The sequence below is a fragment of the Cupriavidus sp. SZY C1 genome (genome assembly GCF_032190535.1).
Classification (GTDB): domain Bacteria; phylum Pseudomonadota; class Gammaproteobacteria; order Burkholderiales; family Burkholderiaceae; genus Cupriavidus; species Cupriavidus pauculus_C.
Window position 1 is genome coordinate 112,444 of sequence record NZ_JAUANU010000006.1, and the last position, 206,967, is coordinate 319,410.

Annotated in this window: 170 protein-coding genes, 1 tRNA gene and 1 pseudogene; 74 read left to right on the forward strand and 98 right to left on the reverse strand. The window is 67.1% G+C overall.

The genetic code is table 11. The annotated features are described in order from the left end of the window. Positions 1 to 2: 2 nt before the first annotated feature. From QTN24_RS11780 to QTN24_RS11875, 20 genes are all read right to left on the reverse strand, one after another. Entirely contained in the window at positions 3 to 1,154 is a 1,152-nt protein-coding gene (locus tag QTN24_RS11780) for a branched-chain amino acid ABC transporter substrate-binding protein (RefSeq protein ID WP_124682916.1), read from the reverse strand. 160 nt (positions 1,155 to 1,314) lie between these two features. After that, a complete protein-coding gene (gene putA / locus QTN24_RS11785; protein ID WP_313837239.1) occupies positions 1,315 to 5,277 on the reverse strand; it encodes a trifunctional transcriptional regulator/proline dehydrogenase/L-glutamate gamma-semialdehyde dehydrogenase in 3,963 nt (1,320 codons plus the stop codon). Between the two features lie 176 nt (positions 5,278 to 5,453). Beyond that, on the reverse strand, positions 5,454 to 7,790 hold the full coding sequence (locus QTN24_RS11790; RefSeq protein WP_313837241.1) for a primosomal protein N': 2,337 nt from the start codon (positions 7,788 to 7,790) through the stop codon (positions 5,454 to 5,456). 497 nt (positions 7,791 to 8,287) lie between these two features. Next, positions 8,288 to 9,379 (reverse strand): uroporphyrinogen decarboxylase, encoded by a 1,092-nt coding sequence (gene hemE, locus QTN24_RS11795; RefSeq protein WP_313837242.1) that lies wholly within the window; start codon positions 9,377 to 9,379, stop codon positions 8,288 to 8,290. 114 nt (positions 9,380 to 9,493) lie between these two features. Further along, positions 9,494 to 10,450, reverse strand: a complete 957-nt coding sequence (locus QTN24_RS11800) for an alpha/beta hydrolase (protein WP_313837243.1) — start codon at positions 10,448 to 10,450, stop codon at positions 9,494 to 9,496. Between the two features lie 813 nt (positions 10,451 to 11,263). Then, positions 11,264 to 11,680 (reverse strand): F0F1 ATP synthase subunit epsilon, encoded by a 417-nt coding sequence (locus QTN24_RS11805; RefSeq protein WP_124682911.1) that lies wholly within the window; start codon positions 11,678 to 11,680, stop codon positions 11,264 to 11,266. Between the two features lie 129 nt (positions 11,681 to 11,809). Further along, entirely contained in the window at positions 11,810 to 13,213 is a 1,404-nt protein-coding gene (gene atpD / locus QTN24_RS11810) for a F0F1 ATP synthase subunit beta (RefSeq protein WP_124682910.1), read from the reverse strand. Between the two features lie 33 nt (positions 13,214 to 13,246). Continuing rightward, complete coding sequence (atpG, locus tag QTN24_RS11815; RefSeq protein WP_313837246.1) at positions 13,247 to 14,122, reverse strand: F0F1 ATP synthase subunit gamma; 876 nt, start codon at positions 14,120 to 14,122, stop codon at positions 13,247 to 13,249. Between the two features lie 70 nt (positions 14,123 to 14,192). Next, a complete protein-coding gene (atpA, locus tag QTN24_RS11820) occupies positions 14,193 to 15,734 on the reverse strand; it encodes a F0F1 ATP synthase subunit alpha (protein ID WP_124682908.1) in 1,542 nt (513 codons plus the stop codon). A gap of 39 nt (positions 15,735 to 15,773) precedes the next feature. After that, a complete protein-coding gene (locus QTN24_RS11825) occupies positions 15,774 to 16,316 on the reverse strand; it encodes a F0F1 ATP synthase subunit delta (protein ID WP_124682907.1) in 543 nt (180 codons plus the stop codon). Between the two features lie 2 nt (positions 16,317 to 16,318). Then, positions 16,319 to 16,789, reverse strand: a complete 471-nt coding sequence (locus tag QTN24_RS11830; RefSeq protein ID WP_124682906.1) for a F0F1 ATP synthase subunit B — start codon at positions 16,787 to 16,789, stop codon at positions 16,319 to 16,321. 105 nt (positions 16,790 to 16,894) lie between these two features. Then, positions 16,895 to 17,161 (reverse strand): F0F1 ATP synthase subunit C, encoded by a 267-nt coding sequence (gene atpE / locus QTN24_RS11835; protein ID WP_124682905.1) that lies wholly within the window; start codon positions 17,159 to 17,161, stop codon positions 16,895 to 16,897. A gap of 62 nt (positions 17,162 to 17,223) precedes the next feature. After that, a complete protein-coding gene (gene atpB, locus QTN24_RS11840) occupies positions 17,224 to 18,093 on the reverse strand; it encodes a F0F1 ATP synthase subunit A (protein ID WP_124682904.1) in 870 nt (289 codons plus the stop codon). 283 nt (positions 18,094 to 18,376) lie between these two features. Next, a complete protein-coding gene (locus tag QTN24_RS11845) occupies positions 18,377 to 18,904 on the reverse strand; it encodes an ATP synthase subunit I (RefSeq protein ID WP_313837252.1) in 528 nt (175 codons plus the stop codon). Positions 18,905 to 19,303: 399 nt separating this feature from the next. Beyond that, the gene (locus QTN24_RS11850; protein WP_124682902.1) at positions 19,304 to 20,197 is read right to left on the reverse strand and encodes a ParB/RepB/Spo0J family partition protein; all 894 of its coding nucleotides are present in this window, start codon (positions 20,195 to 20,197) and stop codon (positions 19,304 to 19,306) included. Between the two features lie 32 nt (positions 20,198 to 20,229). Beyond that, positions 20,230 to 21,003 carry a ParA family protein gene (locus tag QTN24_RS11855; protein WP_124682901.1) on the reverse strand — a complete coding sequence of 258 codons (774 nt, stop codon included), beginning with the start codon at positions 21,001 to 21,003 and terminating at the stop codon, positions 20,230 to 20,232. 85 nt (positions 21,004 to 21,088) lie between these two features. After that, positions 21,089 to 21,796, reverse strand: a complete 708-nt coding sequence (gene rsmG / locus QTN24_RS11860; RefSeq protein WP_409559013.1) for a 16S rRNA (guanine(527)-N(7))-methyltransferase RsmG — start codon at positions 21,794 to 21,796, stop codon at positions 21,089 to 21,091. Next, a complete protein-coding gene (gene mnmG, locus QTN24_RS11865; protein WP_313837256.1) occupies positions 21,797 to 23,752 on the reverse strand; it encodes a tRNA uridine-5-carboxymethylaminomethyl(34) synthesis enzyme MnmG in 1,956 nt (651 codons plus the stop codon). It abuts the gene before it with no gap. A 224-nt stretch (positions 23,753 to 23,976) separates the two neighbouring features. Then, on the reverse strand, positions 23,977 to 24,861 hold the full coding sequence (locus tag QTN24_RS11870; RefSeq protein WP_313837258.1) for an N-formylglutamate amidohydrolase: 885 nt from the start codon (positions 24,859 to 24,861) through the stop codon (positions 23,977 to 23,979). A 3-nt stretch (positions 24,862 to 24,864) separates the two neighbouring features. Beyond that, on the reverse strand, positions 24,865 to 25,881 hold the full coding sequence (locus tag QTN24_RS11875) for a tripartite tricarboxylate transporter substrate binding protein BugE (RefSeq protein WP_313837259.1): 1,017 nt from the start codon (positions 25,879 to 25,881) through the stop codon (positions 24,865 to 24,867). Positions 25,882 to 26,007: 126 nt separating this feature from the next. Between QTN24_RS11875 and QTN24_RS11880 the strand changes: the two genes are divergently transcribed. Next, on the forward strand, positions 26,008 to 26,928 hold the full coding sequence (locus QTN24_RS11880) for a LysR substrate-binding domain-containing protein (RefSeq protein ID WP_313837261.1): 921 nt from the start codon (positions 26,008 to 26,010) through the stop codon (positions 26,926 to 26,928). Between the two features lie 103 nt (positions 26,929 to 27,031). On the opposite strand, the gene QTN24_RS11885 is transcribed toward QTN24_RS11880, so the two are convergent. From QTN24_RS11885 to QTN24_RS11955, 15 genes are all read right to left on the reverse strand, one after another. Continuing rightward, complete coding sequence (locus QTN24_RS11885; protein WP_124682897.1) at positions 27,032 to 27,775, reverse strand: ABC transporter ATP-binding protein; 744 nt, start codon at positions 27,773 to 27,775, stop codon at positions 27,032 to 27,034. Between the two features lie 9 nt (positions 27,776 to 27,784). Next, complete coding sequence (locus tag QTN24_RS11890; RefSeq protein WP_313837264.1) at positions 27,785 to 29,632, reverse strand: branched-chain amino acid ABC transporter ATP-binding protein/permease; 1,848 nt, start codon at positions 29,630 to 29,632, stop codon at positions 27,785 to 27,787. Between the two features lie 3 nt (positions 29,633 to 29,635). After that, entirely contained in the window at positions 29,636 to 30,688 is a 1,053-nt protein-coding gene (locus QTN24_RS11895) for a branched-chain amino acid ABC transporter permease (RefSeq protein ID WP_313837266.1), read from the reverse strand. Positions 30,689 to 30,861: 173 nt separating this feature from the next. Next, positions 30,862 to 32,010, reverse strand: a complete 1,149-nt coding sequence (locus QTN24_RS11900) for an ABC transporter substrate-binding protein (RefSeq protein WP_313837268.1) — start codon at positions 32,008 to 32,010, stop codon at positions 30,862 to 30,864. A gap of 311 nt (positions 32,011 to 32,321) precedes the next feature. After that, the gene (locus tag QTN24_RS11905) at positions 32,322 to 33,080 is read right to left on the reverse strand and encodes a TSUP family transporter (protein WP_313837270.1); all 759 of its coding nucleotides are present in this window, start codon (positions 33,078 to 33,080) and stop codon (positions 32,322 to 32,324) included. A 75-nt stretch (positions 33,081 to 33,155) separates the two neighbouring features. Beyond that, a complete protein-coding gene (locus tag QTN24_RS11910; protein WP_313837272.1) occupies positions 33,156 to 33,578 on the reverse strand; it encodes a hypothetical protein in 423 nt (140 codons plus the stop codon). Positions 33,579 to 33,988: 410 nt separating this feature from the next. Next, positions 33,989 to 35,032, reverse strand: a complete 1,044-nt coding sequence (locus tag QTN24_RS11915; RefSeq protein ID WP_124682891.1) for a branched-chain amino acid ABC transporter permease — start codon at positions 35,030 to 35,032, stop codon at positions 33,989 to 33,991. Next, the gene (locus QTN24_RS11920) at positions 35,032 to 35,916 is read right to left on the reverse strand and encodes a branched-chain amino acid ABC transporter permease (protein WP_124682890.1); all 885 of its coding nucleotides are present in this window, start codon (positions 35,914 to 35,916) and stop codon (positions 35,032 to 35,034) included. Before QTN24_RS11920 ends, QTN24_RS11915 begins: the two co-directional genes overlap by 1 nt. Positions 35,917 to 36,075: 159 nt before the next feature. After that, positions 36,076 to 37,284, reverse strand: a complete 1,209-nt coding sequence (locus tag QTN24_RS11925) for an ABC transporter substrate-binding protein (RefSeq protein WP_124682889.1) — start codon at positions 37,282 to 37,284, stop codon at positions 36,076 to 36,078. A gap of 101 nt (positions 37,285 to 37,385) precedes the next feature. After that, positions 37,386 to 38,117 (reverse strand): ABC transporter ATP-binding protein, encoded by a 732-nt coding sequence (locus tag QTN24_RS11930; RefSeq protein ID WP_124682888.1) that lies wholly within the window; start codon positions 38,115 to 38,117, stop codon positions 37,386 to 37,388. After that, positions 38,114 to 38,887: an ABC transporter ATP-binding protein gene (locus QTN24_RS11935; RefSeq protein WP_124682887.1), complete on the reverse strand. Its 774-nt coding sequence runs from the start codon at positions 38,885 to 38,887 to the stop codon at positions 38,114 to 38,116. Before QTN24_RS11935 ends, QTN24_RS11930 begins: the two co-directional genes overlap by 4 nt. Positions 38,888 to 39,196: 309 nt before the next feature. Next, complete coding sequence (locus QTN24_RS11940) at positions 39,197 to 40,864, reverse strand: GMC family oxidoreductase (RefSeq protein WP_124682886.1); 1,668 nt, start codon at positions 40,862 to 40,864, stop codon at positions 39,197 to 39,199. A gap of 89 nt (positions 40,865 to 40,953) precedes the next feature. Continuing rightward, on the reverse strand, positions 40,954 to 41,865 hold the full coding sequence (locus tag QTN24_RS11945; RefSeq protein ID WP_313837275.1) for an alpha/beta hydrolase: 912 nt from the start codon (positions 41,863 to 41,865) through the stop codon (positions 40,954 to 40,956). A gap of 71 nt (positions 41,866 to 41,936) precedes the next feature. Continuing rightward, positions 41,937 to 42,344 (reverse strand): Cu(I)-responsive transcriptional regulator, encoded by a 408-nt coding sequence (cueR, locus tag QTN24_RS11950; protein WP_124682884.1) that lies wholly within the window; start codon positions 42,342 to 42,344, stop codon positions 41,937 to 41,939. Further along, positions 42,341 to 44,794, reverse strand: coding sequence for a heavy metal translocating P-type ATPase (locus QTN24_RS11955; protein WP_313837278.1), 2,454 nt, complete (start codon positions 44,792 to 44,794; stop codon positions 42,341 to 42,343). The genes cueR and QTN24_RS11955 overlap by 4 nt, the downstream gene beginning before the upstream one ends. 172 nt (positions 44,795 to 44,966) lie before the next feature. Here QTN24_RS11955 and QTN24_RS11960 point away from each other — a divergent pair, with 172 nt between their 5' ends. Then, positions 44,967 to 45,167 carry a heavy-metal-associated domain-containing protein gene (locus QTN24_RS11960; RefSeq protein WP_124682882.1) on the forward strand — a complete coding sequence of 67 codons (201 nt, stop codon included), beginning with the start codon at positions 44,967 to 44,969 and terminating at the stop codon, positions 45,165 to 45,167. Positions 45,168 to 45,215: 48 nt separating this feature from the next. Here the strand turns inward: QTN24_RS11960 and QTN24_RS11965 are convergent, their stop codons facing one another. The 6 genes from QTN24_RS11965 to QTN24_RS11990 form a co-directional block, all read right to left on the reverse strand. Beyond that, positions 45,216 to 45,944 carry an OmpW/AlkL family protein gene (locus tag QTN24_RS11965; protein WP_124682881.1) on the reverse strand — a complete coding sequence of 243 codons (729 nt, stop codon included), beginning with the start codon at positions 45,942 to 45,944 and terminating at the stop codon, positions 45,216 to 45,218. A 288-nt stretch (positions 45,945 to 46,232) separates the two neighbouring features. Then, complete coding sequence (locus tag QTN24_RS11970) at positions 46,233 to 47,180, reverse strand: delta(1)-pyrroline-2-carboxylate reductase family protein (protein WP_409559014.1); 948 nt, start codon at positions 47,178 to 47,180, stop codon at positions 46,233 to 46,235. 57 nt (positions 47,181 to 47,237) lie between these two features. Further along, complete coding sequence (pbpC, locus tag QTN24_RS11975; RefSeq protein ID WP_313837284.1) at positions 47,238 to 49,475, reverse strand: penicillin-binding protein 1C; 2,238 nt, start codon at positions 49,473 to 49,475, stop codon at positions 47,238 to 47,240. Positions 49,476 to 49,484: 9 nt separating this feature from the next. Beyond that, complete coding sequence (locus QTN24_RS11980; protein ID WP_409559015.1) at positions 49,485 to 50,171, reverse strand: lysoplasmalogenase; 687 nt, start codon at positions 50,169 to 50,171, stop codon at positions 49,485 to 49,487. Positions 50,172 to 50,182: 11 nt separating this feature from the next. Further along, positions 50,183 to 56,164 (reverse strand): alpha-2-macroglobulin family protein, encoded by a 5,982-nt coding sequence (locus QTN24_RS11985; protein ID WP_313837287.1) that lies wholly within the window; start codon positions 56,162 to 56,164, stop codon positions 50,183 to 50,185. A 92-nt stretch (positions 56,165 to 56,256) separates the two neighbouring features. Next, the gene (locus QTN24_RS11990; RefSeq protein WP_313837289.1) at positions 56,257 to 56,736 is read right to left on the reverse strand and encodes an Lrp/AsnC family transcriptional regulator; all 480 of its coding nucleotides are present in this window, start codon (positions 56,734 to 56,736) and stop codon (positions 56,257 to 56,259) included. Positions 56,737 to 56,889: 153 nt separating this feature from the next. Between QTN24_RS11990 and phhA the strand changes: the two genes are divergently transcribed. From phhA to QTN24_RS12010, 4 genes and pseudogenes are all read left to right on the forward strand, one after another. Next, positions 56,890 to 57,831, forward strand: coding sequence for a phenylalanine 4-monooxygenase (gene phhA, locus QTN24_RS11995; protein ID WP_313837291.1), 942 nt, complete (start codon positions 56,890 to 56,892; stop codon positions 57,829 to 57,831). A 127-nt stretch (positions 57,832 to 57,958) separates the two neighbouring features. Continuing rightward, on the forward strand, positions 57,959 to 58,258 hold the full coding sequence (locus QTN24_RS12000; RefSeq protein WP_313837293.1) for a 4a-hydroxytetrahydrobiopterin dehydratase: 300 nt from the start codon (positions 57,959 to 57,961) through the stop codon (positions 58,256 to 58,258). Between the two features lie 104 nt (positions 58,259 to 58,362). After that, positions 58,363 to 59,067 carry a response regulator transcription factor gene (locus QTN24_RS12005; RefSeq protein WP_066737789.1) on the forward strand — a complete coding sequence of 235 codons (705 nt, stop codon included), beginning with the start codon at positions 58,363 to 58,365 and terminating at the stop codon, positions 59,065 to 59,067. Positions 59,068 to 59,125: 58 nt separating this feature from the next. Beyond that, positions 59,126 to 60,670: pseudogene (locus tag QTN24_RS12010) on the forward strand (sensor histidine kinase); the annotation flags it as partial. 181 nt (positions 60,671 to 60,851) lie between these two features. Here the strand turns inward: QTN24_RS12010 and QTN24_RS12015 are convergent. After that, positions 60,852 to 61,352, reverse strand: coding sequence for an SET domain-containing protein (locus tag QTN24_RS12015; RefSeq protein ID WP_124682872.1), 501 nt, complete (start codon positions 61,350 to 61,352; stop codon positions 60,852 to 60,854). A gap of 896 nt (positions 61,353 to 62,248) precedes the next feature. Between QTN24_RS12015 and QTN24_RS12020 the strand changes: the two genes are divergently transcribed. The 3 genes from QTN24_RS12020 to QTN24_RS12030 all read left to right on the forward strand — a co-directional run bounded on the left by QTN24_RS12020 (position 62,249) and on the right by QTN24_RS12030 (position 64,644). Continuing rightward, the gene (locus QTN24_RS12020; protein WP_066737795.1) at positions 62,249 to 62,527 is read left to right on the forward strand and encodes an HU family DNA-binding protein; all 279 of its coding nucleotides are present in this window, start codon (positions 62,249 to 62,251) and stop codon (positions 62,525 to 62,527) included. A 333-nt stretch (positions 62,528 to 62,860) separates the two neighbouring features. Next, positions 62,861 to 63,754 (forward strand): DUF2272 domain-containing protein, encoded by an 894-nt coding sequence (locus QTN24_RS12025; protein ID WP_409559016.1) that lies wholly within the window; start codon positions 62,861 to 62,863, stop codon positions 63,752 to 63,754. Positions 63,755 to 63,861: 107 nt separating this feature from the next. After that, positions 63,862 to 64,644 carry an MIP/aquaporin family protein gene (locus tag QTN24_RS12030; RefSeq protein ID WP_313837299.1) on the forward strand — a complete coding sequence of 261 codons (783 nt, stop codon included), beginning with the start codon at positions 63,862 to 63,864 and terminating at the stop codon, positions 64,642 to 64,644. Here QTN24_RS12030 and QTN24_RS12035 read toward each other — a convergent pair. Next, entirely contained in the window at positions 64,628 to 66,322 is a 1,695-nt protein-coding gene (locus QTN24_RS12035; protein WP_124682869.1) for a carbohydrate porin, read from the reverse strand. The genes QTN24_RS12030 and QTN24_RS12035 overlap by 17 nt on opposite strands. 371 nt (positions 66,323 to 66,693) lie before the next feature. Between QTN24_RS12035 and QTN24_RS12040 the strand changes: the two genes are divergently transcribed. The 5 genes from QTN24_RS12040 (at position 66,694) to QTN24_RS12060 (ending at position 73,382) form a co-directional block, all read left to right on the forward strand. Then, a complete protein-coding gene (locus tag QTN24_RS12040; protein WP_124682868.1) occupies positions 66,694 to 67,833 on the forward strand; it encodes a TRAP transporter substrate-binding protein in 1,140 nt (379 codons plus the stop codon). Between the two features lie 132 nt (positions 67,834 to 67,965). After that, complete coding sequence (rarD, locus tag QTN24_RS12045; RefSeq protein ID WP_313837304.1) at positions 67,966 to 68,871, forward strand: EamA family transporter RarD; 906 nt, start codon at positions 67,966 to 67,968, stop codon at positions 68,869 to 68,871. Between the two features lie 112 nt (positions 68,872 to 68,983). Beyond that, positions 68,984 to 70,162 carry a DNA polymerase IV gene (gene dinB, locus QTN24_RS12050; RefSeq protein WP_124682866.1) on the forward strand — a complete coding sequence of 393 codons (1,179 nt, stop codon included), beginning with the start codon at positions 68,984 to 68,986 and terminating at the stop codon, positions 70,160 to 70,162. 90 nt (positions 70,163 to 70,252) lie between these two features. Beyond that, complete coding sequence (locus tag QTN24_RS12055) at positions 70,253 to 71,443, forward strand: MFS transporter (protein ID WP_313837306.1); 1,191 nt, start codon at positions 70,253 to 70,255, stop codon at positions 71,441 to 71,443. Positions 71,444 to 71,627: 184 nt separating this feature from the next. Continuing rightward, entirely contained in the window at positions 71,628 to 73,382 is a 1,755-nt protein-coding gene (locus tag QTN24_RS12060; protein WP_313837308.1) for a diguanylate cyclase, read from the forward strand. A gap of 30 nt (positions 73,383 to 73,412) precedes the next feature. On the opposite strand, the gene QTN24_RS12065 is transcribed toward QTN24_RS12060, so the two are convergent. Continuing rightward, a complete protein-coding gene (locus QTN24_RS12065; RefSeq protein ID WP_124682863.1) occupies positions 73,413 to 73,907 on the reverse strand; it encodes a hypothetical protein in 495 nt (164 codons plus the stop codon). Between the two features lie 384 nt (positions 73,908 to 74,291). Between QTN24_RS12065 and QTN24_RS12070 the strand changes: the two genes are divergently transcribed. From QTN24_RS12070 to QTN24_RS12110, 9 genes are all read left to right on the forward strand, one after another. Continuing rightward, complete coding sequence (locus QTN24_RS12070; RefSeq protein ID WP_124682862.1) at positions 74,292 to 75,260, forward strand: Bug family tripartite tricarboxylate transporter substrate binding protein; 969 nt, start codon at positions 74,292 to 74,294, stop codon at positions 75,258 to 75,260. Between the two features lie 120 nt (positions 75,261 to 75,380). Further along, complete coding sequence (locus tag QTN24_RS12075; RefSeq protein ID WP_313837464.1) at positions 75,381 to 75,869, forward strand: tripartite tricarboxylate transporter TctB family protein; 489 nt, start codon at positions 75,381 to 75,383, stop codon at positions 75,867 to 75,869. Positions 75,870 to 75,897: 28 nt separating this feature from the next. Then, positions 75,898 to 77,412: a tripartite tricarboxylate transporter permease gene (locus QTN24_RS12080; protein WP_124682860.1), complete on the forward strand. Its 1,515-nt coding sequence runs from the start codon at positions 75,898 to 75,900 to the stop codon at positions 77,410 to 77,412. Between the two features lie 121 nt (positions 77,413 to 77,533). Then, positions 77,534 to 77,950, forward strand: a complete 417-nt coding sequence (locus tag QTN24_RS12085; protein WP_313837314.1) for a PaaI family thioesterase — start codon at positions 77,534 to 77,536, stop codon at positions 77,948 to 77,950. 8 nt (positions 77,951 to 77,958) lie between these two features. After that, entirely contained in the window at positions 77,959 to 78,852 is an 894-nt protein-coding gene (locus QTN24_RS12090; protein ID WP_313837316.1) for a patatin-like phospholipase family protein, read from the forward strand. Positions 78,853 to 78,944: 92 nt separating this feature from the next. Next, a complete protein-coding gene (locus QTN24_RS12095; protein ID WP_313837318.1) occupies positions 78,945 to 80,426 on the forward strand; it encodes an FAD-dependent oxidoreductase in 1,482 nt (493 codons plus the stop codon). Positions 80,427 to 80,549: 123 nt separating this feature from the next. Beyond that, positions 80,550 to 81,773 (forward strand): hypothetical protein, encoded by a 1,224-nt coding sequence (locus QTN24_RS12100; RefSeq protein WP_313837320.1) that lies wholly within the window; start codon positions 80,550 to 80,552, stop codon positions 81,771 to 81,773. Positions 81,774 to 82,163: 390 nt separating this feature from the next. Then, positions 82,164 to 82,478: a helix-turn-helix domain-containing protein gene (locus QTN24_RS12105; protein WP_313837322.1), complete on the forward strand. Its 315-nt coding sequence runs from the start codon at positions 82,164 to 82,166 to the stop codon at positions 82,476 to 82,478. Positions 82,479 to 82,941: 463 nt separating this feature from the next. Continuing rightward, positions 82,942 to 83,436 (forward strand): hypothetical protein, encoded by a 495-nt coding sequence (locus QTN24_RS12110; protein WP_313837324.1) that lies wholly within the window; start codon positions 82,942 to 82,944, stop codon positions 83,434 to 83,436. A 101-nt stretch (positions 83,437 to 83,537) separates the two neighbouring features. Here the strand turns inward: QTN24_RS12110 and QTN24_RS12115 are convergent, their stop codons facing one another. The 5 genes from QTN24_RS12115 to QTN24_RS12135 all read right to left on the reverse strand — a co-directional run bounded on the left by QTN24_RS12115 (position 83,538) and on the right by QTN24_RS12135 (position 89,989). Then, a complete protein-coding gene (locus QTN24_RS12115; RefSeq protein ID WP_313837326.1) occupies positions 83,538 to 84,179 on the reverse strand; it encodes a recombinase family protein in 642 nt (213 codons plus the stop codon). A gap of 149 nt (positions 84,180 to 84,328) precedes the next feature. After that, a complete protein-coding gene (locus QTN24_RS12120) occupies positions 84,329 to 85,264 on the reverse strand; it encodes an HNH endonuclease signature motif containing protein (RefSeq protein WP_313837328.1) in 936 nt (311 codons plus the stop codon). A 41-nt stretch (positions 85,265 to 85,305) separates the two neighbouring features. After that, a complete protein-coding gene (locus QTN24_RS12125) occupies positions 85,306 to 89,064 on the reverse strand; it encodes a hypothetical protein (RefSeq protein ID WP_313837330.1) in 3,759 nt (1,252 codons plus the stop codon). Positions 89,065 to 89,212: 148 nt separating this feature from the next. After that, on the reverse strand, positions 89,213 to 89,437 hold the full coding sequence (locus QTN24_RS12130; protein WP_313837332.1) for a DUF2813 domain-containing protein: 225 nt from the start codon (positions 89,435 to 89,437) through the stop codon (positions 89,213 to 89,215). A 15-nt stretch (positions 89,438 to 89,452) separates the two neighbouring features. After that, positions 89,453 to 89,989 (reverse strand): HAD domain-containing protein, encoded by a 537-nt coding sequence (locus QTN24_RS12135; protein WP_313837333.1) that lies wholly within the window; start codon positions 89,987 to 89,989, stop codon positions 89,453 to 89,455. A gap of 403 nt (positions 89,990 to 90,392) precedes the next feature. Between QTN24_RS12135 and QTN24_RS12140 the strand changes: the two genes are divergently transcribed. The 6 genes from QTN24_RS12140 (at position 90,393) to QTN24_RS12165 (ending at position 98,902) form a co-directional block, all read left to right on the forward strand. Then, complete coding sequence (locus tag QTN24_RS12140) at positions 90,393 to 90,761, forward strand: hypothetical protein (RefSeq protein WP_313837334.1); 369 nt, start codon at positions 90,393 to 90,395, stop codon at positions 90,759 to 90,761. A 10-nt stretch (positions 90,762 to 90,771) separates the two neighbouring features. Then, positions 90,772 to 91,239, forward strand: coding sequence for a hypothetical protein (locus QTN24_RS12145; RefSeq protein WP_313837336.1), 468 nt, complete (start codon positions 90,772 to 90,774; stop codon positions 91,237 to 91,239). A gap of 373 nt (positions 91,240 to 91,612) precedes the next feature. Further along, positions 91,613 to 91,834 carry a helix-turn-helix domain-containing protein gene (locus QTN24_RS12150; protein ID WP_313837465.1) on the forward strand — a complete coding sequence of 74 codons (222 nt, stop codon included), beginning with the start codon at positions 91,613 to 91,615 and terminating at the stop codon, positions 91,832 to 91,834. Positions 91,835 to 92,879: 1,045 nt separating this feature from the next. Beyond that, complete coding sequence (locus QTN24_RS12155; protein WP_313837338.1) at positions 92,880 to 94,433, forward strand: class I SAM-dependent DNA methyltransferase; 1,554 nt, start codon at positions 92,880 to 92,882, stop codon at positions 94,431 to 94,433. Beyond that, positions 94,423 to 95,808: a restriction endonuclease subunit S gene (locus QTN24_RS12160; RefSeq protein ID WP_313837340.1), complete on the forward strand. Its 1,386-nt coding sequence runs from the start codon at positions 94,423 to 94,425 to the stop codon at positions 95,806 to 95,808. The genes QTN24_RS12155 and QTN24_RS12160 overlap by 11 nt, the downstream gene beginning before the upstream one ends. 7 nt (positions 95,809 to 95,815) lie before the next feature. Further along, positions 95,816 to 98,902: a type I restriction endonuclease subunit R gene (locus QTN24_RS12165; RefSeq protein WP_313837342.1), complete on the forward strand. Its 3,087-nt coding sequence runs from the start codon at positions 95,816 to 95,818 to the stop codon at positions 98,900 to 98,902. Positions 98,903 to 98,929: 27 nt separating this feature from the next. Here the strand turns inward: QTN24_RS12165 and QTN24_RS12170 are convergent, their stop codons facing one another. From QTN24_RS12170 to def, 14 genes are all read right to left on the reverse strand, one after another. Then, the gene (locus tag QTN24_RS12170; RefSeq protein ID WP_313837343.1) at positions 98,930 to 99,709 is read right to left on the reverse strand and encodes a hypothetical protein; all 780 of its coding nucleotides are present in this window, start codon (positions 99,707 to 99,709) and stop codon (positions 98,930 to 98,932) included. Positions 99,710 to 99,777: 68 nt separating this feature from the next. Beyond that, a complete protein-coding gene (locus tag QTN24_RS12175) occupies positions 99,778 to 100,416 on the reverse strand; it encodes a hypothetical protein (RefSeq protein ID WP_313837345.1) in 639 nt (212 codons plus the stop codon). A gap of 11 nt (positions 100,417 to 100,427) precedes the next feature. Further along, on the reverse strand, positions 100,428 to 101,228 hold the full coding sequence (locus QTN24_RS12180; protein ID WP_313837347.1) for a TIGR04255 family protein: 801 nt from the start codon (positions 101,226 to 101,228) through the stop codon (positions 100,428 to 100,430). An 84-nt stretch (positions 101,229 to 101,312) separates the two neighbouring features. Then, a complete protein-coding gene (locus QTN24_RS12185) occupies positions 101,313 to 101,813 on the reverse strand; it encodes a hypothetical protein (protein WP_313837349.1) in 501 nt (166 codons plus the stop codon). A 346-nt stretch (positions 101,814 to 102,159) separates the two neighbouring features. Further along, positions 102,160 to 102,375 carry a hypothetical protein gene (locus QTN24_RS12190; RefSeq protein WP_313837351.1) on the reverse strand — a complete coding sequence of 72 codons (216 nt, stop codon included), beginning with the start codon at positions 102,373 to 102,375 and terminating at the stop codon, positions 102,160 to 102,162. A gap of 1,255 nt (positions 102,376 to 103,630) precedes the next feature. Continuing rightward, on the reverse strand, positions 103,631 to 104,953 hold the full coding sequence (locus QTN24_RS12195; RefSeq protein ID WP_313837353.1) for a site-specific integrase: 1,323 nt from the start codon (positions 104,951 to 104,953) through the stop codon (positions 103,631 to 103,633). Positions 104,954 to 105,207: 254 nt separating this feature from the next. Further along, positions 105,208 to 105,283, reverse strand: a tRNA-Phe gene (locus tag QTN24_RS12200). 58 nt (positions 105,284 to 105,341) lie between these two features. Then, positions 105,342 to 106,058, reverse strand: a complete 717-nt coding sequence (locus tag QTN24_RS12205) for a response regulator (protein WP_124682853.1) — start codon at positions 106,056 to 106,058, stop codon at positions 105,342 to 105,344. Between the two features lie 57 nt (positions 106,059 to 106,115). Further along, entirely contained in the window at positions 106,116 to 108,578 is a 2,463-nt protein-coding gene (locus tag QTN24_RS12210; RefSeq protein WP_124682852.1) for a sensor histidine kinase, read from the reverse strand. Beyond that, complete coding sequence (locus QTN24_RS12215; RefSeq protein ID WP_124682851.1) at positions 108,575 to 109,411, reverse strand: DUF4390 domain-containing protein; 837 nt, start codon at positions 109,409 to 109,411, stop codon at positions 108,575 to 108,577. Before QTN24_RS12215 ends, QTN24_RS12210 begins: the two co-directional genes overlap by 4 nt. Positions 109,412 to 109,423: 12 nt before the next feature. Beyond that, the gene (gene rsmB, locus QTN24_RS12220; RefSeq protein WP_313837359.1) at positions 109,424 to 110,797 is read right to left on the reverse strand and encodes a 16S rRNA (cytosine(967)-C(5))-methyltransferase RsmB; all 1,374 of its coding nucleotides are present in this window, start codon (positions 110,795 to 110,797) and stop codon (positions 109,424 to 109,426) included. A 102-nt stretch (positions 110,798 to 110,899) separates the two neighbouring features. Then, positions 110,900 to 111,760, reverse strand: coding sequence for a zinc metalloprotease HtpX (htpX, locus tag QTN24_RS12225; protein ID WP_313837360.1), 861 nt, complete (start codon positions 111,758 to 111,760; stop codon positions 110,900 to 110,902). Positions 111,761 to 111,939: 179 nt separating this feature from the next. Then, a complete protein-coding gene (gene fmt, locus QTN24_RS12230; RefSeq protein WP_313837361.1) occupies positions 111,940 to 112,944 on the reverse strand; it encodes a methionyl-tRNA formyltransferase in 1,005 nt (334 codons plus the stop codon). A gap of 116 nt (positions 112,945 to 113,060) precedes the next feature. Continuing rightward, on the reverse strand, positions 113,061 to 113,567 hold the full coding sequence (gene def / locus QTN24_RS12235; RefSeq protein WP_124682847.1) for a peptide deformylase: 507 nt from the start codon (positions 113,565 to 113,567) through the stop codon (positions 113,061 to 113,063). 164 nt (positions 113,568 to 113,731) lie between these two features. Between def and QTN24_RS12240 the strand changes: the two genes are divergently transcribed. From QTN24_RS12240 to QTN24_RS12255, 4 genes are all read left to right on the forward strand, one after another. Continuing rightward, positions 113,732 to 114,910 (forward strand): LysM peptidoglycan-binding domain-containing protein, encoded by a 1,179-nt coding sequence (locus tag QTN24_RS12240; protein ID WP_313837363.1) that lies wholly within the window; start codon positions 113,732 to 113,734, stop codon positions 114,908 to 114,910. 39 nt (positions 114,911 to 114,949) lie between these two features. After that, complete coding sequence (dprA, locus tag QTN24_RS12245) at positions 114,950 to 116,089, forward strand: DNA-processing protein DprA (protein WP_313837365.1); 1,140 nt, start codon at positions 114,950 to 114,952, stop codon at positions 116,087 to 116,089. Between the two features lie 36 nt (positions 116,090 to 116,125). Then, complete coding sequence (locus tag QTN24_RS12250) at positions 116,126 to 116,533, forward strand: thioredoxin family protein (RefSeq protein WP_124682844.1); 408 nt, start codon at positions 116,126 to 116,128, stop codon at positions 116,531 to 116,533. A gap of 160 nt (positions 116,534 to 116,693) precedes the next feature. Continuing rightward, a complete protein-coding gene (locus tag QTN24_RS12255; RefSeq protein WP_313837366.1) occupies positions 116,694 to 119,384 on the forward strand; it encodes a DNA topoisomerase III in 2,691 nt (896 codons plus the stop codon). A 63-nt stretch (positions 119,385 to 119,447) separates the two neighbouring features. Here QTN24_RS12255 and QTN24_RS12260 read toward each other — a convergent pair whose 3' ends face one another. Then, positions 119,448 to 120,371 (reverse strand): LysR family transcriptional regulator, encoded by a 924-nt coding sequence (locus QTN24_RS12260; RefSeq protein ID WP_124682842.1) that lies wholly within the window; start codon positions 120,369 to 120,371, stop codon positions 119,448 to 119,450. 188 nt (positions 120,372 to 120,559) lie between these two features. On the opposite strand from QTN24_RS12260, the gene QTN24_RS12265 reads away from it, so the two are divergent. Continuing rightward, positions 120,560 to 120,808, forward strand: coding sequence for a hypothetical protein (locus tag QTN24_RS12265; protein ID WP_124682841.1), 249 nt, complete (start codon positions 120,560 to 120,562; stop codon positions 120,806 to 120,808). Positions 120,809 to 120,873: 65 nt separating this feature from the next. On the opposite strand, the gene QTN24_RS12270 is transcribed toward QTN24_RS12265, so the two are convergent. From QTN24_RS12270 to QTN24_RS12290, 5 genes are all read right to left on the reverse strand, one after another. Continuing rightward, positions 120,874 to 121,260 (reverse strand): type II toxin-antitoxin system VapC family toxin, encoded by a 387-nt coding sequence (locus QTN24_RS12270; protein WP_124682840.1) that lies wholly within the window; start codon positions 121,258 to 121,260, stop codon positions 120,874 to 120,876. Continuing rightward, positions 121,257 to 121,517: a type II toxin-antitoxin system Phd/YefM family antitoxin gene (locus QTN24_RS12275; RefSeq protein ID WP_124682839.1), complete on the reverse strand. Its 261-nt coding sequence runs from the start codon at positions 121,515 to 121,517 to the stop codon at positions 121,257 to 121,259. Before QTN24_RS12275 ends, QTN24_RS12270 begins: the two co-directional genes overlap by 4 nt. Before the next feature lie 113 nt (positions 121,518 to 121,630). Next, positions 121,631 to 122,065, reverse strand: a complete 435-nt coding sequence (locus QTN24_RS12280; RefSeq protein ID WP_313837369.1) for a hypothetical protein — start codon at positions 122,063 to 122,065, stop codon at positions 121,631 to 121,633. Between the two features lie 254 nt (positions 122,066 to 122,319). Then, a complete protein-coding gene (locus QTN24_RS12285; protein WP_092138396.1) occupies positions 122,320 to 122,514 on the reverse strand; it encodes a YbdD/YjiX family protein in 195 nt (64 codons plus the stop codon). An 18-nt stretch (positions 122,515 to 122,532) separates the two neighbouring features. Next, the gene (locus QTN24_RS12290; RefSeq protein WP_313837371.1) at positions 122,533 to 124,608 is read right to left on the reverse strand and encodes a carbon starvation CstA family protein; all 2,076 of its coding nucleotides are present in this window, start codon (positions 124,606 to 124,608) and stop codon (positions 122,533 to 122,535) included. Positions 124,609 to 124,994: 386 nt separating this feature from the next. Between QTN24_RS12290 and QTN24_RS12295 the strand changes: the two genes are divergently transcribed. The 5 genes from QTN24_RS12295 to QTN24_RS12315 all read left to right on the forward strand — a co-directional run bounded on the left by QTN24_RS12295 (position 124,995) and on the right by QTN24_RS12315 (position 131,159). Continuing rightward, positions 124,995 to 126,404: a cache domain-containing protein gene (locus QTN24_RS12295; protein WP_313837372.1), complete on the forward strand. Its 1,410-nt coding sequence runs from the start codon at positions 124,995 to 124,997 to the stop codon at positions 126,402 to 126,404. Continuing rightward, the gene (locus tag QTN24_RS12300; RefSeq protein WP_313837374.1) at positions 126,401 to 127,090 is read left to right on the forward strand and encodes a response regulator transcription factor; all 690 of its coding nucleotides are present in this window, start codon (positions 126,401 to 126,403) and stop codon (positions 127,088 to 127,090) included. Before QTN24_RS12295 ends, QTN24_RS12300 begins: the two co-directional genes overlap by 4 nt. 445 nt (positions 127,091 to 127,535) lie before the next feature. Continuing rightward, positions 127,536 to 128,582, forward strand: coding sequence for a TRAP transporter substrate-binding protein (locus tag QTN24_RS12305; RefSeq protein WP_313837466.1), 1,047 nt, complete (start codon positions 127,536 to 127,538; stop codon positions 128,580 to 128,582). A 37-nt stretch (positions 128,583 to 128,619) separates the two neighbouring features. Beyond that, positions 128,620 to 129,243, forward strand: coding sequence for a TRAP transporter small permease subunit (locus QTN24_RS12310; RefSeq protein ID WP_124682833.1), 624 nt, complete (start codon positions 128,620 to 128,622; stop codon positions 129,241 to 129,243). Continuing rightward, complete coding sequence (locus tag QTN24_RS12315) at positions 129,240 to 131,159, forward strand: TRAP transporter large permease subunit (RefSeq protein WP_313837377.1); 1,920 nt, start codon at positions 129,240 to 129,242, stop codon at positions 131,157 to 131,159. Before QTN24_RS12310 ends, QTN24_RS12315 begins: the two co-directional genes overlap by 4 nt. 501 nt (positions 131,160 to 131,660) lie before the next feature. On the opposite strand, the gene QTN24_RS12320 is transcribed toward QTN24_RS12315, so the two are convergent. After that, entirely contained in the window at positions 131,661 to 133,514 is a 1,854-nt protein-coding gene (locus tag QTN24_RS12320; RefSeq protein WP_313837378.1) for a phosphoenolpyruvate carboxykinase (GTP), read from the reverse strand. A 517-nt stretch (positions 133,515 to 134,031) separates the two neighbouring features. Here QTN24_RS12320 and QTN24_RS12325 point away from each other — a divergent pair. The 7 genes from QTN24_RS12325 (at position 134,032) to QTN24_RS12355 (ending at position 142,562) form a co-directional block, all read left to right on the forward strand. Beyond that, the gene (locus QTN24_RS12325) at positions 134,032 to 135,045 is read left to right on the forward strand and encodes a D-2-hydroxyacid dehydrogenase family protein (RefSeq protein ID WP_124682830.1); all 1,014 of its coding nucleotides are present in this window, start codon (positions 134,032 to 134,034) and stop codon (positions 135,043 to 135,045) included. A 252-nt stretch (positions 135,046 to 135,297) separates the two neighbouring features. Next, positions 135,298 to 135,957, forward strand: coding sequence for an MOSC domain-containing protein (locus QTN24_RS12330; protein WP_313837381.1), 660 nt, complete (start codon positions 135,298 to 135,300; stop codon positions 135,955 to 135,957). Between the two features lie 239 nt (positions 135,958 to 136,196). Then, a complete protein-coding gene (locus QTN24_RS12335) occupies positions 136,197 to 137,444 on the forward strand; it encodes an efflux RND transporter periplasmic adaptor subunit (protein WP_313837383.1) in 1,248 nt (415 codons plus the stop codon). A gap of 4 nt (positions 137,445 to 137,448) precedes the next feature. After that, positions 137,449 to 140,646: an efflux RND transporter permease subunit gene (locus tag QTN24_RS12340; protein ID WP_313837384.1), complete on the forward strand. Its 3,198-nt coding sequence runs from the start codon at positions 137,449 to 137,451 to the stop codon at positions 140,644 to 140,646. 202 nt (positions 140,647 to 140,848) lie between these two features. Beyond that, positions 140,849 to 141,358 (forward strand): MotA/TolQ/ExbB proton channel family protein, encoded by a 510-nt coding sequence (locus QTN24_RS12345; RefSeq protein WP_253699989.1) that lies wholly within the window; start codon positions 140,849 to 140,851, stop codon positions 141,356 to 141,358. Continuing rightward, positions 141,355 to 141,717 (forward strand): DUF2149 domain-containing protein, encoded by a 363-nt coding sequence (locus QTN24_RS12350; RefSeq protein WP_313837385.1) that lies wholly within the window; start codon positions 141,355 to 141,357, stop codon positions 141,715 to 141,717. Before QTN24_RS12345 ends, QTN24_RS12350 begins: the two co-directional genes overlap by 4 nt. Then, positions 141,714 to 142,562, forward strand: a complete 849-nt coding sequence (locus tag QTN24_RS12355; RefSeq protein ID WP_313837386.1) for a ChaN family lipoprotein — start codon at positions 141,714 to 141,716, stop codon at positions 142,560 to 142,562. The genes QTN24_RS12350 and QTN24_RS12355 overlap by 4 nt, the downstream gene beginning before the upstream one ends. A gap of 339 nt (positions 142,563 to 142,901) precedes the next feature. Here the strand turns inward: QTN24_RS12355 and QTN24_RS12360 are convergent, their stop codons facing one another. Further along, the gene (locus tag QTN24_RS12360; RefSeq protein ID WP_313837387.1) at positions 142,902 to 144,377 is read right to left on the reverse strand and encodes a sensor histidine kinase N-terminal domain-containing protein; all 1,476 of its coding nucleotides are present in this window, start codon (positions 144,375 to 144,377) and stop codon (positions 142,902 to 142,904) included. A 4-nt stretch (positions 144,378 to 144,381) separates the two neighbouring features. Next, positions 144,382 to 145,065: a response regulator gene (locus QTN24_RS12365; protein WP_124682823.1), complete on the reverse strand. Its 684-nt coding sequence runs from the start codon at positions 145,063 to 145,065 to the stop codon at positions 144,382 to 144,384. Between the two features lie 233 nt (positions 145,066 to 145,298). Here QTN24_RS12365 and QTN24_RS12370 point away from each other — a divergent pair, with 233 nt between their 5' ends. Continuing rightward, positions 145,299 to 146,390, forward strand: coding sequence for an ABC transporter substrate-binding protein (locus QTN24_RS12370; protein WP_172966094.1), 1,092 nt, complete (start codon positions 145,299 to 145,301; stop codon positions 146,388 to 146,390). A gap of 10 nt (positions 146,391 to 146,400) precedes the next feature. On the opposite strand, the gene QTN24_RS12375 is transcribed toward QTN24_RS12370, so the two are convergent. Next, on the reverse strand, positions 146,401 to 147,111 hold the full coding sequence (locus QTN24_RS12375; protein ID WP_124682822.1) for a TetR family transcriptional regulator: 711 nt from the start codon (positions 147,109 to 147,111) through the stop codon (positions 146,401 to 146,403). A gap of 432 nt (positions 147,112 to 147,543) precedes the next feature. Here QTN24_RS12375 and QTN24_RS12380 point away from each other — a divergent pair, with 432 nt between their 5' ends. From QTN24_RS12380 to QTN24_RS12390, 3 genes are read left to right on the forward strand one after another with little or no spacing between them, the layout of a single operon-like run. Then, a complete protein-coding gene (locus tag QTN24_RS12380) occupies positions 147,544 to 148,797 on the forward strand; it encodes an efflux RND transporter periplasmic adaptor subunit (protein ID WP_313837389.1) in 1,254 nt (417 codons plus the stop codon). A gap of 53 nt (positions 148,798 to 148,850) precedes the next feature. Then, positions 148,851 to 152,006 carry an efflux RND transporter permease subunit gene (locus QTN24_RS12385; protein WP_313837390.1) on the forward strand — a complete coding sequence of 1,052 codons (3,156 nt, stop codon included), beginning with the start codon at positions 148,851 to 148,853 and terminating at the stop codon, positions 152,004 to 152,006. A gap of 2 nt (positions 152,007 to 152,008) precedes the next feature. Next, positions 152,009 to 153,493: an efflux transporter outer membrane subunit gene (locus QTN24_RS12390; RefSeq protein ID WP_313837391.1), complete on the forward strand. Its 1,485-nt coding sequence runs from the start codon at positions 152,009 to 152,011 to the stop codon at positions 153,491 to 153,493. A 167-nt stretch (positions 153,494 to 153,660) separates the two neighbouring features. Here QTN24_RS12390 and QTN24_RS12395 read toward each other — a convergent pair whose 3' ends face one another. The 7 genes from QTN24_RS12395 to QTN24_RS12425 all read right to left on the reverse strand — a co-directional run bounded on the left by QTN24_RS12395 (position 153,661) and on the right by QTN24_RS12425 (position 161,888). After that, positions 153,661 to 154,512, reverse strand: coding sequence for an OmpW/AlkL family protein (locus QTN24_RS12395; protein WP_313837392.1), 852 nt, complete (start codon positions 154,510 to 154,512; stop codon positions 153,661 to 153,663). A gap of 14 nt (positions 154,513 to 154,526) precedes the next feature. After that, on the reverse strand, positions 154,527 to 155,777 hold the full coding sequence (locus tag QTN24_RS12400; RefSeq protein ID WP_124682817.1) for a DUF2957 domain-containing protein: 1,251 nt from the start codon (positions 155,775 to 155,777) through the stop codon (positions 154,527 to 154,529). 59 nt (positions 155,778 to 155,836) lie between these two features. Next, positions 155,837 to 157,201: a DUF2957 domain-containing protein gene (locus tag QTN24_RS12405; RefSeq protein ID WP_313837393.1), complete on the reverse strand. Its 1,365-nt coding sequence runs from the start codon at positions 157,199 to 157,201 to the stop codon at positions 155,837 to 155,839. Between the two features lie 226 nt (positions 157,202 to 157,427). Then, a complete protein-coding gene (locus tag QTN24_RS12410) occupies positions 157,428 to 158,327 on the reverse strand; it encodes a DUF1571 domain-containing protein (protein WP_124682815.1) in 900 nt (299 codons plus the stop codon). Positions 158,328 to 158,545: 218 nt separating this feature from the next. Then, positions 158,546 to 159,487: a TetR/AcrR family transcriptional regulator gene (locus QTN24_RS12415; RefSeq protein ID WP_313837394.1), complete on the reverse strand. Its 942-nt coding sequence runs from the start codon at positions 159,485 to 159,487 to the stop codon at positions 158,546 to 158,548. Between the two features lie 215 nt (positions 159,488 to 159,702). After that, positions 159,703 to 161,298, reverse strand: coding sequence for a GMC family oxidoreductase (locus QTN24_RS12420; RefSeq protein WP_313837395.1), 1,596 nt, complete (start codon positions 161,296 to 161,298; stop codon positions 159,703 to 159,705). Between the two features lie 5 nt (positions 161,299 to 161,303). After that, positions 161,304 to 161,888 carry a hypothetical protein gene (locus QTN24_RS12425; RefSeq protein WP_313837397.1) on the reverse strand — a complete coding sequence of 195 codons (585 nt, stop codon included), beginning with the start codon at positions 161,886 to 161,888 and terminating at the stop codon, positions 161,304 to 161,306. A gap of 347 nt (positions 161,889 to 162,235) precedes the next feature. On the opposite strand from QTN24_RS12425, the gene QTN24_RS12430 reads away from it, so the two are divergent. Genes QTN24_RS12430 through QTN24_RS12445 form a run of 4 tightly spaced genes read left to right on the forward strand, consistent with a single transcriptional unit; the run spans position 162,236 to position 166,590 of the window. Next, the gene (locus tag QTN24_RS12430; protein WP_313837398.1) at positions 162,236 to 163,798 is read left to right on the forward strand and encodes an NAD(P)/FAD-dependent oxidoreductase; all 1,563 of its coding nucleotides are present in this window, start codon (positions 162,236 to 162,238) and stop codon (positions 163,796 to 163,798) included. Positions 163,799 to 163,832: 34 nt separating this feature from the next. Further along, positions 163,833 to 164,726, forward strand: a complete 894-nt coding sequence (locus tag QTN24_RS12435; RefSeq protein ID WP_313837400.1) for an SDR family NAD(P)-dependent oxidoreductase — start codon at positions 163,833 to 163,835, stop codon at positions 164,724 to 164,726. After that, positions 164,723 to 165,721 carry an alpha/beta fold hydrolase gene (locus QTN24_RS12440; protein ID WP_313837401.1) on the forward strand — a complete coding sequence of 333 codons (999 nt, stop codon included), beginning with the start codon at positions 164,723 to 164,725 and terminating at the stop codon, positions 165,719 to 165,721. Before QTN24_RS12435 ends, QTN24_RS12440 begins: the two co-directional genes overlap by 4 nt. After that, positions 165,718 to 166,590, forward strand: a complete 873-nt coding sequence (locus QTN24_RS12445) for a metal-dependent hydrolase (RefSeq protein WP_124682808.1) — start codon at positions 165,718 to 165,720, stop codon at positions 166,588 to 166,590. Before QTN24_RS12440 ends, QTN24_RS12445 begins: the two co-directional genes overlap by 4 nt. A 13-nt stretch (positions 166,591 to 166,603) precedes the next feature. On the opposite strand, the gene QTN24_RS12450 is transcribed toward QTN24_RS12445, so the two are convergent. Continuing rightward, entirely contained in the window at positions 166,604 to 167,446 is an 843-nt protein-coding gene (locus QTN24_RS12450) for a MerR family transcriptional regulator (RefSeq protein ID WP_124682807.1), read from the reverse strand. Positions 167,447 to 167,505: 59 nt separating this feature from the next. Here QTN24_RS12450 and QTN24_RS12455 point away from each other — a divergent pair, with 59 nt between their 5' ends. The 4 genes from QTN24_RS12455 to QTN24_RS12470 all read left to right on the forward strand — a co-directional run bounded on the left by QTN24_RS12455 (position 167,506) and on the right by QTN24_RS12470 (position 173,182). Beyond that, positions 167,506 to 168,444 (forward strand): LysR family transcriptional regulator, encoded by a 939-nt coding sequence (locus QTN24_RS12455; RefSeq protein WP_313837404.1) that lies wholly within the window; start codon positions 167,506 to 167,508, stop codon positions 168,442 to 168,444. A gap of 417 nt (positions 168,445 to 168,861) precedes the next feature. Next, positions 168,862 to 169,842, forward strand: coding sequence for a tripartite tricarboxylate transporter substrate binding protein (locus QTN24_RS12460; protein WP_313837406.1), 981 nt, complete (start codon positions 168,862 to 168,864; stop codon positions 169,840 to 169,842). Between the two features lie 10 nt (positions 169,843 to 169,852). Further along, on the forward strand, positions 169,853 to 170,827 hold the full coding sequence (locus QTN24_RS12465) for a M14 family metallopeptidase (protein ID WP_313837408.1): 975 nt from the start codon (positions 169,853 to 169,855) through the stop codon (positions 170,825 to 170,827). Between the two features lie 342 nt (positions 170,828 to 171,169). Beyond that, complete coding sequence (locus QTN24_RS12470; protein ID WP_313837410.1) at positions 171,170 to 173,182, forward strand: Cache 3/Cache 2 fusion domain-containing protein; 2,013 nt, start codon at positions 171,170 to 171,172, stop codon at positions 173,180 to 173,182. Positions 173,183 to 173,239: 57 nt separating this feature from the next. Here the strand turns inward: QTN24_RS12470 and QTN24_RS12475 are convergent, their stop codons facing one another. The 11 genes from QTN24_RS12475 to rpmH form a co-directional block, all read right to left on the reverse strand. Further along, positions 173,240 to 173,839: an Sbal_3080 family lipoprotein gene (locus QTN24_RS12475; RefSeq protein WP_313837412.1), complete on the reverse strand. Its 600-nt coding sequence runs from the start codon at positions 173,837 to 173,839 to the stop codon at positions 173,240 to 173,242. Positions 173,840 to 174,026: 187 nt separating this feature from the next. Further along, positions 174,027 to 174,602: an OB-fold putative lipoprotein gene (locus tag QTN24_RS12480; protein ID WP_313837414.1), complete on the reverse strand. Its 576-nt coding sequence runs from the start codon at positions 174,600 to 174,602 to the stop codon at positions 174,027 to 174,029. A gap of 66 nt (positions 174,603 to 174,668) precedes the next feature. Then, a complete protein-coding gene (locus QTN24_RS12485) occupies positions 174,669 to 175,256 on the reverse strand; it encodes a TetR/AcrR family transcriptional regulator (protein ID WP_313837416.1) in 588 nt (195 codons plus the stop codon). Between the two features lie 102 nt (positions 175,257 to 175,358). Then, positions 175,359 to 175,880 (reverse strand): hypothetical protein, encoded by a 522-nt coding sequence (locus QTN24_RS12490; protein ID WP_313837418.1) that lies wholly within the window; start codon positions 175,878 to 175,880, stop codon positions 175,359 to 175,361. A gap of 42 nt (positions 175,881 to 175,922) precedes the next feature. Then, a complete protein-coding gene (gene mnmE, locus QTN24_RS12495; protein WP_124682798.1) occupies positions 175,923 to 177,350 on the reverse strand; it encodes a tRNA uridine-5-carboxymethylaminomethyl(34) synthesis GTPase MnmE in 1,428 nt (475 codons plus the stop codon). Positions 177,351 to 177,397: 47 nt separating this feature from the next. Next, positions 177,398 to 178,162 carry a CHAD domain-containing protein gene (locus tag QTN24_RS12500; protein ID WP_313837421.1) on the reverse strand — a complete coding sequence of 255 codons (765 nt, stop codon included), beginning with the start codon at positions 178,160 to 178,162 and terminating at the stop codon, positions 177,398 to 177,400. Between the two features lie 93 nt (positions 178,163 to 178,255). Continuing rightward, complete coding sequence (gene tam, locus QTN24_RS12505; protein WP_313837423.1) at positions 178,256 to 179,026, reverse strand: trans-aconitate 2-methyltransferase; 771 nt, start codon at positions 179,024 to 179,026, stop codon at positions 178,256 to 178,258. A gap of 157 nt (positions 179,027 to 179,183) precedes the next feature. Beyond that, entirely contained in the window at positions 179,184 to 180,860 is a 1,677-nt protein-coding gene (gene yidC, locus QTN24_RS12510; RefSeq protein ID WP_313837425.1) for a membrane protein insertase YidC, read from the reverse strand. 21 nt (positions 180,861 to 180,881) lie between these two features. Continuing rightward, entirely contained in the window at positions 180,882 to 181,166 is a 285-nt protein-coding gene (yidD, locus tag QTN24_RS12515; RefSeq protein ID WP_124682794.1) for a membrane protein insertion efficiency factor YidD, read from the reverse strand. Positions 181,167 to 181,174: 8 nt separating this feature from the next. Beyond that, a complete protein-coding gene (gene rnpA / locus QTN24_RS12520) occupies positions 181,175 to 181,603 on the reverse strand; it encodes a ribonuclease P protein component (RefSeq protein ID WP_313837468.1) in 429 nt (142 codons plus the stop codon). Positions 181,604 to 181,742: 139 nt separating this feature from the next. Then, positions 181,743 to 181,877 (reverse strand): 50S ribosomal protein L34, encoded by a 135-nt coding sequence (rpmH, locus tag QTN24_RS12525; RefSeq protein ID WP_008650850.1) that lies wholly within the window; start codon positions 181,875 to 181,877, stop codon positions 181,743 to 181,745. Positions 181,878 to 182,749: 872 nt separating this feature from the next. On the opposite strand from rpmH, the gene dnaA reads away from it, so the two are divergent. From dnaA to QTN24_RS12580, 11 genes are all read left to right on the forward strand, one after another. Then, positions 182,750 to 184,498: a chromosomal replication initiator protein DnaA gene (gene dnaA, locus QTN24_RS12530; protein WP_313837427.1), complete on the forward strand. Its 1,749-nt coding sequence runs from the start codon at positions 182,750 to 182,752 to the stop codon at positions 184,496 to 184,498. 329 nt (positions 184,499 to 184,827) lie between these two features. Then, entirely contained in the window at positions 184,828 to 185,943 is a 1,116-nt protein-coding gene (gene dnaN, locus QTN24_RS12535; RefSeq protein WP_124682792.1) for a DNA polymerase III subunit beta, read from the forward strand. Positions 185,944 to 186,127: 184 nt separating this feature from the next. Beyond that, positions 186,128 to 188,653: a DNA topoisomerase (ATP-hydrolyzing) subunit B gene (gyrB, locus tag QTN24_RS12540; RefSeq protein WP_124682791.1), complete on the forward strand. Its 2,526-nt coding sequence runs from the start codon at positions 186,128 to 186,130 to the stop codon at positions 188,651 to 188,653. Between the two features lie 134 nt (positions 188,654 to 188,787). Then, a complete protein-coding gene (locus QTN24_RS12545) occupies positions 188,788 to 189,120 on the forward strand; it encodes a nucleotide pyrophosphohydrolase (RefSeq protein WP_124682790.1) in 333 nt (110 codons plus the stop codon). Between the two features lie 114 nt (positions 189,121 to 189,234). Continuing rightward, positions 189,235 to 190,221 (forward strand): DUF72 domain-containing protein, encoded by a 987-nt coding sequence (locus tag QTN24_RS12550; protein ID WP_313837432.1) that lies wholly within the window; start codon positions 189,235 to 189,237, stop codon positions 190,219 to 190,221. A gap of 28 nt (positions 190,222 to 190,249) precedes the next feature. Beyond that, entirely contained in the window at positions 190,250 to 190,939 is a 690-nt protein-coding gene (locus QTN24_RS12555; protein ID WP_124682788.1) for a DEAD/DEAH box helicase, read from the forward strand. A 211-nt stretch (positions 190,940 to 191,150) separates the two neighbouring features. Continuing rightward, positions 191,151 to 191,591 (forward strand): CBS domain-containing protein, encoded by a 441-nt coding sequence (locus QTN24_RS12560; protein ID WP_124682787.1) that lies wholly within the window; start codon positions 191,151 to 191,153, stop codon positions 191,589 to 191,591. A 329-nt stretch (positions 191,592 to 191,920) separates the two neighbouring features. Next, the gene (locus QTN24_RS12565; protein ID WP_313837470.1) at positions 191,921 to 193,411 is read left to right on the forward strand and encodes an MDR family MFS transporter; all 1,491 of its coding nucleotides are present in this window, start codon (positions 191,921 to 191,923) and stop codon (positions 193,409 to 193,411) included. 134 nt (positions 193,412 to 193,545) lie between these two features. After that, positions 193,546 to 194,157, forward strand: a complete 612-nt coding sequence (locus tag QTN24_RS12570) for a glutathione peroxidase (RefSeq protein WP_313837472.1) — start codon at positions 193,546 to 193,548, stop codon at positions 194,155 to 194,157. A gap of 103 nt (positions 194,158 to 194,260) precedes the next feature. Continuing rightward, positions 194,261 to 195,109 (forward strand): fumarylacetoacetate hydrolase family protein, encoded by an 849-nt coding sequence (locus tag QTN24_RS12575; RefSeq protein ID WP_313837435.1) that lies wholly within the window; start codon positions 194,261 to 194,263, stop codon positions 195,107 to 195,109. Positions 195,110 to 195,319: 210 nt separating this feature from the next. Next, on the forward strand, positions 195,320 to 196,564 hold the full coding sequence (locus QTN24_RS12580; protein ID WP_313837436.1) for a M20 aminoacylase family protein: 1,245 nt from the start codon (positions 195,320 to 195,322) through the stop codon (positions 196,562 to 196,564). 35 nt (positions 196,565 to 196,599) lie between these two features. Here QTN24_RS12580 and QTN24_RS12585 read toward each other — a convergent pair whose 3' ends face one another. Then, positions 196,600 to 197,418 carry an AraC family transcriptional regulator gene (locus QTN24_RS12585; RefSeq protein ID WP_124685001.1) on the reverse strand — a complete coding sequence of 273 codons (819 nt, stop codon included), beginning with the start codon at positions 197,416 to 197,418 and terminating at the stop codon, positions 196,600 to 196,602. A gap of 230 nt (positions 197,419 to 197,648) precedes the next feature. On the opposite strand from QTN24_RS12585, the gene QTN24_RS12590 reads away from it, so the two are divergent. The 3 genes from QTN24_RS12590 (at position 197,649) to QTN24_RS12600 (ending at position 200,348) form a co-directional block, all read left to right on the forward strand. Then, entirely contained in the window at positions 197,649 to 198,863 is a 1,215-nt protein-coding gene (locus QTN24_RS12590) for an MFS transporter (RefSeq protein WP_124682784.1), read from the forward strand. A gap of 135 nt (positions 198,864 to 198,998) precedes the next feature. Beyond that, positions 198,999 to 199,280 carry a hypothetical protein gene (locus QTN24_RS12595; protein ID WP_313837437.1) on the forward strand — a complete coding sequence of 94 codons (282 nt, stop codon included), beginning with the start codon at positions 198,999 to 199,001 and terminating at the stop codon, positions 199,278 to 199,280. Between the two features lie 84 nt (positions 199,281 to 199,364). Further along, positions 199,365 to 200,348 (forward strand): tripartite tricarboxylate transporter substrate binding protein, encoded by a 984-nt coding sequence (locus tag QTN24_RS12600; RefSeq protein ID WP_313837439.1) that lies wholly within the window; start codon positions 199,365 to 199,367, stop codon positions 200,346 to 200,348. Between the two features lie 46 nt (positions 200,349 to 200,394). On the opposite strand, the gene QTN24_RS12605 is transcribed toward QTN24_RS12600, so the two are convergent. After that, positions 200,395 to 201,120, reverse strand: coding sequence for a response regulator transcription factor (locus tag QTN24_RS12605; RefSeq protein WP_313837441.1), 726 nt, complete (start codon positions 201,118 to 201,120; stop codon positions 200,395 to 200,397). Positions 201,121 to 201,306: 186 nt separating this feature from the next. On the opposite strand from QTN24_RS12605, the gene QTN24_RS12610 reads away from it, so the two are divergent. After that, entirely contained in the window at positions 201,307 to 202,104 is a 798-nt protein-coding gene (locus QTN24_RS12610; protein WP_124682780.1) for a response regulator transcription factor, read from the forward strand. 8 nt (positions 202,105 to 202,112) lie between these two features. Here QTN24_RS12610 and QTN24_RS12615 read toward each other — a convergent pair whose 3' ends face one another. From QTN24_RS12615 to minC, 4 genes are all read right to left on the reverse strand, one after another. After that, on the reverse strand, positions 202,113 to 203,201 hold the full coding sequence (locus QTN24_RS12615; RefSeq protein WP_124682779.1) for a porin: 1,089 nt from the start codon (positions 203,199 to 203,201) through the stop codon (positions 202,113 to 202,115). A gap of 415 nt (positions 203,202 to 203,616) precedes the next feature. Continuing rightward, positions 203,617 to 203,871, reverse strand: a complete 255-nt coding sequence (gene minE, locus QTN24_RS12620; protein ID WP_008645119.1) for a cell division topological specificity factor MinE — start codon at positions 203,869 to 203,871, stop codon at positions 203,617 to 203,619. 16 nt (positions 203,872 to 203,887) lie between these two features. Then, positions 203,888 to 204,700, reverse strand: a complete 813-nt coding sequence (gene minD / locus QTN24_RS12625) for a septum site-determining protein MinD (protein WP_124682777.1) — start codon at positions 204,698 to 204,700, stop codon at positions 203,888 to 203,890. Positions 204,701 to 204,752: 52 nt separating this feature from the next. Further along, positions 204,753 to 205,571, reverse strand: a complete 819-nt coding sequence (minC, locus tag QTN24_RS12630; protein WP_313837446.1) for a septum site-determining protein MinC — start codon at positions 205,569 to 205,571, stop codon at positions 204,753 to 204,755. A 239-nt stretch (positions 205,572 to 205,810) separates the two neighbouring features. Here minC and QTN24_RS12635 point away from each other — a divergent pair, with 239 nt between their 5' ends. Beyond that, positions 205,811 to 206,782, forward strand: a complete 972-nt coding sequence (locus tag QTN24_RS12635; protein WP_124682775.1) for a magnesium and cobalt transport protein CorA — start codon at positions 205,811 to 205,813, stop codon at positions 206,780 to 206,782. Positions 206,783 to 206,967 lie beyond the last annotated feature (185 nt).

Consider the following 206,967-nt stretch of genomic DNA (forward strand, 5'->3'; position numbering starts at 1 on the left):
GATTACTTGCCGCCCACGGTCTCCAGCACGGTCCACTTGCCGCCTTCGACCTTGTAGACGGTGATGCCGCCGTCCTTCAGGTCGCCGCGCGCGTCGTAGGCCAGGGTCTTGGTGGTCACGCCCTGCATGTTCGTGGCGGCCAGTACCGGCAGGTAGCGTGCCGGATCTGCCGAACCGGCCTTGATCATGGCGGTCATCATCGCGGTGGCGCCGTCATAGGCGTACGGCGAGTACGTCTGGACCTTCGAGCCAAAGCGCTTCTCGTACTTCTTCTCGTAGGCGGCGCCGCCGGGCATCTGCTCCAGCGGCAGGCCGGCCAGCGACACCACCGTGCCGTCGGCGGCCGTGCCGGCCAGCTTCAGGAAGTTGTCGGTCTTGGACATTTCGCCCGAGACGATCGGTGCCTTCAGGCCCAGTTCCTTGACCTGCTTGGCCATCGGAGCCGACTGCGTCTCGGCGCCGCCGTAGAAGATCACGTCCGGGTTGCTGCGCTTGATGTTGGTCAGCACGGCCTTGAAGTCGACGGCCTTGTCGTTCGTGAACTCGCGGCGCACGATCTTGCCGCCGGCGGCCTTGGCGGCCTTCTCGAACTCGTCGGCCAGGCCCTGGCCGTAGGCAGTGCGGTCGTCGACGATGGCGATGTTCTTGGCGCCCAGCTTCTTCACCACGAAGGCGCCGATCACCGAACCCTGCTGCGTGTCGGACGTCATCATGCGGAACGTGGTCTTGAAGCCCTGGCGGGTGTATTCCGGGGCCGTCGCCATGGCGATCTGCGGAATGCCGGCGCGGTTGTAGACCATCGACGCCGGGATGCTGGTGCCCGAGTTGAAGTGGCCGAGCATGCCCTGGATGCCGGCGTCCACCAGCTTCTGGGCCACGACGGAACCGGTCTTCGGGTCAGCCTGGTCGTCCTCGGAGACCAGGACGAACTTGACTTCCTTGCCGCCGATCTTCGGCTTGGTGGCGTTCATGTCGTCGATGGCCAGCACGATGCCGTTCTGCATGTCCTTGCCGTACTGGGCCTGGCCGCCGGTCAGCGGGCCGGCGTAGCCCAGCTTGATTTCCTGCGCCTGCGCAAAAGCGGCCGAGGCGGCGGTCAGGCCTGCAACGGCCATGGCGACGGTCATGGCCGTCTTGCGGAATGTCGAGCTCATCAGTTCTCCTTGGGTCCCATAGGGTGCCATATGGTGCCGGTGTCGGCATATTTGCGGGCCGGCGTTGGCAGCACCGGCCCGTTCCTGGGTTGCGCGGCAGGCTCGGGATCGCCGGCCCCCGCCACGCGCTTCATGTGACCACCCGCGTGAGGCCGGAGCCTCAGCCGATCGTCATCAGACTTGCGTTGCCGCCCGCCGCCGCCGTGTTCACGGACAGCGAACGCTCGATCAACAAACGCTCCAGCGCGATATTCGGTTCACCCTGGGCCAGGCCCTGGACGCCGACGATCGGGCCGGGGCGCGTGGTTACCTGCTCGCAGACGGTGCGGAGCTGGTCGGAATCGCCGTGGTGCAGCACCGCGTCGAAGCCGATATCCGTGCCCTGCCAGTCGGAAACCACGCGGACGCGCGATTGTACTGCGGCAGGCAGCCGCGCCAACAGGGCCTTGGCCACCGGTGTGTCAGTCCACAACGCCTCGGAGCCCACCGCCAGCACGGCGGCAAGCTGCAGCGCCAGGTCGGCGTCGGTCTGGGCCAGGCACAGCACCCGCTCACGCGGCAGCAGCGAGTAGGTGTTGCGCTCGCCGGTCGGGCCCGGCAGCGTCACCGACATGCCCGAGGCCGAGGCGGCGGCAAAGCGCTCGCAGGCGTCGGCCACGTCCGGCAGGTTGCCCTGCGCCCAGCCCTTCAGCGCGGCCAGCGCGGCGTTTTCCGGGGCCGGCGGCGTGGCGCCGCCCATGTCGGACGTGCGCACGCCGCGCACCACGGCGTCCTGCGGGCAGACCGACAGCAGGCGGTGCAGGTACAGCGGGCCGCCCGCCTTCGGGCCGGTGCCGGACAGGCCCTCGCCGCCAAACGGCTGCACGCCCACCACGGCGCCCACGATGTTGCGGTTCACATACAGGTTGCCCACGTGGGCGCGGTCCACGATATGCGCGATGGTCTCGTCGATCCGGGTGTGGATGCCCAGCGTCAGGCCGTAGCCGGTGCTGTTGATCTGGCCGATCATCGTGTCCAGCGCGGCCCGCGGGAAGCGCACCACGTGCAGCACGGGGCCGAAGACCTCGCGCTTGAGTTCGTCGATCGAGTCCAGTTCGATCAGCGTCGGCGGCACGAACGTGCCATGGCGGCACGCCCCCGACTGCACCACGTTCGGATCGGCTTGGTGCACGCGGCGCCCCTTGGCGCGCATGGCCTCGATATGGCGGACGATGTTGCCGCGCGCTTCCTCGTCGATCACCGGGCCCACGTCGGTCGACAGCCGGTCGGGGTTGCCCAGCGTCAGTTCGCCCATGGCGCCCTTGAGCATCTCGACGATGCGGTCGGCCACGTCTTCCTGCAGGCACAGCACGCGCAGCGCGGAGCAGCGCTGGCCGGCCGAATCGAAGGCCGAGCTGACCACGTCGCCCACCACCTGCTCGGCCAGCGCCGACGAGTCGACGATCATCGCGTTCTGGCCGCCGGTCTCGGCGATCAGCGGGATCGGCCGGCCGGCGGCGTCCAGCCGGCCGGCGACATTGCGCTGGAGCAGGCGCGCCACTTCGGTCGATCCCGTGAACATCACGCCCTTGACGCGGGCGTCGCCCACCAGCGCGGCGCCCACGGTCTCGCCGCGGCCCGGCAGCAACTGCACCGCGCCGGCCGGCACGCCCGCCTCGCGCAGCAGGCGCACGGCGGCGGCGGCGATCAGCGGCGTCTGCTCGGCCGGCTTGGCCAGCACCGGGTTGCCGGCGGCCAGCGCGGCCGCCACCTGGCCGGTGAAGATCGCCAGCGGGAAGTTCCACGGGCTGATGCAGACCACGGGGCCCAGCGGGCGGTGCGTATCGTTCGAGAACGTCTCGCGCACCTGCACGGCGTAGTAGCGCAGGAAGTCCACCGCCTCACGCACTTCGGCAATCGCGTTAGAGAACGTCTTGCCGGCCTCGCGCATGATGATGCCCATCAGCGACTGCATCTGGGCTTCCATCAGGTCCGCGGCGCGTTCCAGCGCGGCGGCGCGCACCTCGGGCGGCGTGGCCTGCCAGATCGGCGCCACGTTCACGGCGGCCGTCAGCGCGGCTTCCACCTCGGCGGGCGTGGCCTCGCCCACCTGCCCCACCACGTCGCGGTGGTCGGCCGGGTTCAGCACCGGTTCCAGCTTGGCGTCGCCGCGCGGCACATCGGCGCCCAGCAACGGCTCGGCGCGGTGCGTCTCGCTGGCGCCGGCCAGCAGCGCCGACGACAGCGACGCCAGGCGGTGCTCGTTCGACAGGTCGATGCCGGCCGAATTGGCGCGCGCCTTGCCGTACAGCGTGCGCGGCTGCGGAATGCGCGGGTGCGGCAGGCCCAGCGCGCCCTCGGTCTTGTGCATCTGCTCGACCACGGCCACCGGGTCCGCCACCAGCTCGTCGAGCGGAATCGTGTCGTCGGCAATCCGGTTCACGAACGACGTGTTCGCGCCGTTTTCCAGCAGCCGGCGCACCAGGTACGCCAGCAGCGTCTCGTGCGTGCCGACCGGGGCGTAGATGCGGCACGGGCGGCCGAACTTGCCGTCCGCCTTGGTGCCCACGATCTGGTCGTACAGCGGCTCGCCCATGCCGTGCAGGCACTGGAATTCGTACTGGCCGGGATAGTAGTTCTGGCCGGCGATCTGGTAGATGGCCGACAGCGTGTGCGCGTTGTGCGTGGCGAACTGCGGATAGATCGCGTCCGGCACCGACAGCAGCTTGCGCGCGCAGGCCACGTACGACACGTCGGTGTACACCTTGCGCGAATAGACCGGGTAGCCTTCCAGGCCGTCCACCTGGGCGCGCTTGATCTCGCTGTCCCAGTACGCGCCCTTGACCAGGCGGATCATCAGGCGGTGGCGGCTGCGGCGGGCCAGGTCGATCAGGTAGTCGATCACGAACGGGCAGCGCTTCTGGTAGCCCTGCACCACGAAGCCGATACCGTTCCAGCCGGCCAGCTCGGGCTCGAAGCAGAGCCGTTCGAGCAGGTCCAGCGAGATTTCCAGGCGGTCGGCTTCCTCGGCGTCGATGTTGATGCCGATGTCGTACTGGCGCGCCAGCACGGTCAGCGACTTCAGCCGCGCGTACAGCTCGGTGATCACGCGCTCGTGCTGGGCGCGGCTGTAGCGCGGATGCAGCGCCGACAGCTTGATCGAGATGCCGGGGCCTTCATAGATGCCGCGGCCGCGCGACGCCTGGCCGATCGCGTGGATGGCCTGCTCGTAAGACGCCAGGTAGCGCTGGGCATCGGCCTCGGTCATGGCGGCCTCGCCCAGCATGTCGTACGAATAGCGGAAGCCTTCGGCCTCGTACTTGCGCGCGTTGGCCAGCGCCTCGGAGATCGTCTCGCCGGTCACGAACTGCTCGCCCATCAGGCGCATCGCCATGTCCACGCCCTTGCGGATCAGCGGCTCGCCGCCCTTGCCGATGATGCGCGTCAGCGCCTTCGACAGCCCGGCCTCGGTGTGCGTGGCCACCAGCTTGCCGGTCAGCAGCAGGCCCCAGGTGGCGGCGTTGACGAACAGCGACGGGCTCTGGCCCAGGTGCGACTGCCAGTTGGCGCCGCTAATCTTGTCGCGGATCAGCGCGTCGCGCGTGGCCTTGTCCGGAATGCGCAGCAGCGCCTCGGCCAGGCACATCAGCGCCACGCCTTCCTGCGACGACAGCGAGAATTCCTGGATCAGCCCCTGCACCAGGCCCTCGCGGCCGGTGCCCACCTTCTGCTCGCGCAGCTTCTGCGCCAGCGCCTTGGCCATCTTGATGGCGGCCTCGGCCTGCGCCTGCGGCAGCCGGGCCTGCTCCAGCAGCACCGGCACGCATTCGGTCTCCGGGCGGCGGTAGGCCGAGGTGATGGCCGCGCGCAGCACCGACTGGGGCTGGATGCTCTGGGCGAATTCCAGGAACGGCTGCGGCATCGCGTCGGCCTGGGCGGTGTCGCCGGCGTCGGCGCCATCGCCATCGGCCAGCGCGGTGGCGCCCGCTTCGTGCGGCATGTGGCCGCGTTCCACCTGTTCCAGATACGTGAAGATGGCCTGCTTGATCAGCCAGTGGGGCGTGCGGTCGATCGATTGGGCGGCGCGTTTCAGGCGTTCGCGCGAAGCATCGTCGAGCTTGACGCCAAGGGTGGTGGTGGCCATGCGGGCAGTTCTCCAGCGGATCTCGGGAAAGTCGGGAGGCAGCCTGGGCGATGCGCGCGCGCAAGCCGGCCAGGCTGCCGGATTGGCGCGATCTTACTCTCGCTGAATTACTAGGTGCAACCTAGTGCAACCCCTAATCTCCGAGCGGCGCGGGCAGGTTGCACTGACGCAACATTTCAGATGCGCAGCGGGTCGATTTCAAGCTGCCAGCGGACGCCCTTGACCCGCGTGGCGACGTCGTCGAAGGTGGGTACCCACTCGCTGACAAAGCGTTGCAGCACCGGGCGCGACGCCGCTTCCACCAGCATCTGGGCGCGTTCCTTGTTGAACAGCCGCACCATCGACATCGGCACCGGATCGTGCAGTTGCACCTCCAGCGCCATCGGACACGACTCGGCGTGCTCGCGCGCCGCCTTCAGGAAGTCCAGCGCCCGCTCCAGTTGCCCATGCTCGGCGGAGATCAGCACCTGGTACGCAAACGGTGGCAGGCCGGCCTGCCGGCGCTCGCGCAGCTGGCTGGCCGCGAATCCATCATAGTCATGCCGCGCCAGCGCCTGCAACGCGGGGGCGTCCGGATAGCGGGTCTGGATCATGACCTCGCCGCCCAGCCCGGCGCGGCCCGCGCGCCCGGACACTTGCATCAGCGACGCGAACAGGTGCTCGGCGGCCCGGAAGTCGTGGCTGAACATCGCCGCATCGGGGTGGACGATGCCCACCAGCGTCACCCGCTGGAAGTCGTGGCCCTTGGCGACCATCTGGGTGCCCACCAGGATGTCGACCTCGCCGGCATGGACGTCGTCGAACATGGCCTGCGCGCTGCCCTTGCGGCGCGTGGAGTCGGCGTCGATCCGCGCGATCCGGGCCTGTGGAAAACGTGTGGACAACGCTTCCTCGATGCGCTGCGTGCCGCGCCCGAGCGGCGCGATATCCACATTTCCGCAATCGGGACAATGGTGCGGCACCGGCGATTCCAGGCCGCAGTGGTGGCAGCGCAGCCGCCGCTCCGGACGGTGCAGCACCAGGTACGCCGAGCAGCGCGGGCAGCCCGACAGCCAGCCGCAGCTATCGCACGCCAGCACGGGCGCGTAGCCGCGCCGGTTCAGGAACAGCAGGCTCTGCTGGCCACGGTCCAGCCGCTGCTGGATCGCATCGAGCAGCGGCACCGACAGCCCCTCGAACAGCGGACGCTGGCGCTGGCGCTCGTGGTTGAGATCGATCAGCCGCACCACGGGCAGCGCGGCATCGGCCTGCGCGCGCTCGCGCAGCACCAGCTTGCGATAGGCGCCCTGCTCGGCCCGCTGCCACGTTTCCATCGACGGCGTGGCCGACCCCAGCACCACGGGAATCCCGAGCTGGTTGGCCCGCCACACGGCGAGGTCGCGGGCGGAGTAGCGCAGTCCCTCCTGCTGCTTGTAGGACGTGTCGTGCTCCTCGTCCACAACAATCAGCGCCAGGTGCGGCATCGACGCCATCACGGCCATGCGGGTACCCAGCACGATGCGGGCTTCGCCACGATGGGCGGCCAGCCACTGCAGGCTTCGCTCCTGGTCGGCCAGGCCGCTGTGCAGCACGGCCAGCGGCATGTGGGGGAAGCGCTCGGCGATCCGGGCCTGCAACTGGGGGGTGAGATTGATCTCAGGCACGAGCATGAGAACCTGCGCCGCGGGGTCGGCCGCCAGCCGGGCGGCGATGGCGTGCAGATAGACCTCGGTCTTGCCGCTGCCGGTCACGCCATGGAGCAGGAAAGCTGTGTATCCGGCTGCGGCGCCGATGGCATCGACCGCCTGCTGCTGCTCGGCGTGGAGTGCGGGCGACGGCGACGGGGCCCGGCTGGCGTCGGGCTCCAGCAGCGGCCGGTCGGCGTGGCGGCACACGATCCAGCCGGCGGCCAGCCATTCCTCCAGCCGCTGCGGGGCGGCGGTGCACAGCGCGCGGGCGTCGGCCAGGCGTACCCAGTCCTGCGTGCCAGCGGTGGCCGCCAGCGCGTCAGCCAGCGCGCGGACGCTGCGCGCCCGGGCCGGCACCGATTCGACCAGCGCCTGGGCGTGGTCGGCGTGAACCTGATACTGCGTGGTCCGGGCCCGCTGGCCCAGCCGATCCCAATGCTCGGCCTCGCGCAGCGACGGCGGCAGCGACGGCAGCATCACTTCGCCGAGCCGGCGGTGGTAATAGCGCGCGGCAAAACGGGCCAGCGCCATCCACGCTGTGCTGAGCGGCGGCATCCAGCCGATTCGGGATGCGATAGGACGAATCTTGTCCGCGGGCACATCGGAGTGGTCGGCCAGCGCCACCGCTACCCCGACGGCCTGCCGCTTGCCGAACGGCACGACCACCAGTTCGCCGGGCTGGATGTAGATATCGCCAGCCAGGTAATCGAAGCAATCGTCGGCCGGGGTATCGAGCGCGACACGAACGATAGCCGGGCGCTGATCGGGCGCAAGGTCGGTCGTCGGGCCGTTCGTTGTCTGTAAGGTATTCGCCACAGTGGCGGCGTCCGTCGGACCCGCGCTCATGGCCGCACCCCGAGCTGGTGCAGCGCTTTTGCGCCGGCGTTGTGCACGCGCGCAGGGGGCGAAAGAGGGGCGAAAGACGGTGTGCGGCGCAGCATCAACTTAAAGTAAAACTTCAAATGTGACCCTAAGTCGATGATCCACGGACGGTTTTCCAACCCTACCATCGGGCCTGTGGATAACTTTGTTGAAAAGTCGCATCGACTTCCCGCCAAGGCGCTTGACACAAGGCTTTCATCGACCTTGCACCCTGTGTTGCAGAAGATTCAAATCCTTATGAATCAACAACTTGCAAACACCCCCCAACTGAGTTAAGGGGTAACCCGCTCGTGCAGTGCCGCAAACCTATCGGTGTGCATAAGTCAAGCCTTGACAACAAGCCCCGGGCACCTTTTTGGCGAAAAGCGGTGAAATAGTTTACTTGACAGCGCGCCCGCAGCGCCTTTCGCGACACTGCGGCGCCCGTACCCATCACATCGCTGCGGCGCGGGGAAACCGGTTCAGGCGGCCATGCCGCGCAGCCGGCGGCTGTGATTGTGGACTTCGTCCACCAGGACCGACACGTTTTCCGGCGGCGTGAACTGCGAGATACCGTGGCCCAGGTTGAAGATGTGACCGTCACTGCCCCCGCCGGCGGCGTAGCTGTCCAGCACGCCGCGCACTTGTTCGCGGATGGCGGCTTCGGGGGCGAACAGTACCGTCGGATCGATATTGCCCTGTAGCGCCACCCTGCCCTCGGTGCGGCGGCGCGCCTGGGTCAGGTTGACGGTCCAGTCGAGGCCGATGGCGTCCGGTTCGATCGCGGCGATCTGTTCGAGCCAGATGCCGCCGCCCTTGGTGAAGACGATGACCGGGATCTGCTGGCCGTCGTGCTCGCGCTTCAGGCCCTGCAGCACGCGGCGCATGTAGGCCAGCGAGAACGTCTGGTACATGCCGTCGGCCAGCGCGCCGCCCCAGGTGTCGAACACCATCACGGCCTGCGCGCCCGCTTCGATCTGGGCATTCAGGTAGGCCGACACGGCCTGGGCGTTGATGTCGAGGATGCGGTGCATCAGGTCCGGGCGGCCGTACATCATGGCCTTGACCGTGCGGAAGTCGTCCGAGCCGCCGCCTTCGACCATGTAGCAGGCCAGCGTCCACGGGCTGCCCGAGAAGCCGATCAGCGGCACGCGCTGCTTGCCGTCCTGCACCAGCGCACGGCGGATTTCGCTGACCGCATCGAATACGTACTGCAACGACGACATGTCGGGCACCGCCAGTTTGGCCACGTCGCCCTCGGTGCGCAGCGGATGGGCAAAGCGCGGGCCCTCGCCCTGCGCGAACGACAGCCCCAGGCCCATGGCGTCGGGCACCGTGAGGATGTCCGAGAACAGGATCGCCGCGTCGAGCGGGTAGCGGTCCAGCGGCTGCAGCGTGACTTCCGTGGCGTACGCCGGGTTCTTGGCCAGGCCCAGGAAGCTGCCGGCGCGGGCGCGCGTGGCGTTGTACTCGGGCAGGTAACGGCCCGCCTGGCGCATCAGCCACAGCGGCGTGTATTCGGTCGGTTGCCGGCGCAGCGCGCGCAGGAAGGTGTCGTTCTGCAGTACGGTCATGGTCATCCTCGTAAGACCGCCATTCTACGGGAAGGCCGCTGCATGCAGCCGTCCACGGGGATGATGGCCGTCATATCCGTGCCGGCTTTCGGCGGTGCCTCGCCGGGCTGGATTTCAGGCGTCGTCGAAGCTCGCCACGAACGCCTGCGCGGCGCGGCGCATCCATTCGCGGGCGCGCGGCGCTTCCGGTTGCAGCCTGGCAAAGCCGTGGGTCATGCCGCTGGCTTCGATCGTGATGACCGGCGCGTCGTGGCGGACCAGGAAATCGGCATAGGCCAGGCCGTCGTCGCGCAGTACGTCGTTCGACGCCACCATCACCACGCTGGCCGGCGGCAGGCAGGCGGGAGGCGTCGCCATCAGGCAGATGCGCGGGTCGGACTGGTCGGCGCCCAGCGCCAAGGCATCGGCGCCGATGTACTGCGTCCAGAACCACGCCATCTCGTCGCGGGTCAGGCCGGGGCCGTCCGCGAAGGCGCGGTAGCTTTCGGTGGTCAGCACCGGCGCGGTCACCGGGTAAATCAACAGTTGCGCGTTGACGATGTGACGGCCGGCGGCGTCGTTGATATGCCGCGCCGCGGCGGCTGCGAGGTGACCGCCGGCGCTGTCTCCGGCCACGGCCAGGAAGTCGGCCGCCATGCCGAGCGATGCGCGCGCATCGGCCAGCCATTGCACGGCGGCGATGGCGTCATCGCAAGGGGTCGGGAAAGGCATTTCGGGCGCCAGCCGGTAGTCCACGCTGGCCACTGCGCACCCGGTATCGGCTGCCAGCAGCGCGGCCACCGTATGGTGTGTGGCCGGCGATCCGACCACCCAGCCACCGCCGTGGAAGTAGACGATCAGCTTCGGGCTGGCTTCCCCGGCGGGGCGGAACAGGCGGACGGGCAGCGACGCGCCGCCGGCCGGGATGGCGAGATCCTCGACAGTCATGCCGTCCGGATCGGGTAGCTGGGACAGGGCCGCCACGTCCTCAAAACGTGCGCGGCGTTCGGGCGCGGTCACGGCGGCGGGCTGGCCGGCATAACGGTCCGCCATCTGGCGGTAATAGGATTGCAGCTGGGGATCGATGGCCATGAGATGCGAGCTTGGGTGCAAACGTCCGCCAGTGTAGCGGCGGCCACCCTTGTCCGCGATCAGAAACGGCTGGCGCGCCGTTGCGAGTCACCGTTTCAAATCGTAACGCTGAATGCGCTACCGAACACACTTCTGCAAAACACGTTTCTGGCATCCCACGAAAGTAGGGAATGACTTAAGCGGACACGGAAAAAACGTAATGTATTCAGTACACTACGAATTAAATGTCTTAACATTTCGACTGTAACCGCCGGCGAACTCTCGCCGTGAAAACGCTTTCAAAATCGAATAAATGTGTTCAAAACGCCGGCCGCTTACTCGCCGGCCTTTCATCTACTTGCAAAACGATACATTTTGTTACTGCCACGCCCGGAAGTTTCCCCCACAATGCATTGACAGACCAGCGCTTGGTGTGAGGCACCCCCGCCGCTAAAGCCTTAAATAATAAGGGGTGTGGAAGAAAGCCTGAGCAGTGCCCCGATTAACCGGATCAGACAGTTCGTAAAAATGCCTGATCCGGCACCAGGAAGACCCGTAGCGCGTGGCTTGAGTTTCCGAGCATGGAATCTCGCCAGAATATACGGACGCAAAGTTCCGTTGCGCTTGTAAGTGAATCCTGGACCGAACCCGTTCCTTCGAATTGACCCCTCGAAGGGATTTTCCCGTCCGCGCGGAGCCTCCCCGGCCCGCGCGCTTTTTTTTGTGGTCCAGGCACAGAAATATAGCGTTTGGAAAATAAAAAAGGCAGCCCGTTGGCTGCCTTTTTTAATGCCTCGCCGAAAAACAACAGCGCGGCGGGCCTGCGTGACGCGCTTACTTCTTGCGGCGCAGGCGGGCGATTGCGGCGAGCTGGGCAGCGGCGACGGCCAGTTCGCTCTGCGCGCGCGCCAGGTCCAGGTCGCTGCTCTGGTTCTGCATCAGTTCTTCCGCAGCACGCTTGGCTTCCTGAGCCTTGGCTTCGTCCAGGTCGCCGCCGCGAATCGCGGTGTCGGCCAGAACGGTCACGTGCTGAGGCTGGATTTCGAGAATGCCGCCGGCAACGAATACGAATTCCTCGCTGCCGTCTTCCTTCTCGATGCGCACGGCACCCGGCTGGATGCGCGTGATCAGCGGCGTGTGGCCGGGCAGGATACCCAGTTCACCCGTCTCGCCGGGCAGCGCCACGAACTTCGCCTGACCGGAGAAGATCGACGCTTCCGCGCTGACGACGTCTACAAGAATGGTTGCCATATAAGATCCTTTCTCCAGAAAGCGTTGGCTCCCTGCACATCAGGAAGCCTGTGTCCCGCCTTCACGCTGGCCGCGGCGCCGTGCCTGGGCACGACCGCCGCGACGCCGCGCGAAAGCGAAAGACGCCGCTTACTGAAGCTTCTTGGCCTTCTCGAAGGCTTCGTCGATCGAACCGACCATGTAGAACGCCTGCTCGGGCAGGTGATCACACTCGCCATCGACCAGCATCTTGAAACCACGGATGGTTTCCTTCAGCGGCACGTACTTGCCCGGCGAACCCGTGAACACTTCGGCCACGTGGAACGGCTGCGACAGGAAACGCTGGATCTTCCGGGCGCGGGACACGGCCAGCTTGTCTTCCGGCGACAGTTCGTCCATGCCCAGAATCGCGATGATGTCGCGCAGTTCCTTGTAGCGCTGCAGGGTCTGCTGCACGCGACGGGCCACTTCGTAGTGTTCCGTGCCGACGATCTGCGGATCGAGCTGGCGCGAGGTCGAGTCGAGCGGGTCGACGGCGGGGTAGATACCCAGCGCGGCGATGTCACGCGACAGCACGACGGTCGAGTCCAGGTGCAGGAAGGTGGTGGCCGGCGACGGGTCGGTCAAGTCATCGGCAGGCACGTACACGGCCTGGATCGACGTGATCGAGCCAGTCTTGGTCGACGTGATCCGCTCCTGCAGCTTGCCCATTTCTTCAGCCAGCGTCGGCTGGTAGCCCACGGCCGAAGGCATACGGCCCAGCAGTGCCGACACTTCGGTACCGGCCAGCGTGTAGCGGTAGATGTTGTCGACGAAGAACAGGATGTCGCGGCCTTCGTCGCGGAAGCGCTCGGCCATCGTCAGGCCGGTCAGCGCCACGCGCAGACGGTTGCCCGGCGGCTCGTTCATCTGGCCGAACACCATGGCCACCTTGTCGAGCACGTTCGAGTCCTTCATTTCGTGGTAGAAGTCGTTCCCTTCACGGGTACGCTCGCCCACGCCGGCAAACACCGACAGACCGCTGTGCTGCTTGGCGATGTTGTTGATGAGCTCCATCATGTTCACGGTCTTGCCGACGCCGGCGCCACCGAACAGGCCCACCTTGCCGCCCTTTGCGAACGGGCACACCAGGTCGATCACCTTGATGCCGGTTTCCAGCAGGTCCACCGACGGCGACAGTTCGTCGAAGCGCGGGGCCTTCTGGTGAATCGCACGCTTTTCATCGGCGGCGATCGGGCCGGCTTCGTCGATCGGGCGACCCAGCACGTCCATGATGCGGCCCAGCGTACCGTGGCCAACCGGCACCGAGATGGGGGCGCCGGTGCTCTTCACCGACATGCCGCGGCGCAGGCCGTCCGACGAACCCAGGGCAATGGTACGCACCACGCCGTCGCCGAGCTGCTGCTGCACTTCGAAGGTCAGACCCTTCTCGGCGAACGACTTGTCGTTGCCCTCTTCGAGCACGAGCGCGTCGTACACCTTCGGCATTGCGTCGCGCGGGAACTCGATGTCCACCACGGCGCCAATGCACTGCACAATATTTCCGATACTCATTTCGTATCTCCGATAGCTTGAATTCTTGACGCCTTAGACCGCCGCTGCGCCGCTGACGATTTCCGACAGTTCCTTCGTGATCGCGGCCTGGCGGGTCTTGTTGTAGACCAGCTGCAGTTCGCCAATCACGTTCTTGGCATTGTCGGAAGCCGCCTTCATGGCCACCATGCGCGCCGACTGTTCCGACGCCATGTTCTCGGCCACGGCCTGGTACACCAGCGCCTCGACGTAGCGGACGAGCAGCTCTTCCACAACCGTCTGGGCGTCGGGCTCGTAGATGTAATCCCACGAGTAGGCGCGCTTTTCATCTTCGGTCTGGTTCAGCTTGTCTGCCGCCAGCGGCAGCAGTTGCTCGACCACCGGCTCCTGCTTCATCGTGTTGATGAACCTGGTATAGGCCAGGTACACCGCGTCGACTTCGCCGTTGGTGAAGGCGTCGAGCTGGACCTTGATGGCGCCGATCAGCTTTTCCAGATGCGGGGTGTCACCGAGGTGCACAACGTTCGAGACCACCTTGGCGCCGATACGGCCCAGGAACTGCATCCCCTTCGTACCGATCGCGGTGGCCTGGACGGCCACGCCACGGTTCTGCAGGGTCTTCAGCTCGTTGGTCACCGCACGCAGCACGTTCGTGTTCAAGCCGCCGCACAGGCCCTTGTCGGTCGTCACCACGATCATGCCGGCGCGCTTGACGTCGCGGCCAACCATGAACGGATGCTTGAACTCGGGGTTGGCGGTGGCCAGGTGCGCGGCGATATTGCGCACTTTCTCGGCGTACGGGCGGGCGTTGCGCATCCGTTCCTGCGCCTTGCGCATCTTGGACGCGGCGACCATTTCCATCGCCTTGGTGATCTTGCGCGTGTTCTGCACGCTCTTGATCTTGGTTCGAATCTCTTTCGTTCCGGCCATATCTTTCCTCTCCATTCGTGCCGCGCCGTCAGCCTTGCGGCGTCACGGCGCGGTCCGTGGAATCACGCGGTTAGAACGCGGCGGACTTCCTGAAATCCTCGATCGCGGCACGCAGGGCGGCTTCGTCGTCCTTCGACAGATCCTTGGTCTCTTCGATGCGGTTGACGAGGTCGGCGAACTTGGTCTTCAGGTGGTCGTGCAGGCCCTTTTCGAACGGCAGGATGTCCTTCACGTCGACGTTGTCGAGGAAGCCATTGTTCGCGGCGTACAGCGACGCGGCCAGTTGCCACACCTGCAGCGGCTGGTATTGCGGCTGCTTGAGCAGTTCCGTCACGCGGCGGCCGCGCTCCAGCTGCTTGCGGGTGGCATCGTCCAGGTCCGAGGCAAACTGCGCGAACGCAGCCAGTTCACGGTACTGGGCCAGGTCGGTACGGATACCGCCGGACAGCTTCTTGATGACCTTGGTCTGGGCTGCACCACCCACGCGCGACACCGAGATACCGGCGTTGATGGCGGGACGGATACCGGCGTTGAACAGGTCGGTTTCCAGGAAGATCTGGCCGTCGGTGATCGAGATCACGTTGGTCGGCACGAACGCGGACACGTCGCCGGCCTGCGTTTCGATCACGGGCAGCGCGGTCAGCGAACCGGTCTTGCCGGTCACGGCGCCGTTCGTGAACTTCGACACGTAGTCCTCGTTCACGCGCGCGGCGCGCTCCAGCAGGCGCGAGTGCAGGTAGAACACGTCGCCCGGGTAAGCTTCGCGGCCCGGCGGGCGGCGCAGCAGCAGCGACACCTGGCGGTAGGCCCAGGCTTGCTTGGTCAGGTCGTCATAGACGATCAGCGCGTCTTCGCCGCGGTCGCGGAAGTACTCGCCCATCGTGCAGCCGGCGTAGGCGGCCAGGTACTGCATGGCGGCCGAGTCCGAAGCCGAGGCGGCCACGACGATGGTGTATTCCATCGCGCCGTTTTCCTCGAGCTTGCGCACGACGTTCGAGATCGTCGAAGCCTTCTGGCCGATTGCCACGTACACGCAGAAGACGCCCTTGCCCTTCTGGTTGATGATGGCGTCGACGGCCACGGCGGTCTTGCCGGTCTGGCGGTCGCCAATGATCAGCTCGCGCTGGCCACGGCCGATCGGCACCATCGCGTCGATCGACTTCAGGCCGGTCTGCACCGGCTGGCTCACCGACTGACGCGCGATCACGCCCGGGGCGACCTTCTCGATCACGTCCGTTTCCTTGGCGTTGATCGGGCCCTTGCCGTCGATCGGCTGGCCCAGCGTGTTGACCACGCGGCCCAGCAGTTCCTTGCCCACGGGCACTTCCAGAATGCGGCCGGTGCACTTGACCGTATCGCCTTCCGAAATGTGTTCGTACTCGCCCAGCACCACGGCACCCACCGAGTCACGCTCGAGGTTCAGTGCCAGGCCAAACGTGTTGCCCGGGAATTCCAGCATCTCGCCCTGCATCACGCCGGACAGGCCGTGCACGCGGCAGATACCATCGGTCACGGAAATCACCGTGCCGGTGTTGCGCACTTCAGCGTCGGCGCCAAGACCCGAGATGCGGGACTTGATCAGCTCGCTGATTTCTGAGGGGTTCAGTTGCATCACAATGCTCCTAATTCTTCAATCCGTCGGCCGTTGCGGTCAGGCGGTCAGCGTGGCTTGCATGGCAGCCAGGCGCGCGCGCACGGAGGTGTCGAGCACTTCGTCGCCGACCTTGACGCTCACGCCGCCAATCAGCGACGGGTCCACCGCCACCTTTGCGTACAGCTTGCGGCCGAACTTGCGTTCGAGTGCGGCGACCAGTTCCTTCGTCTGCGAATCGTCCAGCGGGTAGGCGCTGGTGATCTCGACGTCGGACGAACCCTCGCGGGCGTTCTTGAGCGCATGGAACTGCTCGGCGATTTCCGGCAACACCGTCAGGCGGTTGTTTTCCACCAGCAGCTTCACGAGGCGGCGAGCCTCGTCGTTGACCGGGCTCTTCAGCACCGACAGGAACACCTGCTCGAGCTTGTCGCCCGGCACGTTCGGATCGGTGGCGAGCGCCTGCATGTCGGGGTTGGCGGCAACCTGCCCCATCTCCGACACCAGTTCGGACCATGCACCCAGGTTGCCTGCACCGGCTTCGCTCGCGACGCGGAACAGCGCCTCGGCGTAGGGACGGGCAATGGTTGCGGTTTCAGCCATGATTAAAGCTCAGCCTTGAGTTGATTGAGCAGGTCGGCGTGCACCTGCGCGTTCACTTCACGCTTGAGGATCTGCTCTGCACCCTTCACGGCCAGCACGGCAACCTGGTCGCGCAGCGTTTCGCGTGCGCGGGTCACCTGCTGCTCTGCCTCGGCCTTGGCCTGGGCGATGATGCGTGCGGCTTCTGCCTGGGCGTTCTGCTTGATCTCGTCGGCGGCGGCCTGGGCGCGCTTTTCGGCGTCGGCCACGCGCTGTGCGCCTTCGGTGCGGGCTTCGGCCATGGCCTGGTCCACACGCTTGTTGGCGAGTTCAAGCTCCGCCTTGCCCTTTTCGGCAGCGGCGAGGCCATCGGCGATCTTCTTTGCGCGTTCGTCGAGCGCCTTCACCAGCGGCGGCCAAATGAATTTGGCAACAACCCACCACAGGATGAAGAACACGACCATCTGCGCAAGAAACGTTGCGTTCAGATTCATGGTGTGTTCCTTTCGGTAATCAAACTACAGATAAATGCACAAGGGCGGCCAGGCCATCGGACTGAGGCCTGCGCCGCCCGTCAGCATCATGCAGACCGAAAAGACTTACTGAATGACCGACAGCAGCGGGTTGGCGAATGCGAACAGCATTGCAACGCCCACACCGATCAGGAATGCAGCGTCGATCAGGCCAGCCAGCAGGAACATCTTGGTTTGCAGCGGGTTCATCAGCTCGGGCTGACGTGCGCAGGCTTCGATGTACTTGCCACCCATCAGGGCGATACCCAGGCAGGCGCCGATAGCGCCCAGACCGATGATGATGCCGATACCGATAGCGGTCAGACCCTGGATGTTGGCGAGAAATGCTTGCATGATGACTCCTTTAATTTAGAGAGACTTAGAACCAAAAAACCAAAAAACGAAGAACCGGAAAATCAGTGGTGATCGTGAGCCTGGCCGATGTACACCAGCGTCAGCATCATGAAGATGAAGGCCTGCAGCAGCACGATCAGGATGTGGAAGATGGCCCAGACGGCGCCAGCAATCACGTGACCGACGAAGCCCAGTGCGGACAGGTCCGCGCCGAACGTCCAGATCGAACCCAGCAGCGCGATCAGCAGGAACACCAGCTCGCCGGCGTACATGTTGCCGAACAGCCGCATGCCCAGCGACACGGCCTTGGCCAGGAACTCGATGATGTTCAGGACGAAGTTGAACGGCGCCAGGTACCACTTGGCACCGAACGGGGCCGAGAACAGCTCGTGCGCGAAGCCGCCGACACCCTTGATCTTGAAGCTGTAGTAGATCATCAGCACCAGCACCGAGCACGACATGCCCAGCGTGCCGTTCAGGTCGGCCGTGGCCACGGCGCGGTGGTGCGGCAGGTGGATGTGGAAGATGCCCAGCACGTGGTTCAGGCCGGTGACCCAGTCCACGGGGATCAGGTCGATCGCGTTCATCATGGTGATCCAGCAGAACACCATCAGCGCCAGCGGGGCGATCCACGAGCGGTCGCCGTGGATGATGCCCTTGGCCTGGTCGTCGACCATCTCGACGATCATTTCCACGAAGGCCTGGAAGCGGCCCGGCACGCCGGCCGTGACGCGGCGGGCGGCCATGTAGAGGAACAGCAGTGCGATGACGCCGCACAGCACCGACCAGAACACGGTGTCATAGTTGATGACACTGAAATCGACCACGGACTGCTGCTTGCCGCCGACCGAATTAAAGTTCTGCAGGTGTTCGGCGATATAGCCTGAGGGTGTGAGCACGTGCCCTGCGCCTTGCGTAGCTTCAGATGACATGTTGAAACGATCGGTATATTGCGAAATCTGCGTTGCCGGAGACCGCCCTGGCGGCCTACCGGTATGAGACTTGCCTGGGCCTTCGGTCACATGACCGGTCACCGCCGCGGCAAATCCTTCGTATTGTTCCGGGCAAAACCTTGCTCACGCAGCGCTGCACCGTTGTGACGCCCTGCGCGTTGAAACCTTGATATTCCGGATGGGTGCCTCATCTGAGACCGAACCCCAAGCCGTGGCCCTGCCTTGCGGCGTGGCCCGGGCGACGGGATTCGCGACTCTCCGCCTAGCGGATCGCGAGCGCCACCCAGTAAGTCTTGAGCGCCAGCAGGAACGTGACCAGCAGCGGCACCCATCGAAGCTCGCGGTACAGCACGATCACCAGCACCAGCAGTGCCACCGTGCCGAAGACCTTGATCGCCTCGCCGGCCACCAGGCCGCCGACCGACGGCTGCGCGCGCGACATGTACAGCCGCAGCGCGAAGAAGCCGCTCGGGACGAAACACGCCATGCCGCCGAAGAAGGCCGACCAGCCAGAAGGCCCCGGCGCCCCGGCGAACATCGCCCAGGCCAGGGCCGACAGCAGCGTGACCACGATCTGGGCCACCACGACCTTGCCCGGTGTCATCCGCGACGGGCGCAACGCGCGCTCGCCCAGCAGCCGCACCGCCTCGGCATGCGACAGCGGATCGACAGCTTCGTCCTCGCGCTCGGCGTTATCATCCCAGTCGTCTCGCCAATCGTCGTGACGACGACTGCCGGGGGACGCCGGGCCGGCTTGCGAATGTTCCTGCTGACGGTCTCGAACCACCACCTGCCTAGCCTCGTTCCAGGCCGGAACTTTTCGTCGCCGGCCAGAATTCAAACCGCACGATTCTATTAGCAATCGCCAAGACGAGTCAATCTGCTTTCAGTTAGCTTGCAGTGAATTTCGCACAACGGTTGCTATCACGCCTTCATGATGGATGGTGGGATATTGCGCGGCAATGACGCGCAACGTAATCGGATTGCGCGCGCCCGAGCGGGCATGATGGTGAATCGGCCGTCACTGGACCCGGCCCCGGCGTGCACCGCATTGCGACACGCGCCGGGCGCCGTTCGGTTATCGCGCAGATTCATGCCGCGGCATGGTGCACGCTGGCGTGCCTGTCGCGCCGGGCCGACAGGCCACCGATTCCACCTGTAAAACGATTGCCGTATACCGTGGAAACGGCTAGGCGTTGGCCGCCGGCTCGCGCAGCCGCGTCAACACGCCGTCCAGCGCGTCGTTGTTGTTGAAGTGGATGGTCAACTGGCCCTTGCCGCGCGCGCCGAGCTTGATCTGCACGGCCAGCCCCAGTGCGTCGGACAGTTCCTCTTCCAGCCGCGCCACGTCGCGCGTGCCGTTGCCCTGCTTCTGCTTGAGCGACTTCAGGTCGAACGGCTTCAGCGTCGAGGCGACCAGCTTTTCCGTCTCGCGCACCGACAGCCGCTTGTTGACGATCTGGTTGGCCAGCGTGATCTGGTTGGCGCCGTCGACGGCCAGCAGCGCCCGTGCATGCCCCATGTCCAGGTCGCCCGCCATCAGCATGGTCTGCACCGGCGCGGCCAGGTTCAGCAGCCGCAGCAGGTTCGACACCGCGCTGCGCGAGCGGCCCACCGACTCCGCGGCCTGCTCGTGCGTGAAGCTGAATTCGCGGATCAGCCGCATGATGCCCTGCGCCTCTTCCAGCGGATTGAGGTCCTCGCGCTGGATATTCTCGATCAGCGCCATGGCGGCCGCGGCCTCGTCGGCCACGTCCTTGACCAGCACCGGCACCTTGTCCAGCCCGGCAAGCTTCGACGCGCGGTAGCGGCGTTCGCCGGCGATGATCTCGTAGCGATCCGGCTCGGCCACGCGGCGCACCAGGATCGGCTGCATCAGGCCCTGCGCGCGGATGCTGGCGGCCAGCTCCTGCAGTGCGCCCTCGTCCATGCGCGTACGCGGCTGGTACTTGCCCGGCTGAAGCTGATTGACGTTGAGCACCGACGGCAGCCCTTCCTGCCGCGCCGTCTCGACGATCTCGGCCGGCCCGCCGAGCAGTGCTTCCAGTCCCCGGCCCAGCCCCTTCTTCTTAGCGGTCACCATGCTCGCCACCCTTCCCTGTCAGTTCGTGCCGCTCAACCGAGCTGGCGGACGCGCGCGATCATCTCCGCGCCGAAATCGAGATACGCCTTGGCGCCCTTGGAGGACGCATCGAATGCCACGCCGGGCATGCCGTACGACGGCGCCTCGGCCAGCCGCACATTGCGCGGGATCACGGTCTTGAAGACCTTCTCCGCGAAATGCGCCTCAAGCTGGGCCGACACCTGCTGCTGCAGCGTCACGCGCGGGTCGAACATCACGCGCAGCAGGCCAATCACCTTCAGGTCGCGGTTCAGGTTCGCGTGCACCTGCTTGATCGTGTTGACCAGGTCGGACAGCCCCTCCAGCGCGAAGTACTCGCACTGCATTGGCACGATCACGCCGTGCGCCGCGCACAGGCCGTTCAGGGTCAGCAGCGACAGCGACGGCGGGCAGTCGATCAGCACGAAGTCGTACTGGTCGTCCACCTCGGCCAGCGCCTGCTTGAGCCGGCGCTCGCGCTGGTCCAGATCCACCAGTTCGACTTCGGCGCCGGCCAGTTCGCGGTTGGCCGGCAGCACGTCGTAGCGTCCGGCTTCCGACCGCTGGCGCGCCTGCGGCACCGACGCCAGCCCCAGCAGCACCTGGTACACGCTGTGTTCCAGCGACTGCTTGTCGATGCCCGATCCCATCGATGCGTTGCCCTGGGGATCGAGGTCGACCAGCAGCACCCGCTGGTCCTGCGCGGCCAGACCGGCGGCCAGGTTCACCGTCGTGGTGGTCTTGCCCACACCACCCTTCTGGTTGGCGATCACGAATACCTTGGCCATAAGCGCTAGCAGCTCCTGTTTGCCCAGTTTCCGCCACTCATATTCATCAGATGAATGGCGTTTTCCAATTTACAGCTTTGACGATTCAACGTCGTGATATGGCGACGATATGCCGCTCCGCATCCAGCTCTGGTACGTTGAGCTTGGTCACGGCGTCCACCTGCCACGTTTCCATCAGCCCCGCCGCGGCCATGCGGTCGATCTCGGCCTGCGGATAGACGCCCTTCATCGCCAGCAACCGGCCCCCCGGTGCCACCAGATGGCCGGACAGGTTCACGAAGTCGGTCAGCTCGGCGAACGCGCGCGACGTAATCACGGCGTACCCGGCGGCATCCTCGATCTTCTCCACCGGCCCCCAGTGTGCAGCCGCATTGGTCAGGTGCAACTGGGCGCGACACTGGGTCAGGAAAGCGGTCTTTTTCTGGACGATGTCGACCATCAACACCGACACGTCCGGGCACGCGATGGCCAGCGGCATGCCCGGCATGCCGCCGCCCGAACCCACGTCCAGCACCCTGCCCCGCGCAGCGTCGGGAACGGATGCGACGCGCGCGGCGTCGGCCAGCGCCGGCACGGCAGCCAGCGAGTCCAGCAGGTGGTGGGTCAGCATCTCGTCAGGATGACGGATGGCGGTGAGGTTGTAGACGCTGTTCCATTTGCGCAGCAGCGTCAGGTAGGCGAACAGCGTGTCGACCTGGGCGGGCGACAGTGCCAGCCCGATCGCATCGAGCCCCGCTTCAAGACGCTTGCGCTGCGCCGCCTCGTCGGTCACGGTGTAACGGTAGCCACCCACTCAGGCAGCCTCCTGACCGTCACCGGACTTTGCAGCCGCCGGCGCGGCGCGCCCCATGCCCTTCTTCTTCAGGTGGACCAGCAGCAGCGAGATCGCCGCCGGCGTCACGCCCGAGATGCGCGAGGCCTGGCCCAGCGTTTCCGGCCGATGCTGGTTCAGCTTCTGGCTGACCTCGAAGCCCAGCCCGCGCACCTCGGTGTAGTCGAAGTCCAGCGGCAGCCGGGTGGCCTCGTTGGCTTCCAGCTTGTCTACCTCGGCTGCCTGGCGCGCGATATAGCCGTGATACTTGATGCCGATCTCGATCTGCTCGCGGATCTGCTCGGCCAGCATGGCATCGTCGGCCAGCGGTGCCTCGGGGGCGTACTTGCCGTCCTGCATGGCGACCAGCGCCTCATAGCGGACTTCCGGGCGGCGCAGCAGATCGGCCAGCGAGTATTCACGCTCGATGGCCTTGCCCAGCAGCGGCACGGCGTCGGCTTCCGGCAGCAGCGTCGGGTTGACCCAGGTGCTCTTGAGCCGCTCTGTTTCACGTGAAACAGCGTCGCGCTTGCGGTTGAAGGCGTCCCACCGGACGTCGTCCACCACGCCCAGCTCCCGGCCCACTTCGGTCAGGCGCATGTCGGCGTTGTCTTCGCGCAGGCTCAGGCGGAATTCCGCCCGGCTCGTGAACATGCGGTACGGCTCGGTCACCCCGCGCGTGATCAGGTCGTCGACCAGCACGCCCAGGTATGCCTGGTCGCGGCGCGGTGTCCAGGCATCGCGCTCGCGCACGTAGCAGCCAGCGTTGATCCCGGCCAGCAGCCCCTGCGCGGCAGCTTCCTCGTAGCCGGTGGTGCCGTTGATCTGGCCGGCGAAGAACAGGCCCGAGATCGCCTTGCTTTCCAGCGACGCCTTGAGCCCGCGCGGGTCGAAGTAGTCGTACTCGATGGCGTAGCCCGGGCGCAGGATGTGCGCGTTCTCCATGCCTCGGATCGAGTGAACGAGATCGAGCTGGACGTCGAACGGCAGGCTCGTCGAGATGCCATTCGGGTAGAACTCGTTGGTCGTCAGCCCTTCCGGCTCCAGGAAGATCTGGTGGCTTTCCTTGCTCGAAAAGCGATGGATCTTGTCCTCGATGCTAGGACAGTACCGCGGCCCTACCCCTTCGATCACGCCCGTGTACATCGGCGAACGGTCCAGGCCGCCCCGGATGATGTCGTGCGTACGGCTGTTGGTATGGGTGATCCAGCACGGCAGTTGCTGCGGGTGCTGGGCGGGGTTGCCCAGGAAGGAGAACACCGGCACCGGGTCCAGGTCGCCCGGCTGCTCTTCCATCACCGAAAAGTCGATGGTGCGGCCGTCGATGCGCGGCGGCGTGCCGGTCTTCAGGCGGCCTTGCGGCAGCCTCAGCTCCTTGAGCCGCGCGGACAGCGAGACGGCTGCCGGGTCGCCGGCACGTCCGCCCGTGTAGTTGTCCAGCCCGACGTGGATCTTGCCGTCCAGGAACGTACCGGCCGTCAGCACCACGGCGCGGGCCCGGAAGTCGATGCCAGCCTGGGTACGGGCGCCGACCACGCGGTCGCCCTCGACCATCAGGTCATCCACGGCTTGCTGGAACAGCATCAGGTTCGGCTGGTTCTCCAGCCGCGTGCGGATGGCCTTGCGATACAGCACCCGGTCGGCCTGGGCGCGCGTCGCGCGGACGGCCGGCCCCTTGCTGGAATTCAGAATCCGGAACTGGATGCCCGCCTCGTCGGTGGCGGCAGCCATCGCGCCGCCCATGGCGTCCACTTCCTTCACCAGATGCCCCTTGCCGATGCCGCCAATCGACGGATTGCAGCTCATCTGGCCCAACGTTTCGATGTTGTGCGTGAGCAGCAGCGTCTGGCAGCCCATCCTCGCGGCAGCAAGGGCGGCTTCGGTGCCGGCGTGACCACCGCCGACGACTATGACGTCGAATTCTTTCGGGTAAAGCATGGGACACCTCCTCCGGGAGGCTGGGCGGGAAAATACGGGATGCCGAATTATAGCGGCAATCGATTTGGGATCGTCGGCCGTGGCAAGTGTTTCACGTGAAACATGGGGGCCAAGGTATGCTGGCGGCACAAAGCGTGTTCCACGTGAAACACCATCCGGATACAACAAGGCCCCGCTTGCACTGGGCCCTACCCTACCGCCGATGTTTCACGTGAAACGTCTCGCTATAGCTGCGCGCGGATATAGGCGGCGAGCTGGCCGGACAGCGTAGCCAGGTCACGCTGCAGCGCAGCGAAACCGGCATTCGGCACCTTGGTCGCTTCGTCCATATAGAGCGGCCGGCGAATCTCGATCTGCAGGCTGTTGCGCCGCTCGGCCGGACGACCCATCTGGGCAATCAGTTGCACACCCTTGTACGGGTCGTTGCGCGCCACCGTGTAGCCCATGGCCTTCAACCCGGTCTCGACCACATCCACCAGCCCCGGCTCGCAGGTGGTGCCGTCCCGGTCGCCCAGCACGAAGTCCGCCAGCGGATGCGGGCTGTCGATCTTGAGCCGCGCGTAAGCGTTGTTCGGCATCGAGTGCAGGTTCAGGTGCCAGACCGCGCCAAAGCGCCGGTGCGCCGCCTCCACCGCCTCGGACAGCGCGGCGTGATACGGCCGGTAGTAGGCGTCGATCCGGCGCTGTACCTCGGCTACGGTCAGCAGGCGGTCGTAGATCGGCGTGGTCGCGTCCAGTCGACGCCAGATCAGGCCGTAGCCCAGCCGCGTCTTCTCGCCCGGCGACAGCAGCGTCGGCCACGGCGACACCAGCAGCTCGGGGTCCAGGTCGTCCAGCGTCCGGTTCGGGTCGATGTAGACGCGCGGGAAGGTGGCGCCGATCAGCGTGCCACCCACCTGGGGGATGGCGGACCACAGCGTGTCGATATGGGTATCCTCGCCGCCGCGCAGCCGCTCCAGCGGCACGGCCGCGCCGAAATCCAGCGGATAGTGGGTGCCGCTGTGCGGCGAGTCGCATACCAGCGGCAGCGCGTCGGCTTGCGGCAGGGCCAGCGTGAACGGGCCGGCCGGGGCGTCGCCCTGCACCGCCTGGGCTTCGATTATCGTCATCGCTCAGTCCAGGCGGATATTGGCGGCCTTGGCCACGCGGGCGTAGCGGGCCATCGCCTGCTGGATCTGCGCCTTGAACTGGTCCGGCGTGGTCGGCACCAGCGTACCGCCCGATTCCTCGATCTTGCGCTTGAACTCGGGGTTCAGCATCGCCTTGTGGATGGCGGCGTTGAGCTTGTCGACCACCGGCTGGGGCGTGCCGGCCGGCGCGACGATGCCGAACCAGCCGCCGTCGCCCATGTCCTTGTAGCCCAGCTCGGCGTAGGTCGGCACGTTTGGCAGTTGCGGAGACCGCTGCGCGCCCAGCACGGCCAGCGCGCGCAGGCGGCCGGCCTTGACGTGGGGCAGCGTGGTCGACAGGTTGTCGGTGATCGCGGTCACCTGCCCTGCCAGCGCGTCGTTCAGCGCCAGGCCGGCGCCCTTGTACGGCACGTGCAGCAGGTCGATCTTGGCCAGCATCATGAAGTTCTCGATGTTGGCGTGGCCCAGCGATCCGGCGCCCGGCGAGGCAAACGTGTACTTGCCGGGGTTGGCCTTGGCCAGCGCCACGAATTCCTGCATCGTCTTGGCCGGCACGCTCGGATGCACGGCGAACACGCTGGGGATAGCCGCCACGTTGGTGATCGGCGCGAAATCCTTGACCGGGTCATAGCCGAGCTTCGGATAGACGGCCGGGTTCGAGCCGTGCGTGCTGACCGTGGCCATGCCGATGGTGTAGCCGTCCGGCGCGGAGCGCGCCACCTGCTCCATGCCGATGGAGCCGCCCGCCCCGCCCTTGTTGTCGACCACGATGGTCTGGCCCAGCTCGCGCCCGGCGTACTCGGCCACCAGGCGGGCCGACAGGTCGGTGGTGCCGCCGGCCGCGAACGGCACGATCAGGCGGATGGGCTTGGTCGGGTAGTTAACCTGCGCCGCAGCCGGCAGGGCCACACCGCCAAGCGTGGCGATCACGGCTGTGGACAACACTGTGGAAAACACCAGCCGGCGACGCTGCGCGCGGCAATTCTGGGCTCGCTTCATGGCAAACACTCCTCGATTTATCGTTGTCGAATCTGGGTATCGAGCAGCGAGTGTCGGAGAGTTTACCGGTCCGGCACAAACGACTATATTGCACGCTTCCATTACCAAAGATCATGCTCGGCGGCTATGCGTATACGGTCTCCTTCGATGTCGGAACTGCACGCGTTTGCAACGGCCGCGCGGCTGGGCAGCTTCACGCGGGCGGCTGAAACGCTGTGCGTGACCCAGGGCGCCATCAGCCGCGCCATCGCCCGGCTGGAGGCCCATTTCGGCCAGCCGCTGGTCCATCGCAATGCCCACCGTCTGACGCTAACCGAGGCGGGGCGCGCCTATCTGGACGCCATCGCCGATCCGCTGGCCGCCGTGGAGACCGCCAGCGCCGCCATGTTCGGCGAGGATCGGCGCCACCATCTGACGCTTTCTGCCGTGCCGACGCTGGCCAGCGTATGGCTCGTGCCCCGCCTGCCCGACTTCCATCGCCAGCATCCCGACATCCAGCTGGACTTCGTCCCGTACCGCCGCGAGGAGGATTTTTCGGGTGCCCGGCCAGACGCCGCCATCCTGACCGGCGAGGCCAGCCAGTGGTCGGGCTGGCAGGTGGACTACGTGATTGGCCGCGAAATGGTGCCGATCTGCCACCCTGCCCGCGCCCACGCACGGCAGGCCGCGCATCTGTGGAAAACTCCGGCCGACCTGATGGCCGAACCGCTACTTTTCCACACAACTGCCCCCAGGAACTGGCAGCACTGGCTGCAGGCCGCGGGCGTACCCGACGCTGCGCCCACGCTGGCGCGCGGCTTTGACCAGGTGTCGATTTTGCTGGAGGCCGTGAAGGCCGATATGGGCGTGGCCGTTTTGCAGCGATGCCTTGTCAGGGATGCGTTGCAGGCCGGTCAGGTGGTGGCGCCGTTCGACCTGCCCATCACGCTGAGCCGGGGATATTTCCTCTGCGCGCCGCGCGAAAAGCGTGACCATCCAGCCCTGGCGGCCTTCCGTTCCTGGCTGCTGGGAGTCGCGGCCACCGATATCGCCGCGCTGATGCGCTGAGACTTATCCACACTGTGGATAAAAGTGTGAACAAGATCGGCTGCATGAATAGAAAACGGCGCCAAGATGGCGCCGTTATTTTCATAACGTATACGTAGCCGGTTCAGGCGGCCCGTTTCGCCAGCCCCAGGTACGTTTCGATCACCTTCGGGTTGCTGGCCAGCGCGGACGCCTCGCCTTCCATCGCCATGTCGCCGGTCTCGATCACGTACCCGTAGTCCGCCACCTGCAGCGCGGCCCGCGCGTTCTGCTCGATCAGCAGCGTCGCCACGCCGGTCTGGCGCAGGTTGCTGATGATGTGGAAGATTTCCTTCACGATCAGCGGCGCCAGGCCCAGGCTGGGCTCGTCCAGCATCAGCAGTTGCGGCTTGGCCATCAGCGCGCGGCCGACGGCCAGCATCTGGCGCTCGCCGCCGGAGAGCGTGCCGGCTTCCTGCCGCGCACGCTCCTTCAGGCGCGGGAACAGCGCGTAGACCACTTCCAGCTGGTCCAGGTAGTTGCGCTCGCCGGCGCGCTTGCGGCGGAAGGCGCCAAGCTGCAGGTTGTCCTCCACGCTCATCGTCGCAAACAGCTCGCGCTTCTCGGGCACCAGGCACATGCCGCGCGCCACCCGCCCTTCCACGGGAATGCCGGCCATGTCGTGCCCCAGGTATCGCACGGTGCCGCTGGCCGAGCCACTGACGGGCAGCGCGCCCATGATCGCGTTGAGCATCGTCGACTTGCCCGCGCCGTTGGGCCCGATCACGGTGACGATCTTGCCGGCCTCCACCTTCAGGCTGGCGCCGTGCACCGCCTCGACCTTGCCGTAGCGGACGTGCAGGTCGCCCACCTCCAGAATCAGACTCATCTCCGCTCCTTACTCCACGCCGCCCAGGTACGCTTCCAGCACGGCCGGGTCCTTCTGCACGTCGGCCGGCACGCCCTCGGCGATGCGCGTGCCGAATTCCATCACCACGAGCCGGTCGGTCAGGTTCATCACGAAGTCCATGTCGTGCTCCACCAGCAGCACGCTCATGCCTTCGCCGCGCAGCTTGCGCAGCAGGTCGGCCAGCGCCTGCTTTTCCTTGTAGCGCAGCCCGGCAGCCGGCTCGTCGAGCAACAGCAGCGCGGGGTCGCAGCACAGCGCGCGGGCGATCTCCAGGATGCGCTGCTGGCCCAGCGCCAGGCTGCCGGCTTCCATGTACATCGCTTCGGCCAGCCCCACGCGCTCCAGTTGCCGGCGTGCCTCGAACAGCAGCTTCTGCTCCTCGGCGCGGTTCATGCGCAGGATGGCGGCCGATACCCCGCCCTGCGCGCGGAAGTCGCCGCGCAGGTGGGCGCCGATGGCCACGTTCTCCAGCACGGTCATCGTCGGCAGCAGGTGCACGTGCTGGAACGTCCGGCCCACGCCGCGCTTGACGATCTCGCGCGACGGCAGCCCCGAGATGACCTCGCCGCGATAGCGCACTTCCCCGCCGGTCAGCGGCAGCACGCCGGTCACCAGGTTGAACGTGGTGGACTTGCCCGCACCGTTCGGCCCGATCAGCCCGATGATCTCGCCCGCGCGCACCTGGAAGCTCACGTCGTTGACGGCCACCAGCCCGCCAAACTGCTTGCGCGCGGCGCGTACGTCGAGGATCAGCTCGCCGGCCGCCGGCTTCTCGCGCACCGGCAGCGGGTCGGCCTGGGTGGGCGCCAGCACCGGCGGCCCGGACGGCATCAGCCGGCGCAGGAACGGCCAGATGCCGTCGCGCGCGTACTGCAGCAGCAGCACCAGCAGCACGCCGAACACGATGATCTCGAAGTTGCCGGTGCTGCCCAGCAGCCGCGGCAGCAGGCCCTGCAGCACGTCCTTGAGGATGGTCAGGATGCCGGCGCCCAGCACCGCGCCCCACACGTGGCCCACGCCGCCCACCACGGCCATGAACAGGTACTCGATGCCGTAGTTGAGCCCGAACGGGGTGGGATTCACCGCGCGCTGCAGATGGGCGTACAGGAAGCCCGACACACACGCCAGGATCGCCGCCACGACGAAGATCACCACCTTCATCCAGGCCGTGTTCACGCCCATTGCCTCGGCCATCGTGCCGCCGCCCTTGAGCGCGCGGATGGCGCGCCCAGGCCGCGAGTTCAGCAGGTTCTGCATGGCCACCACGGCCAGCAGCACCACGGCCCAGATCAGGTAGAACATCGACCGCCCCGACTGCAGCTCGATGCCCAGGAACGACAGCACCGGAATGCCGTTCAGGCCGTCGTACTTGCCCAGGAACTCCAGGTTGCCGAACAGGAAGAACAGCGACAGGCCCCAGGCAATGGTCGCCAGCGGCAGGTAGTGGCCGGACATCCGCATCGTGATGAGCCCGATCACATAGGCCGACGCCACCGTGATCAGCAGCCCCACCAGCAGCCCGAGCCAGGGCGACAGCCCGAACTGCGTGGTCAGGTACGCGGTGCTGTAGGCGCCCAGCCCCACGAACGCCGCCTGCCCGAACGACGTCATGCCGCCCACGCCCGTCAGCAGCACCAGGCCGATGGCCACGATGCCGTACAGCCCGATGTAGTTGCCCAGCGTGATCCAGAACTCGGGCGTGGGCAGCACCGGCAGCAGCGCCAGCACCGCCACGAACACCAGCGCCACCACGCGGTTGCGCGCGGCCCCCGCCACGCGCGGCGTGGCCTGCGCGGGCACATCCTTCTGCAGCGGCTTGTTGGTCAGCATCGTCATGGCTTACTCCTCTTCCTCGACGTGCTTGCTGGTCAGCGACCGCCACAACAGCACGGGAATGATCAGCGTGAAGACGATGACCTCCTTGAACGCGCTGGCCCAGAAGGACGAATACGACTCCAGCAGCCCCACCAGCAGCGCGCCCAGCGCCGCCACCGGATAGCTGGCCAGGCCGCCGACGATGGCGCCCACGAAGCCCTTGAGCCCCACCAGGAAGCCCGACTCGTAGTAGACCGTGGTCAGCGGCGCGATCAGGATGCCGCACAGCGCGCCCATGGCCGCCGCCAGCGTGAACGACAGCCGCCCGGCCTGCGTGGTGCCGATGCCCACCAGCCGCGCGCCCAGCCGGTTCACGGCCGTCGCGCGCAGCGCCTTGCCCTGCAGCGTGCGCTCGAAATAGAAGTACAGCGCGGCAATCAGCAGCCCGGACACCGCCACCACCCACAGGCTCTGGCCAGACACGCTCAGGCTGCCCACCTCGAAGCGCGCGTCCGAGAACGGGTTGGTACGCGACCCTTCTGCGCCGAACATCACCAGCCCCAGCCCCACCAGCGCGAAATGCACGCCGACGGACACGATCAGCAGCACCAGCGTGCTGGCCTCGGCCAGCGGCTGGTAGGCCAGCCTGTAGAGCATGGGCCCGAGCGGAATCACGATCAGCAGCGTCAGCGCGATCTGCGCCGCCATCGGCAGCGGCAGGCCGCCGTACTGCTGCACCAGCATGTGCACCGCGCCGGGGAACAGCAGGTACTTGCCGGCCAGCACCAGCACCCGGCGCGGCGCGGTCAGCCGCAGCTCGGGGCTGCGCAGCACGGCCACGCCGTCGTAGAGAAAGGTCAGCACGCCCATTGCCAGCAGCAGCCACGTGGTCTGCGGCGCGTGGCCGGCCTGCATCGCGGCCAGCGTCAGCGCGCCATAGGCCACGAATTCGCCCTGGGGAATGAAGATGACGCGCGTGACCGAGAACACCAGCACCAGCGCCAGTGCCAGCAAGGCGTAGATCGCGCCGGAAGTGATGCCGTCCTGCGCCAGGATGGCGGCAATCGAAAGGTCCATTGTCTGCCCGTGTGATGTGCGGATTCGCGGTGCCAGCTTATCGGCTGCGCCGCACGGTGCCTAGGGACGGCGCGCGGCAGCGGAGGCGAAAAAAAGGCGCATGGATGTCCATGCGCCCTCCGTGTGCTGCGTCTGCCCTGCGCGGCTCCCGCGTGCCGGTGATGAACGCCGGCTTACTTCTGCAGCTTCCACTTGCCATCGACGATCTGCACCATCACGCGCGCGCGCTGGTCCATGCCGAGGTGGTCGGTGGGGCTCATGTTGATGATGCCGTGCGATACCGGCAGGTTCCGCGTCTGCTCCAGCGCGTCGCGCAGGGCCTTGCGGAATTCCCGCGTGCCGGGCTGCGCCTTCTTGAGCGCCTCCGGAATCGCGTTCTGCAGCAGCAGGCCGGCATCCCAGGCATGGCCGCCGAAGGTGGACACCTGCCCGCCGAACGCCTTCTCGTAGGCCGTCTTGTACGTCATGGCCGGCTTCTTGACCGGATTGCTCTCGGGCAGTTGCTCGGCCACCAGCAGCGGGCCGGCCGGCAGGAACGTGCCTTCGCAGTCCTTGCCGCACACGCGCAGGAAGTCCGGGTTGGCCACGCCGTGCGTCTGGTAGACCTTGCCCTTGTAGCCGCGCTCCTTGAGCGCCTTGACCGGCAACGCCGCGGGCGTGCCCGAGCCGGCGATCAGCACCGCGTCGGCGTTGGCGCCCATCATCTTGAGCACCTGGCCGGTCACCGAGTTGTCGGTGCGCGCAAAGCGCTCGTTGGCCACCACCTTGATCTTGCGCATTTCCGCCACCTTGGCGAATTCCTGCGCCCAGCTATCGCCGTAGGCGTCCGCAAAGCCGATGAACGCCACCGTCTTCACGTTGTTGCTGGTCATGTGCTCGGCCAGCGCGGTGGCCATGTGCGAATCGTTCTGCGGGGTCTTGTAGACCCATGCGCGCTTGGCGTCCATCGGCTCGATGATGCGGGCCGAGGCGGCCATCGAGATCATCGGCGTCTCGCTCTCGGCGGCCACGTCCACCATCGCCAGCGAATTCGGCGTGACGGTGGAGCCCACCACCACGTCCACCTTGTCCTCGCTGATCAGCTTGCGCGTGTTCTTGACCGCCGTGGTCGTGTCGGTGGCGTCGTCGAGCACGATGTACTCGATCTTCTTGCCGGCGATTTCCTTGGGCAGCAGCGTGAACGTGTTCTTCTCGGGGATGCCGAGCGACGCGGCCGGCCCGGTGGCCGAAACCGTGACCCCGACCTTGACCTGGGCGCTGGCCGCACCCGCGAACAGGCTGGCGGCGGCAAGCGCCAGCAAGCTGGCGCGCTTGAACGTCATGGCTTGTCTCCTTCGATTCCAAAACGGAAAAAGGCACCCGCCGGCTTCCGGCCGGCGGATGCCTTCAGTTTGTTTGTCGGCCCGCTCTGGCAGGCTCTCTGGCGGATGCAGCGCTGGCATCCGATCTGGTCGGGCACCTCGAAGTTCGTCCCGTTATTTTCCCGTCCTGCGCCGTTACCCCCGGATTGCGCAGTTCATTCGCCGACCGCTCGGTCGGGAATGCGAATCGAGTCTAACACAGCGATGTGATACGAAAAGGCGGGATTAACCCGCAGCGGCACGGGCGCAACAGGCAAGGGTTTCCCGGCGCGCTAGCGCAGGAACGCGTCGTAGGCCGTCTTGACGATCAGCGCGCTTACCACGGCGATGAACACCTTGCGCACGAAGCGGCTGCCATGGCGCAGCGCCAGCTTGCTGCCCACCTGGCTGCCGGCCACGTTGGCCACGGCCATCACGATGCCGAGCTGCCACCAGACGTGGCCCTTGGCGGCCAGCAGCAGCAGCGCCGCCAGGTTGGTGGCCAGGTTGACGATCTTGGCCGACGCCGACGCATGCAGGAAGTCGTATCCGAACACGCGCACGAAGACGATCATCAGGAAGCTGCCCGTGCCGGGGCCGAACACGCCGTCGTAGAAGCCGATGGCGGCACCGGCCAGCAGCGCGGCCAGCCGTTCGCGGCCGCCCGACAGCGCCGGCGCGTGGTCGGTGCCCAGGTCCTTCCTGGCTACCGTGTAGGCCAGCAGCACCAGCAGCACGAACGGCAGCGCCTTGCGCAGCGGCTCGGCCGGCATCATGGTCAGCGTCCACGCGCCGGCCATCGAGAAGATGAACGCCGCCAGCGTGGCCGGCCCGGTGGCGCCCCAGTAGATCCGCACCTTGCGCGCGTAGCGCAGCGCCGCGTTCGACGTGCCGGCCAGCGACGCCACCTTGGTCGTGCCGATCAGCGTGGCCGGCGACATGTTCGGATAGGTCGAGAACAGCGCCGGCACCTGCACCAGGCCGCCGCCACCGGCCACCGCGTCGATCAAGCCGGCCAGGAAGGCGGCCGCCGCCAGAAAAACGAACTCCATGGATCTACCGTGCGAGGGGGTGAAAGGTCAAAGGGGATGGGCCGGAGCGGACGGTCGATGACGATGACGGGCCGGTCAGCCGAGTTGCTTGGGCGTCGGCAGGAGGCTGCGGGTCCAGAGGCCGTCGGCATCGCGCCGAAAGCCGTCGGGTGCCTGCGCGGCGTCGGCCACCAGCGTCGGGGCCAGCCGGATATGGCGGATGCCATGGGCGCGGCACCAGTCGGCCAGCTCGGCGCAGCAGGCGTCGCGCCATGCCTCGGCGGCTTCCGCCGGATCGGCGGGCGGCCACCATTCGGCCACCATCGCCACCCGGCCCCCCAGCGCCAGGCTGTGGACCAGCGTGACCGGCATCAGGCAGACCGGCTGCCCGGAACTGGTGCGACCCACCAGGCACAGCCCCTCACCGCCCTGCGCCAGCAAGGCGTCGAGCGACAGCCGCCGGGCGCGCGCCTCGGGCACTGGCAACGGCGCGCGGGCCTGCAGCCAGGCGTCCAGCAATGGACCGTCGGCGCCAGTCGCGGGATGTACCCGATACGGCACTTGATGGGATGGGGAAACGTCGGATGGGGTGGACATGGCCGGGCCGGAAGATGCAGCCGGGCATTGTCGCACGCGGGCTGGCGGCCGGTCATGCCGAAGATGCATCGGCGGCACATGGGGCGGAGGGGTGGCGATGCGGGGCGCCGGAAATGAAAAAGGCGTTGCCAGGGATCACCCAGCAACGCCTCTTTATCGTATTGGCTGCTGCTACCCGACACCGGGTGCGCGCCTGTCGTCTCCTCGCTTCCGCCTCCAATTAACCTGCGAAAACCGTATATGCAATGTAACGAAGCGGTGCGTATGAAACAAGTCAGCAATAACCCTAGCCCCAAAATCGGGCATGTCGCCCCATCTCCACTCGCCGCCAGCTACTTGTGACCCGGCTTGCGGCTGGTCAGGGCGATCAGCTCGCCCATGATGCCACGCCGGAACGTCAGCACGCAGATCACGAAGATGATGCCGGTCACCATGGTCACGGACTCGCCCAGCGAATTGAACCAGGACACGCCGGTCAGGTTGGCCAGGAAGGCGCCGATGTCGCCGAGCTTGTTCTCCAGCGCCACGATCACGAACGCGCCGACGATCGGGCCCGACAGCGTGCCCAGGCCGCCCACCAGCGTCATCAGGATCACCGAGCCCGACATCGACCAGTGCACGTCGGTCAGCGTGCCAAAGCCCAGCACCAGCGCCTTGATCGCGCCGGCCAGGCCCGACAGCGCGGCGGATATCACGAAGGCCAGCAGCTTGAAGCGGTCCACGTCGTAGCCCAGCGAGATGGCGCGCGGCTCGTTCTCGCGGATCGCCTTCAGGATCTGGCCGAACGGCGAGTGCACGGTGCGCACGATCAGCGCGAACGCGGCCACGATGATGACCAGCGCCACGTAGTACAGCGTCATGTCGTCAGACAGCGGCAGCACGCCGAACAGCTTGCCGCGCGGCACGCCCTGCAGCCCGTCCTCGCCGCCGGTGAACGGCGCCTGGAGGCAGACGAAGAACAGCATCTGGGCCAGCGCGAGCGTGATCATCGAGAAATAGATGCCCTGGCGGCGGATGGCCAGCCAGCCCACCACGAGCCCGATGACCGCGCCGGCCAGCGTGCCGAACAGCAGGCCCAGCTCCGGCGTCACGCCCCACACCTTCATTGCGTGGCCGGCCGCGTAGCCCGCCCCGCCGAAGAATGCCGCGTGGCCGAACGACAGCAGCCCGGTAAAGCCGATCAGCAGGTTGAACGCGCACGCGAACAGCGCAAAGCACAGCACCTTCAACACGAACACCGGATACGCCCCGGCCAGCGGCGCCACGATCAGCCCCAGCAACAGCAGGCCGTACAGCACCTTCTTCTGCACGCCCGTCCCTTCCCTGAAGCCCTTGGCCTCGACTGCCACGGCAGTCTGTCCCGTCTGCCCGCTCATCACTTTTCCCTCCCGAACAGCCCGGCCGGGCGCAGCATCAGCACGATCACCATGATGAAGAACACCACGGTCGACGATGCCTCCGGATAAAACACCTTGGTCAGCCCCTCGACCACGCCCAGCCCCAGGCCGGTGATGATCGATCCCATGATCGAGCCCATGCCGCCGATCACCACCACCGCGAACACGATGATGATCAGGTTCTGGCCCATCAGCGGCGATACCTGGATCACCGGCGCGGCCAGCACGCCGGCAAACGCAGCCAGCGCCACGCCGAAGCCGTAGGTCAGCGTCACCATCAGCGGCACGTTGACGCCGAACGCCTCCACCATCTTGGGGTTCTCGGTGCCGGCGCGCAGGTACGCGCCCAGCTTGGTCTTCTCGATCACGAACCACGTGGCCAAGCACACCACCACCGACGCCGCCACCACCCACGCGCGGTAGTTCGGCAGGATCATGAAGCCCAGGTCCGTGGCGCCCTGCAGCGCGTCCGGCGGCGAATAGGGCAGCCCCGACACACCGTAGATCGACCGCAGCACGCCCTCGATGACCAGCGTGATGCCCAGCGTCAGCAGCAGGCCGTAGATGTGGTCGAGCTTGTAGATCCAGCGCAGCATCGTCTTCTCGATGATCACGCCGATCACGCCCACCACGATGGGCGACAGCGCCAGCATCACCCAGTAATTGAGTCCGGCGTACTCCATGCCCGCCCAGGCCAGCACGGCCCCGAGCATGAACAGCGCGCCGTGCGCGAAGTTGATCACGTTGAGCAGGCCGAAGATCACGGCCAGCCCCAGGCTCAGCATCGCGTAGAAAGCACCATTGACCAGCCCAAGCAGCAGCTGGGACAGCATGGCGGGTAGCGGAATTCCGAAAATGTCCATGGGCGTCGATTGCCTGTCTGTTTCTCCCCGCTCCCTGAGGGCGCGGGGTCGGGGGCGAGGGCCGGCGGCTCAAATGGCGACAAGTCGCACCCAAACCGCCCTGCCCTCATCCCCAGCCCCTCTTCCGCGTGGCGGGAGAGGGGAGCCACACCTCACGCCTTACTTCTTCAGCACCGAGCACTTCGACTCGGCCACGGTGGTGAAGGCCTGGTCGCCCGGGATCGTGGTCACGACCTTCATGTAGTCCCAGGGCTTCTTGGAGTCGGCCGGGGCCTTGACCTGCATCAGGTACATGTCGTGCACGTAGCGGCCGTCGGCGCGGATCTGGCCCTTGCTGTAGAAGTCGCTCAGCTTCATCTTCTTCAGCTCGGCCATGACCTTGTCCGGATCGTCGGTCTTGGCGGCTTCCACGGCCTTCAGGTAGTTGCTGACGGACGAGTAGTCGGCGGCCTGCAGGCTGCTCGGCATCTTCTTCATCTTGCCGAAGAACCGGTTGGCAAACTTGCGCGTGTCGTCGTTCATGTCCCAGTACCAGCTGTCGGTCATCAGCAGGCCCTCGGTGTTCTTCAGGCCCAGGCTGTGCACGTCGTTGATGAACATCAGCAGGCCGGCGATCTTCATGTTCTTGGTGATGCCGAATTCCTTGGCGGCCTTGATCGAGTTGATCGTGTCGCCGCCGGCATTGGCCAGGCCCAGGATGTCCGCCTTGGACGACTGCGCCTGCAGCAGGAACGACGAGAAGTCAGACGCCGACAGCGGATGGCGCACCTGGCCCACCACCGTGCCGCCGTTGGCCTTCACCACGGCCGCCGTGTCGCTTTCCAGCGAATGGCCGAACGCGTAGTCGGCGGTCAGGAAGAACCACTTCTTGCCGCCCTGCTTGACCACCGCGCTGCCGGTGCCCTTGGCCAGCGCCACCGTGTCATAGGCGTAGTGCACCGTGTACGGCGAGCATTCCTCGTTGGTCAGGCGTGCCGTGCCGGCGCCGATGTTGATGTAGACGCGCTTCTTTTCCTGCGCCACCTTGTTCATGGCCAGCGCCGTGGCCGAGTTGGTGCCGCCGATCAGCACGTCCAGGCCCTGCTGGTCCATCCATTCGCGCGCCTTCGACGCGGCGATGTCGGCCTTGTTCTGGTGGTCGGCCGAGACCAGCTCGATCGGCTTGCCCAGCACCTTGCCGCCGTGGTCCTCGATCGCCATCTTGATGGCTTCCAGGCCGCCCGGGCCGTCGATGTCGGCGTACAGGCCGGACAGGTCGGTGATGTAGCCGATCTTGACCGTATCGTTGGTTACCTGCGCCGAAGCGCTGCCCGCGAATGCACCAAGGACAGTTGCCGCCACTGCGACGGCCAGCCGAGTCATCTTCATGTTGTGTCTCCTGAGTTGCGGCGGCGCGCTGCGCCACCCGTTCCTGCCAATCGTTGACGACGACAAATCGTGCGACCCTGGCGCGGGATGCGCGCAGTGGGTCAGACCCCTAGCAGTTCATTGAGCACAGGCATCTTGGCCTGCAGCTCGCTGGCGGCAAAGCGCTCGACGATGGCGCCGTGCTCCATCACGTAGAAGCGGTCGGCCAGCGGCGCGGCAAAGCGGAAGTTCTGCTCCACCATCACCACCGTGTAGCCCTTCTTCTTGAGCATCAGGATCATCCGCGCCAGCGCCTGCACGATCACCGGCGCCAGCCCCTCGGATATCTCGTCGAGCAGCAGCAGGTTCGCGCCCGTGCGCAGGATGCGGCCCACGGCCAGCATCTGCTGCTCGCCGCCTGAGAGCCGCGTGCCCTGGCTCTGCCGGCGCTCGCGCAGGTTCGGGAACATCTCGTAGATCTCGGCCTCGCTCATGCCCGGCGTGTCGCCGTTGCCGGACCCCTTGAGCACCGGCGGCAGCAGCAGGTTTTCCTCGCACGACAGCGACGAGAAGATCGCGCGCTCTTCCGGGCAGTAGCCAATGCCGTAGTGGGCAATCTTGTGCGTGGGCAGGCCGATGGTTTCCTGGCCGTTGACCTTGATCGATCCCTTGCGGGTGCCGGTCAGGCCCATGATCGCGCGCAGCGTGGTGGTGCGCCCGGCGCCGTTGCGGCCCAGCAGCGTGACCACTTCGCCACGGTTCACGGTCAGGTCCACGCCGTGCAGGATGTGCGACTCGCCGTACCAGGCGTGCAGGTCCTTGATTTCCAGTGCGGGAGTGTTGGCCGTCATCAGTGCGCTCCCTGCAGTTCGGCGTCGACGGTGCCCATGTAGGCTTCCATCACGCGCGGGTCTTTCGACACGTCGGCGTACGGCCCCTCTGCCAGGATGGCGCCGCGCTGGAGCACCGTGATGGTGTCGGCAATCGACGACACCACGTTCATGTTGTGCTCGACCATCAGGATGGTGCGCCCGGCCGATACCTTCTTGATGAGCTGCGTCACGCGGTCCACGTCTTCGTGGCCCATGCCCTGCGTGGGCTCGTCCAGCAGCATCAGCTCGGGCTCCATCGCCAGCGTGGTGGCAATCTCCAGCGCGCGCTTGCGGCCGTACGGCAGGTTGACGGTGGTGGTCTCGGCGAATTCGGTCAGGCCCACCTGGTCCAGCAGCTCCATGGCGCGCGCGTCGAGCACATCCAGCGACCGCTCGCTGCGCCAGAACTGGAACGCGGTGCCCAGCTGGCGCTGCAGCCCGATGCGCACGTTCTCGCGCACGGTCAGGTGCGGGAACACGGCGGAGATCTGGAACGAGCGGATCACGCCGCGCCGGGCAATCTGCGCGGGCTTCTCGCGCGTGATGTCGACGCCGTTGAAAAGGATGGTGCCCGTGGTGGGCTCCAGGAATTTGGTCAGCAGGTTGAAGCAGGTGGTCTTGCCCGCGCCGTTGGGCCCGATCAGTGCATGGATCGAGCCGCGACGCACGCGCAGGTTGACGTCGCTCACCGCCGTGAACCCCTTGAATTCCTTCGTGAGGTTCTTCGTTTCCAGGATGATTTCCTGAGTCATAGTCTCCTGCCCGCCCTCTTGCTGCATGCCGGGTTGTGCCCGGCTACTGACAATGGTTCGAACTCCGGCGCTTTGTCGCCATGGTTGCCGCGTTATAGGTGTGTGGGAACGGTGCGGCTGCCGTGTCGGCCGGTGCGCCAAGTGAAGGTGGCGGCACCGTATACCGGCGACTATTGTGTGCGCCTGCTGCGTCGCAAAACATCGGGGTTTGCACTAGGCTTAATACATTCCCGATGCCGCGCGAATCCGGTGTGCGGAGCCGCACCGACGCCCCCCGCGCTGCCTTGCGCCGGGTATCGTGGAAGACCCCTAGGCCGACACCGGCGCGACGATTTCGGGCGCATTTGCTGCACCGCTCGCGCGCGCCTTGCGGTCGGCGCGGATCATGTCGCTGGCGCGCTCGGCGATCATGATCGTGGGCGAGTTGGTATTGCCCGACGTGATCAGCGGCATGACCGACGCATCCACCACGCGCAGCCCGGCAATGCCGCGCACGCGCAGGCGGCTGTCGACCACTGCGTCGGCGTCATCGGCGGCCCCCATGCGGCAGGTGCCCACCGGGTGGAAGATCGTCGTGCCGATCGCGCCGGCCGCCTCGGCCAGCTGCTCGTCGGTCTGGAACGCGGCGCCGGGCAGCCATTCCGACGGCTGGTACGGCGCCAGCGCCGGCGAGGCGACGATGCGCCGCGTGAGCCGGATCGAGTCGGCCGCGACCTTGCGGTCCGCGTCCGTGGACAGGTAGTTCGGCGCGATGCGTGGCGCGCGCCGGAAGTCGGCATCGTCGATATGGACACTGCCGCGCGACGTGGGCCGCAGGTTGCAGACGCTGGCCGTGAACGCGTTGAACGCGTGCAGCGGATCGCCGAACTTGTCCAGCGACAGCGGCTGCACGTGATATTCGACATTGGGACGCGCCTGGCCCTCGTCGCTGCGCGCGAACGCGCCAAGCTGCGACGGCGCCATGCTCATCGGCCCGCTCTGGTTGAACGCGTACTGCAGCCCGATGCCGAGCTTGCCCCACCACTTCGACGCGCGCGTGTTCAGCGTCCGCACGCCCTGCACCTTGACCACGGTGCGCAACTGCAGGTGGTCCTGCAGGTTCTCGCCGACGCCGCGCAGCGCATGGCGCACGCGGATGCCCAGCGCCTGCAGCCGCTCGGGCTGGCCGATGCCGGACAGCTCCAGCAACTGCGGCGAATTGATCGCGCCGGCCGCCAGGATGACTTCCTCGGTGGCGCGCGCCTCCAGCGGCTGGCCGCCGCCCACGTACTGCACGCCGGTGCAGCGGCGGCCGTCGGGCGTATCGAACACCAGCCCGCTGACCTGCGCGCCGGTCACGATGGTCAGGTTGGGCCGCTCGGCGGCCTTGCGCAGGAACGCCTTGGCCGTGTTCCAGCGGATGCCGCGCCGCTGGTTCACCTCGAAATAGCCCACGCCGAAGTTGTCGCCCCGGTTGAAGTCGTCGGTGCGCGGAATGCCGGCCTGCTCGGCGGCGTCGATGAAGCGCTCCAGGATGTCCCAGCGCAACCGCTGCGCCTCCACGCGCCATTCGCCGCCCGCGCCGTGGTACGCGTTGGCGCCGCGGTAGTGGTCCTCGCTGCGCTTGAACAGCGGCAGCACGTTGTCCCAGCGCCAGCCGTCGTCACCGGCAATGCGCGCCCAGTCGTCGTAGTCCTCGCGCTGGCCGCGCATGTAGATCATGCCGTTGATCGACGAGCACCCGCCCAGCACGCGCCCGCGCGGGTAGCCCAGCGAGCGGCCGTTCAGGCCCGCTTCCTCGACCGTGCGGTAGAGCCAGTCGGTGCGCGGATTGCCGATGCAGTAGAGATAGCCGACCGGGATGTGGATCCAGTGGTAGTCGTCCTTGCCGCCCGCTTCCAGCAGCAGCACGTTGACATCGGCGTCCTGCGTCAGGCGGTTGGCCAGCACGCAGCCGGCCGAGCCTCCGCCCACGATGATGTAGTCGTACGTCTCCATGTCCCTAGCTTCCTTTGCCGGCCCTGAGGGCCCCGGATTTTTCTTGTTGGAATGCCGGGCATCATCGCACGTCTGGCGCGCCGCTGTCGTCAGGGCTTTGCCGGAGCCTCCAGGTGGCGCCGCAGCCAGTCGGCCAGTGCCGCAAGCACCTCGCCACGCAGCGGCTCGGCCTCGTTGAAGATCTCGTGGTAGCCGGTGTCGAACCAGACCATCTCGCGCAGGTCCTCGGGCGTGCTGGCAAAGAAGCTGCGGCTGCCCTGCGGGTCGACGATGCGGTCCGCGCCGCCCACCAGCATCAGCATCGGCGCCTCCAGCCGTGGCGCGTCGGCCTGGGCCTGCGCCATGCCGCGGATCATCGACTCCAGCACACAGGCGCTGATCGTGCCCTGCACGAGCGGGTCGGTGCGATAGGCGCGCGCCACTTCCACGTCATGCGACAGCAGCCGTGCGTCGATGGGATTCGGCACACGAATATTCGGCGCCAAAGCCAGCAACACACGATGCATCGTGAGCATACTATTGGAAATCTTCAGCGCCAGCGCCGGCGACGACAGGATCAGCGCGCGGATCGGCCGCACGCGCGCCGTGGCAAAGCGTCCCGCCACCAGCCCGCCCATGCTGTGGCCCAGCAGGATCGGCAATTCGTGCCACTGCCGCACCGCCGCGTCGTGGATTTCGGCCAGATCGTCGAGATAGCTGTCCGGGCCCGGCACCACCATGCGCGGGCCGCCGCTGGCGCCATGGCCGCGATGGTCGTAGGCGCGCACGCGCAGGCCCAGCGCCAGCAGCGCCGCCGCCACGTGGGCGTAGCGCCCGCTGTGCTCGGCCAGCCCATGCACCAGCAGCACCGTACCGAGCGGCGCCGGATAGCGCTGCGGATCGGGCAGCCAGGTGCGCAGCAGCAGTTCGGTGCCGTCGCGCATGCGCTGGCGCGACTCCACGGCGGCGGGCGCGGCCGGGGCGGTATCGGACGGGTGCGTGGCCATCACAGGTTGATCCATGCCGGGGGTCTCCTCGTGGTCCCTGCTTGCGGTGCGGGGTAAGGCAAGGTGCCGGTGCGGGCTGGCGCGGCCTAGCGGTGGCAGGACGGACAGTCCGACGCCATGTCCGACAGGATCGGGCAGTCGGGCCGGTCGTCGCCGCTGCACGCCTCGGCCAGCGCGCGCAGCGTGTCGCGCATCGCGGCCAGTTCGGCAATCTTCACTTCCAGGTCCGCCACGTGCCGCAGCGTCAGCGCCTTCACGTCAGCGCTGGCCCGGCCGCGGTCCTGCCAGAGCGACAGCAGGTTGCGGATCTCGTCGAGCGAGAAGCCGAGATTACGGGCGCGCCGCACGAAGCGCAAGGTGTGCACCGCCCGGTCGTCGTAGCGCCGGTAGCCGCCCTCGGTGCGCGGCGGCGCCGCCACCAGCCCGATCGATTCGTAGTGCCGGATCATCTTCGCGGACACGCCCGAGGCGTCCGCCGCTTCGCCGATATTCATCGCGTCTCCCTGGTATCCGCCGGATGCCAGCGCCGCAGCAGCAGCGCGTTGCCGACCACGCTGACGCTGGAAAACGCCATGGCGGCGCCGGCCACCACGGGGTTGAGCAGGCCGGCCACCGCCAGCGGAATGCCGATCACGTTGTAGATGAAGGCCCAGAACAGGTTCTGCCGGATCTTGCGCACGGTCCGGTGCGACACGGCCAGCGCGTCGGCCACCAGCGCCGGGTCGCCGCGCATCAGCGTGATGCCGGCCGCGTGCATCGCCACGTCGGTACCGGTGGACATGGCGATGCCGACGTCGGCCGCCGCCAGCGCCGGGGCGTCGTTGATGCCGTCGCCCACCATCGCCACGACGGCCGCGCCATCGCGCCGCAGCGCCGTGACGCGCGCCGCCTTGTCCTGCGGCAGCACCTCGGCCTGCACGTCGTCCAGGCCCAGGGCCTGGGCCACATGCGCCGCCGCCCCGGCGTTGTCGCCGGTCAGCATCACGGTGCGGATGCCGGCCGCGCGCAGCCGGGCGATGGCAGCCGCCGCGCCGGGCTTCAGCGCATCGCCAAACGCCACGAGGCCCAGCAGCACGTGCCGCGCCGGATCGACCAGCCACGACACGGTGCGCCCCTCGCCGCGCAGGCGGTCGGCCTGGGCCTGCAGCGGCCCGGCCGGCGCGTCCAGCGACACGCGCAGCGCCTCGCTGCCCAACTCCAGCGGCTGTCCGTCGACGATACCGGCGATGCCACGGCCCGGCAGCGCGCGCACATCGCTGGCAACCGGCGCCGCCACGCCGCGCGCGGCGGCCAGCGCCACCACGGCGCGCGCCAGCGGATGCTCGCTGCCCGCCTGCAGCGCCGCCAGCCGCGCCAGCAGGCCGGCCTCGTCGCCATCCGCCGCGTGCAGTGCGACGACCTCGGGCCTGCCAACGGTCAGCGTGCCGGTCTTGTCGAACGCCACCACCGACACGCGATGCGCCACTTCCAGCGCCTCGGCGTCCTTGATCAGGATGCCGGCGCGCGCGCCGGCCCCAGTACCGGCCATGATCGCCGTCGGCGTGGCCAGCCCCAGCGCGCACGGGCAGGCAATCACCAGCACGGCCACGGCGTTGAGCAGCGCCTGGCTCCAGTCGCCCGCCACCACGCCCCAGCCCAGCAGCGTGACCAGCGCGATGCCCAGCACCACGGGCACGAACACGGCACTGACGCGGTCCACCATGCGCTGGATCGGCGCCTTGGCGGCCTGCGCGTGTTCCACCATGCGGATGATCCGCGCCAGCACCGTCTCGGCGCCCACGGCCACGGTGCGCGCCACCAGCAGCCCTTCGAAATTGATCGCGCCACCGGTCAGCCGATCTCCCGGCTGCTTGGGCACCGGCACCGATTCGCCGGTCAGCATCGATTCGTCGGCGTGGCTGGTGCCCTCCACCACTTCCGCATCGACCGGAATCCGCTCGCCGGGCCGTACGACGATGGCGTCGCCCACGCGCACGTCGGCCAGCGGCACCGTGTGTTCCACACCATCGCGACGAACCCGCGCGGTATCGGGCCGCAGCGCGGCGAGCGCGCGGATGGCGTCGGCGGTCTGGCGCTTGGCGCGGACTTCGAGCCATTTGCCAAGTCGCACCAGCGTGATGACCACGGCGGCGCTTTCGAAATAGAGATGCGGCATGGCGTCGCCGGCCTGCAGCAGTTGCCAGACCGACAGCGCGTACGCCGCCGACGTACCCAGCGCCACGAGCAGGTCCATGTTGCCCGCGCCGGCCCGCACGGCCTTGTAGCCGGCCTTGTAGAAGCGCCAGCCGAACACGAACTGCACCGGCGTGGCCAGCACCCACTGCACCCAGCCGGGCAGCATGGCGTGGATGCCGAACCAAGCAAGCACCATCGGCGCCACCAGCGGCAGCGACAGCGCAGCGGCGATGCCCACCGGCCACGGCCCGGACCAGAAATCGACACGCGCTGGCGCCTCGCCCTGCCCCGGCGCGGCCGGGTCCACCACGGGCCGGGCGCCGTATCCGGCGCGCGTCACCGCCGCCGCCAGCTGGGCCACATCGGCCGTGCCGCGCAGGACCGTGACGGTCGCCCGTTCGGTCGCCAGGTTGACCTGGGCCGCCTGCACGCCGGGCACGGCGCTCAGCGCGCGCTCCACGCGGCCCACGCACGACGCGCAGGTCATGTCGGCGATGTCCAGTTCCACTTCGTCGCGCGGCACGTCGTAGCCGGCGTCGGCCACGGCCTGGGCCGCTGCCGCCAGCGCGGCGCCGTCACGGGCGTGCAGCGTGGCCTGCTCGGTGGCCAGGTTGACGGCCACGTCTTGCACGCCGGGCACCTTGGCCAGCGCGGTTTCCACGCGGCGCACGCACGACGCGCAGGTCATGCCCTCGACAGGCAGGCGCCATTCGGCAAGCGGTTCGGCCGCGGCGGGGGCGGATTGCAGGGTGGATGCGGAAGTCGACATGGAAGCGGTTCGGCAAGGGCGCGGGGCGCGATGCATGCACTGTGGACCTTACCATCATTGGAAGGTCAAGGTGCGCGGCGGGACGACGGCGGGCTTGCGCTTCCCATGGTGGGAAGGTTCATACTCCGTTGCGTTACCTTCTTCCCTATCCACGTCACCAAGGAGTCACACGATGATCCAGTTCCAGGTCGAAGGCATGTCCTGCAATCACTGCGTCGGCGCCATCACGCGCGCGGTGCAGGCGGTGGACCCGGCCGCGCAGGTCTCGGCCGACGTGCCGTCGCAGTCGGTCAAGGTCGAATCGGCGGCCGACCGCCACGCGCTGCAACAGGCCATCGAGACAGCCGGCTACCCGGTCAAGTCGGCGGCATGAAAAAAGGGCACCCTCGGGTGCCCTTCCTGTTTCTGGTCCCGGCCGGGATCAGAACTTGTAGCCGACGTTCAGGAACGTGACCACCGGATCGATCTTGATCTTGGTGTGCGACTCGACCTTGGCGCCGTTCGGCAGCGTGGTCGTGAAGTGGGCCGTGCTGGAGATCGGCACGTACGACACCGAGAAACCGACGAACCACTTCTCGTTGATGGCGTAGTTGGCGCCGACGTTGAACACCGGGTTCCACGACGAGCTGGCCGTGGCCGACATCCGCGCGCCCGGCGCGAATTCCGCGTTCACAAAGCCCTGATTGGTCACCGTCTCGCTCGTAAACCACGTGTAGTTCACGCCGATGCCGACGTACGGGCGGAACTTGGTCTTGGCGTCGAAGAAATGCCACTTGGCGACGATGGCCGGGCTCCACTGGCGCACTTCGCCCAGCTTGCCGTACTTGGCGTAGTCGCGGTCGCCGCTGACGTCGTGCTTCGGCGGAATGCCCAGCACGAACTCGGCCGAGATGTTGTCGGTGAAGAAATGCGCGAACGTCAGGCCGGCTGTGTCGGCCGTGTCGATCGATGCGCCCGTGTTGGGACGCTGCACGCCGCCGGTGGGGCGGCCCGCGATCGAGTCGATCGTCAGGAATTGCGAATCGCCGGTGGGCATCACCCGCATCCAGCCCAGGCTCACGATGTTGCTGCCCGCGGACTGGGCCTGTGCGGCGCCAGCCAGTGCCATGGCGGCGCCCGCCATCAGCATCTTCTTATAGATCTTTTTCATTGTTCCTCTTACTCCATCCTCTTTGGAATACCACCACTGCAGGCGGCAATTATCCTGCCTGGCTCTCTCGGACTGTTTCAAACACGGGACGCGATGATAGAAGAAATGCCCTAAAGGCAGGGTTAACCCAAAAGATGGCGAATGAATTTCGCCAATTTGCATGCAAAACGACGCGCCGGCGCAACGGTCGCGTTTCACAAATGAAAAACCACTCGTCAAGAATGGTTTTGTTGCTGGATACCCGGCGCTGAAACACCCGTTCGGAATGGTCCGAAAGCCGGTTGGGCGTCACCTGCCGCTGGCGAGGATGCAGGCGGCGAGGTCCCAGAGCGCATAGCCGACGCTCTTGAACACCAGCGGACTGCCGGCGCGCGCCCGCAGCGCGTCGGCCTGCAGGATGGCGGTCTCGAACGGCTGCACGGTCTGCCAGTCGATGCCAGCCTGCAGCAGGTCGCCCGCCTCGTCCTCGATGCCGAACAGCGTGTCCGCAAGCAGCCGGCCGGCGGCCGAAGCGGTGCGACACAACTGCGGCGGCAGCTCGCACATGTCGGGCCGGAACGCGCCCACGGCGGCCACGAAGTGCCGATCGCTCCACAACCCGCTATCGAGGTCCGGCAGCACCGGCGACCGGCTCGACGTCACCGTGACGACCATCGACACACGCGGCAGCACGGCCGCCACATCGTCCACGACCTCGGCAGCCACGCCCAGCAGCCGGGCCTGCGCGGCCAGCGCCTCGGCCTTGTCGCGCGTGCGCGATTGCAGCCAGACCTTGCGCACCGGCAGCCCGGCGATGAACGCTTCCAGATGGGTTTGCGCCTGCACGCCGGCGCCGACGATCAGCAGTTCGCCGTCGAGATCCGGCGCGAACGACTGCGCGGCCAGCAGCGACACGGCGGCGGTGCGCCGGCCCGTGACGGTCGGGCCGTCCAGCATCGCCACGCGCTGGCCGGTATGGGCGTCGGCCACCAGCACTTCGCCCAGGATGTTGGGCAGGCCACGCGACGGGTTGTCCGGATGGACCGTGATGTTCTTGGTCATCACGATGTCGCGGTTGCAGGCCGGCATCACCAGCAGCGTGCCCTGCCCCTGCGCGGCGTCGCCCACCGGCAGGGCGATGCGCGGCGGCGCCATGGCCGTGCCGGCGCGCAGTTCGCCGAGCATCGACGCGATGGCCCGGGCCAGTTCGGGATACGGCAGGCGGGCCGCCGTGGCGGCGGCATCGAGGACTAACAACTGGGCAGTCATGGGCGTCGGACGTGAGCGGTTGGAAGCGCCATTGTCGCGCACCGCTCAGCGCACCGGCGCGCGCGGCGCCGACACCTTCTGCAGGGCCGGCTTCGGCGCCACCCCGTCGCGCACCGTGGCGCCGCGCACCTCGATGCCGATCTCGTGCACCACCTGCCCGCGCGCGTCCACCAGCGCCACGCGATGGCGCCCAGGCCACGGCAGCCACGCCACCTGCCCGCCCTTGCCCAGCGGCTGGCCGTCCAGGCGCCAGCTCACGGCGTCGGCGGTCTGGCCGGTCAGCCCGTCGGCGTGGAACCACACGCGCTGCGCCGCTGGCGGAATGTCGGGATCGAGCGCGAAGATCGTCCCGTCGGCGGGGCTGGCGATGGCTGGCGTGCCCTGCGACTTGCCGGGCTTGCCCACGCCCACGCGCTGCATCGTCGTGCCGGCCAGGAACACTTCCTCGCGCGCCGGCTCCAGGCCGTCTTCGAACTGCAGCGTGACGCGCTCCACGCCCCCGGGCATGGCCGGCGCCCGGCTCGGCGTGCCGCGATGCAGCGCCTCCATGACCTCGTGCCACACCGGCGCCGCGCCAGAGACGCCCGACACGTCGTGCATGGCCGCGCCGCTGGCGTTGCCGACCCACACGCCCACCGTGTACCGCTGCGACCAGCCGACGCACCAGTTGTCGCGCATGTCCTTGCTGGTGCCGGTCTTCACGGCGGTCCAGAAGCGCGTGGTCAGCGGGCTGTCGAGCCCGAACGTCCGCGCCCGGGCATGGCGATCGGCCAGCACGTCGCCAATCACGTACGCCGCCGCCGGCGACATCACCGCGCGCGACGCCGGCCGCGGCCCATCCATCGCCATGCGCGGCGGTGCGTAGGTGCCCGCATTGGCGAAACTGCGATAAGCGTTGGTCAGCGACAGCAGCGACACATCGGCGCTGCCCAGCGCGAGGCTGTAGCCGTAGTAGTCGCCCGACTGCGTCAGCGGCAGCCCCAGCGACACCAGCCGCCGATGAAAGCGGTGCGGCGTGACCATCACGAGCGTGCGCACGGCCGGCACGTTCAGCGACGACCCCAGCGCCGCGCGCAGGCTGACCCAGCCCGCGTAGCGATGATCGTAGTTCTGCGGAATGTAGAGACCGCCGCCGGTGGGCAGGTTCACCGGCCGGTCGTCCAGCAGCGACGCCGCCGTCAGCCGCCGCTCCTCGATCGCCTGTTCGTAGAGAAACGGTTTCAGCGTCGATCCGGCCTGCCGCAGTGCCGCCGCGTGGTCCACTTCCGCCGCCGCCGACAGCGCGCCCGACGAGCCGACATAGGCCACCACGTCGCCGCTGGCGTTGTCGATGACCACCACGGCGCCGTCCTCGACATTGCGCCCGGCCAGTTCGCGCAGGTGGTGCGCCAGGCTGTCGGCGGCTACGCGCTGCATGGCCGCGTCCAACGTCGACACGATGCGCGCCGGCGGGGCCGTGCCAGCCGGCGTGGCCGCCCGGGCGCGCGTCACCAGCAGCCGTGCCAGATGCGGCGCAAGGTTGGCGTCGCGGCGCGCGTGCATGCTGTCGGCGCCCGCCCGGGTCGACTTCGCCAGCACCAGCGCGGTGAAGCCGTCGAGCCCGTCGCACTCGCGCGGCTGCCGCATCTCGCGCAGGATGCCGCATGCCCGGCGGGCCACCTGCTGCGCCGACGCATTCGGACTGCGCACCAGCGCCACGGCCACCGCCGACTCGCGGGCATCGAGACCGCTCGGCACCTTGCCGAACAGCGTCTGCGACATCGCCGACAGCCCTACCAGTTCGCCGCGGTACGGCACGAGGTTCAGATAGGCTTCGAGGATCTGGTCCTTGCTCCAGCCGCGTTCCAGCGACGACGCGCTGATGGCCTGCCCCACCTTCTGCCCGAAGCTGCGCCCGCCACGGGCGCGCAGGTCGTCGTCGAGCAGCCCGGCCAACTGCATCGTCAGCGTCGACGCGCCGCGCGTGCGCGTGTTCCAGAGGTTGGCCCACGCCGCCGCGGCCACGCCCTGCCAGTCCACGCCGCTGTGCGCGTAGAAGCGCCGATCCTCGGACAGCACGATGGCGGTGCGCAGCGCGGGCGATGTATCGGCCAGCGTCACCCAGTCGCCGCGCCGTGCCTGGAAGTCGTCGCGCACGCGTGCCACGGGCTGCCCGTGCCGGTCGGTCACGACGATGTCCGCGCTGCGCCAGTTGCCGCGCACCTCGCGGAACGTGGGCACGGCCTGGGCCACCGCCGCCCACAGCAGCAGCACGCCCGCCAGTGCCCAGGTGCCTCGCTTCATGTCACACCCTCACTCGCCGCGCCCCGCCACCACGCCCGCCACCAGCAGCACCTGCGCGATGGCATAGGTCCACCAGATGCCAAGCTGGTACGTGTCGAACGGCGACAGGAAGCGCGCCGTGCCGATCAGCGCATCGGACATCACGAAGCACAGCGCCCCGATGGCCGCCAGTGGCGTGGGCAGCCGCGCCAGCAGCGCCGCGCACGCCATGGCCGCCAGCACGCCGATGTAGGCCACCACGGGCCACGTCAGCGGGCCCAGGTTCGGCCAGAAGCGGCCCAGCAGCGCACCCGCCGCGCCGATCACCAGCCCGCAGCCAACCAGCCGGTGCGGCCGCAGGTCGGCGCCGAGCGGCACGAACAGCCGCAGGTAGGCCAGGTGCGCCATCAGGAAGGCGCCCAGCCCGCCGATGAACGAGATCCTCAGGCCCGGCATCGCCAGCAGGAAGTCGCCCAGGCCCGAGAACACCAGCGCGGTCACCAGCCAGCGCCGCTCGGGCCGGGGCCGGTGGAACCACGCCGCGCGCGCCAGCAGCAGCGCCATCGCCGTCTTCCACACCGGCTGGTAGGCAATCTGGCCGGTCAGCGGCGTGCCGGCCGGCAATTCGAGCGACACCTGGAACAGCAGCACGCCGTAGGTCACACCGGCCAGCACACCGGCGAACCACCATTCGCGCACGCGCGGGGGCATCCGCATGGCGATCCAGTTCACTTGGCGGCCCCCACGGTCAGCCTGGCGTTGGGCGTCTCGCCGAACACGTCGGGCGCGTACATCGCCTCCACGCGGCTCGGCGGCAGCGCGAACTCGCCGGCATTGTTGAGCCGCACCGTGTACTCCACGGCCAGCGTCCCCTTCGGCACGAAGCCGAAGTACTCGCGATACGCTTCCGGCGTGCGTTCGACGAAGTCCGACCATGCCGACTTCTGGTCGCGCGTGGCGATGACCGAGTCGCGGCCAAGCCCGCTGCCCAGGATCGTCGCGCCGGTCGGCACCGGGTCGCTGACCACCACCATCGTCATGTCTGCCTGCGCGTCGATGTCGAGCCGCACGCGGTACGTGTCGCCGCGCGACCACTTGCCCGCCACCGCCTGCTCCACCGGCGTCACGGTGCGGCGGATGCGATACCCGGCTGCTACCGGTTCGCGCAGCGGCACGGCGGCCAGCGCGCGAACCGTGGCCCACGGCCGGCCCGCGCCCTGCTGATCCACCTGCAGCGAGGCCGGCGCACCGGGCGTACCGGAAGCAGCCGCCGGCCAGGGCAGGTCGACCATGCCGCTGGCCACGCCGTCCTGCCGCGCGGCCTTCGCCCAGTCGAAAGTGCGCGAGGCATCGCCAAGCGTGGCGTGCACCGTGCCAGCCACCGGCGTCTTCTCGTAGACCTGCGCGTAGCGGCGGATCGCCATCACGCCCCAGGCGTTGGCCGTGGTCGTCATCCACGCGCCGCGCGTCTGGCGGCCCAGCAGGCCGGTCACCAGCTGCGGCACGTCGTCCTTCCACGCCGGGAGCTGCGACGCCAGCGCCAGCAGCTTCGCCGCGTTGACGTCGCCGCCCGACATCAGCCACCACCAGTTGTCGCTGCGCTCGGTGGAGAACACCAGCCGCGTGCCCTGCACGGTCAGGCGGCTGCGCAGCAACTGCGTGGCATCGGCCATGCGCTTGTCGCGCTCGGGGATGTCCTGCACGCGCGACAGGATGCCGAGCCAGTCGATCAGCGCCGACGTGGGCCACTGCTCGGGCAGGATCTGGATCGACCCGAGCATGCGCGCCTGGGCCTTGCCGGTCCGCGACAGCGCCTCGATGGCGGCCAGCTTGCGCACGTCGAGGTCCATCGACGCCGACGCCGGCGCCCAGCGCGGCGGCGCGATGCGGCCCTCGACAAAGGCGGCCAGGCCGCGCTCCATCTGTGCGCGCTGCGCGTCCGGAATCCGCATCGGCAGGCCCGCGCGCGACGCCTCGTCGGAGATGGCCAGCAGGTAGGCCGTCAGCACCTCGCTGCCGCGCGCGCTGTCGCTCGCCAGCGGGTAGTACGCGGCCAGCCCGTCGGTGTCCAGGTACGACGGCAGCTGCGCCATCAGCGCATCCCACGCGGCCGCGTCGCCCATGCCGAGCGATTTCGACGAGCGCTGCTCCAGGCAACTGTACGGATAGACGCGGAACCATTCGCGCACGCCCGGCATGCCGCCGGCCAGCGACGACTGCACCGACACCTGCATGCCGCCGCGCAGCCGGCCCGACGGATCGGCCAGCGCGCCGGCCGGCGCCTGCACCGGCACCGACAGGTTCGGCGTCAGTTGCGCCAGCGTGGCCTGCTGCACGGTCACGGGCACGGCCGGCACGATCTGCTGCGCGATCTTGAGCTTGTCGCTGGCGCCGCCCGTGCCCTTCTCGGCCGCGGCTACCTCCCACATCACGGTCCCGGCGCGGCTGAACGCCAGCAGCGCGGGCGCGGTGACGTCCCAGCCAATCTCGCGCGCCTCGCCGGCCGGAATCTGCACGGTCTGGGCCGGCAGCGCCTGGGCGTCGACCAGCGTGGCGCGCGCGGTGGCTTCCACGGTCATCGCGCGCTGCGTGGTGTTGCGCAGCGTGAACATCGCGCGATAGCGGTCGTCCTCGCGCACCAGCGGCGGCAGGCCCGAGATCATCTGCAGGTCCTGCGTCGCGGCAATCGTCGCGCTGCCGCTGCCAAAGCGGTTCACGCCCAGGTCGGCCACGGCCACGATGCGGAAGCTCGTCAGCGAGTCGTTGAGCGGCACCTCCAGCGTGGCCTTGCCCTCGGCGTCGAGCTGCACGCGCGGGTTCCACAGCAGCAGCGTGTCGAACAGTTCGCGCGTGGGGCTCTTGCCGCCGCCGCCGCCGGCCGGCACGGCCTTGCGACCATAGTGGCGGCGCCCGATGATTTCCATCTGGGCCGTCGACGTCTCCACGCCGTAGCTGCGCGGCCAGACCATCGCGTCGAGCAGGTTCCAGCTCGCGTTCGGCATCAGCTCCAGCAGCGCCTGGTCGACGGCGGCCAGCGCCACTTCGCCATTGGCGGCCGGCTTGCCGTCGGGCAGCTTGACCTGCACCGTCACGCGGGCGCGGCCGCGCACCGGATAGCTGGCCTTGTCCGGCGTCACCGAGACGTCCAGCCGGTAGGCGTCGCTGCCGACGCGGATCTGCGCCAGCCCCAGGCGGAACGCGGGCTTGGACAGGTCCACCAGCGGCGACGGCGCCACGTACTCGCGCCCTTCGCTGCGGAACGCGCGCCACCAGTCCATCGGCTGGCGCCAGCCCCACTGGAAGAACGAGTACCACGGCACCTCGCGCAGGCGTCCGCGCAGGCTCAGCACCGACACGTAGACGTTCGGCCCCCACTCGGGCTTGACCTTGAGCTTGATCGTCGGGTCGCTGCCGTTCAGTTCGACGACCTGCGTGTCGAGAATGCCTTCGCGCTCCACCGCCACCAGCGCCGTGGCGCGGCGGAACGGCATGCGCACCTGGAACACGGCGGTGTCGCCGGGCGCGTACGACTTCTTCTCGGGCAGCACGTCCATGCGGTCGTGGTTCTCGCCGCCGAACCAGAGTTCGCCCTGGCGCGTGACCCACACCGTGGTGGCGGCCTGCGCCGCGCGGCCGTCGCTGTCGCGCGCGCTGGCCACCAGCTCCACCTCGCCAGCCTGCGACAGCGCCACGTCGCAGCGGGCCCGGCCCTGCGCGTCGGTGCGCGCATCGCACACCACGCCCAGGTCCTTGGTCTCGCTGCGGTTGTCGTAGCGGTAGAAGCCCCCGACCACGCGCTTGCGCGCCGACGTGGTGATGCGCGCGCGGGCCTTGATCTGCACCGGCGACTCGGCCACGGGCTTGCCCTGCGTGTCCAGCACCACGGCCTGCACGGCCAGCTTCTGGCTGACCGATACCCAGTTGGCCGCGCGGATGCCCACCACCACGGCCGACGGCCACAGCGGCACGGTCTGCCGCAGCGTCTGGATCTCGCCGTTCGGATCGGCAAAGCCGGCCTCCAGCACGAGGTCGCGCGGCGCGTCCACCTTCGGCAGGTCCTTGACCGTCAGCTTGCCGTTGCCGTCCTTGTCCAGCGTCAGCGGCAGCTTGTCGGCCACCAGCTTTTCGGATGCGTCGGGCGACGACGCCTCGTCTTCTTCCTCGTCGCCGCTGCTGCTCTGCTGCGCCGCGCGCGGGACGTCGAACGAGAACTCGTCGTAGTCGGCAAAGTTCACCGACTTGTTGCGCATCAGCGCCGACAGCCGCACCGGCAGCCCGGCCGCGCCGCCGCCGTTCAGGTAGTGGATCTCCACGCCCACCGGCACCTCGGCCGGGGCGACCAGCGCGTTGCCTTTCGCCTTCGGGTCCTTGGCCACCGACAGCGTGCCGGCCAGCACCGGCAGGCGGAACGCCTCCACGCGGAAGCCGCCGCTTGCGAGCGTGCGGCCGTCGCCGTACACCAGCGCCACGTCGTAGACGCCGAGCTTGGCCGATGCCGGCACCTGGAACGCGTTCTCGGCACTGCGTCCGCCCGTGGCCGTGGTGCGCCACGCCAGCGGCATCTCGTATGTCTGGCCGGTGCCCTCGTGCGTGATCACGAGCTGCGTCGGCATGGCCTGCGGCAGCGCAAAGCCCTGCGAGGTCTCGTTGCGGATCAGGTGCTTCATCGACACGGTCTCGCCCGCGCGCAGCAGCGTACGGTCGAACACGGTATGGGCGCGCACGGTCTGCTGCGGGCTCAGGTCGGTGGGCACGTTGAAGCGCCACGTCTCGATGCCGCGGTTCCAGTTCGACATGACGAACGCCATGTCGGCCTTGCCGCGCGCCTGCGGATGATCGGCGCCGATGCGGGCCGACACGAAGTAGCCCTCCATGCCGTTGTCGCAGTCTTCGTAGCGGCGGTCCGGCAGCTTCGCAAAGCGTGCGACGCCGGTGGCATCGGTGGTGCCCTGGCCCAGCAGCGTGCCGTCGCAGCTACGCACGGCCACGCGGGCGTTGGCAACGGGCTTGCCGTCGTCCAGGCCCGTCACCCAGGCCAGGCCGCTCATGTCGCCGTCGCCCTCGCCGCGCGCCAGCTTGAAATGGACGCCCAGATTGGTGACCAGCGCGGCGGTGCGCACGTACATCGGCACCGGCTTGCCGAGCAGCGCCGCGCCCAGCATCGGCGAGGCGATTTCCACGACGTGGAAGCCCGGTTCGGGCAGCGGGATGCCGACCACCTCGAACGGGCGCGGCGTGGTGTCCGTCGATTTCGGGATGGCCAGCTTGCCGGCGCCGGGCACGCCTTCGAGCAGCGACACCGAGCGCGTCTCGATGGCCGGCGCGTTGCGCGGCACGCGTACCTTGTACGGCGGCTGTCCGGCGCGGATGGCCGCAAGCTGCTCGCGCGTCCAGGTGTTCTCGTGCATGCGCTTGACCATGCCGAACCAGCGCAGGATGGCGCCGTCGTCATCGACCTTGAGCCGCGCCACGGTGCCCGGCTGCGCGCGCACGGCCAGCGCCGGCAGGTCGGCTTCGACATTGCGCAGCGTCACGGGCAGCAGCGGTGGATAGTCGTTCGGCGACTTGCCGCGCGGCAGGTCCGCAAAGCGCTCGACCACGCCGAACGGCGCGGCGGCGAACTTGGCCAGCGGCGGCAGCGCGGCCGTGGTCAGCTTGATCGGAAACAGGTCGGCATTGGCCAGCGCGCGGCCGCTCTCGTCCTTGAGATCGCGCGGCGCCTCGATGGTCAGGCTGGCCTTCTCGGGAAACGGACCCTTGAACGTGACGCTGGAAACGGGTGCGTCGTCGGCGTCGTCGGGGTCGAAGGCGGGCGCCTGGCTGCCGGACGGTGTCTTGAGCACGATCTGCGCGGCGGCCTTGCGTGCGATGGGCGCCGTGAACGTGACGGTCATCGGCCGCAGCGGGGTGCAGGGGGCCTCGGCCCGCTCGCGCTCGCAGGTGAAGCCGGCGGTGAACGGCTCCCGCACCTGGAAATCGAAGCGGCGCGCCGCCGTGGTGGCCAGGCCGGAAGGCGTGGCGATGCCGGCGTCCAGCACGAGCTGCATCCGCGCGCCGGCCGGCAGGCGCTGCTGGCAGGCCAGCAGGTGCACGGCGTCGGCGTCGCGCTTGACCACTTCCTTCCAGTGCAGCGCCTCGATCACGCCGTCGCGCTCCTTGCCGGTCAGCAGCCGCACGGGGATGCGCTCGCCCAGGCCCTCGGCCTGGCACCAGGCGTGGCTGCGGATCGATCCGGCCGTGGCGGCGCCATTGAAACGCAGCGCAAACACCTGGTCTTCCTCGATCTCGCCGCCCGACGGCCGCGCCGAGATCACGACCGGGCCGCCGGTCTCGAACCGGTACTCGCCCTTGCCCGCGTACGCCTTGCCGGCCACGCTCTTGAGCCCGGGCACCACCTGCACGGCGCAGCGCACGCCGGGCGGCAGGTCGCGCTCGAAGTCGTAGACCCAGTTGCTGGCGTTGACCCAGCGGCCGCTGCCGCCCACCGCGCCGCCGGTGCAGGACACCGTGGCCGGCGCCTGGGCCTTGAGGTCGCCCATCGGCACCATCGGTTCGTCGAAGCGGATGGCCACCTGACGGACCTGCGGATTGACCCCCTCGGGCGAAAAGCGCGTGATCTGCGCGGCCGTGGCGGCCGGCGCCCATGTCAGTGCGCTGAAAACGAGTCCTGCTGCGGCGGCCGCGGCTACCGTGGCGATCCTCCCGATCATGCTGCCTTCTCCCGAATTGGCTCCGCGCGAGGGTGACATGCGCCCGTGGCAAGCGCAAGCCTCTGCACATTTCGGCAGAACGAACCGCCGATCTACCGCAAATGGGCCAGCGGCAGCGGTCCCTCCTTCTTGAGCGGGGTAAGCACGATGTTGGACCGGATGCTCTCCACGCCCGGCACCCGCATCAGCCGCTTCATCGTGAAATCGGCCAGCATCGGCAGGTCCTGCACGACCACGCGGATCAGGTAGTCGGCCTCGCCGGCCACGGCGTAGCACTCCTGCACCTCCTCCAGCAGCATGATTTCCTCGCCAAAGCGCTCGATGATCGTGTCGCCGTGGTGGGCCAGCTTGACGCTGATGAACACCATCACACCCAGCCCCAGCGCGGGCAGCGACAGGTTGACCCGGTAGCCGGTTATCACCCCGTCGGTCTCCAGGCGGGCCAGCCGGCGCCCGACCTGGCTGGGCGACAGGTGCACCCGCTCGGCCAGTTGCTGGTGGGTGGAACGGCCATCGGCCTGCAGCGCGGCCAGCAGGGCCAGGTCGTAGGGGTCGAGATGGGCGGTAGGCATGGCTGCAAGAATCCTGCATGGGTGGATGACGGTACGCGGATTATATGCACGGCATGGCGCCAATACCCCAACTTTGCGCGCATTCTGCGCGGCTGGCTGGCTAGACTATGCAGGAAATCCGCAACGGATCGACAAATCAAACGGAGACGCCGCATGACCCCCTCGGCCACCACGCCTCGCGCCGACCAGCCTGCGGGCAACTTTGCCGGCACGCTGACCGCCAAGCTCAAGGAACAGTTCGAGGAAGGACTGCTGTCCGGCCAGGAGCTGCGCCCGGACTTCACCATCGCCCAGCCGGTGCACCGCTACACCGACACCGACCACGCGACGTGGCGCAAGCTCTACGACCGCCAGGCGGCGATGCTGGAAGGCCGCGTCTGCGACGAATTCCTGCAGGGGCTGGCCACGCTGGGCATGGCGCGCGACCGCGTGCCCGATTTCGACCAGCTCAACGAGATGCTGATGCGCGCCACGGGCTGGCAGGTGGTGGCGGTGCCGGGGCTGGTACCCGACGAGGTGTTCTTCGAGCACCTGGCCAACCGGCGCTTTCCGGCAAGCTGGTGGATGCGCAAGCCCGAGCAGATCGACTACCTGCAGGAGCCCGACTGCTTCCACGACGTGTTCGGCCACGTGCCGCTGCTGATCAACCCGGTCTTTGCCGACTACATGGAGGCGTACGGCAAGGGTGGCCTGAAGGCCGCGCGGCTGGGCGCGCTGGACATGCTGGCGCGGCTGTACTGGTACACGGTGGAATTCGGCCTGATCCGCACGCCGCAGGGGCTGCGGATCTTCGGCGCCGGCATCGTCTCCAGCCAGGGCGAATCGATCTACAGCCTCGATTCGGCCAGCCCGAACCGGATCGGCTTCGATTTGCGCCGTATCATGCGCACGCGCTACCGGATCGACACGTTCCAAAAGACGTACTTCGTGATCGACAGCTTCGAACAACTGTTCGACGCCACGCGCCCGGACTTCACCGACCTGTACCCGACGCTGCGCGCGCTGCCGACGCTGGGCGCCGGCGACATCGCCGAGGGCGACCGGGTCATCCACGCCGGCACCCGCGAGGGCTGGGGCGACAGCGACGACATCTGAGCCGCCGCCCGCCCCGCCATCCCGCTTTGTGAAACAATGCCTGCCATGCCCCGCGGCCACGCCGTGGCCCGGGGCGGGCCGGCTTTTGTTGCGCTCCCGCAGACAACCCTTCAGATCGAGCCCAATCATGACCCCTCTCTCGCAAGACGCCCGCAAGCCCCTGCTGGCCACGCTGCCCGGCTGGACGCCCGTCCAGGACCGCGACGCGATCCACAGATCGTTCCGGTTCGCCGACTTCAACGCCGCGTTCGGATTCATGACGCGCGTGGCGCTGCACGCGGACAAGGTGGATCACCATCCCGAGTGGTTCAACGTGTACAACCGCGTGGACATCACGCTGTCCACGCACGACGCCAACGGCCTGACGCAGCGCGATATCGACCTGGCGACGTTCATCGAGCAGGCCGCCGCCGGGCTGGCCCGCTGACGCCGCCAGCGCGGCCCGCGCTGTAGGCCAACTGAAAGGCAGGCCGCGGGCCCGGCCTGTACAATCGGCGACATTGTTTCCGTTTCCATGTCACCGGTATCACCATGCGTATCCTGCTGATCGAGGACGACCGTCAAATCGCCAGCGGCGTGGAGGCCGGGCTGTCCCGCGCCGGCCACCAGGTGCGCGTGGTGCATGACGGGGTCTATGCCACCGACCACCTGCTCAAGGAGCAGCACGACCTGGTCATCCTGGACCTGGGCCTGCCCGGCATCGACGGCATGACGCTGCTGGCCCGCTACCGCGCCCGCAACCGCACCACGCCCGTCCTAATCCTCACCGCGCGCGACGAACTCGAAGACAAGCTGTCGGGCCTGAACGCCGGCGCCGACGACTACCTGGTCAAGCCCTTTGCGCTGCCCGAGCTGGAAGCGCGCGTGCGCGTGCTGCTGCGCCGCAGCCAGCATGGCGAGGCCGCGCCCGAGCGCGACGTGCGGCTGGGCCGGCTGCGTCTGTCCGGCAACGACCGCCGCATGTTCGTCGATGGCCGGCCGCTGGAGCTGTCGCCGCGCGAATTCGCCGTGCTGGAGCTGCTGCTGCAGCGCCAGGGCCGCGTGGTCAGCAAGGCGCAGCTGCAGGACCACCTGGCCACGTTTGCCCATCCGGCCGGCGAAGGCGGCGACACGGTCGGCGATACCGCCATCGAGGTCTACGTGCACCGCGTGCGCAAGAAGCTGGAGGACGCCGACGTCGAGATCGTCACCGTGCGCGGCTTTGGCTATCTGTTGCAGATCCGGGCCGGCCACTGAGCCGGCACCCCGCGGCCGGCACCTGCCGGACCGCCTTTCGATGACCCCCTGAATCGCCATGTGGCCGCGTTCGCAATCCTCTTCCGCCCCGCCTGGCGACGCGAGCGCGCCGGGCCGGCGCCTGCGCGGCGGCCTGGGCCGCGGGCGCCAGCGCGCCGCCACCCAGCGCGGGACGTCGAACCCGAGCCTGCGCATCCACCTGCTGCGCGCGCTGGCCACGCCGCTGTTCGCGCTGGTGCTGACCAGCGGCTCGCTGTCGTACTGGCTGGCGGCGCACTACACGACGCAGGTGTTCGACCGCGCGCTCTATGGCGTGGCCAACAACATCGCCCAGCAGATCCGCATTGCCGGCCCCCGGCTGGAGCAGGACATCCCCGTCATCGCCCAGACCCTGGTGGAAGCGGAGGGATCGGACCGCATCTACTGGCGCATCCACGGCCCGGACGGGCTGATCGGCGGCATGGACACGTGGCTGGGCTACGGCACGGGCCAGACGTCGCTGCACGACGCGCGGCTGTTCTACGCGTGGTTCAGCGGCCGCCAGGTGCGCGCGGTGCGGCTGCCGGTGAGCCTGCCGAGCGCGGCCGCCGATGAACTGGGCACGACGGGGGCCGAGGTGCAGGTGCCGCGCGGGCCGATCGTGGTCGAGGTGGCCGAGCTGCTGGACCGGCGCGAGACGGCGGCCAACGAGATCCTGCTGTCGGTCTCGGTGCCGCTGATCCTGCTGCTGCTGGTGGGCAGCCTGATCCTGTCGCACGTGCTCAAGGAAGAGCTGGTGCCGCTGCAGATCCTGACCGACAAGCTGAACCGCCAGACCGCGCGGTCGCTGGCGGCGCTGGACGAAACCCAGGTGCCGGCCGAGGTGGAGCCGCTGATCCGGGCGCTCAATGCGTTGCTGTCGCGGCTGCGCGACGCGCTGGACGCGCAGCGCAAGTTCATCGCCGACGCGGCGCACCAGCTTCGCACGCCGCTCACGGCCGTCAAGCTCCATGCCGACCGCGCAGTCGAGGCCGATTCGCTCGACGTGGCCCGCCACGCGCTGCGCGAGGTACAGACCGCGGCCGACCGCGCCGTGCGGCTGTCGAACCAGTTGCTGTCGCTGGCGCGCGCGGAGCCGGGGCTGTCGCTGGAACGGCTCGGGCCGGTCGAGCACTTCGACCTGGCCGAACTGGCGTTCGAGACCGGCGCGGAATGGGTGCCGCAGGCGCTGGCGCGGCGCGTGGACCTGGGGTTCGAGGTGTTGCCGGGCCCGACCTTCACGGGCGGCGCGCCGGCCATGGTGCGCGGCAACCGGCTGCTGATGCGCGAGGCGCTGTCGAACCTGATCGACAACGCGGTGAAGTACGTGCCGGCCGGCGGACGCATCACCGTGCGCGCCGGCGGCGAGACGATGGGCCACCGCGGCATGGCCGTCGTGATGATCGAGGACAACGGGCCGGGCATTCCGCCCGCGCGCCGCGAGGAAGTGTTCAAGCGCTTCTTCCGGGGCGACCACACGCCCGGCGCCCCAACGCTGCAGGCCGCGCCGGGCGGCGCCGGCCTGGGGCTGGCCATCGTGCACGAGATCGTGACGCTGCACCAGGGCACGATCCGGATCGAGGACGTGCCGGCGGCCACCGCTTCCGCCAGCTCGTCGGCCACCTCGTCGACGACCGCGCCGCTGGCCATGGCCGGCGGCACCGACGAGCCCTCGGCGCCCGAGGCGCTGGCCCGGCGGCCCTCCATGCGCTTCGTGATCCGGATCCCGTGCGAGGCGCCGGGCGTCGCCGCCGGCTAGGCCGCGCCTACTTGCCCTGCTTGTCCTTGGGCGCCAGCATCGTGCCCCGGCACTTGGGGCTGCCGCAGCGGCACTCGTATTCCTTCTTCAGCTTCTTGGTATAGCGCGCGTCAATGACGAGGCCGTAGTCATAGAAAAGCTCCTCGCCCGGCGCGATGTCGCGCAGCGCGTGGATGAAGACGCGGCCCTTCTTCTCGCGTGCCTCGCAGTTCGGGTCGCACGCATGGTTGATCCAGCGCGCGCGGTTGCCGCCGTACTTGGCGTCGATCACGTTGCCGTCGTCCAGGCTGAAATAGAACGTGTGGTTCGGGTCGGCCGGATCGTGCGGATGGCGCTTGAGCGCCTCTTTCCAGGAAATGTGCTCGCCCTTGTATTCGATCACGCGCTCGCCTTCGGCAATCGCGCCGATCGCGTAGACGCCCTTGCCATGCACGCCCGACTGGCGCACCTCGATGCGATCGCTGGCGGTCTTCTTCCCCTTCTTGGCGTCCGTGGCCTTGTCCGACATAGGTTCCCGTGTGCGGTTGATGCGCGCCGGCCCAGTCCGGCGCGAACCGGATGATACCCGCGCGGCCGTGGCAGGTATACGCATCGGGCACGTATACCGATGTGGATAACCGGGGCGATTTTTGTGGATAAGCGCGCGGGTTTGGTGTGGGTTGCCTGGGGCTGGCGTGGGGAACGTATACGAACAAGTCGGCCGGTATACGTGCCTCAACCCGTCCGGAAGGATGAGTCATCCCGCGCCGCCAACAATCCGTCCCCGGGGTTTTGGTATACGTAAACGCTTGATTGCGTTGACGTATACGCGGTTATCCACAGAAACGGGCGTGGCTTACCTGTTACTACTATTCGTATACATAAAAGAAAGATGTAAACCATACGGAGGAGGAAGGCAGTCGGCCCGGTATACGCCAACCCGCCACGCCGGGCGGTGGATCTGGCGCAAATCGATCGCGATGAAAATTTGGGCAGGCCGGAACGTGATTGCCCGGTCGGTCGGCGGTACACCCCGCCCGGCTCCCTGCGCAGCGGTATACGCCCCTTCTGCGGGCCCTCCAGGGGCGTATACGTCTCTGGACACCCTCCGGGCTGTCGCAAGCCCTCAAACGCGCCAGGGGCCCTTTACGGGCGTATACGGGCGTCCCGGTGATGCCGGGGCGTCTCCCCCACCCTGCCGACGGACCCGGCCGAATGGCTGGCGCCACCCCCTCGCGGACCGTGCCGATGCCCGCCAAGCCAGCGCTGAAGCGGGTTCGCGGCGCGTACCCGTAACAAACTGTTCCCGGTGCGGCGTGTCCGACACGGTATGATGTGGCCCGCGGCGTCTTTGCCGGGGCGGCTTCCAGCGGGAGCGCCCGGGCAGGACGTCAGTGTTTTTTTCAACTCGAGACGGAGTGAAGCATGACGAAAACCGAACTGATCGACGCGATCGCAGCCGGTGTGGACGGTCTGACCAAGGCCAAGGCCGAACAGGCCCTGAACGTGACCCTGAACGCCATCATGGATGCCGTGGCCAAGGGCGAGACCCTGAGCCTGATCGGCTTTGGTACCTTCAGCAAGGGCGAACGTGGCGAGCGCATGGCCCGCAACCCGCGCACCGGCGAAGAAATCAAGGTGGAAGCTGCGAAGACCGTGAAGTTCAAGGCAGGCCAGAAGTTCAAGGACGCTGTGAACCAGTAATGGCGACGACGGGCACGCCTACGCGCCCGCCTCGCATGACCCCGCCGTGCCGCCGCCCGGGCCCTGAAGCGGCGCAGGTGTGCAGCGCGCGGGGACGTTATCCACACGATTTCCCGCCCAGCTCCGCGCGCGGAATCGCACAGCCGGCAACGCCACGCTGCACGATCCCGGCCACCGCGCGAGAATGTCGTTCACGCTTGGCTACTCAAGGCCTTGCGCCAGATCAGGATTCACGGGCCTGACATGTTGCACCGATTGCTCGCGCGCAGATTTCCACAGCCTTATTCACAGCGCTTTCCACACAAGCTTCCACAGCATTCTCCACAGGCGCCGATGCGTCGCTGGCAGACGCTGACGGCCGCGGTTGCCCTGGCCGTGCTGTGCGGTTGCACCACGGCGCCGCCACGTACCGCGCGGCCGCAGGCCCCGGCCCTGCCCGACCCCGAGCGCGTGGTCACGCCCGCCGGCGCAACGCCGCGCGAGCGGATCGTCGATATCGCGCTGCAGGAGTGGCGCAAATGGGGCAGCCAGGTGGTCCATATCGGCCGCGACGATTCGGCCTGCGTCACGCACAGCCCGCTGCCGGCCCCGGCACCCGCCGTGGCGGCCAATGGCCTGGGCATTGGCGCGGGCGCGCAGCCGTCGGCCGACGTCGACATGGAAAACGATGGCGACGCGGAATGCCTGCGATTTCCCGATGGCACCGGCATGGAAGCCACGCCTCAGGGCTGCCGCATGGCCCAGCGCTACTGGGGCATCGTCGGCGAGGCGCCCGACTGCCGGCAGGTCACGCAGGGCGCGTGGGCCTGGTCGGCCGTGTTCATCTCTTGGGTCATGCGCAAGGCGGGGCTCGACAACGACCAGTTCCTGACCGGCCAGTCCCATTCGATGTACGTGGTGGACGCGCGCGACGGCATTTTGCCGCGCCCGGCGTTCCACGTCGAACCGGTGCCCGGGCTGCCGCGTCCCGGCGACATGATCTGCGCCGGCCGCGGGCGCGACAAATACCTGTCGGATCCGTCCGAGATCGGCTTCGGCACCACGCCGATGCATTGCGACATCGTCGTCGAGGTCGACCGGGCCGCCAACGTGGTCAAGGCGATTGGCGGCAATGTGCAGCAGTCGGTGTCGATGGACGTGATCGACCTCAACGACGCGGGCCAGCTCGACGGCTTCACGAATTCGCACATGCCGTGGCTGCTGATCCTGCGCAACGACCTGCAATAGCCGGGCCGATTCGGTACCGGCGGTCGCTTCTCAACATCGTCCCGCTGCATTGACGGGGGGTTGCCCGCCACGGAACACTGCGCGATCGCTTTTCGACGATTTCCCGCATGTCCACCGCTGTCGCCCTGCCCGTTTCTCCCGACCCCCTTCCCGGTGTACCGAACCTGCCGCGCCGGCTCGTGGCCGAAGCGCTGGGTACGGCCCTGCTGGTCGCCATCGTGGTCGGGTCCGGCATCCGGGCCGAGCGGCTGGCCGCCGGCGATACGGCGCTGGCCCTGCTCTGCAACGCGCTGGCCACCGGTGCGGGACTGGTGGCGCTGCTGGTGTCGCTGGGGCCGGTGTCCGGCGGGCACTTCAATCCGGTCGTGAGCCTGTCGCAACTGGTGCAGGGCCGCCTGCCGGCGCGCGAGGCGGCCGGCTACATGTGCGTGCAACTGGCGGGCGCGGTAGCGGGCGTGATTGCCGCCCATCTGATGTTCGGCCTGCCCCCGCTGGCGTTGTCCACGCAGCCGCGGACCGGTATGCCGATGTGGTGGAGCGAATACCTGGCGTCGTTCGGGCTGGTCGGGCTGGCCATGGCCACCGGGCGCTTCCGGCCCGGCCTCGTGCCCGGCGTGGTGGCCGGCTATATCACCGCTGGCTACTGGTTCACGTCGTCCACGTCATTTGCCAACCCGGCCCTGACGCTGGCCTGCGCGCTGACCGATTCCTTTACAGGTATTCGTATGATGGATGTTCCGGGATTCATCGGCGCCCAGATATTTGGTGCGATGAATGCCACGCTGCTGTTCCACTGGCTGTGCCGGCCGGCGGCGACGCGGGAAAAGCAGCGTCCGGCAGCGCCCGCGCGGCCGTGGCGCCGCCGTGCCGGGGTTACCAGCGCCGATTAAGCTGCACGCCGAAGATCGACCCGGTGGCCTGCGAGGCCCAGGCGTCGGCGGGGGCGGCGAACGTGATGCCGTCCACGTCGTTGGCGCGGCTGTAGGTGTAGAACGCGCGCAGGTTGGCGTTGCCGGTGGACTTGCCCAGCGTCAGCGTGGGCGCCACGGTAAAGGCGGTGCGCTGCCCGCCAACGCCAAACCCCGACGAGATCTGGTCGTGCGCCACCTCGAAGGTCAGCTTGAACTGGTCGTTGGCGACAAAGGCCGGCCGTACGCGCGTGGCGGCCCATTGCAGCGTTCCCATCCCGGAGCGGTCGAGCTGCAGGCTCGATTCCACTGAGCCGGCCAGCCCCGAGCGGCCCTTCCACTCCATCGATTCCGACACCCGCACGCGCGACAGCTCGTTGCCCATGCCCGAATAGCCGGTCATGGCCGTACGCGACCCCTGCCCGTACTGGAAGCCGAGCCGGTTGGTGCCGTAGAGCACGCCCTTCTGCTCGTGCATGGCCGATGCCCACCACGCGCTGCCGGTGTCCTCGATCTGCGACAGCGGCTCCACGCGCGTGAAACCGAGCCGCACCGAGCCGTCATCGTTGGTGCCGATCGGGGCGGTCAGCACTGAGTGGTAGCTCGGCAGCTTGGCGCCGTTCAGGTCGTTGCGGGCGGTGTACTGGTAGCTGAGCCCGAAATCGCCGAGCCTGGCGTTGTCGATGCCGAATCGCATCGACGAGGAATTGGGCGGCAGCAGGCCCGACGACATCAGGAACGGGCTGCTGTCGCGGCGGCCGGCCCAGACGCTGGCGCCGTCGAGCACCGACAGGCCGGACAGCCCGCTGACCGACGTGTAGAAATTCGGCACCAGCGCGTACGGGTCGACCGCGGCCGCGTTGCCGTTGACCGACGTCGCATTGGTGCCCTTGGCCTGCGCCACGAGTTGCACCTGGGCGCCGCCGCCGATGTCGGCCACCGATTCGCGGATCTTGACCTCGCCCGAACTCGTGCACGCCAGGCCCTGGCCGAAGCTGGCCGACGGCGTGCCGCCGCCGGGGCAGGCGCGCTGGGTGCCCGACCGGTCTTCCACGGCGGCCCGGCCGCTGTAGCCGAGGCGCCAGACCGAGTCGCCTGCCGGATCGTCGGCGGGCAACTGGGACCGCAGCACCGGTGGGGCGTCGGAAGGCGTGGCGGGTGGCGTATCGGACGCACCGGAGGGATCGCTTGCCGCCGCGGTGGCGTCCGCACTGTCGGTCCGGCGTGCCACGAAGGGCTCCGGCTGCGCCGGGAATTCGCCGAGCCGGTTCGGGAACAGCACCAGCGGCGGTGGAGGGGGCGGCGGCGGGGCCAGCGCGTCGGGCGGGCCGACGAAATCCGGATTGGCGTCGGCCGCAGTCTCCGGCGCTGCCTGGGCCACCGTGGCCGGGGCGGCATCGACTGCATCGATTGCGCTCGCAGCCTGGATCACGTCGGCCAGCGGGTCGGCCGGCGCAGCGGTGGGTACGGCGGCCGTCGCCACGGCGGATGCCACCGGGCTGACCACGGGCGCCGCCGAGATCAGCGGCGGCCGCGTCAGGGCCGTGGTGGCCGGGCCGCCGGTCTGCGCGCACGCGGCCACGCCCCACGCGGCCAGGATGGCGGACGCAAGGCGGCGGCGGGGCAGCAGGCGGTCGGGAAGCAGTACGGATTCCAGCATCGAAACAACGGTCAACGGCGTCGGCGCGATCGGACGGAGGATCTGGCGGTGCGATCGAAAGCCGGACGAGGGCTCCGGTTTTAACAGGCGAATTTTTTGACCGCAAGCCGGGTTACAAAATCCCGCCAGGTCGTCACAAAGCGTTGGAAAAGCGTTGGAAATCCCACATTGCGAAACTGCCGGCGCACCGTTTGCGGGCATCGCCCGGCCCGGGGTGCAAACCGTTGTGTCCGTGCCGAATTCCTAGCGAAAACCCCCATCCCGAAGGAAAGCCGTGCCCAAAAGGCCACCGCTATAATCGTCCGACCTGTCGGTTGGGCAACACATTGGCGCCCAGGCAGTTCCGCATACATATAAGAGAGGAGATGTCCATGGAACGTCGTTCCTTCCTGTTGAAGGCCTCGGCCGTCGCCGCTACGGGTGCGCTGGCTGCCTGTGGCAAGGAAGACAAGCCCGCGGCGCCGGCCGCATCGGCCAGTGCCCCGGCCGCGCCCGCCGTCGTCGGCAGCAACCCCGCCGTGGAATGGCGCCTGGCGTCGAGCTTTCCGAAGTCGCTCGACACGATCTACGGCGGCGCCGAGACTCTGAGCCAGCGCGTGAAGGAACTGACCGACGGCAAGTTCAACATCAAGGTGTTCGCGGCCGGCGAAATCGTGCCGGGCCTGCAGGTGCTGGACGCCGTGCAGAACCAGACCGTGCAGATCGGCCACACGGCCGGCTACTACTACTTCGGCAAGAACCCCACGCTGTGCTTTGACACCACCATCCCGTTCGGCCTGACCGCGCGCCAGCAGAACGCCTGGATGCTGCAGGGCAACGGCATGAAGCTGATGCGCGAGTTCTTCAAGGAATACAACGTCGTCAACTTCATGGGCGGCAACACCTGCGCCCAGATGGGCGGCTGGTTCCGCAAGGAAATCAAGACCGTGGCCGACCTGCAGGGCCTGAAGTACCGCGTGGCCGGGTTTGCCGGCGTGGTGCTGTCGCGCCTGGGCGTGGTGCCGCAGCAGATTGCCGGCGGCGACATCTACCCGGCGCTGGAAAAAGGCACGATCGACGCGGCCGAGTGGGTGGGTCCGTACGACGACGAGAAGCTCGGCTTCTACAAGGTGGCGCCGTACTACTACTACCCGGGCTGGTGGGAAGGCAGCGCGCAGCTGTCGTTCTACGCGTCGCAGCCGGAATTCGACAAGCTGCCGGCCCTGTACAAGCGCGCGCTGGAAACGGCCACGATCGAGGCCCACACGAACATGATGGCCAAGTACGACACCGTGAACCCGCAGGCGCTGGCCCGGCTGCTGGAAAACGGCGTGAAGCTGCGTCCGTTCTCGAAGGAGATCATGGAGGCGTGCTTCAAGGCCACCCAGGACGCCTACGCCGAGGAAAGCGGCAAGAACGCGTCGTTCAAGAAGATCTACGACGACTGGCGCGTCTTCCGCAACAACGAGGCCGCATGGTTCAACGTGGCCGAGCAGGCGTTCTCGCAGTTCAGCTTCGCCCGCAAGCTGTAAGCGCTGGCTGCCCGCCATCCGAAAGACCCGGCTCCGGCCGGGTTTTTTCATGGCAAGGACCCTGCCCGGCGCCCGGCGCCACACCCCGGTAGAATCCGCCCCACAACGGGACACTACCCGGGAATCCTCCTCATGCAACTCGGCATTTTCTACGCCCTGCTGGCGTACATCATCTGGGGCCTGCTGCCCCTCTACATCAAGTCCCTGCACGGCGTGGCGCCGCTGGAAATCCTGCTGCACCGGATGGTCTGGTCGCTGGTGTTCCTGGGCGCGATCGTGCTCTGGCGCCGCCATTTCGGCTGGCTGCGCGAGGTGGCGGCCCGGCCGCGTCTGATCCTGAACTTCGCGGCCAGCGCCGGGCTGCTGTGCGCCAACTGGTTCCTGTACATCTGGGCCGTGTCCGCGGACCGCGTGGTCGACGCCAGCCTGGGCTACTTCATCAACCCGCTGTTCAGCGTGCTGCTGGGCGTGCTGCTGCTGCACGAGCGGCTGCGTCCGGTGCAGTGGCTGTCGATCGCCATCGCGGCGGCCGGCGTGTTCTGGCTGACGTGGACGGCCGGCCATCTGCCGTGGATCGCGCTGGGGCTGGCGGCGTCGTTCGGCGGCTACGGGCTGCTGCGCAAGACCGGCGCGCTCGGGGCGCTGGAAGGGCTGTCGCTGGAAACGCTGATCCTGTTCCCGGTGGCGGCCTCGGCGCTGGCGTTCCTGTTCCTGACCGGGCAGGACACCACGCGCGCCGCAGCCACGGGTACGCAAATCCTGCTGCTGCTGGCCGGGCCGGTCACCGCGGTGCCGCTGCTGCTGTTCGCGGCCGGCGCGCGGCGCATTCCGCTGTCGCTGCTCGGCCTGCTCCAGTACGCCGGGCCCACCATCCAGCTCGGGCTCGGCATCTGGCTCTACCACGAGCCGTTTCCGGCGCAGAAGCAGATCGGGTACGCGCTGATCTGGATTTCGCTGGCGATCTACGCAACGGAAGGCGTGCTGGTCAGCCGCTTCGGCCCCAAGCGGATCATCGATGTGAAAAATGAAGCGGCATGAAGATGGTCGTAGATCATTGATGATGGGAATGGTCTACCCGCGCCGCGCCCTATTCCTGAAACCAGGCCGCCGCACTATACTGTACGTTTATACAGTATAGCCGCGCCCCCCAATGTCTTCCACCGTGCCCCGGCGCATCGCCCATCTCGACATGGACGCGTTCTATGCGTCGGTGGAACTGCTGCGCTATCCGGACCTGCGCGGCCAGGCGGTGGTGATCGGCGGCGGCCGCAACGCCATTCCCGAGACCCTGCCCGACGGCTCGCGCCGCTACGCGCGGCTGCGCAACTACGTGGGCCGGGGCGTGGTAACCACGTCGACCTACGAGGCCCGGGCGCTGGGCGTGTTTTCGGCCATGGGCATGATGAAGGCCGCCAAGCTGGCGCCCGACGCCATCCTGCTGCCGACCGACTTCGACGCCTACCGCCGGTACTCTGGCCTGTTCAAGGCGGCGGTCCGAACATTCACCGGACAAATAGAAGATCGCGGCATCGACGAGATCTATATCGATCTGACTGATGTCGACGGCGACGCGCGCGATGTGGCGGCGCGCATCAAGGCGGCCGTCCACGACGCCACCGGCCTGACGTGTTCGATCTGCGTGGCGCCCAACAAGCTGCTGGCCAAGATCGGTTCGGAACTCGACAAGCCCAACGGCCTGACGATCCTGACGCCGGCCGATATCCCGCTGCGGATCTGGCCGTTGCCGGCGCGCAAGGTCAATGGCATCGGCCCCAAGGCGGCCGAAAAGCTCCAGGCCATCGGCATCGAGACGGTCGGCCACCTGGCCGAAGCCGACCTGGGGCTGCTGCAGGCCCACTTCGGCCGCAACTACGCAAGCTGGCTGGTCGAGGTGGCCCACGGGCGCGACGAGCGGCCGGTGGTGGTCAGTTCCGAGCCGAAGTCGATGAGCCGCGAGACCACGTTCGAGCGCGACCTGCATCCGCGCGGCGACCGCCCCGTGCTGTCCGAGCAGTTCACCAAGCTGTGCATGCGCGTGGCCGACGACCTGCGCCGCAAGGGCTACGTGGGCCGGACGGTGGGCATCAAGCTGCGCTTCGACGACTTCCGCACCGTCACGCGCGACCTGACGATGACCGCGCACACGGCCGATGGCGGCGAGATCCGGCGCGGCGCCACCGAATGCCTGAAGCGCATCCCGCTGGAGCGGCGCATCCGGCTGCTGGGCGTGCGCGTCAGCGCGCTGATGCCGGCCGCCGAGCAGGGCGACAACCCCGCGCCGGTGCAGGAGGCGTTCCGCTTCGACGATGAGGACGAGCTGGACGAGTAAGAAACCCCGCCGCCAGCACATCTATCTATCTCCCGGTAGAATCGGCGGCGCTCCCGGCCCGATGCCGGGACATCATCCCGAGCCGCCCCCATGACCTCCACCACCGCCGTGCGCCCCGCCGCCCCCGCCGCCTGGATCACCCCCTTGCTGGCCGTGGCCTGCGGGATGATCGTCGCCAACCTCTACTACGCCCAGCCGCTGGTCGGGCCCATCGCGCAGGCGCTGCACCTGTCGCCGGAAATCGCCGGGCTGATCGTCACGCTGATCCAGATCGGCTATTGCGCCGGCCTGCTGCTGCTGGTGCCACTGGGCGACATCGTCGAGAACCGCCGCCTCGTGCTGGTGCTGGTGGCCGGCTGCGCCGTGGCGCTGGTGGCCGCCGCGCTGGCCACGCACGCGGGCGTGTTCCTGATCGCCGGCTGCATGATCGGGCTGTGCTCGGTGGCCGTGCAGGTGCTGGTGCCGTTTGCCGCCCACCTGGCGCCCGAGCACGCGCGCGGGCGCGCCGTCGGCAATGTCACCAGCGGCCTGCTGATGGGCATCATGCTGGCGCGCCCGGTGTCGAGCCTGGTGTCCGACGTGTTCGGCTGGCACGCGATCTTTGCGGCGTCGGCCGTGGCGATGGTGCTGCTGGGCGTCGTGCTGGCGCGCAAGCTGCCCCGGCGGCAGCCCGCGCCGGGCCCGAACTACCTGCAGACGCTCGGCTCGATGGCGCACCTGCTGCGTACCCAGCCGGTGCTGCGCCGCCGGGCCGCGTACCAGGCCAGCATGTTCGGCGTGTTCAGCCTGTTCTGGACCACCACGCCGCTGTACCTGGCCGGGCCGGCCTTCCACCTGTCGCAGACCGGCATCGCGATCTTCGCGCTGGTAGGCGTGGCCGGGGCGATTGCCGCGCCGATGGCCGGCCGCTATGCGGACCGCGGCCACGGCCGCCAGATGACCGCGCTGGCGCTGGCGCTGGGCGCCGGATCGTTCCTGCTCAGCCGCGTGGGCGCCGAGGGGTCGATGCTGTCGCTGCTGTCTCTGACCGTGGCAGCGGTCTTGCTGGACTTTGCCGTGTCGACCAACCTCGTGATCGGCCAGCGCGCGATATTCTCTCTGTCGGCCGAGCACCGCAGCCGGCTCAACGGCCTGTACATGGCGATCTTCTTCGTGGGCGGCGCCATCGGGTCGTCGGTCGGCGCCTGGGCCTATGCGCGCGCCGGCTGGCCGCTGGCAAGCTGGATCGGCTTTGCCCTGCCCGCGCTGGCGCTGGTCTACTTCCGCACCGAGCCGCGCTGAAGTCGTCGGCTTACTACGTCTCCCTGCACCGCCACGCCGCGCCGTGACGCCGGCTTGATCGCCGGCAGGTGCCGGCGATGGCACGCGCGCATCGGCTGCACTACACTTGGCCGCTGAAGTTCCGAGCAGCAGTCGTCGTGCCATAGCCCGCCAGCGGCGGCGGGCCTTGCCGGGGAGACGTTCGATGACGTGGCGCAAAATGCTGCCGCGGCCGCGCTGGCTGCCGCGTGCGGCGCTGATGCATCCGCAGCGCGTGGTGGTGGTGGGCTTCGGGCTGGCGATGCTGATGATGTTGATCGTCGGCGCGCGCGACCTGTACCAGTTGCGCGAACGCGTGCTGTCGCTGCGCCAGCACGAGTTGACCCTGCGCGCGCTGGGCGTGGAGGCCGTGTTCGCGGCCGAGCGGTCCAAGCTGACGTTCGTGCGCGACTACGCGCAGCAACTGATCTCGATCCACGAGGCCGGCCTGGCCGAACCCGACCCCGCCGTGGAGCGCGCCTTTGCCGCGCGCAACACGCCGGTCTGGCAGATGGACGTGCCGCTGGGCGACGCGCCGGTGGTGGGCGTCGCGCCGGCGCTGCTGGAACCGCTGGAAGGCTTCGAGCGCCGCGACGCGGACCTGCGCGCCGACCTCTACGCGGCCCGCCAGCTCAGCCACGTGCTGGGCCTGAGCCTGCACAGCACCGAGGACCGCGACGGCACGGTCACCTTCATCTCCAGCAACGGGCTCTACGTCACCTACCCGCCGCGCGGCCCCGACAAGGCGCCCGCGCTGTTCCAGCGTTTCAGCAACATCGCCTACTACCGCGAACTGCTGCCCGCGCACGATGCCTCGCAGGACCTGCGCTGGACGCGCCTGTACACCCAGTTCGAAAGCACCGAGCTGCGCACCACGCTGAGCATCCCGGTCTATGTGTCCGGCCGTTTTCGCGGCGTGGTGGCGGTGGATGTCAAGCTGCCGCGCCTGCGCGCGCTGATCGGCACGCCTGATGAGGCGCAGGTGTCGCGCCTGCTGATGGACCGGCGCGGCGCGATCATCGCGGCCAGCCAGCACAGCATGCGCGTCGACATGCGCTGGCCCGAAGACGTGGACCCCGCCTGGCGCCGCGTGCCGCCGCAGGACCTGTTCGACAAGGGCGCCGGCCGGCGGCACGCGGACGACGCGTACCTGCTCTACCAGCCCGTGGGCGACCAGGGCAACTGGATGCTGCTGGAAACGTTGAGCGACGCCGACCTCGCGCGCGCCGTCATGCAGCGGATCAGCGTGCCGCTGCTGGCGATCTGGCTGGCGCTGCCGCTGTTGATGTTCGTGACGCTGCGCGTGGTGACGCTGCTGTTCAACCACTACCTGGCCGCCGGCGAGAAAATGCAGCGGCTGGCCGAGACCGATCCGCTCACCCAGCTTGCCAACCGCCGGCACTACAGCGAGCAGTACGGCAAGGCCGCGGCGCGGCGGCGGCGCGACGGCTCGCCGCTGGCCATGCTGATGCTGGACATCGACTTCTTCAAGCGTGTGAACGACCGCTGGGGCCATGCCAGCGGCGACCTGGTGCTGGTGGCGCTGGCCGGCGCGCTGCGCGCGAACCTGCGCGAGCCGGACCTGCCCGCGCGGCTGGGCGGCGAGGAATTCGCGGTGCTGCTGCCCGACACCACGCTGGCGCAGGCCACCGAGACGGCCGAGCGCCTGCGCCGCGTGGTGGAGGCCACGGTGGTCGCACCGGCCGCCGACGCGCCGCCGCAGGCGGACGGTGACGGCCGCATCCGCTTTACTGTGTCGATAGGCGTCGCAGAAGCCGGGACCGACGCGTGCCCGACACTCGATGCCATGCTGGCGACGGCCGACCGCCGTCTATATGCCGCCAAGCAAGCGGGCCGCAACCGGGTGTGCGCGGCTGATGCGCCGGCCGGCAATGCACCGGTGCCGCCTGTCCAGGGATGAGGCAGTTCATGGCCACTCCTTCGGCTGGGGTCAACGCAACAGGAACGCGATGTCGTCGGCCGTGATGACCGACACCGGTATGCCCTTGCGCCGCTGGAACAGGATGTGCTGCTGCACGCGGCTGCGCTGCTCGGCAAACGTGGCCGGGTCGATCGGCGTGCCGCTGCGCGCGTAATGCTGCACCAGCAGCTTGTAGGCACGGTGGCGGATCTGCAGCGTCTCGTTGTCGGCGCGCAGGCGCTGCCATTCGGCGGGGCTCAGGTCCAGCGTGTGGTTGAGTTCGTCGACGGTACGCGCGTGCAGGTCGCGGTAGAGATCGCGCTCGGCTTCGGCGCGGTGCAGCTCGTCGCGCAGCGCCATGATCTTGTGCTGCAGCTTGAGCGTCTGCCCGACGGCCGCCTGCATGCCCTTGGCGGCTTCCAGTGCCTGGCTGGCGGCGGCCATGGTGCTCTTCCACAGGCCGCGGTCGGCGTTGGCGTCGAGCTCCGGCGGCCAGCCGTCGGCGGGCTTGATGGTGGTATCCATTGAATGACCCCTGAAACGTCTTTTTCTTGACTGCACCCGAAAGCCGGTCTCCCGGCAGGTCCCGAAACGGCCAGCGCCTCATGGTGCGCCGGTCCTTGTCATGGCGTTGCACTGTCCGGCCGGCAAGTCGGTGCGACAGGCAACTGAAACCAATCGTAGTGAGATGTCAGACGTGCGCCAAGTCAAAGATGTGCAGATCTGATTTGGTCGCTGCGACGATGCCAAAAAACGACAGGGCGGCCGGCTACCCCACGTAAACCCCGATCGCCGGACGGCCGTTTTGACAGGGTTTTGACAGTTTCGCGCTTCTAGAATCCGGGCCATGGCCGCCGTTGTGTCCGCACGGCAACCACCGAACATTCCAAGAACAGACAGGAGACCGCGATGCCCCGCACGCTTGCCCGCTTGACCCACGCCCTCGCCGCATCGGCCGCGCTGGCCGCCGCCGTGGCGGCCGCCCCGGCCTACGCGGTGGACAACCTCAAGGTGATGATCGGCGCCAACCCCGGCGGCGGCTACGACCAGACCGGCCGCTCCATCGGCGCGGCCATGGTGGCGGCCGGCACGGCCAAGACGGCGTCCTACGACAACAAGGGCGGCGCGGGCGGCACCATCGGCCTGACCCAGTTCGTCAACACCGACAAGGGCAACCCCAACGCGCTGATCGTGACCGGCGCGGTGATGGTGGGCGCCATCGAGACCAACCGCCCGCCGGTGACGCTCAAGAACGCCACGCCCATCGCACGCCTGTTTGCCGACACGATGGTCATCACGGTGCCGGCCAGCTCGCCGATCAAGTCGATGAAGGACCTGACCACGCAGCTCAAGGCCAACCCGGGCAGCGTGAGCTGGGGCGGCGGCTCGAAGGGTTCGATCGACCACATCCTGGCCGGCCTGATCGCCAAGGACGTGGGCGTGGACCCGAAGAAGATCAACTACGTGCCGTTCCAGGGCGGCGGCGAGGCGTCGGCGTCGATCCTGGGCGGCCACGTGACCGTGGGCATCGCCGGCGTGTCCGAATTCCTGCCGTTCATCAAGACCGGCAAGATGCGCGCGCTGGCCGTGACGTCGAAGGACCGCACCGCCGACATCCCGACGCTCAAGGAACAGGGCGTCAACGTGGAAATCTACAACTGGCGCGGCGTCTACGGCGCGCCCGGCATCAGCGCCGACCAGCGCAAGGCCCTGATCGACGCGGTGGTCAAGGGCACCGAGAACAAGGTCTGGAAGGACGCGCTGCAGAAGAACGACTGGACGCCGTTCCTGCTGACCGGCGACGAGTTCGGCAAGTTCGTGGACGCCGAGTCCGCGCGCCTGGGCGCCACGCTGCGCGAACTGGGCGTGGCCAAGTAACGATCGCGCCCGGCCGGGGGACCGGCGGCCTGCCCGCGCCGGCCGGCCGCCCCCCAAGCCCGAATCACCCTGTCGCCCTGCCCCGCGGCCGCCGCCTGGCCCGCGCGGGCGACGGGCGCCCTGAAGAGTCCCACCACGAAACCATCCCACGTCTGCATCGGCGTCGCCGTCCTGGCGCTGTCCGTGTTCTTCTTCGCCGGCATCCCGGGCATCTCGGGCGACGAGGGCTACGCCGGCCTGTCGCCGCGCTTCGTGCCCACGCTGGTGGCCATCGGCCTGGCCGTGTGCGGCGCGCTGCTGCTGTGGCAGGGCGTGCGCGGCGGCTTCCGCAACATGCCCGAGGAAGACGCCGAGCTGCCGTCGGCCCCGCACAACTTCAAGGGGTTGCTGTGGGTGGCGGCCGGCCTGGTGGCCAACATGGCGCTGATCGGTACGCTGGGCTTCGTGTTCTCGTCGACGCTGATGATGGTCTGCGTGGCGCGCGGCTACGGCAGCCGACGCATCGTGCGCGACGCGCTGATCGGCCTGCTGCTGACGGTGCCGATGTGGGCGCTGTTCGATTTCCTGCTCGGCATCAACCTGCCGCTGCTGCCGGTGGCCGGCTTCTGAGCCGCCGCAACTACGGGAGGACCCTGACATGGATACCCTGAACCAGCTCATGCACGGCTTTGCCGTGGCCATCACGCCGATCAACCTGATGTGGGCGCTGGTCGGCTGCTTCCTGGGCACCGCCATCGGCGTGCTGCCCGGCATCGGCCCGGCGCTGACCGTGGCCATGCTGCTGCCGCTCACGGCCAAGGTGGAACCCACCGCCGCGCTGATCATGTTCGCCGGCATCTACTACGGCGCCATGTACGGCGGCTCGACCACGTCGATCCTGATGAACACGCCGGGCGAGTCGTCGACCATGGTCACGGCGATGGAAGGCAACCTGATGGCCAAGAACGGCCGCGCCGGCCCGGCGCTGGCCACGGCCGCCATCGGGTCGTTCGTGGCCGGCACGATCGCCACGGTGCTGCTGTCGATGTTCGCGCCGGTGGCGGCCGACGTGGCGCTGCAGTTCGGGCCGGGCGAGTACTTCATGATCATGCTGCTGGCGTTCACGACGGTATCGGCCGTGCTGGGCTCGTCGCTGCTGCGCGGCATGACCAGCCTGTTCCTGGGCCTGGGCATCGGGCTGATCGGCATGGACTCGCTGTCGGGCCAGACGCGCTACTCGATGAACATCCAGGAGCTGTACGACGGCGTGGACATCGTGGTGGTGGCCGTGGGCCTGTTCGCGGTGGGCGAGGCGCTGTTCAACGCGTTCTTCCCGCAGCCGGACGGCACGTTCAACCGGCTCAGTTCGGTGCACATGAACAAGTCCGACTGGAAGCGGTCGATCCCGGCGTGGATCCGCGGCACTTTCATCGGCTTTCCGTTCGGGCTGATCCCGGCCGGCGGCGCGGAGATCCCGACCTTCCTGTCCTATGCGGCCGAGAAGAAGCTGTCCGACCACAAGGACGAATTCGGCAAGGTCGGCGCCATCGAGGGCGTGGCCGGGCCGGAGGCGGCCAACAACGCGGCGGTGACCGCCACGCTGGCGCCGCTGCTGACGCTGGGCATCCCGACGTCGAACACCACGGCCATCCTGCTGGCGGCGTTCCAGAACTACAACCTGCAGCCGGGGCCGATGCTGTTCCAGACCTCGGGCGACCTGGTCTGGGGCCTGCTGGCGTCGCTGTACATCGGCAACGTGATGCTGCTGGTGCTGAACCTGCCGGCCATCGGCCTGTGGGTGCGCATGCTGCGCGTGCCGACGCCGCTGCTGTACGGCGGCATCCTGATCTTCGCGGGGCTGGGCGCGTACGGCATCCGCCAGTCGTGGTTCGACCTGCTGCTGCTGTTCGTGATCGGCCTGCTGGGCATGGCGATGCGCCGCTTCGACTTTCCCACCGCGCCGGTTATCGTCGGCCTGATCCTGGGGCCGATTGCCGAGAAGCAGCTTCGCAACGCGCTGTCCATTGGCCAGGGCGACTGGAGCCTGTTCGTCAAGCAGCCGATCTCGGCCACGATCCTGGCGATGACCGTCGGCGTGGTCGTGATCCCGCGCCTGCTGCGCTGGCACGCCGGCCGTACGGCCGCGCGCGCCGCGGCCGACAACGCGGCGTAGGCCGCCGCCGGCTGATCCCGTCGGGCGCCTCCCCGGCCGCGTGGCCGCCCGGAGGGCGCGGGCGCGTCCGGCCCCTGTATCATTGGCGCAAACCATATCCGCGCGCCGAGGAGACCGGGACGTGCCTGCCAACACCTTCACCCTTGCCGACATCGACGCCACGCTCGACCACGTGCTGGCCCCGTGGGTGCGCCAGCTTGGCCTGCGCGCCGAAGCCGTGGACGCGCAGGGCGTGACGCTGCGCCTGCCGTTCCAGGAATCGTTCCGCCACGCCGGCGGCGTGGTGTGCGGCCAGGTGCTGATGTCGGCGGCCGATACGGCGATGATCGTCGCCATCTCCGCCGCGCTCGGCGCGTTCCGGCCGATGACCACGGTCAGCCTGACCACCCACTTCATGCGTCCCGTGATCGACGGCGACGTGCAGGTGCGGGCCAACGTGCTGCGCCTGGGCAAGACGGTCGTGTTCGGCGAGATCGAACTGACCGGCCAGGACGGCAAGCTCGCCGTGCAGGCCACCACCACCTACGCGCTGCTTTGAATCCCGCGATGTCCACGTCCGCGCACCAGCCCTTCGACCAGATCGTCTTTGCCGGCGGCGGCAACCGCTGTTGGTGGCAGGCCGGATGGTGGGACACGGTGGCGCCCGAACTGGGACTGCGACCGCGCGTGATCGCCGGCATCTCGGCCGGGGCCGCCACGGCCTGCATGGTCTATGCGCACGATTCGCACCAGACCATGGCCTACTACCGCGACGTGCTGGCCAACAACGCGCGCAACGCGTACTGGGGCAACCTGCTGCGGCGCGAGCGCGTGTTCCCGCACTACGGCATCTATCGCAACGCGCTGCTGTCGCTGTTCGGCGACAACCGGCTGCAGCGGCTGCAGCAGGCGCCCGAGATCCGCATCGGCGTGGCGCATATCCCGCGCTGGACCGGCCCGCGCCTGGCCGTGGCGGCCGGGCTGCTGGCGTACAACATCGACAAGCACCTGCTCAAGACGCTGCATCCGCGGCTGGGCCGCAAGCTGGGATTCCACCCCGAATTCGTGCTGGCGCAGGATTGCCGCTCGCCCGAGGCGCTGGCGGACCTGCTGCTGCAGTCGGCATCGACGCCGCCGTTCACGCCGGTGCTGCGCCGTAACGGCCGCGCGGTGCTGGACGGCGGGCTGGTGGACAACGTACCCGTCGATGCGCTCGACGCCACGCCGGGCAACGTGCTGGTGCTGGTGACGCGGCTCTATCCGCGCCCGCGCCGCTTCGTCATCGAAACCGGCGGCCAGCGGCGGCTGTACCTGCAGCCGTCGCAGCGCGTGCCGATTTCGAGCTGGGACTACACGCGGCCCGAGGCCATGACACACGCCTACGAGCTGGGCCGGCGCGACGCGGCGACGTTTCTGCGCGAGTGGCCCGACATCCAGAAGGAACTGCTGCCGGCGACATAGCGGGAACGCGCCCCCGGTGGCGCCGGTCGATTGGTTGGCAAGCGGCGGTATCGTCCTTTCGCGCGATACGCCGGACAGGCAAGGAGGATTGAATGGCAAGACGTCAGGCATCAACCGAAACCCCAACCCCGGCACCGGCCACCAAGCCGCGCCGCCGTGCCAGCGAGGCCAGCGCCGAACCGGTGGTGGAGCGCGTGCCGCGCCGGCGCGACGCGAAACCGAAGGCCCGCCAGGCAGACCTCGTGGTCATCGGCGCCGGCTCGGGCGGCGTGGCCGCCGCGCGGCGCGCCGCATCGCTCGGCGCCCGCGTGATCCTGGTGGAACGCGACGCCATCGGCGGCACCTGCGTCAACCGCGGCTGCGTGCCGAAGAAGATGCTGTCGTACGGCGCCGGGTGGGCGTCGATCCTGTCCACATGCCTGTCGCACACCGGCGGCAAGGAAGACTGGCGCGACGCCATCGTGCGCGTGAACGCCGAGGTGGCGCGGCTCAATGCCTCGTACAAGCAGCGGCTCAACGAGGCCGGCGTCGAGATCTGGCACGGCGCGGCCACGTTCAACGACCAGGGCGACGTGCTGGTCGGCAACGAGGTGGTGCGCGCCGGCAAGGTGCTGATCGCCACGGGCGCCAGCCCCATCGACCTGCCCGTGCCGGGCGGCGAACTGGTCAGCTCGTCGGACGACCTGTTCACGTGGCAGACGGTGCCGGCATCGATCGTGGTGATCGGCGGCGGGTACATCGCGGTGGAAATGGCGTCGATTCTGTCGCGCTATGGCGTCAAGGTCGACCTGCTGGTGCGCGAGGACCGGCTGCTGCCGAAGTTCGACCACGACATCGCCGCCGCGCTGGCCGAGGCGCTGGTCGCCAAGGGTATCCGCGTCCACTTTCGCGCGGAGGTGTCGATGGTGTCGCAGTCCAACGGCGCCTTCGAGGTGTGCTACACGCAGGCCGACAATCCCGGCCGCCAGCAGACGGTGCGCGCGCAGGCGGCGCTGGCGGCCATCGGGCGCAAGCCGAACGTGTCGGGGCTGGGGCTGGAAGCGCTGGGCGTGAAGCTCGACCGCAAGGGCGGCATCGTCGTCGACCGCCAGTTCCGCAGCAGCGTGCGCGCCATCCACGCCATCGGCGACTGCATGGCCGACAACGTGCACCTGACGCCGGTGGCCGTGGCGCAGGGCCGGTGGCTGGCCGACCGGCTGTACGGCAAGCGCGGCGACCGTGTCGACTTCGATTTCGTGCCGACGGCCGTGTTCTGCGAGCCGGCCATCGGCGCCGTGGGGCTGACCGAGGCGCAGGCCATCGAGGAAGCCGGCGGCAAGGCCGACCGCGTGCGCACGGAGATCCGGCGCTTCGTATCGCTGGAAAACCGCTTCGGCGGCGTGCCGCAGCCGTCGGTGTTCAAGCTCGTGTTCAACGCGCGCAACGACCGCCTGCTCGGCGTGCACCTGATGGACGGCGCGGCACCGGAAATCGTCCAGACCATGGCGCTGGCGCTGCGGCTGGGCGTCAAGGCGTCGCACCTGAAGACGACGATGCCGCTGCATCCGAGCGTGGCCGAGGAACTGTTCGGCTGAGCCTTCGGATGCCGGAATTCGTCGATTTACGCAAAGCGTGACAGCGCCGTTGCATTGCTAGGCGACGGGACGGGGAGTGCTTAGAGTGGCCGCCAGAAAGCATCCTGGCGTATCCCCTCGACCATGAAACCGTTCCGTCTCGTCGCGGCGCTGCCGCTCGGCATCGCCGTCCTGCAAGGCTGCGGCATCCAGCCCGCCGCCGCTCCCGCACCCACCCCGCGCGCGGCCTCCGCGGCCGTGTTGACCCTGCCCATCGCACGCGGCGAGCGCTGGATCGCCGACGCCACCGACGCCAGCGGCCAGCCGCTGCGCATCCTGCTGGACACCGGCACCACGTTCGCGCTGTTCGATGCCGATGGCCCAGTCGCCACCCGGCCGCTGGCGCAGGCAGACCGCGACCGCCTGCTGGCGCAGGGAGCGATCCTGCGGCCCGTCGATGCGTCGGGCCTGGAAGTGGAGACGCCGACCGGATCGACATGGATGCCGCTGGGCCTGGCGCCGGCGCTGCGCATCCAGCACTGGTCCATCCCGGCCGGGCAGCTCGCGATGGTGTCCGATCTCGACGGCTTCAACGCCCGCGCGAACCGGCCCATCGACGGCATCCTGGGCATCGAGGCCATGCGCCAGTTGACGTGGCGTGCCGACCATGTGGAAGGCCGCCTGACCGCATACGCCGACGCCCCGCCCGCGCACAACTGGCAGCAGTGCACGTTCCTGACGCTGGAAACGTCGCAGCGCATGCCTGTGATCCCCTACGCCCTGCCGCCGGACCGCGGCGGCTTCCTGGGCATCGACACCGGCTCGAACGGCGAACTGACGATTCCGGCCGACGATTTCGACCGCATGGCCGACGCCCGCGAATTCGACGGCCTGGGCTGGACCTGGGGCCACGGCCTGTCCGGCGAGCCTGCGTTCGCACGCGAGGGCCTGCTGGCCGGCATGCAGATCGGCCGCCAGCGGCTGCCGAAGCTGTCCGTGGAACGCCGCGACATCAGCCCCCAGATCGGCCTGGGCGTCCTGGCCCGGATGGACCGCTTCGAACTCGACTTCCGCCACTACCGCTTCTGCTTCGACATGACCCCCGACGCGCGCGACAGCCACGTCTCCACGCTCGGCGCGGCCCTGACCCGCACCGACGCCGGCATCCGCGTGCAAGCCTTGACCCCGGAAGGCCGACTCGGCCGCAGCGGCGCACGCGAGGCCGACATCATCGTCACGATCGACAAGACGGACGTGGCAACGCTGACCAGCGCGCAGATCGAGGCACGGCTGGAAGACCCGAAAACCGCGGAGATCGGCGTGCGGCGGGCGGGGAAGATGGTGGGGGTGGGGTTGGTGAGGATGTAGCGTGTCTTGCGCATCCCGCGTAGCGCCTTGCGCGCTACGCAATCCAGACGCCCAAAACAAAAACGGACGCCAAAGCGTCCGTTTGCGAATTCTGGTGGCCTGGGACGGAATCGAACCGCCGACACAAGGATTTTCAATTCAAATCCGGGGGTCTTGGGGCTCCGCTGCCGACCGCAACGGTCATAAAAATCAGGCGCTTAGCCGCACTCAACCGCAGTGGAGCGCAGCCAATCTACGTTAGCAGTGTCAGAAAAGTGTCAGACGCTGCTGCCGCCAACTATAGCATTCGTCGCTACTCATGGGTCATCGACGGACAATTTCGCTCAAACACGCTTTCATGAACCTCGCGCGGAGCTATATCTCTATATGCCCACTTTGAGAAAGCAAGCCATGCCGGAGCATGCCGCGTCGAGTACCACCCTGTCATTTCCGCAACTTATCAACAAGCAGGAACTCTGCGAGCGTCTGTCCGTGTCCGAGCGGACCATCGAGAATATGGTCAAGGCTGACGCGTTCCCACCGCCTGTGCGCATCGGCAAGCAAGTCTTCTGGTCGGAAACTGCGGTCCGTCAGTGGCAGCGGGCCTTGTTTGCCGCGCAGGAAAACTGGAGCCCGAGTGTGACCCCAAGTCGCTGCCGCCTGGACCAATTTGTCCCGCCAGCAAGCAGCTCAGGACGGCGCCATCGCTTCGGGTCACAAACCTAGCAGCGAAACGCGGCAGCGGACCGAGGACGTCGCCGGCAGATGTGCTGCCCTCGCGACCAAGGCACTCGGTCTGTAGTGCGCGTCGGTGGCCTCCTTCGAAGCTGACCAAAGGGCATCAGAAAGTGTCCAACTTGGACACTTTGAGTCGTCTTCCATGGTCAGCATTGGCTAAGTGTTCCCACTACTAGGAACACTCGAGCCTCCACAGCGGGAGCAACAGCAACAAGGTGTGCAACTTGCACACTTGGCTGGCGACCCCGCCGTACCTGCCACTCGTCGACAAGGGCGGTAGCAAAGTGTCCGACTCGGACACTTCGGATATTGCCTTGGTCAGAGTACCCAATCGTTCCGTCGTTCTCCCCTGCCGGCCGCATAGGAGAGCGGTTCAAATCCGGATGCCTCAAGGCAGCGAAGGTATCTGCCGATACACAGTAGGTCGTCAACAAGGCAAAAGACAATAGCAATGGCACAGAAGAAATCGGCAGGAGCCGAAGCATTTCTCTCCCCCCTTATCAGCCTCTATTTCACCGAGAAGGTCACCCCCACATCTAGCGAACTTGCCGTCAAGAGCTTGCCGCCAAATGAGGCGCTAGTCCTCGGTCTGATGTGTTTGGAGGGTCATTACAATGCTAAGGGCATTCGAAACCGGCTTTGCGAAAAATATGGAGCGCTGGACCCACGGGAATGTGACGTGGTGACTGAAGCAGGCATTCTGGGGCTTATGGCTCTTGGATATTTGCGCCCGTCCTCCAAGGCAGCAGAGAAAGCTCTTAACGAGCGCGACATGGCATTCTGGGGTCTTGGGGATGTGGCGTTCATTGTGACCGCTAAGGGAGCAAAACGTATCTCATACGTGGTGGGAAGTGTTGTTGGCGAAAACGCCAAGGACGTCGCCAAGAGAGTGCAGGCTGAGTCTAAGGAACAAGGCAAGCGGTGGGCCGAGAGTCACGCTAGTTGAGTGCGGGGATAGTGTCTGTAGGACGCTATCGATGCAACGCCCCGCCTCTGCGGGGGCGTTGCACCAAGCCCCAAGCAAAGAGGTGGCCTATGAGGAAATCATTACCGCGATTCTTGGGCCGAATTTCCATTCCGGATGGCAGCTTCCCGCGCCCATAGGCTGTACACGGTTGAGCGTGACACCTTGAATTGCCGGCATATCTCAGTCACTGACATCTCGCGGTCTCTCATCATCGCCAGTACAGCTTTCCGCTGGCTCGGTGCCAGGCAGGGCGGTCGCCCTCCATTTCGTCCTCGGGCCCTGGCTGCCGCAAGCCCCGCTACCGTTCGTTCGCGGACAAGTTCACGTTCGAATTCGGCGAGCACAGCAAACATATGGAACACCAGCTTACCAGCGGGTCCCTCCGTATCAATGGACTCTTTCAATGACCTAAGCTTTACTCCGCGATGGGCTAGGTCATTGACGATGCGGATGAGGTCTTGTGCATTGCGCCCGAGACGGTCCAACCGCCAAACGACTAAGGTGTCGCCTTCTCGAATCGCTCTCAGACAATGCAGCAGTTCTGGCCGGTCGGCGTTCTTGCCGCTTGCCTTGTCCTCGTAAATGTCAGATGCCCCGGCGGCCCGCAACGCGTCTCGTTGAAGGTCCAGCGTTTGGTCCACAGTGCTGACCCGCGCGTATCCAATAATCTTCAAACTTGCCCCCTTTTCTGTGCATTGATTGATGATGTAGATGTTGGACATCTAAGAGGGTATAGCGCGAGGATTGGGCGTCGAATGGGGCTGTGTCAATTAATCCATCGTTTTTTGGAATACGCTAGCGCTTGATGCTGACACCCGAGGTTTCGTTGGGTGGGCACTACCTATCAGCGGCACGCCTTTATGCAATCCGGCTAGACAGATGGGTTGTCCCGAGCGGCCAATTTCTGATGCCGATGAAGATGCTCTGTCATGTACAGGGAGAAGCGACGCTCTTCAGAAGGGCTCAGGTGACTCGTATTTAGCGTCATACCTTCGCGAATTCCCATCGGCGAGACCTCTCCTTGAATCCTGGGATGTAGAACGCTGCGGAAGGTGCCGCGTGTCATTTCAAAACTCATCAGATACCTGTCGAACAGGCGGTCAGCATGTGCTATCAGAAGCAGTCCGTTCATGGGGTCAAGACGTTCGCGGTTGGAACTCTCGCGCCAAGGTTTGATGTGAGATGCATTCAACAGTTCAGGAATGGCTAGTCCAGTAAGCGTGCAGACTTCCCCTCTTCCCCAGGCCTGTGCAACATCCGCGCGGAATCGACCTTGTCCCACTCGAGCCTTGGCCAAGATACGTCGCTCCGTTTCGTCTGGTACATCTCGGTCCAGCTCCGCGAGGTCAGCCAATAGGTCATCAGCTTCCCCAGAACCATTCGCGACCAACATCAAATCCAGGCGGTCCTTGTACTCCGCAGGAATTGGATTGAAATTTTGGCCACTAGAAAAGTAGCGATGCACGTCAGCCCGGGAATACCAATCTTGCGTGCTCAAAGGGATTGGAGATTCGGGTCGACGAAGGGGTACCATAGAAAGACGATACCGGTAGTCCTTGTCCTCGCCAATAAGGTTCGGCAGCTTCCAAGGGCCGAGATGCCTGCGGTGAATCCGAAAGATTCCTTCCAAGAAGTAATCCACTCCTTGGGTGCCATAGACTTTGTCTCCCGATAGCACATAGACGAAGTCGCCTTCCTGAGGCTTCTCGCTGTTGGTATGGTAGCTTTCGAGCCCGAAGGGTCCAAACACATGGCTCAGATGGTATGCGAAGTAGGTGGTAGGCACAGATTTAGTAAGTTGCGACATGCTCCAGAAGAGCCAGCTTTGGATACAGGCACATCATCCTCTCACCACCGACCAACGGACCTGGCATCGGATTCGTGCTGCTCTGCGGCAATGTCGGCCGACAGTGCCTTTGCGAGCCTCTTCGCCCATTCCCGCACCTGCTTGAGTTGATGGTCGGAAAGCTCAGTCAGAATGCTAATGATGTCCTGCCAGAATGCGGTTCGAGGCCCCGCGAACACGCCGGACCGAAGGTTCGCCGTAATGGAACTCAGGACGTCGGGGTCTCCGCCAAACTCGTCGATAAGCAACCGACCTAATCTTGTCCACGCGATTGATTCATCCTTGACCTCGATGACTCTCAGCATTCTGGCCGCCAGTGCCGGTGCACCAGAGCTTTGTTGAAACCAATTTTCCAAGACATCTTCCGGAAGGTGCGCCAAGGGAAAATCTGTTTCTGTCGCATTGCCGCGCAATCCTCTCCCAAGAAACGAACTCAATCTGTAGGTGAGCAAGCGGTGGTTACCCATGAGCGCGCCCGCGAAAACTGGCCAAACCACAGCTGAGTGAGAGCGCAAGAGCTTTTTTGCAACTTTGTCTGGCAATTCAGTCGATGATGAGCCCTGCGAGGCTGCTGTGACAAGTTGCTGCGCAATACTCAAGGCGAAACTGTCATCGACATCGTCTAGTAGCTTGAGCACGGTTTCTTCCCAGCTATGCATGTAACGCGACCGACCACCCCGAGGCAACAACAACCGCCCCGAGACATGAATGGCTCGAATCGTTGCTCGTAGTTCTGGCCACATTTCTTCGGTACGACCAAAGTAGGACATGTAGCCTATCTCTAAGGCTACCCACGCGGCGTCATCGCTAAGAGAGGCAATTTCCAGCACGAGTTCTGAAATCTCGCTTGCAGATAGGTGACGCAATGCTTGACCGTACGCCAGTCGCTGCAGCGAAAGAGCTCCTATGAGGTCCTGCTTGGCCAGGACAATTAGCTTGCGCAGGGTTTCAATGTCCGGGGAAACATAGCTCAATATTTCCACCGCAAATTGGTGGAGCTGTGTCTCTGAAAAAAGGGCTGCTACGAGCTGGCCTGTCCAAGCACTGTCACGGAGATGAGCAATGCTTGCAAATCCACACATCACGTTAAGGTCGACGACGGCGTCTTTGGAATTCCTCAAGACTTCAAGAGCAACGTGCAGGAATGCATCAGGGTGCAACATACTGCTAGCTAACTGCTTTCCAAACTCGAAGCCTGCGCGTTGTTCGCCCGTGAAGAGAGTGCGAACGTACGGCGCCCACTTGTCAAAGTCGGCCGCACAGTGTTGCGCCAACTCTATTAGTTTGCTGCTCAACGGTCCGGTTGAGCCATCGGACGGTTCGTGCGCGACAACAGACCATCCTGGACGGCTGACGTAGAGGGCAAGTTGGCCGGCAATATCGTCCACCGATGGCGACAGCTTCTCTATCAGTGCCTCTATGGCTGCGGCCCGTGTTTCATCGGCCCCAATGTCATATCGCGTCGCATCACGGAGTGAGTCAATCCCGTCTTCCCATGGCCGCTTGTGCCAGCTAATCGCGTAGTCAACGACTAACGTCGCCAACTCGTCAGCGTGAACACGAATGAATCCGCGCATATGTCCGGCGAGCAGTGGTAGAACATCATCAGCACGGCATCTTCCAGCTTCGACGGCCTCCTTCAAGTGCTCAAGCACCTGACGCCAGTACCCAATAACCTCTTCGAACGATTCGGGCTCATAGTCACGCAGTACAGGCCCGCTCCCTTGTTCTTCCGCGCCGCTCGTTCGGGTGAAGTATTCCGAGCGTAAGGCGATATCTACAGCCTTGAGGCCTAGCGCAACGGCTGTCGCTTCACTGGATGAAAGGAGGGCCGCTAGCCTATCGACCCGCTTTTCAAGCGAGACCTCGGTTCCAGGCAGATGAACCTGGAAAGTCTGGAGCAATGTGCCCGTCGCATTGTTTGAATACTGTTCATTCTCTGCAAGAGAGAGCTTGACCAGCGCGTCGGTGGCGCCTGAATAGGTATTGGCGCGAAAGATTAATTTACTTAATGCCCATACCCAATCCCGACGGCTGTTCCGAGCTCCACGCAGTGTTTCGATGTCAGTGTCTTCAATGATAAGGCCAAGACTCTTGCATGCGCTCTCGGGGTTCACTTCAGCAAGTGCGCGGAAGATGCGAGCGCCCCGGACGCTAAAGAGCACTTCCGCTTGACCAAAAGGGGCAGCTTCTTCGCAAAGCTGTGCCGTGACATTTCGCGCCTCCGGAAGAGTGTCTAGCATTCGAAGGCGTTCGCATAACGAGTCGACCATTGACTCTGGGATGCTCTCGAAGATTTGCAACGCGCGTTGAGGGGCAACCCCTTCCCACCAGTTACGGCACAGGCGCAGCGCAAGGGGATGGGGACGTACCCGAATGAAGCGACCGGTTGCTTCGATGACTCCGCGTCTGACGAACGAACGCACGTGTCGGTAAAAACGATGGGGGTTTACTTCTGAAATGCCAATGACCGACGCTGCCTCGGGGCCGTTGCCATCAGCAAACTCCAAGCTCTCGAATATGGAACATGCTTCGATTGTCCTTAGCGCGTCGTCGTCGGGCGCGCCGGCCGCACGACCCAGGAATCTGAATAGTGCTTCGGAGTCGACAAGTATCCCGTCAATGCCTTGCCCATTTGTGTAAGCGTCACACAGCAGATAGGCGAAGAATATGAACCCGCCTGCCAAGTGAGCAATCTTGCTGGCGTCTGAATCCGGCAGACCATTGATGTATTGTCGCGAGGCATCTGCAAGCTCGGTGGGAGCGCAAGGTTGCAAAATGAGCCGAGCAGCAACGGATAAATCTTCGGATGGATTGGCGAAGATGGATATCAAGCTTAGTTTTGAGGTCGATGCTAGCACTTCCCTTTCGAGCTGGGTGTGGACTTCCGGTAGGCAGTTGTCCACAACTAACACGCCAGATAGCCCATGCCTAACCCACTCGATGACCTGATTTGGCAACCCAGTTGAGGCATGGGCCGCGTTATAGTAGACCGTTCGAGGCGCTAGTCCCGGATTGGTTTCACTTGGCCCTAGTGCCTCAAGAACTAGACGGGTCTTCCCAAGACCAGGTAAGCCATTAAGCCTGATGGAACGACGCGGCTCGGACAGCGTGCGGCGAATCTCATCTAGCAGCTTGGAGGCGGTGCTTGTTTGGTGAAATGGCCATTGCCCGGCGTCGCTAGCATTCCATTCAGTCCAAGACTTCAGGCCTGGTACTATCGAGAAGCCGGTAACCGCCTGCACGTAGGCAACGGCGGGTAAATAGGAGTTCGCCCATCGAGCAATATCTTCTGCAGAATAAACAACAAACTGTGCAGATGCCGCGTGTGGATTTCCAAGCTCGGTCAGCTTTTCGCGCATAGCCTCGACACGCTTCAGCTTCATCTTCGCGTTCACCATTTCAGTGGTGAACAGAATATACGTCGCTGCCTCTGCAATTGCTTGGGCAACCAAGGGCTTTAGTGCTCCGTCCTCGGCAACCAACTCCGACGCGCATTTGGCTGGCGACATCTTTTCTGCCTTGCACTGGAACACTTGGAATCGTGAAGGGAGAAAGCTTGTTGCCTCTACTCCTTCGGTCCAGCGTATTGACGCATCGACCCCCCCATCTCCAGCTCGAATATTTAGGCCCACTTCGATAGAGTTCACCGGAATGCAGGCGGCCTCCGCTTCTAAGATTAGCAAGCGGTTGAGCAGGCTAGTCAGTTGGGCGTCGTCCAACTGGTTGACCTTTGCGGCGTTCGTTTCGAAGATGTGCATGTTCTCGTCTTGTACCTCGGCAAAGTGCCGGTGGATGTGGGATGACGTGGAGTCGGCTTGAATGGCACGCCGCACTGGAACGCGTGTCCCTCGTGTCTCAAAACTTCGGGGGGGTTATGCCAAAGAATTTTACTAATAATACGAGTTATCAGTAACAAGGAGTCCAGATGCCGCTGTCGCTCAGGAAGCAAGCCAGGGCAGACAGCACACTAGATTTTCCGCCGTTGTTCTCACCAATCAGTACAAGGGGCTCGTCCCATTCTATGTTGGCTTGGGCGATGCCCTTGAAGTTGGCGATGTCGAACTGGCGCAGTGCATGGCGTTTTCTTTCTATCCTTTCGGACGAGATGGCGTCTCTCTCGGAGCCAGTCACGGAACCCGAACTGGTCTAGGAGCGCGCGCCAAACTGCCGCTTACACTTTGTCTTCATTTCCGCAAGCACGGCGCCAGACGCAATACCCTGCTCAGGGTCGGCGCGAACAACGCAGTCGAGCGCCCATGCGGGCCACTCCTCTGGGCAATCGTCAATCGCTATCCAGCGTGATGGTTGTCGCCTCTTAACGTTCAGGATGACTTGGTCAGGCCGCGACATGCTCTCGAACCAAGCTTTACGCATTTCGCGTCTGTGAAATGTTCCGCCAATGCATCGTTCTTGTAGGCCCGCAGGGAGCTTCGACTTCGCGTGTTCGTAGCCGCCCTTAATAAGTTGCCATGAGGTCGAGAGAACAATCTTGACGTCGGGATAGGGTTGCAGCTCCTCTTCGAGGAGCGAAACATGCTCAAACAAAGTGTGCCCTGGACGATGCAGGAGTTCGATGCCATTCCTGGTCAGATATACAGAGTCTGGATGCAGCACGCCGTCAAAGTCTAAGTAGAGCACGTGCAGCGGACGGACCGGCGATACTTCTAATGTAGTCAACGCCACGACGCTCTCTTCTGGTGCACTCCGCGTGCAGATATCCCAGCACGCTACGGTGGTAGCTCATGCCCCAGTATTGGTGTCAGGGGAATTTTTGGCAATAGAAAAATACGTAAGAAGCGACGGCTTTCTTTAGGGTGATACATAAATCATTGAAAAAATCTTACCTGATAATATGCGTTATCAGGTAAGAAGACATCAATACGTTGCTATCGACAAAGGGCGAGCAGAGAGGCGAAAAAACTGGGCAAGGACAGGCTGTTTTTCCCGTGTTTCAATAAAACAACGAAGGTCGTATAGCGTCAAATTGGCAATCTGCCAACTTTTTGGCCTCGACATGTCGCGAGTGTTGACGATGCCCGAAATTCGTTGCTACCGTGGGCTCTCAGCATAGATTGAGAGGCGCGTCATGAGCCCCTACGAGGTACCGGAGGATTTCCCCAAGAATGATTGGTTGGGAGCTGTGTCGGGTGCTCAACCAAAGGTTCTGGTCCGCCAGAATGGCGACCGGTACGAAGTGTCTTCTGAGGAGGCCCGTTGGGCAAGGTATGACATATGCGAAGACCTGGCGCAACAACTGGTCCCCTACACCACGCGGAAAATGTCCGAGAACTCCTGGGCATTGGAAGATGCATTGCCGCGTATCGAAGCCGGGGTCGCCAAGAAGGTTCATAGCTGCCAATGGGACTTTTCTGCAGCGGAGGTCGTCTGGATTATGAAACGTGTCAGGGAAGTGATGGCGGCTCCGGCGCCTGGCCTGAAGCACTCGCCCCAGTGACGACCTTCAAATGCCTCAGCAATTCTCCGAGGTGGTCAATTTACTGTACAAGCCTCCTGCCGGTAGACGTCAGGTCTTCGCATTGTCTCGCCAGCAGGCTGAAAGGCTTCCGCGCCTGCAGTCCATTGCAATCATATCCATCACCTCCCCGGAGCGGCCACTGGCGAGCCTTGAGGGCTTCAATCACCTATTGCGGCTACGATTCGCCGACGTCGATTTTTTGAATCCGAACATCTCGAAGCGAGCGCAGAGCAGACTCTCCGATTCATTCCGTGCAGACCAGGCAAGGGAAATTCACGCGTTTGTTCGAGGATTGCCAGACAACGTGCCATCCGTAGTCGTTCATTGCGAAGGCGGATTTTCGCGTTCTTGCGCGGTTGCACTATCAATACATCGTTTGTATGGCTACGACACAGAAGTCCAGCATCTGACGGAAGCAAATCCATCAATTTTGAAGACAATGCTCGCAGCTTCTTAATTGCCGTCGAGCTACACTTACTAGAGGAGCGCAAGGTGATGATGTATGAGTCAACTGTCTCCCAGGACGGGCACCTCACCGTCCCTCCCGATGTTCTGAAGCTGCTTGGAGTAGGCCCAGGCGATACCGTTTGTTGGTATCAGCAATGGCCCGAGCTCAGAAGACTGACAGTACTCCGCAAGCGGCCGAACCCTTCGAGGGAAAAAATGACTGCAGCCCTTGCACTTTTAGTCGAATACCAAGCCGAAGTGGGTTCGGACAAGTCCTGCGCCGCAGATTTTCTTTCAGAGTCTCGGGAAAAGAGAGGTAGCCCCAGGTAAGACGCACCTATACTTAGTGCAGTCATGTGATTGCGCAACTGGTACGTGACACTGTGGAGCACCTGCTTTCAGCCAAAGCGCTCGCCGCCCGTTTGGGCGTCGCCGAGCAAACCATCTACAACCGCCATTGTTCTGGCGGTGACCTCCCCCCTGCTGTGAAGCTCGGTCGCCTGCTTCGATTCAGAGCTTCTGACGTCGAAGCCTGGTTGCAAGCTCTTAGCGGGTCCACGTCCGTGCAGTCAAAGCGCGCGCGTGGCGTCGGCGAGATGCCCTGAGGTCTGCAACCTCTCTCGAAGTACCTAGCATCGCATCCAGCGAAGAAATCGCCCCCGGCTGGAACCGGGGACGGATGCGCCAGCAGCGCGCTTACTCAGTGGATATCTGAGTATAAGCGCGGCAGTCGAATAGCCGCCGCTCAGCATGCGGAGGACAGATATTTTTCGAAGTAGTAGCGAGGACACAGCGAGTCAGCTGATGCGGCACACACACGAGGTGTGCCAATGTCTTTCAATTTCCCATCGGTCGAGAGCCGACCGCACTTTGATTCAGCGTCCGTTTCCCGGTTCGCTGAACTTGTCAAAAAGACCGTAACAAGTCCGAAAACGGCATGTCGGAAACGAAAAAGCGCAGCGAGAAAGAAGCTCAATCGCGTCATTACAGAGCAGAAGCGAATTGCAAAGGTCGCAGGGCTGTACGCAGTTGCGCTAACCTTGACGTACGAGGATTCGGAAGATTTCTCCTCGAAGCACATCAGCGGCTTCATGGACCGAGCGCGGAGGGAACTCAAAAGCTTGGGCCATCTCCTGCCTTACGCTTGGGTCCTGGAATCAGCAAGCCGGTTGCATTACCACCTCATCCTGTGGCTTCCAAGAGGCTACAAGCTTGATTCGGCCAAACTTCGCAAATGGTGGCCTTGGGGAAGTACATGGATGGAAGCGTGTCGATGCGTTAAGGCTTGGGGCCGATACCTCGCCAAGTTCAATAGCGTCGCGAAGTTGCCAAAGCGAGCACGTTTCCATGGCTGTGGCGGTCTGGATGAAGCTGGAAAGACTGCGGTAGTGCGTGCGGGATTTCCCCGCTGGCTCAGTGCTTTGATTCCCGCCGCTCATCGTGCGCGCCGGTGTGCGGGCGGCGGATGGGTGGATTTGATGACGGGCGAGATTTTCAGGTCCCCCTACGTTTGGACGCCATGGGGACCTAAGCTGCTATCCGGCCGGTCGCCGAGCTGCATTCCAGATAAAATCGCCGGTTACTTGGCACGGGGCGTAACGCCATGGGCCATATTTTGAAAATTCTATGCGTGCGGATACTTGATAGCCGATGCTTGACGACATCAAACGAACACTCTGGGCCACGGCCGATAAGCTACGCGCCAACATGGACGCTGCTGAGTACAAGCATATAGTGCTCGGCCTCATTTTCCTCAAATACATCTCCGACACATTCGCCGCCCGGCGTACCGAGCTGACTCGGCGCTTCGCCGATGAGAACGACGAGTATTTCCTGCACGATTGCGACGAAGAGTTGCTCACCGAAGAGCTGGAGGACCGCGACTACTACCGTGAGGTCAACGTATTCTGGGTCCCAGAGACCGCGCGATGGGAGCAACTGCGCGGCGCGGCCAAACAGACCGACATCGGCAAGCGCATCGACGAGGCGTTGGCGGAAATCGAGGCGGAGAACTCCAAGCTCAAGGGCATTCTGGACAAACGCTACGCCCGCGCTCAGTTGCCGGATGGCAAGCTCGGCGAACTGGTTGACGTGGTTTCCACCATTGGCTTCGGCGAGGACGCCAGCCGAGCGCGTGACGTACTCGGGCAGGTGTACGAATACTTCCTCGGCCAGTTCGCAAGTGCTGAAGGCAAAAAGGGCGGCCAGTTCTACACTCCTGCGTCCATCGTCAAGACCCTGGTCGCGGTGCTGGCGCCGCACCACGGCAAAGTGTACGACCCGTGCTGCGGCTCGGGCGGTATGTTTGTCCAGTCGGAAAAATTCATCGAGGCCCACGGCGGCAAGCTCGGCGACGTGTCCATCTATGGCCAGGAATCCAACCCGACCACCTGGCGACTAGCGGCGATGAACCTCGCCATCCGGGGCATCGACTACAACCTCGGGCGCGAACCGGCCGACACCTTCTTGCGGAATCAGCACCAGGACCTGCGCGCTGATTTCGTGCTGGCCAACCCGCCGTTCAACGTCAGCGACTGGTGGCACGGCAGCCTGGAGGGCGACCCACGCTGGGTCTACGGTACGCCACCGCGGGGCAACGCCAACTATGCTTGGTTGCAGCACATGCTGTATCACCTGAAGCCAAACGGCCGCGCTGGCATCGTGCTCGCCAACGGCTCAATGAGTTCCAGCCAGAACAGTGAGGGCGACATCCGCCGCGCGATGGTCAACGCTGACGTGGTAGAGGTGATGGTGGCCCTGCCGGGCCAGCTGTTCTTCAACACGCAGATTCCCGCCTGCCTCTGGTTCCTCGCCAAGCAGAAGAGCATGCGCCAAGGCGAAGTGCTGTTCATTGACGCGCGCAAGCTCGGCAGCATGATTAGTCGCGTGCAGGCGGAACTGACCGACGAGACCATCGAGCGCATCGCCGCTACCGTCGCCGCTTGGCGTGGCGAGGAAGGCGCCGACGAATACGCCGACCTCCCCGGCTACTGCCGCAGCGTCAAGCTCGCCGAGATTGCCGAGCACGGCCACGTGCTCACGCCGGGCCGCTATGTCGGCGCCGAGGAGGTCGAGGATGACGACGAGGCGTTCACCGACAAGATGCGGCAACTGACCGAAAAGCTCGGCGAGCAGATGGCCAAGGGCGCGGAACTCGACCAGTTGATTCGGCAGAAGCTAGGGGGGCTGGGGTATGAGTTCTAGCAAAGTGCTGCTCAGAGGCCTCTTGGTCGAGACGAAGGACGGCGAGTGGGGCAAGGATGCACCGTTTGACGGTAGCGTGGAGATGCACGTCATTCGCGGAACAGATTTCGACACAACCAGAGGAGGAGCGTTTGACGGTGTGCCTGTCCGCCAAATCGCCGGGAAAGCCGCTGCCAGGAAGTCACTTCAACCCGGTGACATACTCATCGAGACGGCAGGCGGCAGCAAGGGAAGGCCAACAGGAAGGACTGTTTTCCTGCGCTCAAAGCTGTTCGAAAAGGCAGCACTCCCCGTGACTTGTGCGTCATTCGCTCGATTCATGCGCGTCGACTCGAATCTTGCAGAACCTGAATTCGTTTATTGGTACCTGCAGTTTCTGTATTCAAACGGAACGATTGAAAACCATCAGGTCCAGCACACCGGCATCGCACGTTTTCAGTTTACGAAGTTCGCCGAGTCCACTCACATTGAGTTACCTGAGCGCTCGGCGCAACAGGAGATTGTTGGATTTCTTGGCGCCCTCGATGACCGTATCACCCTGCTGCGCGAAACCAACGCCACGCTTGAAACCATCGCCCAGGCGCTGTTCAAGTCCTGGTTTGTCGATTTCGACCCCGTCCGTGCAAAGCAGGAAGGGCGCGTGCCGGAAGGAATGGACGATGCCACCGCAGCGCTGTTTCCGGATGGGTTCGAGGAAACGGAGTCGGGGTTGGTGCCGAAAGGGTGGCAATTGGTACCCTTCGGCCAGCTCGTTTCCCATACTATCGGTGGTGATTGGGGAGGAGAGGAGCCGGACAGCAAGAACGATACGCGGGTAGCTATTATTCGCGGAACTGATATTCCGGACCTGCAAAGTGGAGCAAACAGTCGAGTTCCGATTCGATACACGTCTGCTAAAAAGCTAGCCAGTCGTAAGCTACAACACGGCGACATCATCTTGGAGGTTTCTGGCGGTAGCAAAGACCAACCTACTGGACGAGCTCTATACCTCACGGACAGGTTGCTTCAACAATTTGACTGTCCAGTCGAGCCAGCGAGCTTTTGTAGATTGTTGCGACCGAAATCCGAAGATGTTGGGATGGTTTTGGGGCTCCACCTGAGCTACATCTACGCGCAAGGGAAGACGTGGGAGTATCAGAATCAGAGTACTGGTATCGCTAATTTTCAAACGACACACTTTCTAGAAACGGAACTTGTCGCGGTGCCTTGCGATGAAGTTCTCTCTGAATTTGCAAGCATTGTTCGTCCAATGATTGAGCGGCTTCATCTGACCCAAGCGCAAAAGCTAGGGGAAATCCGCGATGCCCTTCTCCCTCGCCTGATTTGCGGCCAACTCCGCCTCCCGGGGGCAGAAGCAGAGGCCCTCGCAGCCTGAAGCCACCATGACAGAAGACCAATTGGAACAGGAAACGCTCGGCTGGCTCTCCGAGGTTGGCTACACCCGCCTTTTTGGCCCGGACCTCGCGCCGGATGGCGCCACCCCAGAGCGAGCTGACTACCGCCAGGTTCTGTTGGTCGAACGCCTACGCAGTGCGATTGCCAGGCTCAACCTTGGCATCCCGCTTGCGGCACGCGAGCACGCGTTGCAGCAGGTGCAGGACCTGGGCATTCCTGCGCTGTTGTCGGCCAACCGCCGTTTCCACCAGTTACTGGTCGGCGGCGTGCCTGTGGCATACCAAAAGGATGGCGAGACGCGTGGCGATTTCGTCCGCCTCGTCGATTGGGCCAATCCCGTGGCAAACGAGTGGGTTGCCGTCAATCAGTTCGCCATCAAGGGCCCGCATCACACGCGTCGGCCTGACCTGATGCTGTTCGTCAACGGGATGCCGCTGGTGTTGCTGGAGCTGAAGAATCCGGCTGACCAGAACGCCGACATCTGGAAGGCCTACGACCAGATTCAGACGTACAAGACTCAGATTCCGGACGTCTTCCAGTACAGCGAAATTCTCGTGATATCCGATGGCTCGCAGGCGCGCATGGGCTCGCTTTCGGCCAACGCCGAGCGATTCATGCAGTGGCGCACCATCGACGGCGTCACGCTCGACCCGCTAGGTCAGTTCAACGAGCTGGAAACGCTGGTGCGTGGCGTGCTGGCACCGGCCTACCTTCTCGACTATCTACGTTACTTCGTGCTGTTCGAGGACGACGGGGCATTGGTCAAGAAGATTGCCGGCTACCACCAGTTCCACGCTGTGCGTGCGGCCATCGGGCAGGTGGTGACGTCATCGCGTCCCGGCGCGAACCACAAGGGTGGTGTGGTTTGGCACACGCAAGGCAGCGGCAAGAGCATCACCATGACCTGCTTTGCCGCCCGCGTGATGCAGGACGCGGCGATGGAGAACCCGACCATCGTCGTCATCACCGACCGCAACGACCTCGACGGTCAATTGTTCGGCGTGTTCTCGCTGGCGCAGGACCTGTTGCGCGAACAGCCGGTGCAGGCCGGGACCAGGCAAGACCTGCGCGCCAAGCTCGCCAATCGGCCATCCGGCGGCATCGTGTTCGCCACCATCCAGAAGTTCATGCCAGGCGAAGATGAGGACACCTTCCCCGTGCTCTCGGACCGGCACAACATTGTTGTTATCGCCGATGAGGCGCACCGCACCCAATATGGCTTCGAGGCCCAGCTGAAAGGCAAGCCGGGTCAGGAAAAATACCAGGTCGGCTACGCGCAGCACCTGCGCGATGCGCTGCCAAACGCCACCTTCGTCGCCTTTACCGGCACGCCGGTCTCGAGCGAGGACCGCGACACGCGCGCCGTGTTCGGCGAGTATATCCATGTCTACGACATGCAGCAGGCCAAGGAGGATGGCGCCACGGTCGCCATCTACTTCGAGTCGCGCCTCGCGAAGCTGTCGCTGAAGGCGGAGGACCTGCCGCAAATCGATGCCGAAGTAGACGAGCTGGCGGAGGATGAGGAGGAAAGCCAGCAGGCCAAGCTGAAGAGTCGATGGGCGGCGCTTGAGAAAGTCGTAGGTGCGGAGCCCCGCGTGGCCGCCGTGGCGGCCGACCTGGTGGCGCACTTCGAGGAACGCAACAGGGCCCAGAACGGCAAGGCCATGGTGGTGGCCATGAGCCGGGAGATTTGCGTCCACCTCTACAACGAAATCATCAAGTTGCGCCCGAAGTGGCACGACGCCGACCCAGAAGAAGGCACTGTCAAAATCGTGATGACAGGCTCGGCGAGTGACAAAGCCCTCCTACAGCCACACATCTACAACGGGAAAGTGAAGAAGCGACTGGAGAAGCGTTTCAAGGACCCGACTGACCCGCTGCGCTTGGTCATCGTCCGAGACATGTGGCTCACTGGCTTCGACGCGCCGTGCGTGCACACGCTGTACGTGGACAAGCCCATGAAGGGCCACAACTTGATGCAAGCCATTGCACGTGTGAATCGCGTGTTCAAGGACAAGCAAGGTGGCCTAGTTGTCGACTACATCGGTATCGCCAACGAGCTGAAGAGTGCGCTGAAGGAATACACCGCGAGCCATGGACGAGGCCGTCCGACCGTTGATGCCGCTGAGGCCTACGCTGTGCTGGAGGAGAAGCTCGACATCCTGCGCGGCATGCTGCATGGCTACGACTACAGCGACTTCTTGACCGCAGGCCATAAGTCTCTTGCGGGCGCCGCTAACCATGTGTTGGGGCTGAAAGACGGCAAGAAGCGATTTGCAGATACAGCGCTCGCTATGAGCAAGGCGTTCACGCTGTGCTGCACGCTGGACGAGGCAAAGACCGTACGTGAGGAAGTGGCTTTCATGCAGGCAGTGAAAGTCATTCTCACTAAGCGAGAGCTAAGTGACAAGAAGAAGACCAACGAGGAACGCGAGCTTGCCATCCGGCAAATCATCAGCTCGGCTGTAGTGTCTGAGAAAGTGGTAGATGTTTTCGAGGCGGTCGGGCTCGACAAGCCCAATATCGGCATTCTCGATGATGAATTCCTCGCTGAAGTCCGAAATCTGCCTGAGCGCAACCTAGCGGTGGAACTGCTGGAGCGACTTCTGGAGGGAGAGATTAAGAGCCGATTCTCGGGAAATGTGGTGCAGGAGAAGAAGTTCTCTGAGATGCTGGCCAACGTCGTCACGCGCTACCAGAACCGGGCGATTGAAACTGCCCAGGTCATCGAGGAACTCATCGACATGGCCAAGAAGTTCCGGGCAGCAGCCAGCCGCGGCGAGGAACTTGGTCTGACTGAGGACGAAGTCCGTTTCTATGATGCCTTGGCCAACAACGAATCTGCCATTCGCGAGTTGACTGACGAGACGCTCAAGAAAATTGCCCACGAACTGACCGAAAATCTGCGGCAGAACATGACGGTGGACTGGTCGGAGCGTGAAAGTGTCCGGGCGAAATTGCGCCTCATGGTCAAGCGCATTCTACGGAAATACAAGTACCCGCCGGACCAGCAGGATGGTGCCGTGGAGCTCGTGTTACAGCAGGCGCAGGCACTGGGAGAGGCGTGGAGCTAAACTGTCGGAGGTGTCCTGCGATACCCCTTACTCTGGTAGTACAGATTGTTGCGGTTCCGCGGCCAAACTGATGTGTTCGAGACGCCAACGCTTCAGGCGCTTGAAAATGTCATAGGTCAAGACGGACTCCGACAAAGGCTCGCAAGAATGCAGTTCAATCTGCTGCCACGACCTTGTCTCAGCATTAAAGAGCTTCTCTCTGAATGCCTTCTCGATGGCTTCCGCAGCGGTCTGTGCAGCGTTTTCGGCTGCCTCGAAGTCAGGCTCAGCTGCGTGAAGAATCGTGATGTCGAGGGTGTAAGTATCGTTGGGCCCCTCTCGCTTGACCTCTTGGCCGCCATCAACGTCAAAGAAAACTCCGACAATCATTTCGCCATGAGGCCTCACTGCCTTGGCAATCTTCTCGTGGAGTTTCGCGTCCTTGTTAGTCAGGCGGCGCTCGAACTCATCCGGAAACGCTGAACGCCGATACCGGCTCGCCAGCCACATCTGAAAGATGGCGTAGTTCTTGGGAGAGAGCAGGGCGTCTTGCCGTGGCGCAAAGTCGTTCAGTGCGGCTTTGCTGACAGTTACCTTCTGGGTAGCCTCAAACTCCGCCCAGAAATTGGCATCACCCGCGAATTCGATGTGGAGCTTGCGCGCGTTCTTCGCGTGCGTGCAGTTGCCATCTTTTTCTGCGAGGCGGCCAATTACGACTTCTATGGCGGGCTCTCCCTCGGGGTCCTGGGCTAAATCACAATCGTGGGTCGCGACAACGACAACGGACTGTTCGGGACTGACTGGGTGGCGAAGCCCCAGCGCTTCCATCGCAACATCGGGAAGCAAATGTCCTTGGCGCCAAGGTGTGTCGCGATTCCACTCCGCCACGTTCTACCTCAGACCGGGTCGCTGGGCGACGGTAGGTCAAAGTCGGCAGTTGCGGGCGTCTTTGCGCGGTTCGCAAATCGAGCAGTCATGCGTTCCCGCTGCGCCGCCTCGCGCTTGTGAATGCGGACCAGTGTCAGTGCAGCTTCCCGGGCAGGCTCGCCTGCCTGAGCAGTTTGCATAAGTGTTTTGCCATTGGGCAATTTGCGCTTAAGCAGGGCGGAATTTTTTGCGATGCCTTCATGCGCAAGCACATCCGCAGCTTGTGCGAGGTCTCGTAGCTTCGCAGCATTTTCTTGGGCAACTGGCTCGCCGCTGAGCCAGTTATAAACGGACTGGCGCGATACGCCGAATGTCGCTGCAATGTCGGAGACGGCAGGATTTAAGACATCTCGAATGCGGGCCAAGTCTTCGCCAGGCGACCGAACTGGTTCGGCTTCAACAATCTCATACGGCGAAGCTCCATGCATTGCCGGCTGACCCGTTCGCAGAAGCTGTTCAATCGAAATTTCGCCGCCCGTGCCAATCGTGGCAAGCGCGGCACCGGCCGCAGCAAATATGCCACCGACCAAGCGAACTACGCTTGTGCTTCCGCCAGTGGAAACAGAACGCTCCAGCGCCCATCCCCCATAGGTCATGGTCGTGCTCACAGTGTCTCCCCTCAGGCCCAGGAAGCCATGGCGTATTCCGTCACCGTCGCTCGGAAGGACCTGTCTATTTCGTCGTGCAGCGCTGAGAGTTGAGTGCTTACTTTTGACAATTCGAAAGCCTCTCGCTGCGCAATGGAAGCATCCGCGTCGATTATGGCATGCGGTCCTGCGGCTTGCGTAAAGCGGGGGGCAATGGCCGGTGTATGTCCGGTCAATTCCTGTGGAAGCCCCACATGTCCGTCCCGAATAACGACGCGGGAAACCAACTGGCCCGCGCCTGTCGCGACAGTTGTCTCGCTTATCGATTGCAGTAGCTGTCCCCCGCTGCGAAACGAAAGACCGAGAACTTCCGGTACGAGAAAGTCCTTGAGAGACTCCGACTCTTTCGAGGGTTGAACTGCATCAAGATACCGAAGGCCAATCCGTTCGACGAAATCCAGGCCCAGCGCGTCGTTCAAAATGCTCAGTCCCTTGAGCAGGGTCGCCGAGAATGTCTCGAACGTTTCGTAGTTCGAGGTTTGGAACGACATGGCGTTGGTTTCCACCAAGAAGAGCTCGGTGTCCTGAATGTTGCCGAACACAAACCGCGACTGAGAAGCAAAGGGAAGGCTTCCCGCAGCAGATTGCGCCGCGTCTGCCTGACCAAACGGCAACACAAAGCGCTGCACGAGTTCGTGCTTAAATACCGGAAAGTGCTCTTTTCGCAACCTCTCTTGAATCGCCGGAATGTAGGCTTCCAGATTCAGAATGGGATTGAAGTGGACCTGAGCGACGGTGTAGAAGACTGGCGCGTTGTTCAGCTTCTTACCCATGACATCCTCTGTTGTTATGTACTTGACAAGCGGGTTGACACTTTACACTCTAGTTGACACTGTGCCTACCGAAAAGTGCCCTGTCTAGTCGTCTTTGCTCCCGGATAGCTCGAGACGGTCGCCGTGGCTTAGTTTCTGGACGAAAAACAGGTGGGGGAGCTCCCCTTCGAAGCCCCGCCTGCGGGCTTCCTGCAGCAGAGACCAGGATTGGACGCGCACGCCATGAAACCCTGGCTGGCGCGCGATGCGCTCCAGTGTCCCCGCCAATGCCGTGAGATGCCTCAGATTCGCCTGTGAGGCAATCAGGGCATGCAGGTCGGCCATGTCCTCCCGGGGGCGACGCCAGGTCCATGTAACGCCGTCTTGGCTAACGTATCGGGCGAGCTCGTAGCCCAGCCACCGCAGGCGAGGCTTTTCCCTTGTCGTACGCAGGTGTTCGGTCTCGAGCCCGTCCCCGTCAGTGGCGAGGAGCAGCCAATGGACTTCCTGGGCCTCCGGCGGCCAGTACATGACCAGCAGCGCGCTGGCGAGTCCCTTCTGCTTGCGGGTGAGGCGCTGTGCTGGCGTGCATCCGATGTAGTACAAGGCATGAAACTTCCTCGCTAAGGCTTCAGCCTTGCTTACCTTCACTCTCCCAAACGTGTATCGGTGGTAGCCCCGGGGGACGCAGTCGAGGATGCGGGCCAGGGCGGCAGTCTTGCTGCGGGCAATCGGAGTGGTCGGCGGGGTGGCTGGCAAGGAGGTTCCAGGTAATGGGCATACCTGGGTATAGCTAGACGCCGCGCCATCAAAGTGTGATTGGGTTCTGCGGGTATGAGACGTAATGATGTTCCGAGCAACGCTCGGCCAAAGCGGGAAGGCTCCAAAGTCCAGAGCGCGGAAACTGCGCCGTTACAACGTCAAGAGCTGAGGGGCTCCACGCGCTCGCGGTTTACGCAACGCCCCCCGCGTCACGCTTAGCCAGCAACGCTCGACACTTCCCTAGCTCTTTCCTGAGCGTATCGATTTCTTCCTGCATGCCCGAGGCTCGTTTAAGAAGGCCCCCTATCTTGTACCAGTACGCGTATCCCAAGTCGCCGTCCGCCAAGCCAAGCTCATGAAACTTGCGTAGCGCTATTTCAAGGTCCAGCTGTTCGTCGTCTTGCATTGTTCTCTCTCGTGGAATCTTTGCGCGGCAATCTCAGTTTGCTTGCAACTGCCGTGTCGCCGTGTCCATGTTACAGCGTGATTGCGTCAGTGAGGCGATGCTATACGGCGGTAGGGCAAGCATTGTGAAAAGGGCTTCTTCCCCTCGAGAGTCGGGATGGCTCGCATGCACGGCAGTCTGCTCGGTGAGCCCATCGGCGCTTGCAAGGAGGGTTCAGCGAGCAGACCGCCAACTGCAAAACACACACATGTCGAAAGACACGCGAAAGGTAGCCAACCTTTCGCACACCGCCTTAGCTGCATGCCGGGTAACGCTGGCTGGTGCGGCTGAAACGGGCGCTTGAGGGCGACAGCCCTCCCTCGACCCAATCGCTGCCATGGGCAGGGTGTTGGGCGACACGGAAACGGGAGCTGCAGTAATGCAGACCGACCCTGTTGACTAGTGAACCGGTGAAAATCCGGGCTCTGGGACGTTCGGAACTGAACGGCGTGACAGAGACCGCGCGTGTAGGCTGCTGATGCGCTAGAAATGGCGTAGGTGTACCGGGAAACAAATAAGCGGGAGCTGCAACTCCTGTCCTGGGTACATGGCACCTCCGTAATGGGAGGGTCGCTGGATAGCTTAAGCACGTAACTAGGGGTGAGAGTCCCCTTTATCGCGGTAAGGAACCTTGGGTACGCCCCTTCCGGGGGTGATTCGTTGATGACGGTTGAAGGTGGGTAGGCGCCTGCTATGGAACATCGGGGCGCCGAAACCGGGCAACCGGGTAAGCGTATGCGATGCCTTCGAACTCGAGACGACGTATTCCTAAATCGTGGTTCCGACACAGCCAACTAACGTGGGAATCTCTGACGGCCATTTGACCAGGGTGGCACCTGGAACGGCGCAAGAGAAGGAGCGGCGAAGAGTAGAGTCTGAGCGAACTTCGAGACCTAATCAGTCAAGAGGGGAGCGAACCGGAATTCGGTACTCGAAAACTGCCAGCGGTGGAAACTGTGTGTGTCCCCTTTGGGGTGTGGGCTTGGCGGCCCGTTGTAGTGATGTGCCGACCGTTTTCCTTGGCGGGAGAATGGTCGAACTCCGGCCTTGGTCGGTCGGATAGCGAGAAAGGTGCAACATCTCACAGGAATTTTTAAACTCAAGACCGGGCGTCAAGCTCGATGCCCGGTCTTCCTTTGCGGCGCAAACTACGACTTCCGGTACGGCGCCGTGGAGCTCTGCGTGCTGGTGATAGCTGCCCGCGTTTCACGGTCAACTATGCCGCCTTGCGGCCAAAGTTGACCCGCACCACATTGCTTTGCCGAGCGGGTTCCTCAGAAGGCTCGACGGTTTCCGTGCATTCTTTCGAACCGGTCAGCTTTGCCTTGTAGCCGGCGGGCAGCCGCCCTACTTCCTCTTCGTCGCCGTGCATCATTTGCGCGACGTCAACAGCCTTGATGTTGATGTACCGCATCGCCATTTTGACTGTCTTATGGCCGGTGATTTGCATGATGACCGGCAGGTTGCCATTGAACTCACGCGCGTATCGGGTAGCGGCCGTGTGGCGAAGGTCGTGCAACTTGACTCCCCTCACGCCGGCCTGTTCGCATGCCACACGCCAGGCCTTCCCGATGGCCTCATAGGTGGTCGGAAAAATCCTGTCACCCGCGGATACTGTGCCGGCCTGGACACGGAGTCCTTGGAGCAGCGCGATGGCTTCAGGGTTGAGCGGAACATCGCGCTTGCCGCCCTTGCTGTCCTGCAGGCCCAACACGCGGCGGGTCCAATCCACATCTCCCCAGGTCGCATATGCCAGGGGTTCGCAGGACCGCATGGCGGTCTCCAGCATCAGGCAGACAATGGGCAGCGCATAGGGGTTCTTGTATCGCGCCAGCGCCTTGCCAATTGCCCTCCATTCGTCATTCGTTAACACCCGGTCCCGCGCATTATCCACGGCCGGTGCTTTGACGTCGCTCGCTGGATTGCCTTGAGGAGCTCGCCATTGCCACACACGTCTGGCATGGTTGAACAGTCGGCGCAGTTCTGCACGCTCGTGGTCAATCGTCGCAGGGCCATATCCCTCGCTTACCATCGCATCGATGAGTGTCTGGACCTGATGCGTGGTGACGTCGGCCATCCTGGTGGCGGCCAACTGTGTCCGAATCTGGTCGGAGCGGATTGTCTGCGTGGCCTGCGCCGCTCGGTGGGTCTGCAGACTGTTCGGAATCGTTCGTTCGGTTTCTCGGGCCAGTGAAACCTCCCAATACCGTCGTGCCCCGCCTGCGGTGTGTACAGCCTCGGTAAGTTCGATTACTGGTAAGCCGAGCGCGCGCAGATATCGATTGATACGGTTCTTGTCCTGGGCGGCACCCTTGAGGAACGGGAAGCGTTGAACTGCATAGCTGGAGAAGGCCGTGGCCAGCGTGGTCTGATATGGGCCGTGCCCGGAAACGCGCGAGGCGTCCGTGTATTCGACTTTGATTTTCGCGATGGCCTGCTTGGCCTCAGCCTCCGTGGCGAAACCTGAGCGATAGATGTCTTGTCCGCGGATACGCAGGCGGAATGCCCAGCCCTTGCCCTCTGCATAGGCCTTAGCCATGTTGCACCTCAGTGCGATGGTTCAGCAGGCATGCATAGCGAGGGGACAGCGTAGTGTGCATAGCAACTCCGAAGTGGGGGAGTTGCGGTATAGGCAAACGGAGCGTCGATGACAGGTGCCATAAGCGCAATCGAGCGAAATAAATCGCGCTCGCGCGCACCGCTACCATTCTCAGGCACCGATGACACTGTCAGAAGAGTGTCAGATAAAAACACAAAGCCCAGCGCGAGGCTGGGCTAAGTGCTTGAATCTTATGGTGGCCTGGGACGGAATCGAACCGCCGACACAAGGATTTTCAATCCTCTGCTCTACCGACTGAGCTACCGGGCCAAAGAAGCGAAACTATAACGGGCGGGGCTGGACGCGTCAAGCGTTTTCTGAGCGGCGCTTACTGCTCGGTTGGCTCGGGCTTGTTGCGGCCCAGTTCCACGCCAAGCTGCTTGAGCTTGCGGTAGAGGTGCGTGCGTTCCAGGCCCGTTTTCTCGGCCACGCGCGTCATGCTGCCGTGTTCGCGCACCAGGTGGTATTCGAAGTAGGCCCGTTCGAACAGGTCGCGTGCTTCGCGCAGCGGCATGTCGAACGAGAACTGCATCTCGCCCTCGGGCACACCGCGCGACGGGTTGCCGTTGGTGGCGGTCTCGGCGGGCGTCTCGGCCGGCGCGGCGACGGTGCCGGGCGCTTCGGGCGTGCCGGATGGCGTCATCGGGGCGGCGGCCACGGGGGCGGTGCGCGGGCGCTCGACGCCGCGGGCCAGCCCGGCTTCCACGGCCGACAGCAGCTTCTGCAGCGCGATGGGCTTTTCCAGGAAGTTCAGCGCGCCGATCTTGGTCGCTTCCACGGCGGTATCGATCGTGGCGTGGCCGGACATCATGATCACCGGCATCGTCAGATAGCCTTGCGCCGACCACTCCTTGAGCAGCGTGACGCCGTCGGTATCCGGCATCCAGATATCGAGCAGCACCAGGTCGGGTGTGGCCTGCGCGCGGAATTCGCGCGCCTTCTGGGCGTTTTCCGCCAGCTCGACCACATGTCCTTCGTCACTGAGGATCTCCGAGAGCAGTTCCCGGATTCCCATTTCGTCATCGACTACGAGGATCGTTGCCATACTTCCCCTCTTAACCCCACCGCAGCGCAGACCGGAGGCGCCGGTGCGCTAGATTGACTAAGCCAGCTTAACGAACAGGATCGAGATCTGGGCACCCGTGATCTCGCTACCGTTCATGCGATTGCGCAGTTCGATGCGCGCGCCATGTTCGTCAATGATCTTCTTCACCATCGCCAGCCCGAGACCCGTACCCTTGGCTTTCGTGGTCACATACGGTTCGAACGCTCGACTCAGGATGCGCGGTGCGAATCCGGGACCATTGTCCGTAATGGACAACTTGACGGCTTGCCGGTCTTCGCCGGCGGAATCTTTGTATTCTACAGTCTCGGTGTGCAGAGTGATATGGGGCGCCGCCCTACCGGCCGCGACGTTGTCCGCCGCCGCATCCTGCGCATTCTGCAGCAGGTTGTGGATGACCTGGCGCAGTTGCGTGGGATCGCCCTTGATTTCAGGCAGGCTGGGGCCCAGCGCCGCATGAATCACCGGGTGCTCGTGCACGGCCGGATCGTCGATGCCGTACAGGTGCAGCACCTCCGCCACCAGGCCGTTCAGCGCCAGCGACTGCATCACCGCCGGCGGCGTCCGCGCATAGTCGCGGAAGTCGTCCACCATGCGTTTCATCGCCGCTACCTGGTTAACGATCGTGGTGGCCCCGCGCTTGAGCACTTCCGCGTCGGACTGTTCCAGCTTGGGCGACAGCTTCATCTGCAGGCGCTCGGCCGATAGCTGGATCGGCGTCAGCGGATTCTTGATCTCGTGGGCCAGCCGCCGCGCCACCTCGCCCCACGCTACCGAGCGCTGGGCCGAGATCACGTCTGAAATATCGTCGAACACCACTACGTAGCCCGGTTCGTCGCGGCTGCCGCCCGGCAGGTGGGCGCCGCGCACCAGCAGCGTGAGCGGCTGTTCCTCGTCGCCCTGGGGCAGTTCGATCTGCTTCTGCCAGTGCTGCGCGCCGCCCAGCACCTCGCGCGTCGTCTGCTCGGAAAACGCCTGCCGCACGATATCGGCGAAGTCGCCCATGCCCGGAATCTGCTCCACCGGCTGGCCCAGCACGCCGCCCAGCGGCTGGCGGAAGATGCGCTCGGCGCCGGGGTTGGCCGTGATCAGCGTGAAGCGGCGGTCGAAGACCAGCACGCCGGCGGTCAGATTCTGCAGCACGCTTTCCAGGTACGCCTTCGACTGCTCCAGCGCCACGCGGTTGTCTTCCACCGCCATGCGGGCCTCGGCAAGCTGGCGCGTCATCTGGTTGAACTGCTGCGTCAACTGGCCCAGTTCGTCGCGGCTTTTCAGTTCGCGCTTGGGCGACAGGTCGCCCTCGGCCACCTCCTTCGTCCCCTGCAGCAGCATCAGCAGCGGCCGCGCAAGCTGGCCGCCCAGCAGCAGCGCCAGCATCACGGCGATGAACACGGCCAGGAACAGCGTCAGCGTCAGCGTGCCGATGTACATCTTGCGCAGGCCCGTGCGGCCCAGCGCCTTTTCCTGGTATTCCTGGTACGCGCGCTGAACTTCGTCGGCATTGCGCGCCAGCACGGCCGGCACCGGGTGCACCACCTGCAGGTAGCGTTCCTCGCGCACGGTGTCGCCGACCAGGCCGAAGCCGGTGGCGGGCGCGTCTTCCGGGCGGCGTTCGATCGACAGGCCCGAGCCGGCCCAGCGGCTGCCCGGCGGCACCAGCCGGCTGCGGGCGCGCGCGGCGGCAGCGGCGGCGTTGGCGCTGGCCTGCTCGGCATCGTCGGGCGTGGCGGCAGGCGCCGGGCCCAGCGGGATGATTACGCGGATGCGGTACAGGTGGCTGCTGTCGACGTTGACCGGCGGCTTGTCACCGCCCGTGGGGTCGGTGCCGCCTTCCACGGCCGCATAGCCACCGGCCATGCGGGCCTGCTCGGCCAGCACGCCCGAGGGGATGTCCGGCACCAGCGCGGCGTAGCTGCTGGACGCGGTGGCCAGCACGCGGCCGCTGCCGGTGAAGATCGCCGCTTCCTGGATGCCGTACTGCTCGCGCAGCCGGTTGAGCTGCAGCGAACTGGCCATGCTCGACGCGCCGGTAAGCTGGTCCGCCATCAGCCGCGCCTTGCCCTGCAGGTCGGCAAGCTGGCTGTCGATGGTGGAGCGGCCCAGGTTCAGGCCCGCCTCCAGCGCGTTCTCCACGCGCACGTCGAACCACGATTCGATGCTGCGCGACACGAACTGCAGCGATACCAGGTAGATCAGCACGCCCGGCAGCACCCCCACCACGCCAAAGAACACGGCCAGCTTGCTCATCAGCCGCGTGCCGAACTTGCCGCGCCGGTAGCGGATCCACAGCGTCAGCGCAAGCGCGCCCACCGTCAGTACCAGCAGCGCGCCAACGACCAGGTTGACCTTGAAGAGCAGCGTGAAATAGCGGTCGAAGAACTCGGTATTGGCCGATGCCCCGGCCAGCAGCCCCACCAGCACCAGCGCCAGGAAGACGATGATCGCCACCACCACGCGATACAGCACGCGGCGGAACTTGCTATCCCATGGATTGCGGTTCATGGCTGGCTGGCCGGCTGGACCAGTTGGTTGGGCGACAGCACGTTCGACACGGTCTGCGCGAACGGCGTGCGCACCTCGGCCGACGGGGCCGACGCGGGCGCGGGCGCCGATCCCGGCATGGCCGGCGGCGCGGGTGGCGCCACGGGGGGCGCGGGCGGCGGCGGGGGTGGCGGCGCGTCGAGATTCGTCGGCACCGTGTAGTTGAAGCGCTTCCAGTCCGACGACAGGTTCCAGTCGCGCGTATTCACCGCGTTGATCTGGAACGGCTTGGGCAACTGCGACAGGTCCAGCCGCATGCGTGTCTCGGCGTGATAGGTCTCGCCCAGCTTGACGTCCCGGCGCTCGAACACGCGCCAGCCGCGCACCTGCTGGATGAACTGCAGCGCGCCCTTCAGGCGGTTGAACGGCAGTTGCAGGCCGCCGGTGGAGACGCGGTACTGCCGCGTCAGCGGCTGGTACGACAGCCGCACGGCGCGCGACGTGTTGACCGGCTTCTCGTCGAACCAGTACCAGCGCGCGCGCGACAACTGGAAGTCGACGACGAAATAGAGCGAGATGCCTTTATGCAGCGCGTCTTCCAGCGCCGGCGGCAGGTCGAAGTCGAACGCCGCGGCGAGCTCGAAGCCGCCGTCCTGGTAGTCGATGCGCGCCTCGGTGGTCTCGATCAGCTGCGCGCTGGCATGGGGCACGTGCACCAGCAGCGCCAGCATCAGCAGCGCCACGGCATACCACGCGCGGCACAGCCCCCACGCGCCGGCCAGCGGTGCTGCCGGCCATCCGCGCACCGCGCGGCCGGGGGCACGTAGGACGAACAGGCGCAGCAGGCTGGGCATGGGTGGATGGGTTCAGGCGCGTTTCTGGAAGCGGGCGTAGAAGAAGCCATCGTGGTCCGATGGCAGGCTTGCCTGGCCGGCAATCCCGCGACCGGCCGTTTCAGGCGCCTCGATGCCGGGCAGCAGTTGCCCCGGCGCCTGCAATCGTATCGCATCTGGAAGCTGCGCACCAAACCAGCGCGCCTGCGCCTCGCCTTCCGTTGGGAAAATAGAACAGGTCACGTAGACCAGGATGCCGCCCGGCTTCAGCAGCGGCCAGAGCTGCGAGACGATGCGCCGCTGCTCGGTCATCAGCCTGGCCACGTCCGATTCGCGCCGCAGCCAGCGGATATCGGGATGGCGCCGCACGATGCCCGACGCGGAGCACGGCACGTCGGCCAGGATGCGGTCGAATGGCTGTCCGTCCCACCAGTCCTTCGGACGGCTCGCATCGCCGACGATCACGTCGGCACGCTGGTCCAGCCGGGCCAGGTTGTCGTGGATGCGCGCGGCGCGGTCGGCGTCGCTTTCCACGGCCGTGACGTGGATGTCGGCCAGCTCCAGCAGGTGACCGGTCTTGCCGCCCGGCGCGGCGCAGGCGTCGAGCACGCGCATGCCATCGGCCACCTCGCACAGCGGCGCGGCCAGTTGCGCGCCGGCGTCCTGCACCGACACGTCGCCCTCGGCAAAGCCGGGGATCTGCGTCACCGGGAACGCGCGCACCAGCCGCACGGCCTGGTCGCCCACGGCCACGCCGGCCAGCCCGGCGTTGGCCAGCGCCTGCAGATAATCGGCCACCGAGATGCGCCGGGTGTTGACGCGCAGCGTCATTGGCGGCCGCGCGTTGACGCGCTCGGCCAGCGCCATCCACTGGTCCGGATAGGCGCCGCGCAGTTGCGCCAGCCACCACGCGGGCAGGTTCCAGCGCGCTTCGTCATCGGCCATGACCTTCGGCATCAGCGACTGGCGCTCGCGCAGGAATCGACGCAGCACCGCGTTGACCAGCCCCCGCGCATGCGCGGTCTTGGGCTCGGACGCCGCCGCGCTGACCGCCTGGTCGACCACGGTGAACGCGGCATAGCCGCCACGGCCTACCTTGCTGCCGTCGCCGTCCTCGCCCTCGATCAGCAGCGCCAGCGCCACGGCCAGCAGCGAATCGACAAGGGCGCCGGGCGGGCGCGTCACCAGTTCGGTGACCAGCGCGCGCGTGGTGCCGAACAGGCGCACCGAGCGGTAGGCCAGGTCCTGGATCGCGCCGCGCGTGGCGGCGTCGCGCACGCGGTCCAGCCGCAACTGGGTGGCTACGTCTTCGAGGGCCTGCGGCAGGGCCGTGCCTTCGTGCACGCCGCGAACGGCCGCGGCGGCACCGAGCATCTGGAAGGCAAGGGAATCGTGAGGCAGGCGCATGGGAAAAATCTGTCAGGCAACGTCGGGGAATGGCGCGGGCACAAAAATGCCCGCCGGTTCCGGAGGGAACTCAGCGGGCAGTTTACCCGGAGTCGCGGGGCGTCAGGCCGGATACGTGCCGGTCTGGGCCATGTGCATCAGGCGCGCAATGCGTTCCTCGGTGGCCGGGTGGGTCGAGAACAGGTTGGCCACGGCCCCGCCCGACAGCGGGTTCATGATCATCATCTGCGCGGTGGCCGGGTGCGCCTCGGCCGCCTGGAACGGGATGCCCTGCGCGTAGCGGTGGATCTTGTCCAGCGCGGCGGCCAGCGCCTGCGGGTCGCCGCTGATCTCGGCGCCGCCGCGGTCGGCCTCGAACTCGCGCGCCCGCGAGATCGCCATCTGGATCAGCGACGCGGCCAGCGGCGCCAGGATGGCCACGGCGATGCCGGCGATCGGGTTGCTCCGGTTGCCGTTCTCGTCGCGCCCGCCGAAGAACATCGCCATGTTGGCCAGGGCCGAGATGGCGCCGGCCATGGTGGCGGCGATGGTCGACGTCAGGATGTCGCGGTGCTTCACGTGCGCCAGTTCGTGCGCCATCACGCCGCGCAATTCGCGGTCGGACAGCACGCGCAGGATGCCGGTCGTGGCGGCCACCGCCGCGTGCTCGGGGTTGCGGCCCGTGGCAAACGCGTTCGGCGCGTCCTCGTTGATCAGGTACACGCGCGGCATGGGCAGCTGCGCGCGCTGCGCCAGGTCCCGCACCATGTTGTAGAACTGCGGCGCGGTGCTGGCATCCACTTCCTGCGCGTTGTACATGCGCAAAACCATCTTGTCCGAGAACCAGTAAGAAAAGAAGTTCATGCCGAGCGCGATCAGCAGCGCGAACATCATGCCGCTGCGTCCGCCGATCATCCCGCCGATGACGATGAACAGCGCCGTGATGGCGGCCATCAGCATGAAGGTCTTGACCCAGTTGAACATGGCTTGCTCTCCAGAACGATCGTTTCGATCACGCGCGTACCCGCCCCTGCGGGACGCGATGACCGTTAGATAGGGTCCGGGCCGCGGAAATTCAATGTCGGCGGCAGGGTTTTGGCGGCGGGTGCGCCGGGCGGGCGGGGTGCGGGAAGTGTCTCAGGCGCCGCCCCGGGCCTTGCGGGTCAGCCGGGCGTGCCGGGGACCTGGCAGCGCGTGCCGGGGGGCAGCGGCATGCCCTGCAGGAATTGCTGGGCCGGCTGGCGGCGGCCGCCGGGCTTCTGGAGTTCGGTCACCTGCAATGCGCTGCCCCCGCCGCACGCGATGATCACGCCGGCGGCGTCGGCCGCCAGCACGGTGCCAGGCGGATGGGGCAGGCTCGTCGCGGCGGCCAGCGGCAGCGCCTGCCAGCACTTGATCAGCGTGTCGCCCACCTGGATCGTCGCGCCCGGGAACGGGTTGAACGCGCGCACCTGGTTGGCCAGCGCGGCGGCCGGACGGGTCAGGTCCAGCGGCGCCTCGTCCTTGGCGATCTTCTGGGCGTAGGTCACGCCCGCCTCTGGCTGCGGCGTGGCGGCCAGCGGCTGGCCGGCGGCCAACTGGCGCAGCGCGTCGACGATCATGCGCCCACCCAGTTCGGCCAGCGTGTCGTGGAGCGTGCCGGTGCTGTCCAGCGGGCCGATCGGCACCGCCTCGCGCGACAGCATCGCGCCGGTGTCGAGCCCCTCGTCCATCTGCATCAGCGTGATGCCGGTTTCGGCGTCGCCGGCCTCGATGGCACGATGGATCGGCGCCGCGCCGCGCCAGCGCGGCAGCAGCGAGGCGTGGATGTTCAGGCACCCATGGCGCGGCAGATCCAGGACTTCGGCCGGCAGGATCAGGCCGTAGGCGGCCACCACCATCACGTCGGGCGCGATGTCGGCCAGCGTGTCGACGGCGGCGCCGGCTTCCTCGGGGTACTTGCCGTGGCGGCGCAGCGAGCGCGGCTGCAGCACCGGGCCCAGGCCCTGCTCGATGGCAAACTGCTTGACCGGGCTGGCCTGCAACTGCATGCCCCGCCCGGCGGGCCGGTCCGGCTGGGTCAGGACGGCCACCACCGAAAACCCGGCGGCGTGGATGGCCTCAAGGGCCGCGCGCGCGAATTCGGGGGTGCCGGCAAACGCGACGCGCAGTGGCTGGGCTTGAGTCATGACAGAAATCCGCGTGTGGAAACGACACCGGCCGCATGGCGGCCGGTACGGGATGAAGCGTTGGAAGGTGTAACGATAGCAGACGCCACCGCGGGTGGCCGCCCCCTGTTACATCCTCACATGCGGGCGCGCACGCGCTTCTGGAGCTTGCTCCTGATGCGGTTGAGCTTGAGCGGCGACAGGTATTCGACGAAGACCTTGCCGTCCAGGTGATCGATCTCGTGCTGTATACATACAGCCAGCAGGTCGTCGGCGTCGATCTCGAAGGTCTCGCCCTTCTCGTTCAGCGCGCGCACCTTGACGCGGTCCGGCCGCTCCACGCGGTCATAGACTTCCGGCACCGACAGGCAGCCCTCTTCCCAGACCTTGCGGTTGTCGCTGGCCCAGACCACCTCGGGGTTGATGAAGACCATGAGCTGGTCGCGCGTTTCGGAAATGTCGATGGTGATCACGCGCTCATGCACGTCCACCTGCGTGGCGGCCAGGCCGATGCCGGGCGCGTCGTACATGGTTTCGGCCATGTCGCGGACGAGCTGGCGGATGCGGTCGTCCACCACCGCCACGGGCTTGGCCACCTTGTGCAGGCGAGGATCGGGGTAGGTGAGGATGTCGAGTTTGGCCATGATGCTCGGGCGCAACGCCGGTTGCGGTCGCCTGCCCGGCCGGCGTTGCGGCGTGCAGGGTTTCCATGCAGAATCGGGGCGCTAGTACAAAAATTCAAGGCGCGCCGCAGCAGGCACGCTCTACCTAGGGTCAATCCGGTCGTTCTCCCGACCGGTTCAGGAAAATGCGCGATCTTACCAAAGAACAGGCGGCGTCGGGCCGCAGGCTGCACGCGTTCACCCTCAGCATGCTATGTGCTGCCGGCATCACTGCCGGCGCCGCGCTGGCCGTCCAGGCAGCGGAGCTTGGCGTCTCCCCGGCGCAGCTGGCCGAGGCCGATGTCACTGCCCAGCAGGGTATCCCCGTTTCCGAACTCGCGCCCAACGCGCCCAGCCAGTACACCGTGCGCTCGGGCGACACGCTGTGGGGCATCTCGGGCCAGTACCTGCGCCAGCCGTGGCGCTGGCCGGCGCTGTGGGGCATGAACCGGCAGCAGGTCCGCAATCCGCACCTGATCTACCCCGGCCAGATCCTGTACCTGATCCAGCGCGATGGCCGCGCGTACCTGTCCACCACCGGGCCGGGCGGCGCCAGCGGCGGCGATTCACGCCTGTCGCCGCGCGTGCGGGGCGAAGGCCCCGACGGCGACGCCATCCTGAGCATTCCGGCGTCCGACATCGAACCGTTCCTGCGGCGCCCGCTGGTGGTCGACAAGGGCACGATCGACACCTCGGCGCGCATCGTCGCCCTGCCCGACGCCCGCGTCTACATGGGGCGCGGCGATACCGGCTTCGTGCGCGGCATTGCGCCGGCGGACGCGGCGGTCGGCAGCGACTGGCAGGCGTTCACGCCCGCGCAGCCGGTGCGCGACCCGGTCACGCAGGCCGTGATCGGTTATGAGGCGCAGTTCCAGGGCAGCGTGCGCGTGCTGCGCGGCCCCGAGGGCCCGGATGCCGTGTCGACCGTGGAGGCCACGCAGTCGCCGCAGGAAATGGGCGCCGGATCGCTGCTGCTGCCGCAACCGGCCCGCGAACTGGTGCGCTACGTGCCGCACGCGCCGGACACCCCGGTGCAGGCCCATATCGCGGCGGTCTATGGCGGCGTGCAGTACGGCGGCGCCAAGCAGGTAGTGGTGCTGAACATGGGCACCAATGGCGGCCTGGAGCCGGGGCACGTGCTGGCGCTGTCGCGCGTGGGCGGCGTGGTCAAGGATCCGACCGACAACAACCGCACGATCACGCTGCCGGACGACCGCTACGGGCTGGCCTACGTCTATCGCGTCTTCCCGGGCCTGGCCTACGCGCTGGTCACCGATGCCAGCAACGTCATGAAGGTGGGCGACCTGGCCACCACGCCGCAGTAACCGGCTGGCCTGCGCATGGCGCGGGCCACGGTGTGACCGATGACCGATACGACACGCGACCCGGCCGAAGTGGCTGCCTGGGTGCGCCTGACGGCCACCCCCGGGGTTTCCGCGCAGGCCGGCCGGCGCCTGCTGGCCGCCTTCGGGCTGCCGCAGGCGCTGCTGGCGCTGGACGCGGCCCGGCTGCGCGAGGCTGCCGAGCCCGCCGTCGCCCGCACGCTGGCGGCCCCGCCGGACGCCGACGTCTCCGCACGCATTGCCCGCACGATCCAGTGGCTGGCCGAGCCCGGCCACTATCTCGTGACGATGGCCGACGCGGCCTACCCTGCCCGCCTGCTCGATCTGGCCGATCCGCCGCTGGTGCTCTATGTCAATGGTGACGCGGGCTGCCTGGGCCGCCCGTCGCTCGGCATCGTCGGCGCCCGCCATGCGACGGCCCAGGGCGTGTGCAACGCGGGCGCGTTCGCGTCGGCGTTTTCCGAGGCCGGCCTGAGCGTGGTGTCCGGCCTGGCGCTCGGCATCGACGCCGCCGCGCATGCCGCGGCGCTGGCCGGGCCGGGCGGCACCGTGGCCGTGGTCGGCACGGGTGTCGACATCGTCTATCCGGCGCGGCATCACAAGCTGGCGCACCAGATCGTCGATGCGGGCGGCGCCATCGTCAGCGAATTCCCACTCGGCACGCCGGGCCTGCCGAACCACTTTCCGCGCCGCAACCGCATCATCGCGGCGCTGGCGCGCGGCGTGCTGGTGGTGGAGGCGGCCGAGCGCTCGGGGTCGCTCATCACGGCGCGGCTGGCGTCGGAGATCGGGCGCGAGGTCTTTGCGATTCCCGGCTCGATCCACGCCGAGCTATCGCGCGGCTGCCACAAGCTGATCCGGCAAGGCGCCAAGCTGGTGGAGACGGCGGCCGACGTGCTGGAGGAATTCGGCGACCTGCCGCAGGCGCCGCCAACCGCCGCGACCGTGACGCCGGCCCCGGCCCCGGCGCCGCCCGCGCCGGGCCCGGCCACCGCCGGCGACGCTTTCGGCCCGGCGCTCGCCTATGATCCTGTCACGTTCGACGTGTTGTGCGCGCGCGCCGGCATGGCGGCGGAGGCGGCCTCGGCGGCGCTGTTGCAGATGGAACTGGCGGGCGCGGCCGAGCGGCTGCCGGGCAACCGCTTCCGCCGTCTGGCATGATCCGCGGTATTGCCCTTGCCTCACATCCCGACTGCCATGGCCGTTTACTTTCCCGAGCAGGACCCCGCAACCGTGCGCCAGGCGCTGCTGGCCCGCCCCCAGGGGCGGCTGGTGGCCTGCCTGTGCGCGGACTGGTGCGGGACGTGCAAGGAATACCAGCCTGGCTTTGCGGCGTTGGCGGCACGTTATCCGGACGACTGTTTCGTCTGGATCGACGTCGAAACCCACTCGGACTATCTGGGCGAGGACATCGACATCGAAAATTTTCCTACTGTATTGATTCAGCCCATCGCGGGCGGGGCGCCGCAGTTCTACGGTACTGTGCTGCCCCACCTGGATGTGCTGGAGCGGATGCTGGCGCGCGGCGCGTCGATGGGCGCCCCGGCGTCGGACGTGCCGGAAGTGCTGCCCTGGCTACTTGGCAAGGTGGGCGGCAACGGTTGAGCGCCGTCAGGCCGGCGGGTGGCGTTTGCTTGCACCGCCGTCGAAACCGCGCTTATTATTGGCGCCTCAAAGCCCAGGCGTGGTGTTTACATAGTTTGCTGTGAATTTCAAGAGGCGCGAACTGCCCTTCCCGGCAGTGGTTGCCACAAGGACCCGTTGAATGTCTAAAGCCCTCATCATCGCGGAAAAGCCTTCGGTCGCCGCCGATATCGCGCGCGCCCTCGGAGGCTTTACCAAGCACGACGAGTATTTCGAGAGCGACGACTACGTGCTGTCCTCGGCCGTTGGCCATCTGGTGGAAATCGCCGCGCCTGACGAATACGAGGTCAAGCGGGGCAAGTGGAGCTTCACCAACCTCCCGGTCATCCCGCCGCACTTCGACCTGCGCCCGATCCCCAAGACCGAGTCGCGCCTGAAGGTGCTGAACCGGCTCATCAAGCGCAAGGATGTCACCGCGCTGATCAACGCCTGCGACGCGGGGCGCGAGGGGGAACTGATCTTCCGGCTGATCGCCCAGCAGGCGAAGGCCAAGCAGCCGGTGCGCCGGCTGTGGCTGCAGTCGATGACGCCGCAGGCCATCCGCGACGGGTTTGCCGCGCTGCGCGAGGACGAGGACATGCTGCCGCTGGCCGATGCCGCGCGCTGCCGGTCCGAGGCCGACTGGCTGGTCGGCATCAACGGCACCCGCGCCATGACGGCGTTCAACAGCAAGGGCGGCGGCTTCTTCCTGACCACCGTCGGGCGCGTGCAGACGCCGACGCTGTCGATCGTGGTGGAGCGCGAAGAGAAGATCAAGCACTTCGTGCCGCGCGACTACTGGGAAGTGCGCGCCGAGTTCATCGCCGCCGCCGGCCTGTACGAAGGACGCTGGTACGACCCGAAGTTCAAGAAGAACGAGTTCGACCCCGAGGCGCGCGAGTCGCGGCTCTGGAGCGAGGCCGAGGCCAAGAGCATCGTGGCGGCGTGCCGCGACAAGCCGGGCACGGTCACCGAGGAATCGAAGCCGTCGACGCAGCAGTCGCCGGCCCTGTTCGACCTGACCACGCTGCAGCGCGAGGCCAACTCGCGCTTCGGCTTCTCGGCCAAGAACACGCTGGGCCTGGCGCAGGCGCTGTACGAGAAGCACAAGGTGCTCACGTACCCGCGTACCGACGCCCGCGCGCTGCCCGAGGACTACCTGGACACGGTCAAGCAGACCATGGACATGCTGGCCGACAGCTCGCCGAACTACCTGCCCCATGCCAAGAAGATCCTGGCGCAGGGCTGGGTCAAGCCGAACAAGCGGATCTTCGACAACAGCAAGATCAGCGACCACTTCGCCATCATCCCGACGCTGCAGGCGCCGAAGAACCTGTCCGAGCCCGAGCAGAAGCTGTACGACCTGGTCGTGCGCCGCTTCCTGGCCGTGTTCTTCCCGGTGGCCGAGTTCCAGGTGACCACGCGCATCACCGAGGTGGCCGGCCATCACTTCAAGACCGAAGGCAAGGTGTTGGTCAACCCGGGCTGGCTGGTGATCTACGGCCGCGAGGGCCAGGGCAAGGACGACAAGGACGCCAACCTCGTGCCGGTGCAGAAGGACGAGAAGGTCAAGACCGACAAGGTGGAAGCCGTCGGCCTGACCACGCGCCCGCCGGCCCGCTACAACGAAGCCACGCTGCTGTCGGCCATGGAAGGCGCCGGCAAGCTGGTGGACGACGACGCGCTGCGCGAGGCCATGGCCGGCAAGGGCCTGGGCACGCCGGCCACGCGCGCGGCCATCATCGAAGGGCTGCTGACCGAGAAGTACCTGGTGCGCGAGGGCCGCGAGCTGATTCCGACCGCCAAGGCGTTCCAGCTGATGACGCTGCTGCGCGGGCTGGGCGTGCTGGAACTGACGCAGGCCGAGCTGACCGGCGAGTGGGAGCACAAGCTGTCGCAGATCGAGCGCGGGCGCCTGAAGCGCGACGAGTTCATGCGCGAGATCGCGCAGATGACGCAGCAGATCGTCAAGCGCGCCAAGGAATACGACAGCGACACGATCCCCGGCGACTACGCGACGCTGGACACGCCGTGCCCGCAGTGCGGCGGCCAGGTCAAGGAAAACTACCGCCGCTTTGCCTGCACGGCCTGCGACTTCTCGATCAGCAAGATTCCGGGCGGCCGCCAGTTCGAGATCGACGAGGTCGAGGAACTGCTGCTGAAGAAGGAAATTGGTCCGCTCCAGGGCTTCCGCAGCAAGATGGGGCGCCCGTTCGCGGCGATCCTGAAGCTGGCCAAGGACGACGAAGGCCATTGGAAGATGGAGTTCGACTTCGGCCAGAACGACGACGAAGACGACGAGCCCGTCGATTTCAGCGAGCAGACGCCGGTTGGCCACTGTCCGAAGTGCAACGGGTCGGTGTACGAGCACGGCATGAAGTACGTCTGCGAGAACGCCGTCGGCAGCGAGAAGACCTGCGACTTCACGACCGGCAAGATCATCCTGCAGCAGGAAATCTCGCGCGAGCAGATCGGCAAGCTGCTGACCGCCGGCAAGACCGACCTGCTGACCGGCTTCAAGTCGTCGCGCACGGGCCGTAACTTCAAGGCGTTCCTGGTCAAGCAGCCCGACGGCAAGATCGGCTTCGAGTTCGAGGCCCGCGAGCCCAAGGCCGGCGCCAAGCCGGGCGCGAAGACGGCGGCCAAGACCGCGGCAAAGACCGCCGCCAAGGGCGATGACGCCGCCGAGGCCGCGCCGGCGAAGGTGGCGTCCAGGAAGGCGCCTGCCAAGAAGGCCCCGGCCAAGAAGGCGGCAACCAAGACGGCCGCCAAGACCGCCGCTGCGAAGAAGTCGCGCACGGCGGCCAAGCAGACAGCGGAAGCGGAAGAGTAATCGCGGGCGGCAGACGTCCGCGGCAGGCAGAACAGAACGGCGAGGCGCATGCCTCGCCGTTTTCTATTTGGCGACGGCCTTGGCGACGCTCTCGCCGGCGCGCTGCTTGCCTTCCTCCAGCAGGAAGTCGATGAACGCGCGCACCTTGGTCGGCAGGAACTTGCGGCTCGGGTAGACCACGCTCACGTCGCGGCGCGGCAACTGGTACTGCGGCAGGATGTGCACCAGCCGGCCGGCCTCGATATTGGGCCGCGCTAGGTACGACGACAGCATCGCGATGCCCATGTTGGACAGCGCCGCCTGGTGCGCCAGTTCGGCGTTGCTGCACAGCAGGCCGGGCCGGATCGGCACCGTGACCTCGCCTTCGGGGCCGGACAGCGTCCATTCGTGCTCGGCGGTCGGCAGCCGCATCGCGATGGCGCGATGGCTGGACAGGTCATGGGCGGTACGCAGCGGCGGGTGCTCGCGCAGATAGCCGGGCGACGCGCAGAGGATGATCTCGGCCGAGATCAGTGGTCGCGCCACAAGATGGGATCCCAGCCCCAGATCGGACAGCATCACGCCGACGTCGCGCCCCTCCTCGACGATATCGACCATGCGGTCGGACAATTGCACGTCGAACACCACGTCGGGATACATCTGGTGGAAGCGTTCCAGCGTCTGCGGCAGCAGGTGCAGCCCGAACATGACCGGCGCCACCAGCCGCAGCGTCCCGGATAGTGATTGGCTCCGGGCCGTGACGATGGATTCGGCTTCCTCCACGTCCTCCAGGATCTGCGCACAGCGCTGCAGGTAGGTCTCGCCGGCGTCGGTCAGCGACAGGCTGCGCGTGGTGCGGTTCAGCAGCCGGGTGCCGAGGTGGCTCTCCAGATCGGCCACGTAGCGCGTGACCACGGCGTTGGACATTTCAAGTTGCTGCGCCGCACGGGCGAAGCTGCCAAGTTCGACCACCTTGGCGAAGACGCGCATCGATTGCAGCCGATCCATGACATAGTCCCCCGACTAAGCCGTGAACTTTTACACGGCGCGCACAGTTTATTGTTGAAACCACAATCAATCATTGTGGAGGCATGTATTTATTCATATCAGGGGAATGCCTAATATCCAGTCATCAGATGCCGCGCCGCAGCAATACAGGTTTTCCCGGCATCCAAAGCAAAAGTGAAGGATACGCCATGAAGCGCCAACTCGCCCTGATCGCCACCCTGACCCTCACCCTGGCCGCTGCCCCCGCCTTCGCCAAGGCCGGCAAGTTCGACCCGTTCACCGACGGCGCCAAGGCCACGAAGTTCGACCCGTACACGGACGGTGCCAAGGCTGGCAAGTTCGACCCGTTCACCGATGGCGCGAAGACCGGCAAGTTCGACAGCTTCACCGACGGCGCCAAGTCGTTCGACGTCTACACCGACGGCGCGGCCATCTAAGCTACACCGGATTCGCAAAAAGCCCGTACCAACCGGTACGGGCTTTTTTGTTTTGGCGGCGAGGGTCAGACCAGCCGCGCGGTCGGCCTGTAAGCCATCATCTTCGCGTCGGCGGTCAGCAAGGTCATGCCTTCGGTCAATGCCTGGGCCACCAGCATCCGGTCGAAGGGGTCCTTGTGGTCGGCATTCATTGCCAGGCCATCCAGCGTCCGCGCATGAGACTTGGCGAGCGCCAGCGACTGATATCCGCAGAGGTCGAACATGGCCGAGGCCTGGGTGGCTGTCAAAGGCAGCTTCCCCAGGCCGGCCTTGATGCCGATTTCCCACAGGCTGACCGTCGATACATGGATCTCGTTTGCGGGATCGTCGATGAGCCGCGCCGCTGCCTGCGACAGCTGGGGCGCAGCCGTGGCAGCCCACAATGCAATGTGCGTATCCAGGAGCAGTCTCAATCCGTGCCTCCCTGGAACATGGCCGCGACTTCGTCGTCACTGGCGTTGATCTGCTCCAGAGACAGGTCCTCCAGCGCGCCCGCGAAGATCGCCCTGCCCCCGCCGATCCGCTGCGAGAACGCGGGCTGCACAGGAACGAGCCTGGCCGCAGGCTTGCCGTTCCGCGCAATGATGACTTCCTGTTCGTTGCCAGTCTCCAGGGCTTCCACAAGCTTGGAAAGCTGGCTCTTGGCATCGTGCATGTTGACGGTAAGCATGGCATCTGCGCTTAGCTAATAGACTTAGCTAGTGTAGCCAGATTTAGCCCCGGCCGCCATCAGCCGATTCTCAAAATCAAAACGGGCCCCGCAGGGCCCGTTGTCGTTTGTCATCAGTCGTGATGACGATGGCGGCGATGCTTGCTGCGCTTGTAGTAGCGGCGGTCGTCGTACGAATTGCTGCGCGACACGTTGCCGCCCAGCGCCGCGCCTGCCGCGCCGCCCAGGCCCGCGCCCACCAGGCCGCCAGTGCGGCCGCCCATGGCGTTGCCAGCTGCCGTGCCGGCACCGCCGCCCAGGGCGCCGCCGATGATGGCGCCGGTGCGCTCGCGGCGGTTCGACGTCAGCGCGCCACCCGCGCCGCCGCCCACCGCACCGCCGATCACGGCGCCGGTGCTGCCACCCAGGGCGCCGCCTACCGCGGCACCCGCCACGCCGCCCAGGCCGCCGCCCAGTGCGTTGTTCAGGTCACCCCCTGCAAACGCCGGCAGCGTAGCCGCCGAGAGGGCAAGAGCCAGAGTCAGATTGCGAAGAGGTTGGCGAGACATCGTATTTTCCTTATGTGGTGTGTATCTGGAAGCGGAGTGTAGAGAAGCAACCCTGCCCTTGCTGTAACGAGTTGTGAAGCCCTGTAACCCGCTGCAGAAACGGTTTCGAAGCATTAAAAACCGATGCTCCGGCGCAACAGCGCGCAATAGTACGTCACAAAGTGCAGACGAAAAAAAGCGGCCCGGGGGGGCCGCCTTCGTCAGACTGGTGGGACGGGGCGGGCAACCGCAGGCCGGCGCCCCGCCCCGTCAGGTCAGCAGCACTTGCCCTGGCCGCCGCCGTAGCGGGCCTCCTGACGCTCGCGGAAGAATTCCTCGTACGTCATCGGCGCGCGGTCCGGGTGGGTGCTTTCCATGTGGGCCACGTAGGTCTGGTAGTCGGGCAGGCCCACCATCAGCCGCAGCGACTGGCCCAGGTAGCGGCCCATGGTACCGATCTGTTCGAGCATGGCGGTGGCCCTCCGGGGTCAGTGCGACGCGGCCGAAGCCTGCGCCGGCAGCGGTTCGAACGGCGTCTCGCTGTCGGTGCGGCGGGTGGCGCCACGGGCCTGCATCGCGGTCTTGAAGCCGTAGAACACGATCGACAGCACCACGAACATGAACAGCGCGCACAGGCCGGCGTCCAGGTAGTCGTTGAAGACGATGCGGTGCATCTGCTCCATCGACTTGGCCGGCGCCAGCACCTTGCCCTCGGCAATGGCGGCGCTGAACTTCTCGGCGTGCGTCAGGAAGCTGACCTTCGGGTCGGCGCTGAACAGCTTCTGCCAGCCAGCGGTCAGCGTGCAGATCAGCAGCCAGACCGTGGGCACCAGCGTCACCCAGGCGTACTGGCCGCGCTTCATCTTGACCAGCACGCACGTGCCCAGCACCAGCGCCACGGCGGCCAGCATCTGGTTCGAGATGCCGAACAGCGGCCACAGCGTGTTGATGCCACCCAGCGGATCGACCACGCCCTGGTACAGGAAGTAGCCCCAGGCCGCCACGGTCAGGCCGGTGGCGATCAGGTTGGCCGACAGCGACTCGGTCTTCTTCAGCGCCGGCACGAAGCTGCCCAGCAGGTCCTGCAGCATGAAGCGGCCGGCGCGGGTGCCTGCGTCGACGGCGGTCAGGATGAACAGCGCCTCGAACAGGATGGCAAAGTGGTACCAGAACGCCATCATGGCCTGGCCGCCCACCACCTGGTGCAGGATGTGCGCGATGCCCACCGCCAGCGTCGGGGCACCGCCGGCGCGCGAGATGATCGTATTTTCGCCAACATCCTTGGCGGTCTGGATCAGCACGTCAGGCGTGATGACGAAGCCCCAGGTCGACACGGTGGCCGCCACGGCCTCCGGCGTCGTGCCGATCACGGCGGCCGGGCTGTTCATCGCAAAGTAGACGCCCGGCTCGATCACCGACGCGGCCACCAGGGCCATGATGGCGACGAACGACTCGGCCAGCATCGCGCCGTAGCCGATGAAGCGTGCGTGCGTCTCGTTTTCCAGCAGCTTGGGCGTGGTGCCCGACGAGATCAGCGCGTGGAAGCCCGACACCGCGCCGCAGGCGATGGTGATGAACAGGAACGGGAACAGGTTGCCTGACCACACCGGACCGCCGCCGGCCGCGAACTGCGTCAGCGCGGGCATCTTCAGCTCTGGCGCGACGATCAGGATGCCGACGGCCAGCGCGATGATCGTGCCGATCTTGAGGAACGTGGACAGGTAGTCGCGCGGCGCCAGCAGCAGCCACACGGGCAGCACGGCGGCCACGAAGCCGTAGCCGATCAGCATCCACGTCAGCGCCTTGCCGTCGTACGTGAACAGCGGCGCCAGCGTGGCGCTCTCGTGCACGTACTGGCCGCCGACGATGGCCGCCATCAGCAGCACGAAGCCGATGACCGACACCTCGCCGATGCGGCCCGGGCGGATGTAGCGCGTGTAGATGCCCATGAAGATCGCGATCGGGATCGTCACGGCCACGGTGAACGTGCCCCACGGCGAATCGGCCAGCGCCTTCACCACGATCAGCGCCAGCACCGCCAGGATGATGATCATGATCATGAAGCAGCCGAACAGCGCGATCATGCCGGGCACGGTACCCATCTCGGACTTGACCAGGTCGCCCAGCGAGCGGCCGTCGCGGCGCGTGGAGATGAACAGCACCATGAAGTCCTGCACCGCGCCGGCGAACACCACGCCGGCCAGCAGCCACAGCATGCCGGGCAGGTAGCCCATCTGCGCGGCCAGCACCGGGCCCACCAGCGGCCCCGCGCCGGCAATGGCGGCGAAGTGGTGGCCGAACAGCACCGCCTTGTTGGTCGGCACGTAGTCCAGGCCGTCGTTGTGGCGCCACGCGGGCGTCATGCGTTTGGGGTCTAGCTGCATCACCTTGTCGGCGATGAAGCGGCTGTAGTAGCGGTAGGCGATCAGGTAGATGCAGAGCGCGGCAACCACGATCCACAGTGCGCTGACGGCTTCACCGCGCGACAGCGCGACAGTGGCAAAGGCAAATGCGCCGAGCACGGCGACGGCCAGCCACAACAGGTGTTGTCCGATGCGATTCATGTTGAAGGGTCTCCTCAGACCGGCTGAAAGAACCTGCGGCGGCAGACAGGCGGGCAGCGGGGGCGGTGCCGGATGGCGGACGCGGACGTGTCGTGCGGAAAACGGGGTCTCCTGGGACGTCTGCGGCGCCCGGTCTGTTCTCGTCTGGTCCCGGATCTTGCCGTGCAGGCAGGCAGTGCGTCCCGGATCTGGCGGAAGTGCCATGCCGCGGCGCACCTACTGCGTCGGTTTGCGGCGCGGGGCAAGCCCGGACGCGAACCGGCGTGTAGTATTGACAGCCGCCCATGTCGGCACAAGCGCGAAACTACGCAATACCGGTGCGTAGTAGTACGTAGACCGACGATGCCAGGCGGCCTCCCCGGCATCGGTGTTTACCCCCGGTTCAGATGAAACTCCGCCAAAAGATCCTGTTGCTGGCCGTGGCGCCCCTGGCCGTCGCGATGCTCGGCATCGCCTTTGCCGTGCGCTACCAGGCCACCGCGCTGGCGCGCCACGAGCGCGCGCTGGTGGAAGCCGCCTACCTGCAGAGCAAGGAAACCGAGCTGCGCCACTATGTCGACCTGGCCCAGAGCGCCATCGCGCCGATGGTGCAGTCGGGCCGCACCGACGCCGCCACGCGCCAGGCGGCCATGGAGGCACTGGCCCGGCTGGACTACGGCCCGGACGGCTACTTCTTCCTCTACGACCTGCAGGGTCGGAATCTGATGCATCCGCGCCAGCCCGAGCTGGTGGGACAGGACCTGTGGCTGATGCGCGACCCGCAGGGCGCGCTGACGATCCAGAAGCTGGTGACGGCCGCCAAGGCTGGCGGCGGGTCGGTGCGCTACATGTGGCAGAAGCCGTCGTCGAAGCAGACCGTGCCCAAGCTGGGCTACGTGGTGGCCGTGCCGGGCTGGAACTGGATGCTCGGCACCGGCATCTACCTGGACGACGTCGAGCGGACGCTGCGCCAGCTCGACGCGCGCGCCGAGACCGACATCCGCGAGACCATGGCCTGGATTGGCGTGATCGCCGGCATCAGCATCCTGCTGGTGGCCGCCAGCGGGCTGGCGCTGAACATCAGCGAACACCGCGAGGCCGACGCCAAGCTGCGCCAGCTTGCGCAGCGCGTGGTGCAGTCGCAGGAAGAGGAACGCGCGCGGCTGTCGCGCGAGCTGCACGACGGCATCGGCCAGTTGCTGGTGTCGGTCAAGCTGGTGCTGGAAGCCGCCGCCAACCGCATCCGCACGGCCCCGGCCGAAGGCGCCGCGGTGGCCCCCATCCTTGGCATGGCGCTGCACCGGCTCGATTCGGCGTTCAACGAGGTGCGGCGCGTGGCCCGCAACCTGCGCCCCGCCCTGCTGGACGACCTGGGCCTGTTTGCTGCGCTGCAGCATCTGGCGCGCGAGATGCAGGCCGGCAGCACGCTGAGCGTGGATGTGGCGCAGTCCGGCCAGCCGCGCACGCTGTCCGACGAGCAGGCCACGGCGCTGTTCCGCATCGCGCAGGAGGCGCTGGCCAACGTGGAGCGCCACGCGCACGCGCGGCATGTCCGCATCGAACTCGATTTCTCGCCGTCGGCCACGCGCCTGACCGTGCGCGACGACGGCACCGGCTTCGACGTCGCCCGCATGCAGCACGATCCGCAGCGCGGCATCGGCCTGCGCAACCTGCGCGAGCGTATGGCCGCGCTGGGCGGGCAGTTCGACATCGTGTCGATGCCGTCCGGCACGCGGCTGGTGGCGGTGCTGCCGGCGTCCGCCGCGTCGCCCGTGGCCGCCATGCCCCCCGTTTCCACCGATATCCCCCTGTCATGACCGTTTTGCACGACGAAGACCTCGTCCCACCGCCCTCGAACGCCCCGGCCCGCGTGCTGCTGATCGACGACCACGCGCTGGTGCGCGACGGCATGCGTATGCACCTGGCGCTGCAGCCGGGCCTGGAAGTGGTGGGCGAGGCCGACGACGGCGAGGCGGCGCTGGCGTGGCTGGCCGGCGCCGGCCCGGCCAGCGTGCCCGAACTGGTGATTACCGACATCGGCATGCGCGGTATGGGCGGCATCGCGCTGGCCGGGGCGCTGCACGACCGGTATCCGGAGGTAGCCGTGCTGATCGTGTCGATGCACGACAACCTTGAATACGTGCGCCAGGCCATCCGGGCCGGCGCGCGCGGCTACGTGCTCAAGGATGCGCCGGCCGACGAGCTGATGGCCGCCATCCAGGCCGTGCTGGCCGGGCGGGTGTTCTACAGCGCGCGCATTGCCCGTGGCATGGCCGAGCAGGCGATTAGCCCGCTGGACGCGCTGACGCCGCGCGAGCGCGACATCCTGCACGGCATCGGCCGGGGCCAGTCGAACAAGGACATCGCCGCGCGGCTCGGGGTATCGGTGCGCACGGTGGAAACACACCGGCTCAACCTCAAGCGCAAGCTGGGCATCGAGGGCCGCGCGGAGCTGGTCAAGTACGCGGTGCAGCAGCTGGGCCTGGACCGCGACCCGGCCTAGCCGCCACGGGTGCCGGGGCGCCCCACGGGCGTGCGCGGCCGGCCCGCGTGCGATGCGCGCCACCGAATCGGGTAATCCCTACATTGTTGACGTGATCAGCGCTGCCTAAGATCAAGTCAACTGAAGGGCCATGAACCTGTCTGCGAATGTCTGCCTGCGCGCGCCATGCCGGCCGCCGCGCGGCACGCCGCCCCGACCACGGCGCATCGAGCCCCCGCACCGAAACCTTCCTATTGCCTTTGTCCCGCTTCCGGCGGCACCGGCCCCCATGGCCGGCGCGCCCGGGGGGGCGGGTGTGCAGTTGTCGTTCGTCGGTTCGTCCAACACGAAAGGGGAGACGGTCATGGCAGCAAGGCGCAAGGATGGCACCGGCGGTGCCGGTGAGAAGGTTTCGCGGCGCGGCTTCATCGGCGGCGCCACCGCGGCGGCGGCCGGCGCGGCCACGATGGGCTTCCCGGCCATCGTCAAGGCCCAGGGGCCGGTCACCATGCGCTGGCAGAGCACGTGGCCGACCAAGGACATCTTCCACGAGTTCGCCGGCGACTTCGTCAAGAAGGTCAACGACATGTCGGGCGGCGAGATCAAGATCGAGCTGCTGCCGGCCGGCGCCGTGGTCAAGGCGTTCGACCTGATCGACGCGGTCAGCAAGGGCACGCTCGACGGCGGCCACGGCGTGATTGCCTACTGGTACGGCAAGAACTCGGCGCTGGCGCTCTGGGGCTCTGGCCCGGCCTGGGGCATGGACCCGAACATGCTGCTGGCCTGGCACAAGTACGGCGGCGGCAAGGAACTGCAGCAGGAGATCTACAAGAGCCTGAACCTGGACGTGGTGTCGTTCCTGTACGGGCCGATGCCCACGCAGCCGCTGGGCTGGTTCAAGAAGCCGATCACCAAGCCCGAGGACTTCAAGGGGCTGAAATTCCGCACGGTCGGGCTGTCGATCGACATCTTCACCGGGCTGGGCGCCGCGGTGAACGCGCTGCCGGGCGCCGAGATCGTGCCGGCGATGGACCGCGGGCTGCTGGACGCCGCCGAGTTCAACAACGCCAGCTCGGACCGCGCGCTGGGCTTCCAGGACGTCTCCAAGGTCTGCATGCTGCGCAGCTTCCACCAGTGCTCGGAGCAGTTCGAGATCCTGTTCAACCGCAAGCGCTACGAGGCGCTGTCGCCCAAGCTGCGCGCGCTGATCGCCAATGCCGTGGACGCCAGCTCGGCCGAGATGTCGATGAAGGCCATCGACCGGTACGCGAAGGACTACCAGGCGCTGCAGGAACAGGGCGTGAAGTTCTATGCCACGCCCAACTCGGTGCTCCAGGCGCAGTTGAAGATCTGGGACGAGATCGTCGCGCGCAAGGAAAAAGAGAACCCGATGTTCAAGAAGGTCAACGACTCGATGAAGGCGTTTGCCCAGCGCAGCACGCGCTGGCAGAACGACACCAACGTCGACTACCGGATGGCCGCCTCGTACTACTTCTCGACCAAACGCGGCTGATGGGGCCGCCACGCCTGCGCGCCTGACGGAGCACCGCATGCAAAAGCTGCTGCTGGGTATCGACCGGATCAGCACGGTCGTGGGACAGGCGGCCTCGTGGCTGATCGTCGGCCTGACGCTGATGATCAGCTACGAGGTGTTCTCGCGCTACGCGCTGGGCACGCCGCACGCCTGGGTGTTCGACGCCAGCAACATGCTCTACGGCGCGCTGTTCATGCTGGGCGGCGCCTACACGCTGGCCAAGCGCGGCCACGTGCGCGGCGACATCCTCTACGGCTTCCTGGCGCCGCGCGCGCAGGCCACCATCGACCTGGTGCTGTACCTGGTGTTCTTCTTCCCCGGCGTGATCGCGCTGGCCTGGGCGGGCATCGACTTCTTCGAGGTGTCGCTGGCGCAGAACGAGCACTCGTCGATTGCCGCCGACGGGCCGCCGATCTACCCGTTCAAGGCCGTCATCCCGATTGCCGGCGCGCTGCTGCTGCTGCAGGGCGTGGCCGAGGTGGCGCGCTGCGTGATGTGCGTGTCCACGGGCCACTGGCCCCGGCGCGAGGACGACGTCGAGGAGGTGGACGTCGACAAGCTCAAGCAGATGGTGGGCCAGGACGCTGCCCACGGCGTGGCGCCGGCCGCGGTGCCCAAGGTGGAGGAGCGCGCGCAATGAGAAAGGAACTGTGGTTCGGCGTGACGCTGATGGTGCTGATCGTCGGCGCCGTGATCTTCCTGATGCCGTCCCCGGCGGACTGGACCAACGGCCACCTGGGCCTGCTGATGCTGGCGCTGATCGTGGTGGCGATCATGCTCGGCTTTCCCACGGCATTCACGCTGATGGGCATGGGCGTGCTGTTCGCGTGGCTGGCGTACCGCCACGCCAACCCCGCCATCGCCGTGGAGCAGACGCTGGACCTGATGGTCCAGCGCGCCTATGCGGTCATGACCAACGACGTGCTGATTTCGGTGCCGCTGTTCGTGTTCATGGGCTACCTGGTCGAGCGCGCCAACCTGATCGAAAAGCTGTTCCGCAGCCTGCACCTGGCGCTGGCGTGGCTGCCGGGGTCGCTGGCGGTGGCCACGCTGATTACCTGCGCGGTGTTTGCCACGGCCACCGGCATCGTCGGCGCCGTGGTGACGCTGATGGGGCTGCTGGCATTCCCGGCGATGCTGCGCGCCGGCTACAGCCCGCAGCTGTCGGCCGGGGCGGTCACCGCCGGCGGCTGCCTGGGCATCCTGATCCCGCCGTCGGTGCTGCTGATCGTCTACGGCGCCACGGCCGGCGTGTCGGTCGTGCAGCTCTATGCGGGCGCGTTTTTCCCGGGGCTGATGCTGGCCGGGCTCTACATCGTCTACGCGATCATCATCGCCAAGCTCAAGCCGTCGCTGGCGCCGCCGCTGTCGCGCGAGGAACGGGTCATTCCGCTGTCCGGCTTCGCGGCCACGCTGCACGACCAGTTCAGCCATCGCGCGCTGCCCGCGCTGCTGCTGGCTTTCAAGGGACGCCGCAACGCCGACGTGCCGGCCGGCTACCTGATGCGCCAGCTGGGCGTGGTGCTGATGCCCGCGTTCGTGGTGGCCGTGGCGATGAGCCTGATGTACGCGGCGGTGACCGCGCCGCGCGCCGTGGAGGCGTCGGGCGGCCTGGTCGAGATGGGCGCCGCCACCGAGGCCGCGCCGCAATCGTTCGACGACCTGCAGGCCCCGCCGGCCGACAGCGACGCGCCCGCGCCGCTCAACGCCGACCCGGCCACGGTGACGCCCAAGCCCGCCACCGCGCAGGACGTCGCCCCGGCCACGGCCGTGCCGGCGCCGGCGGCTGATGCGCCGTCCCGGCCTGCCCCGGCGTGGTTCTGGATCACGCTGGCCGTCGTGGCCGCCGCGCTGGCGCTGTTCTACTGGTTCTTCAACTTCGCCCGGCTGGAAATCTTCAAGCTGCTGCTGTCGTCGTTCTTTCCGCTGGCGGTGATGATCCTGGCCGTGCTCGGCTCGATCGTGTTCGGGCTGGCCACGCCCACCGAGGCCGCCGCCGTGGGCTCGCTCGGCGGCGCGGTGCTGGCGGCCGCGTACGGCCAGCTCAACTACGGCGTGGTGCGCGATTCGGTGTTCCTGACGGTCAAGACCAGCGCGATGGTGTGCTGGCTGTTCGTCGGCTCGTCGATCTTCTCGGCCGCGTTCGCGCTGCTGGGCGGCCAGGCGCTGGTCGAGGAATGGGTGCTGTCGCTGGACCTCACGCCCGTGCAGTTCATGATCCTGGCGCAGGTCATCATCTTCCTGCTGGGCTGGCCGCTGGAATGGACCGAGATCATCATCATCTTCATGCCGATCTTCATCCCGCTGCTGGACAACTTCGGCATCGACCCGCTGTTCTTCGGCCTGCTGGTCGCGCTGAACCTGCAGACAGCCTTCCTGTCGCCCCCGGTGGCAATGGCCGCGTTCTACCTCAAGGGCGTGGCCCCGCCCCACGTCACGCTGAACCAGATCTTCGCCGGCATGCTGCCGTTCATGGCCATCCAGGTGGTGGCGCTGGCGCTGCTGTACGTGTTCCCGGAAATCGGGCTGTGGCTGCCGCAGGTTTTGTATCGGTAGGCCGGGGGAGAGGAAGCCAGCCAGCGGCATTGTGAATACCCGGCGCGTTTCTCCCCTCTCCCGCATGGCGGGAGAGGGGCCGGGGGAGAGGGCTGGCGGTGCAAGATGCGATGCGGTCGGCAAGCAGAGCCTCGACGCCCTCTCCCCCAACCCCTCTCCCGCGAGCGGGAGAGGGGAGCCAAGACAGCGGCATTGTGAATACCCGGTGGGTTTCTCCCCTCTCCGCACGGCGGGAGAGGGGAGCCAAGACAGCGGCATTGTGAATACCCGGCGGGTTTCTCCCCTCTCCCGCACGGCGGGAGAGGGGCCGGGGGAGAGGGCCGGCGGCGCAAGATGCGATGCAGTCGGCAAGCAGAGCCTCGACGCCCTCTCCCCCAACCCCTCTCCCGCGCGCTGGAGAGGGGAGCCAAGACAGCGCAGTCCTCAGCGTCGTCGCCGAACCCAAACAAAAAACGCCGGACGGCCACCAGCCGTCCGGCGTTTCTTCCACCACCCAGCGAATCAGCCCAGTCGCTTGGCCAGGGCTGCCTTGGTTTCCACCAGGGCGGGCGGCAGGTTGTGCTGGAGCTGCGTGAACAGTTCGTCGTGCAGTGCCAGTTCCTGCTGCCAGGCGTCGCGGTCGATCGAGGTGACCTGGTCGAACTGTTCGGCCGTGAAGGCCAGGCCGTCCCAGTTCAGGTCGGCGTAGCGCGGCGACGTGCCGAACACGTGTTCCTGGCCCTGGCCGCGGCCTTCCACGCGGTCGATCATCCACGACAGCACGCGCATGTTCTCGCCAAAGCCCGGCCACACGAAGTTGCCGTCGGCGTCCTTGCGGAACCAGTTGACGCAGTAGAACTTCGGCAGCGTGGCGCCCGATGCCTCCAGCTTCTTGCCCAGCGCCAGCCAGTGGCCGAAGTAGTCGCTCATGTTGTAGCCGCAGAACGGCAGCATGGCGAACGGGTCGCGGCGCACCACGCCCTGCTGGCCGGCGGCCGCGGCGGTGGTTTCGGAGCCCATGGTGGCGGCCATGTAGACGCCTTCGGTCCAGTTGCGGGCCTCGGTCACCAGCGGCACCGTGGTGCTGCGGCGGCCGCCGAAGATGAATGCGTCGATGGCCACGCCGGCGGGGTTGTCCCAGTTCTCGTCGATCGACGGGCACTGCGACGCCGGCGCGGTGAAGCGGGCGTTCGGGTGGGCGGCCTTGGCGCCGGTCTCTCGCGCGATCTCGGGCGTCCAGTCCTTGCCCTGCCAGTCGATCAGGTGCGCCGGGGCTTCCTTGGTCATGCCTTCCCACCACACGTCGCCGTCATCGGTCAGCGCCACGTTGGTGAAGATGACGTTCTCCTTGAGCGTCGCCATGGCGTTGTAGTTGGTCTTCTCGCTCGTGCCCGGCGCCACGCCAAAGTAGCCGGCCTCGGGGTTGATCGCGTACAGGCGGCCGTCCTGGCCCGGCTTGATCCAGGCAATGTCGTCGCCGATCGTGGTGACCTTCCAGCCGTCGAAGCCCTTGGGCGGGATCAGCATGGCGAAGTTGGTCTTGCCGCAGGCCGACGGGAACGCGGCGGCCACGTGGTACTTCTTGCCCTCGGGCGAGGTCACGCCCAGGATCAGCATGTGCTCGGCCAGCCAGCCCTCGTCGCGGCCCATGGTCGAGGCAATCCGCAGCGCAAAGCACTTCTTGCCCAGCAGCGCGTTGCCGCCGTAGCCGGAGCCGAACGACCAGATCTCGCGCGATTCGGGGAAGTGGACGATGTACTTGGTGGGATTGCACGGCCACGGCACGTCCTTCTCGCCGGCGGCCAGCGGCTTGCCCACGGTGTGCACGCACGGCACGAACTCGCCGTCTGCGCCCAGCACGTCGTACACGGCGCGGCCCATGCGCGTCATGATCCGCATGTTCACGGCCACGTACGGCGAATCGGACAGCTCCACGCCGATGTGCGCGATGGGCGAGCCCAGCGGGCCCATCGAGAACGGCACCACGTAGAGCGTGCGGCCGCGCATGCAGCCGTCGAACAGGCCGGCCAGCGTCTGGCGCATTTCGGCCGGGGCGGTCCAGTTGTTGGTCGGGCCGGCCTGTTCCTTCTTCTCGGTGCAGATGAAGGTACGGTCCTCGACGCGCGCCACGTCGGACGGGTCGGACAGGGCCAGGAACGAATTCTTGCGCTTGGCCGGGTTCAGGCGGCGCATGGTGCCCGCGGCCACCATCTGCTCGCACAGCCGGTCGTACTCTTCCTGCGACCCATCGCACCAGTAGATCTGGTCCGGCTTGGTCAGCGAGGCGATCTCCGCAACCCAGGCGACCAGTTTCTGGTTCTTGACCCAGGCCGGCACGTTCAGCGCCGGTGTACCTTGCATCGTGGGGTGGTTCATTTTTGAATGCTCCAAAGCGAAAAGGAATTCGGGGCCTGTCCGGCCGGGGCGTCAGCCGGCATCACGGGGAAAGGCGGGCAGCGGGCCTGCCGCAAAGTGGGCGTGGCGCATGCGCTTCGCTGACCGTCACATCCCGTTACAACTCGGCGACGACCAAATCCGCGCAAATGGTCGCGGGGGTCCCTGCGGCTGCGATACAGTTGCGCTTCGCCCGCTTTTGGCGGGCGCCAGGGTCCGGTCGGGCATTGTCCGGCGGCAAACAGGGGGCGGGAGCGTGGCTCGACCGCACTGTCCGCTGCGGGAAGCGGGCAAGAATACCACTGTACCGGGCCCCTGTTTTTTGCTGCGCAGCATTGTTTCCCCTGTCAGAATGCCCGTTCGCCACCGCGCAGTGCGTGTCGCGCGGCGTGGACCGCGCGGCTTGCCAGCTGCGATTGTTGCGTCAGGGAAGCTAACAATACTGTCCGGCGCGCGCTGATTCTGTGGTCGCGCGCACCAAGCCCCCAACGAGTCACTCATGAAGATTGCCGTTCTCGACGATTACCAGGACGCCGTACGCAAGCTGCCGTGCTTTTCCTTGCTGGAGGGGCACGACGTCAAGGTTTTCAACAACACCGTCAAGGGCGTGGGCCAGCTGGCCGCGCGGCTGTCTGACGTGGAGGCGCTGGTCCTGATCCGCGAGCGCACCCGCGTGACCCGCCAGCTGCTGGAAAAGCTGCCCAAGCTCAAGATCATCAGCCAGACCGGCCGCGCCGGTAACCACGTGGACCTGGACGCCTGCACCGACCGCGGCGTGGTGGTGCTGGAGGGCGTGGGCTCGCCGGTGGCGCCGGCGGAGCTGACCTGGGCGCTGATCATGGCGGCGCAGCGGCGCATTCCGCAATACGTGGCCAGCCTCAAGCACGGGGCGTGGCAGCAGTCGGGGCTGAAGTCGACGACGATGCCGCCGAACTTTGGCTTGGGCCAGGTGCTGCGCGGCCAGACGCTGGGGATCTGGGGCTACGGCAAGATCGGCAAGCTGCTGGCCGGCTACGGGCGGGCGTTCGGCATGAACGTGCTGGTCTGGGGCCGCGAGGCGTCGCAACAGGCTGCCCGCGACGATGGCCTGAACGTGGCCGAATCGGTCGAGCAGCTTTTCACGGACAGCGACGTGCTGTCGCTGCACCTGCGCCTGAACGACGAGACGCGCGGCATCGTCAAGCTGGCCGACCTGCAGCGCATGAAGCCCACGGCACTGTTCGTCAACACGAGCCGCGCCGAGCTGATCGAGGAAAACGCGCTGGTGGCCGCGTTGAACCGGGGCCGCCCGGGCATGGCCGCGGTGGACGTGTTCGAGTCGGAGCCGATCCTGCAGGGCCACGCGCTGCTGCGCATGGAAAACTGCATCTGCACGCCGCACCTGGGCTACGTGGAGCGCGACAGCTACGAGCTGTACTTCCGCACGGCGTTCCAGAACATCCTGGACGTGCTGGGCGGCAAGCACGACAGCATCGTCAATCCGAAGGCCCTCACGCCAGCGCTGCCGCGCTGAGCGCTTCCCCCTTCCTGCCAGCGCTGCCGCGCTGAGCGGCTTCCCCCCGTCCTGCCAGCGCTGCCGCGCTGAGCGGCTTCCGCCCTCCCCGCCCAGGCCCGGCGCGCGCCGGGCCGGCGTGCGTCTGTTTGCCCACATTGGCGGCCCTCAAACGAGCGGACGAGCCGGTACACTCGGTGCAAACAGTCAGCGTGCGACATCCGGGCCTCCGGTGCATCGCGCGCAGGCCCGCAAACGCAAGGAGGGCGTCCCGTGGCCGAATCCGATCCGCGTCCCAATCCCGCAGGCGCCGGCGGTGCCGCCGCCGGCCGTGTCCTGGCGGTCAACGTGGGCACCGCGCTGCCGCTGGTGGTGGCCGGTGCCGGTACCGAGGCGGTGGTGATGTCGGCCGTCCGCAAGCACCCGCTGAGCACGCTTCATCATCCGATCGCCGTCGGCGTACACCGGCTGGGCCTGGCCGGCGACGAACAGGTGGACCGCAGCGTCCACGGCGGGCCGAACCGGGCCGTCTACGCCTATCCGATCGAGCACTACACATGGTGGAACACGCGCCGCCGCGAGGCCGGCGTGGAGGAAGCCGAGCGCCCGCTGGCCTTTGGCGCGATGGGCGAGAACCTGACCACGCAGGGGCTGGTGGAGACCGCGCTGTGGGTGGGCGACCGCCTGCGCATCGGCGAGGTCGAATTTGTGGTGAAATCGCCACGCCGCCCAGGCTGCAAGTTCAACGCGGTGATGGGCTACGCCCAGGCCGTGCGCGACATGGCGCGCAGCGGCTTTTCGGGCGTGTACCTGAGCGTGGCGCGGTCTGGCGTGATCCGGGCCGGCGACAGCATGATCCTCACCCCCGGCCCGCGCCGCGTATCGATTGCCTGCCTGGCCGAGTCCGCCCACCGCCAGGCGTCCGCGCGTTAGTCCCAAGTTGAGTCGTCTCGCTTTTCTGCTAATGTTTTACATCTGATACAAGCGATTCGACCGACCCCCTGCGGGTCCGGGCAGCCTTTCCCCCGACGAAGCTGTAATGGCTTGTAATACCGCGCGCTTGGCCTGACCGGGCCGATGCGGTACTAGTAGCAATTTGCGCGGGCGCAAACCGGCTCCAAGAAGCCGGCGCCACCGGGGGAGCGCGCCACGCGGGATTTGAGGGTCCTCACATGAAAACTGACGGGATCGACCGGCCGAAAGGCTTCGTCGATGGCAACTGGAGCGCGTCCGCCGCCACGGGGCGCGGCCGCACTTCGCCTTGGATCGCCGTGGCGGTCGTGCTGGTGCTGGCGATGGCCGCGTGGTTCGGCTGGAAGTCGTGGTTCGCGGCCAAGCCGGCGCCCAAGGGCCCGGCCGTGGCCACGGTGACTACCGCGCCGGTGCGCCAGGGCGACGTGCCCGTCGAGGTCACCGCCAACGGCACGGTCACGGCCATGCAGACCGTCGACGTGCGCCCGCAGGTATCCAGCACCGTGCGTACCGTCCATATCAAGGAAGGCCAGTCCGTCAAGCCCGGCGACCTGCTGTTCACGCTGGACACCCGCATGGACGAGGCCAACCTGGCCAAGGCGCGCGCCCAGCTGATGCGGGACCAGGCCGACCTGGCCGATGCCCGCCGCACGCTGGCCCGCAGCCAGGAACTGCTGCAACGCAATTTCATCTCGCGCAGCGCCGTGGACACCGCGCAGGCCAAGGTCGACGGCTTCGAAGCCACCATCCGCGCCGACCAGGCCGCCATCGAGGCCAGCCAGATAGCCATCAGCTACGGCCAGATCCGCGCGACGATCGGCGGGCGCACCGGCGTCATCAACGTGTTCCCGGGCTCGCTGGTCACGCCGACCAACACCACCACCACGACAGCGATGGTCACCATCGCCCAGATCGCGCCGATCACGGTCATGTTCACGCTGCCCGAGCGCCAGCTTGCCGCGCTGCGCGAGGCGCTGCAGGCCGGCCCGGTCACCGTGACCGCCCAGCCCAACGACGGCAACCCGGCGCCGGTGACCGGCAAGATCACGTTCGTCGACAACACCGTCGACCCGCAGTACGGCAGCATCCGCGTCAAGGCCATGTTCCCGAACGAGGAACAGCGGCTGTGGCCGGGCACCTACGCCAACGTGAACGCCACGGTGCAGGTGCTGAAGAACGCGCTGAGCGTGCCGCCGCAGGCCGTGGTGACCGGCCCCGAGGGCCGCTTTGTCTACACCGTGGGCGCCGACAGCAAGGTGGCGCGCGTGCCGGTCAAGGTGCTGGTGTCGACGGCCGCCGCCGCCGTGGTCGAGGGCGTGCAGCCCGGCGCGCGCGTGGTGACCGAAGGCGCGCAGAACCTGCGGCCGGGCAGCCTCGTGCGCGAGGCCAAGCCGCGCGCCGCATCGGCACCGCCCGCCGCCGTGGGCGTGGGCAACGGCGGACACTGAGGCCATGTCGCTTTCCGAGCTTTGTATCCGCCGGCCCGTCATGACGGTGCTGCTGTGCCTGGCCGTCATCGTCACGGGCATCGTGCTGTATCCGACGATCCCGATCGCCGCGCTGCCCAGCTTCAACTCACCGGTGATCCAGGTCACGGCCACGCTGCCCGGGGCCAGCCCCGAGACCATGGCGGCGTCGGTCGCCACGCAGCTTGAGAAGCAGTTCGCGACGATCCCGGGCGTGACCGTGATCAGCTCGTCGAACACGCTTGGCAATTCCAGCATCACGATCGAGTTCAACAGCGACCGCGACATCGATGACGCGGCCGTCGACGTGCAGGCGGCCCTGTTCCGCGCCCAGCGCTCGCTGCCCATCGAGATGACGGTGCCGCCGTCGTACCGGAAGGTGAACCCGGCCGATGCGCCGGTGATCCTGCTGGCGATCAACTCGCCGTCGATGAGCCTGGGCGAACTCAACGCGTTTGGCGACAACCTGATCTCGCCCACGCTGGCTACGCTGCCCGGCGTGGCGCAGGTGCAGATCTTCGGCCAGAAGCGCTTTTCGGTGCGGGTGCGCGCCCACCCGGACGCGCTGGCCGCGCGCGGCATGACGCTGGACGAGCTGGCCACGGCGCTGAACCGCGCCAACGCCAACACGCCGGTGGGCACGCTCGACGGCGCGCGCCAGACGCTGACCATCCAGGCCAACCGCCAGATGACCAACGCCGACGCGTTCCGCAACATCATCGTCGCCAGCCAGCCCAGCGGCGCCGTGGTGCGGCTGTCGGACGTGGCCGAGGTGGAAGACAGCGTCGAGACGATCAAGACCGGCAGCTGGCTCAACAACGAGCGCTCGATCGTGCTGGCCGTGCTGCGCCAGCCCGACGCCAACACCGTGGCCGTGGTGGACGCGATCAAGGCCGCCCTGCCCCGGCTGGTCCAGCAGATGCCGGGGTCGGTCAACGTGAGCGTGGTGAACGACCGCTCGAACTCGATCCGCGAATCGATCCACGACGTGCAGTTCACGCTGGCGCTGACCGTGGCGCTGGTGGTGATGGTGATCTTCCTGTTCCTGCGCCGCGCGGCGGCCACGCTGATCCCGACGGTGTCGCTGCCCATCTCGCTGATCGGCACCGTGGCGCTGATGAAGGCGTTCGGCTACAGCCTGGACAACGTGTCGCTGCTGGCTATCACGCTGGCCGTGGGGCTGGTGGTGGACGACGCCATCGTGATGCTGGAAAACATCGTGCGCCACATCGAGGAAGGCGTGCCGCCGCTGAAGGCCGCGCTGGTGGGCTCGCGCGAGATGGGCTTCACGATCCTGTCGATCTCGATCTCGCTGGTGGCCGTGTTCATCCCCATCTTCTTCATGCCGGGCGTGATCGGGCTGCTGTTCCACGAGTTCGCGGCCGTGGTGTCGCTGTCGATCCTGGTGTCGGCGCTGGTGTCGCTGACGCTGATCCCCATGCTCTGCGCGCGCTTCCTGTCGGCCGAGAACGTGCCCGTCGACGAATCGCAGCACGCCTACGGCGACCACGCCCACGGCGCGCCGGCCCACCACGCGCCGCAGAAGCAGACCATCGGCCTGCGCGCCACGCAGTGGTTCGAAGACCTGTTCGAGTGGACGCTGCACCGCTACGCGCGCGGGCTGGACTGGTGCCTGGCGCACCGGCGCGTGGTGCTGGGCGTGGCCGGGCTGACGTTCGTGCTGACGGCCGTGCTGTTCGTCAAGATCCCCAAGGGCTTCTTCCCCGAGGAAGACATCGGCCAGATCCAGGTCAACGCCGAGGGGCCGCAGGACATCTCGTTCGATGCCATGTCGGATCGCCTGCGCGACGCGGCCGAGCGCATCCGCGCGAATCCGGCCGTGAAGAGCGTGGTGGCGTCGATTGGCGGCGGCAGTTCGCCGGCCATCAACACGGGCCGGATGTTCGTCGAGCTCAAGCCGCTGGGCCAGCGCCCCAAGATGCCGCAGGTGGTGGAATCGCTGCGCAAGGACGTGGCCGGCGTGCCGGGGCTGCAGGTCTATTTCTCGCCGGTGCAGAACCTGCGGCTGGGCGGCCGGCAGAGCAAGAGCCGCTACCAGTACACGCTGCAGAGCGTGAAGGCGGGCCAGTTGCAGGAGTACAGCGACAAGCTGATGGCCAAGATGCGCGCCGAGCCCATCTTCCGCGACGTGACCAGCGATTCGCAGCAGTCGGGCCTGGAGGCGCAGCTCACCATCGACCGCGACAAGGCCAACGCCATGGGCGTGCAGATGCAGGACGTGCGCGCCGCGCTGTACACGGCATTCGGCGAGCGGCAGGTGTCGACGATCTACACGCCCATCGACAACTACTACGTGATCCTGACCGCCGCCGACGTCGACCGCGTGGACGAGACCGCGTTCTCCAAGCTCTACGTGCGCAGCAAGACCGGGCAGATGGTGCCGGTGTCGGCATTCGCCACCACCGAGCGCCGCGTGGGCCCGATTGCCGTGAACCACCAGGGGCAGTTGCCGTCGGTCACGGTGTCGTTCAACCTGGCACCGGGCGCGCCGCTGGGCGATGCGTCGAAGCTGATGGACCGCTACCGGCAGGAAATCGACATGCCGGCGTCGATCTTCACGAGCTGGGGCGGCGACGCAGCCGTGTTCCAGTCGTCGCAGGCCACGCAGGTGGTGCTGCTGATCGCGGCCATCGCGGTGATCTACACGCTGCTGGGCGTGCTCTACGAGAGCTACATCCACCCACTGACCATCCTGGCCGGGCTGCCGTCGGCGGCCATCGGCGCGCTGCTGACGCTGTTCCTGTTCAACGTCGAGCTGTCGCTGATTGCCACCATCGGAGTGCTGATGCTGATCGGCATCGTCAAGAAGAACGCCATCATGATGATCGACTTCGCGCTGGCCGCGCAGCGCCAGCAAGGCATGGCGCCGGCCCGCGCCATCCGCCAGGCCTGCCTGCTGCGCTTCCGGCCGATCATGATGACCACCTTCGCGGCCGTGATGGGCGCCCTGCCGCTGGCGCTGGGCCTGGGTGCCGGCGCCGAGCTGCGCCAGCCGCTGGGCCTGGCCGTGGTGGGCGGCCTGCTGTTCTCGCAGGTCATCACGCTGTTCATCACGCCGGTGATCTACCTGGCGCTGGACCGCTACTCGGGCAGCGGCCCGCTGCAGATCGACGCCGAAGGCAACCCGCTGGCCGACGAGGCCCGCGCGGAACCCGTGCACTGAGCGGCGCGGCCGGGCGACCGCCGCCCGGCCTGCCGCGCCTTTTCCCTCACCTGGCCCGCCGCGGCCGTGCTGCCGGTGCTATCTTGGCTGGCCGGACGACCGCGCGCGTTGCACGGTCGTCGCTATCATCAGCATGAATGTCGATGGATCTGATTGATCATCGTCCATCCATCATATGGATATTTAGCGCCGTCTTTCGATCATGACCCCTTCCCTGCTCGAATCCCTGATGTATGACGTGGGCCAGCTTTTCCTGTACCCCACGCTGGTGCTGATCGGCCTGCTGTTCCTCTACGCCTTCTGGGCCCTGGGCGACTTTGCGATGCAGGCGTGGCTGCGCAGCCGCCATGCGATTGGCACCGGGCGCGGCTACCCGCTGGTGGCCTGGGCGCGGCGCCACAAGGTGACCCACCCCGACGCGCTGGACGTGACCGCGCACAAGCTGCTGGAACGCCCGCGCATCGCCACGCGCGTGGCGCCGATGCTGGGGCTGGTCGCGACGATGATTCCGATGGGGCCGGCGCTCAAGAGCCTGTCGGGTGGCAACCTGGCCAATGTCGGCGAGAACCTGACCATCGCGTTCTCGGCGGTGATTTTGGCGCTGATCGCGGCCAGCATCACGTTCTGGGTGGTCAACGTGCGCCGGCGCTGGCTGGCCGAGGAACTGGTGTGGCTGGGCCAGACGCCGCCGCAGTGGGAGCCCGAGGCATGAAGTTCCTGGACGAAAGCGAGGCCGACGACCCGATCCTGTCGGTGGTGAACCTGATCGACGTGTTCCTGGTGGTGATCGCCGCGCTGCTGGTGACCGTGGCGCAGAACCCGCTGAACCCGTTCCTGCACCAGGACGTGACCGTGATTTCGAACCCGGGCAAGCCGAACATGGAAATCGTGTCGCGCCAGGGCGAGAAGATCGTGCGCTACCAGGCCAGCGGCCAGGCGGGCGCCGGCGACGGCATCAAGGCGGGCGTGGCCTATCGGATGAAGGACGGGTCGATAGTCTACGTGCCCGAAGTGACCCAGACAGGCGGCGCCGACCGCGCGCCGTCGCAACCGGAGGCCGCGCGGCCATGATGCGATTCCTGAACGTCCCGGCCGCCGTGGCGGCGCTGGTAATGGTGGCCGGCTGCGCCTCGACGCAGCCGTCGCCCGATGCCGCCAGCCGGCAGTTCGCCGGCAAGTCCTATGTGCTGCTGGGCGAGGTCCACGACAACGCGGACGGGCAGCAGCAGCGGCTGCAGGCGCTGACGCGCGCGGTGGCGGCCGGCTGGCGCCCGGCCATCGCGATGGAACAGTTCGACCGCGAACGCCAGCCCGACATCGATCGTGCCCGCCGCGAACGGCCGCGCGACGCCGACTACCTGATCGCCCAGGCGGCCGGCGGCAAGAGCGGCTGGGACTGGACGCTGTACCGGCCCGTGGTGGCGCTGGCGCTGCAATACGACCTGCCGCTGCTGGCCGCGAATCTGTCGCGCGCCGACGCGTCGCGCATCGTGCGCGGCGGCATGGGCGACGTCTTCGCCCGCGACCAGCAGACGGCGCTGGGCCTGGACCGCGCGCTGCCGGCGGACATCGCCGCCGCCCAGACCGCCGCGCTCGACGCCGGCCACTGCGGCCATTTCCCCAAGGCGATGCTGCCCGGCATGCTCGACGCCCAGGCCGCGCGCGACGCCGTCATGGCCCAGACCCTGCGTCCCTACGCCAGCCGCGGCGCCGTACTGATCGCCGGCAACGGCCACGTCCGCCGCGACATCGGCGTGCCCCGCTGGCTGCCCGATACCGGCAACGGCGTGCTGAGCATCGGCTACCTGGAACCCGATTCGCCCGCCACCGGCTTCGACACCGTCGTGCGCGTACCCGCCAAGCAACGCGAGGACCCGTGCAAGGACGCGGTGATGGGAAAACCGATGGCGCGGTAGTGCGTGGTCCGTTCTGCCACCTCGCCAGTTCCTCTCCCCTCTGAGGGTCTGCTTGCCGACGGGTCTCGCATTTTGAACCGCTGGCCCTCACCCCCAACCCCTCTCCCGCAGGCGGGAGAGGGGAGCAGGACGGCGGGCGGTGAGTCGTGGTTTGGTCTGCCACTGCGCGCCAGTTTTTCTCCCCTCTCCCATGCAATGGGAGAGGGGCCGGGGGTGAGGGCGTTGAGGATCTGCTTGCCGACGGGTCTCGCAATTTGAACCGCTGGCCCTCTCCCCCAACCTCTCTCCCGCAGGCGGGAAAGCGGAGCATGACGGCTGGCGGTGCCGTGCGGCGCTGCCCTACTCCGCCAGCAGGAAATCCAGTTCCGCCCTCAGCCCCTTGCCCTGTGTCGCGTCGCGCAGCGTGACCTTGCCGCCGAAGCGGGCGGCCATTTCGCGGGTGATGGCCAGGCCCAGGCCGGAGCCCGGTTCGGTGTTTTCCACGCGGCGGTAGAAGCGGGCGAACACCTTCTCGCGCTCGTTTTGTGGGATGCCGGGGCCATCGTCCTCCACGGTCAGCAGCGCGTGGCCGTCGCGGCGGGCGGCGGATAGCGTGATGCGGCTGCCGCGGCCCGAGTACTGGATGGCGTTGTGGACCAGGTTGGCCAGCGCCTCGCGCAGCAGCGCGGCGTCGGCGCGCACGGGCAGGGTCAGGCCGGCCGGGCGTTCCCAGCCGAAGTCCTGCTGCTTGCCACGTGCCTGCGGCAGGTAGTCCAGCGCCACCTGTTCGGCCACCGTCACCGCGTCGATAATGCCGGCCACTTCCTCGGACGCCGCGGCGTCGCGCGCGGGCTGGCGCACGCGGGCCAGCGCCAGTAGCTGGTTGGTCAGCCGGGCCGCCTGTTCGAGCTGGGTGACGATGCCGCCCACCGCCTCGGATGCCGCCGCGCGTGCCGGGGCGTCGTGCGGCAGTTGAAGTTGCCGCTGGGCGAATTCCGCCTGGGTCTTGAGGATGGCCAGCGGCGTGCGGAGCTGGTGCGCGGCGTCGGCGATGAACTGGGCCTGCGACTGCGCCATCGCCTCGGAGCGCGACACGTGCAGGTTCACGGCGTCAACCAGCGGGCGCACCTCCACCGGCACGATGTCGAACCGCAGCGGCGTCAAATCCTCGGGCGACCGCGCGCGCACGTCGTCGCGTACCCGTTGCAGCGGCTTGAGCACGTAGGTGATGCCGCCCACCAGGATCAGCGCCGACAGCGTGATCAGCGCGATGTCGCGCAGCAACGCGCTGCGCCAGACGTTGCCGATCAGCGCGGCGCGCGGCTCGGCGGTTTCGGCCACCTGGATGATGACGCGCATGTTGGCGTCGGGGCGGTAGATCGGCCGCGCCAGCGCGGCGATGCGCACGGCGTCGCCGTGATAGGTGGCGTCGTAGAAGCGCGGCACGTTGTTGGCCAGCGCGCCCCGGGGCAGCGGCAGGTCGTCGTAGCCGGTCACGGTCTCGACGCTGCCGCCGCGCTCCATCGACACGCGGTAGAACACGTGGGTCTGCGCGGCGGTCTCGAACATTTCCATGGCGGCGTCGGGCAGCGTGAGCTGCACGCTTTCGCCGGCCATGCCGATGGCGTTGTCGATGGCCCGCACCGAGCCGTAGAGCGAGCGGTCGTAGGCGGTGTTGGCGGCGTCGCGCAGCGTGCCGTAGGTGAACCACGTGTCGGCCGCCATCATCAGCGCCAGCGCCGGTACCAGCAGGATCAGCAACTGCCGGCGCAGGCTGCCGCGCAGCCACTGGCGCACGGGCAGGCGCGCACGCGGGCGCAGGTGGCGCGGCCACATGGCGTCAGGCCCCGGCGTCGGGGGCTTCCGGTTCCAGCAGGTAGCCGAAGCCGCGCAGCGTGACGATGGTGACGCCGTGCCCGCTCAGCTTCTTGCGCAGGCGGTAGACCAGCACCTCGATGGCGTCGGGGCTGACGTCGGCGTCGAGCGAGAACACCTTGTCCAGCAACTGCGCCTTGGTCAGCGGCTGGCCGCTGCGGGCCAGCAGGGCGCCCAGCAGCGTCGATTCGCGCGGCGTGAGCGACAGCGGCGCGCCGCCCAGCGTGAAGCTGCGCGTCTCGCCATCGAAGACCAGCGTGCCGCATTGCAGGCGCGGGTGCGCGCGGCCCCGGCTGCGGCGAATCAGCGCCAGGATGCGGGCTTCCAGTTCGGCGATGGCGAACGGCTTGGGCAGGTAGTCGTCGGCGCCCAGGTTCAGGCCGCGCACGCGCTCGTCGAGCGTGTCCTGCGCGGTCAGGATCAGCACGGGCGTGCGGTCGTCGCGGCCGCGCATCGACTTGAGCACCGCCAGGCCGTCCTTGCCGGGCAGGCGCAGATCCAGCACCACGGCGTCGTACTCCTCGGCCATCAGGCGGGCTTCGGCCTGCAGGCCGTCGGCCACGTGCTCGATGACAAAGCCGCCCTGCTCCAGCGCGCGGGCCACCCAGCGGGCCAGTTCCACCTCGTCTTCCACCAGCAGGATGCGCATGCCGGACCTCCTCTGCCCGCTCTCGTCGTGTCGCGCGGGGCCGCTCCGGGGCCCCCGCGGGCGCCTATAATACCTCCGCCCTGCCCCCCAGGTGTCCGCGGGCCGCCGCGTCATCGCCAGCGGTCCGCCCGCCTCCGATTCCCGTGCCGCCGAGCCTGCCCCCTTCCGCCGAATCCGCCGACCCCGACGCCTTCCGCGCCACGCGCCGCCATCTGCTGCTGGCGGGCGGGGCCATGGCGCTGGGCCTGCCCGCGGGCGCCCAGCCGGCGCCGCGCGTGCCGGCCGGGTATCCGGGCGACTACGCGGAGACCATCGCACGGGCGCAGCAGGAAGGCGCCGTGTCGGTCTATGCATCGACCGACCTGGAGGCGGTGCAGCCGCTGATCGACGGCTTCCAGGCGCGCTTTCCGGGCGTGCGGGTCCAGTATCAGGATCTGAATACGCTGGATCTGCATGAGCGCTATCTGGCGGAGACCGCGCGCCTGGGCGACGGCCGGCCGGCCCGCGACGCGGCGTATGCCGACGTGCTGTGGAGCACGGCGATGGACCTGCAAATCAAGCTCGTCAACGACGGCCACGCGCAGCGCTACGAGTCGCCCGAGCGCCGGGGGCTGCCCGGCTGGGCGGTGTGGCGCGACGAGGCGTGGGGCACCACGTTCGAGCCGGCCGTGATCGTCTACAACCGCCAGCATTTCGCGGGTGCGCACGTGCCCGGCAGCCGCAGCGGGCTGGCGCGGCTGCTGCAGGAACACGTGCAGCAATGGCGCGGCAAGGTGGTGACGTACGACGTGGAGCGCTCGGGCGTGGGCTACCTGCTGGCGCAGCAGGACGCGCGCATGGGCAGCGAATTCTGGTATCTGGCGCAGGCGCTGGGGCGGGCGGGGGTGCGGCTGTCGGCGTCGACGGCCGACATGATCGAGCAGATCGCCAGCGGCGAACTGGTGCTCGGCTACAACCTGCTGGGGTCGTACGCGCTGTCGCTGATGGAGCGCGGCGCCGGCATCGGCGTGATTGCGCCGCGCGACTACACGCTGGTGATGTCGCGCGTGGCGTTCATCGCCCGGCGCGCCCCGCGCCCGCACGCGGCGCGGCTATGGCTGGACTACCTGCTGTCGCGCGAAGGCCAGGCGCTGTTGAGCCGGTCGACGTCGCAGCTCTACACCATCCGCACCGACACCGACAGCCAGCACACCGCCAACGCACTGGCCGAGCGGCTGGGCTACGCGCTCAAGCCGATCAGCGTCGGGCCGGGGCTGCTGGCCGCGCAGGATGCGCTGCGCAAGCGGGCCTTCCTCGCGCGCTGGCGCGAGGCGCTGAAAGGCTGAAGCGGGGGAATCAGGCGACGACGGTCTGCGGCCGCTCGCAGAGCGCGGCCATCTCGGCGTCCAGCGGCGCCATCGGGCGCGGCACATAGCCAAGGCGCAGCGCGGGAGACAGGCGCAGCGTGTCGACAAAGGCGTCCGCCAGGCGCTCGGCCTCGCGGCTCAGTTCGAAATCGGTCGGGGAAAACAGCCAGTGGGCCAGCACGCCGCCAATGGCGGCATGGAACGCGTTGACGGCCAGTTCTAGGTCCAGGTCGGCGGGTAGCTGGCCACGCTCCATCGCCAGGCGCAGGTGCTCGCGCATCTTGACCGTGCCTTCCTGGTGGGATTGGCGCTGGCGCTCGAAGATCGCGCCGTTGTCCTCCACCATCTCGCACTTGTGGAAGATGATCTCGAACACCCGGCGCCATTGCGGATTGGTCACGGTCTGGCGGAACACGAACGCGCAGATGTCGCGGATGCCGCCCAGCGGGTCTTCCTGCAGGGCCAGCCGCTCGGGCGCGCAGAGCGCCTCGACGGGCAGGTTCACGCGGTCGCACATGGCCGCGAACACGTCGCTCTTGTTCTTGAAGTGCCAGTAGATGGCGCCGCGCGTGACGCCGGCCGCCTCGGCGATGTCCGCCAGCGACGGGCGCGCCACGCCGCGGGCGTGGAACACGGCTTCCGCCGCGTCAAGAATCCGGTTGCGCGTCTCTAGCGCTTCTTCCTTGGTACGTCTGACCATTTCCTCTTTTCCCAGGACTAGGGCTTGCCGTCCGGGTCTTCTGACCCCTTGCGCGGATGTCGCGGCCAGGGGCTTTGGCCTTGCAAGTCGCCCGATGGTTGCGGCGGGCCGCATCGTACCGTGAATGGAACAATCGTGCTCACGGCGGCCGAACATTCCAATGCACACAACAGGTGCCATGTGTTGCGGGCACCGCTAATTTCGTAAGCGGGACTTACATACATGCGCGAATGTATCTATACTACGCGCTTGTCCGGAGTTCGGCCAAGCCGTTTTTTCGCGGGTGCAGGTGACCCGCCAGTCCCGCCGCCGATTCCGTCTGACTCAAACTTCACTTTTTAGCCGCCGCGCCCCGCCCCCGGGGCGCAACTGCTTCCTGCGCCATGCCGGGAGCGGCGCGGCAGATCTCAAATTGCCATCACGGGGTTATCGATGAGGAAGTCCCAACCAGTCCGTGGCGTAGCCGTTGCTGCCGCCGCCATCGCCGTTGCCGTGGCGCTGTCCGCCTGCGGCAAGAAGGCCACCGAAGGTGGCGCCCCGCCGCCGCCGGAAGTGGGCGTGGTTACCGTCACACCGTCCGCCGTCGCCGTCGTCAACGAATTGCCGGGCCGCCTGGAAGGCGTGCGCACGGCCGAAGTGCGCGCGCGCGTGGAAGGCATCGTGCTGTCGCGCAACTACACCGAAGGCGGCGAGGTCAAGGCCGGCCAGGTGCTGTTCCGCATCGACCCGGCCCCGTACCAGGCCCAGCTTGCATCGGCCAAGGCCCAGCTGGAACGCGCGGAGGCCAACGCGGTCTCGGCCCGCCAGAAGGCCGAGCGCTACAAGCCGCTGGTGGCCGTGAACGCGGTCAGCAAGCAGGAATACGACGATGCCGTGGCCGCTGCCGGCCAGGCCAATGCCGACATCGCCGCCGCCAAGGCGGCCGTGACCACGGCCCAGATCAACCTGGGCTACACCACGGTCACTGCGCCCATCTCGGGCCGCGTGGGCCGCGCGCTGGTGACGGAAGGCGCACTGGTGGGCAAGGGCGAGGCGACCAAGCTGGCCACCGTCGAGCAGGTCGATCCGATCTGGGTCACGTTCACCCAGCCGGCGTCGGAAGTGGCGCGCCTGCGGGCCGCCATCGAGTCCGGCAAGGTCAAGGGCGTGAACGGCGGCGCCAGGGTGCACCTGTTCCCGGAAGCCGGCGACAAGGAATACAGCGCCACCGGCAAGCTGCTGTTCACCGACATGACCGTGGACCCGACCACCGGCGCCATCACGCTGCGGGCCGAATTCCCGAATCCGAAGCGTGAACTGCTGTCCGGCACCTTCGTGCGCGTGAAGATCGAGCAGGGCATCGACGAAGCCGCCCTGACCGTGCCGCAGCGCGCGCTGATCCGCAGCGCCCAGGGCGCCAGCGTGATGGTGGTGGGCGCCGACGGCAACGTGGCCGCCGTGCCGGTCAAGGCCCCGCAGGCCATCGGCGACCGCTGGGTCGTGACCGAGGGCCTGAAGGGTGGCGAGAAGGTGATCGTGGAGGGCCTGCAGAAGGTGCGCCCCGGTGCGCCGGCCAAGGCCGTGCCGTTCCAGGCGCCCAAGACGGCGGAAGCCGCGCCGGCATCGGGCGCCGCCGCGCAGGGCGCGCAGCCCGCCGCTGGCAAGGACGCCAAGGCCGGCCAGGCCACCCCGGCCAAGCAGGGCTGAGGCGGCGAGCCATCCAGAGAATCCGCAGAGAATCCGTTTAGGGAGCCAGATTCATGGCGAAGTTTTTCATCGACCGGCCGGTGTTCGCGTGGGTGCTCGCGCTGATCATCGTGCTGGGCGGGATGCTGGCGATCACGCAATTGCCGATCGCGCAGTACCCCAATATCGCGCCGCCGATCATCACGGTGACCACCACCTACCCGGGCGCGTCGGCCAAGACGATCGAGGACTCGGTGGTCACGCCGATCGAGCAGGAGCTCAACGGCGCACCGAACCTGCTCTACTACGAGTCGCAGAGCGAGTCGTCGGGGCTGGCCACGATCAACATCTCGTTCGCGCCGGGCTCCAACGCCGACCTGAACTCCGTCGAGGTGCAGAACCGCCTCAAGCGCGTGGAAGCGCGCCTGCCGGCCGAAGTGCGCCAGCAGGGGGTGCGGGTCGACAAGGCCGGCAACAACTACATGATGTTCATCACGGTCTCGTCGAAGTCGGGCAAGTCCGACGCGATCGAGCTGGGCAACTTCGTCTCGGCGCAGGTGGTGGACTCCGTCCGCCGCGTGCCAGGCGTGGGCGCCGCCGACCTGTTCGGCACCGAGTACGCGATGCGGATCTGGCTGGATCCGGCCAAGCTGACGGGCTACAACCTGACGCCGCTGGACGTGACCGCCGCCGTCGAGGAACAGAACATCCAGGTGGCCGTGGGTGAACTGGGCGGCACGCCGTCGCCGCGCGGCACGGAACTGAACGCGACGGTCAGCACCGAAAGCCGGCTGAACACGCCGGAGCAGTTCGCCAACATCCTGCTGCGCGTGAACCCGGACGGCTCGTCGGTGCGCATCAAGGACGTGGGCCGTGTGGAACTGGGCGGCGCCGACTACTCGACGCTGGCCCGCATCAACGGCAAGCCGGCGTCGGCCATCGCCATCAAGCTGTCGCCCACGGGCAACGCGCTGGCCACGGCCGAGGCGGTACGCGCCAAGATGGAAGAGCTGTCGCGCTTCTTCCCGCCCGACTACGAGTACAGCGTGCCGTACGACACCTCGGCCTTCGTGAAGATCTCGATCGAGGAAGTGGTCAAGACGCTGCTGGAAGCCGTGGTGCTGGTGTTCCTGGTGATGTACCTGTTCCTGCAGAACTTCCGGGCCACGCTGATCCCGACGCTGGTGGTGCCGGTGGCGCTGCTGGGCACGTTCGGCGCCATGCTGGCGTTCGGCTTCTCGATCAACGTGCTGACGATGTTCGGCATGGTGCTGGCGATCGGTATCCTCGTGGATGACGCCATCGTGGTGGTCGAGAACGTCGAGCGGATCATGAGCGAGGAAGGGCTGTCGCCCCGCCAGGCCACCCGCAAGGCCATGGGCCAGATCACGGGCGCCATCATCGGCATCACGCTGGTGCTGACGGCCGTGTTCATCCCGATGGCGTTCTTCTCGGGCTCGGTGGGCAATATCTACCGCCAGTTCTCGCTGTCGCTGATCTCGTCGATGGCGTTCTCGGCGCTGCTGGCGCTGACGCTGACGCCGGCGCTGTGCGCCACGCTGCTCAAGCCGGTGGAAGCCGGCCACCACCACGAGAAGAAGGGCTTCTTCGGCTGGTTCAACCGCACGTTCGCCACGGCATCCACGGGCTACCAGGGCATCGTGGCGCGCATCCTCAAGCGCTCGGGCCGCTACCTGATCATCTACGCGCTGATCATCGGCGGCGTGGTGGTGCTGTTCCAGCGCCTGCCGTCGTCGTTCCTGCCCGACGAGGACCAGGGCTACATGATCACGGTCGTGCAGCTGCCGACCGGCGCCACGCAGGAGCGCACCATCGGCGTGCTCAAGCAGATCGAGGACTACTACCTGCAGAAGGAATCGAAGGTGGTGGACCAGATGATCACGGTGGCCGGCTTCTCGTTCTTCGGCCGTGGCCAGAACGGCGGTATCGCGTTCGTGCGCCTGAAGGACTGGAAGGAACGTCCGGGCGAGGACCAGACCGCGCAGGCGCTGGTGGGCCGCGCCTTCGGCACGCTGTCGTTCATCAAGGACGCCATCATCTTCCCGCTGAACCCGCCGGCCATTGCCGAGCTGGGCAACTCGTCGGGCTTCGACTTCCGCCTGCAGGACCGTACCGGCCAGGGCCACGCGAAGCTGATGGAGGCGCGCAACATGATGCTCGGCATGGCCGCGCAGTCGCAGGCGCTGGTTGGCGTGCGGCCGGAAGGCCAGGAAGACGCGCCGCAGCTGCGCATCGACATCGACCGCGAGAAGGCCCGCGCGCTGGGCGTATCGGTGGCCGAGATCAACCAGACGCTGTCGATCGCCTTTGGCTCGTCGTACGTGAACGACTTCATCTACGAAGGCCGCGTGCGCCGCGTGATCGTGCAGGCCGAAGGCCAGGACCGCCTGCTGCCCGACGACCTGGGCAAGCTGCGCGTGCGCAACGGCAACGGCGACATGGTGGCGTTCTCGGCGTTCTCGACGTCGCAGTGGATCATGGGCTCGCCGCGCCTGGAGCGCTACAACGGCATGCCGGCCGTGAAGCTGGCCGGCCAGGCCGCGCCGGGCAAGTCCACGGGCGAGGCGATGCGCGTGATGGAGGAAAACTTCGCCAAGCTGCCGCCGGGGTTTGGCTTCGAGTGGTCGGGCCAGTCGTATGAAGAGCGCCTGGCCGGCTCGCAGGAGCCGATCCTCTACACGCTGTCGCTGATCATCGTGTTCCTGTGCCTGGCCGCGCTCTACGAGAGCTGGTCCATCCCGGTGTCGGTGCTGCTGGTGGTGCCGCTGGGCGTGATCGGCGCGCTGCTGGGCGTGACGCTGCGCGGCATGCCCAACGACGTGTACTTCAAGGTGGGCCTGATCGCCACGATCGGCCTGTCGGCCAAGAACGCCATCCTGATCGTCGAGTTCGCCAAGGACCTGCAGGCGCAGGGCCGCAGCCTGATCGACGCCACGCTGGAAGCGGTGCACCTGCGGTTCCGCCCGATCCTGATGACGTCGATGGCGTTCATCCTGGGCGTGCTGCCGCTGGCCATCTCCACCGGCGCGGGCTCGGGCAGCCAGCGCGCCATCGGTACCGGCGTGATGGGCGGCATGATCACGGCCACGGTGCTGGCGATCTTCCTGGTGCCGGTGTTCTTCGTGGTGGTGCGCAGCCGCTTCAAGGGCAGCAAGGCCCAGCAGGAACGCGAACAAGCGCGCCTGGAAAGCAGCCAGAAGGAAATCTGACCATGACCAAGACTTTGACCACATTGCTGCTGGTGGCCGGGGTGATGAGCGGCTGCACGCTGGCGCCGCGCTACGACCGCCCCGCCGCCCCCGTGGCCGGCAGCTACCCGGCCGCGCCGGACGGCTACGCCACGGCCGAGGTGAAGAGCGGCGAGACGCGCCGGGCCGCCGATATCGGCTGGCGCGAGTTCTTTACCGACCCGCGGCTGCAGACGCTGATCGCAACGTCGCTGGAAAACAACCGCGACCTGCGCACGGCCGCGCTGCGGATCGAGGAAGCGCGCGCGCAGTACCAGATCCAGCGCGCCGACCTGCTGCCGACGGTGAACGGCAACGCGAGCTTCCAGCGCGGGCGGTTCTCGGGCGCCACGTCGGGCGTGAACCAGTCGTTCACGGGCAACATCTACCAGGTGGGCCTGTCGGTGACGCAGTGGGAGCTGGACTTCTTCGGCCGCGTGCGCAGCCTGTCGAACGCCGCGCTGGCGCAGTACTTCTCCACCGAGGAGGCGCACCGCGCCGCGTACATCTCGCTGGTGTCCGAGGTGGCCAAGGCGTACCTGGCCGAGCGGGCCGCCGCCGAGCAGTACGACCTGGCGCGCGAGACGCTGGAGGCGCGCCAGAGCACGTTCGAACTGGCCAAGAAGCGCTTCGATGCCGGCGCCACGTCGGCGCTGGACCTGCGCGACAACGAGTCGCTGGTGGCCCAGGCCCGCGTGTCCGCCGCCCAGCTCGCGCGTCAGCGCGCGCAGGCGCAGAACGCGCTGGAAGTGCTGGTGGGCAAGCCCATCGCCGAGATTCCGAACCTGCCTGCGCCGATGCGGCTGTCTGACGAGCGCATCATCAGCGACATCCCCGAGGGCCTGCCCTCGGATCTGCTGACGCAGCGTCCGGACATCCGCCAGGCCGAGCAGGCGCTGCTGTCGGCCAACGCCAACATTGGCGCGGCGCGCGCGGCGTTCTTCCCGCGCATCACGATGACGGCCAATGCGGGCAACATCAGCACGTCGTTCACGAACCTGTTCGACAACGGAGCGGGCGTGTGGTCGTTCTCGCCGCAACTGGTGCTGCCGATCTTCGACTATGGCCGCAACCTGTCGAACCTGGACCTGGCCAACGTGCGCAAGAACATCCAGGTGGCCAACTACGAGAAGACGATCCAGACCGCGTTTTCCGAGGTGGCCGACGCGCTGGTGGCACGCGGCACGCTGGAGGAACAGGTGGCCGGCCAGGAGCAGCAGCGCAACGCCGAGGCCGCGCGCTACGAGCTGTCGCGGCTGCGCTTCCGCAGCGGCGTGGCGAGCTACCTGGACGAACTGGACGCCCAGCGCCAGCTGTTCTCGGCCGAACAGGCGCTGGTGCAGGCGCGGCAGCTTCGGCTGACCAACGCGATCGACCTGTACCGCGCGCTCGGCGGCGGCCTGAACGAAACCGGCGCGGTGGCCCAGGCGGCCCCGCAGCCGGCCCCGACGGCGACGACCACGCAGTAATCGTCGCGTGCAGCGCGACTGTCCATGAAAAAGGGCGAAGCCTTCGGTGCTTCGCCCTTTTTCTTTTGGCGCATGACGGGGTGGATGCTGATGCGCCTGCCCTCTCCCCCGACCCCTCTCCCGCGAACGGGAGCGGGAGAGGGGAGCAACAACGCCGCAATCGTCGGTCAGAACTTGTACGTCGCCGCCAGGAAGAACACGAGCGGGTTGGGCCGCAGCGTGGTCTTCGACGTGGACAGCACGGTGCCGTCCGACGCCTTGATCGTCATCGTCGATTCCGATTTCAGCGGGATGTAGGTCACCGCGCCGGTCACGCCCCAGTGCTCGTTGAAGTTGTAGGTGCCGCCCAGGTTGAAGATCGGCGCCCATGACGACGACGCGTCGGCGCTGACCGACGTCGGGCCGGGGATGCCGGCCCCCGCGGCCAGGATGGCGCCGAGGTTGTTGTTGACGGACTCGGCAAAGGCCGGGTTGACCTTGATGTCGGTGAAGAAGTTGTACGACACCCCCACGCCCACGAACGGCCGGAACGACACCCCCGGCGAGCGGAAGTGGTACTGCACCATGGCGGCCGGGCTCCACTGCCGCGCGCGCGTGATGATCGGGTTCAGCGACGGGTCGCCCAGGCTCTGGCGGCCCAGCGCGCCGGCGGGCCCGGGCGGGATCAGCTCGCCGTGGCCGTAGATCTTGAATGTCGGCGGGATGCCGCCCACGCCCGTGATGGCGATGTGGTCGGTGACAAAGTGGCTGAACGTCAGCCCCAGCGTGTCCGCGTTCGACGACGACAGCCCGCTGCCCGGCGCCGTGAACGACGACGGCAGCCCGAGCGGGTAGTTGATCGGCACGTCGACGACGTTGGTGGTCAGCGGCCCGCTGGTGCCGAACGTCTGGATATGGAACCAGCCGGCCGACACGACGTTGTCGCCAGCCTTCTGCGCGTGGGCCGGCGCGGCCAGGCCGGCGGCCAGCAAGGCGGCGGCGGCCAGCCGGCATGCCAGGGTGAGGCGCTTGTTCTGCATCGTGGTCTCCCCTGTTATTCGACGAAGGCGCCGATCGTGAAGTACGGGCTGCCGTTGCGGTTTTCCAGGAAGCCGAACACGCCGCCCGTGAACATCAGCTTGCCGGTGATGCCGGGCGTGCCTTCCTTGCGCGTGGTGGTGATCACGCCGGGCGTGGTCTGCGAGAAGTCGAGCTTCAGCGCGATGGCCCGCGTGGCGTCCGATGCGTGGAACGGGTCCAGCATGGCCGCGTCGGCCCCCACCAGCGCCGTGGTCTTGTACTCGAACGCGCTGTCCACGCCCACGTACTCGCCGTTGATCGTGCCCTGCGTGGCCGCCACGGCCGGCGCCATCATGCCGATGCCGATCTCGTCGTCGGCGCCCAGCGGCAGCGCCTCGGCGCTGGCGTAGCCCACGCGGATCATCACCGGCACCAGCTGGCCGCGCAGCTTGCCGACGATCAGGTACGCGCGGCCCATCACGGCGCCCAGCGTCGGCGCACGCTCGCCTTCGTAGTTGGTGGACATCAGCGTGCCGGTGGGCTGCGCCACGAACTTGTTGCCCTTCTGCTTGCAGGTGCCGCCGCTGCGGTTGTCGCAGACCGTGAACGAGCCGTCGGCCGCCAGCGACATCCGGTAGTCCTGCGCCACCTGCGCAAAGCCCTGCGACGGGATCTCGTGGAAGCCCGATCCGTTGTAGACGCCGGCCACCTTGCCCAGGTCGGTCTCGGTCTGGGCAAAGCCGATGAACTGGAAGTACGGGAACGTGGTGTCAGGCACCGCGCCCGCGCCGAGCAGGCCGTTGAACTGGATGCGCGCGCCGGGGATGGTGCCGCCCATCACGCCCTCGCCCAGGAACAGCTTGGCCGGGCGCGCCGGGTCCAGGCTGGCGCCCTGCAGCACAAACGCGCACTGGTTCAGCTTCTGGGTCGGCAGCGTGGTTTCCTGCGCCAGCTTGCCGGTCATCACGTTCTTGCCGTCGGTGGGGTCCGAGCGCGTGGGCGAGACCGTGCCCGGCGTACGCGGCACCGACGAATCCAGGAACGTCACGGCCCACGTCATCCTTGCCGTGTCGATCTGCACCTTGACCAGCTCGCCGGAGCCGGTGCCGCCGATGTACGGCGTCGAGTAGTCGACCGATGCGGGACACAGCCGTGGCGTCACCGACGCCGGCGTGGACGTGCCCCCGCCACCGCCGTCCCCGCCGCCGCAGGCGGCCAGCAACGTGGTGGTGACGAGCGCCAGCGCCAGGCGCGGCGTCCAGCGTGGGATCGGATGCTGCTGCATGTGGAGTCTCCTTGGTACGTTCTTATGGGCGAGGCAGGGTACTGGGGTGCGGCTAGCGGCTAGCGGCTGGCCACGGCGCTGACGCGGAATGTCGGGTTGGCGGCGTCGCCGAACAGGTGCGCGTACACGGGGCCCGTGGTGATGAGCGAGCCGGTGATGCCGCTGTTGTCCACGGTGCTCACCAGCCCCGGCTGCGTGGCCTGTGTCAGATCCATCTGGAAGCCGCCCGTGGGCGTGAGCGACGGGTCCTGCGGATCGAGCCACGCGCCCACGTTGTCGTGCAGCGACGATGCGACGTAGCGGAAATCGCTGCCCGAGCCGATGTAGCCGCCCTTGAGCGTGGCGGCCGTGGCCGCGGTGGCCGGCGCCAGCAGCGCGATGCCGGATTCGTCGTCGATGTTGATGTCGAACGTCGACAGGTCCGCGATGGCGTAGCCCACGCGTACCACCAGCGGCACGCGCTGGCCTTCCAGCTTGCCGACCACCAGCACGCCATGGGCCCGCGAATCACGGGTCTGTACGCGCTGGCTGTAGAAGATCGGATACTGGGCGCCGCCGGACGCCTCGGCGTTGCCGCTGTCGAAGCCCGCGCCATCGGCCCGCAGCGTCCACGGCGTGCCCGTCGTGCGGCAGGCGGCGTTGCTCGGGCCCGTGCAGGACCCGTCGGCCTGCAGCGTTTCGGTGCCGCTGTAGGTGCCGGCCACGAAGTGGTCGCTGGCCACGATGCTGCCGCCGGACGGCACCAGGTGATAACCCAGCACGTTGTAGCGGCCGGCCACCTTGCTGAAATCGGTCTCGGTCTCGGCAAACGCCAGCGCCGGGTACATCGGGAACGTCTTGGCCGGAATGACGCCGATGCCGAAGATGCCGCCGAAGCTGATCGTCGCGCCCGGGATGCCGCCGCCGACCACACCGTTGCCGACGAACAGGATCGGCGGATTGGCCGGATCGATCAGCGCCTGCGAGCGCCCGTCGGACGCCACGGCGGTCTTCAGCTCGTACGCGCAGTTGTTCTGCGCGGCCGTGGGCAGCGGGCGGGTCGGGTGCGACATGGTGCCGGTGAACGTCACGCCGGCGCGGGTGGGATTGACCTCGCCCGGCACCTGCGGCACGGCCGATTCGAGCACCTGGATGCGGTAGGTGCCCTGCTTGCTGTCGAGCTGGATCTTCAGCAGTTCGCCCGCCCCCGATCCGCCCGTGTACGTGGTGCCGTAGTCCAGCGTTGCCGGGCAGATGGCGGCCACCGGATGATTGAGGGTGGGGCCCGACGGCGTGCACGTCCCATTGGTGGCGCATTGCTGCGCGGCGGCCTGCGGCGTGGTGCCGCCGGGGTCGCCGTCGCCGCCGCCGCAGGCGGCCAGCGCGAAGGTCAGGCTTACCCCGGCAATGGCAAAGGTGGTGCGTCGAAGGATCGACGGGTGCATGGTTGTCTCCTCGTTCTTATGGCGCGCGCACCGGCATGGGCCAAGGTGTCGCACGGTGGTCGGAATCTCGCGTTTCAAGCGCCTGCGCGCAATAGAGCGCTCGTTCCAAACATCGCCGCCGTGCCGTGGGCCGTTGTTGGCCAAGCGATCACGTGGCCTGTTCAAACCGCCCGCGCGTGGCCCGGCACGCGCATTCAAACGGGGGTGACGCCCGGCGTGGCGCGCTTCAGAACTTGTATTCGCTGTTGGTGGGGTCGAACGCGGACGCATCGAACGACTTCTTCGCGGCCTTCTCGAAGACGATCTTCTCGACCATGTTGCCGTCGGCATCCCAGGCCGTTTCCGCGCGCGGCCACGGATGCTTGAGGTCGAACATCAGCTGGACCTTCTTGGCGTAGTACTTGGGCGCGCCCTCGGGCAGCTCCCAGGTCAGCGCCACCATGCGCGTGCCGTGCTCCTGCACGATCTCGGCGCGGCTGTACTTCTCGGACAGCCCGGCGGCGCGCAGCGTCCTGGCGTCGCGTTCCAGCATCGACAGCACGAACTGGAAGCCCAGGTCGCGCACGGTGTGGTTTGACTGCGACCTGGCCAGCGAGCCGTCGATCGACGTCCAGATCGACGTGAAGCCCATGATGCCGCCCAGGTGGCCGTACATCTCGTCCTTGCGCTTGGTCTCGTCGTACAGGATCTCCTGCCCCGCCTGCGCGCCGTTGGGCAGCCACCTGGCGTAGAGCTGGCGCGGCATGTGGCGGTAGCGGATGAACATGCGCGCGGGCTTGTCCTGCCACTGGCCGTTCAGCCGCTCCTGGCGCGTCATCGTGTATTCGTACTCGGGAAAGCGGTTGATCTCCTGGCGCGCCCACGTCAGCAGCGCCTCGGGCTGCAGCGCGTCGAACACGGCCAGCACCTGCGCGTCCGGCAGCGCGGCCAGTTCGCCGCTGGCCGTCTGCCGGGCGAACAGCGCGGTCTGCTGGGCGGTGGACAACCCGTCGTAGGGCGTGGCGGGGCGGGCCGCGGCGGGCGCGGCCGGGGCGCCCTGCGCGTGCGCCTGGAGCAGGGTGCCCGGCTGCGTGGCCAGGAACCCCAGGATGCCGCCGATCGCGGCAATCAGGACCATCTGCTTCATCGCGTGTCTCCAGTGTGTGGTCTGGCGTCAGGCAAGACGGGGCCCTCCCGCGCGTGGCAGCCACGGCAGGTGCATGCGTGCGGCAGGCGCGGCGCGCAGGGGGTCACGCCTCGCCGTCGGCGTGGCGTATCAACAGGTCGTTCTCGAAGGCGACGGTTGCCGTCGCGGCTCGTGGCGGTGCGCGCCGCGGCCCCGGTGGAGACCGCGGCGGCGGGCCGCTATGTCCTGGGGCGGGTGCGCATCCAGTCGTCGAGCGGATTGCTGGGGAAGGTGGCGCAATGCTCGCGGCGTACCGCCATGCTGGCGGTGGGCGGCCGCGATGCGCCTTCACTGCGTGCGGCCCGCGCGCTGCGCCGGGCCCGGCCCATCGCCGCGGCGGTGGCGGCGGCCAGTTCCTGGGCTTCGGTCTCGGCCGTGGCGGCCTGCGCGGCCATCTGGGCCTGTTCGTCGGCGTGCTGGGCCTCGCCGATCTCGAACACTTCCTGCAGGGCGCCCAGTTCCTGCGTGGCCGGCGACGGCGCCTTCAGGGCCGCCACCACCATCGACGTCAGTTGCGCCAGTACCTGCGCGTCGCTCATCCGCTTGCCCTGCGTGAAGGCCGGCATCAGGTTGCCCAGTTCGTCGCCAGCCAGCACGCCGGCCAGCGCCTTGAGCGCGAAATGCAGGCGCCAGCCCAGTTCCTGGCGCGGCACGTCGGGCAGCGCCCGCGCAAACGCCTCGAAGAAGCGTCCGAAGACGGGCGCGTAATGGCCCATCAGCCAGGACTGGATGAATGGCGAGGTATCGGAATACACGCGCCCGAGCAGGCGCAGGAACGACGGGCCGCCAATCTCCGGCTCGCGCGCCATCTGCAGCGCGGGCACGAACAGCGCGCCCATCACGTGCTCGCAGCGGATGGCGTTGCCGGGCCAGCGGGCCTCGCAGGCGTCCAGCAGCGCCAGGCGCCGCGTGTTGAGGGGATCCAGCCGGCGGCTCAGCACCGACTGCATCATGATTTCCTTACTGCGGAAGTGATAGTTCACGGCAGCCAGATTGACGATCGCTCGTGAAGTCACCTGCCTGAGCGAAGTCGCCTCGTAGCCTACCTCGATGAACAGTTTCTCGGTCGCATCGAGGATGCGGGCCTTCGTATCTCCTGCCGTGGTTTTCCCGGTCTTCATGGGGGCGTCTCTCGCTGAAAAACCGCTGTGGACCCCTGCAAAAAAATGTCACGCAATCCACCACCGTCCCGCTCCGCGCTCTGTCGGCATACGGATGCTTCAAACGGTTGTAGGGAGCCTATCCAGCGCTCCGAGCGTTTCACAAGTCCATTTTTCGAAGACTTGCTCTAAATTGCAAGCCTTCTGTGGTGGCCGATTCCGCCAGGCGATTTCAGTCACGCCGTGATGGTCTTGCGCAACGTCGTGGCATTCTGCGCCGCCAGGGCCAGCACTGACAACTGGGGATTGGCCCCGATGCTGGTAGGAAATACCGATCCGTCGAGCACGTACAGGTTCGGCAACTGGTGATGGCGGCCCGCGCTGCTCACCACGCCGCGCGCCGGATCCTCGCTCATCGCGCAGCCGCCCATCAGGTGCGCACTGAACAGGAGCACGCGGAACGGCTTGAGCGGCAACTGGCCGATGGCGTCGCGCGCCTGCGGCCAGCTTGTGTACCACGTGGCATCCAGATGGGCCGGCCGCACCCGCTGCGCCCCGGCCGCGAACTGGGCCTCGGCCATGCTCAGGTAGGCGCGGCGCACCCCGTCCCATAGGTAGTCGCTCACTTCGTAGTCCAGGGTCGGGCTGCCATCGTCGGCAATCCGGACCCGCCCGCCGGGGCTTTCGGGCACAAAGCCGTCGCGCAGCAGCGCCAGCATGGCGTTGGCGTGCGGCAGCGCGGCCATGTCGCGCCGCAGGTCGTCGCCCATGCCGTTCAGCACGCCGGCGCTGATGCCGGGGAACATCGGCGGGACTTCGAGCTTGTAGCCGATCGGCCCGGTCGCGCCGTGGCGCCACTGGAAGTGGTCGGACGCGATCGACTGCGGCGCGCCATAGTATGGATCGATTCTCTCCGGCATTTTGGCGACACTCAAATTCACCGGATGAATAAACGTGCGTTGGCCGAGCCGCTCGTACGGGTCGGGCACGCGGGATCGCAGCAGCAGCGCCGGCGTGTTGATGGCCCCGCCCGCGGCAATGACATGGCGGGCGCGGACGGTGACGCGGATGCCGGTCGGCGAGTAGCCGTCATGGCCCAGCGCGTCGCCCGTCACGCCCCGCACGGCCTTGCCGTCATGGTCGATGGTCCTCACCCGCAGCCGGTGGACCAGTGTGGCGCCATGCGCCAGCGCGGCGGGGATCGTCGACACCAGCATCGACTGCTTGGCGTTCACCGGACAGCCAAGGCCGCAATAGCCCGAATTCCAGCAGCCCTTCACGTTGCGCGGGATCACGTGCCATTCCCAGCCGAGCGCTTCGCACCCGCGCCGCAGCACCGCGTTGTTCGGGTTCGGATCCATCGCCCACGGCGCCATGCTGAGCCGTTCCTCGATCCGGGCAAACCATGGCGCCATGTCCTGCTCGCCGTGGCCGGCCACCGCGTGGTGCGCGGCCCAGTGCGCCAGCGTGCGCGGCGGGGTGCGGAAGCTCGACGACCAGTTCACCGTGGTGCTGCCGCCCACGGCGCGGCCCTGCAGGATCGAGATGGCGCCGTCCGACGTGGCCCGCGCGGCGGCCTCCTGATACAGGGTGCGATAGGCGCGCGCCTCGTCCATGTCGCGGAAGCTGTCGGACGTATGCAGGCCGCCCTCCTCCAGCATCACCACGTTCAGCCCGGCCTCGCTGAGCAGCTCGGCGGCAATGCCGCCGCCCGCGCCGGTGCCGACGATGACAACGTCGGCGTCGATGGTGCGCGGCGCGGTGAACGTGGCGGCGTCCAGCACCTTCCAGCCGGACGCGATGCCGGCGCTGTAGAGATCGGGAATCGGCATGGCGGTCAGCCCTGGAGGGCGCGGTAGATGGCGGGATTGGGGCCGGGATAGCCGCTGGCGGCCCAGGTGTCCGGCGCGACGAAGTAGCTCACGCTGGCCAGCTTCACAAGCACCACGCCGCCGGCGTTGAGCGCGCCGATCCGGCTGCCGCGCCAGCGCGCCAGGAACGCGCGCACCTGGTCCGGCGTGGCGGCGTGCCACGGCGTGCGCACGCCCGCCAGCACCCAGCGCAGAGGCGCGCTGGCCAGCAGGTCCAGCAGCTTGCGCAGTTCGTGGCGTGCGTTGAGGTCCATTGCCGCAATGGTGCCGTCGATGTTCCGCATGGCCGCGTCGATGCGCCGCGCGCGGGCTGCCGCGTCAAGCCCTTCGAGTTCGCTCGCCACGGCCGGCAGCACCGCGCGGAACAGCGCCACGTCCGCCGGGCGCAGCCACGCCATGCCGGGCTGCGGCGGCGTATCGGCCGGCGAGCAGCCCGTCAGCCCCGGCAGCAGCGCCGAGCAGGCCACGGCGGCTGACAGCCCGGCGCCGAGCTTCAGGAACACCCGGCGCGACGGGTCGGGCGGGACGGCAGGATCGGCAGGGTTTGTCATCGTGTCTTCGGATGTTGTTCTGCGCGTCGCCGGGGGCTGGCGCGGCCGCACTGGGGCGGCGTTGCGATTCTGCCGAAGCGGCGCATTTCTTTTTTGGGCCGTGCAACGGTTTCAAACGCACGACCGACTGGCGCCTGCCATGCCGGTCTTTCGGCACGAACGCCGTTTAATGTGACGCCAACGGCGCTGGATATCGCCGAAAAATAGAGCAATCCTTCCATCCACGGCATTTGACCGACCCGGCAGCGGACCCTACGATGACATCGATCAATGTCACAATCAACGGTGTTCGCAGCCCTCGCCACCCCCGGCGGACGCGACGTGGCACCAGACCGGAAAGCGCCCTCATGAATGCACCCGCCGAGCTGCCAGCGTTTCTCTCGTCCGAGCCGGAACAGGCGTGCGACATCGCCATCATCGGCAGCGGGTTTGCCGGGCTCGGCATGGGCATCCGGCTCAAGCAGTCGGGCGTGGACGACTTCCTGATCTTCGAGAAGGCCGATTCGGTGGGCGGCACCTGGCGCGACAACCACTACCCCGGCTGCGCCTGCGACGTGCAATCGCATCTCTACTCGTTCTCGTTCGCGCCGAATCCGGACTGGTCGCGCATGTTCTCGCGCCAGCCGGAGATCCGCCGCTATCTCGAACACTGCACCGACCGCTTCGGCCTGCGCGGCCACCTGCGGCTGGGCCACGAGCTGGCGCGCGCCGAATGGGACGCTGGCGCCGCGCTCTGGCGGCTGCGGATGCGCGATGGCCGGCGCGTGCGCGCCCGCGTGCTGGTGTCCGGCATGGGCGGCCTGAGCCGACCGGCCATCCCCGATATCCCGGGCCTCGACACCTTCGCCGGCACGCTGTTCCACTCGCAGCAGTGGCGCCACGACTACCCGCTGGCCGGCAAGCGCGTGGCCGTGATCGGCACGGGCGCCAGCGCCATCCAGTTCGTGCCGCAGATCGCGCCGCAGGTGGCGCGGCTCGATCTCTACCAGCGCACGCCGCCGTGGATCATGCCCAAGCCCGACCGCACGGTCACGGCGGCCGAGCGCTGGCTGTTTCGCCATGTGCCGGCCACGCAGGCGCTGGTCCGCACCGGCCTGTACTGGATGCTGGAATCGCGCGTGCTCGGTTTCGTGGTCCATCCCCGGCTGATGAAGGCGGTGGAGCAGGTGGCGCGCCGCCACCTGAAGCGGCAAGTGCCCGACCCCGCGCTGCGCCAGACGCTGACGCCCGACTACACCATCGGCTGCAAGCGCGTGCTGATCTCCAACGACTACTACCCGGCGCTGATGCGCGACAACGTCGACGTGGTGACCACCGGCATCGCGCGCATGGAGCCCGACGCCGTGGTGCTGCGCGACGGCACGCGCCGGCCAGCGGACGCCATCATCCTGGGCACCGGCTTTCATGCCACCGATCCGCTGCCGCGCGGCGTGATCATCGGCCGCGACGGGCGCGACCTGCTCGATGCCTGGCGCGACGGCGCCGAGGCGTACCTGGGCACCACCGTGGCCGGGTTTCCCAACCTGTTCCTGATCGTCGGGCCGAACACGGGCCTGGGCCACAGCTCGATGGTGTTCATGATCGAGTCGCAGGTGAACTACGTGCTCGACGCACTGCGCCAGATGCGCCGCGACGGCGTGCAGGCCGTGGACGTGCGCCCCACCGTGCAGGCGAACTTTAACCAGAGCATCCAGCGCAAGCTCGGCCATGCAATCTGGACGGCCGGCGGCTGCGCGAGCTGGTACATCGACCCGCGCAGCCACAAGAACACCACGCTCTGGCCCGGCTTCACGTTCCAGTTCCGCCGCGCCACGGCCACGTTCCGCATGGGCGACTACGAGCGCTGGCCGGTGCGCCATGGCAACGCCGCTGCCGCCGAGCCGGGGCATGCCGAAACGGTCCGCGCCTGACGCGGCGATCCGCACAACGACAGAGGAGACACGCATGAAGGATTTCCGCAACCGGGTAGCCGCCATCACGGGCGCCGGCTCGGGCATGGGCCGCGCGCTGGCCGTGCAGTTGGCCCAGGCCGGCTGCCACGTGGCGATGTGCGACCGCGACGAAGCCGGGCTGGCGCAGACGCTGGCCGACGTGCGGCGCGCGGCGCACGACGTGCGCGCCACCACCGCCTGCGTGGACGTGGCCGACCGCGCCGCCGTGCACGCCTGGGCCGACGCCGTGGCCCGCGACCACGGCCGCGTGAACCTGATCTTCAACAACGCTGGCGTGGCGCTGTCGAGCACGGTCGAGGGCATGGGCTACGACGACCTGGAATGGATCCTCGGCATCAACTTCTGGGGCGTGGTGCACGGCACCAAGGCGTTCCTGCCGTACCTGAAGGCCAGCGGCGAAGGCCACGTGGTCAACACGTCCAGCGTCTTCGGCCTGTTCGCGCAGCCGGGCATGGGCGCCTACAACGCCAGCAAGTACGCGGTGCGCGGCTTTACCGAATCGCTGCGCCAGGAGCTGGACCTGATGCAGTGCGGCGTGTCGGCCACGACCGTGCACCCGGGCGGCATCAAGACCAACATCGCGCGGTCGAGCCGGGTGTCGCCCAGCGTCAACGGCCTGCTGGTGCGCGACGCCCAGCAGGGCCGCGAGGAATTCGAGAAATTCTTCATCACATCGGCAGACAAGGCCGCGCGCGTGATCCTGGCCGGCGTGCGGGCCAACAAGCGCCGCGTGCTGATCGGGCCCGATGCCTATGCGGCCGACGCCATGGCGCGGCTGCTGCCGGCCGCCTACCAGTCGCTGGTGGTGCGCGAGGCGCGCCGCAAGCGCAAGCAGCTCGTGCCCGACACCGCCGCCGCGCCGGCCCGCACCGGAGACGCCGCATGACGCGCGCCGCGCTGCCACGTGAAGCGGTGCTGCAATCGCCGCCGGGCACCTTCACGCGCTGGTTCGGCCAGGGGCGCGTGGGCCTGTTCAGCCTGTCGCGCGATACGCTGGCGCGCCGCTACGCGCTGCCGGCGTCGCGCTGGGTGCAGGTGATGGGCGCGCTGGTCCACTACACCGACGAAGGCGCGCCCGAGGGCGAGCCTCTGGTGCTGATCCACGGCTTTGGCGCGTCGCTCCATACCTGGGAAGGCGTGCTGCCGGCGCTGCGCCAGCACCATCGCGTGATCCGGCTGGACCTGGCGCCGTTCGGGCTGACCGGCCCGCTACGCGATGCACGCGGACGCATCGTGACGATGGATATCGACGCCTACCGCGCATTCATCGACGCCTTCCTGGCCGCCATCGGGCTGCAGCGCGCCACGTTCGTTGGCAATTCGCTGGGCGGGCTGGTGGCGTGGGACCTGGCGGCGCGGCGGCCGTCGATGGTGAACCGGCTGGTGCTGATCGACGCGGCCGGCTTTCCGATGAAGCTGCCAATCTACATCGACCTGTTCCGCCATGCCGCGGTGCGCTGGTCGGCGCCGTGGCTGCTGCCCGAATGGATCATCCGCGCGGCCACGCGCGACGTCTACGGCGACGCCACGCGCGTGCCGGAGGCCACGTTCCGCCGCTACGTCGACTTCTTCTACGCGGCCGGCAGCCGCGAGGCCGTGGGCCGCATGGTGCCGAAGCTTGATTTCGACCAGATCGACACCGAACGCCTGCGCGGCGTGCACCAGCCCACGCTGGTGCTCTGGGGCGACCGCGACCGCTGGATTCCGCCCGCGCATGCCGCCGCCTTCGCGGCCCGCCTGCCCGACGTGACGCTGCGCCGCTACGCGGGGCTGGGGCACGTGCCGATGGAGGAAGACCCGCAGCGCGTGGCGGCCGACCTGCTGCGTTTCCTGAACCGCGCCCCCGCGGCGCCAGCCCTTGCACAGGAGTCCACATCATGATGCCAGTCCGCCGTGACGTGCATCCCCACCTTCCGCCGGCGCGCATCTGCGACTGGCACGAGCGCGGGCCGCACGTGACCCATTTCATCAACGCGCTGTCGATCTTCTTTCCGGCCGGCGAGCGCTTTTTCATGGACAGCGTGCGCAACTACCGCGACCGCGTGACCGACCCCGAGCTCAAGCAGGCCGTGGCCGGCTTCATCGGCCAGGAGGCCATGCACACGCGCGAGCACATCCTCTACAACCGGCTGCTCGACGATGCCGGCCTGCCCGCGTCAAAGCTCGACAACGCCGTGGCAAAGCTGCTGAACCTGCTGCGCAAGGTGCTGCCGAAGTCGTGGCAACTGGCGCACACCATCGCGCTGGAACACTACACGGCGATGCTGGCCGGCGGGATGCTGGCTGATCCGCGCCACATGGGCAATTCCGAGCCCGGCTACCGGCAGGTGTGGACGTGGCACGCGCTGGAGGAAACCGAGCACAAGGCCGTGGCCTACGACGTCTGGAACCTGGTGATGAAGCCGGGCCCGTACCGCTACCTGCTGCGGGCGTTCACGATGCTGACCACGACCGTGACGTTCTGGGCGCTGGTGTTCGTGTTCCACGTGCGGCTGGTGATGGCGGACCGCACCTGCCGCAACAAGCTCACCGGCTTTGGCAGCGTGGTGAACTTTCTGTGGGGGTCGCCCGGCGTGCTGCGCAAGATGATTCCGGAATGGTTCGACTACTTCCGGCCCGGCTTCCATCCGTGGGACGCCGACAACCGCGCGGCGCTGCATCGCATCCAGCCGCTGATCGCCGAGATCGAGGAGACGGCGCTGCGGGCCGGCGCCAGCACCAAGGCGCCACCGATCCGCGGCGCGGCGTAGCCGGGGCGCTGGGTCAGCCCCTGGGCGGCGTCCCCGGCGCGTCGTGCAGATGTTCGAGGATGGCCGCCACGCGGTCGCCCAGGTACTTGTTGGCCGACAGCTCCAGCGCCCGCATCATCTCGGTTTCCAGCGCCACCAGCGCGAGCGGGCGGATGCGCCACAGCACGTCGACAATGCGCGGCACCTCCGCCGGCGGCGGGAGTTGGCCTTCGCCGAACTTGTCCAGTTCCCGCACCACCATCGCGACGATGCGGTCCGAGACGGCCTGAAAGTGCTCGCGCGCATGGCCGATGATGTCCAGCACGTCTTCCAGCGCAAAGCCGGCGCGCGCCATTTCGGCACCGGCCGCCAGCGCGCGCGGACTGCGCGCCAGGTAGCCCAGGCCATCCGGCTCCAGCAGCCCCAACGAGATCGCGCGGGCCAGCGCCGGGCGAGAGATCGCCCGCCCGAACAGCCGCGCCAGCGCCAGGTACGAATAGTGACGCGGGGCCTCGCTGTTCCAGGGGCTGCTGATGGCCGTCTCCAGGCCCAGGATCGAACGCAGGTCGTGCCCTTCCACGATGGCCTTGAGCAGCTCCATGATGTTGGCCAGCGTGTAGCCGCGCGCCAGCAGATGGTGGATCAGCCGCAGCCGGCCCAGATGGGTCTGCGTGTAGATGCCCACGCGGCCGCGCCGCTCGGGCGGGTCGATCAGACCGCGGTCCTGGTACGAGCGGATATTGCGCACCGTGGTGCCGGCGGCACGCGCGAGTTCGTCGATCGTGTATTCCGGGGATGGGGTGCGCGCCGGTGCGCTGGCATCGGGCAAGGCAGGGGCGGATGCGGACGGCCGGGCGCCGCGCGGTTGGGAGGGCATGGCGAAAATTCTAACCGAGCCGGCGACGTTACAATGCGCCAACTCTTCCTGGCGTCCCCATGCATATCCGTTGGCTCGAAGACTTCGTGTGCCTGGCGCAGGCCGGCAGCCTCGCGCGTGCCGCCGAGCTGCGCAACGTCACGCCGCCGGCGTTCGGGCGCCGCATGCAGGCGCTGGAAGTCTGGGCCGGGGCGCCGCTGATCGACCGCAGCGCGTACCCGGTGCGGCTGACCCGCGAAGGCCGTCAGTTCCTGGAAGCCGCGCAGACCGCGCTGCGCACGCTGGACGAAACCCGCATGGCGCTGCGCGCCGCCCATCGCGCCGACGCCCGCACGCTCACCATCGCCACCGGCAAGACGCTGGCCCGATCGATGGTACCCGCGTGGCTGGCCGGCCTGCGCCATGCCATGCGCGACGACCCGGCCGGCGCCGGCTTTCGCACGCGGCTGTCCACCCATTCCACGCACGACGCGCTTGAACGCTTTACCGAGGGCGACGCCGATTTCCTGCTCTGCTACAGCCCGCACGATCTGCCCGTGATGCTGGACGACGCGCGCTACCAGTTCCACGCCGTGGGCGTGGAGCGGCTGGTCTGCGTGTCGGCCGCCAACGCGCGCGGCGGGCCCGAGTTCCGGCTGCAGAAGCCCAAGGCAGGCGCCCGGCCCGCGCCCGTGCCGATGATCGCCTACGCCGAAACGCTGACGATGGGCCGCATGGTCAACCAGGAGATCGCCCGCCGCAAGCTCGCAAGCTGGCTCGACGTCATCGCCGTCAGCGACTTCGCGGAATCGGTCCACGAAATGGTGCGCCAAAAAATGGGCCTGGCCTGGCTGCCCGCCCGCCTGATCGCCGACGACCTGCACACCGGCCGCCTGGTCCGCGCCGACCTGCCCGGCGGCGACACGGCCGACCTGGCGCTCGACATCCGCCTGTACCGGCCCCGCACGGCGATGCGCCCGCTGGCGGAAGCGTTCTGGATGGCGGCCACGGTGGGGTGATGGGCTAGTCTGTTTGCAGCCCCTGGTTTGCTCCCCTCTCCCGCGTTGCGGGAGCGAAGCCGGGGCAGAGGGCCAGTGCAAGTTGCGACCAGTCGGCAAGCAGATGCTCAACGCCCTCTCCCCCAACCCCTCTCCCGCAGGCGGGAGAGGGGAGCAAAAACCAGCACTAGAAACTGAGCGTCATCGCTTGTCGTCTCCCCTCGCCCGCGTTGCGGGAGAGGGGCCGGGGGTGAGGGCCGGCGGTGCAAATTGCGACCAGTCGGCAACGTCCTCCCGCAGGCGGGTGAGCAGGAACACCGTCCTGCACCATTTCCGCCCATTGCCGAAACGGCAACCCCCGTTGCCAAAGCCGCATCCTGCGCCGTTGCGCGCTCTCTACCATCGCCGGACAACATCTACAGACCTGCCGGAGAAATCATGAAGACCCTGCTGCGCGTGCTTGCCGCCGCTTCCGTTGCCAGTTGTGCATTTGCCACCGCCAGCGCCTCTGCGGCCGGTGGCTATCCGACCAAGCCGATCACGCTGGTGGTGGGCTACACCGCCGGCGGTAGCGTCGATCTGGTGGCGCGCACCGTGGCGCCCGAGCTGGGCAAGCGGCTGGGCCAGAGCGTGGTGATCGAGAACCTGGGCGGCGCGGGCGGCACCATTGGTGCGCAGAAGGTGGTCAAGGCGGAGGCCGATGGCTACACGCTGCTGATGGGCTCGGGCAGCGAGGTGTCGATCGCGCGGCTGACCAACCCGGCGGTGCGCTACGACGGCGAGAAGGACCTGGCGCCGATTACCTTCGTCGGCACGCAGCCGATGGTGCTGGTGGGCAAGCTCCAGTTGCCCGCCAAGGATGCCGGCGAGCTGATCGCGCTGGCCGCGGCCAAGCCGGGCGCGCTGTCGTATGCGTCGTCGGGCGTGGGCACGCCGCTGAACTTGGCCGGCGAGCTGATCAAGCAGCAGGGCAAGGTCAACATCACGCACGTGCCGTACAAGGGCGCGTCGGCGATGGCGACCGACCTGCTCGGCGGCCAGATCGACCTGGCGGTGATGGTGCTGTCGTCGGCGCTGCCGCATATCCAGGCCGGTCGCGTGCGTGCCTACGGCGTGACCGAGAACAAGCGCGCCAGCGTGGCGCCGAACGTGCCCGCACTGGCCGAGACCCCGGCGCTCAAGGGAGTCGACATGGGAGTATGGTTCGGATTGATGGCGCCTGGGGCCCTACCGCGCTCCGTTATCGATCGGCTGAATACCGAGATGCAGGCCGTGCTGGCGATGCCGGACGTCCGCAAGAAGCTGGCCGAAGCCGGCGTGGAGGTGGCACCGGCCAATCCCGCCCAGTTCGCCGCGTTCGTGAAGCGCGAGACGGCCAAGTACCGCTCGATCGTCCAGACCGCCGACATCCGCCAGTAAGGACCGCCCGATGACGCCAACCACGCCCCCGCTCGACGCCTATCCGGTCGAGGTCGCCTTCCCGGACATCCGCCCCTATGCCGACGGCAACACGGGCATCGCCTACGTCCACACGTTCGACAGTGGCGCGCCAGGCCCGCATGTGATGATCAACGCACTGACGCACGGCAACGAGGTCTGCGGCGCGATCACGGTGGCCGGCCTGCTGGACCACGGCCTGCGGCCGCGCCGGGGCCGGCTGACGCTGGCGTTTGCCAACGTGGATGCCTACGCCGCGTTCGACGCAGCCCGGCCCGATGCCTCGCGCTTCGTCGACCAGGATTTCAACCGCGTGTGGACCGCGGCGGTGCTGGACGACCTGTCGCGCGATTCGTCCGAACTGCGCCGCGCGCGCGCCATGCGTCCGGTGATCGACACGGTCGACCTGCTGCTGGACCTGCACTCGATGCACGAGAAAAGCCGGCCGCTGATTGTCTCCGGGCCGCTCGACAAGGGCATCGCGCTGTCGCGCGCCGTGGGCGCGCCGGCCGACATCATCGTCGACGAAGGCCACCCCGAAGGCCGCCGCATGCGCGACTACGCCGGGTTTGGCGATCCGGCCAGCCCGCGCAACGCGCTGCTGATCGAATGCGGCCAGCACTGGGAAACCTCGGCCGTCGCCGTGGCGCGCGATAGCACCGCCCGCTTCCTGCTCCACGCGGGCGTGGTCGACGAGGCCGACCTGCCGGCCGGCTGGCTGCAGCCGCTGCCCGCCACGCAGCGCGTGGTCCGCGTGACCGAGCCCGTGGTGGCCAGCAGCATGGACTTCCGGTTCGCGGGCCCCTACACCGGCCTGGAAACGTTCGACGACGCCGGCACCGTGATCGGCTGGCGCGACGGCGAGCCGGTGGTCACCCCGTACCCGAACTGCGTGCTCGTGATGCCGTCGCTGCGGCAACTGCGGCCGGGGGTGACGGTGGTCAGGCTGGGGCGGCTGGAGGTTTGAGGACGTTGGCGATGCCTTCGGCCGCGCTCCCCTCTCCCGCCTGCGGGAGAGGGGCTGGGGGAGAGGGCGTCGAGGATCTGCTTGCCAACCGTCTCGCAAATAGCGCGGCTGGCCCTCTCCCCCGACCCCTCTCCCGCGCGCGGGAGAGGGGAGTCCACCCCGCGTATGCAACGGGTTTCATCCCATCACACCGTGACACATCCACCCCACGGTTAGATTAAGCATTCCCTGAATTCAAGAGCATTGTCTGCACATCCGATAACTCCGTTGTGACGATCCGCCGTCAGAGCGGACGTCGCCCGTGCGTCATGACGGCGCACGGCGATCTACACGGAGCGCCCCTTGTCTTCTACCTATTCCCTTACCCTGCCGCGGCAGGCGGCGGCGGGCCGCGTGCGCGCGGCTGCCGGCAGCTGGAGCATCGGCACGCGCATTGCGCTGGTCGTGCTGGCCGTCCAGCTTGTTGCGTTCGGTGCCTTCTCGCTGGCCCTGTCCCATAGCAGCATGACCCAGCTCGAAGCGCAGGCCCGCGACGCCATCAGTGCCGAGAGCCAGACGCTGCGCGAGCTGGTGGCCCAGCTTGACGACACCATGCTGCAGGAGGCCGACCGCTTCCTGCTGAGCTTTGCCGCCGTGCTGCCCGGCCCGTACGCGGTGGACCCCTCGCAGACCGTCGAGGTGGCCGGCAAGGCCACGCCGACCTTCCGCAGCGGCGATCTGGTGCTGAACAACAGCTTCGAGGTGCCGGACAAGTTCTTTGCCAACACCGGCGGCGTCGTGGCCACGGTGTTCGCCCGCACCGGCGACGACTACATCCGCGTGACCACGTCGCTCAAGAAGCAGGACGGCCAGCGCGCCATCGGCACGCTGCTGGACCGCGCCAGCCCGGCCTACGCGGCCGTGTCGTCGGGCAAGTCGTACCGCTCGCTGGCGTGGCTGTTCGGCAAGCCCTACATGAGCAAGTACGAGCCCGTGCGCGACGCCGGCGGCAAGATCGTCGGCGCGCTGTACGTGGGCGTGAACGTCGAGGCCGAGCTGGCGGCGCTGAAGAACCGCATCCGCCGCAAGAAGATTGGCGACGACGGCCAGTTCATCGTCATCGACGCCAAGGGCGGGGCCGACCAGGGCAAGATCATCGTCGACCGCTCGGGCTCCGAGGGCACGGTGCAGATCGACGCCAGGGACGCCGCCGGCAAGCCGTGGATCCGCGACATGATCGCGGCCAGGGAAGGCGCCGTGACCAACACCGTGGCCATCGGCAACGACGCGGCGCGCGAGCGGCTGACCGCGTTCGTGACCTACCCGGAATGGCAGTGGACGATTGCCGGCTCCGTGCCGACGGCCTCGCTGCGCGATGAACTGGAAGCCAGCCGCAACCGCTTCCTGGCCGGGGGCTTGCTGGCGGCGCTGGCGGTGTCGGCCGCGTTCTGGTGGCTGCTGCGCCGAATGGTCAGCCAGCCGCTGGCCGCCGCCGCCGATGCCGCGGCGCGCCTGGCGTCGGGCGACCTGACCGCGCGGCTGGATACGCCGCGCAATGACGAGATCGGCCAGTTGATGCGCGCCATCGACGGCGTGGGCCAGGGCCTGTCCGGCATCGTGGACAAGGTGCGCGGCAGCGTGGGCGCCATCGCGGGCAGCACGAGCCAGATCGCCAGCGGCAATGCCGACCTGTCGTCGCGCACGGCCGCGCAGGCCGGCAGCCTGGAGCGCACGGTGGCCAGCATCGAGGAACTGTCCGCGACGGTGAAGCAGAACGCCGACAACGCGCACGACGCCAACCAGGCCGTGGCCAGCGCCGCCGAGGCGGCCCGCGCGGGCGGCACGACGGTGGGCCGCGTGGTCGACACGATGGCCGATATCCATCGCAACGCGCAGCAGGTGGTGGACATCATCGGCATGATCGACGGCATCGCGTTCCAGACCAACATCCTGGCGCTGAACGCCGCCGTGGAAGCGGCGCGCGCGGGCGAGCACGGGCGCGGGTTTGCCGTGGTGGCAGGCGAGGTGCGCAGCCTGGCGCAGCGCAGCGCCAACGCGGCCGGCGAGATCAAGCAGTTGATCGAGCGGACCGTGACGGACCTCAAGAGCGGCAACGAGGCCGTGCAGCAGGCCGGAACGGCCATCGACGACATGGTGCGGCGCGTGGAAGCGATTGCGGCGCTGATGGGCGACATCAGCGTGGCGTCGCGCGAGCAGTCGCAGGGGCTGGCGCAGGTCAGCGGTGCCGTGGCCGAGATGGACAGCGTCACGCAGCAGAACGCGGCGCTGGTCGAGGAGGCCGCCGCGGCGGCCGAAAGCCTGCACCACCAGGCGCAGGAACTGCGTCAGGCGGTGGAAGTGTTCCGCCTGGCCTGATGGCCTGACGACCCTGCCCCGCCCGGTCCGGCCGGATCGGGCGCGGCGGCGTGACTGTCAGGCGGCCGGGACGGCGGCCGGCGCCTGCTCGGGCGCCGGAGCCGGGGCCGGCGCGGCCTGGGCCGGCACGGGCTGCGGTTTCAGGCCCGGGAACAGCCGGTCGACCAGTTCCTCGATCTTGGTGTCGGGCTGGATCAGATGGCTCAGGTTGATGCCGCCCGCGCTGCGGTTGGCGTTGAACACGGCCTTGCCCACGCGCTCGCCGTTGCGGAACACCGTGATGTCGGCCGACACCAGGAACGGCGTGAGGTAGGTCTGCCGCTGGGCCACGTACATGGCCGTCATCGGGCAGGACGCCACCGACGAATACGGCGGCAGCATCTTGACCTCGAAGTTGCGCGCGCGCAGCGCACTGGCGAAGCTGTCGACGTAGGCGTTGCCGTTGACCTGGTTGGTGATGACGCAGAACAGTGCGCCATCGGCACCGACCATGCGGTTGCCGTCGACGCGGAACTGGGCCGGGCCGCCGAAGGTGCCATTCTGGAACCCGGCGATCGGGTCGATGATCTCGGTGCGGTCGACCGGCGTCACGCTCTGGTAAGTGGAACAGCCCGTGGCCAGCAAGGCCAGCGCGGCCGCAATCGTTGCTCTCTTCATTTCGGATCCTGATAGCGCGTCGGCTAGGAAGCCGGCCGCCCGGATGCCGCGTGAAGGGCGGTTCAGGGACGCATTGCCGGCAGCATGCCTGCGTAATGTAGGCGTGCCGGCGGCGCGTCAAAGCGAAGAACAGCGGGGGAGCCGGGCCGCAAATCGTCGAAGTGATTCGCGCGGCGCTTGGTGCGGGCTAGTTCGCGCCGCCCCGCAGCAGGCAGTCGGCCAGCAGCGGCGTGTTGCCGTCGCCCTGCCCCGCGCCGGTACATTCCACGGCCACCTTCTGGCCGCGCCGGACCATCGTGGCGCGCGCTTCCACCTCGCAGGTGCGCCCGGCCGGGCCGCAGATCTGCTGGCGCAGCAGCGCGGCGCGCACGACCTGGCTGGCGTTGTCGGTGCGGATTTCCAGGAAGACGTTGTCCTGCTCGCGCCGGATGCCGCTGGCCACGCCTTCGACGATGAAGTACTGGCCGCGATAGCGCTCGTCCGCGGCGGTGGCGTCGTTGCGGTAGTCGGCGGCCAGCGCGTCGGCCGGATACTGCGGCAGCAGGTTGGCCGGACGGTTCGGGTCGATGCTGATGGGGTCGAGCGTGCCGTTGCGCGGGATGCCACGCGGCACGCTGGCGGGCGCGTCGGAGGCGGCGGCCACGGTATCGGCCGCGGGGTCGGCGGGCACCGGATCGTTCTTCTCGTTGCCGACGAACCAGAGCAGGCAGAGGATGAAGACGGCAACGACGGCGACAAGGGTTTGTCTGGTACGGCTCAACATCGGGGGGCGGGCGGACAGGACGACGAAGTCCGCAAGTGTAGCGCGCCCGGCGCGGGCGTCAGGTTTTCAGCCTTCCGGCAGCAGCGCCGCGCGCGCGGCGGCCAGGATTTCGTTCGACAGCGGCGTGCCCTGCGTGGCGCGCGACAGCGTCAGCGCGCCGGCCAGCATCGCCATCTGCGCCAGCGCGGCCTGCCGGTTCGCGGCGGCGTCGTCGCCGGGCTGGACGCTGGCCAGGATGTCCAGCAACTGCTCCACGCCCGCGTGGAAGGCGCCGCGCACGGGCTTGTCGTCGGACTCGCGCGCCACGTCGTTGGCCAGCGCGGCCACCGGGCACCCGGCGCCGGCATTGTTGCGATTGCGCGCGGACAGGTAGCCATCGACCAGTGCCGACCGGGCGGCGGCCCGGTCCGGCGCCTCGCCCACGCGCTTGCGCCAGCGGGCTTCGGACTCCTCGAACGCGCGCGCGCAGGCGATGGCTGCGAGCGCGTCCTTCGATTCGAAGTGGCCATAGAACCCGCCGTGCGTGAGCCCGGCGGCGCCCATCAGATCGGCCACGCTGATGCCATGAAAGCCCTGCTCGCGGAACAGCCGTGACGACACCTGTTCGATGATGGCGCGGTTTTTCTCCGCTTCCGCTTTCGATACGCGGGGCATGTTGGACTCCGGTTTGCGTTGTGGCCGATGGTCCGCCACATCGCCCCGCAAGTCAACGCGGCACCTTGGAGGAAACCCTGGCCGGCGCGCGCCATGCGCGCATCACACGAGCGTGCCGCCCGGCCCGTCTGGCCCGTCGTGTGCGCCCGGCCTGCCGAGCGCGGCCAGGTACTCGTCCGCCCCGTACGGCGCCCGCTGGCCCTGCCGCGCCAGAAAGTAGTCGCGCAGGATATCGCCCTGCTGCTCCAGCTTGTAGGCGCCCAGCGGCTTGCCGGCGTCGAGCCGGTAGCGGTACTGGTCGAACCCCAGGAAGTGCTTCACCTGCTCGACCGCCCCGCGCAGCAGCACGTTGACCCCGTGCTGGTACTGCCAGACATGGGCCATCTCGTGGATGAACAGCCCCTGCAGCGCCAGGTTGGCCACACTGAAGTCGGTCAGCCCCCGCAGCCGGCGGCCAAGGTAGATCTGGCCATTCGGCGTGATGATGTAGTGCCCGCCCTGCCAGAACACGTAGTTGCGATGGTGCACACGCACGCGCGTGTAATCGATGGTATCGGCAAAGATCGACCGGGCGAGCGCGCGTTCGCCGGGGGAGAGGGGGCGGGCGGTGGCGGGCTGGCTCACGATATCGCTGTCAATGCAGAGACCCCCGCCGGACAGTGGTCCTCACTTCCCAATACAAAACCGCGTGAAGATCGTGCCGAGCAGGTCGTCGCTCGTGAACTCGCCGGTGATGCTGTTCAGGTGCTCCTGCGCCAGGCGCAGTTCCTCGGCGAACAGGTCCAGCGCCTGGGCGTTCTGCTCGGCGCGTTCGACGGCGCAGTCCAGGTGGGACTGGGCGCTGCGCAGCGCCGTCAGGTGGCGTTCGCGGGCCAGGAACGTGCCTTCGTTGCCCGATTGCCAGCCGATCAGGCGCAGCAGCTCGCGGCGCATCAGGTCGATGCCGGCGCCGGTGCGCGCGGAGATCCAGATCTCGGTCGGGTTCGGGCCGTTGGCGGCCACCACGTGCGGGCGGTTGCCGCCAAAGCCCATCTGGCCCGCCGCCGGCGCCAGGTCGATCTTGTTGACCACGCGCACGATGGGTGATCCGGGCGGGAGCTGGCCGCTGAGGCGGTCGTCGATATGGTCGTCGACCTCGGAGATGCCGTGTTCCAGGTAGTCGGCCGCGTCCACCAGGTGCAGCACGATGTCGGCGCGGCGGATGGCGTCCCAGGTGCGTTCGATGCCGATGCGCTCCACCTCGTCGGCCGCGTCGTCGCGCAGGCCGGCCGTGTCGATGATGTGGATGGGGATGCCGTCGATCTGGATCGTCTCGCGCACGCGGTCGCGCGTGGTGCCGGCGATGGGCGTGACGATGGCCAGTTCGGCGCCGGCCAGCGCGTTGAGCAGCGACGACTTGCCTACGTTCGGCTGGCCCGCCAGCACCACCGACAGCCCCTCGCGCAGCAGCGATCCCTGCCGGGCCTGCTTCAGCACGCCGGCCAGGTCCGTGCGGATGCGCGCAAGCTGGCCGCGCGCGTCGGACGCTTCCAGGAAGTCGATCTCCTCCTCCGGAAAGTCCAGCGTCGCCTCCACCAGCATGCGCAGGTGGATGACCTTTTCGACCAGCGCGTGGATGGCGCGCGAGAATTCGCCCTCCATCGAGCGCGCGGCGGAGCGGGCAGCGGCCTCGGTGCTGGCTTCGATCAGGTCCGCCACGGCCTCGGCCTGGGCCAGGTCCAGCTTGTCGTTCAGGAACGCGCGCCGGGTGAATTCGCCGGGCTCGGCCACGCGCAGGCCGATGTCGCGGCCGGCCTGCAGGCAGCGCGACAGCAGCATCTGCATGACCACGGGGCCGCCATGGCCCTGGAGTTCGAGCACTTCCTCGCCGGTGTAGGAATTGGGCGCCGGGAAGTACAGCGCCAGGCCGTGGTCGATGACCTTGCCGTGCGCGTCCAGGAACGGCAGGTACGTGGCGTGGCGCGGTTGCAGCGCGCGGCCGCAGACGGCGCGCATGACGCTGCCGACGTCGGGGCCCGACACACGCACGACGCCGATGCCGCCGCGGCCCGGTGCGGTGGCGATGGCGGCAATGGGAAGCTGGGTAGCAGTCATGGGCGGTATTGTCGCAGATCGATCCTTGGCCGGGATGGCCGCGGCATTCAGGCTTGCGGGTCGTCGACGCCCAGGCATTCGCACATCAGCCGGCGCGCCACGGCGCCGTCGATCACGGCGCCCAGGTCGGTCTGCCGCGCCACCAGTTTCTTGCGCAGCTTGTTGCGGTAGCGGCCCGGCAGTACGTCGGACAGCGCCTCGATCGCGTAGCGCAGCCGCTTGTTGCCGATGCGCAGCTGGTGGACGTGTTCGGTGCGGCCGTCGCGCGCGATGCGGGCGCGCTCGCGCACGTCGGCGCGTGCCTTGCGGATCCGGCGCGGGCCGAACGTCCGCATCCGGCCCCGCGACGGGCGCGCCGCCAGATGCGCCAGGTCACGCTTCAGCGTAGGCAGCGGCGCCTGCCGGTAACGTGACAATCTTGTCATCATCGACGCGTGCGCGGTGGTTCGGCGGGCCTGCGCGGTGTCGATCAGTGCCGCCAGCACGGGGTTGGCGGGCTGCTGCGCCAGTGCCGGGGCCAAGGTCTCGGCGATGAAGACGTCCCAGTCGCGTACGTCGCCGGCGGCGTCGGCTACGTTGTGCAGCGCCTGCTTCCAGCGCGCCTTGACGCTGTCCGGCAGGACCGGGCCGAAGGCCCATGTCACCGCCCGCAGGTGGCGCACGGCCACGCGCAGGTCGTGCACGTCCTCGACCTCGTCGCGATGCTGCAGGGCATCAAGGTGATGGTGCACGGCCTGCAGGCCCGCATCGGCCAGCGCGACGAACGCGGCGGCGGGGCGCATCTTCCGGTGCAGCTCGGGCGGACGGCTCATGGCGGTGTCTCTGTTGGCAAAGAGAGTGACTGCGCAGCGTCCGTCTAGTGTAGGCGACGGCGCACGAGGCTGCCGCCGCCCTGCGTCGGCCGGCTATCGCGTGGCGACGATGAACACGCGCGGAAACGGCAGCAGCACGGTGCCGTCCGCCATCGGCGGGAAGACCTTGGCCAGCGCCGCCTCGTAGCGTGCCAGGTAGTCGGCCTGCTCGGCGGCGTCGAGCGGCGCCAGGAACGGCCGCAGCCCGCTGCCCTTGAACCATTCCACCACCGCTGCCGGGCCGCCCTTGAGCGGGTGCTGGTAGATCGTGCGCCAGATATCCACGCGCGCGCAGTGCGGCTTCAGCAGTTCGTAGTACCAGCGCTCGGACGCCAGCGCGGTGCGGGCATCGGCCGCGGCCGCCAGCTTGGGCGCCCACGGGCCCTGCAGCGCGGTCTCGCGCATCAGCAGGTGCGGCGGTTCGTTGAGGTTGTCGGGCATCTGCACGGCCAGGCTGCCGCCGGGTGCCAGCTTGCCCACCAGCGACGGGAACAGCCGCGCGTGGTCGGGCACCCACTGGAACACGGCGTTGGCCAGGATGACGTCCCAGGGGCCGGCATCGGTCCACTGGGAAACCTCGGCGATGTCGAAGCGCAGGCCGGGCAGCCGCTTGCGCGCGGCGGCGATCATGTCGGCGTCGCTGTCCAGGCCGGTGACTTCCGCCTGCGCATAGCGCGCCGCCAGGACCTCGGTGGAATTGCCGGGGCCACAGCCCACGTCCACCACGCGGCGGGCGCTGGCGGTGGGAATGGCGGCGACGAGGTCCCGCACGGGGCGGGTGCGTTCGTCCTCGAACTGCACGTACTGGCTGGCCGACCACGTCATGGTCTGTCTCCCCTTTGAACCGCCGATCTGGCGAATGTGCGATCTTGCGCGCTTCGGTGCGGCGCAGGTCTTATATAAGACCCAGGCTTCGAAGCATACGCCGGAAACAAAAAACCCGGCACGGGGCCGGGTTTCTCGGTACTGCGGCGGGGGACGGTCAGCCCTTGGCCACCGCGGTCGCCTTGCCCTTGCTGAGCATGCGGTTGATCTGCCACTGCTGGGCGATCGACAGGATGTTGTTCACCACCCAGTACAGCACCAGGCCGGCCGGGAAGAAGAAGAACATGAACGAGAACACCAGCGGCATGATCATCATGACCTTGGCCTGCACGGGGTCCGGCGGCGTCGGGTTCAGCTTGGTCTGCACGAACATCGACACGGCCATCACGACCGGCAGGATGTAGAACGGGTCCGGCACCGAGAGGTCGTGGATCCAGCCCAGCCACGGCGCGCCGCGCATTTCCACCGACGACAGCAGCACCCAGTACAGCGCGATGAACACCGGGATCTGGATCACGATGGGCAGGCAGCCGCCGAGGGGGTTGACCTTCTCGGTGCGGTACAGCGCCATCATCTCCTGGTTCATCTTCTGCGGGTCGCCCTTGTAGCGCTCGCGGATGGCCGTCATGCGCGGCTGCAGGTCCTTCATCTTGCCCATCGACTTGTAGCTGGCGGCCGACAGCGGGAAGAACACCAGCTTGATCAGCACCGTCAGGGCGATGATCGACCAGCCCCAGTTGCCCAGGAAGCCGTGCAGCTTTTCCAGCAGCCAGAACAGCGGCTTGGCCAGGATGGTCAGCCAGCCATAGTCCTTGACCAGCTCCAGGCCCGGCGTCACCTGTTCGAGCATGTGCTCTTCCTGCGGGCCGGCAAACAGGCGCGCGTCGGTGCTGACCGTGGCGCCCGGCGCGATCTGGCCCAGCGGCTGCTGGATACCCACGCGGTACAGGTTCGGGTCGATCTGCTCGGCGTAGAAGCTGTGCTGCTTGCCGTTCTGCGGAATCCAGGCCGACGCGAAGTAGTGCTGCACCATCGCCACCCAGCCGTTGTCGGTGGCGGCCGGCACGGTGGCCTTGCCCTTCGAGATGTCCTCGAAGCTGAGCTTGTGGTACTTGTCGGCGTTCGTGTAGATGGCCGGGCCCGTGAACGTGCTGTAGAACTGCGACTGCTCGACCTTGCTGCCGTCGCGCGCCAGTTCCAGGTACAGCGTGGGCGAGACCGGCGCGGTGCCCGCGTTGGTCACGTCGAAGCGGGCGTCCACCACGTAGCTGCCCTTGCGGAACGTGTAGGTCTTCACCAGCTTCACGCCGTTCTTCTCGGCGGTCAGCACCACGTCGATCTTGTCCTGCCCGGCGGCCAGCGCGCGCGGGCCCGGAGCAGCCGTGAAGACCGTAGTGTGGTTGGGCAGGTCGCCGCCGATCAGGCCCGAGCGGGCCAGGTAGGTGCGCTGCGCATCGCGCTCGAACAGCACCACGGGCTTGCCGTCCTTCTCGTGCTCGTTGAGCAGTTCCAGGCGCGACAGGATGCCGCCGGCGGTGTCGATCTCGGCACGCACTTCGTCAGTGGTGACCACGACCTTCTCGCCCGCGGGCTGGGCCGCCGTGGCCGGAGCCGCCGGCACGGCGCCAGGCGCCGGGGCGCTCGTCCCGCTGGCCTTGGGCACGTCACCCTGGGCGGCCGCGCCGCTGGCACCACCGGCCGGAGCGGCCTGCTGTTGCGTGTTGGCGCTCGGGAAGAACATCGACGCGTGGCCGTTGGCGCGCTGCCAGTTGTCGTAGAGCAGCACGAGGGACATCGAGAAGATGACCCACAGGATGGTGCGTTTGATATCCATGTCTCGCTATGGTCTGGGGAATCAGGGTCTGGGAAGCCGGACCGTGACGGACGGGCGGCCGGGCACGGGTGCGGCGGCCGTTCCGCTTGCTGCGGGCTCGGGCACGGGATCATACCCGCCCTTTGCGAAAGGATGGCAACGGCAGAGTCTGCATGCGGCCATCCACGTGCCGCGCGCCGGGCCATGACTGACGATGGCGTCGCGGGCGTAGTCGGAACAGGTCGGCAGGAAGCGGCACTGCGAGCCCAGGTAGGGACTCAGGGCGATCTTGTAGATACGCAGCAGGGCTAGCAGGATTCGCTTCATGGTGATGGTCAGGCTGGCGCGGCGGGCGCGGCCGGGCTGCCGGGGGGCGGCACGGCCGGGGCGGGCGGCAGGGGCCTGGCGGCAACGTCGAGCAGGCCGACGAGTTCGGCCTGGCAGGCACGCCGGATGGCCGCCCGGCTGGCGAATTCCGCACGCGGAAACTTGGCCTGCAGCCTCAGCAGGATGTCCCGGCCCGCGAATTGGGCCTGCCGGCTCCGGAACAGTTCCCGCACCATGCGCTTCACGAGGTTGCGCTCGGCGGCGCGCGGTGCGAACTTCTTGCCGACCACGATGCCCAGCCGGGCCTGCGGCTGGCCGTTGGCCCGCACGTACAGCACGAAATGCGTGCTGCGGCGGCGGGGCCGCAAAGCAAAAACGGATGAAAACTCATCCGTCTTTGTGAGCCTCGCGGCTTTGGGGAAGGCATGGTCCGACACGCTGGTCAAAGCTGGCGGGAAAGCCGGGCTTCGGCTGCAACGCTGCTGGCCATCCTGGGTGCGAGGCGCTGGGCCGGACGGCGGCAGGCGAGACGGCGGGCCGTCACGCTGCGCTCCATCCGGGCCGGCCGCCCGGCACTCAGATCGCCAGGCGCTTGCGGCCCTTGGCGCGACGTGCGTTGATCACGGCACGGCCGCCGCGGGTCTTCATGCGCACGCGGAAACCATGGGTACGCTTGCGGCGGGTAACGGAAGGTTGGTAGGTACGTTTCATGTTGCACTCTCTGGTTGATCCGGGCTTTCCGGGCGCCGGCCGATGCCGGGGTGCCTTGGCCGCCGCGTATGGTTCGCATGGGGCTGCCGCAATGCAGACGCTTGGTATTCAGGCGAGGTTGCTGCGGCCATGCCGACGATTCTGGTTCTGTCTTGCTGCCGGCCGCCGCTGGCCCTGTCCGTCGGGGACGAAGGCACTGGCGGGGATCAGGCCGCTTGCCCGATGCCGCAGACGCCTTGTGCGCGTATACGGTCCTGGCCAGACCCGGCGATGCGCATACGTGATCCCCTGCCGCATCGCAGAACCCGGCATTTAACCTAGTTTCCGCGCCGCTGTCAAGGCGCCGGACGGGCGATATCGGCGTCGCGCTGCAAAGTGCGACGCGCGCCGCTGTAAACATTGGTGCGCCATTGTCCACAAAGGGCGGTGGGTAACTAATGTGGGTATTCCCGGTCACCTATAGAGGGTACCCGGGCAGGGCAAGTGCTTGTTTCCGATGGATTATCGGTCGGAAAGGCCCCTCCCGCCGCCCGTGGCCCGCGCCGGTTGTGCACACAAATCCACTGTTTTTTCACAACTTGTCCACAGGGTTATCCTTTGTGGATAACTTGGGGCGGGGGGTACAATCCCGGTCCAAACACTACACGGGCCGCGTGGCGCACACACAACCCGGGACTGCCTGCCCTGGTATACCGAGATGTATACCGCGATGAACTCGCATCGACCGCCGTTCGTAGCCCGGCTTCGGGACGGCGTTTTGCCTTTTGCTTCCGCTTGGGGCGGATGGCAAGGCAGCAGCAGACCCGTGGCGCGCGCGTTGCGTCACCCGTGACGGGCCATCGAAGCGATGGTCCGGTCACTTAGAAGAACACATGCAAGATTTCTGGCAGGCAGCAGCCGCGCAACTCGAGCGCGAACTGACGCCCCAACAATTCAAAACCTGGATCAAGCCGTTGGCGCCCGTCGCCTTCGACGAGGAAGCGCATGCGCTGCGGATTGCCGCGCCCAACCGCTTCAAGCTCGACTGGGTCAAGAGCCAGTTCTCGGGCCGCATCACCGCGCTCGCTTGCGAATACTGGGAAACACAGGTCAGCGTTCACTTCGTCCTGGATCCCGCTGCGTCGGGCCGTGCGGCCACCTATACGCAGCAGGCGATGCAGCAGGGGCAGGACAACGGCATGGCCCACGCTGCAATGGGTACGGGCGCGGCGGGCTATCCGGGCGCCCCGGGCGCGGCATCGGCCGGCATGCCGGGCCAGGGCTTCGGACCGGGTGCGTCGCAGCCGGCGCCGTCCCAGGCGGGCGGCTATCCCGGCTATGACAGCCATGCCAGTGGCGCCCAGCCCGGCTACGGCGTGCCCGGCGGGCAGGCGCCCTACCCCTCGCACCCGTCGCACCACGGCGCACCGGGCGGCATGCCGCATCGCGGCGCCGCGCCCACCGGCCATCCGCTCCAGGGCGGCGCCGGCGCGCCGATGCAGGACATGGGCGACATCGACGTGGCCCAGATGGACGCCGCCGAGGCCAGCGCGCGCTCGTACCGCGTGCCGCAGCAGCAGCCCGCCGCGGCCGGCGCCCAGCCGAACGACACGGTGCACGAGCGCTCGCGCCTGAACCCGATCCTGACGTTCGACAACTTCGTGACCGGCAAGGCCAACCAGCTTGCCCGCGCCGCGGCCATCCAGGTGGCCAACAATCCCGGCAAGTCCTACAACCCGCTCTACCTCTACGGCGGCGTGGGCCTGGGCAAGACCCACCTGATCCACGCCATCGGCAATTTCATGCTGATGGAGAACCCGCGCGCGCGCATCCGCTACATCCACGCGGAGCAGTACGTGTCCGACGTGGTCAAGGCGTACCAGCGCAAGGCGTTCGACGAATTCAAGCGCTACTACCACTCGCTGGACCTGCTGCTGATCGACGACATCCAGTTCTTCTCCGGCAAGAACCGCACGCAGGAGGAGTTCTTCTACGCGTTCGAGGCGCTGATCGCCAACCGGGCGCAGGTGATCATCACCAGTGATACCTATCCGAAGGAAATCACCGGCATCGACGACCGGCTGATCTCGCGCTTCGATTCGGGCCTGACCGTGGCGATCGAGCCGCCCGAGCTGGAAATGCGCGTGGCCATCCTGATGAAGAAGGCCGCGGCCGAGAACGTGAGCGTGCCCGAGGAAGTTGCCTTCTTCGTGGCCAAGCACCTGCGCTCGAACGTCCGCGAGCTGGAAGGAGCGCTGCGCAAGATCCTGGCGTTCTCGAACTTCCACGGCAAGGACATCACGATCGAGGTCACGCGCGAGGCGCTGAAGGACCTGCTGACCGTGCAGAACCGCCAAATCTCCGTGGAGAACATCCAGAAGACCTGCGCCGATTTCTACAACATAAAGGTGGCGGACATGTATTCGAAGAAGCGGCCCGCCAACATCGCGCGGCCGCGCCAGATCGCGATGTACCTGGCCAAGGAACTGACGCAGAAGAGCCTGCCCGAGATCGGCGAGCTGTTTGGCGGCCGGGACCACACCACGGTGCTGCACGCGGTGCGCAAGATTGCCGACGAACGCGGCAAGGACGCGCAGTTGAACCACGAACTGCACGTGCTGGAACAGACGCTCAAGGGCTGACCGGCTTTTTTGGCGGCCGGCCTTGCCGGGCTGGCATACTACTGGGTGCGCGCCCGGCGGCAAACGGGCGTCTGAACAACTGTTGTATCGCGGGATTCCGGCCTCAGATAAGGCTTTGCGGTGAGTCGGGACGAGTTGGCGCCGATTGTCGGCCGGGCGTGGCATTTTGTGCACAACCCGGCGCAGCGCCGGATTCGCCCCGCTTCACCGCAGCGGCTTATCCTTGGTACAATCCGGCATTAACTCGTTGATTCCAAAGTGATTTTGGATATCGCGCGTTTTCACCCGATTCCGCGGTCGCCGACGACAAACGACGAAGGATAAATTCAATGCAATTGGTCAAAACCTCGCGAGACAATCTGCTGCGTCCGCTGCAAATCGTGAGCGGCATCGTGGAGCGCCGCCACACCCTCCCGATCCTGGCCAACCTGCTGATTCGCAAGTCCGGCTCGAACGTGTCCTTCCTCTCGACCGACATCGAGATCCAGATCACCACCCATGCCGAATGCGGCGTCGGCAGCGACGACGTGGCCACCACCGTGGCCGCGCGCAAGCTGCTGGACATCCTGCGCGCGATGCCCGACGGCGACGTGGCGCTGTCGCTGAACGACAAGCGCATGACCGTGCAATCGGGCAAGAGCCGCTTCGCGCTGCAGACGCTGGCCGCCGAGGAATTCCCGACCGTTGCCGAGGCCGCCGAGTTCAACGCGAGCGTGAGCCTGCCGCAGAAGACGTTCAAGCACCTGCTGGCGATGGTCCACTTTGCGATGGCGCAGCAGGACATCCGCTACTACCTGAACGGCATGCTGCTGGTGGTGGACGGCAAGAAGGTCATGGCCGTGGCAACCGACGGCCACCGCCTGGCCTACTGCGGCGTGGAACTGGAAAACGAGGCGGCCGGCGTCGGCTCGCGCCAGGAAGTGATCATCCCGCGCAAGACCATCCTGGAACTGCAGCGCCTGCTGGAGGACAACGACGATCCCGTGCAGGTGCAGCTTGCCGCGAACCAGATCAAGTTCACGTTCGCCAACGTGGAACTGATCAGCAAGCTCGTGGAGGGCAAGTTCCCGGACTTCCAGCGCGTGATCCCCAAGGGCTACAAGAATGCGTTCGCGATCGACCGCGTGCAGCTGCAGCAGGCGCTGCAGCGGACGGCGATCCTGACCACGGACAAGTTCAAGGGGGTGCGCTGCATCCTCGACACCCATGTGCTGAAGATCAGCTCGACCAACGCCGACCAGGAAGAGGCGCAGGAAGAGCTGGAACTCGATTATTCGGGCGATGCGCTCGATATCGGCTTTAACGTGACCTACCTGCTCGACGTGCTTGCCAACCTGAAGAGCGAGCAGGTGCAGGTCAGCCTCGGCGACTCCAATTCGAGTGCGCTGATTACCGTGCCGGAAGACGACAACTTCAAGTACGTCGTGATGCCGATGCGCATTTGATGGCCCGCACCGAGTCGCCATCCATACACAATCGGGCACACTCCGCAGCAGGGGCCGGATCCACGGGATCCGCCCCTTTTGCCGTTTTTAAGTAACCCGCAAGACGCGGACCGGCCGCACCCGCCGCCCCTGGCGCAGGTCCGGCCATGGCCGCTTTTGCAGTGAGTATCGTGAGTAGGAAAACATGACCGATCAGCAGAAACCGCAGCAGGAAAACACTTACGGCGCCTCTTCGATCCAGATCCTGGAAGGCCTGGAAGCGGTGCGCAAGCGTCCCGGCATGTACATCGGCGATACGTCGGACGGCACCGGCCTGCACCACCTGGTGTTCGAGGTGCTGGACAACTCGATCGACGAGGCGCTGGCCGGCTATTGCACCGAGATCCTGGTCACGATCCATAGCGACAACTCGATCTCGATCGTGGACAACGGCCGCGGCATCCCGCCGGCCGTGAAGTTCGACGACAAGCACGAGCCTAAGCGCAGCGCGGCGGAAATCGCCATGACCGAGCTGCACGCCGGCGGCAAGTTCAACCAGAACAGCTACAAGGTGTCTGGCGGCCTGCACGGCGTGGGCGTGTCGTGCGTGAACGCGCTGTCCAAATGGCTGCGCCTTACCGTGCGCCGCGACGGCCAGGTCAACCTGATCGAATTCGCCAAGGGCGAGGTCCAGAACCGCATCGTCGAGACCGTGACCGGCCCGGACGGCCAGCCCGTGGAAGTGTCGCCGATGAAGATCGTCGGCGCCACCGACAAGCGCGGCACCGAGGTCCACTTCCTGGCCGACGAGGAAATCTTCACGAACGTGGAGTTCCACTACGAGGTGCTGTCCAAGCGCATCCGCGAGCTGTCGTTCCTGAACAATGGCGTGCACATCAAGCTGGTGGACCAGCGCACGGGCAAGGAAGAGGATTTTGCGTTCTCGGGCGGCGTGAAGGGCTTTGTCGAATACATCAATCGCGCCAAGACCGTGCTGCACCCGACCATCTTCTACGCGAACGCCGAGAAGGACGGCATCGCCGTGGAAGTGGCCATGCAGTGGAACGACGGCTACAACGAGCAGGTGCTCTGCTTCACGAACAACATCCCGCAGCGCGACGGCGGCACCCACCTGACCGGCCTGCGCGCGGCGATGACGCGCGTGATCAACAAGTACATCGAAGAAAACGAGATCGCCAAGAAGGCCAAGGTGGAAACCAGCGGCGACGACATGCGCGAGGGCCTGGCCTGCGTGCTGTCGGTCAAGGTGCCCGAGCCGAAGTTCAGCTCCCAGACCAAGGACAAGCTGGTGTCGTCCGAGGTGCGGCTGCCCGTGGAGGAACTGGTCAGCAAGGCGCTGACGGACTTCCTGCTGGAAACGCCGAACGACGCCAAGATCATCTGCGGCAAGATCGTCGACGCCGCGCGCGCACGCGAGGCCGCCCGCAAGGCCCGCGAGATGACGCGCCGCAAGGGCGTGATGGACGGCATGGGCCTGCCCGGCAAGCTGGCCGACTGCCAGGAAAAGGATCCGGCGCAGTCCGAGCTGTTCCTGGTGGAGGGCGACTCCGCAGGTGGCTCGGCCAAGCAGGGCCGCGACCGCAAGTTCCAGGCAATCCTGCCGCTCAAGGGCAAGATCCTGAACGTGGAGCGCGCCCGCTTCGACAAGATGCTGTCGAGCCAGGAAGTGCTGACGCTGATCACGGCGCTGGGCACCGGCATCGGCAAGGAAGACTACAACCTCGACAAGCTGCGCTACCACCGCATCATCATCATGACCGATGCGGACGTGGACGGCTCGCACATCCGCACGCTGCTGCTGACGTTCTTCTACCGCCAGATGCCCGATATCATCGAGCGCGGCTATGTCTACATCGCGCAGCCGCCGCTGTACAAGATCAAGCACGGCAAGGAAGAGCGCTATATCAAGGACGACAACGAGCTGAACGCCTACATGCTGAAGCTGGCGATGGAAAAGGCCGGCCTGGTGCGCCCGGACGGCAGCGAGATCGCCGGTGACGCGCTGGGCGAGCTGGCCCGCCAGTACCAGCTGACCGAAGGCGTGATCGGCCGGCTGTCGCGGATCGTCGACGTCGAGGCGCTGCGCGCCATCGCCGACGGCGTGGTGCTGGACCTGGACAGCGCGGCCGCCGCGGAGGCATCGGCCGTGGCACTCAAGGCCAAGCTGGCCGAGATGCACGCCAAGACGCTGATCGGCGCCGCCGTGAACGACGACGGCACGGCCGACGTCTACGCGCAGTTCGACGAGAAAACCGACAAGCACCGCCTGATGATTGCGCGGCGCCATCACGGCAACGTGCGGCTGTCGCACCTGGACGCCGACTTCGTCCACGGCGCCGACTACGCCGCGCTGGCCCGCGCCGCCACCACGTTCCAGGGCCTGATCCCGGACGGCACCAAGGTACGCCGCGGCGAAGGCGAAAAGATGCGCGAACAGACCGTGGCGGACTTCCATCAGGCCATGCAGTGGCTGCTGACCGAGGCCGAACGCGGCGTCTCGCGCCAGCGCTACAAGGGCCTGGGCGAAATGAACCCCGAGCAGCTCTTCGAAACCACGCTGGACGTGACGCAGCGCCGCCTGCTGCGGGTCCAGATCGAAGACGCCATCGCCGCCGACCAGATCTTCACGACGCTGATGGGCGACGAAGTGGAACCGCGCCGCAACTTCATCGAGTCGAACGCGCTGGTGGCGCGGAATATTGATGTTTGACGTGGTCGCTCCCGCCTGACCCGCAAATCCCGGCCTCGGCCGGGATTTTTCTTTCCAGCGCTGATTGCATCACTCTGCGGCGCCTGTAATCCATGCAAGAATCCCCACTTTCCCGCCCACCCGCCGCTGTCCCCATGCCCCTCATCGACCTGAAAAATCTCCAGCAAGCCGCGTTCGACTTTGGCGAGGCGCGTGGCTGGGGCAAGTATCACAGTCCGAAGAATCTGGCGATGGCGCTCAGTGTCGAGGTGGCGGAGCTGGTGGAGATATTCCAGTGGCAGACCGAGGAGGAATCGCGGGGTGTCATGTCGACCGACGAGCGCGCGCATGTGGAGCAGGAGCTGGCCGACATCACGATCTACCTGACGCAGCTTGTCACGGCGCTCGGGGTCGACCTCGATGCCGCCGTCCGGGCCAAGATGGCGATGAATGCGCGCAAGTACCCGGCGCCGGGCGCGGAAGGCTGACGGCGGGCTGCGCCGGCGTCACGCCCCCTCGGTTGGCCGTCCTGCTGACAGCTTCGTGCCCCAAATCCAGCTAGACTTTCCCCATTGTCTGTTCCCAGATGGGGAGATCCGGCCATGGCAGCGCGCAAGCCAGCGAAGGTAGCGACAAATATCCACATCGGTATTGGTGGCTGGAATTTTGCGCCGTGGCGCGACAACTTCTATCCGGCCGGCCTGCCGCAGGCGCGCGAACTGGAATACGCGAGCCGGCACCTGACGGCCATCGAGATCAACAGCACCTATCACGGCACGCAGAAGCGGACGTCGTTTGCGAACTGGCGCGATGCCACGCCCGACGACTTTGTGTTCTCGGTGAAGGCGTCGCGTTTTGCCACGAACCGGCGCATCCTGGCCGAGGGCGCCGATTCGATTCACCGGTTTATCGACAGCGGCATCGCCGAGTTGCGGCACAAGCTGGGCCCCGTGGTCTGGCAGTTCGCGCCGACCAAGCAGTTCGTGCCCGACGACTTCGAGGCATTCCTGACCCTGCTGCCAGATTCGGTCGAAGGCGTGACGTTGCGCCATGTGCTGGAAGTGCGTCACGACAGTTTCATGTGTGATGAATTTCTGAAGCTTGCGCGCAAGTACAAGGCCGCAACGGTCTTCACCGATTCGCCGAAGTTTCCGTCGTTTGCCGACCTGACGACCGATTTTGTCTACGCGCGGCTGCTGAACGCCGAGGCGTCCGTCGCCACGGGGTACAAGGATGCCGATCTCGACCAGTGGGCCCAGCGCGTCGGGCAGTGGGCGAAGGGTTCGGCCCCGACCGATCTTCCGCGTGTGGAAGACGCGCCCGGCGCCAGGCTCAAGCCGAAGGCGGTGTACCTCTTCTTCATCAACGGCGCCAAGGAACGGGCGCCGGCCGCCGCCGGCGCGCTGTTGGCCAGGCTGGGCTGGACGCCGACGGAAACCGTGCCCGTAAAGGTGCCGGTGTCGAAGACCGCCGAGGCGGCGGCGAAGACGGCCCCGGCCAAGAAGGCGGCCACCAAGAAACCCGCCGCCAAGAAGCCCGCTACCAAGAAAGCCCCGGCCAAAAAGCCCGCCACCCGGGCCGCCGCCTGACGCGCCCGCTCCTGCCGACCCGCCAGCCATGAGCGTCCGCGAGCCCCCTGCCCTCCGTGCCCGGCCCGGGCGCGAACGGTTCTCGGCGCTGCCGCTGGAGCCGATGTGGCTCGACGCGCTCGCGCAGCTTGGCCACATTGCGATGTCGCCGCTGCAGGCGGTGGCCCTGCCCCTGGCGCTGACCGGCCACGACCTCGTCGTCCAGGTCCGGCCCGGCGCGGGCAGCGTGACGATGCTGGCGGTCGCCCTGCTCCACCGGCTCGATCCGCAGCGCTTCGACGTCCAGACCGTGGTGCTCTGCCCCACGCGCGACCGTGCCGAGGCCGTCGCGCAGCGCATCCGCGACCTCGTGCGCGTGGCCGGACAGGTCAAGGTGGCCGTGCTGTCGGCCGGCACGTCGATGCGGCCACAGATCGACAGCCTGATCCATGGCGCGCATATCGTTGTCGGCACACCGGGCCGGATGCTCGACCACCTCGATGCCGCCAGCCTCGACCTGCGGGCCGTCCACACGCTGATCTTCGACGCGGCCGATACGATGCTCGACATGGGACTGGCTGACGATATCGCGTTCGTCGCCACCCGCTGTCCCAAGGGCCGTCAGACGCTGCTGTTCCACGCTAGCGCCGACGCCGACCTGCCGCCGGACCTCGCGCGGCTGGCGCGCCAGTGGCTCCGGCGGCCCCGGCTGGTGGCGCTGCCGGGCGCGCGCGCCTGAGTTGCAGGGCGGCGCGTGGTGGCGCCACGGGCGGGCGCCAGCGAACGCCGGGCGCCAAGATTCGTGAAAGTCACCCTGTGAGCCGCGCCGATCCTTTGCTAATCTGGTTAGACGCTGGCCGGCCCCGGGGGGCGCGCGGCGCGCGCAGCACCGCTGATCGAACCACGCCAGCCAGCAACTGTTTCCAAAACGGCAACAAGGAGTCGGTGACATGAAGACCGCACGGCAGGTTCTGGAAAACAAGGCAAGCCACGCCATCTACAGCATCCCGCCCTCGGCGACGGTGTACGCGGCGCTGCAGTTGATGGCCGAAAAGGGCATCGGGGCGCTGCTGGTGATGGAGCACGACAAGATCGTCGGCATCCTGAGCGAGCGCGATTACGCGCGAAAAGTGATTCTGATGCAACGTACGTCGCGCGAAACGCTGGTCAAGGAGATCATGACCACGGCCGTGATCTACGTGCGCGCCGACCAGACGACCGACGACTGCATGGCGCTGATGACCCGCCACCGCCTGCGCCACCTGCCGGTGATGGACAGCGATTCGCTGCTCGGCATGCTGTCGATCGGTGACCTCGTGAACGACATCATCAGCGAGCAGCGCTTCACCATCGAGCAACTCGAACACTACATCACCGGCGGCGCGCGCTGACGGCGCCCGCCTGTTTCCCATCGTCTCACCCCAGTCCTACCCAAGATCGGAAGCCGTGCCCGCCGCGCATGGTGCGTGACGGGCACGGCACGCGTACGCGGTGAGCCGCCCCAGGCGGCAGATACATCCTCAGCGCCAAATGCTGAGCATGCATATAATTATGCGGTTGCTGAATAAGGCTGCGTCGATGTCACGCGGCCGGATCGTCCGAGCCGGCGCCAGCCGGCGGGTCCGCCAGCCCCCTCCCTCGCCACCGCATGTCTCCGCCCTCTTCTTCCCAGTCAGCCGCCCTGGACGCCGCCGCGCCCGTCCACGACCACGCCGCGATCATGCGCGTGATCGGCGGCATCGTGCTCTGCATCCTGCTGGCCGCGCTCGACCAGACCGTCGTGATACCGGCCGTGCCGGCCATCGCCAACGACCTGAACGGCTTCAGCCACCTGTCGTGGATCGTCACGGCCTACCTGATCGTGTCGACGGTGACCACACCGCTGTACGGCAAGCTGTCCGACAGTTTCGGGCGCCGCCGCCTGCTGATGCTGGCGATCACGCTGTTCATCGCCGCGTCCGTGGCCTGCGCGCTGGCGCAGAGCCTGACGCAACTGATTCTGTTCCGCGCGCTGCAGGGCGTGGGCGGCGGCGGGCTGATGTCGCTGGCGCAGGCGGCCATTGCCGATGTGGTGGCGCCCCGCCAGCGCGGCCGCTACCAGGGCTACCTGGCCACGGTATGGGCCGTTTCGTCGATTGCCGGGCCGCTGGTCGGCGGCTGGGTGTCAGACCACATGTCGTGGCGCTGGCTGTTCTGGATCAACGTGCCGCTGGGCCTGTTGGCGATGGCGATGTGCTATCGCGGGCTGGCCAATCTGCGCCCGCGCGGCGGCCGCGCTCAGGTGGACTTGCTGGGCGCCAGCCTGCTGGCGGTGGCCATCGTCGCCTTCCTGCTGGCGATGAGCTGGGCCGGCGAAGCCTTCGACTGGATCTCGCTGGAAATGGCCGCCCTGCTGCTGGTGACCGTGGTGGCCGTGGCGCTGCTCGCCTGGCAGGAACGTCGCGCGCCCGATCCGATGCTGCCGCCGCGCCTGTTTGCCAACCGGGCGTACGTGATGGGCGTGGGCGCGTCGGCGCTGGCCGCGCTGAACATCTTCCTGTGCATCTTCGCCCTGCCGCTGCATTTCCAGCTCGTGCGCGATGCCGATGCGTCGATGTCGGGCCTGCTCGTGGTGCCGTTCCTGCTGTCCACGGTGGCCGGCAACTTCGTGGTCGCCTGGCTGGCCCCGCGCCTGGGCCGCATGCGCGAGATCCTGACGGGTGGCTACGTGGCGGCGTCGGTCGGGCTGGTGTCGCTGGCGACGGTGACCGCCGCGGTGCCCACCGCGCTGGTGCTGCTGGCGATGACGATTGCCGGCATCGGGCTGGGCATGGCGATGGTCGGCACGCTGATCACCGTCCAGAACGCGCTGGAGCGCCGCGACATGGGCGCCGGCACGGGCGCCCTGCTGGTGATCCGGTCGCTGGGCAGCGCGCTTGGCGGCGCGCTGGCCGGTACGCTGCTGGCCATGGAATTCCGCGATGCGCTGGCGCGCTCGGGCGTGACCCAGCCGCTCGACCTTGGCTCGCTGCGCCATGGCAGCGAGGCGATGGCCCACCTGTCGCCGGCCGTGCACCAGGTGCTGGCCGGCGGCGTCGAGTCCGGCTTCCACCTGATCTTCGCGGCCGGCGCCGTGGCCGCCATCGTGGCGCTCGTGATCGTCCGCCGCATGCCGGACCTGGAACTGCGCAGCAGCGTGACCGAGCACGCGGCCAAGATCCATATGGATTGAAGCACCGCGCTGCGGCCCCGCGTCATGACGCGGCAGGGCCGGAGGCGTAGACTTGCCTGCCACCCAACGGAAAATCGGAGCCTGAATCCATGTCTCGCCAATCCACCCCGGCCGCCGCAGTGAACAGGGATCGGATGCAGCCCGCGCGCCAGCGTGCCGCGCTGCTGGGCGCCCTGGGGCTGGCCGCCGTGGCCGCGCTGCTGCCGCCGCCGGCCCGTGCCGCCGACAAGTCCGCGTCGCCGGTGGCGGCGCAGGCGGCCGGTAGCTGCCCCGCCGCGTTGAACTTCCGCTTTCCGCGCCTGCAGGACGAGGCGCCGCAGAACCTGTGCCAGTACGCCGGCAAGGTCGTGCTGGTCGTCAACACGGCCAGCTACTGCGGTTTCACGCCGCAGTACGAGGGGCTGGAGCAGCTTTACGCCAAGTACCGCGACCGCGGGCTGGTGGTGCTGGGCTTCCCGTCGAACGATTTCTCGCAGGAGCCCGGCTCGGCCAAGGAAATCTCCGACTTCTGCTACAACACCTACGGCGTCAAGTTTCCGATGCTGGGCAAGTCCCACGTGCGCGGCGACGAGGCCAATCCGATGTACATCATGCTGGCCAAGGAAACCGGTACCGCGCCGAAATGGAACTTCTACAAGTACCTGATCGACCGCAAGGGCCAGGTCGTCGGCAGCTACAACAGCATGGTCAAGCCCGACGACAAGCAGCTCGTGGCGAAGATCGAGGCGCTGCTGGGTACGCGCTGAACCGCCCCCTGATTACCCGCTGGGCCCGCGCCGAAACCGCGCCGGGCAACGCCGCGCGCTGGCAGACAAGCTCGCGGCGCTGACGTTTATCCGAGGAGACACCATGAAACTTGTCCGCGTAGGAAAGCCCGGCGCCGAGCGCCCGGGCCTGGTAGACCGTGACGGCCGCGTGCGCGACCTGTCCGGCGTGATCGGCAATATCGGCCCCGCCGAACTGGCGCCGGCGGCGCTGGCCAGGCTGGCCGCCATCGACCCGGCCACGCTGCCGGTGTTGGACGGCGAGCGCCACGGCGTGCCCTGGACCGGCATCGGCAAGATCATCGCCATCGGCCTGAACTACGCCGACCATGCGGCCGAGGCGGGCATGCCGCTGCCGGCCGAGCCCATCGTGTTCCTGAAGGCCAATACGTCGCTGAACGGGCCCAACGACGCGGTGATGCTGCCGTTCGAATCGCAGAAGTCGGACTGGGAGGTGGAACTGGGCGTGGTGATCGGCACGACGGCGCGCAATGTGTCGAAGGCCCAGGCGCTGGAACACGTGGCCGGCTACTGCGTGGTCAACGACGTGTCGGAACGCGAATTCCAGCTTGAGCGCGGCGGCACGTGGGACAAGGGCAAGGGCTGCGACACGTTCTGCCCGGTCGGCCCGTGGCTGGTGACGCGCGACGAGGTGCCCGACGCGCAGCAGCTGGGCATGTGGCTCGACGTCAATGGCGAGCGCATGCAGAAGGGCAGCACGGCCACGATGGTGTTCGACGTGGCCACCATCGTCAGCTATGTCAGCCGCTTCATGACGCTGGAACCCGGCGACCTGATCGCCACCGGCACGCCGCCCGGCGTGGGCATGGGGTTCAAGCCGCCGCGCTACCTGAAGGCCGGCGATGTCATGCGCCTGGGCATCGAGGGCCTGTGCGAGCAGTCGCAGGCCGTGGTGGCCTACGGCGAACGCTAGATTCTGCGATGTGAAAAATGCGGGGCCCCACGGGGTTCCCCGCTGAAACATCGTCTTGCAAAGCGTCGCGTTTGCAAACAAAGCGTACGATTAGGGCAACGGTTTTGGGCCCATATGGGGCGCTTTCGCACGAAATACGCATTCGGGGTTTTCCCTCTGGACCCTGCGTGAAATACTGTTCATACATGTCTGCCAGATAAGAGCAATGCCATGTCTGAACACGCCCCCGAAATCGAATCGATACTGAACGTATCGGTCAGCCTCGCCAAGGACGCCCCCACGCGCTCCTACTGCACCGTTCACGACACGCTCGACTCGCGTGACGAACTGCAGGACATCCGCCGCAGCATCCACCAGCATCCCGAACTTGCGTTCAACGAAGTCCGTACCGCCGAGCTTGTCGCCAGCAAGCTGGAAGGGTGGGGCTTCACGGTGACGCGCGGGGTGGGCGGCACCGGCGTGGTGGCGACCCTGCGGTCCGGCAGCGGCAAACGCAGTGTCGGCATCCGCGCCGACATGGACGCGCTGCCGATCCACGAACGCTCCGGCCTGCCGTACGCCAGCGTCAACGAAGGCAAGATGCACGCCTGCGGCCACGACGGCCACACCGCGGTGCTGCTGGGCGCGGCGCGCCAGCTGGCCCGCACGCGGCATTTCAACGGCACCGTCCACCTGATCTTCCAGCCGGCCGAGGAAATCGGCGCCGGCGGCGGCGCCGAGCGGATGCTGGCCGACGGCCTGTTCGAACGCTTTCCGTGCGACGCCATCTTCGGCCTGCATAACCATCCGGGTGTCGAAGCCGGTACCTTCATGTTCCGCAGCGGCCCGTTCATGGCCGCCTGCGACACCGTCGCCATCACGATCAAGGGCAAGGGCGGCCATGCCGCGCGGCCGCACCAGTCGATCGACCCGATCCTCGTGGCCGGCAGCCTGGTGATGGCGCTGCAGTCCATCGTGGCGCGCAACGTGGACCCCAACGAGACGGCCGTGGTCACCATCGGCACGCTGCACGCGGGCCATGCCCCGAACGTGATTCCGGACAGCGCGCGCATGGAAGTGAGCGTGCGGTCGTTCAGCGCCGAGGTGCGGGCGTCGATGGAGGCGCGCATCCGCCAACTGGTGACGTCGCACGCCGAAGGGTACGGCGCCACGGCCGAGATCGACTACGTGCGTGGCTATCCGGTGCTGGTCAACAGCGAGGCCGAGACCGAGTTCGCCCGGCAGGTGGCCGAGGAACTGGTGGGCCCCGAGCGCGCCATCGGCAATTTCCACCGCATCGCCGGCAGCGAGGACTTTGCGTACTTCCTGCAGCAGCGGCCCGGCTGCTTCGTGCGGATGGGCAACGGCGCCAACCAGCCGTTGCTGCACAACGCAGGCTACGACTTCAACGACGACAACCTGACCGTCGGCGCCGCGTACTGGACGCGCCTGGTCGAGCGGTACCTGGCCGACTGAGCGCCGACCGAGCCGACCGAGCCGACCCGGCCGGCCTAGCGGAAGAACGCGCTCGGCGGCACGCCAAACTGCCGCCGGAACATCGTCGCAAACGCGCTGGGGCTGTCGTAGCCCATCTCCAGCGCCACATCCAGCACCTTGTCGCCGGCCGCCAGCCGTTCCAGCGCGGCCAGCAGCCGCGCCTGCTGGCGCCACTGGCCGAAGGTCATCCCCGTTTCCCTGGCAAAGCGCCGCTGGATCGTCTTCGGGTCCACGCCCAGCCGCGCGCCCCAGTCGGCCAGCGTCAGCGCGCTGTCCGGCGTGTCGACGATCTGGTCGCAGATGCTGCGCAGGGCGGCGTCGGCCGGGCGGGGCAGGTGCAGCGGCAGCGTGGGCACCAGCTTCACCTCATCCAGCAGCAGCCGCATCAGCCGGCCGTCGCGCGAGTCGGCGTCGTAGTGCGGCGGGATGTCGATGGCGGCCAGGATCAGCTCGCGCAGCAGCGGCGAGATGCCAAGCACGGTGCAGCCGGTGGGCAGGTCCGGCGCCGCATCGGGCCGGATATAGGCCGTGCGCATCTGCACGCGGCCGACCATGCGGATCCAGTGCACGGTGCCGCCGGGCATCCACATGCCGCGCGTGGGCGGCACGGTCCACTGGCCTTCGGCCGTGGAGACGACCATCACGCCATGCATCGCATGGATCAGTTGGGCGTGGGGATGCTGGTGCGGCTTGGTGACGTGGCCGGGCACGTAGTCGGCCGCCATGGCCGTGACCGGCATCGGGCTGCGGTCGTAGCGCAGGTATGCGGGATGGTCGGCGTAGGTGTCGGCGCGGCCCGCCATGGCGGGGTCGGTCGGGGCGTCGGCGGGCAGGGGTTTGCTGCCGGGCGTGTCGTGATCCACCCACGGCACCGTCGGGCGGCCGGCCGTGCGGCCGGGAGGAGGGCGCTGGGCACCGGGCATGTCCTTTTCTCCAAGGTTGCGGCCTCATTCTCGCAGGACAGGCGCCGATTTGCCAATTAGCATCACCGAACGTCCAGAAGGCCGTACGAGCCCGCCGGGACGGAATTCCGAAGAGCCCTCGGCCAATGCGCCCCCCGACCATGAGCACAACCGTCCAATCCGCCACCCCGGCGCAACGCGAGGAAGGCACGCGCTTCCGCGTGCTGTACGCGATCAGCTTCGCGCACTTCCTCAACGACATGATCCAGTCGCTGATCCTGGCCATCTATCCGATGCTCAAGGGCGGCTTCAACCTCAGCTTCACGCAGATCGGCCTGCTGACGCTGACGTACCAGATCACCGCCTCGCTGCTGCAGCCCATCGTCGGCCTGTACACGGACAAGCATCCGAAACCCCATTCGCTGGCCATCGGCATGGGCTTCACGCTGGCCGGGCTGCTGCTGCTGTCGGTGGCGCCCACCTATGGCGTGCTGCTGGTGGCCGCCGCGCTGGTCGGGACGGGATCGTCGATCTTCCACCCGGAATCGTCGCGCGTGGCGCGGCTGGCGTCCGGCGGTCAGCACGGGCTGGCGCAGTCGATCTTCCAGGTGGGCGGCAACGGCGGCAGCGCCATGGGGCCGCTGCTGGCAGCGTGGATCGTCCATACGCAGGGCAGCGTGGCGTGGTTCTCGCTGGCCGCGCTGCTGGCCATCGCCGTGCTGTGGCAGATTGGCGGCTGGTACGGCCGGCACCTGGCCGAGCGCGCCGCCAGGAAGAAGACGGCCGGCGTGGCGGCGAGCCGCCTGCCCACGTCCACGGTGGTGCGCGCCATCACGGTGCTGCTGCTGCTGATCTTCTCCAAGTACTTCTACATGGCCAGCCTGAACACGTACTACACGTTCTACCTGATGGAGAAGTTCGGGCTCCAGCGCCAGACCTCGCAGGTCTACCTGTTCCTGTTCCTGTTCGCGGTGGCGGCCGGCACCATCCTGGGCGGCCCGATTGGCGACCGCATCGGCCGCAAGCGCGTGATCTGGGCGTCGATCCTGGGCGTGGCGCCGTTCACGCTGATGCTGCCGCACGCCAACCTGTTCTGGACGGCCGTGCTGACCGTGATCATCGGCTTCATCCTGGCGTCGGCGTTCTCGGCCATCCTGGTCTTTGCGCAGGAGCTGATCCCGGGCAAGGTGGGCATGGTCTCCGGCCTGTTCTTCGGCTTTGCGTTCGGCATGGGCGGCATCGGTGCCGCGGTGCTGGGCAAGCTGGCCGACGTGCACGGTATCGAGGCCGTCTACCAGTTCTGCGCCTTCCTGCCGCTGCTGGGCCTGCTGGCGGTATTCCTGCCAGACCTGCGGGAGCGGGCCAAGGCTGCCTGACGGGGCAGCGCCGATGGCTGGCTACCCTCCGTCCGCATCGCGGGGGGGGAGAAACCAGCGCGGAAACCAGCGCGGAAACCACAGCGGCGGCCACGGCGCGTACCCTGGCATCGGTTTTGCGGCATCATCTCGGTCATGAAGTCCGCCGTGCCCCCGTCCTCCGCCGCCACACCCCCCGTGCCCGCCCGTCGCGCCTGCGCCCACTGCCTGGCCCTGGCCGACGATCCGCGCCGGCGCGAGCCGCATGCGTGCCTGGCGCTGCGCAACACGGCGCCGCTGGTCAGCCAGAGCGCGGCCGGGGTGCCGTTCAGCATGATGGCGTTCACCTGCCGCGAGTGCGGCACCGCGTGGCGGCTCTACGACCGCGCCAACGAGCTGTTCGTCTCCTGGGTGCCCGAGCATCCGCTGGTGCGATAGCCGCGCGCGGCGGCCGGCCGCAGAGGCCGATCGGCTAAGATAGCGCGCGTCTCTCCCCCGTTCATCCCCATTCGAAGCCCGACCATGGCCGATTTCCGCCTCCTGCCGCTGCGCGCCGCCTGCGTGGCCGTCGCACTGATTTCCACCGCCCCCGCGTTCGCCGCCGACAACTACCCCAGCCGGCCGATCCGCATGATCGTGGCCTATCCCACGGGCGGCATCAGCGATGCCGTGGCGCGCGCGCTGGGCGAGAAGCTGTCGGCCCAGATGGGCACCTCGGTCGTGGTGGAGAACAAGGCCGGCGCCGGCGGCAGCATCGGCATCGACGCCGTGGCCAAGGCCGCGCCGGACGGCTACACGCTCGGCTTCGCGTCGACCAGCCCGCTCACGCTCAACCCCCACGTCGGCCACGTCAACTACGACCCCCAGCGCGATGTGGCGCCCGTGATGAGCGTCATGTATTCGCCGGTGCTGGTGGTGGCCACGCCCAGCTTCACGGGCAAAACGTTCCAGGACCTGATCGCCCAGTCGAAGGCCAAGCCGGGCTCGGTGCGCTGGGCCACGTCGGGCCTGGGCACGGTCGGCCACGTGATGCTGGAGCAGATTCGCGCCAAGTCGCAGGCCGACATCACGCTGATTCCGTACAAGGGCGCCGGCCAGCAGCTCAACGACGCGCTGGGCGGCCAGTTCGAGGCCATGAGCACCAACGCCAGCCCGATGCTGACCCAGCACATGCAGGCCGGCCGGCTGCGCGCCATCGCCGTGGGCGCGCCCAAGCGGCTGGACGGCCTGCCCAACGTGCCGACGTTCGACGAACTCGGCTACCCGAAGGCCAACCTGACGTCGACGTTCGGCGTCTTCGCGCCCGGCAAGACGCCGGCCGCCATCGTCGACCGGCTCAACGCCGAGCTGAACAAGGCGCTGGCCGAGCCCGAGGTGCGCGACCGCCTGATGCGCGGCGGCGAAGTGCCCACCGGCGGCTCGGCCAGGCAGTTCGCCGCGGCCATCCGCGCCGAATCGCAGGAAAACGCCCGCATCGTCAAGGAAGCCGGCATCAAGGCCGACTGACCCCCTGACCGACTGACCGCCCGGCCGCCCGCACGGCCGGCGTGGCTCAGGCCACGTCCAGCCGGCTGCCCAGCCGGTAGACCGTGCGCAGCATCACCCCGTTGAACGGCCAGAGCGACAGCTTGGTGCGCACGCGCGACAGGTGGCTGTCGATGGTGCGCGCCTGCTCGCGCATCGGCGCGCCGTGCCAGACCTTGTCGATCATCGTGCGGCGCGAGATCAGCGTGCCGATGTTGCGGAATAGTAAAAGCGCCAATGCATACTCCTTGGGCGACAGCGTCACCGGCGCGCCCTTGACCCACACCTGCCGCTCGGGCACCGAGAAGCGGTATTCGCCGCAGACGATCTGGTCCGGCACGTTGTCCAGCGCGGCGGCGGCCGGCGCCGGCACGGGCCGCATCGGCGCGGCGGCCGCGCGACGGGCCAGCGCCTCGATGCGGGCCAGCAGCTCGCCGTCGCGCACCGGCTGCGGCACGTAGGCGTCGGCGCCGGCCATCAGGCAGCGCGCGATGTCGGCCTCGGCGTCGCTGGCGCCCAGCATCATCACCGGCAGGCCATGTCCGAGCGTGCGTCGGACCCAGTCCAGCAACGCCTCGGCATCGACGTCGGCCACGTCGCGGTCCAGCAGCAGCATGTCGAACGGCTGGCGGCGGATGGCGGACACCAGCGGCGGCGCGCCGCGAAAGCGCGTCAGGTAGTGCCCGCCCCGTTCCAGGGCGCGCTGCAGCACCAGGATGCGGGCCGGATTGTCTTCAAGCGCGGCGATCTTCACGGTCGTTCCTTCCGTTCCTTGCTCAGTCTTCGGGTGCGGCCCATGGTAGGCCGCGCCCCGTTGCGGACGAAGTAAACATTTGTGGCGGATCTAATTTTGAGCATCGTCTTATAGGGTTTGTGCGCGTCTCGGCATCTAATGAGCGCTGGACACATTACCTGCGCGCCCGGCACGGCGCGACGATGCATGACAAGAACAGGACTCAGGGTCGCCTCGCTGGAGAGCGACGCCGCGCAGGCGGCCATGATCCGCGCCGTTGTCACCGGCGCCGGGCACGAATGCGTGACCTTTGCCGATGGCCGGCGGATGCTGCTGACCTTGCGCAAGGTGGCCTTCGACCTGCTGCTGCTGGAATGGGACGCGCCGCACGTGAGCGGGCTGGAGGTCCACAACTGGGCGCGCGCCCACCTGGACCCGCGCCTGCCCGTGATGTTCGTGGCCCGGCGCAACGGCGAGGCCGAGATCGCGGCGGCGCTGGCGGCCGGCGCGGACGACTACATGGCCAAGCCGATCCGCGCCGTGGAGCTGTCCGCCCGCATCCACGCGCTGCTGCGGCGGGTCTACCCGGACACGCGCCAGCGCGACGACGACCGGCTGGGCTGGGGCCGCTACACGTTCGACCTCGTCACGCGTCAGACCGCCCGCAACGGCGTGACGGTGCCGCTGACGCCCAAGGAATTCGACCTCGCGCTGCTGATGTTCCGCAACGCCAACCGGGTGGTGCCGCGCGAGCACATGGTGACGGCGGTCTGGGGCCGCGAGTTCTCGCCGATGTCGCGCACCATCGACACCCACATCTCGCGCGTGCGCAACAAGCTTGGCCTGTGGGACGAGAACGGCGTGCGCGTGGTGCCGGTCTACACCCACGGCTACCGGCTGGAACTGCTGGAGGACCAGCGGCCCGCCGCCGGCATTCCGGCCGCGCCGGCGCCCGCGCCAAGAAAAAAAGGCACCCGAAGGTGCCTTTCCCCAAACAGCCGATGAAGCGGCGATCAGAAGATGTGGCGGATACCTGCGGCCACGCCCATCTGGGTGCCGTTGCCCGGCAGTTCGGTCGCCACGCCCTTGGTCAGCTTGTTGTAGTCGACCGTGCCGTAGACCTGGGTGCGCTTGGACAGCGAGTACTCGGCCAGCAGCACGCCGGTGTAGCGGTTGCCGTCGTTGCCGCTGACGCCGTTCTTGTTCTCGACGCGATCGGCATAGAACACGCCGGTCACGGCCAGGGCCGGGGTGACGTTGTACGTCACGCCCACGTAGCCCAGCGTGTCCTTGCGCGGGTTGCTGGCAGCGCCGGCGGCGATGGCCGTGCGGGCAGCCGGGGTCGACACGATGGCAGCCTGGTTCAGGAAGCTGTTGTCGATCACGCCGGTGCTGTCGCGGCCACCAACGTAGCCCAGGAACAGCTTGGCCGGGCCGATGCCGTACTTGCCGGCCACGCCCCACATCTGCTGCTTGTTGCTGTTGATGTCCTTGATTTCCTGGTACACGGCGCCGATGCCGAACGGTCCGATGTCGTACGCGGCACGGGTGCCCCAGTACTGGTTCTTCGTCTGGCTGCCCGGCTGCTCGCCGAAGCCGTAGCTGGCGCCGACGTTCAGGCCCGCGAACGAACCCGAGTAGCTGACGACGTTGTTCTGACGGAACTGCGTCAGGAAGAACGGCCAGGCGTTGGCGGTGTAGTTGCCGATGGTCAGCGGGTCGAAGTCGCCGAACAGGTTGAAGCCCTCGGTGTACTGGCGGCCCAGCTTGATGGCGCCGAAGTCACCGGCCAGGCCGACGTATGCCTGACGGTTGAAGATCTGGCCCGACGAGTTCATCGTGCCGTTGTCCAGGCTGTAGCCGCCTTCCAGCTGGAAGATGGCCTTCAGGTTGTTGCCCAGGGCCTCCGAACCCTTCAGGCCCCAACGGCTTTGCGTCACGGCGCCGTCCGTCATCTGAACCTGGCTGTTGCCGGCGGCGTTGGCGTGGTTGGTCCAGCGGACGCTGACGTCGGCAATCCCGTACAGCGTGACCGACGTCTGGGCGAAGGCGCTGCCGCAGCACAGCGAGCCAATGGCGAGGGTCAGTAGCGATTTCTTCATGGTGCTCCTTTTCTGTCTTGTGGTTGGATCGCCCCGGATCACGGCGCGTCCAGCTTTGTGGATAACGTTTGCACTAAACGCCGCGAAAATTTAACAAAACGCGGATAGTTCCGACATAAATCCGAAGCCGAGGCAGGCTTCGAGAAGACATTTGGTGCAAATTCGTTGGTTTGCCGCTACACAATGCCTGAGGGCTGACGAAATGGTGCATGGCAGCACGCGCCACGGCGGTGCATCGGCGGGAACAGGCCAGAAGAGGGCGGGGATGGCGGCGTACGCCGGCACGCGTGGCAACCGCCACGCGGGGCGGTTGCTGCGGTGCAAAAACCCCAACGAACGTGGGGCAGGGTTATCCCTCGAACGGGATCAGGGGGCGGTCAACGGCGCGCGATGACCGGGGCACGGCAGCGCAGGCTCAGGCCTGCGGAATCTCGATCTTGACCTCGAGCACTTCCAGGTTGTCCTGGCGCTCCAGGCTCACGCGCAGATCCTGGTCGCTGATCTTCACGTATTTCGAAATGACGGCCACCAGCTCGCGCTGCAGGGCCGGCAGGTAGTCGGCCGGCGCCGAATGGCCGGACCGCTCGTGGGCGAGAATGATCTGCAGCCGCTCCTTGGCGACCGACGCGGACTTCTTCTTCTCCCCCAGCAGGAAGGACAGGATCGACATGTGGATGAGCCCTCCGTTACTTGTTGCCGAAGATGCGCGAGAACAGTCCCGGCTTCTGGTAGTCCGTGAAGCGCAGCGGCTTGTCCTTGCCCAGGAAGCGGTCCACCACGTCGCCGTAGGCGTCGGCCACGTCGGTGCCGTCGAGGTGGATGGCCGGCGTGCCCTGGTTTGACGCATGCAGCACGGCTTCCGATTCCGGCACCACGCCAATCAGCTTGATGCGCAGGATTTCCTGGATGTCGGTCAGCGACAGCATCTCGCCGCCGTGCACCCGCTTGGGGTTATAGCGCGTGATGAGCAGATGTTCCTTGATCGGATCGCCCTCGCTGGCGCGCTTGGTCTTCGACGCCAGGATGCCGAGGATGCGGTCGGAGTCGCGCACCGACGACACTTCGGGGTTGGTCACGATCAGCGCCTCGTCGGCAAAGTACATGGCCATCAGCGCGCCGGTCTCGATGCCGGCCGGAGAATCGCAGACGATGTACTCGAAATCCATGGCCTTCAGGTCGTTGATGACCTTTTCCACGCCGTCGCGGGTCAGCGCTTCCTTGTCGCGCGTCTGCGAGGCCGGCAGGATGAACAGGTTCTCGCACTTCTTGTCCTTGATCAGCGCCTGGTTCAGGTTCGCTTCGCCCTGCACCACGTTGATCAGGTCGTACACCACGCGGCGCTCGCAGCCCATGATCAGGTCGAGGTTGCGCAGGCCGACGTCGAAGTCGATCACGGCTGTCTTGTGGCCGCGCAGGGCCAGGCCGGCCGCGAAGCTCGCGCTGGTGGTGGTCTTGCCAACGCCCCCCTTGCCGGAGGTCACTACGATGATTTTTGCCATGGCTCTTGGGTCCGGTATGTGTGGATCTGGTTCGTTCTGACAGGCGCGGCGGTCATTTCATCCGCAGCGGTTCGAGAATCAGCTTCTCGTCGGCCAGGCGCACCTGGGCCGACTTGCCGAGCACGTCGGGCGGGAGCGTCTGCTCCGCGGTCCGGTAGATGCCGGCGATGGAAATCAGCTCGGGCTCCAGGCACGTGCAGAAGATGCGCGCGTCCGGGTTGCCCTTGACCCCGGCCAGCGCGCGGCCGCGCAGCGGGGCATAGATATGGATGTTGCCCTCGGCGATGACCTCGGCGCCGTAGCTCACCAGGTCCAGGATCACCACGTCGCCCTGCGCGTAGACCTGCTGGCCCGAGCGCAGCGGCTTGTCGATCAGCAGGGTGGGGATGGCGCGCGGCGTGGCGGCCGCCGCGTTGGCGGCGGCCATGATCTCGGCAATCTCGGACGCCGCGCCATTGACCGGCGTGCTGCCGCTGGCCGGGGCGCCATCGGCCGGGGCCTCGCTGGCAGCGGCGGCGTCCGGCTGGGCAGCGGGCTCCTCGCGGCCGCCGCGCCGGCTCTGGCTGTCCAGCAGCGGCAGGCCGAAGCCGCCGGCCCAGGCGCGCTGGTCGGCGCGGGCCACCACGCCGATGGCGCGGGCGTTCAGCGTGGCCAGCGTGTCGATCACGCGGTCCAGCGCCAGCGCGCCGTCGCCGTCCAGCCGGCGCAGGTCCAGCGCCACCACATCGTCGGAGAAGAAGTCGGGGGTCGATTCGAAGCGGGAGAGAAGATCGTCCCGCAGCGCGTCCATGTCCGCGGTCTGCAGTGCGAGAAGGAGGGCGTCGACATTGCCACTGCGCAGCTCGAAACGTGGCGATTTCTTCTGGGACATAGCCGGGTGACCGTGGAAATGGGACATTCTAACGTCGGATTTCGGGGGAACTGTAACAAATGTTGGTTCGCCGGCCGGGGGTGGACGATGCGGACCATATGCCCGCGCCAGGTGCGCCGCGCGGGCCGCGCACCGGTCCGCCGGCGGCCGCGCCGGGCGCATCGGGCTGTCAGCGCAACGCCTATCGCGCACCCGGCGCGCGCTTGCTAGCATGGCGCATCTTTTGAAGCGGAGCACCCATGGGCGCCATCGTCAACTGCGCGGCCTATCGCCAGGGCAAGAAGCTGGGCAAGGTCGATTTCGCGGACATCGGCCCGGTGCTGGCCGAGCCTGGCACCTTTGTCTGGCTGGGCCTGCACGAGCCGGACCTGGCGCTGCTGCGCCGCGTGCAGCAGTCGTTCGGCTTGCACGACCTGGCCGTCGAGGACGCGCTGGACGCCCACCAGCGGCCCAAGCTCGAAACCTACGGCGATTCGGTCTTCGTGGTGCTGAACACCGCCCAGCTCGTGGGCGAGGAAGTGGTGGTCGGCGAGACCCACCTGTTCGTCGGCCCGAACTACGTGGTGTCGGTGCGGCACGGGGCCAGCTCCACCTACGCGCCGGTGCGCGAGCGCTGCGAGCAGGACCCGCAGGGCCTGGCCAACGGCCCCGGCTACGTGCTCTATGCGCTGATGGACTTCGTGGTGGACCACTACCTGCCCATCGTCACCCGGCTGGAAGACGCCTTCGAGCAGCTGGAGCAGGGCATCTTCCGCGACGAATTCGACCGCGAGGCCATCCAGCGGCTCTACCACGTCAAGCACCAGGTCCTGCGCCTGCGCAACGCCGTCTACCCGGTGGAGGACATGTGCGGCCAGCTGATCCGCCTGCACGAGGACCTGGTACCCAAGGAACTGCGCGCCTACTTCCGCGACATCGAGGACCACTGCAGCCGCATCGTCCGCTCGCTGGACGTGGTGCGCGAGATGCTGACCACGGCCGTGCAGGTCAACCTGGCGCTGGTGACCGTGGGGCAGAACGAGGTGGTCAAGCGCCTGGCCGGCTGGGGCGCCATCCTGGCCATTCCCACCGTCGTGTTTTCGTTGTACGGGATGAACTTCGACTTCATGCCCGAGCTCAAGTGGCACTACGCCTACCCGGTGGTCATCGGCGTCACCGCCACGGCCTGCGGGCTGCTGTGGAGCAAGCTGAGGCGGGCGGGGTGGTTGTAGGGTGGGCTTGATTCGGCGCTGACGGGTTGCTCCCCTCTCCCGCGCGCGGGAGAGGGGCCGGGGGTGAGGGCCAGCGGTCCAAACTGCCACTGTCGCATCTTGAGCCGAAATCGCTCTGGCGATAGCGGGTCTTGGCGGCCATCGTCGCGCCGGCGGCGGGCGGCTCGCCGGCCACCCAGGACAGG

What these genes read in the sequence shown, in the direction of transcription:
- QTN24_RS12340 (WP_313837384.1), top strand. Translation starts at nt 137,449, where the DNA reads ATGTCGCTTTCCGAGCTTTGTATCCGCCGGCCCGTCATGACGGTGCTG.
- atpE (WP_124682905.1), bottom strand. Translation starts at nt 17,161, where the DNA reads ATGCAAGCATTTCTCGCCAACATCCAGGGTCTGACCGCTATCGGTATC.
- QTN24_RS12610 (WP_124682780.1), top strand. Translation starts at nt 201,307, where the DNA reads ATGACAAGAACAGGACTCAGGGTCGCCTCGCTGGAGAGCGACGCCGCG.
- QTN24_RS11915 (WP_124682891.1), bottom strand. Translation starts at nt 35,032, where the DNA reads ATGAGCGGGCAGACGGGACAGACTGCCGTGGCAGTCGAGGCCAAGGGC.
- QTN24_RS12410 (WP_124682815.1), bottom strand. Translation starts at nt 158,327, where the DNA reads ATGAAGCAGATGGTCCTGATTGCCGCGATCGGCGGCATCCTGGGGTTC.
- QTN24_RS12550 (WP_313837432.1), top strand. Translation starts at nt 189,235, where the DNA reads ATGGCAGCGCGCAAGCCAGCGAAGGTAGCGACAAATATCCACATCGGT.
- phhA (WP_313837291.1), top strand. Translation starts at nt 56,890, where the DNA reads ATGACCCCCTCGGCCACCACGCCTCGCGCCGACCAGCCTGCGGGCAAC.
- QTN24_RS12475 (WP_313837412.1), bottom strand. Translation starts at nt 173,839, where the DNA reads ATGAAGAGAGCAACGATTGCGGCCGCGCTGGCCTTGCTGGCCACGGGC.
- QTN24_RS12060 (WP_313837308.1), top strand. Translation starts at nt 71,628, where the DNA reads ATGACGTGGCGCAAAATGCTGCCGCGGCCGCGCTGGCTGCCGCGTGCG.
- QTN24_RS12580 (WP_313837436.1), top strand. Translation starts at nt 195,320, where the DNA reads ATGTCTGAACACGCCCCCGAAATCGAATCGATACTGAACGTATCGGTC.
- QTN24_RS12105 (WP_313837322.1), top strand. Translation starts at nt 82,164, where the DNA reads ATGCCGGAGCATGCCGCGTCGAGTACCACCCTGTCATTTCCGCAACTT.
- QTN24_RS12405 (WP_313837393.1), bottom strand. Translation starts at nt 157,201, where the DNA reads ATGCACCCGTCGATCCTTCGACGCACCACCTTTGCCATTGCCGGGGTA.
- yidD (WP_124682794.1), bottom strand. Translation starts at nt 181,166, where the DNA reads ATGAAGCGAATCCTGCTAGCCCTGCTGCGTATCTACAAGATCGCCCTG.
- gyrB (WP_124682791.1), top strand. Translation starts at nt 186,128, where the DNA reads ATGACCGATCAGCAGAAACCGCAGCAGGAAAACACTTACGGCGCCTCT.
- tam (WP_313837423.1), bottom strand. Translation starts at nt 179,026, where the DNA reads ATGACGTGGTCGGCCAGCCAGTACGTGCAGTTCGAGGACGAACGCACC.
- QTN24_RS11965 (WP_124682881.1), bottom strand. Translation starts at nt 45,944, where the DNA reads ATGAAAAAGATCTATAAGAAGATGCTGATGGCGGGCGCCGCCATGGCA.
- QTN24_RS12600 (WP_313837439.1), top strand. Translation starts at nt 199,365, where the DNA reads ATGGCCGATTTCCGCCTCCTGCCGCTGCGCGCCGCCTGCGTGGCCGTC.
- QTN24_RS11980 (WP_409559015.1), bottom strand. Translation starts at nt 50,171, where the DNA reads ATGCGGATGCCCCCGCGCGTGCGCGAATGGTGGTTCGCCGGTGTGCTG.
- mnmE (WP_124682798.1), bottom strand. Translation starts at nt 177,350, where the DNA reads ATGACTGCTACCCAGCTTCCCATTGCCGCCATCGCCACCGCACCGGGC.
- QTN24_RS12275 (WP_124682839.1), bottom strand. Translation starts at nt 121,517, where the DNA reads ATGCTTACCGTCAACATGCACGATGCCAAGAGCCAGCTTTCCAAGCTT.
- QTN24_RS12360 (WP_313837387.1), bottom strand. Translation starts at nt 144,377, where the DNA reads ATGTGGCCGCGCCACCTGCGCCCGCGTGCGCGCCTGCCCGTGCGCCAG.
- fmt (WP_313837361.1), bottom strand. Translation starts at nt 112,944, where the DNA reads ATGACTCAAGCCCAGCCACTGCGCGTCGCGTTTGCCGGCACCCCCGAA.
- QTN24_RS11790 (WP_313837241.1), bottom strand. Translation starts at nt 7,790, where the DNA reads ATGAGCGCGGGTCCGACGGACGCCGCCACTGTGGCGAATACCTTACAG.
- QTN24_RS12480 (WP_313837414.1), bottom strand. Translation starts at nt 174,602, where the DNA reads ATGTTGAGCCGTACCAGACAAACCCTTGTCGCCGTCGTTGCCGTCTTC.
- QTN24_RS12390 (WP_313837391.1), top strand. Translation starts at nt 152,009, where the DNA reads ATGACCAAGACTTTGACCACATTGCTGCTGGTGGCCGGGGTGATGAGC.
- QTN24_RS12110 (WP_313837324.1), top strand. Translation starts at nt 82,942, where the DNA reads ATGGCACAGAAGAAATCGGCAGGAGCCGAAGCATTTCTCTCCCCCCTT.
- QTN24_RS12035 (WP_124682869.1), bottom strand. Translation starts at nt 66,322, where the DNA reads ATGCTGGAATCCGTACTGCTTCCCGACCGCCTGCTGCCCCGCCGCCGC.
- dnaA (WP_313837427.1), top strand. Translation starts at nt 182,750, where the DNA reads ATGCAAGATTTCTGGCAGGCAGCAGCCGCGCAACTCGAGCGCGAACTG.
- QTN24_RS11870 (WP_313837258.1), bottom strand. Translation starts at nt 24,861, where the DNA reads ATGACGATAATCGAAGCCCAGGCGGTGCAGGGCGACGCCCCGGCCGGC.
- dnaN (WP_124682792.1), top strand. Translation starts at nt 184,828, where the DNA reads ATGCAATTGGTCAAAACCTCGCGAGACAATCTGCTGCGTCCGCTGCAA.
- QTN24_RS12285 (WP_092138396.1), bottom strand. Translation starts at nt 122,514, where the DNA reads ATGCTCGAACAGATCGGTACCATGGGCCGCTACCTGGGCCAGTCGCTG.
- QTN24_RS11850 (WP_124682902.1), bottom strand. Translation starts at nt 20,197, where the DNA reads ATGGTGACCGCTAAGAAGAAGGGGCTGGGCCGGGGACTGGAAGCACTG.
- QTN24_RS12265 (WP_124682841.1), top strand. Translation starts at nt 120,560, where the DNA reads ATGAAGCGCCAACTCGCCCTGATCGCCACCCTGACCCTCACCCTGGCC.
- QTN24_RS12365 (WP_124682823.1), bottom strand. Translation starts at nt 145,065, where the DNA reads ATGCGCATCCTGCTGGTGGAAGACGAGGTGGAACTGGCCCGCTGGGTG.
- QTN24_RS12015 (WP_124682872.1), bottom strand. Translation starts at nt 61,352, where the DNA reads ATGTCGGACAAGGCCACGGACGCCAAGAAGGGGAAGAAGACCGCCAGC.
- QTN24_RS11900 (WP_313837268.1), bottom strand. Translation starts at nt 32,010, where the DNA reads ATGACGTTCAAGCGCGCCAGCTTGCTGGCGCTTGCCGCCGCCAGCCTG.
- atpG (WP_313837246.1), bottom strand. Translation starts at nt 14,122, where the DNA reads ATGGCCGGAACGAAAGAGATTCGAACCAAGATCAAGAGCGTGCAGAAC.
- QTN24_RS12355 (WP_313837386.1), top strand. Translation starts at nt 141,714, where the DNA reads ATGATGCGATTCCTGAACGTCCCGGCCGCCGTGGCGGCGCTGGTAATG.
- QTN24_RS12295 (WP_313837372.1), top strand. Translation starts at nt 124,995, where the DNA reads ATGAAACTCCGCCAAAAGATCCTGTTGCTGGCCGTGGCGCCCCTGGCC.
- QTN24_RS11960 (WP_124682882.1), top strand. Translation starts at nt 44,967, where the DNA reads ATGATCCAGTTCCAGGTCGAAGGCATGTCCTGCAATCACTGCGTCGGC.
- QTN24_RS12445 (WP_124682808.1), top strand. Translation starts at nt 165,718, where the DNA reads ATGATGCCAGTCCGCCGTGACGTGCATCCCCACCTTCCGCCGGCGCGC.
- mnmG (WP_313837256.1), bottom strand. Translation starts at nt 23,752, where the DNA reads ATGCTTTACCCGAAAGAATTCGACGTCATAGTCGTCGGCGGTGGTCAC.
- rsmB (WP_313837359.1), bottom strand. Translation starts at nt 110,797, where the DNA reads ATGCGCCTGCCTCACGATTCCCTTGCCTTCCAGATGCTCGGTGCCGCC.
- QTN24_RS12450 (WP_124682807.1), bottom strand. Translation starts at nt 167,446, where the DNA reads ATGCCCTCCCAACCGCGCGGCGCCCGGCCGTCCGCATCCGCCCCTGCC.
- QTN24_RS12325 (WP_124682830.1), top strand. Translation starts at nt 134,032, where the DNA reads ATGAAGATTGCCGTTCTCGACGATTACCAGGACGCCGTACGCAAGCTG.
- yidC (WP_313837425.1), bottom strand. Translation starts at nt 180,860, where the DNA reads ATGGATATCAAACGCACCATCCTGTGGGTCATCTTCTCGATGTCCCTC.
- QTN24_RS11895 (WP_313837266.1), bottom strand. Translation starts at nt 30,688, where the DNA reads ATGGACCTTTCGATTGCCGCCATCCTGGCGCAGGACGGCATCACTTCC.
- QTN24_RS11885 (WP_124682897.1), bottom strand. Translation starts at nt 27,775, where the DNA reads ATGAGTCTGATTCTGGAGGTGGGCGACCTGCACGTCCGCTACGGCAAG.
- QTN24_RS12145 (WP_313837336.1), top strand. Translation starts at nt 90,772, where the DNA reads ATGCCTCAGCAATTCTCCGAGGTGGTCAATTTACTGTACAAGCCTCCT.
- QTN24_RS11925 (WP_124682889.1), bottom strand. Translation starts at nt 37,284, where the DNA reads ATGAAGATGACTCGGCTGGCCGTCGCAGTGGCGGCAACTGTCCTTGGT.
- QTN24_RS12350 (WP_313837385.1), top strand. Translation starts at nt 141,355, where the DNA reads ATGAAGTTCCTGGACGAAAGCGAGGCCGACGACCCGATCCTGTCGGTG.
- QTN24_RS12465 (WP_313837408.1), top strand. Translation starts at nt 169,853, where the DNA reads ATGACGCCAACCACGCCCCCGCTCGACGCCTATCCGGTCGAGGTCGCC.
- QTN24_RS12545 (WP_124682790.1), top strand. Translation starts at nt 188,788, where the DNA reads ATGCCCCTCATCGACCTGAAAAATCTCCAGCAAGCCGCGTTCGACTTT.
- QTN24_RS11945 (WP_313837275.1), bottom strand. Translation starts at nt 41,865, where the DNA reads ATGGATCAACCTGTGATGGCCACGCACCCGTCCGATACCGCCCCGGCC.
- QTN24_RS11855 (WP_124682901.1), bottom strand. Translation starts at nt 21,003, where the DNA reads ATGGCCAAGGTATTCGTGATCGCCAACCAGAAGGGTGGTGTGGGCAAG.
- QTN24_RS11905 (WP_313837270.1), bottom strand. Translation starts at nt 33,080, where the DNA reads ATGGAGTTCGTTTTTCTGGCGGCGGCCGCCTTCCTGGCCGGCTTGATC.
- QTN24_RS12400 (WP_124682817.1), bottom strand. Translation starts at nt 155,777, where the DNA reads ATGCAGCAGCATCCGATCCCACGCTGGACGCCGCGCCTGGCGCTGGCG.
- QTN24_RS12635 (WP_124682775.1), top strand. Translation starts at nt 205,811, where the DNA reads ATGGGCGCCATCGTCAACTGCGCGGCCTATCGCCAGGGCAAGAAGCTG.
- QTN24_RS11955 (WP_313837278.1), bottom strand. Translation starts at nt 44,794, where the DNA reads ATGTCGACTTCCGCATCCACCCTGCAATCCGCCCCCGCCGCGGCCGAA.
- QTN24_RS12205 (WP_124682853.1), bottom strand. Translation starts at nt 106,058, where the DNA reads ATGGCAACGATCCTCGTAGTCGATGACGAAATGGGAATCCGGGAACTG.
- rarD (WP_313837304.1), top strand. Translation starts at nt 67,966, where the DNA reads ATGCAACTCGGCATTTTCTACGCCCTGCTGGCGTACATCATCTGGGGC.
- hemE (WP_313837242.1), bottom strand. Translation starts at nt 9,379, where the DNA reads ATGACCGTACTGCAGAACGACACCTTCCTGCGCGCGCTGCGCCGGCAA.
- QTN24_RS12290 (WP_313837371.1), bottom strand. Translation starts at nt 124,608, where the DNA reads ATGAATCGCATCGGACAACACCTGTTGTGGCTGGCCGTCGCCGTGCTC.
- QTN24_RS12375 (WP_124682822.1), bottom strand. Translation starts at nt 147,111, where the DNA reads ATGGTCAGACGTACCAAGGAAGAAGCGCTAGAGACGCGCAACCGGATT.
- QTN24_RS12170 (WP_313837343.1), bottom strand. Translation starts at nt 99,709, where the DNA reads ATGGAAGCGCTGGGGCTTCGCCACCCAGTCAGTCCCGAACAGTCCGTT.
- QTN24_RS12180 (WP_313837347.1), bottom strand. Translation starts at nt 101,228, where the DNA reads ATGGGTAAGAAGCTGAACAACGCGCCAGTCTTCTACACCGTCGCTCAG.
- QTN24_RS11890 (WP_313837264.1), bottom strand. Translation starts at nt 29,632, where the DNA reads ATGACGATGCTGACCAACAAGCCGCTGCAGAAGGATGTGCCCGCGCAG.
- putA (WP_313837239.1), bottom strand. Translation starts at nt 5,277, where the DNA reads ATGGCCACCACCACCCTTGGCGTCAAGCTCGACGATGCTTCGCGCGAA.
- atpD (WP_124682910.1), bottom strand. Translation starts at nt 13,213, where the DNA reads ATGAGTATCGGAAATATTGTGCAGTGCATTGGCGCCGTGGTGGACATC.
- htpX (WP_313837360.1), bottom strand. Translation starts at nt 111,760, where the DNA reads ATGTTCAACTGGGTCAAGACCTTCATGCTGATGGCCGCCATCACGGCG.
- QTN24_RS11985 (WP_313837287.1), bottom strand. Translation starts at nt 56,164, where the DNA reads ATGATCGGGAGGATCGCCACGGTAGCCGCGGCCGCCGCAGCAGGACTC.
- QTN24_RS12460 (WP_313837406.1), top strand. Translation starts at nt 168,862, where the DNA reads ATGAAGACCCTGCTGCGCGTGCTTGCCGCCGCTTCCGTTGCCAGTTGT.
- QTN24_RS11935 (WP_124682887.1), bottom strand. Translation starts at nt 38,887, where the DNA reads ATGACTCAGGAAATCATCCTGGAAACGAAGAACCTCACGAAGGAATTC.
- minD (WP_124682777.1), bottom strand. Translation starts at nt 204,700, where the DNA reads ATGGCAAAAATCATCGTAGTGACCTCCGGCAAGGGGGGCGTTGGCAAG.
- QTN24_RS12055 (WP_313837306.1), top strand. Translation starts at nt 70,253, where the DNA reads ATGACCTCCACCACCGCCGTGCGCCCCGCCGCCCCCGCCGCCTGGATC.
- QTN24_RS12560 (WP_124682787.1), top strand. Translation starts at nt 191,151, where the DNA reads ATGAAGACCGCACGGCAGGTTCTGGAAAACAAGGCAAGCCACGCCATC.
- atpB (WP_124682904.1), bottom strand. Translation starts at nt 18,093, where the DNA reads ATGTCATCTGAAGCTACGCAAGGCGCAGGGCACGTGCTCACACCCTCA.
- pbpC (WP_313837284.1), bottom strand. Translation starts at nt 49,475, where the DNA reads ATGAAGCGAGGCACCTGGGCACTGGCGGGCGTGCTGCTGCTGTGGGCG.
- QTN24_RS12095 (WP_313837318.1), top strand. Translation starts at nt 78,945, where the DNA reads ATGGCAAGACGTCAGGCATCAACCGAAACCCCAACCCCGGCACCGGCC.
- QTN24_RS12040 (WP_124682868.1), top strand. Translation starts at nt 66,694, where the DNA reads ATGGAACGTCGTTCCTTCCTGTTGAAGGCCTCGGCCGTCGCCGCTACG.
- QTN24_RS12435 (WP_313837400.1), top strand. Translation starts at nt 163,833, where the DNA reads ATGAAGGATTTCCGCAACCGGGTAGCCGCCATCACGGGCGCCGGCTCG.
- def (WP_124682847.1), bottom strand. Translation starts at nt 113,567, where the DNA reads ATGGCCAAACTCGACATCCTCACCTACCCCGATCCTCGCCTGCACAAG.
- QTN24_RS12335 (WP_313837383.1), top strand. Translation starts at nt 136,197, where the DNA reads ATGAAAACTGACGGGATCGACCGGCCGAAAGGCTTCGTCGATGGCAAC.
- QTN24_RS12080 (WP_124682860.1), top strand. Translation starts at nt 75,898, where the DNA reads ATGGATACCCTGAACCAGCTCATGCACGGCTTTGCCGTGGCCATCACG.
- QTN24_RS12440 (WP_313837401.1), top strand. Translation starts at nt 164,723, where the DNA reads ATGACGCGCGCCGCGCTGCCACGTGAAGCGGTGCTGCAATCGCCGCCG.
- QTN24_RS12125 (WP_313837330.1), bottom strand. Translation starts at nt 89,064, where the DNA reads ATGCACATCTTCGAAACGAACGCCGCAAAGGTCAACCAGTTGGACGAC.
- QTN24_RS12210 (WP_124682852.1), bottom strand. Translation starts at nt 108,578, where the DNA reads ATGAACCGCAATCCATGGGATAGCAAGTTCCGCCGCGTGCTGTATCGC.
- QTN24_RS12140 (WP_313837334.1), top strand. Translation starts at nt 90,393, where the DNA reads ATGAGCCCCTACGAGGTACCGGAGGATTTCCCCAAGAATGATTGGTTG.
- QTN24_RS12120 (WP_313837328.1), bottom strand. Translation starts at nt 85,264, where the DNA reads ATGTCGCAACTTACTAAATCTGTGCCTACCACCTACTTCGCATACCAT.
- QTN24_RS12455 (WP_313837404.1), top strand. Translation starts at nt 167,506, where the DNA reads ATGCATATCCGTTGGCTCGAAGACTTCGTGTGCCTGGCGCAGGCCGGC.
- QTN24_RS11805 (WP_124682911.1), bottom strand. Translation starts at nt 11,680, where the DNA reads ATGGCAACCATTCTTGTAGACGTCGTCAGCGCGGAAGCGTCGATCTTC.
- QTN24_RS12485 (WP_313837416.1), bottom strand. Translation starts at nt 175,256, where the DNA reads ATGCCCCGCGTATCGAAAGCGGAAGCGGAGAAAAACCGCGCCATCATC.
- QTN24_RS12370 (WP_172966094.1), top strand. Translation starts at nt 145,299, where the DNA reads ATGGCGCTGGGCCTGCCCGCGGGCGCCCAGCCGGCGCCGCGCGTGCCG.
- QTN24_RS12260 (WP_124682842.1), bottom strand. Translation starts at nt 120,371, where the DNA reads ATGGATCGGCTGCAATCGATGCGCGTCTTCGCCAAGGTGGTCGAACTT.
- QTN24_RS11875 (WP_313837259.1), bottom strand. Translation starts at nt 25,881, where the DNA reads ATGAAGCGAGCCCAGAATTGCCGCGCGCAGCGTCGCCGGCTGGTGTTT.
- QTN24_RS12240 (WP_313837363.1), top strand. Translation starts at nt 113,732, where the DNA reads ATGCGCGATCTTACCAAAGAACAGGCGGCGTCGGGCCGCAGGCTGCAC.
- minE (WP_008645119.1), bottom strand. Translation starts at nt 203,871, where the DNA reads ATGTCGATCCTGTCCTTCCTGCTGGGGGAGAAGAAGAAGTCCGCGTCG.
- QTN24_RS12420 (WP_313837395.1), bottom strand. Translation starts at nt 161,298, where the DNA reads ATGCCGATTCCCGATCTCTACAGCGCCGGCATCGCGTCCGGCTGGAAG.
- QTN24_RS12160 (WP_313837340.1), top strand. Translation starts at nt 94,423, where the DNA reads ATGAGTTCTAGCAAAGTGCTGCTCAGAGGCCTCTTGGTCGAGACGAAG.
- QTN24_RS12190 (WP_313837351.1), bottom strand. Translation starts at nt 102,375, where the DNA reads ATGCAAGACGACGAACAGCTGGACCTTGAAATAGCGCTACGCAAGTTT.
- QTN24_RS12000 (WP_313837293.1), top strand. Translation starts at nt 57,959, where the DNA reads ATGACCCCTCTCTCGCAAGACGCCCGCAAGCCCCTGCTGGCCACGCTG.
- QTN24_RS12300 (WP_313837374.1), top strand. Translation starts at nt 126,401, where the DNA reads ATGACCGTTTTGCACGACGAAGACCTCGTCCCACCGCCCTCGAACGCC.
- QTN24_RS11800 (WP_313837243.1), bottom strand. Translation starts at nt 10,450, where the DNA reads ATGGCCATCGATCCCCAGCTGCAATCCTATTACCGCCAGATGGCGGAC.
- QTN24_RS12565 (WP_313837470.1), top strand. Translation starts at nt 191,921, where the DNA reads ATGCGCGTGATCGGCGGCATCGTGCTCTGCATCCTGCTGGCCGCGCTC.
- QTN24_RS12030 (WP_313837299.1), top strand. Translation starts at nt 63,862, where the DNA reads ATGTCCACCGCTGTCGCCCTGCCCGTTTCTCCCGACCCCCTTCCCGGT.
- QTN24_RS12090 (WP_313837316.1), top strand. Translation starts at nt 77,959, where the DNA reads ATGTCCACGTCCGCGCACCAGCCCTTCGACCAGATCGTCTTTGCCGGC.
- QTN24_RS12570 (WP_313837472.1), top strand. Translation starts at nt 193,546, where the DNA reads ATGCAGCCCGCGCGCCAGCGTGCCGCGCTGCTGGGCGCCCTGGGGCTG.
- QTN24_RS11825 (WP_124682907.1), bottom strand. Translation starts at nt 16,316, where the DNA reads ATGGCTGAAACCGCAACCATTGCCCGTCCCTACGCCGAGGCGCTGTTC.
- QTN24_RS11830 (WP_124682906.1), bottom strand. Translation starts at nt 16,789, where the DNA reads ATGAATCTGAACGCAACGTTTCTTGCGCAGATGGTCGTGTTCTTCATC.
- QTN24_RS12425 (WP_313837397.1), bottom strand. Translation starts at nt 161,888, where the DNA reads ATGACAAACCCTGCCGATCCTGCCGTCCCGCCCGACCCGTCGCGCCGG.
- QTN24_RS12280 (WP_313837369.1), bottom strand. Translation starts at nt 122,065, where the DNA reads ATGTCTCGCCAACCTCTTCGCAATCTGACTCTGGCTCTTGCCCTCTCG.
- QTN24_RS12315 (WP_313837377.1), top strand. Translation starts at nt 129,240, where the DNA reads ATGAGAAAGGAACTGTGGTTCGGCGTGACGCTGATGGTGCTGATCGTC.
- QTN24_RS12380 (WP_313837389.1), top strand. Translation starts at nt 147,544, where the DNA reads ATGAGGAAGTCCCAACCAGTCCGTGGCGTAGCCGTTGCTGCCGCCGCC.
- QTN24_RS11780 (WP_124682916.1), bottom strand. Translation starts at nt 1,154, where the DNA reads ATGAGCTCGACATTCCGCAAGACGGCCATGACCGTCGCCATGGCCGTT.
- QTN24_RS12590 (WP_124682784.1), top strand. Translation starts at nt 197,649, where the DNA reads ATGAGCACAACCGTCCAATCCGCCACCCCGGCGCAACGCGAGGAAGGC.
- QTN24_RS11940 (WP_124682886.1), bottom strand. Translation starts at nt 40,864, where the DNA reads ATGGAGACGTACGACTACATCATCGTGGGCGGAGGCTCGGCCGGCTGC.
- QTN24_RS12395 (WP_313837392.1), bottom strand. Translation starts at nt 154,512, where the DNA reads ATGCAGAACAAGCGCCTCACCCTGGCATGCCGGCTGGCCGCCGCCGCC.
- QTN24_RS12555 (WP_124682788.1), top strand. Translation starts at nt 190,250, where the DNA reads ATGAGCGTCCGCGAGCCCCCTGCCCTCCGTGCCCGGCCCGGGCGCGAA.
- dinB (WP_124682866.1), top strand. Translation starts at nt 68,984, where the DNA reads ATGTCTTCCACCGTGCCCCGGCGCATCGCCCATCTCGACATGGACGCG.
- QTN24_RS12070 (WP_124682862.1), top strand. Translation starts at nt 74,292, where the DNA reads ATGCCCCGCACGCTTGCCCGCTTGACCCACGCCCTCGCCGCATCGGCC.
- cueR (WP_124682884.1), bottom strand. Translation starts at nt 42,344, where the DNA reads ATGAATATCGGCGAAGCGGCGGACGCCTCGGGCGTGTCCGCGAAGATG.
- minC (WP_313837446.1), bottom strand. Translation starts at nt 205,571, where the DNA reads ATGTCCCAGAAGAAATCGCCACGTTTCGAGCTGCGCAGTGGCAATGTC.
- QTN24_RS12025 (WP_409559016.1), top strand. Translation starts at nt 62,861, where the DNA reads ATGCGTCGCTGGCAGACGCTGACGGCCGCGGTTGCCCTGGCCGTGCTG.
- rpmH (WP_008650850.1), bottom strand. Translation starts at nt 181,877, where the DNA reads ATGAAACGTACCTACCAACCTTCCGTTACCCGCCGCAAGCGTACCCAT.
- QTN24_RS11920 (WP_124682890.1), bottom strand. Translation starts at nt 35,916, where the DNA reads ATGGACATTTTCGGAATTCCGCTACCCGCCATGCTGTCCCAGCTGCTG.
- QTN24_RS12065 (WP_124682863.1), bottom strand. Translation starts at nt 73,907, where the DNA reads ATGGATACCACCATCAAGCCCGCCGACGGCTGGCCGCCGGAGCTCGAC.
- QTN24_RS11880 (WP_313837261.1), top strand. Translation starts at nt 26,008, where the DNA reads ATGCGTATACGGTCTCCTTCGATGTCGGAACTGCACGCGTTTGCAACG.
- QTN24_RS12345 (WP_253699989.1), top strand. Translation starts at nt 140,849, where the DNA reads ATGACCCCTTCCCTGCTCGAATCCCTGATGTATGACGTGGGCCAGCTT.
- QTN24_RS12310 (WP_124682833.1), top strand. Translation starts at nt 128,620, where the DNA reads ATGCAAAAGCTGCTGCTGGGTATCGACCGGATCAGCACGGTCGTGGGA.
- QTN24_RS12385 (WP_313837390.1), top strand. Translation starts at nt 148,851, where the DNA reads ATGGCGAAGTTTTTCATCGACCGGCCGGTGTTCGCGTGGGTGCTCGCG.
- QTN24_RS12250 (WP_124682844.1), top strand. Translation starts at nt 116,126, where the DNA reads ATGGCCGTTTACTTTCCCGAGCAGGACCCCGCAACCGTGCGCCAGGCG.
- QTN24_RS12500 (WP_313837421.1), bottom strand. Translation starts at nt 178,162, where the DNA reads ATGAGCCGTCCGCCCGAGCTGCACCGGAAGATGCGCCCCGCCGCCGCG.
- QTN24_RS12595 (WP_313837437.1), top strand. Translation starts at nt 198,999, where the DNA reads ATGAAGTCCGCCGTGCCCCCGTCCTCCGCCGCCACACCCCCCGTGCCC.
- QTN24_RS12165 (WP_313837342.1), top strand. Translation starts at nt 95,816, where the DNA reads ATGACAGAAGACCAATTGGAACAGGAAACGCTCGGCTGGCTCTCCGAG.
- QTN24_RS12615 (WP_124682779.1), bottom strand. Translation starts at nt 203,201, where the DNA reads ATGAAGAAATCGCTACTGACCCTCGCCATTGGCTCGCTGTGCTGCGGC.
- QTN24_RS11990 (WP_313837289.1), bottom strand. Translation starts at nt 56,736, where the DNA reads ATGCCTACCGCCCATCTCGACCCCTACGACCTGGCCCTGCTGGCCGCG.
- QTN24_RS12155 (WP_313837338.1), top strand. Translation starts at nt 92,880, where the DNA reads ATGCTTGACGACATCAAACGAACACTCTGGGCCACGGCCGATAAGCTA.
- QTN24_RS12430 (WP_313837398.1), top strand. Translation starts at nt 162,236, where the DNA reads ATGAATGCACCCGCCGAGCTGCCAGCGTTTCTCTCGTCCGAGCCGGAA.
- QTN24_RS12415 (WP_313837394.1), bottom strand. Translation starts at nt 159,487, where the DNA reads ATGAAGACCGGGAAAACCACGGCAGGAGATACGAAGGCCCGCATCCTC.
- QTN24_RS12115 (WP_313837326.1), bottom strand. Translation starts at nt 84,179, where the DNA reads ATGTCCAACATCTACATCATCAATCAATGCACAGAAAAGGGGGCAAGT.
- QTN24_RS12320 (WP_313837378.1), bottom strand. Translation starts at nt 133,514, where the DNA reads ATGAACCACCCCACGATGCAAGGTACACCGGCGCTGAACGTGCCGGCC.
- QTN24_RS12005 (WP_066737789.1), top strand. Translation starts at nt 58,363, where the DNA reads ATGCGTATCCTGCTGATCGAGGACGACCGTCAAATCGCCAGCGGCGTG.
- QTN24_RS12305 (WP_313837466.1), top strand. Translation starts at nt 127,536, where the DNA reads ATGGGCTTCCCGGCCATCGTCAAGGCCCAGGGGCCGGTCACCATGCGC.
- dprA (WP_313837365.1), top strand. Translation starts at nt 114,950, where the DNA reads ATGACCGATACGACACGCGACCCGGCCGAAGTGGCTGCCTGGGTGCGC.
- QTN24_RS12215 (WP_124682851.1), bottom strand. Translation starts at nt 109,411, where the DNA reads ATGCCCAGCCTGCTGCGCCTGTTCGTCCTACGTGCCCCCGGCCGCGCG.
- QTN24_RS12255 (WP_313837366.1), top strand. Translation starts at nt 116,694, where the DNA reads ATGTCTAAAGCCCTCATCATCGCGGAAAAGCCTTCGGTCGCCGCCGAT.
- QTN24_RS12100 (WP_313837320.1), top strand. Translation starts at nt 80,550, where the DNA reads ATGAAACCGTTCCGTCTCGTCGCGGCGCTGCCGCTCGGCATCGCCGTC.
- QTN24_RS12195 (WP_313837353.1), bottom strand. Translation starts at nt 104,953, where the DNA reads ATGGCTAAGGCCTATGCAGAGGGCAAGGGCTGGGCATTCCGCCTGCGT.
- QTN24_RS12575 (WP_313837435.1), top strand. Translation starts at nt 194,261, where the DNA reads ATGAAACTTGTCCGCGTAGGAAAGCCCGGCGCCGAGCGCCCGGGCCTG.
- QTN24_RS12020 (WP_066737795.1), top strand. Translation starts at nt 62,249, where the DNA reads ATGACGAAAACCGAACTGATCGACGCGATCGCAGCCGGTGTGGACGGT.
- atpA (WP_124682908.1), bottom strand. Translation starts at nt 15,734, where the DNA reads ATGCAACTGAACCCCTCAGAAATCAGCGAGCTGATCAAGTCCCGCATC.